This is a genomic window from Ruegeria sp. CL6 (assembly GCF_056536465.1).
This window is the reverse complement of record NZ_JBQFPR010000004.1, coordinates 57,372-288,057: the sequence shown is the minus strand read 5'-3', so window position 1 is coordinate 288,057 and position 230,686 is coordinate 57,372. Positions and strand designations below refer to the sequence as shown.

183 protein-coding genes, 3 tRNA genes and 5 pseudogenes (2 of these 191 only partly in view) are annotated in these 230,686 nt (G+C 54.8%); 100 read left to right on the top strand and 91 right to left on the bottom strand.

Annotation, left to right across the window (positions count from 1 at the left end; all coding sequences use genetic code 11):
• The 4 genes in view from ACR0LH_RS13555 to ACR0LH_RS13540 are tightly spaced (at most 52 nt apart) and all read left to right on the top strand, a layout consistent with a single transcriptional unit that may run on beyond the window.
• A protein-coding gene (locus ACR0LH_RS13555; RefSeq protein WP_480721369.1) for a dihydroxyacetone kinase subunit DhaK crosses the window boundary here: on the top strand, nucleotides 1-230 show its final stretch. Its footprint begins 1,393 nt before the window's first position; 230 of the gene's 1,623 nt are visible here — the last part of the coding sequence; its start codon lies beyond the left edge, outside the window; it ends in the stop codon at nucleotides 228-230.
• Between the two features lie 52 nt (nucleotides 231-282).
• Entirely contained in the window at nucleotides 283-1,296 is a 1,014-nt protein-coding gene (locus ACR0LH_RS13550; protein ID WP_480682183.1) for a LacI family DNA-binding transcriptional regulator, read from the top strand.
• A 25-nt stretch (nucleotides 1,297-1,321) separates the two neighbouring features.
• Entirely contained in the window at nucleotides 1,322-2,377 is a 1,056-nt protein-coding gene (locus ACR0LH_RS13545; RefSeq protein ID WP_170385419.1) for a sugar phosphate isomerase/epimerase family protein, read from the top strand.
• Entirely contained in the window at nucleotides 2,377-3,531 is a 1,155-nt protein-coding gene (locus ACR0LH_RS13540; RefSeq protein ID WP_480721368.1) for a Gfo/Idh/MocA family protein, read from the top strand. Before ACR0LH_RS13545 ends, ACR0LH_RS13540 begins: the two co-directional genes overlap by 1 nt.
• A gap of 38 nt (nucleotides 3,532-3,569) precedes the next feature.
• Here the strand turns inward: ACR0LH_RS13540 and ACR0LH_RS13535 are convergent, their stop codons facing one another.
• The 4 genes from ACR0LH_RS13535 to ACR0LH_RS13520 all read right to left on the bottom strand — a co-directional run bounded on the left by ACR0LH_RS13535 (nucleotide 3,570) and on the right by ACR0LH_RS13520 (nucleotide 9,956).
• Complete coding sequence (locus tag ACR0LH_RS13535) at nucleotides 3,570-4,985, bottom strand: FAD-binding oxidoreductase (RefSeq protein WP_480721367.1); 1,416 nt, start codon at nucleotides 4,983-4,985, stop codon at nucleotides 3,570-3,572.
• A gap of 126 nt (nucleotides 4,986-5,111) precedes the next feature.
• Nucleotides 5,112-5,369 (bottom strand): DUF4242 domain-containing protein, encoded by a 258-nt coding sequence (locus tag ACR0LH_RS13530; RefSeq protein ID WP_170485660.1) that lies wholly within the window; start codon nucleotides 5,367-5,369, stop codon nucleotides 5,112-5,114.
• Nucleotides 5,370-5,397: 28 nt separating this feature from the next.
• On the bottom strand, nucleotides 5,398-8,973 hold the full coding sequence (locus ACR0LH_RS13525; RefSeq protein ID WP_480721366.1) for an AAA family ATPase: 3,576 nt from the start codon (nucleotides 8,971-8,973) through the stop codon (nucleotides 5,398-5,400).
• Between the two features lie 329 nt (nucleotides 8,974-9,302).
• Nucleotides 9,303-9,956, bottom strand: coding sequence for a GntR family transcriptional regulator (locus ACR0LH_RS13520; RefSeq protein WP_170612103.1), 654 nt, complete (start codon nucleotides 9,954-9,956; stop codon nucleotides 9,303-9,305).
• Between the two features lie 70 nt (nucleotides 9,957-10,026).
• Here ACR0LH_RS13520 and ACR0LH_RS13515 point away from each other — a divergent pair, with 70 nt between their 5' ends.
• From ACR0LH_RS13515 to ACR0LH_RS13455, 13 genes are all read left to right on the top strand, one after another.
• Complete coding sequence (locus tag ACR0LH_RS13515; RefSeq protein WP_253285944.1) at nucleotides 10,027-11,256, top strand: Gfo/Idh/MocA family protein; 1,230 nt, start codon at nucleotides 10,027-10,029, stop codon at nucleotides 11,254-11,256.
• A gap of 91 nt (nucleotides 11,257-11,347) precedes the next feature.
• Entirely contained in the window at nucleotides 11,348-12,358 is a 1,011-nt protein-coding gene (locus ACR0LH_RS13510; RefSeq protein ID WP_171621269.1) for a sialic acid TRAP transporter substrate-binding protein SiaP, read from the top strand.
• 30 nt (nucleotides 12,359-12,388) lie between these two features.
• Entirely contained in the window at nucleotides 12,389-12,964 is a 576-nt protein-coding gene (locus ACR0LH_RS13505; RefSeq protein ID WP_170429693.1) for a TRAP transporter small permease, read from the top strand.
• The gene (locus ACR0LH_RS13500) at nucleotides 12,961-14,256 is read left to right on the top strand and encodes a TRAP transporter large permease (RefSeq protein ID WP_170328647.1); all 1,296 of its coding nucleotides are present in this window, start codon (nucleotides 12,961-12,963) and stop codon (nucleotides 14,254-14,256) included. The genes ACR0LH_RS13505 and ACR0LH_RS13500 overlap by 4 nt, the downstream gene beginning before the upstream one ends.
• Entirely contained in the window at nucleotides 14,256-16,142 is a 1,887-nt protein-coding gene (locus tag ACR0LH_RS13495; protein ID WP_171722007.1) for a bifunctional sugar phosphate isomerase/epimerase/4-hydroxyphenylpyruvate dioxygenase family protein, read from the top strand. The genes ACR0LH_RS13500 and ACR0LH_RS13495 overlap by 1 nt, the downstream gene beginning before the upstream one ends.
• Before the next feature lies 1 nt (nucleotide 16,143).
• The gene (locus ACR0LH_RS13490; RefSeq protein WP_170602879.1) at nucleotides 16,144-17,016 is read left to right on the top strand and encodes a shikimate dehydrogenase; all 873 of its coding nucleotides are present in this window, start codon (nucleotides 16,144-16,146) and stop codon (nucleotides 17,014-17,016) included.
• Nucleotides 17,013-17,828 (top strand): citryl-CoA lyase, encoded by an 816-nt coding sequence (locus ACR0LH_RS13485; protein WP_480721365.1) that lies wholly within the window; start codon nucleotides 17,013-17,015, stop codon nucleotides 17,826-17,828. The genes ACR0LH_RS13490 and ACR0LH_RS13485 overlap by 4 nt, the downstream gene beginning before the upstream one ends.
• Nucleotides 17,818-19,005 carry a Gfo/Idh/MocA family protein gene (locus ACR0LH_RS13480; protein WP_253285943.1) on the top strand — a complete coding sequence of 396 codons (1,188 nt, stop codon included), beginning with the start codon at nucleotides 17,818-17,820 and terminating at the stop codon, nucleotides 19,003-19,005. Before ACR0LH_RS13485 ends, ACR0LH_RS13480 begins: the two co-directional genes overlap by 11 nt.
• Complete coding sequence (locus ACR0LH_RS13475) at nucleotides 18,995-19,669, top strand: hypothetical protein (RefSeq protein WP_480721364.1); 675 nt, start codon at nucleotides 18,995-18,997, stop codon at nucleotides 19,667-19,669. The genes ACR0LH_RS13480 and ACR0LH_RS13475 overlap by 11 nt, the downstream gene beginning before the upstream one ends.
• A complete protein-coding gene (locus tag ACR0LH_RS13470; RefSeq protein WP_480721362.1) occupies nucleotides 19,662-20,852 on the top strand; it encodes a Gfo/Idh/MocA family protein in 1,191 nt (396 codons plus the stop codon). The genes ACR0LH_RS13475 and ACR0LH_RS13470 overlap by 8 nt, the downstream gene beginning before the upstream one ends.
• Before the next feature lie 154 nt (nucleotides 20,853-21,006).
• A complete protein-coding gene (locus ACR0LH_RS13465; RefSeq protein WP_171126280.1) occupies nucleotides 21,007-21,921 on the top strand; it encodes a sugar phosphate isomerase/epimerase family protein in 915 nt (304 codons plus the stop codon).
• Entirely contained in the window at nucleotides 21,902-23,311 is a 1,410-nt protein-coding gene (locus ACR0LH_RS13460; protein WP_171238603.1) for an aldehyde dehydrogenase family protein, read from the top strand. The genes ACR0LH_RS13465 and ACR0LH_RS13460 overlap by 20 nt, the downstream gene beginning before the upstream one ends.
• Entirely contained in the window at nucleotides 23,311-25,092 is a 1,782-nt protein-coding gene (locus ACR0LH_RS13455) for a thiamine pyrophosphate-binding protein (RefSeq protein ID WP_480721360.1), read from the top strand. Before ACR0LH_RS13460 ends, ACR0LH_RS13455 begins: the two co-directional genes overlap by 1 nt.
• Before the next feature lie 103 nt (nucleotides 25,093-25,195).
• Here ACR0LH_RS13455 and ACR0LH_RS13450 read toward each other — a convergent pair whose 3' ends face one another.
• Nucleotides 25,196-25,423 (bottom strand): hypothetical protein, encoded by a 228-nt coding sequence (locus ACR0LH_RS13450; protein WP_170612081.1) that lies wholly within the window; start codon nucleotides 25,421-25,423, stop codon nucleotides 25,196-25,198.
• Between the two features lie 218 nt (nucleotides 25,424-25,641).
• On the opposite strand from ACR0LH_RS13450, the gene ACR0LH_RS13445 reads away from it, so the two are divergent.
• From ACR0LH_RS13445 to ACR0LH_RS13430, 4 genes are all read left to right on the top strand, one after another.
• On the top strand, nucleotides 25,642-26,865 hold the full coding sequence (locus ACR0LH_RS13445; RefSeq protein WP_171722036.1) for a MobA/MobL family protein: 1,224 nt from the start codon (nucleotides 25,642-25,644) through the stop codon (nucleotides 26,863-26,865).
• A gap of 157 nt (nucleotides 26,866-27,022) precedes the next feature.
• Nucleotides 27,023-29,176: a hypothetical protein gene (locus tag ACR0LH_RS13440; protein WP_480721359.1), complete on the top strand. Its 2,154-nt coding sequence runs from the start codon at nucleotides 27,023-27,025 to the stop codon at nucleotides 29,174-29,176.
• A complete protein-coding gene (locus tag ACR0LH_RS13435; RefSeq protein WP_480721358.1) occupies nucleotides 29,169-29,603 on the top strand; it encodes a hypothetical protein in 435 nt (144 codons plus the stop codon). Before ACR0LH_RS13440 ends, ACR0LH_RS13435 begins: the two co-directional genes overlap by 8 nt.
• Before the next feature lie 274 nt (nucleotides 29,604-29,877).
• The gene (locus ACR0LH_RS13430; RefSeq protein ID WP_480721357.1) at nucleotides 29,878-31,491 is read left to right on the top strand and encodes a recombinase family protein; all 1,614 of its coding nucleotides are present in this window, start codon (nucleotides 29,878-29,880) and stop codon (nucleotides 31,489-31,491) included.
• A gap of 357 nt (nucleotides 31,492-31,848) precedes the next feature.
• Here the strand turns inward: ACR0LH_RS13430 and ACR0LH_RS13425 are convergent, their stop codons facing one another.
• From ACR0LH_RS13425 to ACR0LH_RS13415, 3 genes are all read right to left on the bottom strand, one after another.
• Nucleotides 31,849-33,126: a DNA-processing protein DprA gene (locus ACR0LH_RS13425; protein WP_170668612.1), complete on the bottom strand. Its 1,278-nt coding sequence runs from the start codon at nucleotides 33,124-33,126 to the stop codon at nucleotides 31,849-31,851.
• A 1-nt stretch (nucleotide 33,127) separates the two neighbouring features.
• On the bottom strand, nucleotides 33,128-35,230 hold the full coding sequence (locus tag ACR0LH_RS13420) for a RecQ family ATP-dependent DNA helicase (RefSeq protein WP_170668611.1): 2,103 nt from the start codon (nucleotides 35,228-35,230) through the stop codon (nucleotides 33,128-33,130).
• 92 nt (nucleotides 35,231-35,322) lie between these two features.
• Nucleotides 35,323-35,952 carry a recombinase family protein gene (locus ACR0LH_RS13415; RefSeq protein ID WP_480721356.1) on the bottom strand — a complete coding sequence of 210 codons (630 nt, stop codon included), beginning with the start codon at nucleotides 35,950-35,952 and terminating at the stop codon, nucleotides 35,323-35,325.
• 109 nt (nucleotides 35,953-36,061) lie between these two features.
• On the opposite strand from ACR0LH_RS13415, the gene ACR0LH_RS13410 reads away from it, so the two are divergent.
• From ACR0LH_RS13410 to ACR0LH_RS13400, 3 genes are all read left to right on the top strand, one after another.
• Nucleotides 36,062-37,861 (top strand): inositol monophosphatase family protein, encoded by a 1,800-nt coding sequence (locus ACR0LH_RS13410; protein WP_170668609.1) that lies wholly within the window; start codon nucleotides 36,062-36,064, stop codon nucleotides 37,859-37,861.
• Nucleotides 37,862-37,900: 39 nt separating this feature from the next.
• A complete protein-coding gene (locus tag ACR0LH_RS13405; protein ID WP_170668608.1) occupies nucleotides 37,901-38,155 on the top strand; it encodes a hypothetical protein in 255 nt (84 codons plus the stop codon).
• 317 nt (nucleotides 38,156-38,472) lie between these two features.
• Nucleotides 38,473-39,846, top strand: a complete 1,374-nt coding sequence (locus tag ACR0LH_RS13400) for a DUF2779 domain-containing protein (RefSeq protein WP_480721354.1) — start codon at nucleotides 38,473-38,475, stop codon at nucleotides 39,844-39,846.
• Between the two features lie 3 nt (nucleotides 39,847-39,849).
• On the opposite strand, the gene ACR0LH_RS13395 is transcribed toward ACR0LH_RS13400, so the two are convergent.
• The 3 genes from ACR0LH_RS13395 to ACR0LH_RS13385 all read right to left on the bottom strand — a co-directional run bounded on the left by ACR0LH_RS13395 (nucleotide 39,850) and on the right by ACR0LH_RS13385 (nucleotide 42,426).
• On the bottom strand, nucleotides 39,850-40,029 hold the full coding sequence (locus tag ACR0LH_RS13395) for a hypothetical protein (protein ID WP_170668606.1): 180 nt from the start codon (nucleotides 40,027-40,029) through the stop codon (nucleotides 39,850-39,852).
• 398 nt (nucleotides 40,030-40,427) lie between these two features.
• Entirely contained in the window at nucleotides 40,428-41,750 is a 1,323-nt protein-coding gene (locus ACR0LH_RS13390; protein WP_170668605.1) for a VWA domain-containing protein, read from the bottom strand.
• Entirely contained in the window at nucleotides 41,743-42,426 is a 684-nt protein-coding gene (locus ACR0LH_RS13385; RefSeq protein WP_480721351.1) for a helix-turn-helix domain-containing protein, read from the bottom strand. The genes ACR0LH_RS13390 and ACR0LH_RS13385 overlap by 8 nt, the downstream gene beginning before the upstream one ends.
• A gap of 522 nt (nucleotides 42,427-42,948) precedes the next feature.
• Between ACR0LH_RS13385 and ACR0LH_RS13380 the strand changes: the two genes are divergently transcribed.
• Nucleotides 42,949-43,305 carry a DUF3127 domain-containing protein gene (locus tag ACR0LH_RS13380; protein WP_170668603.1) on the top strand — a complete coding sequence of 119 codons (357 nt, stop codon included), beginning with the start codon at nucleotides 42,949-42,951 and terminating at the stop codon, nucleotides 43,303-43,305.
• A gap of 69 nt (nucleotides 43,306-43,374) precedes the next feature.
• Complete coding sequence (locus ACR0LH_RS13375; protein WP_170668602.1) at nucleotides 43,375-44,043, top strand: hypothetical protein; 669 nt, start codon at nucleotides 43,375-43,377, stop codon at nucleotides 44,041-44,043.
• 157 nt (nucleotides 44,044-44,200) lie between these two features.
• On the opposite strand, the gene ACR0LH_RS13370 is transcribed toward ACR0LH_RS13375, so the two are convergent.
• The 4 genes from ACR0LH_RS13370 to ACR0LH_RS13355 form a co-directional block, all read right to left on the bottom strand.
• Nucleotides 44,201-47,338 carry a sacsin N-terminal ATP-binding-like domain-containing protein gene (locus ACR0LH_RS13370; RefSeq protein WP_170668601.1) on the bottom strand — a complete coding sequence of 1,046 codons (3,138 nt, stop codon included), beginning with the start codon at nucleotides 47,336-47,338 and terminating at the stop codon, nucleotides 44,201-44,203.
• Nucleotide 47,339: 1 nt separating this feature from the next.
• On the bottom strand, nucleotides 47,340-50,924 hold the full coding sequence (locus tag ACR0LH_RS13365) for a DEAD/DEAH box helicase (protein ID WP_170668600.1): 3,585 nt from the start codon (nucleotides 50,922-50,924) through the stop codon (nucleotides 47,340-47,342).
• A gap of 437 nt (nucleotides 50,925-51,361) precedes the next feature.
• A complete protein-coding gene (locus tag ACR0LH_RS13360) occupies nucleotides 51,362-52,123 on the bottom strand; it encodes a hypothetical protein (protein ID WP_170668599.1) in 762 nt (253 codons plus the stop codon).
• 242 nt (nucleotides 52,124-52,365) lie between these two features.
• On the bottom strand, nucleotides 52,366-53,985 hold the full coding sequence (locus tag ACR0LH_RS13355) for a hypothetical protein (RefSeq protein WP_170668598.1): 1,620 nt from the start codon (nucleotides 53,983-53,985) through the stop codon (nucleotides 52,366-52,368).
• A 725-nt stretch (nucleotides 53,986-54,710) separates the two neighbouring features.
• On the opposite strand from ACR0LH_RS13355, the gene ACR0LH_RS13350 reads away from it, so the two are divergent.
• From ACR0LH_RS13350 to ACR0LH_RS13310, 9 genes are all read left to right on the top strand, one after another.
• Entirely contained in the window at nucleotides 54,711-55,991 is a 1,281-nt protein-coding gene (locus ACR0LH_RS13350) for a hypothetical protein (RefSeq protein WP_170668597.1), read from the top strand.
• On the top strand, nucleotides 55,991-56,770 hold the full coding sequence (locus ACR0LH_RS13345; protein WP_170668596.1) for a Clp protease/crotonase-like domain-containing protein: 780 nt from the start codon (nucleotides 55,991-55,993) through the stop codon (nucleotides 56,768-56,770). The genes ACR0LH_RS13350 and ACR0LH_RS13345 overlap by 1 nt, the downstream gene beginning before the upstream one ends.
• A 23-nt stretch (nucleotides 56,771-56,793) precedes the next feature.
• Nucleotides 56,794-57,189 (top strand): thermonuclease family protein, encoded by a 396-nt coding sequence (locus tag ACR0LH_RS13340; protein ID WP_353391092.1) that lies wholly within the window; start codon nucleotides 56,794-56,796, stop codon nucleotides 57,187-57,189.
• A gap of 202 nt (nucleotides 57,190-57,391) precedes the next feature.
• Nucleotides 57,392-57,763, top strand: a complete 372-nt coding sequence (locus ACR0LH_RS13335) for a cupin domain-containing protein (RefSeq protein WP_170668594.1) — start codon at nucleotides 57,392-57,394, stop codon at nucleotides 57,761-57,763.
• A gap of 269 nt (nucleotides 57,764-58,032) precedes the next feature.
• On the top strand, nucleotides 58,033-58,863 hold the full coding sequence (locus tag ACR0LH_RS13330) for a hypothetical protein (protein WP_480721350.1): 831 nt from the start codon (nucleotides 58,033-58,035) through the stop codon (nucleotides 58,861-58,863).
• Nucleotides 58,850-59,290 carry a single-stranded DNA-binding protein gene (gene ssb, locus ACR0LH_RS13325; protein WP_480721348.1) on the top strand — a complete coding sequence of 147 codons (441 nt, stop codon included), beginning with the start codon at nucleotides 58,850-58,852 and terminating at the stop codon, nucleotides 59,288-59,290. Before ACR0LH_RS13330 ends, ssb begins: the two co-directional genes overlap by 14 nt.
• Nucleotides 59,291-59,409: 119 nt before the next feature.
• On the top strand, nucleotides 59,410-64,521 hold the full coding sequence (locus ACR0LH_RS13320; RefSeq protein ID WP_480721347.1) for a RecQ family ATP-dependent DNA helicase: 5,112 nt from the start codon (nucleotides 59,410-59,412) through the stop codon (nucleotides 64,519-64,521).
• Nucleotides 64,522-64,911: 390 nt separating this feature from the next.
• Nucleotides 64,912-65,433, top strand: coding sequence for a hypothetical protein (locus tag ACR0LH_RS13315; RefSeq protein ID WP_480721345.1), 522 nt, complete (start codon nucleotides 64,912-64,914; stop codon nucleotides 65,431-65,433).
• A 366-nt stretch (nucleotides 65,434-65,799) separates the two neighbouring features.
• Nucleotides 65,800-67,908: an AAA family ATPase gene (locus tag ACR0LH_RS13310; protein ID WP_480721344.1), complete on the top strand. Its 2,109-nt coding sequence runs from the start codon at nucleotides 65,800-65,802 to the stop codon at nucleotides 67,906-67,908.
• Here ACR0LH_RS13310 and ACR0LH_RS13305 read toward each other — a convergent pair.
• Nucleotides 67,859-68,542 (bottom strand): hypothetical protein, encoded by a 684-nt coding sequence (locus tag ACR0LH_RS13305; RefSeq protein ID WP_480721343.1) that lies wholly within the window; start codon nucleotides 68,540-68,542, stop codon nucleotides 67,859-67,861. The two genes, ACR0LH_RS13310 and ACR0LH_RS13305, sit on opposite strands and share 50 nt — an antisense overlap.
• Nucleotides 68,539-68,934, bottom strand: coding sequence for a hypothetical protein (locus ACR0LH_RS13300; RefSeq protein ID WP_480721342.1), 396 nt, complete (start codon nucleotides 68,932-68,934; stop codon nucleotides 68,539-68,541). The genes ACR0LH_RS13305 and ACR0LH_RS13300 overlap by 4 nt, the downstream gene beginning before the upstream one ends.
• An 875-nt stretch (nucleotides 68,935-69,809) precedes the next feature.
• On the opposite strand from ACR0LH_RS13300, the gene ACR0LH_RS13295 reads away from it, so the two are divergent.
• The 8 genes from ACR0LH_RS13295 (at nucleotide 69,810) to ACR0LH_RS13260 (ending at nucleotide 84,832) form a co-directional block, all read left to right on the top strand.
• Nucleotides 69,810-69,983 carry a hypothetical protein gene (locus tag ACR0LH_RS13295; protein WP_480721341.1) on the top strand — a complete coding sequence of 58 codons (174 nt, stop codon included), beginning with the start codon at nucleotides 69,810-69,812 and terminating at the stop codon, nucleotides 69,981-69,983.
• Nucleotides 69,984-70,152: 169 nt separating this feature from the next.
• Entirely contained in the window at nucleotides 70,153-71,322 is a 1,170-nt protein-coding gene (locus tag ACR0LH_RS13290) for a DUF6361 family protein (protein WP_170746475.1), read from the top strand.
• Nucleotides 71,312-73,159 carry a phospholipase D family protein gene (locus ACR0LH_RS13285; RefSeq protein WP_480721340.1) on the top strand — a complete coding sequence of 616 codons (1,848 nt, stop codon included), beginning with the start codon at nucleotides 71,312-71,314 and terminating at the stop codon, nucleotides 73,157-73,159. Before ACR0LH_RS13290 ends, ACR0LH_RS13285 begins: the two co-directional genes overlap by 11 nt.
• The gene (locus tag ACR0LH_RS13280) at nucleotides 73,152-76,349 is read left to right on the top strand and encodes a helicase-related protein (protein WP_480721339.1); all 3,198 of its coding nucleotides are present in this window, start codon (nucleotides 73,152-73,154) and stop codon (nucleotides 76,347-76,349) included. The genes ACR0LH_RS13285 and ACR0LH_RS13280 overlap by 8 nt, the downstream gene beginning before the upstream one ends.
• Nucleotides 76,350-76,583: 234 nt before the next feature.
• Nucleotides 76,584-79,205: a PD-(D/E)XK nuclease family protein gene (locus ACR0LH_RS13275; protein WP_480721338.1), complete on the top strand. Its 2,622-nt coding sequence runs from the start codon at nucleotides 76,584-76,586 to the stop codon at nucleotides 79,203-79,205.
• Nucleotides 79,198-82,353: a UvrD-helicase domain-containing protein gene (locus tag ACR0LH_RS13270; protein ID WP_480721337.1), complete on the top strand. Its 3,156-nt coding sequence runs from the start codon at nucleotides 79,198-79,200 to the stop codon at nucleotides 82,351-82,353. The genes ACR0LH_RS13275 and ACR0LH_RS13270 overlap by 8 nt, the downstream gene beginning before the upstream one ends.
• A 191-nt stretch (nucleotides 82,354-82,544) precedes the next feature.
• The gene (locus ACR0LH_RS13265) at nucleotides 82,545-83,396 is read left to right on the top strand and encodes a M48 family metalloprotease (protein WP_480721335.1); all 852 of its coding nucleotides are present in this window, start codon (nucleotides 82,545-82,547) and stop codon (nucleotides 83,394-83,396) included.
• A gap of 101 nt (nucleotides 83,397-83,497) precedes the next feature.
• Nucleotides 83,498-84,832, top strand: coding sequence for a hypothetical protein (locus ACR0LH_RS13260; protein WP_480721334.1), 1,335 nt, complete (start codon nucleotides 83,498-83,500; stop codon nucleotides 84,830-84,832).
• Here the strand turns inward: ACR0LH_RS13260 and ACR0LH_RS13255 are convergent.
• The 5 genes from ACR0LH_RS13255 to ACR0LH_RS13235 all read right to left on the bottom strand — a co-directional run bounded on the left by ACR0LH_RS13255 (nucleotide 84,819) and on the right by ACR0LH_RS13235 (nucleotide 103,188).
• Nucleotides 84,819-86,603 carry a hypothetical protein gene (locus ACR0LH_RS13255; protein WP_480721333.1) on the bottom strand — a complete coding sequence of 595 codons (1,785 nt, stop codon included), beginning with the start codon at nucleotides 86,601-86,603 and terminating at the stop codon, nucleotides 84,819-84,821. The two genes, ACR0LH_RS13260 and ACR0LH_RS13255, sit on opposite strands and share 14 nt — an antisense overlap.
• A 456-nt stretch (nucleotides 86,604-87,059) precedes the next feature.
• Nucleotides 87,060-89,240, bottom strand: a complete 2,181-nt coding sequence (locus tag ACR0LH_RS13250; RefSeq protein WP_480721331.1) for a UvrD-helicase domain-containing protein — start codon at nucleotides 89,238-89,240, stop codon at nucleotides 87,060-87,062.
• Nucleotides 89,237-95,620: a DEAD/DEAH box helicase gene (locus ACR0LH_RS13245; protein ID WP_480721330.1), complete on the bottom strand. Its 6,384-nt coding sequence runs from the start codon at nucleotides 95,618-95,620 to the stop codon at nucleotides 89,237-89,239. The genes ACR0LH_RS13250 and ACR0LH_RS13245 overlap by 4 nt, the downstream gene beginning before the upstream one ends.
• Before the next feature lies 1 nt (nucleotide 95,621).
• Nucleotides 95,622-100,463, bottom strand: coding sequence for an N-6 DNA methylase (locus ACR0LH_RS13240; protein WP_480721329.1), 4,842 nt, complete (start codon nucleotides 100,461-100,463; stop codon nucleotides 95,622-95,624).
• Nucleotides 100,464-100,467: 4 nt separating this feature from the next.
• Nucleotides 100,468-103,188, bottom strand: coding sequence for a DEAD/DEAH box helicase (locus tag ACR0LH_RS13235; protein WP_480721521.1), 2,721 nt, complete (start codon nucleotides 103,186-103,188; stop codon nucleotides 100,468-100,470).
• Between the two features lie 956 nt (nucleotides 103,189-104,144).
• Here ACR0LH_RS13235 and ACR0LH_RS13230 point away from each other — a divergent pair.
• Complete coding sequence (locus ACR0LH_RS13230) at nucleotides 104,145-104,366, top strand: hypothetical protein (protein ID WP_170756914.1); 222 nt, start codon at nucleotides 104,145-104,147, stop codon at nucleotides 104,364-104,366.
• Entirely contained in the window at nucleotides 104,356-105,378 is a 1,023-nt protein-coding gene (locus tag ACR0LH_RS13225; RefSeq protein WP_170756915.1) for a tyrosine-type recombinase/integrase, read from the top strand. Before ACR0LH_RS13230 ends, ACR0LH_RS13225 begins: the two co-directional genes overlap by 11 nt.
• A gap of 85 nt (nucleotides 105,379-105,463) precedes the next feature.
• Here the strand turns inward: ACR0LH_RS13225 and ACR0LH_RS13220 are convergent.
• The 7 genes from ACR0LH_RS13220 to ACR0LH_RS13190 form a co-directional block, all read right to left on the bottom strand.
• Nucleotides 105,464-105,540 (bottom strand) — tRNA-Met (locus ACR0LH_RS13220).
• Between the two features lie 84 nt (nucleotides 105,541-105,624).
• The gene (locus tag ACR0LH_RS13215) at nucleotides 105,625-106,587 is read right to left on the bottom strand and encodes an alpha/beta fold hydrolase (protein ID WP_480721328.1); all 963 of its coding nucleotides are present in this window, start codon (nucleotides 106,585-106,587) and stop codon (nucleotides 105,625-105,627) included.
• Between the two features lies 1 nt (nucleotide 106,588).
• A complete protein-coding gene (locus ACR0LH_RS13210) occupies nucleotides 106,589-108,061 on the bottom strand; it encodes a flavin-containing monooxygenase (protein WP_480721326.1) in 1,473 nt (490 codons plus the stop codon).
• Nucleotides 108,062-108,163: 102 nt separating this feature from the next.
• Nucleotides 108,164-110,584 (bottom strand): GcvT family protein, encoded by a 2,421-nt coding sequence (locus tag ACR0LH_RS13205; RefSeq protein WP_480721325.1) that lies wholly within the window; start codon nucleotides 110,582-110,584, stop codon nucleotides 108,164-108,166.
• A gap of 112 nt (nucleotides 110,585-110,696) precedes the next feature.
• Nucleotides 110,697-110,936: a hypothetical protein gene (locus ACR0LH_RS13200; protein ID WP_480721324.1), complete on the bottom strand. Its 240-nt coding sequence runs from the start codon at nucleotides 110,934-110,936 to the stop codon at nucleotides 110,697-110,699.
• 47 nt (nucleotides 110,937-110,983) lie between these two features.
• Entirely contained in the window at nucleotides 110,984-112,138 is a 1,155-nt protein-coding gene (locus tag ACR0LH_RS13195) for an aromatic ring-hydroxylating oxygenase subunit alpha (RefSeq protein WP_480721323.1), read from the bottom strand.
• Between the two features lie 100 nt (nucleotides 112,139-112,238).
• A complete protein-coding gene (locus ACR0LH_RS13190) occupies nucleotides 112,239-113,144 on the bottom strand; it encodes a LysR substrate-binding domain-containing protein (protein ID WP_480721322.1) in 906 nt (301 codons plus the stop codon).
• A 559-nt stretch (nucleotides 113,145-113,703) separates the two neighbouring features.
• Between ACR0LH_RS13190 and ACR0LH_RS13185 the strand changes: the two genes are divergently transcribed.
• From ACR0LH_RS13185 to ACR0LH_RS13170, 4 genes are all read left to right on the top strand, one after another.
• Nucleotides 113,704-115,527, top strand: coding sequence for a BCCT family transporter (locus ACR0LH_RS13185; RefSeq protein ID WP_480721320.1), 1,824 nt, complete (start codon nucleotides 113,704-113,706; stop codon nucleotides 115,525-115,527).
• A gap of 156 nt (nucleotides 115,528-115,683) precedes the next feature.
• Entirely contained in the window at nucleotides 115,684-117,231 is a 1,548-nt protein-coding gene (locus ACR0LH_RS13180; RefSeq protein WP_480721319.1) for a trimethylamine methyltransferase family protein, read from the top strand.
• A gap of 64 nt (nucleotides 117,232-117,295) precedes the next feature.
• The gene (locus tag ACR0LH_RS13175) at nucleotides 117,296-118,027 is read left to right on the top strand and encodes an SDR family NAD(P)-dependent oxidoreductase (RefSeq protein WP_480721318.1); all 732 of its coding nucleotides are present in this window, start codon (nucleotides 117,296-117,298) and stop codon (nucleotides 118,025-118,027) included.
• Nucleotides 118,024-118,752 carry an SDR family NAD(P)-dependent oxidoreductase gene (locus ACR0LH_RS13170; RefSeq protein WP_480721316.1) on the top strand — a complete coding sequence of 243 codons (729 nt, stop codon included), beginning with the start codon at nucleotides 118,024-118,026 and terminating at the stop codon, nucleotides 118,750-118,752. The genes ACR0LH_RS13175 and ACR0LH_RS13170 overlap by 4 nt, the downstream gene beginning before the upstream one ends.
• Here ACR0LH_RS13170 and ACR0LH_RS13165 read toward each other — a convergent pair whose 3' ends face one another.
• The 4 genes from ACR0LH_RS13165 to ACR0LH_RS13150 are packed head-to-tail and all read right to left on the bottom strand — an operon-like array spanning nucleotide 118,753 to nucleotide 123,223.
• Nucleotides 118,753-120,093, bottom strand: coding sequence for an NAD(P)/FAD-dependent oxidoreductase (locus ACR0LH_RS13165; RefSeq protein WP_480721315.1), 1,341 nt, complete (start codon nucleotides 120,091-120,093; stop codon nucleotides 118,753-118,755).
• The gene (locus tag ACR0LH_RS13160; RefSeq protein WP_480721314.1) at nucleotides 120,090-121,586 is read right to left on the bottom strand and encodes an aldehyde dehydrogenase; all 1,497 of its coding nucleotides are present in this window, start codon (nucleotides 121,584-121,586) and stop codon (nucleotides 120,090-120,092) included. The genes ACR0LH_RS13165 and ACR0LH_RS13160 overlap by 4 nt, the downstream gene beginning before the upstream one ends.
• A 4-nt stretch (nucleotides 121,587-121,590) precedes the next feature.
• Nucleotides 121,591-122,508, bottom strand: coding sequence for a dihydrodipicolinate synthase family protein (locus tag ACR0LH_RS13155; protein ID WP_480721313.1), 918 nt, complete (start codon nucleotides 122,506-122,508; stop codon nucleotides 121,591-121,593).
• Nucleotides 122,509-122,515: 7 nt separating this feature from the next.
• Nucleotides 122,516-123,223, bottom strand: a complete 708-nt coding sequence (locus ACR0LH_RS13150) for a GntR family transcriptional regulator (protein WP_480721311.1) — start codon at nucleotides 123,221-123,223, stop codon at nucleotides 122,516-122,518.
• Nucleotides 123,224-123,376: 153 nt separating this feature from the next.
• Between ACR0LH_RS13150 and ACR0LH_RS13145 the strand changes: the two genes are divergently transcribed.
• The 4 genes from ACR0LH_RS13145 to ACR0LH_RS13130 all read left to right on the top strand — a co-directional run bounded on the left by ACR0LH_RS13145 (nucleotide 123,377) and on the right by ACR0LH_RS13130 (nucleotide 128,686).
• Nucleotides 123,377-124,327, top strand: a complete 951-nt coding sequence (locus tag ACR0LH_RS13145; RefSeq protein ID WP_170385911.1) for a GlxA family transcriptional regulator — start codon at nucleotides 123,377-123,379, stop codon at nucleotides 124,325-124,327.
• Between the two features lie 413 nt (nucleotides 124,328-124,740).
• Nucleotides 124,741-125,247: a hypothetical protein gene (locus ACR0LH_RS13140; RefSeq protein WP_170485676.1), complete on the top strand. Its 507-nt coding sequence runs from the start codon at nucleotides 124,741-124,743 to the stop codon at nucleotides 125,245-125,247.
• Nucleotides 125,248-125,358: 111 nt separating this feature from the next.
• Entirely contained in the window at nucleotides 125,359-126,990 is a 1,632-nt protein-coding gene (locus ACR0LH_RS13135) for a bifunctional aspartate transaminase/aspartate 4-decarboxylase (protein WP_480721310.1), read from the top strand.
• 22 nt (nucleotides 126,991-127,012) lie between these two features.
• Complete coding sequence (locus ACR0LH_RS13130; RefSeq protein WP_480721309.1) at nucleotides 127,013-128,686, top strand: aspartate:alanine exchanger family transporter; 1,674 nt, start codon at nucleotides 127,013-127,015, stop codon at nucleotides 128,684-128,686.
• 1 nt (nucleotide 128,687) lies between these two features.
• Here the strand turns inward: ACR0LH_RS13130 and aspT are convergent, their stop codons facing one another.
• Nucleotides 128,688-130,388, bottom strand: coding sequence for an aspartate-alanine antiporter (gene aspT, locus ACR0LH_RS13125; protein ID WP_480721307.1), 1,701 nt, complete (start codon nucleotides 130,386-130,388; stop codon nucleotides 128,688-128,690).
• Between the two features lie 387 nt (nucleotides 130,389-130,775).
• Between aspT and ACR0LH_RS13120 the strand changes: the two genes are divergently transcribed.
• Entirely contained in the window at nucleotides 130,776-130,994 is a 219-nt protein-coding gene (locus ACR0LH_RS13120; protein ID WP_480721306.1) for a hypothetical protein, read from the top strand.
• 228 nt (nucleotides 130,995-131,222) lie between these two features.
• Complete coding sequence (locus ACR0LH_RS13115; protein WP_480721305.1) at nucleotides 131,223-133,325, top strand: alkyl/aryl-sulfatase; 2,103 nt, start codon at nucleotides 131,223-131,225, stop codon at nucleotides 133,323-133,325.
• A 36-nt stretch (nucleotides 133,326-133,361) separates the two neighbouring features.
• Here ACR0LH_RS13115 and ACR0LH_RS13110 read toward each other — a convergent pair whose 3' ends face one another.
• Nucleotides 133,362-135,029: a pentapeptide repeat-containing protein gene (locus ACR0LH_RS13110; RefSeq protein ID WP_480721304.1), complete on the bottom strand. Its 1,668-nt coding sequence runs from the start codon at nucleotides 135,027-135,029 to the stop codon at nucleotides 133,362-133,364.
• Nucleotides 135,030-135,607: 578 nt separating this feature from the next.
• Here ACR0LH_RS13110 and ACR0LH_RS13105 point away from each other — a divergent pair.
• Complete coding sequence (locus ACR0LH_RS13105; protein WP_170567904.1) at nucleotides 135,608-135,850, top strand: hypothetical protein; 243 nt, start codon at nucleotides 135,608-135,610, stop codon at nucleotides 135,848-135,850.
• A gap of 146 nt (nucleotides 135,851-135,996) precedes the next feature.
• On the opposite strand, the gene ACR0LH_RS13100 is transcribed toward ACR0LH_RS13105, so the two are convergent.
• On the bottom strand, nucleotides 135,997-136,527 hold the full coding sequence (locus tag ACR0LH_RS13100) for a hypothetical protein (protein WP_480721303.1): 531 nt from the start codon (nucleotides 136,525-136,527) through the stop codon (nucleotides 135,997-135,999).
• A 412-nt stretch (nucleotides 136,528-136,939) separates the two neighbouring features.
• The gene (locus ACR0LH_RS13095) at nucleotides 136,940-137,500 is read right to left on the bottom strand and encodes a hypothetical protein (RefSeq protein WP_480721302.1); all 561 of its coding nucleotides are present in this window, start codon (nucleotides 137,498-137,500) and stop codon (nucleotides 136,940-136,942) included.
• A gap of 320 nt (nucleotides 137,501-137,820) precedes the next feature.
• Here ACR0LH_RS13095 and ACR0LH_RS13090 point away from each other — a divergent pair, with 320 nt between their 5' ends.
• The 3 genes from ACR0LH_RS13090 (at nucleotide 137,821) to ACR0LH_RS13080 (ending at nucleotide 139,787) form a co-directional block, all read left to right on the top strand.
• Complete coding sequence (locus ACR0LH_RS13090; protein WP_480721301.1) at nucleotides 137,821-139,119, top strand: tyrosine-type recombinase/integrase; 1,299 nt, start codon at nucleotides 137,821-137,823, stop codon at nucleotides 139,117-139,119.
• Nucleotides 139,116-139,409: a hypothetical protein gene (locus ACR0LH_RS13085; protein ID WP_480721299.1), complete on the top strand. Its 294-nt coding sequence runs from the start codon at nucleotides 139,116-139,118 to the stop codon at nucleotides 139,407-139,409. Before ACR0LH_RS13090 ends, ACR0LH_RS13085 begins: the two co-directional genes overlap by 4 nt.
• Before the next feature lie 90 nt (nucleotides 139,410-139,499).
• Nucleotides 139,500-139,787 carry a hypothetical protein gene (locus ACR0LH_RS13080; protein WP_480721298.1) on the top strand — a complete coding sequence of 96 codons (288 nt, stop codon included), beginning with the start codon at nucleotides 139,500-139,502 and terminating at the stop codon, nucleotides 139,785-139,787.
• A gap of 172 nt (nucleotides 139,788-139,959) precedes the next feature.
• Here the strand turns inward: ACR0LH_RS13080 and ACR0LH_RS13075 are convergent, their stop codons facing one another.
• Nucleotides 139,960-141,648, bottom strand: coding sequence for a PQQ-dependent sugar dehydrogenase (locus ACR0LH_RS13075; RefSeq protein WP_480721297.1), 1,689 nt, complete (start codon nucleotides 141,646-141,648; stop codon nucleotides 139,960-139,962).
• A 474-nt stretch (nucleotides 141,649-142,122) separates the two neighbouring features.
• Here ACR0LH_RS13075 and ACR0LH_RS13070 point away from each other — a divergent pair, with 474 nt between their 5' ends.
• From ACR0LH_RS13070 to ACR0LH_RS13050, 5 genes are all read left to right on the top strand, one after another.
• The gene (locus tag ACR0LH_RS13070; RefSeq protein ID WP_480721296.1) at nucleotides 142,123-142,362 is read left to right on the top strand and encodes a helix-turn-helix transcriptional regulator; all 240 of its coding nucleotides are present in this window, start codon (nucleotides 142,123-142,125) and stop codon (nucleotides 142,360-142,362) included.
• Nucleotides 142,363-142,431: 69 nt separating this feature from the next.
• Nucleotides 142,432-143,013 carry a hypothetical protein gene (locus tag ACR0LH_RS13065; protein WP_480721294.1) on the top strand — a complete coding sequence of 194 codons (582 nt, stop codon included), beginning with the start codon at nucleotides 142,432-142,434 and terminating at the stop codon, nucleotides 143,011-143,013.
• Between the two features lie 340 nt (nucleotides 143,014-143,353).
• Nucleotides 143,354-143,734 (top strand): hypothetical protein, encoded by a 381-nt coding sequence (locus ACR0LH_RS13060; protein ID WP_480721293.1) that lies wholly within the window; start codon nucleotides 143,354-143,356, stop codon nucleotides 143,732-143,734.
• Nucleotides 143,735-144,472: 738 nt separating this feature from the next.
• Nucleotides 144,473-144,877 carry a hypothetical protein gene (locus ACR0LH_RS13055; protein WP_480721292.1) on the top strand — a complete coding sequence of 135 codons (405 nt, stop codon included), beginning with the start codon at nucleotides 144,473-144,475 and terminating at the stop codon, nucleotides 144,875-144,877.
• Between the two features lie 93 nt (nucleotides 144,878-144,970).
• Nucleotides 144,971-145,366 carry a hypothetical protein gene (locus tag ACR0LH_RS13050; RefSeq protein WP_480721291.1) on the top strand — a complete coding sequence of 132 codons (396 nt, stop codon included), beginning with the start codon at nucleotides 144,971-144,973 and terminating at the stop codon, nucleotides 145,364-145,366.
• Nucleotides 145,367-145,510: 144 nt separating this feature from the next.
• On the opposite strand, the gene ACR0LH_RS13045 is transcribed toward ACR0LH_RS13050, so the two are convergent.
• A tRNA-Thr gene (locus tag ACR0LH_RS13045) sits at nucleotides 145,511-145,585 on the bottom strand.
• Nucleotides 145,586-145,668: 83 nt separating this feature from the next.
• Between ACR0LH_RS13045 and ACR0LH_RS13040 the strand changes: the two genes are divergently transcribed.
• The 8 genes from ACR0LH_RS13040 to ACR0LH_RS13005 all read left to right on the top strand — a co-directional run bounded on the left by ACR0LH_RS13040 (nucleotide 145,669) and on the right by ACR0LH_RS13005 (nucleotide 151,603).
• The gene (locus ACR0LH_RS13040; protein WP_170411807.1) at nucleotides 145,669-145,824 is read left to right on the top strand and encodes a hypothetical protein; all 156 of its coding nucleotides are present in this window, start codon (nucleotides 145,669-145,671) and stop codon (nucleotides 145,822-145,824) included.
• 6 nt (nucleotides 145,825-145,830) lie between these two features.
• Nucleotides 145,831-147,099: a UDP-N-acetylglucosamine 1-carboxyvinyltransferase gene (gene murA, locus ACR0LH_RS13035; protein ID WP_170486328.1), complete on the top strand. Its 1,269-nt coding sequence runs from the start codon at nucleotides 145,831-145,833 to the stop codon at nucleotides 147,097-147,099.
• A complete protein-coding gene (locus ACR0LH_RS13030; protein WP_170411804.1) occupies nucleotides 147,096-147,572 on the top strand; it encodes a DUF2948 family protein in 477 nt (158 codons plus the stop codon). The genes murA and ACR0LH_RS13030 overlap by 4 nt, the downstream gene beginning before the upstream one ends.
• Before the next feature lie 222 nt (nucleotides 147,573-147,794).
• On the top strand, nucleotides 147,795-149,096 hold the full coding sequence (gene hisD, locus ACR0LH_RS13025) for a histidinol dehydrogenase (RefSeq protein ID WP_480721290.1): 1,302 nt from the start codon (nucleotides 147,795-147,797) through the stop codon (nucleotides 149,094-149,096).
• Nucleotides 149,097-149,680: 584 nt separating this feature from the next.
• Nucleotides 149,681-150,160: a UPF0262 family protein gene (locus ACR0LH_RS13020; protein WP_170385513.1), complete on the top strand. Its 480-nt coding sequence runs from the start codon at nucleotides 149,681-149,683 to the stop codon at nucleotides 150,158-150,160.
• 3 nt (nucleotides 150,161-150,163) lie between these two features.
• Entirely contained in the window at nucleotides 150,164-150,616 is a 453-nt protein-coding gene (locus tag ACR0LH_RS13015; RefSeq protein ID WP_170411792.1) for an arsenate-mycothiol transferase ArsC, read from the top strand.
• A gap of 2 nt (nucleotides 150,617-150,618) precedes the next feature.
• Nucleotides 150,619-151,017: a ketosteroid isomerase-related protein gene (locus ACR0LH_RS13010; protein ID WP_480721288.1), complete on the top strand. Its 399-nt coding sequence runs from the start codon at nucleotides 150,619-150,621 to the stop codon at nucleotides 151,015-151,017.
• Nucleotides 151,010-151,603, top strand: a complete 594-nt coding sequence (locus ACR0LH_RS13005) for a GNAT family N-acetyltransferase (protein WP_480721287.1) — start codon at nucleotides 151,010-151,012, stop codon at nucleotides 151,601-151,603. Before ACR0LH_RS13010 ends, ACR0LH_RS13005 begins: the two co-directional genes overlap by 8 nt.
• A 52-nt stretch (nucleotides 151,604-151,655) precedes the next feature.
• On the opposite strand, the gene ACR0LH_RS13000 is transcribed toward ACR0LH_RS13005, so the two are convergent.
• Nucleotides 151,656-151,856: a DUF1059 domain-containing protein gene (locus ACR0LH_RS13000; RefSeq protein WP_170385525.1), complete on the bottom strand. Its 201-nt coding sequence runs from the start codon at nucleotides 151,854-151,856 to the stop codon at nucleotides 151,656-151,658.
• Between the two features lie 214 nt (nucleotides 151,857-152,070).
• On the opposite strand from ACR0LH_RS13000, the gene ACR0LH_RS12995 reads away from it, so the two are divergent.
• The 7 genes from ACR0LH_RS12995 (at nucleotide 152,071) to ACR0LH_RS12965 (ending at nucleotide 155,612) form a co-directional block, all read left to right on the top strand.
• Nucleotides 152,071-152,946, top strand: a complete 876-nt coding sequence (locus ACR0LH_RS12995; protein ID WP_480721285.1) for a carbon-nitrogen hydrolase family protein — start codon at nucleotides 152,071-152,073, stop codon at nucleotides 152,944-152,946.
• Between the two features lie 90 nt (nucleotides 152,947-153,036).
• A complete protein-coding gene (gene infA / locus ACR0LH_RS12990) occupies nucleotides 153,037-153,255 on the top strand; it encodes a translation initiation factor IF-1 (RefSeq protein WP_005978431.1) in 219 nt (72 codons plus the stop codon).
• An 11-nt stretch (nucleotides 153,256-153,266) separates the two neighbouring features.
• Entirely contained in the window at nucleotides 153,267-153,845 is a 579-nt protein-coding gene (locus ACR0LH_RS12985; protein WP_170486322.1) for a Maf family protein, read from the top strand.
• The gene (locus ACR0LH_RS12980) at nucleotides 153,842-154,864 is read left to right on the top strand and encodes a ribonuclease E/G (protein ID WP_480721283.1); all 1,023 of its coding nucleotides are present in this window, start codon (nucleotides 153,842-153,844) and stop codon (nucleotides 154,862-154,864) included. Before ACR0LH_RS12985 ends, ACR0LH_RS12980 begins: the two co-directional genes overlap by 4 nt.
• On the top strand, nucleotides 154,861-155,043 hold the full coding sequence (locus ACR0LH_RS12975) for a DNA gyrase inhibitor YacG (protein WP_170486320.1): 183 nt from the start codon (nucleotides 154,861-154,863) through the stop codon (nucleotides 155,041-155,043). Before ACR0LH_RS12980 ends, ACR0LH_RS12975 begins: the two co-directional genes overlap by 4 nt.
• Nucleotides 155,044-155,122: 79 nt before the next feature.
• Nucleotides 155,123-155,197: transfer RNA gene (locus ACR0LH_RS12970), tRNA-Phe, on the top strand.
• 286 nt (nucleotides 155,198-155,483) lie between these two features.
• On the top strand, nucleotides 155,484-155,612 hold the full coding sequence (locus tag ACR0LH_RS12965; RefSeq protein WP_480721282.1) for a hypothetical protein: 129 nt from the start codon (nucleotides 155,484-155,486) through the stop codon (nucleotides 155,610-155,612).
• A gap of 173 nt (nucleotides 155,613-155,785) precedes the next feature.
• On the opposite strand, the pseudogene ACR0LH_RS12960 reads toward ACR0LH_RS12965, so the two are convergent.
• The 7 genes and pseudogenes from ACR0LH_RS12960 to ACR0LH_RS12930 form a co-directional block, all read right to left on the bottom strand.
• Nucleotides 155,786-156,427 (bottom strand): annotated as a pseudogene (locus tag ACR0LH_RS12960) (aldo/keto reductase); the annotation flags it as partial.
• A complete protein-coding gene (locus ACR0LH_RS12955; RefSeq protein ID WP_480721524.1) occupies nucleotides 156,358-156,666 on the bottom strand; it encodes a hypothetical protein in 309 nt (102 codons plus the stop codon). The pseudogene ACR0LH_RS12960 and the gene ACR0LH_RS12955, both read right to left, overlap by 70 nt.
• Before the next feature lie 456 nt (nucleotides 156,667-157,122).
• Nucleotides 157,123-158,109, bottom strand: a complete 987-nt coding sequence (locus ACR0LH_RS12950) for a zinc-dependent alcohol dehydrogenase family protein (RefSeq protein WP_480721280.1) — start codon at nucleotides 158,107-158,109, stop codon at nucleotides 157,123-157,125.
• An 83-nt stretch (nucleotides 158,110-158,192) separates the two neighbouring features.
• Entirely contained in the window at nucleotides 158,193-159,038 is an 846-nt protein-coding gene (locus ACR0LH_RS12945) for an enoyl-CoA hydratase/isomerase family protein (RefSeq protein ID WP_480721278.1), read from the bottom strand.
• Nucleotides 159,039-159,130: 92 nt separating this feature from the next.
• Nucleotides 159,131-159,919: an SDR family NAD(P)-dependent oxidoreductase gene (locus ACR0LH_RS12940; RefSeq protein WP_480721276.1), complete on the bottom strand. Its 789-nt coding sequence runs from the start codon at nucleotides 159,917-159,919 to the stop codon at nucleotides 159,131-159,133.
• Between the two features lie 12 nt (nucleotides 159,920-159,931).
• Nucleotides 159,932-160,897, bottom strand: a complete 966-nt coding sequence (locus ACR0LH_RS12935; RefSeq protein ID WP_480721275.1) for an LLM class oxidoreductase — start codon at nucleotides 160,895-160,897, stop codon at nucleotides 159,932-159,934.
• Nucleotides 160,898-160,909: 12 nt separating this feature from the next.
• On the bottom strand, nucleotides 160,910-161,686 hold the full coding sequence (locus ACR0LH_RS12930; RefSeq protein ID WP_480721274.1) for a CmcJ/NvfI family oxidoreductase: 777 nt from the start codon (nucleotides 161,684-161,686) through the stop codon (nucleotides 160,910-160,912).
• A gap of 107 nt (nucleotides 161,687-161,793) precedes the next feature.
• Between ACR0LH_RS12930 and ACR0LH_RS12925 the strand changes: the two genes are divergently transcribed.
• Nucleotides 161,794-162,705 (top strand): LysR family transcriptional regulator, encoded by a 912-nt coding sequence (locus tag ACR0LH_RS12925; protein WP_171124923.1) that lies wholly within the window; start codon nucleotides 161,794-161,796, stop codon nucleotides 162,703-162,705.
• 393 nt (nucleotides 162,706-163,098) lie between these two features.
• Here the strand turns inward: ACR0LH_RS12925 and ACR0LH_RS12920 are convergent, their stop codons facing one another.
• The 11 genes from ACR0LH_RS12920 to ACR0LH_RS12870 form a co-directional block, all read right to left on the bottom strand.
• A complete protein-coding gene (locus ACR0LH_RS12920) occupies nucleotides 163,099-163,401 on the bottom strand; it encodes a hypothetical protein (RefSeq protein ID WP_480721273.1) in 303 nt (100 codons plus the stop codon).
• Nucleotides 163,402-163,736: 335 nt separating this feature from the next.
• Entirely contained in the window at nucleotides 163,737-164,633 is an 897-nt protein-coding gene (locus tag ACR0LH_RS12915; protein WP_480721272.1) for an FAD:protein FMN transferase, read from the bottom strand.
• The gene (locus tag ACR0LH_RS12910) at nucleotides 164,630-165,145 is read right to left on the bottom strand and encodes a nitrous oxide reductase accessory protein NosL (protein ID WP_480721271.1); all 516 of its coding nucleotides are present in this window, start codon (nucleotides 165,143-165,145) and stop codon (nucleotides 164,630-164,632) included. The genes ACR0LH_RS12915 and ACR0LH_RS12910 overlap by 4 nt, the downstream gene beginning before the upstream one ends.
• Entirely contained in the window at nucleotides 165,142-165,963 is an 822-nt protein-coding gene (locus tag ACR0LH_RS12905) for an ABC transporter permease (protein ID WP_480721270.1), read from the bottom strand. Before ACR0LH_RS12905 ends, ACR0LH_RS12910 begins: the two co-directional genes overlap by 4 nt.
• Nucleotides 165,960-166,853: an ABC transporter ATP-binding protein gene (locus tag ACR0LH_RS12900; protein ID WP_480721269.1), complete on the bottom strand. Its 894-nt coding sequence runs from the start codon at nucleotides 166,851-166,853 to the stop codon at nucleotides 165,960-165,962. Before ACR0LH_RS12900 ends, ACR0LH_RS12905 begins: the two co-directional genes overlap by 4 nt.
• Nucleotides 166,843-168,099 (bottom strand): nitrous oxide reductase family maturation protein NosD, encoded by a 1,257-nt coding sequence (locus ACR0LH_RS12895; RefSeq protein ID WP_480721268.1) that lies wholly within the window; start codon nucleotides 168,097-168,099, stop codon nucleotides 166,843-166,845. The genes ACR0LH_RS12900 and ACR0LH_RS12895 overlap by 11 nt, the downstream gene beginning before the upstream one ends.
• A gap of 2 nt (nucleotides 168,100-168,101) precedes the next feature.
• Nucleotides 168,102-170,009, bottom strand: coding sequence for a TAT-dependent nitrous-oxide reductase (gene nosZ, locus ACR0LH_RS12890; RefSeq protein ID WP_480721267.1), 1,908 nt, complete (start codon nucleotides 170,007-170,009; stop codon nucleotides 168,102-168,104).
• A 15-nt stretch (nucleotides 170,010-170,024) separates the two neighbouring features.
• On the bottom strand, nucleotides 170,025-172,148 hold the full coding sequence (locus ACR0LH_RS12885; protein WP_480721519.1) for a 4Fe-4S binding protein: 2,124 nt from the start codon (nucleotides 172,146-172,148) through the stop codon (nucleotides 170,025-170,027).
• A 44-nt stretch (nucleotides 172,149-172,192) separates the two neighbouring features.
• Nucleotides 172,193-172,657 carry a hypothetical protein gene (locus tag ACR0LH_RS12880; RefSeq protein WP_480721266.1) on the bottom strand — a complete coding sequence of 155 codons (465 nt, stop codon included), beginning with the start codon at nucleotides 172,655-172,657 and terminating at the stop codon, nucleotides 172,193-172,195.
• A 353-nt stretch (nucleotides 172,658-173,010) separates the two neighbouring features.
• Nucleotides 173,011-173,871, bottom strand: a complete 861-nt coding sequence (locus ACR0LH_RS12875; RefSeq protein ID WP_480721265.1) for a hypothetical protein — start codon at nucleotides 173,869-173,871, stop codon at nucleotides 173,011-173,013.
• A 101-nt stretch (nucleotides 173,872-173,972) separates the two neighbouring features.
• The gene (locus ACR0LH_RS12870) at nucleotides 173,973-175,838 is read right to left on the bottom strand and encodes an AMP-binding protein (protein ID WP_480721264.1); all 1,866 of its coding nucleotides are present in this window, start codon (nucleotides 175,836-175,838) and stop codon (nucleotides 173,973-173,975) included.
• A 432-nt stretch (nucleotides 175,839-176,270) separates the two neighbouring features.
• On the opposite strand from ACR0LH_RS12870, the gene ACR0LH_RS12865 reads away from it, so the two are divergent.
• Together ACR0LH_RS12865 and ACR0LH_RS12860 are read left to right on the top strand one after the other, a co-directional pair.
• On the top strand, nucleotides 176,271-176,759 hold the full coding sequence (locus ACR0LH_RS12865; protein WP_480721518.1) for a CHAP domain-containing protein: 489 nt from the start codon (nucleotides 176,271-176,273) through the stop codon (nucleotides 176,757-176,759).
• 350 nt (nucleotides 176,760-177,109) lie between these two features.
• A complete protein-coding gene (locus tag ACR0LH_RS12860) occupies nucleotides 177,110-178,009 on the top strand; it encodes a sterol desaturase family protein (RefSeq protein ID WP_170464538.1) in 900 nt (299 codons plus the stop codon).
• A gap of 184 nt (nucleotides 178,010-178,193) precedes the next feature.
• On the opposite strand, the gene ACR0LH_RS12855 is transcribed toward ACR0LH_RS12860, so the two are convergent.
• From ACR0LH_RS12855 to ACR0LH_RS12845, 3 genes and pseudogenes are all read right to left on the bottom strand, one after another.
• The gene (locus ACR0LH_RS12855) at nucleotides 178,194-178,547 is read right to left on the bottom strand and encodes a putative quinol monooxygenase (RefSeq protein ID WP_480721262.1); all 354 of its coding nucleotides are present in this window, start codon (nucleotides 178,545-178,547) and stop codon (nucleotides 178,194-178,196) included.
• A gap of 96 nt (nucleotides 178,548-178,643) precedes the next feature.
• Nucleotides 178,644-179,207: an IclR family transcriptional regulator domain-containing protein gene (locus ACR0LH_RS12850; protein WP_253285947.1), complete on the bottom strand. Its 564-nt coding sequence runs from the start codon at nucleotides 179,205-179,207 to the stop codon at nucleotides 178,644-178,646.
• A gap of 63 nt (nucleotides 179,208-179,270) precedes the next feature.
• A pseudogene (locus tag ACR0LH_RS12845) lies at nucleotides 179,271-179,405 on the bottom strand (helix-turn-helix domain-containing protein); the annotation flags it as partial.
• 70 nt (nucleotides 179,406-179,475) lie between these two features.
• On the opposite strand from ACR0LH_RS12845, the gene ACR0LH_RS12840 reads away from it, so the two are divergent.
• The 4 genes from ACR0LH_RS12840 (at nucleotide 179,476) to ACR0LH_RS12825 (ending at nucleotide 183,869) form a co-directional block, all read left to right on the top strand.
• Nucleotides 179,476-180,831: a selenium-binding family protein gene (locus ACR0LH_RS12840; RefSeq protein ID WP_480721261.1), complete on the top strand. Its 1,356-nt coding sequence runs from the start codon at nucleotides 179,476-179,478 to the stop codon at nucleotides 180,829-180,831.
• Nucleotides 180,828-181,193 (top strand): 2Fe-2S iron-sulfur cluster-binding protein, encoded by a 366-nt coding sequence (locus ACR0LH_RS12835; RefSeq protein ID WP_170412916.1) that lies wholly within the window; start codon nucleotides 180,828-180,830, stop codon nucleotides 181,191-181,193. The genes ACR0LH_RS12840 and ACR0LH_RS12835 overlap by 4 nt, the downstream gene beginning before the upstream one ends.
• Before the next feature lie 3 nt (nucleotides 181,194-181,196).
• The gene (locus tag ACR0LH_RS12830) at nucleotides 181,197-181,661 is read left to right on the top strand and encodes a CoA-binding protein (protein WP_170389882.1); all 465 of its coding nucleotides are present in this window, start codon (nucleotides 181,197-181,199) and stop codon (nucleotides 181,659-181,661) included.
• Between the two features lie 498 nt (nucleotides 181,662-182,159).
• On the top strand, nucleotides 182,160-183,869 hold the full coding sequence (locus tag ACR0LH_RS12825) for an adenylate/guanylate cyclase domain-containing protein (protein ID WP_480721260.1): 1,710 nt from the start codon (nucleotides 182,160-182,162) through the stop codon (nucleotides 183,867-183,869).
• Between the two features lie 233 nt (nucleotides 183,870-184,102).
• On the opposite strand, the gene ACR0LH_RS12820 is transcribed toward ACR0LH_RS12825, so the two are convergent.
• From ACR0LH_RS12820 to ACR0LH_RS12790, 7 genes are all read right to left on the bottom strand, one after another.
• Nucleotides 184,103-184,387, bottom strand: a complete 285-nt coding sequence (locus ACR0LH_RS12820; protein WP_170624603.1) for a DnaJ family domain-containing protein — start codon at nucleotides 184,385-184,387, stop codon at nucleotides 184,103-184,105.
• 430 nt (nucleotides 184,388-184,817) lie between these two features.
• On the bottom strand, nucleotides 184,818-185,756 hold the full coding sequence (locus ACR0LH_RS12815) for an HAD-IIA family hydrolase (RefSeq protein ID WP_170462145.1): 939 nt from the start codon (nucleotides 185,754-185,756) through the stop codon (nucleotides 184,818-184,820).
• Complete coding sequence (gene phnE, locus ACR0LH_RS12810; protein ID WP_170462143.1) at nucleotides 185,720-186,535, bottom strand: phosphonate ABC transporter, permease protein PhnE; 816 nt, start codon at nucleotides 186,533-186,535, stop codon at nucleotides 185,720-185,722. Before phnE (ACR0LH_RS12810) ends, ACR0LH_RS12815 begins: the two co-directional genes overlap by 37 nt.
• Nucleotides 186,535-187,350 carry a phosphonate ABC transporter, permease protein PhnE gene (gene phnE / locus ACR0LH_RS12805; RefSeq protein WP_170789601.1) on the bottom strand — a complete coding sequence of 272 codons (816 nt, stop codon included), beginning with the start codon at nucleotides 187,348-187,350 and terminating at the stop codon, nucleotides 186,535-186,537. Before phnE (ACR0LH_RS12805) ends, phnE (ACR0LH_RS12810) begins: the two co-directional genes overlap by 1 nt.
• Complete coding sequence (gene phnC / locus ACR0LH_RS12800; protein ID WP_480721258.1) at nucleotides 187,347-188,141, bottom strand: phosphonate ABC transporter ATP-binding protein; 795 nt, start codon at nucleotides 188,139-188,141, stop codon at nucleotides 187,347-187,349. The genes phnE (ACR0LH_RS12805) and phnC overlap by 4 nt, the downstream gene beginning before the upstream one ends.
• Before the next feature lie 60 nt (nucleotides 188,142-188,201).
• Nucleotides 188,202-189,176: a phosphate/phosphite/phosphonate ABC transporter substrate-binding protein gene (gene phnD, locus ACR0LH_RS12795; RefSeq protein WP_170774133.1), complete on the bottom strand. Its 975-nt coding sequence runs from the start codon at nucleotides 189,174-189,176 to the stop codon at nucleotides 188,202-188,204.
• 58 nt (nucleotides 189,177-189,234) lie between these two features.
• Complete coding sequence (locus ACR0LH_RS12790; RefSeq protein WP_480721256.1) at nucleotides 189,235-190,044, bottom strand: DeoR/GlpR family DNA-binding transcription regulator; 810 nt, start codon at nucleotides 190,042-190,044, stop codon at nucleotides 189,235-189,237.
• Between the two features lie 244 nt (nucleotides 190,045-190,288).
• On the opposite strand from ACR0LH_RS12790, the gene ACR0LH_RS12785 reads away from it, so the two are divergent.
• The 5 genes from ACR0LH_RS12785 to ACR0LH_RS12765 are packed head-to-tail and all read left to right on the top strand — an operon-like array spanning nucleotide 190,289 to nucleotide 195,687.
• Nucleotides 190,289-190,753 carry an NUDIX hydrolase gene (locus tag ACR0LH_RS12785; RefSeq protein WP_480721254.1) on the top strand — a complete coding sequence of 155 codons (465 nt, stop codon included), beginning with the start codon at nucleotides 190,289-190,291 and terminating at the stop codon, nucleotides 190,751-190,753.
• 57 nt (nucleotides 190,754-190,810) lie between these two features.
• Nucleotides 190,811-191,836: an ABC transporter substrate-binding protein gene (locus ACR0LH_RS12780; RefSeq protein WP_480721253.1), complete on the top strand. Its 1,026-nt coding sequence runs from the start codon at nucleotides 190,811-190,813 to the stop codon at nucleotides 191,834-191,836.
• Nucleotides 191,837-194,053 (top strand): ABC transporter permease, encoded by a 2,217-nt coding sequence (locus tag ACR0LH_RS12775; protein ID WP_480721252.1) that lies wholly within the window; start codon nucleotides 191,837-191,839, stop codon nucleotides 194,051-194,053.
• Nucleotides 194,050-195,120 (top strand): ABC transporter ATP-binding protein, encoded by a 1,071-nt coding sequence (locus ACR0LH_RS12770; protein ID WP_170462129.1) that lies wholly within the window; start codon nucleotides 194,050-194,052, stop codon nucleotides 195,118-195,120. Before ACR0LH_RS12775 ends, ACR0LH_RS12770 begins: the two co-directional genes overlap by 4 nt.
• Nucleotides 195,121-195,687 carry a histidine phosphatase family protein gene (locus tag ACR0LH_RS12765; protein ID WP_480721250.1) on the top strand — a complete coding sequence of 189 codons (567 nt, stop codon included), beginning with the start codon at nucleotides 195,121-195,123 and terminating at the stop codon, nucleotides 195,685-195,687. It abuts the gene before it with no gap.
• Between the two features lie 3 nt (nucleotides 195,688-195,690).
• Here the strand turns inward: ACR0LH_RS12765 and ACR0LH_RS12760 are convergent, their stop codons facing one another.
• The 9 genes from ACR0LH_RS12760 to ACR0LH_RS12720 all read right to left on the bottom strand — a co-directional run bounded on the left by ACR0LH_RS12760 (nucleotide 195,691) and on the right by ACR0LH_RS12720 (nucleotide 208,226).
• On the bottom strand, nucleotides 195,691-196,482 hold the full coding sequence (locus tag ACR0LH_RS12760) for an inositol monophosphatase family protein (RefSeq protein ID WP_170462125.1): 792 nt from the start codon (nucleotides 196,480-196,482) through the stop codon (nucleotides 195,691-195,693).
• Between the two features lie 687 nt (nucleotides 196,483-197,169).
• Nucleotides 197,170-197,439 carry a hypothetical protein gene (locus ACR0LH_RS12755; protein ID WP_480721248.1) on the bottom strand — a complete coding sequence of 90 codons (270 nt, stop codon included), beginning with the start codon at nucleotides 197,437-197,439 and terminating at the stop codon, nucleotides 197,170-197,172.
• A 14-nt stretch (nucleotides 197,440-197,453) separates the two neighbouring features.
• Nucleotides 197,454-197,951 (bottom strand): hypothetical protein, encoded by a 498-nt coding sequence (locus ACR0LH_RS12750; protein WP_480721247.1) that lies wholly within the window; start codon nucleotides 197,949-197,951, stop codon nucleotides 197,454-197,456.
• 355 nt (nucleotides 197,952-198,306) lie between these two features.
• Nucleotides 198,307-198,870 carry an integrase arm-type DNA-binding domain-containing protein gene (locus ACR0LH_RS12745; RefSeq protein ID WP_480721516.1) on the bottom strand — a complete coding sequence of 188 codons (564 nt, stop codon included), beginning with the start codon at nucleotides 198,868-198,870 and terminating at the stop codon, nucleotides 198,307-198,309.
• 470 nt (nucleotides 198,871-199,340) lie between these two features.
• Nucleotides 199,341-203,129: a hypothetical protein gene (locus ACR0LH_RS12740; protein ID WP_480721245.1), complete on the bottom strand. Its 3,789-nt coding sequence runs from the start codon at nucleotides 203,127-203,129 to the stop codon at nucleotides 199,341-199,343.
• Nucleotides 203,130-203,455: 326 nt separating this feature from the next.
• On the bottom strand, nucleotides 203,456-204,451 hold the full coding sequence (locus tag ACR0LH_RS12735) for an HNH endonuclease signature motif containing protein (RefSeq protein WP_480721244.1): 996 nt from the start codon (nucleotides 204,449-204,451) through the stop codon (nucleotides 203,456-203,458).
• Between the two features lie 774 nt (nucleotides 204,452-205,225).
• Nucleotides 205,226-207,439, bottom strand: a complete 2,214-nt coding sequence (locus ACR0LH_RS12730) for a VapE domain-containing protein (RefSeq protein WP_480721243.1) — start codon at nucleotides 207,437-207,439, stop codon at nucleotides 205,226-205,228.
• Nucleotides 207,440-207,452: 13 nt separating this feature from the next.
• Nucleotides 207,453-207,641 (bottom strand): helix-turn-helix transcriptional regulator, encoded by a 189-nt coding sequence (locus tag ACR0LH_RS12725; RefSeq protein ID WP_480721241.1) that lies wholly within the window; start codon nucleotides 207,639-207,641, stop codon nucleotides 207,453-207,455.
• 216 nt (nucleotides 207,642-207,857) lie between these two features.
• Nucleotides 207,858-208,226 carry a nuclear transport factor 2 family protein gene (locus ACR0LH_RS12720; RefSeq protein ID WP_480721240.1) on the bottom strand — a complete coding sequence of 123 codons (369 nt, stop codon included), beginning with the start codon at nucleotides 208,224-208,226 and terminating at the stop codon, nucleotides 207,858-207,860.
• Nucleotides 208,227-208,704: 478 nt separating this feature from the next.
• On the opposite strand from ACR0LH_RS12720, the gene ACR0LH_RS12715 reads away from it, so the two are divergent.
• Nucleotides 208,705-210,471 (top strand): adenylate/guanylate cyclase domain-containing protein, encoded by a 1,767-nt coding sequence (locus ACR0LH_RS12715; RefSeq protein ID WP_480721239.1) that lies wholly within the window; start codon nucleotides 208,705-208,707, stop codon nucleotides 210,469-210,471.
• Nucleotides 210,472-210,734: 263 nt separating this feature from the next.
• Nucleotides 210,735-210,956, top strand: a complete 222-nt coding sequence (locus ACR0LH_RS12710) for a tautomerase family protein (RefSeq protein ID WP_050931670.1) — start codon at nucleotides 210,735-210,737, stop codon at nucleotides 210,954-210,956.
• Between the two features lie 118 nt (nucleotides 210,957-211,074).
• On the opposite strand, the gene ACR0LH_RS12705 is transcribed toward ACR0LH_RS12710, so the two are convergent.
• The 3 genes from ACR0LH_RS12705 to ACR0LH_RS12695 form a co-directional block, all read right to left on the bottom strand.
• Nucleotides 211,075-211,494, bottom strand: coding sequence for a nuclear transport factor 2 family protein (locus tag ACR0LH_RS12705; protein ID WP_050931671.1), 420 nt, complete (start codon nucleotides 211,492-211,494; stop codon nucleotides 211,075-211,077).
• 250 nt (nucleotides 211,495-211,744) lie between these two features.
• Nucleotides 211,745-212,437, bottom strand: a complete 693-nt coding sequence (locus tag ACR0LH_RS12700; protein WP_480721238.1) for a substrate-binding domain-containing protein — start codon at nucleotides 212,435-212,437, stop codon at nucleotides 211,745-211,747.
• A 186-nt stretch (nucleotides 212,438-212,623) separates the two neighbouring features.
• On the bottom strand, nucleotides 212,624-213,454 hold the full coding sequence (locus ACR0LH_RS12695; protein WP_480721237.1) for a class I SAM-dependent methyltransferase: 831 nt from the start codon (nucleotides 213,452-213,454) through the stop codon (nucleotides 212,624-212,626).
• A 298-nt stretch (nucleotides 213,455-213,752) separates the two neighbouring features.
• Between ACR0LH_RS12695 and ACR0LH_RS12690 the strand changes: the two genes are divergently transcribed.
• The 3 genes from ACR0LH_RS12690 (at nucleotide 213,753) to ACR0LH_RS12680 (ending at nucleotide 216,096) form a co-directional block, all read left to right on the top strand.
• Complete coding sequence (locus tag ACR0LH_RS12690) at nucleotides 213,753-214,214, top strand: hypothetical protein (protein ID WP_480721235.1); 462 nt, start codon at nucleotides 213,753-213,755, stop codon at nucleotides 214,212-214,214.
• Between the two features lie 36 nt (nucleotides 214,215-214,250).
• Nucleotides 214,251-214,469 (top strand): GDCCVxC domain-containing (seleno)protein, encoded by a 219-nt coding sequence (locus ACR0LH_RS12685; protein WP_480721234.1) that lies wholly within the window; start codon nucleotides 214,251-214,253, stop codon nucleotides 214,467-214,469.
• 667 nt (nucleotides 214,470-215,136) lie between these two features.
• The gene (locus tag ACR0LH_RS12680; RefSeq protein WP_480721232.1) at nucleotides 215,137-216,096 is read left to right on the top strand and encodes an IS481 family transposase; all 960 of its coding nucleotides are present in this window, start codon (nucleotides 215,137-215,139) and stop codon (nucleotides 216,094-216,096) included.
• 29 nt (nucleotides 216,097-216,125) lie between these two features.
• Here ACR0LH_RS12680 and ACR0LH_RS12675 read toward each other — a convergent pair whose 3' ends face one another.
• The 3 genes from ACR0LH_RS12675 to ACR0LH_RS12665 are packed head-to-tail and all read right to left on the bottom strand — an operon-like array spanning nucleotide 216,126 to nucleotide 220,211.
• Nucleotides 216,126-217,547 carry an FGGY family carbohydrate kinase gene (locus tag ACR0LH_RS12675; protein WP_480721230.1) on the bottom strand — a complete coding sequence of 474 codons (1,422 nt, stop codon included), beginning with the start codon at nucleotides 217,545-217,547 and terminating at the stop codon, nucleotides 216,126-216,128.
• Entirely contained in the window at nucleotides 217,544-218,794 is a 1,251-nt protein-coding gene (locus ACR0LH_RS12670; protein ID WP_480484921.1) for an NAD(P)/FAD-dependent oxidoreductase, read from the bottom strand. Before ACR0LH_RS12670 ends, ACR0LH_RS12675 begins: the two co-directional genes overlap by 4 nt.
• Nucleotides 218,784-220,211 (bottom strand): FAD-dependent oxidoreductase, encoded by a 1,428-nt coding sequence (locus ACR0LH_RS12665; protein ID WP_480495732.1) that lies wholly within the window; start codon nucleotides 220,209-220,211, stop codon nucleotides 218,784-218,786. Before ACR0LH_RS12665 ends, ACR0LH_RS12670 begins: the two co-directional genes overlap by 11 nt.
• A gap of 33 nt (nucleotides 220,212-220,244) precedes the next feature.
• Between ACR0LH_RS12665 and ACR0LH_RS12660 the strand changes: the two genes are divergently transcribed.
• Together ACR0LH_RS12660 and ACR0LH_RS12655 are read left to right on the top strand one after the other, a co-directional pair.
• Nucleotides 220,245-221,120: a DeoR/GlpR family DNA-binding transcription regulator gene (locus ACR0LH_RS12660; protein WP_480721229.1), complete on the top strand. Its 876-nt coding sequence runs from the start codon at nucleotides 220,245-220,247 to the stop codon at nucleotides 221,118-221,120.
• 76 nt (nucleotides 221,121-221,196) lie between these two features.
• Nucleotides 221,197-222,435 carry an NAD(P)/FAD-dependent oxidoreductase gene (locus tag ACR0LH_RS12655; RefSeq protein ID WP_480721228.1) on the top strand — a complete coding sequence of 413 codons (1,239 nt, stop codon included), beginning with the start codon at nucleotides 221,197-221,199 and terminating at the stop codon, nucleotides 222,433-222,435.
• Nucleotides 222,436-222,474: 39 nt separating this feature from the next.
• Here ACR0LH_RS12655 and ACR0LH_RS12650 read toward each other — a convergent pair.
• A pseudogene (locus ACR0LH_RS12650) lies at nucleotides 222,475-222,558 on the bottom strand (transposase); the annotation flags it as partial.
• Between ACR0LH_RS12650 and ACR0LH_RS12645 the strand changes: the two are divergent.
• Nucleotides 222,552-222,662 (top strand): annotated as a pseudogene (locus ACR0LH_RS12645) (tripartite tricarboxylate transporter permease); the annotation flags it as partial. The pseudogenes ACR0LH_RS12650 and ACR0LH_RS12645 sit on opposite strands and share 7 nt — an antisense overlap.
• Before the next feature lie 133 nt (nucleotides 222,663-222,795).
• Nucleotides 222,796-222,939 (top strand): annotated as a pseudogene (locus tag ACR0LH_RS12640) (IS5/IS1182 family transposase); the annotation flags it as partial.
• A 345-nt stretch (nucleotides 222,940-223,284) separates the two neighbouring features.
• On the opposite strand, the gene ACR0LH_RS12635 reads toward ACR0LH_RS12640, so the two are convergent.
• The 7 genes from ACR0LH_RS12635 to ACR0LH_RS12605 form a co-directional block, all read right to left on the bottom strand.
• Nucleotides 223,285-223,761, bottom strand: a complete 477-nt coding sequence (locus tag ACR0LH_RS12635) for a hypothetical protein (RefSeq protein WP_480721226.1) — start codon at nucleotides 223,759-223,761, stop codon at nucleotides 223,285-223,287.
• Nucleotides 223,761-224,924: a tyrosine-type recombinase/integrase gene (locus ACR0LH_RS12630; protein WP_480721225.1), complete on the bottom strand. Its 1,164-nt coding sequence runs from the start codon at nucleotides 224,922-224,924 to the stop codon at nucleotides 223,761-223,763. Before ACR0LH_RS12630 ends, ACR0LH_RS12635 begins: the two co-directional genes overlap by 1 nt.
• A 254-nt stretch (nucleotides 224,925-225,178) precedes the next feature.
• Complete coding sequence (locus ACR0LH_RS12625; protein WP_480721224.1) at nucleotides 225,179-226,207, bottom strand: Ldh family oxidoreductase; 1,029 nt, start codon at nucleotides 226,205-226,207, stop codon at nucleotides 225,179-225,181.
• Between the two features lie 10 nt (nucleotides 226,208-226,217).
• A complete protein-coding gene (locus ACR0LH_RS12620) occupies nucleotides 226,218-226,847 on the bottom strand; it encodes a DUF3726 domain-containing protein (RefSeq protein WP_480721223.1) in 630 nt (209 codons plus the stop codon).
• Complete coding sequence (locus ACR0LH_RS12615) at nucleotides 226,844-228,529, bottom strand: hypothetical protein (protein WP_480721222.1); 1,686 nt, start codon at nucleotides 228,527-228,529, stop codon at nucleotides 226,844-226,846. The genes ACR0LH_RS12620 and ACR0LH_RS12615 overlap by 4 nt, the downstream gene beginning before the upstream one ends.
• Nucleotides 228,526-229,503 (bottom strand): membrane dipeptidase, encoded by a 978-nt coding sequence (locus tag ACR0LH_RS12610; protein WP_480721221.1) that lies wholly within the window; start codon nucleotides 229,501-229,503, stop codon nucleotides 228,526-228,528. The genes ACR0LH_RS12615 and ACR0LH_RS12610 overlap by 4 nt, the downstream gene beginning before the upstream one ends.
• Nucleotides 229,503-230,686, bottom strand: the 3' portion of a protein-coding gene (locus tag ACR0LH_RS12605) for an aldehyde dehydrogenase family protein (RefSeq protein WP_480721219.1). It continues 262 nt past the right edge of the window; the window shows 1,184 of its 1,446 coding nt (coding positions 263-1,446); its start codon lies beyond the right edge, outside the window; its stop codon occupies nucleotides 229,503-229,505. The genes ACR0LH_RS12610 and ACR0LH_RS12605 overlap by 1 nt, the downstream gene beginning before the upstream one ends.

Here is a 230,686-nt window from a genome sequence, read left to right as displayed (position 1 = left end):
ACCGCACCATGATTGATGCCTTGGCACCGGCGTTGAACGCGCTGCCCTCCGGTCTTTCACAGGCGGCCAAGGCGGCGCGGGAAGGCGCTGACACGACAGCGAAAATTCACCGTGCCAAGGCCGGCCGCGCAGCCTATGTTCCCGAAGAAAACCTGATGGGGCATAACGACCCGGGTGCCGAAGCCGTCGCATTGTTGTTTGAAGGTTTGGCGCAGGAGATTGAGGGCTGAGCAAAACGTGGAAGACCAAAAGCAAAAATTGGAACTGGTGAGAAAGCCAACGGTGAACGACATTGCGCGGGTTGCCGGTGTCAGTTTGGCCACGGTTGACAGGGTGCTGAACAGGCGCCCTGGCGTAAGGGCCGTCACTGTCCAAAAGGTGCACAAGGCAATAGATGAACTGGGTTACGTTCGCGACACTGCTGCGGCAAACCTTGCCCGAAAGCGTGTTTACAACTTCCTCTTTGTTCTGCCCGATACGGACAACGAATTCATAGAAGCGCTGAGTTCCCAGATTGTCGAGCAGTCAAGGGACCAGTTTATCGAACGAACGCGCCTGTCCATCAGCAAAGTGGCCCCGTTCGAGCCACAGGACATTGTCGAGATTCTGGATTCTGTCGATAGCCGCGAGGTTGATGGATTGGCAGTTTTCGGCCCCGAAACACCTTCGGTCCGCGATGCTGTCAAAAGGATTCGAGACAAGGGCGTGCCGGTCGTCGCCTTGGTGTCAGACTTGCCAAGTTCGGACAGGGATCACTTCGTAGGCATTGATAACGTATCGGCCGGCCGTACTGCTGCGCAGCTCATGGGACGGTTTGTGCACCGAAAAGGGAAAGTTCTGGTCCTGACCGGATCACGTCTGGCGCGGGACCATCTCGAGCGCCGCCAGGGGTTTGACCTCGTGGTTGCAGACGAGTTTCCACACCTTGAGGTTGTCGCGTCGGTCGAGGGTCGTGACGACCCGACGCTGATTTACAAGATGATGCCAGAGATTTTTGAGACCTACCCGGATCTGGTTGGCATCTATTCCTCTGCGGCGGGCAATGCCGGGCTTATCCAGTTTCTTTCGGAAAGCAAGATCAGCAAGGATCTGGTGATCATCGCGCACGAGCTGACTCCGTTGAGCCGCGAGGCGTTAAAGCGGGGAACTTTCGACGCCTTGATCTCACAGGACTCGGGTCACATCGTGCGTTCGGCCGTTCGCCTGCTGCGCGCGACATCGGACAAGGTTCCGTTCAACAAGGCACAGGAACGTATTCGCATCGACATCTATCTAAAGGAAAATCTGCCGCCGTAAGGGTATGTTTTGGGGAGGAAGAAATATGAAGACCATCAAAGGCCCGGCTTTGTTTCTGGCGCAGTTCGCCGGGGATGAAGCACCTTTCAATTCATGGGACGCTATCACCAAGTGGGCTGCGGACTGCGGCTATAAGGGGGTGCAGGTTCCCAGTTGGGATGGTCGTCTGTTCGACCTGGAAACAGCAGCGTCCAGTGCCACCTACTGCGACGAATTCAAGGGCAAGGCCAAAGAGAACGGCGTAGAAGTCACTGAATTGTCGACGCACCTGCAGGGTCAGTTGGTGGCGGTGCATCCAGCCTATGATACAGCCTTCGATGGGTTCGCGGCGGAAAGCGTCAGAGGAAATCCCAAAGCACGGCAGGAATGGGCCGTGGATCAGGTTAAAAAGGCGCTTTCAGCCTCTAGGAACCTTGGCATTTCAGCGCATGCAACCTTTTCTGGCGCTTTGGCGTGGCCGTATGTCTATCCGTGGCCGCAACGCCCGGCAGGTCTTGTCGAAACAGCGTTCGACGAGCTTGCCCGCCGCTGGGTGCCCATCCTTGATCACGCCGATGAGTGCGGAGTGGACGTATGCTATGAGATTCATCCGGGCGAAGACCTGCATGACGGCATAACCTACGAGATGTTCCTCGAGCGGACTGGCAACCACGCCAGAGCGTGCATGTTGTACGACCCCTCGCACTATGTGCTGCAATGCCTCGATTATCTGGACAATATCGACATCTACAAAGACCGGATACGCATGTTCCACGTCAAGGACGCAGAGTTCAACCCGACCGGTCGCCAAGGTGTGTATTCAGGGTACCAAAGTTGGGTGGACCGGGCAGGTCGTTTCCGGTCGCTTGGGGACGGTCAGGTGGATTTCGGGGCGGTGTTCTCAAAGATGGCGGCGAACGACTTTGACGGTTGGGCTGTGGTTGAATGGGAATGTTGCCTCAAACACCCCGAGGATGGTGCCCGTGAAGGCGCTCAGTTTGTATCGGACCACATCATACGCGTGACCGAAAAAGCCTTTGACGACTTCGCGGACGGAGGAACCGACGAAGCGGCCAACAGAAAAATGCTGGGGATAGAGTGATGGTGACCGGACGCAACGAAGACACCTCGGGTCGCATTCGTCTTGGCATGGTTGGCGGCGGAAACGATGCTTTCATTGGTGGCGTGCATCGCATCGCTGCGCGGCTTGATGACAAGTTTGAACTGGTCGCAGGCGCGTTGTCATCGACGCCTGAAAAATCTCGTGCCAGCGGTGAGGCGCTGGGCCTTGCGCGGGTGTACGAGGATTTCAAGCAGATGGCTATCAGGGAAGCGCGCCTGAAGTCCGGGATCGAAGCCGTGTCGATCGTTACCCCCAATCATGTTCACTATGCCGCCGCGCGGGAATTCCTGAAGCGCGGTATTCACGTGATCTGCGACAAACCCCTGACCTCAACGCTTGGTGACGCGAAAAAGCTGGTAAAAGCGGCAGAAAATGCCGATGCCTTGTTCATCCTGACCCATAACTACACCGGTTATCCTATGGTTCGACAGGCTCGGGATATGATCTCTGCCGGTGATATCGGCAAGATCCGCGTTGTACAGGTCGAGTACCCGCAAGACTGGCTGACCGAACAGCAGGACTTTAAGCAGGCCGAGTGGAGGACCGACCCGGAACGCTCGGGCGCGGGTGGCTCGACCGGCGATATCGGGACGCATGCTTACAACCTTGCCTGCTTTGTCACCGGTTTGGAGGCTGAAAGCCTTGCCGCAGACCTGCAAGCCTTTGTGCCGGGACGTCAGGTCGATGACAACGCGCATGTGTTGCTGCGTTTTCGAGGTGGCGCGCGGGGGATGCTCTGGTCATCGCAGGTCGCGCCGGGCAACGAGAACGCCTTGCGATTGCGGGTCTACGGTGAAAAAGGCGGGTTGGAGTGGTCGCAAGAGGATCCGAACTACCTGTGGTTTACGCCTTATGGCGATTCCAAGCGTCTGATTACCCGAAATGGTGCCGGGGCCGGTGACGGTGCAAATCGCCTCAGCAGAATACCTCCGGGGCATCCTGAAGGGTATTTGGAAGGGTTCGCCAACATATATAGCGAGGCCGCCGAAGCGATCCTTGCCTTCCGCAACGGGCAAACGCCAGACCCGTCGGTGACTTACCCAACAGTTCAGGATGGGTTGAAGGGCGTCAAATTTGTTGCTGCATGCGTCAACAGTTCCGCGCGAAACGCGGCTTGGGTGAGCCTTGACTGAGCGAAGGCTTGCACGTCTGGGGGCGTTGCTGAAACCGTTCAGCTTGGCAGGATGTTGTGATTGACCCTAAACAGGTTGTCGGGGTCATACCTACCTTTGATCTTTGACAGCTTGTCGCCATTCGCACCGTATGCCCCGGTCATGTGATCCGCTTCGTCCTCGGGCATGAAATTCACATAGGCGCTGCCGGTCGAGTGTGGTTTCATTTTATCATATAGGTCGCAGGCCCAGTCGACACATGCGCTGTCTTTCGCGGGGTCCTCCCACCGGGTATGCACATTCATGATGAAATGCGCCGACCTTTGCGGATAGGCCGTTGCGCCTGCGTCGACCCTGGCCATTGCGCCTCCGACATGGGCAATGAAAACCTCGCAGGCCGGATCAGGAAGCGTGGCTATTGCGTCAAGTAACCCCTTGATCCCTTCTGACGACAACGTCTCAAAATCGTGGCTTTTCCAGTAATTCCGCGCTCCGCGTGTCAGGAGCGGATCAAAAGCCGCCTGCCAGTCCACGAATTTGTGCGGCGAGATTACATCTGCAATCGGCTCGCCCAGGGCGCGCAATCCAGTCATCGCCTTTTCGCCATCCGCCATCGGACCGGCGTAGCAGGCCGCAAAGAGCAGAACCTCGCGCCCGTGCCATTCTTCCGGCAGGAAGGGTAGAGGCGGAGCTTTTCGCATAACGCTCCAAACTGTAAGCTCGTCCGGCGATCCGTCGGCGATCTTTGCGTATTCGGCCAGCAGATCAGGAGCCTTTTCGATCGGATGTACAACCAAGCCAGACAGGACATCCGGCCCCAGTTCGTGAAGTTGGAACTCGAAAGATGTCACAACACCAAAATTGCCGCCGCCACCTCGGATTGCCCAGAACAACTCGGGGTGATTGCTTGCGGATGCAGTGACGATCTCGCCTTCTGCCGTGACCACTTCTGCAGAAATCAAGTTGTCGATCGTCATGCCGAACTTGCGCGTGGTCCAGCCGAAGCCGCCTCCCAGAGTAAGCCCTGCTATGCCGGTCGTAGAATTGATGCCGGTCGGAACAACAAGACCATGGGCTTGCGTTTCCCGGTCCACGTCGCCAAGCATTGCCCCCGGCGCGACCCGGGCTGTTTTGGCAATCGGGTCAACGTGAACAGACCGCATGTGGGAAAGGTCCAGCATGACCGTTTCGTCGGCAACCGCATGACCGGCAATCTGGTGGCCGCCGGATCTGACCGACATCACCAGCCCGGCGTTGCGAACAAAGTTTACCGCCTTTTGAACGTCACTGGCCCCCAGGGCGCGGATGACGAAACCGGGGAAACGCTCGACCATGCTGTTCCAGGTTGTTCTGGCCTCGTCGTATTCGCGATCACCGCGATGATATACCGACCCCCTGAGTGACGCGCTGAGGGCATCAAGTGCGTCCCGATCAACATTGACCGTTTCGCCGTCCAGAGATTTCAAATCAAACATTGGGCAAGCCTTTCTTGGTCAGAAAAGGCTTCTTGCGTCGCTGCCTCGGCTATCGTGGTATCACCCAAGCTCACCTGTTCCCGGTGATGAGGTGACGGCGTATCCTGAATGGTGTCAGCTTGATCCTCAGGCAAAAATGCCGGGGTCTATCCGATCAACCGGCGTAATAACGTCTGCCGGAATGTTCAGCCGTTCAGCCGCTTTCCGCAAACTTTCTTCATCCGGTGCTTCGTAAAGGCAATACGTCTTGCGCTTGTCCGCGCTGAGGAACGAGAAAATCCACTCAATACCTTCTTCGTCGTTGATATCCTTGATCTTGATCCTGTCGTCGTCGGTAATATCAAGCTGTTCAGCGAAATTTCTTTCGATAATGTATCTTGGCATCATGTTCCCCCGGTCATTCTTCAATCGATTAGATGGCAGTTCCTTCAAGTTTTGACCTAAGGGAAACCATACTTAAATTCTGGGCCGTTGCCAACGCTTCCGCTTCCAGTTGAAAAGCCTGTTTCATGTCACAGGCACGTCCACGCCGCCGTAACGCGGCCGCAAACGCTGCTTTGCTGTGTGCAATCCAGGGGGGCGATGCCATGCGCGTGTCGATCTCGATGGCTTTTTCAAACATGCTTTCGGCGGTATCCCAGTCCGAAAGAAGTGCTGCGAGGTTCCCCAACCGGCGCGCGGCGGCCCCGGTGCATACCGTGGTCGCGCCAGCCGTTATCGTCAGGTCTTCGTAGGGCTTGAGAATTTTAAACAGCGACTCGGCATGTTTTTGGTTGCCAACCGCGACGCTGATATCCGCAAGGTACGACAGCGTTGTCGAATACATTGCGTCCGGTTGCAGAGAAAATCCATTTTCCGCTATTTCATCTAGAATTCGCTCGGCCGGTTCCTTGTAGCCAAGTTCGGCAGCGATCAGTCCGAACCCTGGCCGCCACGCGACATCGCCGGGACTTTCCGACATAAGGTTTTTGATAACAGGCGCGACTTCGTGCAAGCGACTTTGTTCGCGGCGGATCGTGAACATCTGGACCCCAAAGACACCTTCGACGTGTTCGCCATGGGTCTTGCGACCAATTTTGACCGCTTCGGTCGCGTGTTTCTCTGCGGCTTCAAAATCTCCATCCATGATGGCGATCATGGCGCGGGCGTGCTTTTGCACCCAGTAAAGCTGTAGGTGGGTGTCCTTCTCGGAAATCTCGGTCAACAACTCAAGCGAGCGGTCCATCAGTTGGCGGTCGGCCATTTCTGCGCCCACAAACAGGCTTAGAGTCCTGTTTCGGCCCTGATCAATGCTGCCCAGCTTTTCAGCAACCTTGTGCATGGCTTCCAGGTTTTCGCGCCAGTTTCGGGCCTCGCTTTCTTTTCTGGCCGCAAAAGGTGCGCCGAAGTGCATCATCATGACTGAGAACTGGGATTTGTAGTCACCCAGCTTTGCCGCCAGTTCCATCGCAAGCCGACCGAACTGTGCGCCTTCTTCCAATTGGCCCACAAAAATATAGGCCCGAGCAAGCTGGCTCATCAGACGGCAGCGGCGTGTTTCATCTTCGTCCGAAAGAGTTTGCAGCGTTTCCCTACACAGCCTTATGGCCTCGCTGTGGCGCTCGCTCGACATCATGCATGAGTCTGCAAAATGGTTGGCGGCGTCAGCGGCGAGTTCATTGTCGCCAATCGCACGCGCAGCGTCCAACGCATTTTTGAGTGTGGCAATGCCTTCGGGCAATTCGCCCAGACTGTCGTAACTTCTGCCGACAAGGATTTGCCCGACAACCGTTTCACGGCTTTCGTCAGACCCAATTTCCTTTGCCGCTTTCAAGGCTTCCTGAGCGTTGACCATAGCCTCTTGGCTGGCGGACCGTGCAAGCGCCATTTCGGTTGCGGTGCGCCATTTGTCGAACGCCGCCGACCAGTCCTCGGCTTCGGACAAATGGCGGGCCACCAGCTCTGGCCGACGCTCAACTTCAGCGGCGCGAAGCTGGTTCAAAGCGCGCGCGACATCCGCGTGCTGCTGTCGCCGCGTTGAGCCAAGCATGGATTGATAGGCCGTGTCGCGGATCAGCGCGTGGCGAAAAACAAAATGCCCCCGATTGTGCCCGCTCTCAAAGATCAGGCCGGTGCGGGACAGTTCCTCAAGGCTGGTTTGCACATTCTGCTTGTCGATACCCATCGCGGCACCCAGCAATCCCGGCTCGAACTCGCGGCCGATGACCGAGCCTGTCAGGGCGACCCGCTTGGCCTCAAGGGAAACCGCGTCCAGCCGCGCCATCAAAGCACCTTTCAAGGATGACGGTATTGCAACTTGGCCTTGCTCTCCGGCCTCAAGGATCGTGCGCGTTAGTTCCTCGACGAACAGCGGCACTCCGTCCGTTTTTTCGATGATCAGCGAAATCATGTCGTCGTCGGGTTCTGTCCCGGAAATGTTCCGGATCAGATTTGCGACGTGGGCAGAGTCAAAACGGCGCAGTTGCAGGGTCTGGACATGTGCTTCTGCTTCGCTTTTGCCAAGTTCCCATTCCGGCCGGTGCGTGATCAGGATCATCAAAGGCAGGTCCGCGCAGATCGCTTTGAACCTTTCCAGCAGGGCTTGTGTCGAGGGATCAATCCAATGGGCATCCTCTACACACAGGATTACAGGCCGCACGTTTGACCGTATCTTGACCGTGTTGATCAGGGTTTGGATCGTTAGGTCTCGTTGTTCTTGCGGAGACATTTCAAGCACTTTTCGCGCCAGCGTACTGCGCGGGGCGACCAGCGCTGCGAAGACCGGCAGAACCTCGTCCAAGTCCAGCCCGGGGCGCGTTTCCAGTAATTCACGCACATGTTCCAATATCTGATTGTCGTCAAAGCCGGGTTCGACATGTGCGTCTTGCGAGATGCGTTCCGTCACTGGATGAAACGGGCTGCTGGTCAGATAGGGAGAGCAGTTCAACCGGATAACGTCCGCCTGGTCGTCCGCCGCGGTTTCAGCAAGAAACTCTTCTGTCAGTCGGGATTTGCCGATGCCAGCCTCACCCGACAGCAAGACGACCTCTCCTTGTCCGTCTCTGGCCCTTTGCCACGATTGCAGAAGAATACCTTTCTCATAGTCCCGTCCTATCAGGGCGCCGCCGCTTTCGTCCCCGTGGGATGCCCTAAATCGGCTTTCAGCGCTGCGTTCTGCCACGACTTCCAACAGGGTGCGCGGTTGTTCAAATCCCTTGAGAGCAACTTCGCCAAGCGACTTGAACTTGAAAATGCGATGTAGGGCGGTTTCGGTTTCCTCTTGTGGGACAACAACCGTGTTGGGTCTTGCGTGCTCCTGAATCCGTGCTGCAAGGTTCAGGATCGGCCCAGTCATGGCACCTTCTTCATATGTATTTTCGGTGATCGTGTCGCCCACTACGACGTCACCGCTTGCGATGCCAAGCCGGGCAGAAATATGCTCGCCATCTGGCGTCCGGAGGTCCTGCACGCGCTTGATAGCATCCAGCCCGGCCTTCACTGCGCGAATGGCATGGTCTTCGTAGGCGCGCGGCCAGCCGAAGAACACAAGAAGGCCGTCGCCCAGATATTTTGCTATGTACCCACCGTAACGACTGACAGCTCCTGCGACAGCGTCCTGGTAGTTGAGCAACAAAATCCGCATGTCCTCGGGATCCAGCCGGTTCGTCAATTCGGTCGAGCCGACAAGGTCGGCGAACATCACTGTCAGGTGGCGTCGCTCGGCGACTGGGCTTGCGGTGTCTGACGCCTCTGGCGCAGCCGAGGATCGTTCGGACGGATCGATAGAGGGGGTATCCAGCGCCTCGGACGCAGCAGAGTCAGCGACGGTCAACTCAGATATCGCGGCCAGCAGAATCTTGCGATGCCCCAGGCTAACGCCAAGTTCCTTCAGGTCTTCCCCGGTCAAAAGTGGCAGGACGCGCGCATCCACGTCATTCTGAACGAACGCGTCAACATATTGGTCCAGACCAAGACTATTCAGCCAGTATTCGATCTCAACTCCCATCATCGGATCATGCGGAGTTGTCGAATACTAATCAAGAAGGTCGAATCTGATTGCCGGTTGGCCGAGGAAAGTACTGCTGTTTGGAGGCCAAAGGTCTACTTCGGTCCAAGCGCAATCATTCATAAGGGGATTATGGTAGCGGAGGTCCGTCTTGGACACAAACCCCACACATTAACACTCTGTAAAATACGGGTGCCGCGACCTTCGAGGGGTAAGCTGAAAGCTCAATTGTCGTAGCGGTACCCTGACTGGCGAATTCGATCAAAAGATATTGGACATCACCGCGTTGCTCCGAGTTGGAGGCCGCCGCAATTGCGGAACGGCGGAATGGCCTACATAGCCTCCAACGTGTGGGCGAGGCCGTTTCGGATGTGATCTTCCAACAGTTTCTTGGCCATATTCGCGTCTCTGGCCAATGCGGCATCGAACATGTGTTTGTGTTCTTTGGCTGCTACCTCACCTCGATAGGTCAGTACGAGCATCTGGTAGCGAAGATATTTGTCATAGATGATTGAGTGAAGGGATAAAAGATTCTTGGAGTTGCAGGCTGCTATCATTGCTTGATGAAACTCCGAGTCGTACCTCTTCCAGGTTTCTTTCTCAGAGTCATCTCCTTTGAGAAGCCGTTGCTCCATCAAATGCAGCTTATGATGCGCGGCGACGAGGTTCCCCTCCCAATCCGTGTCACCATTCTCGATGGATAACTCCAACGCGTGGCATTCCAACAGGACACGCAGCTCTGATATCTCGATCAGGTCTTCACGGGAGACCGGTGTAACCAGGAACCCCCGTTGCTCAGGAGCTTCGACAAATCCGTCGCTGGCGAGCCTGTTCAGCGTTTCACGAAGTGTCGAAAGGCTTGCAGAGTAGCGTTCCTTCAAGGCGTCCAGCTTCAGTTTGGAGCCGGGCTGCAACTCCCCGAAGATGATGTCCCGCTTGATGCGCTGATAGGTGCTTGCACCTATCGTAGACGGCTGTTTCGCCATGCGTTTCACCCGATATTATCAGTTTCCTCGTTCAATTAGCATTTTTCAGAGACATCAGCAATCCAAACTGATGTATGGTAAAAATAAAAATATCATACATTATTGCGGAATCGCGAAAACCCCAATACGGTCGTGGCCAAGTTGGGCAAAGCAGCCCGATCGCAATCATCGGTTTCGGGATTTTCCGGACCCTCCGGAAGGAAGCAAAGTGTCTAAGAACTTTCGCATTGCCATTGTCGGCATCGGCCTTGTTGGACGCCGCCACGCAGATGCTATCCGAGCGTTGCGCCATGTTGATCTCGTCGCGGTGGTCGACCCCAGCGATGAAGGCCGTGCTTACGCCGTTGAGCATGCGGTTGCATGTTACGAAACCCTCGAGGAAATGTTTGCAAATCAGACGCCAGACGGAGCTGTTCTGGCGACCCCGACCACGCTTCATGTCGAACAAGGCCTCACGTGTGTTCGACATGGTTGTCCCGTTCTTGTCGAAAAGCCGATCGCCGTGGAAGCCACCGCTGCACTTGAGCTTGTTCAAGCAGCGGAGAAGGCCAATGTGCCACTGATGGTCGGACATCATCGTCGACACAATCCTCTGATCCGGTCGGCTAAGGAAGCCATTGTCGATGGGAAGATTGGAGATGTGCGCGCTGTCCATGCGAATTGCTGGTTCTATAAGCCAGACGAGTATTTTGATGCTGCGCCTTGGAGAAAGAAACCCGGTGCAGGGCCCATCTCGGTCAATCTTGTCCACGATGTTGATCTGCTGCGGTACTTGGCCGGAGAAGTTATGACTGTACAGGCTCAGTCGGCTGCTTCGCAGCGGGGTTACGACAACGAAGATGTTGCCGGTGCTCTGTTGACGTTCGAAAGCGGGGCGATAGGAACCATAAGTGTGTCCGACAGCATCGTTGCCCCATGGAGCTGGGAGATGACGTCTCAGGAATATCCAATCTATCCTTCAACCACTGAGAGTAGCTACATGATAGGTGGTTCTCATGGTTCGTTGTCCGTTCCCGATCTTCGCCTGTGGAGTTACCAGAGAGAGCAAAGGGATTGGTGGACGCCAATCTCATCAACCGCGCTGAAGAAGGGTGCGTCTGACCCTCTGGTCAATCAACTCAGGCACTTTGTTGAAGTAGCTCGGAACGGAGCAGAGCCGATTGTGTCTGGATGGGAAGGTTTCAGAACGCTTCAAGTTATTGAAGCTATTCAGAATTCTTGCAGAACTGGCGAGACTGTCAGGATAAGAACCCTTCAGGAAACGCAGCAACAGAGATTGCAAGTAATGAAAAATATCTGATATTTTGTAAAACATCTTGCAAAAACTCCAAAATAGGTCAAAACTCTGAATCGCAAAAAAGAAGCATCATGATGTCTCAGGGAGGAGCAAAGTGATTACCAAACTTACCCGCCGGGCTGCTGTATCAGCCCTGGTCGCAACCGGTGTTCTGTTTAGCGCAACAAGTGGTGCGCTGGCGGAAGACAAAGTGCAACTTCGCCTCGCAACATCAGGATCGGAGACCGATCAGCGCTCGGTCGCAATGGCCGAGGTTTTCGCACCCATGGTCGCTGAATTTGCGACGTATGAGCCCAGCTATAACGGCACAATCTTCGCCCAAGGTACGGAGTTGGACGCCATCAGCCGAGGCAACCTGGAAATGTCGATCACCTCGGCGCAGGAACTGGCACAGTTCTTCCCCGAGTTTTCGATCTTTACAGCAGGCTATGTCCACCAGGACGCCGCGCATCAGGTGGCTGTCTTCAACGATCCCTTGATGGATGCCTTTAAGCAAAAGGCCGAAGAAGAACTGGGCGTCAAACTGCTGTCGGTCATGTATCTGGGCCGTCGTCAGGTGAACCTGCGCCAACCCAAGGATGAACTGACCGTCAGCACCCCGGCTGATTTGGAGGGTGTGAACCTGCGGATGCCGGGCACAGATGCGTGGCAGTTCCTTGGCAAAGCGCTGGGTGCTGCCCCGACACCAATGGCGTTCTCAGAGGTTTACACAGCTCTGTCGACCGGTGCCGTTGACGGTCAGGACAACCCATTGCCAACCGTTGTTGATGCCAAATTCTACGAAGTGACCAATCAGATCATACTGACATCGCACTTGGTCGACTTGAACTATATCGCTATCGGCAAAGAGGTTTGGGACGGGCTGACACCGGAACAGCAAGCCAAGGTTCAGGAAGCTGCGGACGCAGCAGCTGAATCAGGCCGTCAGAAGCAGCTTCAGAAAGAAGAAGATCTTGTCAGCTTCCTGAAAGAGCAAGGCATGGAAATCTATGAACCCGATCTCGCGGCGTTCCGCGATCAGGTACAGTCTATGTATCTGGACAGCGAGTTCGCAGGTTCATGGCCCGAAGGCGTTCTGGATCAGATAAACGCTCTGGGCAACTGAGCCCAACAAGACAAGGGAGGGAGAACCATAATGAAAGCCTTTATGAAGGGGTTCTCCCGACTGACCGAAGCGATTGCCGGCGGGATGCTGGCGGCAATCTTCCTGATCTTCCTATTGCAAATACTCTTGCGCTACTTCTTTACCCCCGCCGGATGGACGCTTGAACTCATCGGCATTCTGTGGGTCTGGGTGATCTTCTTCAGTTGCGCTTTCATAGTGCGAGAACGGGATCACGTGAAGTTCGACATCATCTACCTTTCCGTACCGATGCGCGTGCGGCAGGTCTTTGCGATGCTGGCGGCCGCAGCGATCGTGGTCGGTATGCTCTACAGCTTCCTTCCGACGTGGGACTACATCGATTGGATGAAAATCCGCAAGACATCGACTGTCCGCAATCCGTTTTCCGGCGAGAAGATACCTTTGCGCACAGTATTCTCGATTTACGCGGTATTCATGCTGGTCGTCGCAGCGCGCTACGCGTGGCTATTCTTCGACGTCATGCGCAATGGCCCCCCAAAGACAGAGTTGGAACTGGTTGTTGGATACAACGTGGTTGACGACCATCCCCGTGTCGACGTCGAAGAAGACGAGGAAGTTAAGAAATGAGTTTTGAACTTCTTTCCTGCCTGCTCGCTCTCTTTCTTCTGGCAGGCATCGGGACACCTATCGGCTATTCCATCCTCTTGGCCTCATTGGTGTATCTGGGCACAGCCGGACTGGACGTAGCACTCGCAGGCGAGAAGATCCTGCAAGGCTTCTACAAAAGCACGATCCTGCTTGCCGTGCCTTTGTTCATCGTCGCCGCGAATATCATGAACGCTGGTTCGATCACGGACCGTCTGCTGAACTTCTGCGTTGCAGCTGTCGGTCGTTTCAAGGGCGGCCTCGGGCACGTAAACGTGGTAGCGTCTCTGATCTTTTCCGGTATGTCCGGCTCGGCTGTCGCGGATGCCGCGGGGATCGGCAAGATTATCATTGAAATGATGACTAAAGATGGCCGCTACAGCCGAGGTTACGCAGCCGCGATCACGGCGGCGTCGGCGACGATTGGCCCGATCATTCCGCCCTCGATCCCGATGGTTTTGTACGCGCTCGTTTCCAAGGCCTCTATCGGGTCGCTGTTCCTGGCCGGTATTCTTCCGGGCCTGATCATGGGCGTCGTCCTCATGGCGATGAACTATTATCTGGCCGGAAAGCGGAACTTTGCATTGGAAGAACCTGTTCCACTGCGCGAATTGCCGGCTAAAACCGCAAACGCGTTTCCGGCACTGCTGATGCCCGCAATCCTGCTATACGGCATATATGGCGGCGTCACCACTCCAACCGAGGCCGCAGCAGTGGCTGCATTCTACGCCCTGCTTCTGGCAGCGTTGTTCTACCGCGCGCTGACCTTCCGTGGCCTTTATCAAGTGTTCGTCGACAGCGCGCGCTCTTCCGCAGCCGTCGGGGTGGTCATTGGGGGCGCGTTCATTCTGAACTTCATCGTTATTCAGGAGCAAATACCGCAGTCTATCTCGGCGCTGCTGGAGGGTTCTGATGTCAGCCCGATTGTGTTCCTGATCCTCGTAAACCTGCTGATCCTCGCGCTGGGATGCGTTTTAGACGCAACAACGATAATCCTGGTGATTGTTCCCCTTTTCATTCCGACCTGCGAAGCGCTCGGGATTGATCTTGTGCATTTCGGAGTTCTGGTCGTCGTGAACTCGATGATCGGTCTGATCACGCCTCCCTATGGCATTCTACTCTTTGTGATCAACGCTGTGACGGACATTCCGCTGCGTGAAATCATCTCCGAAATCTGGGCTTTCCTCGCGGTTCTCATCTTCGCCTTGGTGATCATGATGCTGATGCCGGATCTGGTCCTGTGGTTGCCGCGTATGTTTGGATATCAGGGATAATGTGCCTCTCGGTTTCGACAACGTCGATCCCCGGTGATCTGGCCGAAAAACTGAGCGCCATCGCTGACGCGGGATTCGGGGGTGTCGAATTACACGAACCGGATTTGACCGCTTTTGACGGACCGCCGTCACAAGTCCGCGAGATTGCATCGGACCTCGGCCTGAAGATTTGCCTGCTACAACCCTTCCATAACCTTGAAGGCCAGCCCGATGCCGGACGGGAGCGCGCCTTTGATCGACTGAAACGCAAACTCGACCTGATGAGCGAGTTGGGAACGGAATTGCTGCTTATCGGGTCTGCCTTCGAGGTCGATGTCGCCGCGACCGAAGAACAGGTAATCGCAGATCTTGGCGAGGCGACCGAGATCGCGAAAGAGATGGGGATGCGTCTGGCCTACATGGGCTTGCCTTGGTCGGATCTTATTCACTCGGATGAGCAGGCGTTAGGCGTCGTTGAAGCGATTGACAGCCCTCATTTCGGGTTAGCCTTGAACTCCTTCTTCTCGCTTGCCGACGGGTCCAAACCAGCCCGCCTTCGGGACATTCCCGGCGAGCGGCTGTTCCATGTACAACTGTCCGATGCACCCCGGTTCGAGATGGATATACGTCGGCTCAAGCGGCACTTTGGGCTTCTGCCGGGGCTTGGGTCGCTGAACCTTGCGGGCTTTGTACGCGTGTTGTCCCGCGCCGGGTACAAGGGGCCTTGGTCCATTGCGCGCGTCAACGAAGCAGCTCCTCAACCCGGTGGCCGAACACTGGCCCGAGACAGCTACAGGTCGCTGGTGAACCTCTTGGATGAGGTATCACGGACCGAGCCGGGAACCGATTTCGGCACCCCGGACCTGCCGGAACGCGTCTATGCGTCAGGCTTCGAGTTCGTCGAATTTACAGCCGACGAAACAAGCGGTGCGCAGCTGGCAGATATGCTGTCAGCAATGTGTTTTCGAATGGAGCGAAAACACGTAAGCAAGTCCGTCGAGCTATGGCGGCAGGGCGCGATAAACATCGTCGTGAATACCGAAAAGGAAGGATTTGCCCATTCGGCGTTTCTGGGTCACGGCCCCTCCGTTTGTGATATGGGGTTGCGTGTCAAAGATGCGGATCAGACGGTTCAGCGAGCGACCGCGTTGGGCGCGCCGAATTTCTCACAGCCGGTAGGGACCGGGGAACTGGACATCCCGGCCATCCGAGGTGTTGGTGGCAATGTTGTCCATTTCATAGATGAGAAATCCGATCTGCATCGGGTTTGGGACATCGAGTTCGAGCCAGTCGCCAAGACCAAAGCGATCCAGCCCGCCGGTCTGCGCCGCATCGACCATCTGGCACAGACGATGCGTAACGATGAGATGCAAAGCTGGCTGCTCTATTACATTTCGACTTTTGAGATGGCAAAATCCCCGATCGTGAACGTTGCCGACCCGTCGGGTGTTGTGCAAAGCCAAGCCATCGAAAGCCCCGAGGGCGAAGTGCGATTAAACCTGAATGGAGCAGTTGGGCGTCGAACACTGGCGGCTTCATTCCTTGAAGACGGTTTTGGCGCCGGTGTTCAGCACATCGCCTTCCAGTCGGACGACATATTTGAAACCTCGGCCCAATTGCGGAAGTCCGGCTTTCCCAGTCTGTCCATCCCAGAAAACTACTACGCTGATCTGCAAGCGACATTCGGGTTAAGTGAAGACCTGATCGCCCAAATGCGCAGGGATAACATACTCTACGACCAGGCGGCGGGTGCCGAGTATTTTCAGATCTACAGTCGCCCCATCTTTAACGGCTTTTTCTTTGAAATTGTTGAGCGCCGAACTGGTTACGCCGGCTATGGCGCGCGTAACGCTGCGTTTCGATTAGCGGCGCAAACGCGACACCACGTGGCGGAAGGAACAACCTAATATGAAGGCCGCACTAATCGGACAAGGGATTTCTGGCTCCATGACGCCTGAGATGCACGAGGCGGAGGGCCGGGCGCAGGGTATCGATCTGAGCTACGGTAGGATCGACACGGCAAAAGAGCCATTTCGTGGAATGTCGGTCGCTGATTTATTGCATTATTCAGTTGAATTAGGCTGTGCGGCGGTCAACGTAACACACCCCTACAAAGCATCAGTCATTGATCATCTCGATGAGCTTTCCAAAACCGCTGAGGAGCTTCAAGCTGTAAACGCGGTGGTTTTTTGTGACGACCGAATGGTTGGCCACAACACCGACTACATAGGTTTCCACAGTGCCTTCGGAGATTTTTTGGGATCATCGAAGACTGAAACGGTTCTCATGTTTGGTGCTGGAGGCGCGGGCAGTGCAGTCTCTTTGGCTTTGCTTGATTCAGGTGTTCGAAACCTGGAGATCATCGATCCTGACTTCCACCGAGCGCAGGCGCTGGTCAGTCGACTAAAGGTCTTGCGCCCTTGTGCAAAGCTTCAGGGTTCCCCCTCGATTTCGTTGGAACGGGTCAAATTTGTGGACGGAGTGGTCAATGCAACACCGCTCGGGATGGATAAGTACCCCGGGTCGGTGATTGATCCATCATTGTTGCGGCCGGATGCTTGGGTGGCAGATATAGTATATTTCCCGCTCGAGACACACCTTCTGAGAAGCGCCCGCACAACTGGGTTAAAAGTGATGAATGGTGCTGGAATGGCAGTTCATCAGGCTGCAGCGTCTTTTGAAATCTTCACCGGCTGCACCGCCTCAATCAGTCGTCTTCAAAGCGTTTTCGATTCACTTCGTCAGCAGCGCATGCGCGAGTTTAGAGGTGCAACGGTATGACAAACGACGAGCAAGCTATCCGCCAATGGTGGCGTACCTCCATCATCGACATGAAGCCCGGTCAGATCGCTTTTCGTGGCAACGCCATAGAGGACCTGATCGGGAACGTATCTTTCCCGCAGATGATCTGGCTGATGGTGCGGGGCGATCTGCCGAGCGACGCACAGGCGCGCCTGTTCGAGGCTGCTTTGGTCGCAGGCGTGGATCACGGTCCGCAGGCCCCCTCGATCGCGGCTGCGCGTATGGCTGCCACCTGCGGGGTAGGTCTCAATAATGCAATGGCGACTGCGGTGAACATGCTGGGCGACGTGCATGGAGGTGCAGGAGAGCAATGTGCTGAGCTGTATTATGATATCGCCGCCCGCATGAATGCGGGAGGTTCGCTGAATGACGCTGTTCGGGATGGCTTGGACAGTTGGCGCGAGACCTACGGCAAGATCGTATCGGGCTTTGGTCACAGGTTTCACAAGCCTGTCGACCCACGCGCACCACGATTGATGCAACTTGTTCGTGATGCGGCGGCAGAAGGCACAGTTTCTGGCCGGTTTGCCGATATCGGAGAAGAGGTTCAAGCCGAACTCGGTCGTCAACGAGGCGGTCGGCCAATTGCCATGAATATTGACGGAGCGACGGCCGTGATCTTCTGCGAACTTGGCCTTCCTGCGCCCTTGTCGCGAGGGCTTTTCTGCCTGTCCCGCTCGGTCGGAATACTCGCCCACGCTTGGGAACAGATGAACCAGGGTGGCCGAAATAAAGGGCCGATGCCCCCAAATTACTTACCCCTCTACGAAGACAGGAATGATGACACGTGAGACATCGAAATCCTTCCGGGTCGGCCTTATTGGCTGTGGTCGTATCAGCGATATCTATCTAAAAACACTATCCAAATTCTCGAACATAGAGGTCGTGGCTTGCGCAAGCCTCGATCCTTTGGAAAGCCGCGCGAAGGCGGATAAATACGGCATCGCCAAGGCTTACACACCAGATGAAGTGTTTGACGATCCGACAATTGACTGCGTTTTGAATCTGACAATTCCGGCGGCCCATGCCGAAATCAGCCTGCGCGCTCTGGAGGCGGGCAAACACGTCTATTCAGAAAAGCCGCTGGTTATGGATCGAACGGATGGAAAGGCGATCCTGCACATGGCCTCTGAAAAGGGGTTACTGGTCGGTTGCGCGCCCGACACATTTCTGGGCGGTCGCTGGCAGACCGTTCGGCGCTTGATCGACGAGGGTGCCATTGGCAAACCGACAGGGGTTTTTGCCCATGTCGGGACCCACGGGACGGAGCGCCACCATCCCAATCCGGATTTCTACTATAAGGCGGGTGGTGGGCCATTGCTGGACCTTGGGCCGTACTACCTGACCGCCATGATTTTTTGCCTTGGGCAAATTGACCGCGTCGCCGGAATGGCTCGGCGCACGTTCGACAAAAGGATGATCGAAAATGGCCCTCGCAACGGAGAATGGATGGATGTCGAGGTCGACACGCATTCCCTAAGCCTGCTGCAGTTCTCTTCCGGAGCTATAGGGTCGATGACCATGAGCTTCGACGTCTGGGACAGCGAAACGCCGCGGTTCGAGATCTACGGTGAAAACGGCACCATTAGCATCCCAGACCCTGACCCGGTTCATGGTGCCAATATCTTTCAAGGGGATGTCTGGCTGAAAACGCGGGAGACCTCGCGCTGGTCTCATCAGCCGCGCCCAACCAGTCGCGAAGGCTGGCAGGTGGTCGACAACAAACATGGGTTCAATGAGGACAGCCGTGGTCTCGGCCTTATGGATCTGGCCCTGGCGGCGCAAGAAGGACGCCAACCCCGTGCAAGTGGAGCGCTCGCCTACCACGTTTTCGAGGTCATGGACGCGATCGAACGGGCACCAAAATTTGGCGCCTATCAGACGATAGAAAGCCGTTGCGCGGCTCCGGAGCCTTTGCCGGTCGATTTCCTTAACGATGAGAGGAAGGAATTGGTTCATGCCGATTGAGACACTCGACTTTGCTCAACCATTCTTTCGCGTCCAGCACACAACTGACGAGCGCAGGATTTCTATCGAGGGTCGCGCCATCGTCCTTAACCTTGGGGGGCGAAATCTCTCTGTCGAGGATCAGACCATTGCACCGCTTTCCTCTGTGATCGTGCAAGACAGCACGCTTAGCGGCGTTGAACGTGCAGTCATTGTCCATGATTTCGACGCCCATGCCGATGACAACGAGTTGTTCGCATGGGTGAAAGATACATGGCCATCTGCTTTTGATGTTCGCCGAGAGGAGCGTTTACGCGGTGTCAGCCACTACATGTCGCCAAAGGTCTTTGTGGGTAACGTTGGGCTGACCATGTACCATTCCGGCTCGGTGCCGCTGAATGTCGGATTGCACAAGGATCATCCGTTCTGCCCGGTACCGGGGTTTCGCGAAGTGCATACACAAATCGTAGGCTTTGGGAAAATGCAGCAATGCCGTGAGCGGGATGTTGAATCCCTTTACCTCGAAGAATTCATGGCGCCCGGCACGACGCACAAACCGATGTATGACGCCGAAGGCAACTATCCCTGGCATCAGTACGAGACGATTACCCCCAGCATTTTCATGGCGGTGGAAATGCTGCCGGAAGGCGTACGGGTCCCGGAAATGGAGATTCAGAATGGCTGAGAGACTTTTTTCCGAAGACCTGAACTTTGACGGACCTTTCCCCCGATTGTCTCGCCGTTTGCGGCTGGGTGTTGTTGGCGGCGGACGTATCTCTGTCACGCAGGCAACGGCCGCGCGGATGACCGACCGGTGGGAGGTCGTCGCAGGAGCGCTCAGTTCTGACGCCATGCGAAGCAAGGCGCGCGGGGCCGAGTGGTTCCTGCCGGCCGACCGGTGCTATGCGTCCTTCGACGAGATGGCAAAGGCCGAGGCGGCACGCCCGGATGGCGTAGATGCCGTCATGATCACCACCCCGAACCACGTTCATTTCGAAGCGGCCAAAGCCTTTCTGGAGGCGGGCATTGACGTGCTGTGCGATAAGCCCCTGACCAACGAAGTCGCGGAGGCCGAAGGGATTGAGGAGATTACCGCGCGCACGGGACACATCTTTGCTGTCGGCTATGCGATGTCATGTTTTCCAGTAATCCGTCAGGCCAAACAAATCGTGGCGGAAGGCGGCATCGGTAAAATCAACCAAATCCACGTCGAGTTCATGCAAGACTGGATGACGCCCGATGATGTGGCTGATGCGCCCCACGTCAAATGGCGGCTGGACCCAAAGATTTCTGGTCCGACCAGCTGTGTCGGCGATATCGGCACCCATGGCGCGCATCTCGCCAGTTTTGTCTCGGGCCTGCCCTTGACCGACCTACGGGCTGAGTTTCATGTCTGCGGCGCGCCAAAGCCTTTGGAAGACACTGCATTCATGTTCACCCGCTATCAAAACGAGGTTCCGGGAACCCTGATGGCGACACGCCTTGCCCCCGGGAATCGGGGAGGGTTGCGGTTGCGCATATTCGGGAACGAAGGAGGTCTCGAGTGGGACCTGGAGAATTCGGAACAGCTGAAGTTCAATCGGTTCGGTGAGCCGGATCGTATCATCAGCCGAGGTCACGGGCATGGCATCGGCCCCGGCGCAGAACGTCTAATCCGGACCGCGCGCGGCTTCCCAGAAGGGATTATCGAAGCCTGGGCCAACCTTTATACGGAATTTGCTATGGCCGTAGCCGCGCGTCGGGATGGCGTTACCGTTCCGGATGATTGGCTTACTTATCCCAGTGTCGAACAAGGTGCAGATGGCGTCCGGTTTATTGAAGCCTCCGTGCGCTCTCACCAGTCCGGAGGTGACTGGGTCACTCTCTAAGGCTCTGCCAACAAGAATGAAAAACACGCCCGGGCAGTTGCCCGGGCGCTTTCATTTCCTGCTCAGTATTAAAAGTTGATATTTTAAAAAATATCAGATATTTTTTACTACGTGTGATGAATTTGAGATTCGCAGACACGTGGAGCTGCCGTTCATGGTGAAACCCGAAGAGGCTGGCGCAAGCCCCTCTCTCTATTCCTTGGCGCATCTGACGCTGATTGGCTGTACGCCGCCCGAGTTGGTCTATATCGCAGCGCGGGCCGGTTACGATGCCGTCAGCCCCCGCTTCATTCCGATGCATGTGCCCGGTGAATTCACTCAATCTCCAATCGACAAGGCACAGGTGCATGCCACCAAAACTGCTCTCTCTACCACTGGCTTGAAAGTCCTCGATGTCGAACTTGCGCGCATCACAGAAGATGTCGATCCGCGCAGTTTTGAGCCTTCTCTTGAGATCGGTGGGGAATTGGGTGCCAAGCGCATGATCATGAGCGCGTGGACCAATACCCGCGATGATCGTGACTTCCTAATCGACGTCTATTCGGAAACCTGCGAACTGGCGGCACCCTACGGGCTAACAGTGGACCTGGAGTTCCCAAGCTTTTCCCGCCTTCGTACTCTGGATGAGGCGCTTGACATTGTCCGCGCCTCCGATCAGCCGAATGGCGGTATTCTGGTTGATACGCTTTATCTGCATCTCAGCCGCGTGGATTTGGGAGAGTTGCTACACGTCCCCTCGGACCTGTTTCACTTCCTGCATATCTCTGATTGCCTGCCCGGCATCGCCGATACGCGCGAGGGCATGATCCAGCTGGCGCGCGATGCGCGGCTCTATCCCGGCGAAGGCTGGATTGACTTCACCGGCATCATCGAACGGATGCCGCCCGTCGACTATTCCATCGAACTGCCCAACCAAAGCCGCGTTGCCGAGTTGGGATATGAAGAACACGCGCGTCGCTGTCTCAGCCACGCCAAGCGAACATTTGGCGAGGCGCGGTCACAGCGTCGTGTGCCCGATGCTGCAATTCTAAAACACCAAGAGGATCATCATGGGCAAAGAGCTCACTGAAAACGACCGCAACATGGCCGCCGATATGCTGGCACGCGCTCGCGCTGCCATGGCCGAGATCGAGGATTGGGATCAGGACAGGTTGGACCGCCTTTCTCAGGCCATTGCGTGGTATGCGGGTAATGAGAAAACCTTCACGCGTTTGGCTCAACAAGGCGTGGACGAGAGCGGCATCGGAGATCGCGCAGGGCGCCCTGCGAAGCGATTCAAGATTCACATGGTGCTGCGAGACGTCTTGCGTACGCCCTCGACGGGGATCGTCGAAGTCGACGAAGAAAAGGGGCTCGTGAAATATGCCAAACCTGCCGGTGTGATCGCCTCCCTGATCCCGATGACCAACCCGGCGATGACGCCACCGGTGACCGGCGTGTCCGCCGCAAACGCCCGGAATGCGGTCATCTTCAGCCCGCACCCGCGAACCGCCCATACCACCTTCGAAATGGTCGAGGTTATGCGAGCAGCTTGTCGTGCTGCCGGTGCCCCCGAGGACTTGTTCCAATCCATTCGCAAACCGTCGATCCCATTGACGCAACATCTGATGGAGATCTGCGACCTGACTTTGGCGACGGGTGGCAAACCCATGGTCAAAGCGGCGTACAGTTCTGGGCGCCCGGCCTATGGCGTCGGCGCGGGCAATTCGTCCATCGTCATCGATGAAACCGCCGATCTGGACATCGCCGCGCACAATACGCGTATTTCAAAGACCTCTGATTTTGGGTCCGGTTGCTCAGCCGATGGCAACATCATCATCCAGCGCTCAGTTTACGATGATATGGTCAAGGCACTTCAAGCCGAGGGCGGCTACCTGTGTTCGGATGAAGAGAAGGCCATGCTCGAAGCGGCCATGTGGGACGAAAAGGGCAACCGTACGTTTCCGACCATCGCTTGTCCGCCGCAGCAAACGGCCAAGGTCGCCGGTTTTAGCATCCCCGAAGATCGCAAGTTTCTGATGGTTGAAAATCAGGGGCAAATCGGCCCGCAGCACAAGTTCTCCAAGGAAAAACTGACCACTCTGATGGCGCTTTATCACTTCGACACGTTCGATGACGCGCTGGAAACGGTCAGCCAGATCTACAACACCGGGGGCAAAGGTCACTCCTGCGGCATCTACAGCCACAACGACGATCACATCGATCGGTTAGCGCGCTTGGCCCCGGTTAGCCGCATGATGGTGCGACAGCCACAATCGAAGGCCAACGCAGGTGCCTGGACCAACGGCATGCCTATGACCAGCAGCCTGGGCTGCGGCATCTGGGGCGGCAACATCACCAATGAAAACGTCACCATGAAACACATGATGAACTACACCTGGGTCAGCCGTCCCATCCCCGAGGATCGCCCCTCGGAGCCGGACTTGTTCGGTGAGTTCTACGGACAGGAGGTCGCGTGATGGACGGAGCTAAATTAGAAGGCAAAACCGTTGCTGAGCACATCGTCGATTTCCTTGAGCGTCGTGAGGTCAAACATGTGTTCGGTCTATGCGGTCACACGAATATAGCGGTTCTGGCCGCGCTGGCGGAAAGCCCCATCGAATTCGTCACCGTACGGCACGAACAAATAGCCAGCCACGCGGCGGACGCTTATGCCCGCGTGACGGGCAAGGCCTCGGTGGTGTTGTCCCATCTCTCCCCGGGTCTGACCAATTGCGCCACCGGGGTCGCCAACGCCGCACTGGACTGTATCCCGATGGTCGTGATCGCGGGCGATATTCCTACGCACTACTACGGCAAACATCCACATCAGGAAGTGAACCTCCATGCCGACGCCGCCCAGTGGGAGATCTATCGACCCTTCGTAAAACGCGCTTGGCGGGTCGACCGTGCAGATTTAATGGCCGAGATTCTTGAAAAGGCGTTCCATCTCGCTGAAAGCGGCCAGCCCGGGCCGGTACTGGTCAATGTTCCCATGGACATCTTTTCAGAGGTGATCCCCTCGGACAGTTTCGACCGTATTCGCGACAACACGCGCGCTCTCAAGAAACCGTCGATTGACGACGAGACAGCGGGCGAGATTGTCGAAGCGTTGGCTAAAGCCGAAAGCCCAGTCGCTTATGTCGGAGGCGGTATTCTTCTGGCACAGGCCAGCGAGGAGTTGCGAGAATTTGTTGAGCATATGGGCCTGCCCGTCGCGCATTCCCTGATGGGTAAAGGCGCGTTGCGAGACGACCACCCGCTTGTGCTGGGAATGACCGGGTTTTGGGGCACCGAGTTGGTCAACCAGTCCTGCTTGAATGCGGACTACATCTTTGCCGTGGGCACTCGGTTCAAAGAGGCTGATTGTTCAAGTTGGTACCCTGGCTACACGTTCAATATTCCCGGATCGAAGGTCATTCATATCGACATTGAGCCGCAGGAGATCGGTCGGAACTATCCCACTGAGATCGGAGCCGTTGCTGACGCCAAGGCCGCATTGCGCGTCCTCAACCGGGTCGCCCGCGAGATGTATCCGGACGGCTTCAAGCGCCCCACGCTGGAGCAGAAGATCGCTGGCTTCCGGACGGACTTCAAAGCGCGCAACGAGGAAATGGCGACCTCATCGGCCTTTCCGATGATGCCCGAGCGTATTCTGGCAGATACCCGCAAGGCACTGCCTGAGGATGCCATCATCACCACGGACGTTGGCTGGAACAAGAACGGTGTTGGGCAACAGTTCGATATCCTGACACCTGGTTCGATCCTGACTCCGGGCGGGTTCGCGACGATGGGCTTTGGCCCTCCGGGAGCGATCGGCGCAAAACTGGCAACCCCTGACCGTGTGGTGATAAGTCTTGTTGGCGATGGGGGGTTCGGTCAGAATCCGTCGATGCTGGCAACCGCGGTCGAGCTTGATCTGGGCATCATCTGGCTGGTTATGAACAACAACGCCTTCGGCACTATCGCGGGCCTTCAAAAGGCGCATTACGGATTGACCTATGGAACCACGTTCCCCGGATCAGCTGCCGCACCCGCAAACGGACCGGGCTATGCCGACATAGCGCGAGCCTACGGCGCGGAAGGGCACAGACTCAGCGCTGCCGACGAACTGTTGCCCGCATTGGAAGCGGCAATCGCCAGTGGCAAGCCAACCGTGCTGGATGTGCCAATGATCAACAACCCGACACCAACGACCGGTCATTGGAACATCCTGGACATTTATTCGCCGGACAAGGATGTTTCTCACGTCGCGACCTGACGATACTGAGCGCGGTAAGCCGCGCCAGTCTTTTACTTTCAATAGGCCCAAGTCAGCCAACCCTTCTGAGAGCCTTCGGTGCCGCAAGAAGATCTAACTGGGTTTACAGCCCTAACAGCTCTCGATCTGAGTCGCGTGAGATACGTTCGTGCAGAAGCTTGAGCAACCGATCAGCTTTGTCTCTCTCAATTTCCTCGAGAAGCTTCAAAACAGCAGCGCCATAGATAATCTTTTTGCGCGTTTCATTACGTCGTCGTTGTTTGCCCGCCCTGGCCTGAAGGTCCCTGAGTCTCGCGCGCGCATGTTCGATTTGTTGATCCAGGTCCGCCATTTCGTTCTCCATTGATTGAGTTGGTCGAACAGGAAATGCGGCCTGGATCCTGACTTCGCTCCCCTTGCGTGAAAACATAGCTTCGCCAGGCCGCCGTGTGAGCGGCCGTCCGCATGCCCGTTGGGCAATGCGCGCAGTTACGCAAACTTGGGGTTTGCCTGCGCGCCTGCCGCGGGCTTTTTTGTGCGGAGATCGGGTTGGGGCCCGATGTCCTTTACATGATACACGCCGCCAGCAGACTCGAAGTCATCCTCCATTCTCGTGCCGACGGTCGCTCCGCCGTCAAATCCGCCGCTTACACCGCGCGCACCACCTTCCGGGATGCGCGGGTTGGACGACGGTTTTCGCCGGGCAGAAAGGGTGGCCTCCTGTCGCATGAATTGATCAACTGGACAGGAAACGCCGAGGAGCTCTGGAACGCGGCCGAGCAATCTGAACGCCGAAAGAATGCAAGAGTCATCCGCGAACTGCGCCCCTCCCTGCCGCGCGAGCTACCGCTTCTCGAGCAGGTTGGGCTTGTCCGCAGCTTCTGCCTCTGGCTTCGCGATGAATACGGCGTTGCCGTTCAAGCCGACATTCACGCGCCGCGTTTCTTGTGCCCTGAGGAAGAGAAACGGCACAGCGCGGGCAAACTCGAACTGACGCGAGAAGACTACGAGCGGAGGCTCTTCAATCCATCGAAGACCAACCTGAATTTCCACGCCCACATCCTGATGACGACGCGGAAGGTTGATAGGATCACAGGCGACTTTGGTGAGAAAACGCGTGTTCTTGACGACAGAACCTCAGGCCCAGGAGAAATCAAACGTATCCGTGGAGAATGGGAAAAGCGGACCAACGCGGCCCTGCGCAAGATTGGCTCTCCAGCGCGGGTTGATCTTCGTTCGTATGCCGAAATGGCCAAGACGGGCGATGCACCGCAAGGCCTGGCAAGACAAGATCATGTCGGGCCACGCAGATCTGCCAGGTCGCGCCGCAGAATGCAAGAAAGCGGAAGCGACGACACAGTTGCCGGAGTGCGGCGCCAGGCTGTCCAAGAACACAATTCAACACTCTGGCACTCGTGGTTGCAGCTGCGCGCCCTGGAGCGTCAGAGAGACGACCTCGAAGCGGAGCGTATCGCGCGGGTGAGAGAGGCTGCCCGCAAGAAAACGGCCAGCGATGAGAAACGTCGAATGCTGGAGGCGAGATCCGAGCGCGAAGTGAAAGCAGCGCTGGAAGCTTCGTCGCAAATAGAATGTCTCAGATCTGAAACAGCATACCAAAAAGCCGTGCGATGGGCGACAGAAGGCATAGAAGCCGATCCATCAGATATCCTCGATGAGGAATTCTCCTCTGATGTCGACCTTGAGGCGTATCACCCACCTCAGCTCCAGCAGAATGATCGGATCTCCAACATACGGCGTGTAAGAACGCGCAAGCCGCGTCAGCGTACGCGATGACACCGATGCCAGCTTTTGCAGGGCGCAACACTGGATGCGATCTACAATGTTTGGACTCGTGCCATTGATCGGTTGACGAGCATGGGGCTTCACCCGGGCCTTGCCTTTCTTTGCTTGGATTTTTCTGTGCCTACAACCGTAGAGCCAATTCCCGCGGATGAAGCACACCGATCCGCGCGACCTTGTCCCGCATTCAGATGACATCCATACCGTTTCGCCTGAGGAGTATGTTCAACTCCTCCATCCCTTCGATGCAGTGGGTAAGCCGGCCGTTCTGATCAAGAATTCCGCGGAGGCAAGTCAACAATTCACACGCTCTCCGGATGGGATTGTAGCGTGCCTTCATGCGCTGCTGGATCGGACATCGTTTATCTCGCTGAACCGGTTTAAGGGCACACGCTGCAATTCAGGATTGGTCAGCCTGAATGCGCTCTATGTCGATCTGGATTATCACAATGACCCCGGCTGGTGCGCTGAGGGTGAAGAGGACGTTCAGGCAGCCGTTGGGGGCCATCTTCTGATGCGCGGTGTCTCTGAGCCATCATTCTTTTTGCGAACGGGACGAGGACTGGCCGCAATCTGGTTGATCCATTCGATGCCACCTGCTGCACTATCCCGCTGGCAGGCGGCAATCCGGGCATTGATGGACCTGCTTACTCCGTTTGGTTCGGATCGTGCTTGCAACGACCCAGCTCGCGTCTTTCGCATTCCCGGCACTCGAAACGAGAAATCGGGTCGGGTCGTTCGGGTGTCTGGTGGGAATTGCCAACGCCAGGATTTTGATGTCCTTGCCGATCAGATTTTTGCCTCCGCCGGGCGGCCCACCCGTTCCGAGTTTACGGAGCGCCGCAAGCAGCCTCAGGATCGGGAGCCAGGTAGTCAGACAATGCCGCGGGGATTGAGCCAAGCTGAGCGATTTGAACAGATCCTGAAAGATCTCGAGGCTTACCGGATTTACCACGGTGGGGTGATCCCGGTGGGGCACCGAAACACCTGGCTGCACTTCTATGCCACCTGCCTGACCCATCAGTCAGACACCCAGGGCATCGAAGGTCACATTCAACGAGCGGCAGACATGGCAACGCCCGGGCTATGCCAGAACGAAACGAACGCCATTATCAAGCAGGCTCTTGCGAAGTCAAAGCTGCAAGCTTGCGACAATGCACGCGAGAGCGAGAGATATTGTTACCGCGGCTCGACTGTTGCGGAGCGTCTCGACGTATCAGCGGATATGGCGCGTCAGTTGAGCATGCGTCAGGTGATGCCAGCGGAAGAGCGCCACCGCAGAAAAGCTGAACGGGAACGAGCACGGCGTGCTGTTCAGGGGAGTACTTCGCGAGATCAGTACCTGCTGCAAAACAGCGCATCGAGAAACAAGCCTTGGACGAACTATGGCCTGGGTAGGTCCCAGTATTACGCGCGTAAAAAGGCAGGAACACTCCCAGAGCTGCCCGTTGCTACGGACCGGACAGGTCCATGCCCACTACAGGGGAACCATTCTGGACACAGAGAACTCTGTGGCCCTCCAACAGAGGCACAGCAGTCGGAAACACCCGTCAACCGACCCATTGTAAACACTTCGAACACGCTGGCGACAAATCGGAAAGCTGCAACAGACCAGACAACAGCGCACGGACGAGAACCGAAACAGCGGAAAAGGCAGGTTGCCCACCTTCGACTGCGCAGTCCGGATGTCGCGCAGCCGAAAGTGGGAACCAGCCCAAACACGGTGGAAGACGCGGCTCTTTTCAACTTCGATGAAGGATGTCTCATGACACTTCAAACTGAAATCGCGCTGCCCTCCGAGAACTGGAAATCCCGTTTGAAAGTTGGCGATGTCGTCGCGTTTCGCTTCCCCCATGAAACGATGGGAGAGGATGATCCCAAAGTTCGGCCGTCGCTGGTTATTGATGTCGAGGAAATGGCCGGTGAGCGCTTTGCGGTTCTGGCCTACGGCACGACGAACCCGTGTCCACGTAAGCAGGCTTATTGCGTCGATGTGCGTTCGGAAGAGGAGCGGGAACAGGCTTCTTTGAGGGCGCCAACACGCTTCAATGCGGCTCGACGTGTTTCCGTATCTGTCGACAACAGCGGCTTCGACAGAAACTCCGATGGAACGCCCGTATTGGGTGAACTCGCCGACGCAGCGCTGGATCGACTTCATCGCGTTCGCGCACGAATACATGCAGAACGCGATATCCGGCGCTCCCGTAGGTTCGGCAGCAGAGGCTCGGGTCGAAAGATACGCGCCGTCACGGTGGAAACGCGTCGCAAGGGACGGCCGGATACGCGGGAGGTGCGCTATGTATGATAGCATCGCACAGCAGCTATTGCCGATCGAGGCCGCGATCCTCGAAGCGCTCAACATGGTGCCCTCGGCGTCGAAGGCACTCGACATGCTGATAGACAATCTGGAGCCCAGTGGCGCGCGCATAGCCTATCGATTTGGCTCACGCCTCCGTGCGGGTGAAGTGTTCGGTGATCGCGATCTCGAAGACCTCGAATCTCTGCTCCAGCCTGTTCTGGTTGAGATAGAAGCCGGATGGGTGAGCGAGGTGATTGCACACGAGCATTGCCCTGGCGGTGCCTGGATCAACAAGCGGCTGACAAATCGGGCAGCCGAATTGAACCGTACGGTTGAACCTCTGGTAACGCTTCGCAGGCGTCTTCAACTCATCCAGAATCTGCGCCGGGCCGACCGAATAACACGCCGAGTGATCGCTGAAGCGCAGACTTAGCCTGCAGCTTTCGGAGAGCGTTTCTCGCTCTCCGAACCGTTCGGATTAAACTGCGTTTCTAAATTTTCTAAAAGAGACCGATCTCACGCTCGTTGAAACATAAAGCGAGCACTATGACAGTTCAAAAAACGATCCAAACCGATTTTTCGATTTGTGAAGAGATCACCAAGTCCCCAGCAGCAAAGCAAAACCCGACGCCAGATGTTGGTTTGCTTGAGCTCGTCCGGGAATTGGCCCGGGCGGCAGCACAACAAGACGCGAGGAACTCGAGAGAATGCAACGCCGCGCTGCGATCTACGCCCGCTATTCGACCACGCTCCAATCGGAGCGCTCCTTTGAAGATCAGGTGGAGCTTTGCCGAAGCTACCTGAGACGCGAGAAATACCGATTAGTCCAAGTTTTTGAAGACAAGGCCATGTCATCCGCGACCCTGGTCGGGCGAGTTGGCCTTGCCAATCTTCTCGAAGCAGCGAGAGCTGGCGAAATTGATGCATTGGTTGTCGAATGCGTCGACCGAATTAGCCGAGATATCGGAGATCTTCAGTATGTGCAAAAGCAGCTTAGCTTCGCAGGCGTCGATATCATCTCTGCCAGTGAAGGGGTTCAGTCCGAGCTTCAAATCGGTTTCCGCGGCCTTTATGGTACGATGTTCCTTAAGGACCTCCGTGAAAAAGTTCATCGCGGAATGTCAGGCAACATTGCCAAGGGTTTGAGTGCCGGCGGCAAGGCTTATGGCTACTCACCCATATCGGGGAAACCCGGTGAGCTTCAGATCGAAGCACACGAAGCGAAAGTTATACGCCGAATTTTTTTGGCCTACTCTAAAGGAGCCTCCCCGCGAGATATTGCTCATGATCTCAACGCTCAGGGTGAGTTGCCGCCACGTGGGTCAAAGTGGAACGCTTCCACGCTGAACGGCAATAAGAAGCGCGCTTATGGAATCCTCCGCAACTCACTCTACGCGGGCATCCTCGTCTGGGATCGCGTCAAGATGGTGCGCGATCCGACAACAGAAAAAAGTGTCAGCCGCGAAAAGCCGGCCGAAGACTGGAAGTATGCAGAGGTTCCGCATCTACGTTTAATCGATGAGGAACTGTGGGATGCGGTTCAGAAACGGTTGGCCAAGCAGTCCGAAAATAAGCGCTCCGGAAAGTCGACTCGCAAACCCTTGCGTCCTTTCTCGGGCCTGCTTAGGTGCGGTTGCTGCGGTGGTGGCATGTCTATTCATGACCGAAAGGGCAGTGCTATCCGGATTCGTTGCTCTGCGGCTAAAGAGAGTGGCTCATGCAACAATAATGGGAAGGTTCGCCTCGACAAGATCGAAAGCGCCCTGCTGGCCGAACTAAGAAAAGAGCTGTCGACGCCAACCTACATCAATGAATTCATCCGTGCCTACAATGAAGAACGTCGCGAACTCAACGCAGCCGGCAAACCAGACAGGAAGAAACTTGAACGCACGGTAGCAGAAGCCAACAAGCTGCTATCGCGTCGTATCGAACTTTTCGAGATGGGTATTCTTGAAGGAGTCGAAGGAGAGGCAAAGTTGACTGAGGCCAAAGAACGCGCTTCGGTTGCCATGGATGTGTTGGCCAGCTTTGACGAGAAGGAGCGGGCGTTCGAGTTCAATCCAGCGACAGCTTCCAAGTATGTCACGGCACTGGATGAAATGATCTCTTCTATGCAGGCGCATAACGGCAATCCGAATCCAAAAGCACGTGATGCGGTGCGTGGCTTGATTTCGGAGATCGTTGTGTCTCCGACCGAGGAAGACGGCGTGCCTGTCGAGGTGAAGGGCCGCCTTAGCGCCTTGGTTTCAAACCGTTCCAAAAAGGTGGGGGGTTTGGTGGTAGCGGAGGAGGGACTTGAACCCCCGACACGCGGATTATGATTCCGCTCTGGGTAATTGAAAAGTAAGTTAAAAATCCCCAAAGACACAATTTCAAGGGTAATAAAACCAATGGGTTAGGTTGAACCTCCCAACCAAAGACTCGTCATTTTGGCCACGGAACAGTCACATTGCTCACTCCGAGACAGACGATCAATCAGCCTCATCAGAACAACAACACTTTGGTCTGCGAAAGGTTAACAGATATCGAATAGAGAACAGCTAATTTGATAATTGATTGGTTTCCAAAGGGTAAGTTGCAGTGAGCATCGACCAGTCGGTTTAAATGCACCAAATCAGTCTGATTGTGCCGTCGATCTAGCACCGTTCGCTTAATCGTCTACCAAAGCCAAGCTTAAGCTAGCCAAAGAGCGAGGCTTGGTTTGCATTTGATAAGGCGCAAAAACGGACAGGTCTTTGAAGCTTCTTAACAGAGCCTTCGCTGCATGCCCTAGCAAGCCATGACCGAGCTTGAGATTTCTCGATACTGAACTTTGCCGCAATTTCATCCGTGTTCATTGTCTCTGTCTCTAGTAGAGTTAGCAATTGAGACAAAAACAATGAGTACAAGTCTGTATGCGCGTATATCGATTCAGTTTCTAACTTTTTGCCGCCCTCATTAGAAATCGAGCCAGATGACAATTCGTTATCTGTGGGTTGGTTGGTAGTAGCATTCGAAGGTGTTTGAGCTGTATCAGCCAAAGGATTGTTTCTTAGCTGGTTTGTTTTGGTATACAACTCGCCAACGTCCGAAGTGGCTTCGCAGGCGCCTTTTTCAATCAGCTTATAGTTTCCGGAGGCAGGGTCTGGCTTCGGTTTAACAAATAGCGGAACCCAACCATTTTTTTGGTTTTCAATTGCTCCAGTCCAAGTGCCACCCTTGTCGAAAGCGCTATCTACAACAACGCAAAAGTCCGAGAGACAATAAACGTACTTGTTTCGGGCCATTGCATGGCCAACATTAAACGGAGCTTCTGGGTTGAAAGGTGTGACCAGAACTAAGGAACCAGAAGACAAATACTTGCGGAAACGGGAAGATGTTGCGGATCGAAGCAAACTGTCGGCCAGCACGCCTACAGAAGTCCCATCTCGCTTCAGCGAAGCCTCCATCGCGGTTATGTCCACGCCTCGGGCACCACCAGAAATTACCGACTTGCCAAAATCCGATGCAGCTTCGCCAAGGCTTTTTGTGAACGCCAAATCGTCTGGGCTTGCATTTCTGGAGCCAACGATTGCGACACCACCCTGGCCCAACAGCCTTTTGTTACCGCATCCAATTAAAACTGGCGGTGCTTCAACTCCAAGTTTGCCTTTTAGTCGCCTTGGATAGTCTTGATCAGAACGAGTAAGTATCCACAGTCCGGCCCTTTGCCACTTTTCGACCGCTAAACCCAGCGCAGCGCCGCGGTTCAGCAGTTGAGAAATCCTCGCCGCTGGGATTTTCGGATCAACCCATGCTTCCAATTGAGCCGTCAAGTCTGCTTTCAGAAGATCGGCAGGACTCAATTCGTGGTCACGAAGCCAAAGTGCGAAGCGAGACCATTCTTTAGTGGAGAGAGGCTTGGAGAGTTTATCCTCACTTTTGCCAAATGATGCCGTTAACATTAAAATGGCTTGAGATTGCTCGTCTAGTTGCATGCTAACCTCCGGCTCTTGACGACGTTAGCGCAAGAGGAAAAACCGGTCCACTTCCTTGTCGCTTGAGAAGAGCGGCCACAATTGTAAGTGTCCAAGCGGAATCGACTATGTCATCAACTAGCAACACCGGGGAGGTAGGGCATTCAGCTTCCAAATTGAACACCCCATCAAGGTTGTTACACTGGTGAAACCTGTTTTGCTGTTGCTTTTGAGGCGGGTTGTCGACGATTTTTGTTACAATGGGCAAGAACGGAATTCCCAAATCTCGCGACAACCGTTCGCAAAAGTCTGACACTAAGTTTGGAGACCGAAGTGACGGTATCGCGGTAATCCACTCTGGGCTGGGATCAGGTTTCCAGCGCTCTGTTATCATTGCAGATACTGCGGTTACCAACTCATCCCGAAAATAGCCGCTCGCTTTGTCGTGCGCGACAGTTCGCCCCCAACCAGCGTCACCCCACTTGGACAAAACACGCCCGGTTTCAGCCCTCAGGTTCTCAGGGATGTTTCCTACCAACCCATAAACGGGGAAAGCGCCCTTCGCGACTTGCTTGTTGCACACTAATTCAAACTCGGATTGCTTCAAAAAACGTTGCGCCGAAATCGTTGTTGACTGAGAAACAGTGCTTGGCGCGATTGGCTCAGCCGCACAGTTGGCACATTTGCCGCAGCTCCGTGATTTTGGGTCGTCAAGTGAATTGGACAAAAACTCCATCAAGCATCGAGGCTCACTAAGATAACGCTGAACTTCCAACCATTCAGTTTGTCTTTGGTTAGATAGCCGGTTTATCTTTTCCAGATCCATGCTGTAGTCGACGGGCGTCCGAAGCCACTTTGATCCATCCTTAAGGACCGGCGAGGGGTTCTCTACTGATAGAAACTTCAAAACGTGTTTGATCTGCCCATTTCTTAAATTGACGACTTCTTCGATCTCACGCTCGGTCAAACCATCGGAATCATCCAACAGGTTAAGAATTTGATAGACCCATTCGCTTTTTGGAAATGCGGTGGCGCGAAAATACGAAATAATTTCATCGTCTTCCGCGCCTGACATTAGTACGCCAATAGCTTTACTCAGTTGTCGACCGGCTCGCCCGACTTGCTGGTAGTAATCTACGATGGAGCCAGGAGCTTGGTAGTGAATTACAAACCCTAGATCCGGTTTGTCATAACCCATCCCCAAGGCCGAGGTGGCGACCAATACCTTTATTTTGTTTTCAAGAAGCTGGTCCTCAAGGTGTTGCCGGTATTCATTTGAGTCCAAAAACCCATCCGAAATTACCTTGCTATGATAGGCCCTTGCCTCGATTCCATTGGATACGAGCCAACAGGCAACTTGCTCGGCGTCTCGTTGTGTAAGCGTATATACAATCCCAGTACCGCTAAAAGTTGGAACATTTTCAGCCAGCCACGCCAACCTTTCGGCTTGCGTGGGCATGAACAAGGTCATTAAACAAAGTGACTCTCTGGTAAGCGGGCCTCTTTGTACTTCGATATTGCCCAATTGTTGCTGAACATCATTAATTACACGATTGTTTGCCGTTGCAGTGGTTCCAAGGACGGGTAAGTTTGAAGGCAGCCGCTGTAGAATATTTGTCAGGCGTCGATAGTCTGGCCGAAAATCATGGCCCCAATCAGAAATACAGTGTGCCTCATCAACAACCATTAAGCCGATGTGCTGAGAAATCGGCTCTAGCACATGCTCAACAAACCTATCGTTTGAAAATCTTTCTGGAGAAATCAAAAGCGCATCGACATCTCCTGATAGCACTTCACCAATCACCCGATCCCAATCTTTAGTGTTTGATGAATTTATGCTTGCCGCCGATACCCCCAGCCTAGACGCACTATCGATTTGATTTCGCATTAAAGCTAGCAATGGAGAGACAATCAATGTCGGGCCATGACCTCTATCCCTAAGAATCTTGGTTGCAATGAAGTATACGGAGCTCTTTCCCCAACCCGTCCGTTCCACGACCAACAATTGGGACTGGTGGTTCACCAGTTTGTCAATTGCTTCCCACTGCCCGTCCCGAAACTGGGCACTTTCATCACCCAAGGCGGTCTTCAGTAAAAGGAGAGCGTCACATTTTTGAGTACTCATCTGACTCTCTATGCTGTTCTGACAGGTGGGGGATTCCTAGCTATTTTTTTTGACACATGACAGTCTGTCAGGTTGATTGCGATAAAAACTGACTAGAATACCTTGCGGTGCTTCTTCAAAAATGCTCTGAGGTTGCTTTCGCTCCACGGTTTTCCTGTTGGCGAAGGGATTTTCTCCGAATTTAGTCGCTGCGCTAATACATTCACGCTCAGGCCTGTTTTCTGAAGCTCCAAGCTTCTACGTAGCGCAAACGCTTCTCGTTCGGGCTTGGAGTTCATCCAGTCCAAGTGACGCTTACGCCAATCGCCAAAATGCTGGCCAGGATCGAAAGACCATTCAGATGACAGGAGCGGATCTGGTGAAATGCGTATAAATGGCATGTTGGTGTTTTCAAGCCAATCGTCCATGTATCCATTCCGACGCCAGTTCTGCACAACGGAAAAATCGACGATAAGAACGGTTGCGTTGTTAGTTCGGCAAATACGTTCAAGGATCTCAAGAGCTGTTTGAATGTGAGCGCTGCCCCTGTCTGGTTCGATTTCAAGAAAAACCTCTTCATGAATAAGAGTGAAGCCATGGTCTTTTGCGTATCGTCGGATCATTTCTATTTGATAGCGAATGGTTTTGCTGACGGCGGCCGCCGCTTCTAAATCTTTCGGAAGTTCTACAAATTGCGCCCATGTAACAGGTAGTGTCCAATAGAATCCTACAGCGTTTTCCATACGTTACACTCCCATAATTTTGAAATCCGCAAAATCCCGAGGAATCCTGAGTCTGGTCTGACGGTTGGTTAAGTTGGCGTCAATCGAAAGAATCCACGGAGAACCTTCAATGATGAGTAAGACCGAAAACTCAATTTCTAAAAAACTACCAGCGATCATCCAATTGGTAAAAACGGCCGGTGCAATGATCCGAGCCGAGTTTCATCGACCAGACGGGCCGCGCGGAACCCATCACAAAGCCACTGTCGATACCGAAGTTGAAATCTTTTTGAAAACAAACCTGATGGGCCTTCAGCCGGCAAGCTGGCTTGGAGAAGAGACCGAAAGCTCCTTGATCGACGGGTCACTGACTTGGGTTATCGATCCACATGACGGCACAGCGGACTTCATGAATGGGTTGCGCGGGTCTGCTTTGTCCGTGGCGCTGCTTGAAAACAATGAGCCTGTACTTGGCGTCGTGTACGCGCCTACAGCTCCGGACGATGCGGGCGATCTGATTGCGTGGGCAAAAGGAGGCGACCTGAAACGCAATGGAAAGGTTATCAAACCAGCTCCCTCCCACGATAAGCCAATTGTCGGATTAAATGCAGATGCTGCGGATTTTGCCCAGGCCAATCACGTTGGCCTCAAAGGGCTCCGTGTGCGCTCGTTGCCTAGCCCCGCCTACAGATTGGCGCTCGCCGCTGTAGGGGAGCTCGACGCCGCCATGAGTTTGGTAGGTGGGTTGTCTTCTTGGGATATTGCTGGTGGACACGCCCTGATAATTGGTGCTGGCAAGGTCATCGCACAGAGGAACGGAAGTCCTATCGACTACCGTCAAACCTCCTTCGATGGTGTTGTCGCAGGCACGGAAGCTTTGGTACGCGGATTGTCCGGCGCCCAAATGACCGCGCACCCGAAATCCGCCCGCTGCCCTGCCGTTCCCTGCAAACGCACAAATCTGCCCATTAGCCTCGCGCGTGCACATGGTGTCATGTTGGGACAATTGGCAGGCGACGCGTTGGGGTCATTCGTGGAATTTCAGGAGGCAGAGACGATTGCCCGCAGGCATTCGGGTGGTGTCGACAGTCTTCAGGATGGCGGCACCTGGAACCTGATTGCTGGCCAACCCACAGATGACAGTGAAATGGCTTTGGCACTGGCCCGGAGCCTGTGCGCAATGGATCGTTTCGACAGAGATCACGTGGCGAATGCTTATGTGGAATGGCGGACGTCCCGGCCCTTCGACATTGGAATGACAACCAGCAGTGCGATATCTGCGCTGGCACAAGGTGGCCCCGTCGCCTCAGATAGCCAAGCAAACGGGGCATTGATGCGGGTGAGTCCTATTGGGATCTTTGCAAGCGGAACGCCTGCGCTCGCCGCAGAGATCGCACGCCTAGACGCTTCTCTCACCCATCCGAATGAAGTGACCATTGCTGCCAATGCTGCATTTGCTGCGGCGGTGTCTACGGGTGTTGCTGGAGGGAGTAAGGAAGACATGTGGTCATCCGCTTATGCAAATGCGGGTCAGGATGAGGGCGCGGCTATTGTACGCGACCGGCTTCTGGCAGCACGAACGAAACGTCCCATCGAGTTCCAGCATCAAATGGGTTGGGTACTCACTGCGTTTCAGAACGCATTCTATTGCTTGATGGCCGAGCAATCGCTTCGGGATGCGGTGGTTGGAACTGTCGCTTGTGGGGGAGACACCGATACAAATGCTGCAATTTGCGGAGCTCTTCTGGGGGCGTTACAGGGACGCGATGCCGTACCGCTGCAATGGCGAAATACCGTTTTGACCTGTCGACCGGTTGTAGCGGACGACATCCATCACCCACGACCCAAAACCTATTGGCCGGACGATGCACTAGACCTTGCTGAGGCGCTGTTAGTTGCAGGCGCGGCGGCCAACAAAGATGCAATTTGATTGCAAATCGCAATTGAGAAAAAGTTGGAGAATTGATCGATGAACGACTTCAAAAACTTGAACAAGCAGCGCCAGACTCTGCTGAAAATCAAAATTGATGGATATATCGAAGCAGCCATTTTGGCCGCAAAAACAAATAACATTGGTTTGAGCGAAGCAGTGGTTCTCACCACACAGGGTTTGATCAGGGAAATGGCAGCGCAGTCTATTGAGAAAGACAGGGCTCGAATCCTATTGAATGCTGCTCTTAAGAGTGCCTTTCCCGAAAACTGCGCGCGCGTAGCAACCCACTAAAGGCGTTTTTTGCAAAACAAAGAAACCGCCGGTTTCGGTTGTGATGCACAGCCGTCTCTAAGATAAACAAGAACTTCGGTGGGCCGCTAATCTAGTTGATTATCATATCATTCAAGGGCGAGCGCGGTGGCGGTATCGCTCCGAAAACCAAGCGTAGACAAAAGATGGTTATGGTGTTCGTTTGCCTGTAGGACCCACTTTGGAATGCAAATTGTAAGATGCTATCCAAATCAGATTATATGTTGTTTCTCAGGCACCCTGCCTGGCTATGGATCAAGAAGCATGCCAGGCATCTGCCGCCGCCGATTGACCCTTCATTGCAAGCACGCTTTGACGAGGGGCACGCGTTTGAGCCTTATGCAGAGGAGCTTTTTGGTGTTCTCGTTCACCTCGGTTTTTCAGATTTTTCAGAATACCAAGCTCTGCCCGCGCGCACTTTGGACGCCTGGAGGAACGGTGCAAACGCAGTGGCGCAGGGACGCTATGAAGATGGAACCATAACTTGTATCTCTGACATCGTGAGCCGCAGTGGCGATGGGTACGTTCTGACAGAGATCAAGAGCGGGACATCTGCAAAGCCCGAACACACTTTTGATCTCGCATTCCAGCGTGTCGTGCTTGAGGCAGCGGGGTTCCCCATTGCGCGCTGCGAAGTGGCACATGTGAACCGTGATTACGTCAGAAACGGCGAAATCAATCCGCAAGAGCTTGTCAGCATCACTGACATCACGGATTCGGTGACTGAGCAGCTCGAAAAAACACGCACGCGTATCGATCAGGCATTGAGCGTCGTTGCCAGCGGTACGGTGCCTGTTCCGTCCCCCGAACGTGCGCGCCTTAAATCCTATGGTGAATGGCTGGAGATCCGCGAAAAACTCGACCCACCTCTCGCGCATGACAGTATCCACCGCCTTCCGTTCATGAATGCGGAAAAAGCCTCGGAACTCATCGCGAATGGGATCACAAAGATTGACGAGATCAGTGATCCATCTGTGTTAGGCAAGTCGACACAGCGCTACTTGAGAGCAGTGGCGAACGGTGAACGCACAATCGATCATCAGGAGTTAAGCAGGTTTCTGAGCGAGATTGTCTATCCGGTTTATTACTTTGACTACGAGACGTCTCAGAGTTTGCTGCCTCCCTGGGACGGAACGCGTCCCTATCAGCAAGTGGCTTTCCAGTATTCCTTGCATATCCAGCATGAGCCTGGCGGAGAAATTGAGCACAGGGATTATCTCCACCGAGACGCCAGTAGCCCGATGCCAGCCTTGCTGAAAAGGCTACGGGAGGACATAGGAAACATTGGCTCTGTAGTGGTTTGGTATGCGCCGTTCGAGAAATCGCGCAATACGGAAATGGCGAATACCTATCCAGAGCACGCAGAGTTTCTGGAAAGCCTAAATGCACGCGTTGTAGATCTTATGAAGCCGTTTGCGGATGAAGTGATCAACGATCCCGCGTTCAAGGGAAGCGCCTCTATCAAGGCCGTTCTTCCTGCGTTTTTGCCAGAACTTTCGTACGATGATCTGGACATCAAAGAGGGGGCAAGCGCGTCTCGTCTTTGGAAGGACGCGACACTGACTCAGCAAGACGATCCAGCGTGCGAGAAGTTATATGCCGATCTTGTTGCGTATTGTACGCGTGACACTTGGGCGATGGTGGCGATTCATCAGGAATTGCTGGCGATGTGAAGTTTAATGACCATCGTTTATCTCCTCTCTGTAAGTTGGAACGTATCCTCCACCAAGCGGCCAAAACCTCCATTTTCTCAATGCCTTAGCGCAGTCCGCCTCTCCGTCGGGCAGTTTTTTCACCTTGTGGCTTGTTTTGTACTCTGCAATCGCCTGTTTTTCCGCGCGAGTCAGTTTAGCCATGGTTCTGTACCTGTAAATAATTAGAAAGGGATGTCGTCAGTCAGAATATGCATCGATGAGTCAGCGGGCCTAGCGCATGTTGCGCTTGCGTTTTGCTTTTCTTGATATTGCTTCCAAAGCCCCAGGTGTCCGTTTTGTCGCGCGTTTGCGAGCCAGAGCTGTTTTCGAGCATCAGGCAATTCCATTGATCGATGTTTCCCGCCAGAGAGCTTTGGCCAATCTATAGCGAGGCCATGATCAGCCTCACCTGAGCGGACCAATCTGATTTTTGATGCATAACTGGCCTCTGGTCGATCTGGACACTGTTTTTCGGAGGCGATGGTTACCATGCTGCCGAGTTTGCACGCCAGTAGGCGGCGTGCAAAAAGGCTCGGAATCCCTGAATTTTTGGCAACCCTTCAATCTCCACCTGCCATACGATCCACCCAGGATTTTTTTGCAGTTCCACGGTGGTCCGCGCGGCGATGAAACGCAAGCTCCGAGGTGAGTGTCATTTCTTTGTGCATTCTCGGAGAAATATCACGGTCTACGTGCCGCGCGAGTACTTTTAGGCCCCGAACCAGTTCCCGGCTGCCCGACAGTTCGCAAACATATGCCTCAAAGTATCGTAGTTCTCTTTCAACGTAGTTGGCCGCCTCTCGAAACGCTCGGTCTCGGTTCATTTGACCCGCGCGGTTCAATACGTGGGCCTGCCAATGTGTTGCTACTATCGATGCAAGCTCCGATGATTTTGGACATCTTGCGTTTTCTCCTCTGTTCGCAGCCATAAGTAAGGCAGTGCTATATTGCGGTTGCAATGGCTTGCCGCCTTCCACTGATCTGGCAGAAACGCTCGCTGTGAATTCAAATCGCTGCTTATGAGCAGCCGTCGGACAAGTGACTTTTGCTACCACCGCGCGTTCCACTTCGTTTTGTATGGGCCCTAAATCGACATTCAAGCGTCCCGCGTTTCCAGGAGATGAGGATTTGCCGAGGACTTCTACGTGAAACCCTGCTGGATATTGAATTGAAACTTCTACGTTGTCGGCCACGGTCGAGAAGATGTCTTCCAGTTCACCGAGCAAAACCGACGAAATCTCGGTATCAAATTCGGCATCATGCAGTCGCCCACCTCCATTTTCAGAGATTCCCCGCAGCAGTTGTTCATCATAACCATTTCCAATACCGAGTGCTGAAGTTGTTACGCCTCTTTTGCGCAATTCGCTCGCATGCCGGCGGAGTTCAAAAGTATCCGTAATACCTTCGTTGGCGTGCCCATCGCTTAGGATAATGACGCGTGGCGGTAGTCTGGAGTCCGCCTCGAATACGGCGGCAGCACGGTCCACAGCTTGGAACCACCCACTGCTCAAGTTTGTACATCCACGCGTCCGCAAGCGCGAAATTTCAGACTGGATTTCGGGCAGATTTTCATCATCGACCGAAATAGCGTCCAGGTGAGTAACAACGTCCGAACCAAAGGAAACAAGCGTCAAACGATCCTGGCTTGACAACTTCGGCACCAGGCCCAGCGCTGCCCTCTTTGCTGCCTCAAGCTTTCCACCCGACATCGAACCACTGACGTCAATTGCCAAAGCAACGTTCAAAGGTGCCCGGTCGCGTCTAGAAGTCGAGGTGCAATCTGAGGCTCTTACTTTGGCCACCAAATAGCGAACGGAGTCGCCCCGCTCCCAAAATAGTTCACGGTCAAATTGACATTTAAGTTCAATGTTAAAATCAGTCACGTTTCTTGCCTCCTATTAGTATTGCGCGGAGCTGGTCCGCGAGTTGTTCGAATAATGCGCGCTCCCTTGGTTCAAGTTTTCCTCTGATCGAAAGCTCCAAGTCTGGTGTGATGGAGATCCGGTTCCAGATCATACCTCGGGTACGCCGAGGTGCTGGACCCTCGAAAAGCTCTTCCAAACTGACGATCAACTGCTCGATACTGGCAAGGCTCTCTTCTCTCTCAAGGCGTTTTGCTTCCCGCCTTTCACTGAAACGCGGTTTCTTGTCACCGAACAAATCGCGCCTTTCTTCGCTGTGTCGGCCTTCAGATCTGGCACGCGGCATCGGAGCCATTTTGTATGCGAGCGGAACCTCTCTTTGTGTGTCAATGTTTCTGAGATATTCCCGCGCCGAACCTCGCGATCTGGGTGTGGTTAGTAGCTCCTCAGCCCATTCTTCTATCTGTTCTTCCGTTGCAGTCATGAACCGGCGTCCAATGTCTGCCAGCGTCATGCCGTATGCGTTTTTTAACGTCAGAACCGCCTTGGCCCGCCCTACATTTGTTGTAGGGTAGGTTGCTCCTCTCCCCGATTTGCTTGGCGGGGAAAGTAGTCCTTCGCTAATCCATGAGCGCAATGTTCGAGGTTCCACCCCGGTTCTTTCGCTCAGCTCTTCAAGTGTGATTCCATCCGTCATAGCGAATCGAATAATATCGACATCTCGACATGTCAAGTTGTCGATATCATGGTTTGTAGTAAATTCAGTACTTACGTCGACTCTCATTTATTGATTGGCGAGCTAAAATGATGGCATGCGAAGGGGCGGCTGCTCTGAGTATTTTCTTAAGTGCTATGATGTTAAGAAATGGCGATTGTTTGTCGGGCGATGGGTACGTCGACCACACTGCGGAGATTATGCCGCAGGTTTGAGAAAGCATTGTTGTCATCCCACAATAGTTTTGGCGTAACTTCCAATAATTTTGGCGGCTAGGTCTTCCACACTTGGATGAGGAGAGGATCAGTCACGTTCTTCTAGGAGATATCCGACGTTGCCGAAGTAACTTTGGGAGGCGTCAATCGAAATTGCCGGAATGGATGACAAAAAATTTTCACCCAACTTGTTATTCAATGGCAATATTCCATGGCGTTCGGTATTTACGATTGATGTAACGCCATAAAACCAAACGCAGATTGTAGTTTCTGGACAGAGGCCTTCACCATGGAAATTAACGGAAAAATTATTGAGATATTGCCGGAGAAATCGGGAACCTCTTCTAACGGAGTATGGCGTAAACAAGAGTATGTGCTGGAAACTGATGGCCAGTATCCGAAGAAGATTTGCTTTATGGCATGGGGAGAAAAAATTGACCAATTTGAAATTAGGCAAGATGAAATTTTAACAGTTTCCATCGACTTGGAAAGCCGAGAGTACAACGGACGCTGGTACACAGATGTTAAAGCGTGGAAAGTTTCAAGGGCTGACGCACGCAATTATGACGATACTTCAGAACCAGCATTCGACAATGCATCTACAGGCGCTTCCAGTCATCTTGGCGATGATGAAATTCCATTCTAAGTCAAATTAGGCAGACTAATTCCCGAAGAAACTTCCAGCTACGCATTAACCAGTTAGGGTAAGTTCCCAATGGAGTTTTGGCCATCATCGATTCCGCTGTGGCACGGTACGGACGTTTCACTCTTGCCTTCCATCGTCAATAATGGCCTAGGTGGACGAAATCTTGTTGATGAACTGGGAGCAACAACATTTCTGCGTCGCGCTTTTGAAGTCATAGGTTACCAATCGAACCAGAAAGAGTTTATGCGAACCATGAGCTTTCAAAACGCCTATTTCGCGAGCAAGCAATTGAATGCCGGAATGAACTTTCGACATGGGGGAGTCTACGTCACCTCAAGTCAGCAAACCGCGGCAAGCTATGCGACACGTGCACCGGAAGCGGTTTACTATTGTAGAGAATTTCTCGACAACCTTACAGGGAGCGAAACCGAAGCCGTTGCCTACCTGCTGGATGAATATCCGGAGCTCAAGTTGTTCCTTGACGGTGACAGCAATCCAATTGTGCTAAAGGTTCTGCGAGTTCGGAAAGACCGAGTTTTTGATGAGCATGGCGGGAGAATTTCGGAGAACCAAATTGAAACTTACAACAGTCTTTTGGGAAACCACGAGCCTGGTTCAGGAATAGATCTCAACTTTGCGTTTGAAATTTCCGAGGTCATCTCAGCTGATAATTTGTCTGTGTGGCGAGTACTTGGAGGAAATATGTTCGAGTTCGCGTTTGAGCCGATGGTATTGTGATGCTTCTACAACGGGGCCTTTCTTAAACCCCGATTGCATAACTTTAGACACCTGCATCACAACTTGCTCAACCGACGTAGCTTTCAGATGAAACACAAACACGTTGGCAACAAGCCAATTCTAGTTGGCCTCGTTTTGGGATTATCTCCAATTTCGACTAAGTTGTGGTATCGATTTCGCCAGCTTCTTCAGATTTAATGATTGCTTGAAGGTCGACCAAATGAGTCTGGGTGAAGTAGATGGAAGTCTCTGTTTGCGCCAGGGAAACTTCGAGCTCTTGTCCTTCGAGTTCGTCAAAAAGTACCCGCAATATGTCCTTGGTGTCATTTGCGTGCTCGAACATCGCCGCATGGTTGGGGCAGAGCGCCAAATAGTTCTGATGGTGCCGGAGGTTCAGGTCACTTAGAAACTCGACTTTCTCAAAGTAAGGACTCCCGTCGGCAAGTAAAAACGGAAGCGGTTTCTTACAAATCTGGCAGCCCATCACACCATCCGCATTGGTGTATTGGTCTTGCAAATATGCAGCGGCCTCTGACTTTACTTGCGGCTTTGTCAGTGAAACAGACCGATTGCGGATTTCGGTTTCGCGTGTCTCGGCATCACGAGCCTTGTCAGCGACCTTGGCACCTCTTCGTTCTGCATTCTTTGAGGGTTTATCGGGCATTTCGAAAGCGGAAGCCGCCTGCTCCTCGGCGAGCAGACGCGACAACTTTTCTCTTGGTATGTTTGCGACTAGCTCTCGCGCCAGTTCTGCATCCTCGGCAGTCTCAAAACCGAACTCCTGAGCTTTCTGGTTCTTTTCAGCCCTGATCCGTTCAGTCTCCTTCCTTTGTTCAAGAGCCGCTTTTTCTTCGCTGCCGAAGTCTATCGCTTCAAGCCAGTCCCATCCCTTGTCATATTTAAAGCCTTCGGGAAGCTTAGATGCGGATGCATCAGCTGGTCGGACGAACTCCCCGCTTTCCTGAGGTATCCAAGCGTCATCCCTCAATACATGCGCGAGTTGGGAAACTCCGGTTCGGTAGTAGGTATTGTAATTCCTACAGTACCTTGCTTCAGTCCAGTCAATTTGCGCCGATGAAATCGTCTCCCAGATTACGAGCGACAATTCCTTCGACGGTTCCGCCAACATGTCCCTTAGGTATGGAATTTTGTAGTCGATATCTCTTTCATAAGACGTTCGACCCCCATATCCACCGTAATATAAATCCCTGTTTGGATTCCAGCGGCAGCTTGTTTTTTCGATCACAATTTGCGTCGCGACACCCAGTTTCGAAGCAAAGTTGACGAACTTATCTTTCTTGATCTTTCTCCAGTAGTTCGTCGATATTCCCACCCGACCCGAGTCTTCGAGTCGTTCGAAATAATGACGCACTCCCGTGTCCATATACGGAGCATCTAAAAACATCTCTGACGCATATCGAGGATTACCCGTGGTATCGCGCAAAACCTTAAAATCGCGAAATACAGATACGTCACGCGGGTGACTTTCAAGATAGTCGGCAAATTGGTTTAGATCAGCGATGTGGGTTAGCCAATCAAAGTCTGGGGCTGAACTTCCGTACTTGCTTTCTAGAACAAACCGGATTTCTTCGGCTTCCCCGACCTCTCGGACACCAGCCCCCACAAGAAAGCGTCTAGATTTTCCCTTTTGGCCACCTTTCTTACCTTTCTTACCTTTCTTGCCTTTCTTTTCGGAGGAGAGAGTATCCGGATCGACGGTTGGAAGCCCCAACCGACGCGCCTCGGAACCTTCGAAGTAGCATTGCTCAGGCGTCAACAAGCCATGGTTGGTGGTGCGCACGATTCTCCAATTTCGCGCTCGCGCCACGTCCTCCTCAGGATCCAAAATAGTCCAAAGAAATGAATAAAAGCTCTGTAGCCAATCGGTTGGTTTTGCCTCAAGCCATTTGGAAAACTCGTCGAACCGATAGATCCATCGATAGGCTTCTACGAAATTGTCATCTATAGCTTCGAGAAAATCTTCAACTTCCCATTCCAAAATGTCTAGATCGCTCAACAACCTATCACTGTTACTGTTCTTTTGAGGTGCGGACATTGCCCACCATGGGCCCTCTGAGTAGTCCTTGTTGATCCAGATCGACAAATCGTCATCTGTCAGAAGCTCTTTCACAGCGGCGCGTGACTGAACCAAGGTTGAAGCGGGTTTGTGACCACCTTTTTTGGCTGGCGTAAGCGCGTTGTCGTTCATTTCGGCGACAATCGCTTCACGAATGCGATGGTAGCGCTTGGGAATATCATCGGCCGAATTTGGGAGGATCGCGAGCGCCTGAACCGTCAGCAGGTCCAAGTCTCTCAGAACATAAAGAGACTTGGCGGCAAGAGCACCCAATTGATCCAGAAGAGGTTCGTTTGCAGGCGTATCCTTGATGCTAGCGCGGCTTAACTCTGGAATAAACGGTGCATGAATGTGAAACCTTAAGCCTGATCGCTCTTTCTCGGCCGGAAAAAAAACTGATACGTTTCCGGGTCTCGCTGGTGCCAGGCGCATCTGTTTGCTGATTGGAACACTCGCATCAAAACTTTGGTTCTCGGCTCGCGGCTCCAAAGCGTATGCTATTGCAATCTTTCGATTTCCCAGCCCGTCCACCTTTTCTTCCACTTTTACAAAGTGGAAAGAGTCGCTTGTTGAACGCGCGTCTTCCCGAATAATCTCGATATGATGGTCAGAGTGCGAGACCCGCATGACGCGTCCAGATCGACCGCCTTTGACCTGCCAAGAGATCAATTCGATGTTGGGCAGGAACAAAAGTGTGTTTTCTGCAAGTTCCTCTAGCGCATGTCTAACTTCCTCAAACGCAACTGATTTCAGTTTTTTTGGGTTGTTAAATGGGAACTCAAAACGAGTCTTTTTAGACTCAGGGTTTGGGTTTCTGATGGCTGAAGGCAATACGAGATCAGAGATTCTGAAGCTGTATGTCGGAGAAAATATGCTTGGTGTTTCAGAGTAGGCGAATACTGCTTTGAACCCTATTCCAAACCGACCGATCTTGTCTTCGTCGTCTTCTTTGGTGCCCTCACCAATATCAGTTATGGCTTCGATATTGGATTCTGTGAATGGGCTCCCGTCATGCTCGAAGACCAAATGGTCTTCAGACAAAGTGAATACACATTCGTTTGCCCCCGTGTCTTCAGCATTTTGGAGCAACTCGTAAATGAAATGAGCGCTATCCGGGTACAGATCTTCTACGATCTTTCTAATTCCCTTGTGCTTTTTCAGCACTCGGGCCAAGTCTTCTCTTTCACTGCGAATGGCGGCAACGACTTCCGAATTCATCTTAACTTTCACCTATCTGTGAAGCGGGCTTTACTTCTATTGTGCCGTAGAGGACGAGTTCAGCGACGATGTCACCAGATTCCGCTGCCGCTTTGATATCGACTTTACTGCGTTCGAAATCAGCCTCCGCTCTCGCGAGTTCGCTTTCCTTCATGCGGAGAATCTTATCATTCGATGTGCGCGCGATCTGGTCCTTAATCACTGATGTTCGTGCATGATGGCTGGCAATCAGACTCTGCATGCGGTGTTCAGCGAACTCTTCATTCTCGGCGATGTGTTCTGCCCTTGCTCGGGACCATTTCTCATAGTGCGCCGTGTCCAAGGCCTGCTGTTCTTCGTCAGTCGCTTCACTTGGATCATGAGAGTCAGACGATGCCGCAATCAGGTTCAAGAGACTGGACTCGATTGTCGGATCATCAGCAACCGCCACGATTTCCTCATCCGGACGTATTCCCTTTCGAGACCACCGATACAGAGCGAACCTGTATCTGCCAGCCAAGATCGAGTTGTAGACAATTTCTAGCGAACATTGAGTTGGCTCAGAGAAACCAAGATAGGAAGCTGCCTGACGCACCAATGGATGAGTGAGGGTGCAATGTACCGCCCCAGGGTTGGCCACCGCTGTTTCTTGGTCGAAGGTCAGTTGCAGGGAGTTTTGATGCCCCCTCAACCACTTTTCCCAGACGCGCGTCTCTGCCCCTGTCGACTTCGGAAGGCGTTTGTAATCCTGGAGAAGATAACCTCGTGAGCTTTCGTCCAAGCGCAAGGTTTTGAGGGTTTTCTGCTTGCTGAGACGCGTCCCATCACTGTTCAGCCTCCGTGCTAGGTACTGGCGCACGCAGTGCTCGAGCGCGGTGTCTGACAGCCAGGTGGTGGTCACACCTTCAACGACGTCGTTCCAAGCCTTTCCCGGGAGATTGAGGCCAAACAGCTGCGCTTGCTTTTCTTCAAGGTCTCTTTCTTCACGGATCTTGCGGATACCATTGTCAGCGATCTGCTGAAGGCGCTCGGCCCTTTCGTCGGCGGTTAGATCAAAGCTATCTGCAATGCTGTGGAGTTCGCGCGTAATTTGGCCGAGGATCTCTTCGTTACCCCCAACGGCGCTCTGAAAAACACCAATCCGCCAGAGGCATCGCTGGTATATATCAGCATCGACGGTGCCTGGTGTAATGAAGTTAAGAATCGCGACGGCTTCGCTTTCCTGGCCGTATCTGTCGACCCGCCCAATGCGTTGCTCAACTTTCATCGGGTTCCACGGAATGTCGTAGTTTACCAGCAAGTCACAGAACTGGAAATCCAACCCTTCGCACCCGACCTCGGAAGACAGCAGCACATCAATCGCGTCGGAGTCCTCCTTGGGTAACGAGAACCGCCTGCGCAATTCGGCCCGCTCTTCATCAGGAACGTTACCGTGGACCAGCCCAAACCTGACGCTGGTTTCGGACAGTTTGGTCGAGAGATAGCTCAGCGTATGCCTAAAGGTGCTAAATACGAGGGCCTTGTTTTTCTCCATTTCTGACTTTTCGACGATAGCCTGTAGAAAGGCTGCCGCTTTCTCGTCATGTGGATCCAAGTCTTCCGCAAGTGTGATGATTTCTCCGATCTCGGATCGGACACCCTCCAAAAAACCAAGATCAACGTCTCGGGCATCATCGTTAGCTTCGAGGATCTCGAGGGCATCGATCCTGTGGTTCAACATGTCTGACAACTGTGGCGCCAGACCGTACAAGCAACTCGCGGCCTGACGTCTGATTGTTGTCATCATGAACTTCACATTCTGGCTTCCGTGCGTGCGTTCCAGAATTCGGGCGATGATGAACAGCAAACGGTCATGGAGTTCGCGCTGCGCATTCGAAAATGGAACCTCGATGGTTTCCGGCTTACGCGTCGTGAACTCCCCGATATCTCTACGCCTGGTACGATTAATTATCGAACTGAACGTGTATAGCTCTTCGATATCGCGTGTCAAAACCACTCGGTCTTCTTCCACGATTTCATCATCAAGCAGCCTGTCATACACGGATTGGAAATCTGGTGACTCTCGGAGGAATTTCACGCCCCAATCCGTGTTCGCTGCTGCATCAAGCTCTGCCTTGGCAAGGCCGGCCCACTCGGATTCTGCCGAACGGCAATGCTGAACCGCTGCATTAATGTGGGGGTTTGGTTCCGCCATCTGCCCGAAGCTGGCTTGGTCAATGATCAAGTCGGGACGAACTATATTCAATAGCGTGAACAGATCATCGCTTCCGAGTTGCACCGGCGTCGCGGTCATCAAAACGACCGCTTTAGCGTGATCGCACAGGAATTTGACGCCTTGGTGCAGGAAAGTGTCGCTGTTTCTAAGGTGGTGAGCCTCGTCGACGATAACTAGGTCGAATTGAGGTGGTGGATTGAGGTCCAGAAGACCATCGCGTTTCTTCCTGCGCTTGCCGCGTCCGTCGCCGCCAAACACAAGGTCCGAATCAAACAGAGAAAATGGAAGTATTGCCTTCGAATAGTTATCCGGCCACTCGCCTTCCAAATCGACTTCTGCGAGGCAGTGACGGAACGATTTCCCATCGAGCGAAAAGAAGCTCTCGTCAAACCGCTTCATCTCATTGAACCACTTACGTTCTGCAACGAGAGCTTTTGGGCAGACAACCAGAACTGATTGGATGTCCAAGCGGGCTCTCAACTCTTTGAGGATTAATCCCGCTTCGATTGTCTTGCCGACGCCGACTTCATCAGCAATCAGAATTCGAGGCCTGTCGGAGTTAATGAGTTTGAGCACGGGCCGGTACTGGTACGGAACAAAGTTCACCCGCCCAGAACCCACGGACAGCAGATTAGAGGCCGAAGGAGAGAGGACATGCGCTGAGGTTATACTTGATCGCACATCTGCACAGGACGAAATCCCGGAAAAACCGCTGACTTCTTCCGGCTGAGTCAACTGGCTCTCGTAGAGTGTACTCGTTTTGCCGTCTGCAAAAACCGTATACTTCGGCTCAGCCCCGTCCAGATGGACGGAAATCACGGCCATAACTCTGTCGGGCTCAGCTCTTAAGACTACCATATCTCCTGGAGAAAAGGCGGCCGGGTTGGGAGATGGGTTCAACGCAGATGAATGCTCATGTTCTTGAGGAGCTTTGATACTTCCGGGCAAGGCAACTTCACGTGATTTCATTTGCTCCAAGGCCGCATCTCGATGCGCAGCTAAGAGTTCTTTTGCTCCTTCTGAAGCATCGACGAGATCCATCAAACGCCAGAGGGTATCCAGGTCGCGGTATGACTCAGAGGGTGGAGTTGCTTCAGTGGATAAGTGGGCCCACTTGTTTCGAACTGATTGTGACTCTTTTATCCAGTTCCGACCTTCCCTCGCCAAGTTACACTTCGAGCTTAACTCAAACCAGTTTCGATCAAGCACACGAAGAAGCGCCGCAAGATCCAATCCTTTGAGCGACTTGATGCCTTTTTCTGTTACAATCCGTTGCTGCTGGAAAGTTAGGCTATCAATGACGTGGGTGGCCCACCAGTTGTCGCCAAGCGAAGGAAGGTTTTCTTCCAAGAATATGGCGATTTCCCTAGCGACCGTTTTGATCTCTTCCATGCAAGCCTCCATTGCGGACACACGGAGTGATTTTCCCAAAGACCTACTAGCGAACTAATTCTGGTAGTTTATGTGTTCCTACCAGGTCCGGGTCCAAGGCGCATCTCAGGTCACAAATGTGCTCGCGTTCTTTCTCAGTAACGTTCATGGGCTGAGCCACCGCAGCAGCTTTGTCACGAAAACGCATGGCAAAATTAGTAGCTGCAATCAGAACGTACAAGGCCGGTGTCTCTTAACTCCGAGTTTGGATTGAGTTCGGAGCTGATTGACTTCCGCTTTCAGCTTGGCTCATCGCGTCATAGACGAGATACGAAAGAGTTGGGCCCCCTCCAACTCCTGGTTTCGCCGGCAGAACCTCAGATAACAATTTTTCACTGAACATTCGTTCGTTCACGTACATATTCGAAGATGGCCCGTGAACAGAAAGTTTTAGATGCCTAACTGGCTGGGAGTTTCCCTGTCAATGAAAGTAATCGAGCATCAGCACCTTCGTAATTTTCTGATATGTGGGACCAGGCTTCCAGGCGAGAGACTCCTTGTAGCGGTTTCGTCTTTCGATTTAGAACAAGCCAAACGTGCCATGCTGCTTTGAGATAAATGGTTTCATCAAACTTTGGCAGGGATTTGAGCTCGTCAGTGAGCGGCGAGTTAACATACTTTGTGCTTCCCCGAAGATAGTCCGATGCCAGAATCGCAATTTCTTCTCCAAGATAAGCGATTGTGGGTTTCTTTGTTTGGATTGATAGAGTTGCAGCATGTTCGAACCTCGCCCGATCATGCGAAACAAAGTAAAAAAAATCCGCGTTATCCTGTGGGTAGAGTTTGTTTTGAAGCATACAGTTGGCTTTCCAATTACGCCATCCAGAGTGCTCCCCGTTTTTCAAACTGATGCTCAGGTCTAAAAAGCCAAAATCATCTATGGCGTTCCAAGAATGTGTATCGACCCTCAAGTGCTTGAGTTCACCCGTTTCATAGTCTGCTCCAGTGACGAACATCTTTCCCCAACAGATGTGCGGCACGAAGCCCTTAAGGGCTGCTATGCAGGCCACGATCAAGGAGTGCTCCCTACACATCCATCCTTCATCACGCTTTCCTTCGTTCATGAAGGGACGCACTCGCAATAAACAATCAAGTTCCGCGCGTAGGCGTCTATCGAGGAGTGCCTTTTTTAGTGACTTCGGATTCATTTTTGCGTTCATTTACTTCTCTCTCTACGTCGAGTTTTTTGCCTGCACGACTTCAGCGCATTAAGAAAGGTGTCTCTCAGTGAGGCAAGAAGCTAGGAGTAACCGCGCCTGACATCTCCTCGAGCAGGAGCACCTCGACATGTGCGAAGCGCCGCTTCGTCGGCCCATCAGACGCAATCGAAGACTTTCCCATACCGCCACTCAAGGTCTTGCAAGTTGCCGATAGCAGCCCAAAACGAGGTCTTCAGGCAAGTTCATGACATACTTGTAGTTCTATGAGACGGCATGTGTGACACGATTATCTGCTGTGATTGATCGTCCCACGCGAAGTAGATGCGCAGACAGTGCTTGGGGTCCCGACTGCTGCTGCCTTTGATATGCCAATCAGCAGTGTGCCTCTGCCCCTGCCAATCAAAATCATACGCGTCACCGCCGCAATGAGCATGAATGGCGCCCTCCGCGACCGGCATTTCCCTCGTGGACGCTCCATCCGCACCCGAAACTCTTGAATTGATCCCGTCCGTCGCCAGCCAAGATAAACAATCACAGGCCAGTTCAATATTCGTAAATTGAGCTTTCTTGATTTCTCTCTTGGCTGCGCCGGTTAGGACTATCTGGCCAGCAAAGGTACTTTCCACCCAGCCTATGAAGCTTGGCCAATCTTCGGGGCGCGCTACTTCTCTGCTGGATTCGCCCGCATTCTGAGCCAGGCTTGCCTTGAGGCCTTGAATTTGGCTCGTGTATGCGCGAGCGCGGGACTCTGCGTCTTCAGCTCGTTCGCGGTATGCTTGGTTCTCTTCGAGTGCGATTGTTTCTAGTTCTTTTGCCTCTGTCACCTGTTCTTCAAGAGAGCGCACTTGCTCTCGTAGGCTCATGATCAGTTCATCATTTTCCTCAGCGCGACCCGCCGCCAACAGTTTGCCTTTTTGATCTGCCCGATACTTGTAGAGGCGGGCGGAAACATCAGAAAAAGCCAGAACCTCTTTGCCAATTCTGTTGCTTCGTAGACCCAAAGCCGCCACGTCTTGCGCGATGTGGCGTTCAACGAGCCTTTGGTTATCACCTTGCTGAATGAAGCGCCTGAGAAACAGTCTATGGCCATTAGGGTCATCGGCAACTTCGAAATCTGGTGTGTAGATTCTAACCCCGCCATCAAATACAGACAGTTCCTTGCCGATCTCGTCGGATAGTTTCCGGGCAAAAACCGGACTTATCGAGTAGACATGCGCCAAACCGGCCAAGCGACGACAAATGGCCGACACATTGATGCCGCGATGGTTCGGCACAAAGCTCTGTACGACCAGTGGCGTCTTTCGAGACGTCGCAAGCAAGTGCTCGACAAACAGATCGTAGCTTGTGTGATCTCGAACGGTGATCGGTGTCGTACTGCATGAATGATCGCCTAGCTTGAGTCCCAACTCATCTATTATTGAAGAAACAAGTCTTGGACTTGCAGGAGTGAAGTTCTGATCGAGCACATGACTGGAGACCCGAAGACGTAGGGAAAACATGATGCGAGAGCTGGGCTCTCTTGCGAAAGTAACTTCGGTCTTCCAATTCCGCCCCGGAACCTTTCCATCCGGATCCTCGGCCCTCACGGACCAAACTTCCAAACCATCAAAGTCTTGCGCCAAACACTCTGTGTTTCGTCCCGCAACATCGGTCCTGAAATCAGCGAATTTCCAAGCGTCTTTCGGAAGTTTGCCACCAGAACGTTCTTTGACCCATTCTAACGCCAAATTACGTGCTGCGCTAAAGGTGTGGTCTTGATGAGTATTCAAAACTTGACCCGAAACACGCAGCACGTCTCGCTCCGCGACAAAATGCTTTTGGTCGCCAAGCGCTGATGAAAGACTCTCCTGAAACAAGCTCATGGTCACATCACCAATTGACCAATTGAATACTTAGCTGGAATCGCCCGAGCGCTAAGATCTGTGGCTTTGACATTGGCGTCAAAAAAAGGCGTTCTGACCGAACTATCCATGCCGTAGCGCGCTCCACTTGGGCGGTATTTCTTGTATCTTTGTCCATGACAAAAAAACCCGATCAATTTGAGCCTAACCAATACGGCCACTTCACGCCCAGACAATGCCCCCGTACTCATGGCAGTTCAACCAGAAGTTTACCTGCTGAAATCCGGCGAGGAAACTTGTACATTCGTGACCCCGGTCGGGAATTTTTTATGAACCACTTTTTACTGGCATCCAAGCAACTTCACGTTGTTATCGCGCGATCCACACCGCCCGCCAGCGCCCGAAACCATCATACCGATGGATCACAGGCCAATGATGCACTAACAATCAAATTGGACCAGTCAGATGAGGCTACTCAATCCCGCTGGGCGTTTTCACGCATCTGACAGCGATGCAGCTGATCTCTACCTATCGAAACTCTCAGAATAACAACCGGTGTTTCAGTTAGTTCCTACTATTCACATCTACTAGGACTGGTGGCGCAAGTTGGCAGAAACTCACAGAAGACTGGCAGTTTTGCAAAAGCAATCGTTTCTTAACGTCCAGATATGCAACCCAGGGTGAAAAGTCTTAACAAATGATTAAGTGACGAACTATCGCGTGATGAGTGTGGAGCAAGGCGTACTATGACGGAGAACAAGGATCGCTTGACGGCTGAGGAAGCAAAGGGACTTAGAACCGCTAAAGAACTCGAAGGTCATTTAGCCTGGCTGGACACATTTACACCCGCGGCTTTGGGCGTCCTAGCTATAGCGTCTGGTATTTACACTTATCTCGGTGTTTCCTCGCTTTTGGAAGACAACGGTGCAGTCTCTTTCTTCGCCGCCGTCGCATATTCAATTGCCGTTTCTGTCGGCATCTTTGTCTTTTGGAGCTATATGCTTCGGCTGCTGCCTTCGATGCGCACGGCCAGTGGTTTCATTGGTCTGACGATCTCCACAATTGTTGGCTCCGTCGCCATTATCGCCATGTCCAGCTGGCTTAACGCTGCCGCTCTCGCAGGCTCCGCCGCGGTTGAGCAACACTTGGAAAACACAGTTAGAGACTACCAAGCGGCTCTTGAGCAAGCTAATGATATAGCTCTGAGTGGACAGGCGTTGGGTCGCGAGGTGGAACGCGCCCGCCAGAGTTTTGTAGAACTCGCGGAACTTGAGCAGTCTGGTGATCTATCAGGTACAGCTGGTCGAGGTGCCGTATTCCGTGTTCTCACTCAAAAGGCTGAGGAATTGCGTAACCTCGAGGAACAAATCGCTGCACAACAAGAACCTATCGAGGAAGCCTTCCAACAGGGCAACGAAATCCTCGCAAAGATGCGTGAGCTTACCGTTGCACCTGGTCCAGTAGATCGCCGCTCGGTTCAGTTTTCTGAGGAAAGCGTGAAGTTGGCAGGTGTGATCTCGCGGCTCAACCAGTACAGCGTAGCACCACTTGTCGCCCGCGCTGCTGAGGACCTGCCATCCTCGGTTGTACTTCCCGAACTTGATGGACGCAGTTCCGACGTAAGAGATGCGCAATCATCGACAATTAACTCAGTTTTGAATGCGCTGGACCAACGCAGCAAGACACTCAAGAACGCTGCGGACGAGGTGCTTGACATGGAGCCGCCTATCGAGACGGCGTACAACCCGATTTCCAGCGCCGATGCAGTAATCAAGTACGCCCACAACTTCGTACCTTCGTGGGCCGGAGCTATAGCCATCGACTTGTTGCCCGCCGTGTTGGTGTTTGTGCTGGCTATCACACAGGCCGCAATCCGCAGTGGTAAGGACGGTATGAGCATCGAGGATACTTTGACGCTTGCAGACCTCAGAGCCGCAATGAACGCCATGAAGGACGTGGAGGCGACAATGGGCGTGGCAGACGCAGCTATCCTCAACCGCGCCAATCCACAAAAAGATGAAACTTGATGAACTTACTAAATCGTCTCGATCCACGTTCTGGGCTGCGCTACGTTCTTATCCTACAATTCGCAATTGCGGGCGTTTTAATAGCGTCGGACGTTCTCGGCGTCATTCCCAGCCCGTTCAAGGAGCGTGTTGAACTCCCGACTGGTCCGATATCCCCGGGAGATCAGCGTCGAGAGTATCGCACTGATCGGAGCGATCCGTCGCTTTTGCCTCAGGATGGTCCTCTGGATGTACCCGTGCCAGAGGCTTTTCCAAACCGATTGGACTTCTCAGTACAGGAAGTCGAAGGACTAGGAAGGGTACTTCTTCTTAGCGGCCAGATAGAGGTGGACGACTCGGCCCGCTTCGCTTCGTACCTGTCCGACATGCAGGAGAAGCCCGACCTTGTGGCTCTCCACAGCCCGGGAGGAGTGGTTTCTGAGGCGCTGTCCATTGGTAAGCAGATGAGAGGTGCCGAGCTTTCTACCGCCGTTCTGGCTGGCTCGATGTGCGTATCGTCATGTCCTTACATCTTAGCGGGCGGGCAAGAACGCACCGTCTCACTTCGCAGCATTGTGGGAATGCATCAGCACTACTACGACCAGCCTCGATTAATTCCTGTAGTTTTCGCTGTCGAAGGTATCCAAAAGGGACAAGGAGAAACCATGCAGCATCTTATCGACATGGGCGTGGACCCGTCGTTGATGCTATTTTCGCTGAATACTCCACCCGAGGAAATCTATGCGCTTGTCGAGGAAGAACTCGTGGATACACGCTTAGCAACCCAAATAATCGATTAACAAGAAACACCGAGGACTTCGCCTTGTTGAAGAAGCTAACCATTGCCTTGGCATTGTTCGCCACGACTGCCGAAGCCGGTGGCCTCCAAGTACGTGACGCAGACACAATCGTTGTCGATGGTACTCCTGTCCGTTTAAACGGAGTGGACGCACCGGAGCTTGGTACTCGTTCCGGTCAAGACGCTAAACGCTGGATGGTTAACTTTCTGCGAGGCAAGGACGTTGAGTGCAAGCTCAACGGTGAGCGAACGTATGACCGTTGGGTTGGAGTCTGCTATGCCGACGGTCAAGACATTGGCGCTGCCGTAATCGCTGCGGGTCACGCTTTAGATTGCGCAAGGTACTCGGGTGGGCGATACAAGCATTTGGAGACCCCAGCGGCGAAATCACGCTTGAAACGGGCCGGCTATTGTCGGTAAAGCGCAGGTGTCTAGGGAGTTACGCGATAGGTTTAGCGAGGAGCTAGGACTTGTGTCGACGACTGTAGCTCTGCCCATTGACGTAAGGCCAGGTCGACAACTTTGTGTCTTAAGACAAGATGTGGAAATCTGCGTCTATGTCACGGTATACACGGCGCGGGATCGTCATTCTCCGCTGACTTGCGGCAAATCGGATTGAGAGATGTTGAAGTACAAACCCGGGGTTGATGTGGGACCGCTAATTGATTGGCCCTTCGACAACCCACTTAGTGATTATCAAATCAAGGACGGCAACCCTCGCGCGGCGGGCCGCATAGACGCCGGGGGTGTTGGGCATACGACCCGTACTGGTATCTGGCGATGTACCAAAGGTGTTTTTGAATGCACTGAACAGGGGGATGAGCTGATGACCATTCTTTCGGGGAGCTGTCGCTTGATCGATATGGTGAGCGGTCAGATTAGCGAGCTCAAACCAGGGGACAGTCTCTTTGTACTGGATGGAAGTCGTGTGACTTGGGACATCATCGAGGATGTGACGAAGGTCTTTTTTGGGCACAAAGCCGATGGGTACTGACGGGCTAGATCCAAAAATTTCGTATTTCGCCAGTTTCCCATGATTACCCTTACCTAAACATTTTGCTTGGCCTGGTCTTAGAAAGCAGGAGCTGTTTCGCTGCAACATGGCACTGAACGAATGTATTTTCTGCCTATGAGGATGAGAACAGTTTGAAACATCCGAAATTCAAGAGAGTGGCGTTTCCGAACAAGCAATTGGCCGCTTTTCACAAGTAACCCACGCTTCAATTCAACAGGTAGAATTAGACTGCTCATGCGGAGACTGCTATGGACGATGAATTTGAATTACATGAGTTTTTCCATGTTTGGACGACTAACGATGATTGTCCAACAGACGGCATTCTTTTGTACAATCCGGACAACGAAGACGAATATGTTGTACGAGGCGTAGACACCGCAGGATTCGAAGTTTCTGACGCCAACGGAGCTGTCAGGAAACTTCTGCGACAGGCTCTTTCGAATTGGATCGTAATTGTTCCAAGGGATCACGCTTTACACAATCTGATCCGAAGAACGAAGACTCCGGCCGACGAACGTCGAGAAATCATCAACGAACTTTCGGGCAATGGTCTCCCAGTTGTTTCTATTCAAAACCTGGATCACCTTCGCTTGGTCAGATGGGCGTGGACAACGCAGTTTTCGCGGACTGATCGTGAGACGAGACATAAAGTCTACTCAGCTGTAAAGATGCTAGAGAACTTTTCGGAGCATTGGTCTGCTTCGATCAAAATTGGGCGGTGCATTGTCGAGCATTGGGCAAGTCAGGTGGAAGACCACATGCCTGCCGATTTGCTGATCCACCTCGCGTATTACCGACGTTGGTCTTGGGATACGCGTGCTGCTTTAGAAGCATCAGATTGTTTGGTTGGAACACGAATTCGGCGCGATCTGACAGATATGCAACGAAGCATTTTGGCGACGGAGCGTGCGGCTGCATTCATGGATCTGTTCGAACGCAGCGGTTCTGGGCTTGAGGATGCAGAGCGGTACTTAAAGTTCTCCCAAGGTGCAAGCAAAGGCAAGAACAGCCCTGAAAACTACCTGGGATGGCAGCGCTATAACAAGTTGAGAGAGGGGATTCACGTTGGCAGGTGTTAACAAAGTTATCTTGGTAGGGAATCTCGGAAGAGATCCACAGATCAATGAAATCTCTATTGGGAAGAAGGTTTGCAATCTAAGTCTTGCAACCAACGAACGCTGGAAGGATCGCGCTTCCGGAGAGCTGAAATCGCGTACTCTGTGGCATTCAGTTGCAGTGTATCGTGAAGACTTAGTCAAGGTGGCTGAACAACTCCCAAAAGGGGCAAAGATTTACGTTGAGGGTAAGATCCAGACAAGAAGCTGGTCCGATAAAGCAGGGGAAAAGCACTACAGGACCGAGGTGGTGCTGGATGGTTTTGCTTGCAAACTTTTCAAACTTGAACGGGAACAAACCAACGAACAAGAGCGTCCCTCAGAGCCGATAAATGCTGGATCACAAATATCCAACGTAGAGGATTGGGATCTTACTGATCCGCCATTTTAGAAGTGTCGAGCTGCCAGTGTTGCGTGAGATACACGCGATTTGATCGTATTCAAATTATTGACTTTATTCTGTGGCACTAAGCGCACTTCATTGAATTAAATTGACCTTATGAAAGGCAGATGGACAGAAACTTACCAATAGGCGACGCTGATTGCGTGCAGCAGATAGCTGCGATTGATCTCGAGGTTTGTCCGGAAACCTCGAGAATAATTGCTATTGGCTCTATTCGCTCAGACAGCGAAGAGACATTCCATTGGCGAGGCTCAGACGCAAGCAAGGGTGCCAATAGCTTAATCAAGTATATTCAGGGTGCGGAATTCGTAGTTGGCCACAATCTTGGATCTTTTGATCTGGCGCACCTGTTGGCCATTCAGCCGAGTCATCATTTCGACCAAATTCTACACGTTGATACTCTGTGGCTTGCAGCGCTCGCATGGCCTGAACCAAGGTCACTAAGGCTCAAAAAAATAAATCGCGACGGCGCGCTTGGAGCGGCGGAGCCAAACGACCCAGTCTTGGATGCAAAAGCTGCTTTGCGACTTTATCGCGACGCTAAATCAGCGCTGAGAGACCGTTTGGCATCCTCTCCAGATCTTGCAACTGCGCTTCACGGGGCAACGCTCGATCATGCCGCTTTCGCGAAGGGCAAAGTGTTTTCTGAGTTGCTGGATCGAAGCCCCCCATCCAGAGAACAGCGCGATGGGGCCGTAAGGCGACTGACTGCTGGTCGAATTTGCGAAGCTCAAATTGATGCATTGCTTGAATTGGTTCGTGAGGGAGATCCGTCAGTCCCATACCTGCTGAACCGCATAACATCGACGCGGCCTGGGGCTGGCTTTTCGCCTTGGGTAAGGCGCCGGTTTCCAAGTGTTCAATCAGACTTGGAAAGGCTGAGAGGTAGTGCCTGCGAAAGCGCAAACTGCAAATGGTGCGCAACACGGAGAAACAGCAAGGGTTCGCTGAGACGCTGGTTTGGCTACGAAGACTTTCGAGCATCTCCGAAAACAAAAGACGGCTTGCCAATGCAAAAGGCGATTATCGACGCCGTATTGGAGCGAAGAGATGTCCTTGGTATTCTCCCAACTGGAACGGGAAAATCGATCTGCTACCAGTTACCTGCTCTTGAGCGACATGACGCATTAGACCAACTAACAGTTGTTATTTCGCCTCTTGTTGCTTTGATGGCCGATCAGCGCGATGGGTTGTTAAGAAATCACGGTGTTGACACCTGTGTCGTGATAAATGGCTCTCTTTCTCCGCTGCATCGACAAGAAGCGCTGGACCAGGTCACCTACGGTGATGCGAGCATGTTGCTGATCGCGCCCGAGCAGCTCCGTAACGTGACCATTCGGCAAGCGATAGACAGTCGAAAAATCGGGTTATGGGTTTTCGATGAAGCACACTGCATCAGTAAATGGGGTCATGATTTCAGGCCCGATTATAGGTACGCCGTTCGATGTCTCGCGGAGATCGGTGGGGACGATCCTCCGCCACAAGTTTTGTGCGTGACGGCCACAGCCAAAAAAAGCGTTGTCCAAGATATACGTGATCAGATTAAGTCGGTCACCGAAAGAGATGTTTGCCTGATAAATGGTGGTGCTTCGAGAACCAATTTGGAGTTCAGTGCTGCGCCAATTACCAAGTTGTCCAAGCTTGGGGTTGTGGGCGAAACAGTACAAGAGCAAGTAGGGAATGGGGCGAGCTTGGTCTATTGCGCGACCCGATCAGAAACTGAACGAGTAACTGAAGTTTTAAAGGCGATTCCGGTCGACGCGGCAGCCTATCATGCGGGGTTAGGCCGCGAGGTCAGGCAACATGTGCTGGAAGACTATCTGGACGAAAAATTGACCTCAATTGCCGCTACAAATGCCTTTGGCATGGGAGTTGACAAGCCGAATATTCGTTTGGTTGTTCACGCGGATGTCCCAGGATCTTTGGAAAACTATCTCCAGGAAGCGGGGAGAGCAGGTCGTGACGGGGAATACGCAAAATGCAACCTTCTTTATGATCCCGCTCAAGTCGAAGCTCATTTTCAGCGTCAGGCTCAAAACAGACTATCGCGGCGAGAGGTCGGGCGAGTCCTTAAAACACTTCGAGATATGGCGCAGCGTTTCGCAAAAGAAGACGAACTCGTCGTTCAGGTAGATGATCTATTGCGACGAGCCGGCATACCTGCGGGGCATAACGGAGCGGGACGAACACGAGCCATAACTGCCATTGCGTGGCTTGAGGAGGCTGGTTTGCTCACGCGAGGTGCCAATCGCGTGACAGTTGAGCCATCCTGCCTGCGGGTCCGAACCGTTGCAGAAGCCGAGAGCGAGTTGAGAGCAAACGGTATAGCAGCGGCGAGAGGCAAAGCGGCGCTTTCGATTTTGACGGTTCTGCTTGAAGCTGCTCCGACAGAAAGCTTTACGATAGATGACATTGCAGACATCGTTTCGCGATCAGGCTGGCAAGTGCGCGAAATCCTGCGTGATCTTGATCGCATTGGCTTAATTGCGAGAGACACGAACCTGGTGGTCTACATTGCACATGGGGTGCAGAATCCGTCTCGTGAAAAGCTGGCTCGCGTGGCATCTTTGGAGCGAGAGATGCTTGAGGCATTGCAGGCCGATCTTGCAACGGCACCACCGGAAGGCGTTGTGATCAACTTGAGACGTTTAGCCCAGGATCTACGAGACCGAGGTCAGATCGGGCACCGACCGGATCAATTGTTGCGACTTCTGCGGACACTAGCAACCGATGGTCGACGAGATCTAGAAGAGATGCCTCCGATTGGTATGCGACCAATTGATCGTGAAAGAGTTCATCTCGTCTTAAACGGAACTTTCGATGAGCTTCGCAGCGTCGCGGATAGACGCCATTCAGTGGCAAGCATGATCGCGGCGAACCTAGAGAGTAAGTTAGAAAAGGGTGCCAAAGGCGGATCGCTGCCTGTCCCAGTCCCTTTGACTGAACTCTACGATCTTATTCAAAACGACATGGAAATGCGTTTCTTGATTGCGGAGTTGGGAACGCGCGTCGTGGACCGTACGTTGCTGTGGATGCATGCAATGGATGTTCTGTTTGTTGGTTCTGGTCTCTTTCTCTTCGCTCCCGCTATTACCATTAAACTAACGCCCGAGCCGCGTACATTCACAGAAGCTGATTTCAAGCCGCTGGAGGACCACTATACCGAACTTACGAGGCAGGTTCATATCATGTCCCGCTATGGGGAGTTGGCTATTCAGGACCGCGATCAGGCGCAAAGCTTGGTGCGGGACTATTTTGATATGGAAACGGCCCCATTTGTTGCGCGCTGGCTCCCAGATATGAAGCAACCCGAAACGGAACGACCTGTTCAGCCGGAGCTCTATGCGAAGATTGTTGATGATCTTCGCGCACCAGACCAGATGCGCATTGTGGCTGACGACCGACAAGAGGCAAACGCACTTGTGCTCGCAGGGCCCGGATCCGGAAAAACCCGCGTGTTGGTCCATCGTATTGCGTACCTGCTCTCTGTGCGACGGGAAGACCCGGCCGGAATCATCGCCCTTGCATATAACCAGCATGCAGCTCAGGAAATTCGATCACGGCTGAGAAACCTGGTGGGAGACAGGGCGCGGCGGGTCACCGTCCGAACCTGTCATGGTCTCGCGCTTTGGTTGACAGGACGAAGTCTCGTTGGAGAAAGGCCAAAAGGTGAGGATTTTCGCGCAATTCTGCGCGAGGCGGTTAGGATCATGCAAAGCGATGCCCAAGCAAAAGAAAGCTTGCTGGAGGGTTACCGATGGATACTGGTCGATGAGTACCAGGATATCGGACCAGATGAGTATGCCTTAATTTCGGCGATAGCGGGTCTTGCCAGAAGCGACCCGGACAATCGCAGAACACTGTTTGCGGTAGGTGACGACGACCAAGCGATCTACGGGTTCAATGGTGCGTCAGTGGAGTTTATCAGAAAGTTTTCAGAGGATTTTCGTGCTCGACCAAGTTATCTGACGCAAAACTACAGATCGACCAGGAACATTATTGAAGCTTCCAACGCAGTGATCGGTCCCGCAAGAGACAGAATGAAGACGGATCATCCGATTAGAATTGACGCATCACGACAAAACCACCCGGAGGGAGGACTACTGTCCGACCGAGACCCTGTCGGACGGGGCCGTGTCCAGGTTTTAACTGGTCTGACCAATCAGACGGACCAGGCTGTTGCAGCTGTGTCAGAACTTAATCGGCTGTCCACAATTACAGGCACTTGGTCCTGGAGCAACGCGGCCGTCATATCCCGCACCTGGAGTGCACTAGACCCAGTGCGAAGCTATTGTGAGAGTCTGGGTATTCCTGTTGTGGATCGCCGCGAAGTCAGAGACCGCCCGACTCTTTGGCAACTTATGGAATATCAAAGATTGGCAAACTGGCTGACAGCACGAGAAACACCAATGGTGGCTGTCCCAGAAATGCAAGAATGGATCGCATCGCAGGGAACAAGCTCTGTGTGGAAAACCTTGGGCAACCTTATTGAACAAATGAGGGACGATCTCGGCGTTGGTGATATTTCAGCCAAAGATGCGTTGTCATGGATTGGGGAATGGGGCCGTGAATACGGTATTGCCGGGAAGGGTCTAACTCTTGTAACCGCGCATTCCGCCAAGGGGTTGGAGTTTGACCATGTGGTGGTACTGGATGACGCCTGGCAGTCAAAAGCAAACGAGGACCCCGATGAACAGAGGCGGCTCTTTTATGTTGCGATGACGCGAGCTCGTAACTCCTTGTGTCTTTTGGAAGGCGCAGATCGCCAAGCTTTCATTCCGGAGGAAAAGGCACAGGCTTTCTTACGACGACCTGGAAAGGTTCCTTCCTATAATCGCGTAGCCACTCAACGGCTCTACCGGACTGCATCAATGCGCGAGGTGAATATTGGGTTCGGTGGGAGGATACCTGACAATTCTGCTGGTTACCGTGCTCTATCTCGAGCTCAAACGGGCGACGGCCTTCGTCTAACCCTCAAGGAAGGCAATGGCTGGGCTAGTTGGCAGCTGAGAAATCAAAATGGAGACGTCGTTGGTTCTATGGCGCGCGCATTCTCGCCGCCCAAGGGGTATATTTGTGAAAGAGCAGAAGTCGGTTGGATGGTGTCCAGAACAAAAGACCCTTCAAATAATCAAGACCATCGGGCTCCTGTCAGAGATGAGTGGTCAGTGGTTGTTCCAAAGTTCGTTTTTCGCCCGGCGGAATCTCGAGTTGCGTGAACGGCAAGACGATCTCAGCCGGTCATTTGTATCTTTCCAGTTGACACTTCAAAACAAACAATTGACCGACTTTCGCAAGTCGTCCCCTTACTTTTTCGCCATTTTCAGAGCAGTGGTACTAACGTAGGAAGTAGACATGATTGTGAAACGGACAGAAGCAGTAAAAGTAGAACAAGCTGAATTTAATGAATTACTTCGGTTGCACGCGCTGGCTTCCTAAAAGCAACAAGACTTCCTGACAATGCCGAGCCGGGGTGAACGAATTCAGAAACGAATTTACGCTTGGCAGAAAGTCGCACAAGGTCTCCGAGATGCGCGTGTTCACCTCGAACCGATTGATCCATCCATTAAGACCACCCAAACGGATTCCGACGAAGAAATGGAGGCACTTTGAGTAAAGCGAAAGTTAGGTCAATGCAGCGAGGAGCGCAGAAGCGCTCTTCCGGTCCAAAAATCAACATGCATGATATCTACAAAAAACACCCTCCTCGAATTGCAACTGCGGACAAACCTCATTTGGACTTCCTGAAATACGGGAGAATGGAACAGGTAAAACAAATCAAAACTGTGATCGAAGCGGCCAGAAAAAACGGAATTGGATCGGCAGCAGAGATCAGTCGCCTTTTGAACAAACTCTTGATTACCACTGCCATTGGAGAAAAGTGGACACCGCGTCTCGCTTGGTTTGCTGCGTCAGCTGTACGGTCAAACACTCCTCAATCAAAAAACGGCACAGTAGGAGGTAACTTGAAGCGGTCGCAGAATGACGCCAAGTTCCGCGACATGGTAAATCGGGTCGTTAAATCACGTCTCGAAGAAATCGAGTGTGAATTTGAAGCGTCTAAGCCTACCCTGGGCGAAGCCGCCCCTGAGCTCCTAGAACTCAAAAAACGTCTATCGAAAAGTTCTTGAGACTGAATTGCTAGATAGTGCCGATATGAAACAGACCTAGCGCCCCTTTTTCTGGAAATTGAGCGTTGCAGGGTCCTTCTATGCCACGCTTGCTTTTCTCTTCGTTTACAGATGAGAGCCGTGCTTCTGGCGAACGGGCAGCTTAGGCATGAGTCGTCTTGACCCTGAAGCCTAAATAGATCGAGAAATTTTCTGGCTTTGCGCTTGATAATAATAACAAATGACAGTAATTTGAGATCCCTTTTTGGAGATATTTTTGTCCTGTTTCGCATTGTCTTCTGATCCACGCGCATACGCGTTGGCACAGCTGATATCTCTCAGCTGATTTTTAGCGCTCGTATTGCGTGCGTTGTCGGCTGTTTCAGAATGTATGCGAAAAAGGAATGCACAGTGACGTGTGTTGTCAAAGACTCTTCCACCAATACTCTTGAACTAGATTCATGGCTTGGCGAAGCCTTGCGAGAACTCGACACGCGCGACGTTCTGACTTCTCAATGGACAGAAGAAGTTGAAGAAAACGAGCCGGGTGTAAAATGGCTTACGCAAGGGTCCTCACTGAATATTCACTCAGCTGCGGCTTTGATCCTGTTTTTTGTTTCTCAAAAAGCTGAACCCACAGCGCTGGTGGGCTGCCTTTTTGATCCGTTCAGTGTAACAGTGATTGAAACACCTGATCCGGATTGGATCGAGCATGTAGCAGATGCACTTGAAAGTGGACTGCTTCCTGCAATGCGTCGGGCTTATAGATACCTCCCAGCAGTCTCGGTGCTGACCGACAGATTCAGCGGCGTTTCGCGAAATCCGATTAGTCGACACAAAGAATTCCAGAACACCTTCAAGGAGGGTATTTCAAATGCACAACCTTTTGTTTGTGTTGTTCGGGATGTAGAGTCCATTCCCGCGCCTTTCAGGTCATCTGTCTCACAAGTTGTGCGGCTAGCAAAAGTCTCCAGACAAGTCGTCTTGACACTCCACCAAGTAATCCATCGGAAAGAACCTGATCGCACAATCAGAGTCGCCGACCACAAACTGCCTGTCGACGACGCTTTGCAACTCCTGACCCCGGATCAATTGGCAGTTTCGGTGAGACATACTGACTTCCAAGAAATGGTGGCGAAGATTTCAAGTTTCGCAGCAGGGAATGTAACCGCTTCGAACCACCAGGCGTTAGACGAGGTGAAGGGGCTGGGAGCAAGCAGAGCTCTATTGGAGCAACTAGCTGCTGACATGCAGGCATGGGGCCGCGGCGAGCTTGGCTGGGAAAATATTCCAAGAGGTGTTTTGTTGTACGGCCCTCCAGGTACGGGAAAAACGTTTCTCGCCGGTAAGCTTGCGGAACAGATTGGTGCGCATTTCATCGTGACCAGTTATTCTGATTGGCAGCGGCATGGCCACCTTGGAGACTTCCTAGCCGCGATGCGCCGGTCTTTCAGCGATGCGAGCAGGCGCGCACCTTCCGTGCTTTTCATTGATGAGATTGACTCTTTTGAAGACCGCGCGACCGCAACTGGAGAGAATGCGAACTACACGCGCGCCGCTTTGAATGGCCTCCTGGAGGCGATGGACGGGGCAACAAAAAATCAAGGCGTCTTGGTTATTGGTGCTTGCAACCATCCCGAAAAACTTGATCGCGCACTTGTGCGCTCCGGAAGATTTGATCTCAAGGTTGCATTGAAGTTGCCCGGCAAAGCCGCTCTCGCGGCAATTCTGTCCGACCATGCTGGGTCCATTGTCTCGCAAACCGCGGTGCATGACGTGGCCACACATCTTGTTGGTTGCAGCGGTGCGGATGCGGCGGCGCTTGTACGGCATGCCGGAAGCCTTGCACGCCGAAACGGTCGGGATCTGAGCGACGACGATCTTTTGGAGGCGACGACTATTGTTTCTCCCCAAAGCGCTCCAAAGGACATCGCGAGGATTGCCTACCATGAGGCGGGGCACAGCGTTGTGGGTTTCAAGCTAGGTCTGGGCGTGCCTCTACGTGCAGAAGTTGGAAATCACGGCGGCGCTGTGACATTTCGTGAAAACGATCCCAATCCGACACTGCCACAGATGGAGGCTCAATTGGCCACCTTGTTGGCCGGGCGCGAAGCCGAAGATCTCATGCTCTCCTCAGTGTCAGCTGGCGGAGGCGGTGGAAGGGAAAGCGACTTGAGCAAAGCGACCCTCTTGGCCGCTCGTTTGGAAACGCAATTCGGGTTTGGGCTGGAGCCGCTGATCTGGAGGCCGGTTACTGAGGAAAACCTGAGCGTCTTGTTGCAAGATGCCAATGTCGCAAAGAGGATCGTTGCGCATTTGGAAGCCGCGCAGCGGCAGGCCCGGACCATCCTGGTTTCTCAACGCAACACGGTTGAGTTTTTGGCTAGAAGGCTGATGTCTGAGCGTGAGCTTGTAGAACAAGATTTGGCTACAGTTTTGAAAGGTTTCAAAGCTCCTGGGACATGTCCCACAGGGTGTTCCGCGGTGACGGTGTAGAGAACACATCCGGTTCACTCTGAGGTGCATGCTTTTTTCGTATCCGGCGAACGTAAAGCCAGTTGGAATACTCCAACCCGGTCCTCTTGCATTCGCGTTGCAGGGCCTGCCGAAACGGTTTGAGATCAAGGTCGTTTCGCTCCCGGGACAGGGTTTGGTATACCTCCTTGTTGAATCGACCTGGTGTCACGGAATGACCCAGTATGAGTTCAGCAATTCTGGACAGCTTTTCGTCCCGAATGTGGCTGAAGGAGCTTTCCATGGTTCGCAACGAAATAGGATCTGTTTCCGGAAGCGCGACATGCCAATGCACTTTTACGTCGTAACCGGCTCGAGCCTTTTGATGTTTGACAACACATAGGCGATTTGCAGCGGCCGATGGCACATTATACTCGAGGCATATCTCTTTAAGAATTTTTACCAGGTCTGGATTGCTTGTCTTTTCGCCAGGTGAGATGACAACATGTCGGACGGAAAAGGTCTTGCCGGCGAGCTTTGAGATTTCCCCCATTATCTGAATATCTTCGGGCGAACCCGATTGCCACATGATCCGTTCATTTGTGCCCCGCGCGGTCAGATACCTTGCTATTGCAGCTGTTTGCTCCGTTCGAACGCGACTCGACTTGATGATCATTCCTTCGTTCCGATCAGGCTGTGTTGCAGCCGGGACAAGGTCATGTTGATTTGTTTGAGAGCTAAAATCGCGGCTAGCTTTTGCGACCAGGGTGCCTGGTGTTGTCGAAGTGACCATGAGATGGCGCGTAACTCACTGCGGACATCTTGAATGCACGCAAGAAACGCGACCGCTCTACGCAGGTCGGCAGAAACAGGCTTCCTGGGATGACGTTTGGGCGACGCTTGAGCCGGAAGGCAAGCGTTGTAGTTCAGGCTTTGGGCAAGAATCTGACGTGCGCAGGATGTAGGCGATACCCCTTGTGCATTTGCCTCTTGGACCAATAGCTGCTTCAAGTCTGGATCGATGCGCAGGCCAATTGGCTCCGATTGACGGTATTTAGTTTTCTTCATGCAGGTTTTCTCCAGCTTAGTGTGCTAGCGACACAACTTGTATTTTGCGTACTCAAAGAGTTTGCCGGAGATACGCAATTTACAAATACGCTGCGAAACCATCCGTGCGTTGTGTTTTGCAAATCGAATGACATTTGCCCTTCGAACAAGATGAGCATGGGGCATGTCAAAAGTGGGAATTGCAGAACTCTTTCAAAACAGAGTTCACAAGGATTCATCGAACTCACAGTGGTTGGGCATTCTCGACTTTGGTCATAAAAGGTATCTCGCTACAGTGACTGTCGCGGTCACGCTGCCTTCCCAAGCTGCTATCTGTGTTGAAATTCATGAACGAAGATCGGGCATTAGGATAACCCACAAAGCGAGACTAGCGGTTCTCAGAAACCGAAAATCTGATCGCTTGCCTCACCTATCTGGCACCGTGACCCTTGAGTCAAAGGAATATGAAATTGGTTGTTGGATGTGTAGGCAAGCCGACAATACGAAGTTCTTCCTGCTGAAGTTTTTGGAGATTAGGGAAATTGAGGAGCCGGTGCAGCCAAAATTGCGACGGTTGCCGCGCGTCAGGTCATCAAGGCGTTGATCGAACGGTAAAGACCTGTAGCTGCACCGGCCCTGTTATCTGAAGGCACTGGATCATTGTCTGGCTCCTTTACGCGTGGGGAATGACGTGGAGCAGCTCGCCGAAAACGAGCACGACATGGATGATAACCGCCGCGATGTGCAGTTGGTGATACGCTACTTTGATGAACTCAAACATGAGCGCCTCCAGATTTGTGCTAAGTGGGCCTTTTGTGTCAAAATTTTGCGTTTGTGTCAATGACCCATTTGACACAAAGAAAATTTTCCACCACCCTGATGTAACGGAGGCGAACATGACAAATGACACCGAAGGTGAAGACAGAGTGCGTTTGCACATTTACCTGCCACAGTCTGAGATTGATGCCATTGATACCTGGGGTTTCCAAAACAAGATCCGAGCCCGAACAAAGGTAATTCGCGAGCTCGTCAAGCTTGGTCTGGCCGCGGATAATGAGACTAAGAAATGAAGGGCGGCACAATAGCCGGACAGGGTTCAGATCATTGGAACAGTCCGTCCGAACTGCTCCACGATCCAATTGGAGGCATCGTCTATATGACCGAAGGGCTGCTTTCTAATCAATTCCGCAAAGCCCCCACCGCCCGGTAAAGGAAACAGATTAAAAAGGATTTTCTAAGATGTCATTTCTGGCCTGGATAGATTTTGATCAGGCGGATCGAGACCGTGCGCGGCGGATCATGGACTTGTTTGACAGCGAAGAAAGTCGCGACGAACTCGGCCTTGGTTCTGTCCGTGATGCATTGTCTGATTTGATGTTCCCCGGCACAAGCACGATCCAAACCAGAATACGCTACATGTTGTTCGTTCCCTGGATCTATCAAATCGCAGGGCAACACACTGGGTCAGCTACAGCTCGTCGAGATTTGGCTCGAGCACTTGAAATACGGCTGATTGAAGCGTTGGTGCGCGGGGGTGAAACACGCAACGTTATTGGAAGCGAAGCCCGTGAGAAGCTTAAGCGTTTGCCCAGTGATGTTTACTGGGCGGGCCTTCTATCTCTAGGTATCCGCCGCTTTCAAGGAAGCCGGTCTGCTTGCCTTGAAGCCGCGCCAGGAGAGGAAAGCGGACTATGGGCCGCAGGATTGCCCTCAGCCCCAGAAAGTTTTCTTGCGACAGAAGACAGTTCAACGACGTTCGCGTTAACTTTGGAGGAGGCCGGGTTTTTGAGGGATCGTTTGACTGATGAAGCGCCCGGTAGCCTCTTTACCTGGCTAGCACGCCAAGAAGGCGCATCCGACTGTCAAATGATATGGCAACATCCCCAACGTGAAAATTGGCCAGCTCCAATCCGCACCTTGGTGGATCATGCAAAGCGGTTCTCGCAGCTCATGCATGGCGCATCTCTTCTCTACAACCTAATGCTGTCTGAACGGGCGGCTGAGATGCATGGAACCGCAGAATCAGATTGGCACAATAAAGTCGAGGATTATCAGGTACGCCTTGAGCTCTGGGCTACAGAAACGCCGGCAGGTCTTTTATCCGGTTGGGATCTTGATGATCTCTGGACGCTTTCCCGCAATTCATCCCACGATGTAAAGCACCCAACCCGTCGCTTTGTCGAAGAATGGCGTGCGATTGTTGTCCGTACTGGCGGCGAGGTTGTTCAGGATCAGGTTGCGCGATCATTGATCCGGAGCCGGGAGACCAGACTGAAGGGCGTGAAATCGCGGTTCCGCAACGATGGAGCACTCTCTCGTTGGAGTGGCGCATCTGGCACTTCGCCTCTGAACTACCGTTGGAATCCTGTAGTCTCTAACCATCTGAAAGACATTGCCGATGCACGATAGAACCGCCTTGGATCCGGAGAATCGTGCGCTATACGGGGAGATTCTGCGAGCCCCGAGCGGGTACGAGATCGACATTGCCTTAGCCACAACCTATACGCTTGATTTTGAAACCGCTTTGGTCATTCCCGCCACGCTGGCGCTTCATGCCGCAGAAAATCGCCAGCAAACGTTGGACACGCCTCTTGCGTTGCTTGAAGGGTTGGAACGCCTTTCGACCCGGATCGCCATTTTCTGTGAAGCCGGTCGGATTAAAGCGATCCCCAAAGGCGCAAACCGGCTGACGGCGTTGCTCGAAGATACTGTAACAGAGGTTGTTGCTCCCCGGGGGGGCGCCTTTCACCCAAAGATCTGGATTTTGCGCTTCACACCAATTGATGGCCGTGGGCAACCACGTCTACGACTTGCACTCTTATCGAGAAACCTGACGACAGATGCATCCTGGGACATGTCTCTTTGCCTTGACGGTGCTCCGGGAAAGGAGGTGTCAGAAGTCAACTCTGCATTGATGGAGCTGCTGAGCGCACTACCAGAAATGGCCGTGGGTCGTTCGACTCCGGAAAGGGCGGTTGAAATTGTTCACCAACTGCGCTCGGACCTCAAAGTCGCGCGCTGGGAAAACCCGGAACATATTCGAAAAATATCCTTCGCGATCAATGGGCTGTCAGATGAGATCTGGCGTCCGCGTGTTGGAAATTCTTTAGGCGTTATCTCACCTTTCACGACCGATGAGGCCTTAATGGAATTGTCTAAATTTGTCGAACCGGCAAAAGCCTATCTGTTGGGGCGCGGCGAAGAAATGGCGTTGCTTAAACCGCAAACCCTGGAACGTTTCGGTAAAATTATGGTTTTGGACGAGCTCGCTGAAACGGAAGATGGTGAAGAGACCGAAGAGTTTCAGCGCAGCAATGTGCCTGCACGTGGTCTGCACGCCAAGGTATTCATGACCGAACGCTACTCCAGCACTGAACTTACTATTGGATCCGGGAATGCCACGAACGCGGCTCTTCTAACCGGCAACAATGTTGAAGTGTTCGCGACCCTTTCCGGATACACGCGCCACCTTGGATCGATCAAAGATCAATTCCAGCCCGAACGATTGGGTCGCTTTCTTCGGGATTTCGCGCCGTTTACACCTCCGGATACTGCCGACGAAGAAGCCGCAGATCTCAAGTTAGACCAATTCCGGCGTGAACTCGTTAAATCAGAATTGGTCCTTCAATGCGGCGAAGCGGCTGAAAACCGCGTTGCTTTGCATCTTGCTGCAAAGAACCAGATGTTTTTTCCAGGCGATATCGGATTACGCATCTGGCCTCTCGTAACCGGAAGCAACAATGGCGTCGATCTGACAGTCTTGGATAGGAAACCTCGCTTGCTCGGTCATCTTGCTTTGAAGGATGTCACCCGCTGGATTGGCGTATGCATTCGAGACAAGGACACCGGATTTGAACAGGTTTTCACGCTCGGCACCGAGTTGGTTGGATTGCCTGAAACCCGTACCGCTGAAATCCTGCGCTCTATTATCGAAAACCGTGAAGCATTTCTGAGGTATATACGATTGCTTCTGGGCGATGTTTCAGAAGCGGCAAAAGCTCTGTTCGCCGATGGATCCGGTGCTGGGTTCTCAGCTGGTTTTGGAAGCAGTCGGGAAGCAATGATCCTGGAAAACATGGTACGCGCATTGTCTGGAGACGGCAGGCAATTGCACGATATCGAGCGCTTGGTGACCCGTCTTGGCGATACCGCGTCCGAGGAGGACGCGGTCATTCCTCCTGAGTTTATTTCGCTTTGGGAAACGTTCCGAGAAGTGATTTCAGAAGAGGTGTCGCAAAGTGGGTGAAATCTTTAATTCAGAGAATGCGTTACGCCCGCTCAAGCACTTTCAGCGAGCAACTGTTGAGTATGTGTCAGCCCGGCTCCTGACTGACCCGGATTCTGTACGCCATTTTCTGGTCGCCGACGAAGTCGGACTGGGAAAAACCATGGTTGCAAGAGGAGTTATCGCCAGAACAATTGAAGCATTGCAGCACACGGTCCCTCGCATCGACGTTGTCTACATCTGTTCGAACGGGGCAATCGCAAAACAAAACGTGTCTCGCCTGAACGTTATGGGTGGCGAACGCACGCGTGTTTTACCGACGCGGCTGACAATGTTGGCGTTGGAGCTTGCGCGCGCTGGTGGAATTAATAGTGAGGGTGTTAACTTCTTCAGCTTAACACCCGGTACTTCGCTGGATCTCAAGCAGGGTGGCGGAACGAAGCAAGAGCGGGCGCTCATTCTGCGCCTGATCTGGCCTCTGCTTGAAGACCGTCGCGCGGTCGCAAAAATGTTGCAAGGTTATGCGGGCCCACATGGATGGCGCTCCACACGAAAGTGGATTGATGCACAACGAATTGAGCCGCAAATCGAAGACCGCTTCTTAGCTGCGGTTCAAAAGCGCCCTGCATTGTTGAGTGATCTTGAAGATTGCGCACAGGCCTACAAGGGACTTCGCCATAAAGACACGGATCTAAATCGACGTCGGGAAGCGCTTGTTGGCGAATTTCGCACGATCCTCGCCCGCGAGAGTGCGGAGGCTTTGGAACCCGATTTAATCGTTTTGGATGAATTTCAACGTTTCACCGAATTGTTGCATGGTGACAGCGAAGCTGCTGAACTGGCGCAAAGACTCTTTGACGCTGTTGATCCCGATGGGAACCAGGCAAAAGTCCTGCTGCTCTCGGCCACGCCCTACAAAATGTTGTCATTGCGTGATGATGAGGCGGATTCTGGAGATCACTATGCAGAGTTTCTCGATGTTTTGGGCTTCCTCTTTGGAGCAGAGCATGGCGAGCAGATCCGCGTGGAACTGGAGAAGGAAATGCGACGTTTCCGATCTGCAATGCAAAGTTTACCTGCAAGTTTCGACAAGGCGCTTGAAGTCAAGACAGGGATTGAAGCTACCCTGCGGCGGGTTATTTCCAGAACCGAGCGAGTTTCGGAGACCGAAGACCGCGATGCCATGATGCGCGACGTCAAAGTACCAGTTACCGTAGAGGCTCAAGATCTGATAGAGGCACGCGCTGTTGCCCGCGTTGCCGATGCCGCGGAAGCACCGAACACCGTCGAATACTGGAAATCCGCGCCTTACTTGCTGAGCTTCCTGCGAGAATACAAACTGGGACAAAAGCTAGAAGAGCAAAAAGACACTCCATCGCCCCAGTTGTTGTCGGCCATTCGCGATGCCTCCTCGGCGCAAATTGATCCCAAAGCTGTTGAAACGTACCAGCCAATACCTGAAAACAACAGTCGGATACGTGCATTAAAAAGTATTGCGTTCCGCGATGACATGGCTCGACGCTTGTGGATGCCCCCAAGCTTGCCATATTTCGGGTCTCGTATTCTCGCCAGCAAGGTCTTGATTTTTTCTCAATGGGCCATGGTTCCTGATGCCATTGCGGCACTGCTCTCCTACGAAAGCGAGCGAGCTATGGGCATGGCCAAGCTTGGTCGCGGCTATTCTGCACGACACCCGCAACTTCTTAGTTTCAGGCGAAGCAAAGATAGGCTGACGGGGTTGCGTGTGTTGCCCTTGGTGGTGGCGTCCCCGACTTTGGCGCGGGCGGTAGATCCCCTGAAGATATTTTGTTCCGGGCGAAAGCTTGAGAGTTCCAAAGAGATGAGGGAGGCTGTTCGACCCGCGCTTTTGCCTTTTGCCCGACGTATCACAGGATGGCTTCGACCTCCTCACCGGTCTGGATTGCATGAACAAGCCAGCCCTGGTTCCGGGTTTGAACTTGGCCAGGATATATATTCAGACCGTGCTGAAACATGGGATTGGGCCTGCGCGGCCGCGCTGGATTTTGAGCAGGAAGGTTTTGCCGATTGGATTTCCAATGACGGGCACTTTGGAGATCTGATCCGCGAGGACGGTCAGGTCGCATGGCTTGACCACCTGTCCGCCTTGCGTGATGCCGCGGGTTCTTTTGACTTGCACGGCAACCCGGACCAGGAGAGGCTATTGGATCACTTGTGTGATCTTGCACTTGGAAGTCCGGCAACATGCGCGCTTAGATCCCTCAGCCGCGTTGCACCCGACTTGCCACTTGATGACCCTGATATTCTCAGCGCTGCCACGCGGATTGGTATGGCTTTTCGTAGCCTCTTCAATCAACCCGAAAGTCAGGCATTGCTTCGTGGAGAAACGGATGAAGTGTATTGGCAATCCGTGCTTCATTATTGCGTCGAGTACGACTTGCAATCGGTAATGGATGAATATGTTCATACGCTTCTTGAAGCGGAAGGATTGGCAGATACCGAACCCGGTGCGGCTGTCGCGATCCTTGCTGAAGCTGTTGAAGATGCAATTTCGCTAAAACCAGCACAAATCGACATAAAAAGCTACACGGCGCATACCAATCGAATTGATGTTCAGCGTGCGCTCACAATGCGCGGTCGCTTTGCAACCCGATTGCTGCAAAAGGGCCAGGAAGAAGGGGTTGTGCAACGCACTGACACTGTCAGAAGTGCATTCAACTCGCCGTTCAGACCCTTCGTTTTGGCATCCACATCAGTTGGTCAGGAAGGCCTTGATTTTCATCCGTACTGTCATCGGCTGGTACACTGGAACCTGCCTGCCAACCCGGTGGATCTCGAGCAACGGGAAGGCCGCATTCACCGCTTCAAGAACCACGCCGTCAGGTTGAATCTCGTAGAGCGCTACGCTTATGCGCTGAAGGAGCGGGAGATCTCTGACCCATGGCGTTTCATGTTTTCTGTTGCCCATAAACATGCCAGCCGACCGGGAGACCTTGAACCATTTTGGTTGCTCGATGGCAGAACCAGTATCGAACGTTATGTTCTCTCTTTACCGTTTAGCCGCGAGACAAATTTGCTGAGTTGGCTTAAGCGATCCGTTGCGCTTTACCGACTCGCGTTTGGGCAACCGCGGCAAGATGATCTCCTGTCTTTTTTGGAAAGAGCTGACAGAACATTCGATGACCTTGATCTTAGCGCGCTACAAATAAGCCTGAGGCCAGGCCAGAAATGAGCATTGTTTCACTTGACGCTTCAACCACGCAGCCTGAACTCGACCACCCACAAATGGACGGGGAGGTTTCGAAAAAAACTTGTCCAACATTAGAAGTCACAAGGCGTTGGGGGATGAAAGCTATCGTCTGTCACGAACCGATTATTTGGTGTTCCTGTTCAAAAGACACGGTGGCTGGAGGAAGACATTGTCTTTTTGGTTTACGCTTCGCAAACAGGTATTGGGATTAATAACTTGCAAATAGGCCCTCTGCATACATGCCACCCACTGACCGGAGCTATTCGCCCGGTCACGCCGTCCCTGTTGCAAGAAAGCTATCTTTGCCCGCTTCCACCTGAACTGGATTTTGAAGGCGCCTTTGGAAAACCTGGGCTGCCTTGGGCTGCTAGCTTTGATGTTGCACCGCAGGATGTCATCAGACTTGCTGTAAATACCTTGGTCGAGATTGCGAAGGCGACGCCTGGTTTGTCTGTAGAGAACCTGCATCTAGACAATGTCAAAGGTCGGGCCAGGACGCATCTTGAAGCTATAAAACAGGTCTGGGAAGCGCTTGATGATGGTCTTCCTGAGGACCTCTGGGCCGTCAGGAATGCACTGATGTCGAAAGCGGACGATTGCATCGAGAGCCTGCCGCTCCTAAGTGACGCGCCGGATCCATTCCGAACCCCAGATGAAATCGGGCTGGCAGAATTACTGAAGTCACATCATGGATTGGCTGACCATGAAAATGCTATTCAGACCCGTCTGAATCTTGATGCGCCTCCGCCCGGAACTGGGGCGCTTGGATACATTCAGCAAAACTTGCTGAGATTTGCATCTCCTTCTGAAATGGACAATTCACTAAGCTTCTTTGGCTTGAGCAACCCCTTTGAGGAAATGGAATTTGCAGCGGCATTGTCTCAGAGCTATCTGGATCAGGGTCAGGTTGAAAGACCGGAACAAATTGGTCTACTCGTTCCGAACAACGAACTTTACCACAACCACCTAGGCCATGTTTTCTCTGAAATGGGCCTTGCTTTGTCTGGCATTGCAGCTAGGCACGAAGAGCGGGACCTTTGCGGCGAACTCTTATCCGCTCTTCTTGCAATTCTGCAAGGGCCGGCTCCCAGGCTGGCGCTCGCGACTCTCTACCGCTCTCCTCTGATGCCCTGGGATGCAGCTTTGGGTCACCAGATGGTGCGCGAATTGATGGACATTGGTCGCTCGAAGGCTGCGAACCAGCAATCCGGTGCCGCCTCTGAAGTCCTTTCCTCATTGCGCCCTGCAACTAGCTCGGATCAGCTGCTGGCCAAGCTTGGGGTGATTGCAAAATCCTTAGCGACTGCTGAAATCCGAGACGAATTCCAAGGTAGGTGCCAGAAAATTCGTTCTGCGTTGGCGAAGTGCGATGGGTTGGATTGGGCCGCGGTCAACCAGGCTGTTGCGACAAGAAGGTCGGGAGAACAGGTAATCGACCGCTATGTTGAAGGGATAAGTGTTTTTGAGGAAACCACCATTCCCTGGAGAACTGTCAGAAAAATGATTGTTCTCGGATTTTCTGGCCGGCAATGGCCGCGAACCCCGTCAGCAAGTCCATTCTTTACGGACAGCGAACTCGCACATGTCAAAAACACCGCGGGTCTTAAAATCTTTTCACGAAAGCAACGGCTAGATCGAAACCTTGAAGTGTTTCGCCGGCAGCTATGTGCGGCTTCGGACAGTATTGATTTTCTCGTTCCCGCCAGGGATGCATTTGGTCAACGCCAGCAATCTTCTCCTGGGCTTTCCTTACTTGGGCGATGTCTTGGAGCACACAAACCGGAGGCGTTGATCAAGGATTTGCGCGGCACCAGTCAGGAACAATGGCCATGTCGCCATCGACTTCTTTCACCCGCACCCAACCAGGGAAGGCCAGACGTGCCTTCTGATGGACAAATCCGTCTGGAAACTGACTTGCTCAAGCTACGCGTCGATGAGAAAGGGCGACCAGCAACCCAATCACCATCACGTTTAGAAAAGCTGATTGTAAGTCCCCTTGCATGGCTCATGGACGAGTTGGGTGCCAGAGAACGAATTTGGGGTCCGGAAGGCGTCGATCCGCTGGTGTTGGGAAGTGTGATCCACGGCGTATTGGAACGGGTCTTCCCGCAAGAGCAGGCTGTACCAACGGCTGGGCAAATTAAGAAGGCGCTACCATTTGCAATGCAGGACGCAATCCTGAAAGAGGCGGCCTTTTTGGCCGGTTCAGGCTGGTCAATTGAGCGGGCCGGATTGTTGCGCGAGGCCGAAAAAGCTTGCGATGCCTGGGCGGATTTTCTTAGGGCGAACGACGTCAGTATAGTCGCAAATGAAATTGGCCTTAGCGGAACCGCTTTTGGACTTCGTCTTTTTGGACTTGCGGATTGCATTCTCCGTACCAAACAGGGGCAAGTCGTCATTGTCGACCACAAGCGCTCAGGTTCTGCCAGACGCAGGGAACAAATGCGAAAAGGCTGGGACTTGCAGGTTGCACTCTACGCGGCGATGCTCGCCAATCCAGACACAGAAAAGGCAAAAGAGGTGGTTGTGCCGCCGGGGTCATATGCTGCGACGGCATATCATTTGACACTTGACCACACCGTTTTGGTCGGTGGTGTGGGTACGCCTGCGCTTCTGGGCGCAGAACCCGTCAATCAAGATATTTCGGCGAACTCCTTATCTTATCTCACATCAAAAATAGAAGAGGTTCGAACCGGGCTTGTGCGCCTTAATAATGAAGGCGATCTTGAAAGAATGGAGAAAGAGCGCGGAAGTAAACCTTACGCGTTGCTTGACAACATGTTTGTTGGTTCTTTCCTGCTGACACAATCAGAGCCGGAGGAATTCCCCAATGTCTGAACGGCTTACGATTGTTCCGGCGGGAGCCGGATCAGGCAAGACCTACAAAATCGAAACTGAGCTTGCTGAACTCGTCAGAACGGGTGAAATCCGTGCGGATCGCATTCTTGCTGTTACTTTTACTGAAGCAGCGGCAAGCGAGCTTCGAGAGCGTTTGCGCAACATCCTATTGGAATCAGGGGATATAAATAGTGCGCTGGGAATCGACCGTTCATATGTCGGAACTATTCATGGGCTTGGACAACGCCTTTTAACCGAGCACGCTTTTGCCGCAGGACATGCACCAGCTGCCCGGCTTGTAACCGAAGCAGAGCGTGATCTTCTCCTGCGTCGTGAACTGGCTCGATCAGTGTCTTTGCAACCCGTGATAAGCAATCTGGCACGCTACGGATACAGGCCAAGCTTTGTAAGGGGAGAAAGTGCAGAAGATCAATTCAGAGGGCAAGTGTTTCGAACAATCGATCTATTGCGTGGGTTGGGTGAACGTGGTGCCGACCCCACGGTAATTGATAGAGCACTAGATGAATTGAGAGCCATCTATGGAGAGGTGGACTGCCATCCTGAAAATCTGACGGAGGCCCTCAAAAGTGCAACCATGGCCCTTTACGATGCGTTTCCAAATGGGATTGCACATATTGCAGTGGCTAAACCTTCCGTGGAAAAGACATTTCGCAATGATCACAACGCGATAAGGTCAGCAGCGCGATTTCCGGAGCGCTTGGATTGGGATTGGTCTCTCTGGCAACGCTTGCGAGACCTAAGACAGTCTAAGCGAGGAATGGAAACACCGGAAACCTATGATGAACTGGCCCAGGCAGTCATTGATGCGGCGGATGCTCTGCCTCGCCATTCCGGACCACTTGAGGATGCCTGCGGACATTTGCGTGCACTTGTCGGTGGTGCACAGGAAATCATGGTTGCCTATCAGCTTGCCAAGTCGCGTGACGGTCTTGTTGACTATGCGGATATGATATCGGGCACGGAAGCCATGCTGCGCCATCAGGAAGACATTTTGGCGGCAGTGGTTGCGGAACTGGATTGCGTTGTCATAGACGAGTTTCAAGACACGAACCCAGCGCAGTTTGCAGTTCTGTGGCGTCTTGCCCGTGCGGCGCCGCGCGTTTTGATTGTTGGAGATACAAAACAGGCCATCATGGGCTTTCAGGGAGCGGACCCAAGGCTTGCCGCTGAGCTCGAAGCTCAACATCCGAACAATATTCAACCATTGGACCGCAACTGGCGAAGCACACCAGAAATCGTTGAATTTGTTAATTCTATTGGACCAAGCCTTTTCCCGAACGGGTATCAATCGCTGGCACCGCAGCGAACAAGCACAGGTCAAACGGCTTTGGAAGCTTTGTTGCTGCCGGGCGGTCGGAGAGATCACAGCGCGGGATGTATTGCTGAGCGAGTTGAGGATTTGCTCGCTGGCAAAGAGTTGGTATGTGATCGAGATAATGGTGAGCTTCGGCCGGTTCGAGCCTCAGACATTGCAATACTATGTTATACTCACAACAAGGCTTTGAAGCATGCAGATGCTCTACGGGCGCGTGGTATTGAAGTACGTATTCAAAGCAACGGATGGCAGATGTCCATGTCCACGCGCATGGCGCGGGCCGCGTTGGCATTGCTCGATGATCCCACAGATGGTTTTGCAGCCCTTGACCTGGTCACACATGGTCCCTCCCGAAAACCGTTGGAGGAAGCGCTAAGGGCAAAAATCGACGGCAGCTTACTGAATGAAGAAACACTGGAAAATCTAGCCCTGCGCGGCGAAAAAATACGGTCTCTGCCAGTCGCCGCTCAGCTGGCAAACGCAATCGATATTGCTGGTCTTCGAGAGTGGGCCAGCACTCTTGATGATCCGGAGCAGGCACTTGCGGATCTGACGCGCCTTGAGGCTGAAGCTGAGAGTTTTGATCAATTGCCTGAGTCTTTGAAAAACGCGGCAGGGTTTTATGGATCTGGGCCACAGGTGTTTTTAGGATGGCTGGCCGCGCAGACAGAGCGAGATTTTGACCGTCACCCCAACCCGGAAGGATGGAGTAAGCCAGGAGTGGAGGTCGTCACATGGCATGGAGCGAAAGGACTTGAGTGGCCGATCACTATTGTCGCCGGGCTGGATTACGACTTTCGCGAAAAGGAAAACACGCTGCGAACAGAGTTTTCCGACTATGATGACCTTTCAGATGTTTTGCCTGCATCTGGATTGGGTTGGTTTCCACCTTTTAGCGCACCAGAGCACAAGGAGCGATTTCTGGCTTCCAGATTGGACGCCAGCAATTCTGCCGCATCTTGCCTGTTGTATGTCGCGATGACGCGGGCTCGGGACCGCCTCATCCTGGCGCTTCCCAAACCGCCTCGAACACTTCCAGACCACCCCAGGTCTCTCGGCCAGCTGTTGGTTGAAAGAACCGGCTTGTCGGTAAGCTTGGACGGGACGGGTTTGGAGGCGGCAGGGAAAACCTTTTCTGCGAGGGTTACGGTTGCCACGGAGCCTGAAGACATTGAACACGCGCCACCTGCAAGCGCAGGCTACATTCGGTTTGGAGAGAAACGAAAACGAATGGCACAATTGCGCACGCCTTGGCGAATTCAGCCATCGCAGTTGCAGGAGACAAATCATTCCGGAATTCCGCCGGTGAAGACCATTCAGCTCGCTACGGGCATACCGGAACAAACCGGTGTGTTCGAGAACGCGTCTGAACGCGGCACGGCCTTGCACCTGGCATTCAGAGTTCTGCTCCAGGACCCCCAAAAAACCGATCAAGTCGCTCTTGCAACCGGTCTGAGTGATACGGTGTTAGGGCGTGTTCGCTATCAGGCTTTAGAAGTTGAAGCGTGGCTCAATACTCTTGGATACAGTGAGTTACATTTCGAACTGCCAATGCAACTTGAGCAAAACTCAGGCGCACAATCCAATGCCGTTGTGGATCTATTGGCCGAAGGTCCAGACGGTTTTTTGATCCTTGATCACAAATCTGGTCGATGTGAATACCCAACGCAAAAGTTTGCATCTTTCTATCCTCAGCTGGAAGCATACTGCGGGCTCGTTCAGGCTGTATTTCCTGGAAAACCGGTCGACGCTATTGCAATAAACTGGATGAATGAAGGAAAGGTTTCGGTGCTATCCAAGGATGCCTGTTAACCTCGGAATACTCGCAGATTCTTCAATTGCAAAAAACTGAAGCGAGCTTTCGTTGCCTTCCAGTCTTCTTGGCGGGATATCACAAGAATTTGGCACCTGTTCGGAAGCAAATTCAGTCAGTTGTGACCAATTCGTGTAAGGAATTGGTTGACACGGAGTGCCGGATCATTCGCATCCGGCAGGTGAAATAGATGAATATGAATGTTTCGATGCGGGTGTGTACTGCAATTGTAGGTTTTGGGGTTTTGACGGCGTGCGGAACCACATACCAGGTTACTGAAACGACAGATGCTCATAATGAAATTGCGCAGAAAATGTTTGCTGAAGAACGCCACCCGTCTACTGCGAAAGCTGGTACAAAACTGTCTCCAAATCAGGCCGAACGCCAGTTTGATCGCGTTGCGCGTCGGGTGGAGCCTGTGGCCGAAAGCTTTTGCCGACAGCATACTGCGGATCGAAAGGGATTTGATTGCGATATCAAGATAATGATTGATAGCAAGACGCCTTATCGCAATGCCTATCAGACATACGGGAAAAACAGAGAGCCATTGATTGTTTTTACAAAACCAATGATCGCAGATGCGCGAAACGAGCATGAGCTTGCATTCGTCATGGGGCATGAAGTCGGTCATCACTTGGCTGAACACATTGCAAAAAAAGAGCAGCAAGCTGTCGCTGGCGCTCTGATTCTTGGCATGGCTGCTGCATATGCAGGTGCAAATTCTTATTATACAGATCCAACGATTACACAGCAGAACATCGAGAACGCGGTTTACGCTGGATCAGCTTTGGGAAATCAAGCTTTCAGCCAGACTTATGAACTGGAGTCTGATGTCATCGGGACTTACATCACCAAAGCAGCCGGCTATGACCCGGTGCAGGGCGTTCGCTTTTTTGCTCGCCCAGAAAGCCCAAAGGAAGTGAACGGTCAGCTCAGCTTCTGGGGCACACATCCACCAGATGAAAAGAGGATTGCAACAGTCCTTGCAACAGTCGCAAAAATCGAGGCAAGCCAAACTGGCGCACTTCAGAAAGCTAACTGAAGCCGACTTCAAAATCCGACATTCTACTATCGATCACCTGCTGCGCGGCAGCAAACTCTTCGTCTTGGACCGCGTTCGCAGGGAAACTGGAGAAGCTTACCATGGAAATTCGCGAGCTTGTTTCTGAATTGTCAAGTTTAGGCTTCACGAGACCGACGACAAAAGCCCCGGAATTGCCACCGAAAGTGTTCCCGCCAATCGATCTCGATGGCGGGACTGCACGTATTGACTCAGATGGTGACAAGTCGCCTTCGAGGGTCGCGTTGGACTTGGACGATTTCTTAAGGCCGCACAAGTACAGTAAAGACGAGGTGTGGGATCCAAGTGACTACTTTTTTGGAGACTGGCTCGAGGAATGTGATGCCTATGAAATCCTTGAAGGCAATCGCAGCTTTGACGAATTTGCTAATACCGCATTGAAAAAACCCGTATTCGACACTTGGGCCTGGTATTGTCCAATTCATTTCTACGAAGAAGACTTCGGTATCTACATTCGGGGTGACCGGTTGCCGAGCCTGTCGCGTGCGATTCTCCTTTCAATGACACTCGCTGAAAGGAAACGAGTATTGCAGGCCTCGAGAATTGTTCAGATGATTTTTGGCCAGCAGCTGAAACAAGCCTCTTTCCTGTATCTTTTCTTGCACGAGATGTATCACCACAAGAGTGAGTGCTTTGCGACACGGCTCGAAGTCGCTGCGGGACGGCCAGTATTCGTCCCGTATTTTGATAATGTCTACAGAGCCTTAACGAGGCCACTCGATGATCGTTTGATCGAAGAAGGGCTTGCAAATGGTGACGTGATCCGACGTCTCGGCGAACCGCCATACAAGTCGACACAGTTCCCCAAACTGCCCGGAGTTGTATCTGTGCAGACGATCTTAAAGCGTTTCGCATTCAAATCGGCGCTTGCGTGTTCTTTACCAGGATATAGGGGGGTGCAACGCTATGTTTCAGGTCAGAGATTCAAGCATGAACTGTTTTCTGAAGATCAATATTCTCTGCAACAAAGTATGGCTACTGCAATGATCGACCCTATCGGCAATGCGAGCCGATGGAAGTATGCGCCCAACATGTTTGCCGGTTTCTGGAACAAAGACATCATTGCCTACGATGTGGTTTTTCCGGGATCACGTCCGATAATCGCGCCGAGACATGCACCAGCCGCGGTTCAAGCCTCACCTTCCAAGGTGATCAGGGCTGCCCGCAAATGGGGGTTTAGAAAGCTCAGGGAGGCCGCTGGGGATCACACTATATATATTGGTCCTAAAGGGTCCAAGGTGACAATTGATAACGGCTATGGCGATCTGCCTCGGGCTTGTTGGGACGGGTTGATTGATGTCATCAACGGGGATTTTGGCTTAAATCTACAGAACAATCAAAAGGGTAGAAGTGTGTTTTTGGCAGGTCCAAAACGCCTGGGCCTTAACGTGCAGTGACGGTGACTGGCTCAGGATTATCTGTATCCAAACCCCGTTGACGCTCGATAAGCATTTGGACTTCCAACAGGGTCGACCTTTCCAGTGCGGTGAGATCGACTTGTCTAAAAGCGTAGTTCTGAGGATTGACCTTGCCGGAAACGACGTCGCTCATCGGCAGGCGGGTTCTTTCCATAGTCTTGGTTTTCGGGTTCAACCGGTCTTCGAATACGACATCGTCAAACTTCCAATGCTTGCCATCACCACTGGTTTTGATCCGGTACTTGGTGAGAACGTTTGCATCACGCCGTTCACGTCGTACAGGCCCAACGAGAGCAAATTCCCGCGGTGTTTCTGAGAGGTGGTGGGCAATCACAGAGCCCAGATCGTCTTCATCGGTCTCATCTGCTTCGGAAACGGGCTTCAACCGGCCAAAAACAAGATCCTCAAACGCGAGCTCCGCAGCAACCAATTGATCTTCTTGTCCGGTCTGAATGCCAAAATTAAGACATTCATCAATGAACTCTGAGATCAGTTGCGGGCCATTGATTGGTTCAATCGCCACACCGTTCAGGTACTTCTGATACAGGAAGTGTTTCCACGCCAGCTGAACGACATTCATATGCGCCGCAAGATAATCTGCTGACACATCCAGATGGAGCGCATCCAATAAGGCGATAAACCTTTTTGGGCTGATGTAGAGGTCTTTCGGTGCGCTGAGATTGAATTGTTCATAGATCTCTCGGTTCATGAATTCATACATCACGTTTCGAGCCGCAGGTCTTAGCGTGATTTTGAGCTTTGTTTTGTCGGGCTTGCTTAGATCTCTTTTGAAGCCTTCGTAAACCTCAAATGGCCTCGCTGAAAACGACGGCGCGTAAGCATCTTTTCCGAAGCCTTTCTCGACCTGTTTTTGTGCGTTTGAAACGGACTTAACCAGTCTTGCAGGTTCCCGGTGCACGTTTTCGTTTGGAGTGTACCCAAGCCATTGCATGAACTCTGATGGCCAGACTTCAATAGAATACGTACTTAGGTGCGCTCCTGTTGCGGTGTTGGTATGGCGTTGGAGCTTGAACCTTGTGTCGCGCTGCAAAATGCTCAGAAGTGAAGCGAGAGGAGTCAGCAAGATCGCATGAGTTGACTTAAGGCTTCGAATGACCTGAAGATCGACGAAAGCAAAGAAACTAGGGTTTCGCAGCTCCAACCATACAGGGTCGGAAAGCTCCAAAGACACCGTGTATCTTCCAACATCCAGGTTCTTAAGCAACTTGGATTGGCGCGGCTTGGAACCGGACTTTACCGATATTGCATTCAGTGTGAGCAAGCACTCGTTTAATGTGCGGATTGCATCAACAACACGTGGTGTCGTTGCTCCAAGAAAATCTGACAGAACACCTTTTTTCAGGCTGACCTTTTTCGACTTTGCATGGGCGCATGAGGCCAGGATGAAATGCATCAGTTTCAGAGCATTGCAGGTCATCTTCCGAGACGGGTTTAGATCGACAAGCGCGGCCGGACATCTGAATTCAGGATTGATATCCGCGCTGTATCGCTTGAGGCGTGAGACCCAATCGGAGGGGCTTTCGTATCCCTTGCCTTCTCCACGTGGTTGGTAAGAAAGATAACCCGGTTGCCGTGTTCGAGCGCTTGCCTTTTCCTGTTTTTCACCGCTGTCCCGCAAGACATCTGCGACGGTCTCAGCCACCGCCAAGGTCTTGGATAACATTTCACCGGAGATCAGGTTGTTGCGGGTTGTACGTGGAGCCTGAAAGGTTTTGCTCGATCTTTTCATGTTCGTTTCTTGTTTTTGGCAGCAGGGCGCGTGTTCTGGACATGTTCTGCGCGATTGTCAGTTAGTTTTCAACCGGTCCAGGCCACATTGTGGCATTCAGGACAGTGAGATCCCAACTGCGCTGACAGACGCAAAGTGACGCATTTTATCGAGAAGGTAGGCTCTCACTTGACGTTTATTTACGAACTGATCGTTTAAGAAATAGAAAACACTAAGAAAAATAGATCCTCTAATCATATAAAACTAACTTTTGGTGACCTGCTTTCTGCTCCCGTGGCGCAGGCTTTCAGAGCAATTCAGAAACTATTTACCGCCCCCGGCGTTTAACGCTTTCAGAAAGACGGACCCCGCCGAATGAACGAAAAACACATTCTAGACAGGTGAGCAGAAGGACTGTCATACCCCCGGCCTGCGAATTGCAAACGCTCAAATCTCGGATTCCGAGTTTGCAATGCACTACTTGCTACGACTTATCGCTGCCAAGTCAGTCACTTCCCCTGACCATGAAACGCGAAGTTCCTTTTTTGCCCGAGTGGCTGCCACGTGCAATAGGGAACGGTACTGGTCGATGATGTCGTTCAAGTCCGCATCATCAACAGCAGACTCTACAGCCATTTTCGGTGGAAAAGCAGACTTCGATATGAACGGAATTGCCACGGCAAAAAACTCCAGACCCTTGGCGCGGTGCATTGTAGTGATTCTCACCCCGGGTTTGTCGCGGCTGTCCGCTTCTCCAGCCTTCAGTTCAACTGTTTGAACTTCAATCCGGTGAAGAGCATCCTCTACACGCGCAATGTCCTTTCTCCGGTTGCAAAGGATTCCAATCTCTTCAGGAGCAGTGCCGGAAGAAATCACCTTACCTACCCAATCGGCCAGACCTTTCAGTTCTTCAATTTCTGATGGATGGGACGCAAGCTCAGGGTTTGGCCCTTTCAACAGACTTACGTATCCGTTCAGTGTATCAGTGCCTTCATCGAGGTCATCGACACTCACCCCTTCCAGGATTGATACGGCCCAGGCTCGTATTTCCTGCGTTGTACGGTAATTCAGTCGCAGTCGGCGTGAGCGGCCGCGGATGTTTATACCGCAAGCAGACATGCTCGCACGACGTGCATAAATTCGTTGATGCGCATCTCCAACGATAAAGATCGTGTTTTTATCGCCGGTCGATTTTTCCGGGACAATGGCTCTAATCAGTTTGAAAGCCTGCTCACCCATGTCCTGTGCTTCATCCACAACGACGGCGACGTAAGGGAGATTTGGTGCTTCAGACAACAACAACTCGGTCGCCTCGCGGTAAGCATCATCTGGTTCGGCCAGGCCTGCGCTGACCATGCGGGCTCTGTAATCCGAGAAAACGTCCCACAAAGCGGCTCTTTTTCGTCGATCAAGCGGCGTGCCGCGCCCCGCTCTCGAAATTTTCAGGTAAGCCCTTTTGTCCGTCAGACCTTTTGCCTGAACAATCTGACCCCATTCAGCTTTTACAAAATCTTCGGTCAGGTTTTCTGGTAAATCATGCGCTTCAAACACTTCCCCCCAAATTTCTTCAAGTTGATTACGCGCTTCGCCGAAATACGCAACTTGCCGGCCAAAGTCTTTCCGTCTCAGAAACTGCGACACCCAACGATCCAGATTAATAACTTCAATCCTTGCCGGCTTTGAATCTAAGTGTTCAGGGCAAAGTGTGCGCAAATTGTTTAGAATGTCTTGCACCAGGCTTGTCGTGAAGGTTGTAAACAATACCTTCTCTCCGACCCGCCTGGGATCAGCGGCTATTTGATCCGCGAGATGTTTCGCACGATGCATTGCGACAACGGTTTTACCGGTGCCGGCACCTCCGCGTACCATCGCCGGGCCGTTATAGTCGCGATAGGCTAGCTTTCGCTGCTCGGGATGCAGGAAGACACGCCAGCCTTCCAGCCCTTCCTCGAAAACGCGCCTCAGCTCCGCTTCACTTTCAGGAATGAAAATGGTCTGTCGGCTTTCGTCGGTCTCAATGAGCTTGTCAAACGAAACGTCCGCGTCACCCTGTTCAGCGTCTTCCTCAACAGGTTCGGCAACGCCCGTCATCGCGTAGACTTCTTCTTCGGAGTACCCCGCTGCTAGTGCGTAAAGGACCTGATAGCTGAGGGGATCAAATTTGTCTTCGTCCGTCTCAAGTTCTTCCAACGAGGCAATTTGCCGAATGGCGGGTAGTTCTTCGTCCGGTATGCCCAGAGCGCGAAGTTTCTTATCCGCAAAATCATCAAACAATCCAAGTTGAGCAGCAGTGGTCTGCTTTTCCGTTTCAGCGTCAATTTCCTGGATGATACGGACACGATTGGTCCCAGGGTCAAGTTTCACCCGTCGCCCTGTCGCCCATCGGTACGCCTTGTCATGCTCACCGACATGCACAAACATGATGTCACGGCCCAGCTCGAAAGCTATAGCCCGGTAGCCTTGATCCACCCGCAGAGACTTAATGGAACTGTCTTTTGAACCTTCGACCGTCTCAAGGTTCAAACCGTTGCTTTCGGGGGCCGACATGTAACGGGTCATCATATCCATGAATCTAAGCGAAACTTTGTCCGGGAGTTTCCTGAGGCTCTTCATGCAGCCGATGTCGTACGAAACCCGTTTCGCAATTGGTTGGTTCATTTGCTCGTCTCCTCAATTGCCTTCAGGATTTCGGCGATGGTTTCGCTTACGTGACTTTCTTCCGGAATAAAGGTCAGAAGTGTCCACCCCGTATTGTCGTGAGCTTCTTCAGACACGCAGAAGTTATACTCGGACCAGCCAAACTCCATTGCACCGACGACCCGGCCGGACACCATGAGATCGTCGCCGATCCTATCCGGCCCTGTTACACCGGCCGCGATAAGCGCATCTATCAAAGGGTGGAACACTTCATCGCAAAGAGATCGTGTTTCTAGCCAAGCGGTATCTTCTTTTTCATCCGCGGCGCTGGATGAACTGGTTTCCGGTGGTAGCAGTGTATCCAACCCGTTTACCTGCACATGGAAGCCGGGCAAGGATTGAAGCAGGTTCACAGCACGCCATAGCCCGCGCCAAATATCTTCAAGAACCGGTTTGGTTGTTGTTACATCTGAAACGTCTGGAAGAGTGGCGTGGAGAACAACGCGCACGTCCCTGTTGGTTTCTGCCCACTGAATAGGGCTCACTTGGTCACAACCGACAAACACGTCGAGTGGTTTTTGACCAAAATGGGCCGCGCGCCACGCCTCTTTCAAAAACTCCAGATTCTCGCTCCGTAGGTCGCCAACACTTGGAAGATCTTCAATCGCGCGGTTTTCTGCCTGTACGAATGTGCGAGACAGCACCGACCAAGCTCGCTCTACGTCAGTATCCACGCCATCCAAAACACGTATCAGCGCGTTCAGATTTGGAAGTGACTGCAAGCTCTTTATCGGCTCGGACAAACCGGCAAAATGTTCATTTGCCAGAACCCGTCCAAGCGTTCCGCGCTGCTTGGACGTGTAAGTCGCTTCCGAAAAGGGGTTCCGAGGCAAATCGGCGGTCTCATCAAGGTCGTTCCAGCTGAGCGTCCAAACACGAACCTTTCCGGATCGGATCATATCGATACGGTCCAGCAGGTCCTTGTCGATGGTGTTGGCGTGGTAATCGTACCCATCCATTTCCACGACGACCGGCAATTGGTCGGCGGCATTGACTGGAGAAACCAGGAAATCCACTCTTTTTTTGGGCAATCCTTTGAAGCGGGTATCGATTTGAACCTGTGGTTCTATCGTCCAGAGTTTTGGGGTGTCTGCATTTCCTGCACGCAAGACGTATCCGCGCCGCCCGCCTGATAACACCTGGGGTTTCAGCGCGTCGTCACCATAAGTTTTGGATAGGGCTCCAAGAAACCTGGCTTCCAATTTGCTTTCAACCAACGCACCAAGAATAGACGCATCAATATTACTCGAGGTCTGGGTCAGGGTGTCCCATTTCCCGAGTGTGCTTTCCATTAGAGCACGTGCACGGTCTCGGCTTGGCTCTCCGGGGCCAAATTGTGACCTGTAGGGTTTTACGCATCGATAACATCCGTCTCTGGGCGGGTCGGCCGTGTTGCACCGACATTGGGAGAGCGCCGCAATCGCCTTAGAGACAATCGACTTCATTGTATCTGGATGTTCGCCTACTTGGCGCAGGTAACCGGATCCGCCAGGCACCGAGTCGTACAAGTAGAGGCTTCGAACCGAAACATGATCATTAAGCCTGGCTTCGTAGATAGTGGAGCGAATATGATCAACCTTGCCTGCAAAATGACGTTGCATGCCAAGATTTATCGCTGCAACAAAGCTCTTCAGATCATTGTCGTCAGCATCTCCCACCACTGGGATAATAACACGCATCGCCTCCGTTTCGAATTCCCGCATCAGGAAGACTTCTGTTTCCCAATGTTCGCGGTTGATGTTGTCTCTCAAGGTTTTACAGCTTGGCGGGTGAACACCAACATCATCTTCATTGCGCGGAGGCCTTTGCACAGTGCCGCAGTGTTTGCAGATCCTGAAAGGCTGAGAAGCGCGCTTGGCGCCCGCGATGATTGGACCCACCGGAGCCGATGACTTTGCGCCATAGTTGAAATCGCGGAAGGTGCAATCTGGAATGAATTCAAATCCAAATGGTGCGCTAGAATCCTGATCCGTAAACCAGGAGGACAAAACGTCAGCTTCTGCATGAAACGGTGTCAATTCTCTATCAAATTGACGCTGGTCTCGCTGGTCCAGATCGCGAATAGCAGCCTTTTCCTCGCTGCTGGCGGAAATAACGGATTTCAGTTTGACCACTTCATGTTCGGATCCGCTGTCGATCCACATGTTGTCCCCGCATTTAGGACAATTGCTGGTCGCGTCCCCCTCGTGCCGTGGAGCAATATGAGAACAGGACTGGCAAAACGTCCACGACGTCAGATCCTCCTTGCCAATTTCAAGTCGCTCCACCCGAACCTGTCGACCATTTGCAAAAAAGTACTGGCCGGGCGCGAGCTCGGACAACGCTGAGCTGGCAGGTCTGGAATATTCGATTTGTAGCGGCTCCTCCGGTTCACCCTTTGCATTGTCGCGACGGAATAGAATCGAAGTAAGTTTTACTCCTTCTTCGGGAAAAGCGTAGTTTGGCAGAACACCTTTATCTGTGAGGTATTTAATTACGGGAACATCGTCGATACCCTTGCGGATCATGCTGTTGATTTCTTTTCGGTTGCGCTCGATGTCGCCCCTGCGTTTGTCGTATTCCTCATCGGTAAACTCAGCCTGGCGCTGGCGTAGACGTTGCAGCTCTTTCGTTGCTTCTTCTCGCTTGTCCACCAGGCGTGCTCTGTCATTTTCTGCTTCATCAAAGACGGCTGTGATGCGCCAGGGGAGCGAGTGGTGGTCAGATTGGGTCAAGTAATCTCGGATCCGTGCGGTCAAATCGGATCGCGCCTTTATGGCCTCCGGAAGACCGTCCAAGAACTGGTCAGCGAGCATTGCGCCGTCGGATTTGACCATATCGAGCCATTCCCTTGGGAAGCCAGTCGAAGCACCGTCATTTCTCCGCTTCAGGACATCTCTGACCTTTCCGTAATCGCTGCTTTCGGAGGTGGTGATAACGAAAGCATCAAGGGTGAACGCTGTTACCTGGCGCAGTAACACTTCTTCTGCCGATAGGAACACGCCCGGAGGGTTGACCTGACCCGCCAGCATTGGTGTTGGATCTTCCCAGAACTGAATATCGTGTGGCCTGGCGTTGGCCAGAACCAGGTTCAGAGCATTGCCGTCCCGACGACCGCTTCGTCCCATTCTTTGAACATAGTTCGCCTCTTCAGGTGGAACCGAGCTCAAAAGCAAGGTCGACAGATCGCCAATATCGATACCCATTTCCAGTGTCGGCGTTGCGCTGATCAGGTTCGGTGCCCATCGGGTTTCCTCGGTTATGAAACCCGTTTCGATATGGTTTCTTTGATCCGCATCGAGGATGCCGGTGTGCTCCCGGGCGACAACTCTGTGATTGCGATTTGAGGACAATGACCTGCGCATCGCAGGGCGAATTGGGAGTCGTGCATCCTGTAGATGTCCCTGGCATCCGATTTTTGTACAGCGCGAACCGACGACAATGTCTTCGTTTACCGCCAGTGTTACCTCTCGCCGCCCACAAACATCGCAGGTCAAACCATGCGTGTCCAAGGAGACTATAACTTTACTTGGCTCAAGCAGCCAAACGTGCCGGTGCCCATCTGGGCCGTCAACGCGCTTGACGAGACTGTCGGCCTGCAACCTGTCGAGCGCCAGTTTGAAAACCGTGTCTGGATCAGTTCCAATTCTAAGGTCTGCATCTGCAAAACTTCTGAAAACCCAATCACGATACCAGTTTGCGATATGTTTCCGCGTCAATTTTTCAACACCGGTCAGAGCATTGCTCAGCGTAATCGGGATGGGGCCTAGTCTTCTGGGTGTATCTGGAATGGGTAAAGTGCCGCTTTGTCCAAGTCCCAGTTGACGACCCGCTGCAAACCAATTCATTCCATATGATCCAGTCGATGCCCGGGCCGCAAGCTCGACATATGGGTGGGCGACGGAACCTTGGCGCCTCATACGTTGCATGAATCCAAATAAAAACTGGGCTACACGGTCATTGTCGAGCTCAGGCGCGCCAGTAAACTCGTTCCTGAGTTGTCGCGACAAACGCTCTGCGCTGTCGCGAACCGCTTCACCAGATACATCGGCGGCAGCAATCCCATTGATCTCCAGCGTATGATTGAAATGCGCGCGAAAGCTGAGATCAATGAAATATTCCCACCCCAGGCGTATGCAGATGTGGTCTAAGAAAACGGGGTCGCTGATAGAAATACCGTGTTGAATCAAATCTGCATATCGCGACCGCCAAGCCTGTTCTTTCGGAATGAACAACGCGGTGAAACTGTCCGCGCCCAGGTTTGCAAGCCATTCTTTTGGAACGTCCTGAAACACCTCCTCAAGATTGAGTTTGCCGGCATCAGACCTTTGCAAAACCTGATAGAGCGACTTCTGATACACCGAGAGTGTGTTGCGGGTCTCAGCAACGGCAGCACGATGCGCGGCGTCTTGAACAGAGTCCGAAAACATCAGGAATCTGGGTTTTGCGTCCGGACTTTCTTCATTCTGCTCGGACGAGTACATGGTACTTGTAATGCCCGGTGTCAGGCGTGCTGCACGCATTCCAAACAACAAAACGCCTTGAGCCTGCCCACACGACGGGCATGTCGCATCCAACTTTCCATTGCTATCTGTGGGATCGTACATCCAGACAGGCGATGCTGGCCCCACGTCGAGCTCGTCATGGTTCGAAGGACTGAATTCCAGGCTTTCCGAATCCAACATGCCTTGGACGATATGCCCGCCGCCAGCGGTCGCGCTCACCTTGCGGTCTATATTGTCGTGGTAAAATAGTCGAAGTTTGCCGCCGTTGTTATGTGAAAAGAACTCTTCGTAGAGTTGGTCGAGTGGCGCCCAGCAAGATACCGAACTGGCGTTCTGGCGTCCCAGATGCGCTGTTGCCCCGCATCGATTGCAATTAACCAAGGGCAAAGTTTTCCTGAGCGCTGAAATATCCAGATCCATACCATGCAGAAGGTTGATGTGAGATTTCTGCAAACCTGCCTCAAGCCTTGGAAGGTTTGACACCATCCGTGCCATTTCGCGTATCCAGAGCTGAAGCCTGACATTGAATAGCGGGCGATTTCCTTCTGACCGTGCCCATGCGACCAGTGCGACAGTCAGCTCCGCCAGGGCTTGATGGTCTTCTGGCCTCCACTTGCGGATTGCCTTCACCAGGGACAGGCCAGCGGCTACGTCCTCGAGCGAAGCAGGCCCACTGTGTTCTGCGATGGTTTTCAGCGTTCTCTGAACCAGTTGCTGCTCCATTAACAGGCGCCCGAGAAGCAACCGCCAATCAAGAGAGGTGGGGTCACCTGCATGCAGCGCTTCAAGATCTGGATCGGTCGTTTTCGGAAACAGGCATCTTGCAAGATGCTTGGCTGCTTCCGCCTGGTTCATGCCTTCTGCCGCACTGAGGGCTGCGCGTATGTCGTCCGGAGAGGGGCGGTCAGAATATTCTGGATCGTCGAAGACTTCTGCCGCGGTTTTGCGGGTTTCGGTGATGACGGCCTGATCATCGAACTCTTCGCCAAAAATCGTTCTGGCGTAGTCGCGCAAATCGGCTTTTGCGTCTTCGCTGGAACCGAGTGTTGCAGAAGACCCGACACAGACCAGATGCTTCTCCGGTGTGTTCAGGCGATATTTAAGACGTCGGATCAAAAGTGCCAGATCCGCACCTTGCGCACCGTCGAAGGTGTGTATCTCATCTACGACCAGAAACTTGAGTGTCTCCGGGTCATTGTCGCCCCACAGCCTTTTGTCCCGTCCACGCAACAACAAATAGTCGAGCATTTTGTAGTTTGTGAGCAGAATATCGGGTGGGTTTTGGCGCATGGTTTCGCGATGTGTGATCACGCTGTCTGGCGTCACCTCCATCGTAGCGTTCTTGGGTTCTGCGTCAGCGTATATCCCCGCGCGAACGCCCTCCAAGCCCGGTAAATCGTTGATCGCCGCCGCGATCCGCCGCGCCTGGTCACTTGCCAAGGCGTTCATCGGGTAGATCAGGATAGCCTTGATTCCAGGCTCGTCCTTGTGCTGCCGACAATGCTCCAAGATAGGCCAGAGGTAGCTTTCTGTCTTACCTGACCCTGTGCCTGTCGCCACAAGGGTAGAGCGCATCTTATCACCGCTTAGCCGGGCAAAGGCGTCCATTTGGTGCTGATAGGGTGGGAATTTCAGCGGAACCTCGGCAAAGGGCTGTTCCCACGTGCCATCCCCGGCTCCGTCAATCTGGCGAAAGGGCATGTCGACCGAAATCCACGGGCCCTTGATGAAATTGCCGGGCGTCTCAAGAAACCGTTCCACGATCCCCTCAAACGAATTGCTTGAGGTATTGAGCGTGGAATGCACCAGCTCGCGCAGGCTTTGTTGCACATGTCGGTTGAGCAGGATCGGGTTCATATCAGTTGCCCCCTTGTGCCTTCAGCGCCTCGAAATGTAACCAGGCGCGTTTGTAGTCTTCGATCCGGTCGCAACGGGTGAAGGGGCCGACAAAGCGGCGGGTGACCTCGCGGGGACCGCCGGGTTGGGTGTCGTCAATCGCTTGGCTGACCAACTCGTCGGGATCTGCGCCTAATATCGCTTCCCACGCAGAGCGGCCGGGACTTTTCCAGTTGCCGCGATTGTCTTGCACCAGATGGCCTACTCCGGGCAGACCTTTGGAGCAGGTCCAGACAATGCGCCCCTGTTGATCGTACCATGTGCCAGCCTCGTTTTCTTGAAGAACGGGGAAGTAGATGCGGTAGATCTCGATCAACTGATCAAGCGTGAGGCCAAGCGCTTGGGCCACCAAAGTGTCAATCTCAACAAGGGCCAATCGGCGGGCAAACTCGGTGCGTAGCGCTGCGCTTCTGTCCCAGGATGCGGGACCTTTAACAGAGTCTTCCAGCGCGACACGCGGGTCATCGGATGACCAAGGCATCGGCGACATTTCAGGCGCGTTGTTGTTCCAGAGTTCGGCATACGCGGATGTTAAGCAATTCAGACGGAGGGCGCGATGATGGGCCGTTGGTCCTGAATCCACCCACCCCATTCCTCTAACATCGTGGTCATGTAGGTTGGTTTTGCCGGCCGCTTTTAGTCCAAAGTCGTACGGCAGCGAGACGAACATGCATGTTGCGGCCAACAGTTCCTTGTCAGATTTAAAGGCCATGCTGTCGACACTGTTAACATGAGCCATGCCCGGCGAAATGATGGCGCCGATCAAACTTCTTTCGCTGTTCAAGTTGATCATTTTGCGTACAGCAAATCGATAATAATCCACGTGGCTCTTTGTTGGATCCCACGAGCACCGAGTCATGCGGCGTCGGTACTCTTGCATTTCTACCGATGGTCCATAATTCGTTCGGGGTAGATAGTCGTCCGGAGCCGTGGCCAAGTCGATTACGTCATAGTCGGCATTGGTTAGGCTGACGGCGCGGGGTGTTTTGTAAAGCGGGTTGCCAACATGGAACAGCGGTCCTTGCAACACCATTTCTTCGGTGTCGCGGAAAGCCGTTTCGCGCTTGATGGTTCCGTCTTTTTGGGCGCTGGTTTCATGCCAATGCGAGGACATCTGCCAAAGCGAAACCTCTTCGCCACCTGGCATTCGTTTTTTCGGAATGGCGGTGTCCAGTTTCGGAAACTGTGCCATTTGCTTAAACACATCCAGCGTTCGGGCCGAAAACGGTTGAATAAACCGAGCTTGGTCGACGGGAACATCTGCCTCTTCTGAGAGCGCATGAATGACGGACAACGCATCGCGGTCAATTCGTATGATCCGATCCCGGTGACCTCGTACGTCCCAGTTCCCATCAGTGTTCTTAATGCCGGGAAGATCGCCCATACCATCTTGGTCGGCGTAGGAGTCCTCCACTTGGCGCGCCAGGAAAGCAAAACTGAATTGCTCGAAATTCACTTCTCTAGGCGTCCCAGAATACACGTTCAAACTAAATCGAACGTGGTCGACAACCTCTGCGAAATTCTTGGTGGTTATCTTGTTGCTATGGTCAAAGTGTTTGACTGTACGTGCATACCAATGCGCCCTAAACTCTCCGGAATTTGGATCCCCTAAATGCCCGTCTTGATGAATGAGTGCGGCATAACCTTCAGGAGCGGTCAAACGGAAAGAGAGGTCGATAAAGCAACGATAGAGGTTGTTGGATCCGCCGCCGGCAAAAGGTTGCATAACGGCCGACGATGTGATCGCCATTGCGCCCTTGGTCGACACATATTCCTGTGAGAACCGTGCGACGCCACGCGCCTTTTCAAGTGCTTCGCCCAAAACACCCCGTGCTTCGGTAGCTGACAAACCGCGGTGATGGGGATCAATATCCGCTAGCACCAACCCTTCATTCCAGGAGGGCTTTGCCCATGGCGGGTTCCCAACGATCACGTCAAACCCACTACGGGCGCGCATCACGTCGGCAAAAATCAGGTCAAAATGGACAAAGCGTTCCCGCTCTGCCACTTCGGTTGCTACGCCAAGCCAGTCGAAGGTTTCGATCAACGCCTCGACATTGGTTTCGCGGAACAGCAAGTCTTGGGTCTTATCCGCCACTTTGAACAGATCACGCGCGGGGGCATCTGGTTCTAGCTGATCAAAGAAATCCAGTTCCGGGTCCGAGAACTCTGACATGCTTGGTGCTTCAAGCGATCCGTCAGCAGAAAACCCGCCCTCAAGGATCATGGCCATGCCGTTAAGAAACTCGAGCCGCGATGGCAGTTTGTCTGCCTGATCCAACGGCCAAAGCCACAGCGCGCACCACGCGTCCATTGCCGTTTTGAGCCGCTTGTAAGGTAGGGTATTCGTGGCGTGATCATCGCCCACCAAATGCGCGGTCAGTTTGGCCTTGGCATGGAAATCCATCCGCTTGTTGCCAACCATTTCATGGTCGGGCCAGATGGTGATCTCATCGTTGGAGGCGAGACGCGTTTTTTCAAGATCGTCGGCGACCTGTTCGAACAATGCCTCAGCCACCTTGCTGAGTTTCTGGACCAATTGGACTTCATGCTTTTCAAGTTTCTTGAAAAATTCACCTTGGCGCCAAGCATGGATTTTGGCTTGCGCCTCCCTGGCAAAGGGGCGAATCGAAGCATCACCTTCGAACTTGGCCATATCCTTGGCCGGCAGCAGCCATTGCCAAATCTGACCCTCGGGCAGCTTGTTGCGCCAGCCAATCTCCTGCGGCTTGGTATTGAACCACAGATCAGCGGCACGAGACGCTTTCGTTAAACGCGGATCATAGGACGCTCTGCGTGCGCCCAGCAACGAATTCCCGGCATGCAACTGGTCTCCGAACCATGGAGAAAACGCGCTGTTGTGCAGCCCATTGAGCCAGAGCGAAATCGCGCCGAGTTCAACTGCAATAGGGTTCAAGTCGACGCCAAAGCAATTGCGGTCGGCGATGAAACTGCGGACCTTTTGCTTCTCGACGACGATTTGGTCTTGTGGAATGGTCTTGCCCAACTCCTGTTGTTTGCGATCCAGATAGAGGTCGGCCAGTTGGTTGGTAGTTTCGACCAGGAAAGCCGCCGATCCCATCGCGGGCTCGAGGATCTTCAGCTCCAGCAGTTCATCTGCGGTGAGGTCTTTGCAGCGCTCCATGAGAGCGTGTTTGACGAGCAATCGGGCCAGCGGCTCTGGGGTGTAGTAGGATGCCGACTTTTCTCGATCCCGACCCGCAAGGCGATAGATGAATGTCCCCTTCGGATAGATGAGTGCTTCGCTGCCTTTGAACACCACCTCATCAGAGGTAAACTCACCATTCAAAAGACGACGGCGTTCCACAAACCAACTGGGGTCCAGTGGGTCGACGGTATCCACGCGATCTACTGGAGCGTCTGGATCGGCATCGGCTTTTTTGCCTTTGCTGGGTAGCAACTCAATCAGGTCATTCTTGGCAACAACCCCAGTAAAGGAAATCAGGGTTTCATAGACAGCGCCCAACTGTCCGATGCCGAGCTTGGCATAAGAGATACGCCCCGTACTTTTGTTTGTGGAGCGGAGTGACAAAAGCCGAATGACCTTCTGAATAGCCTCATTACGCAGATTGAGGCTGTTCAAAAGTGGAGTGCTCTGTGGATCAAGCAGGGACACTTTCACCGCTGGCAGTCGGAGCCCAGTGCCTGTGTTAGCATCTTCCAGATCAAGCCCTGTGTAGAGCAAACCCAAAGTCGTTTGCAGGCTCTCCCAGAGGAACGTCCCGGTTCGATCCGCGGTGGTTCTGAGCGGAACAGATTCCAGATCTCGCAGACCCTCCAGAGAATAACCCGAACTGTAAGTTGAGTTTTTCAAATCAAGCAGACTGAGCCGCGGGTTGGCTTCGGCATAGAACATGAACAGCAAGCGATACATGTATCGCAAACATTCACGAGACAGGTCTGGACCTTCTATCCAGACACCGCGTTTGGACTTGATAGGATAATTCGACGGAAACTTGCCTTCGGTGACTTCGAGAACTTCTTGCCCCAGCAACTCAATAGCATCTCGCACTGTTTTCTTAAGCGATGATGTCACCGAGTTAGCATTGCGCTGCGCTTCTTCTTCCAGCCTGTCGGAAATAGGCACGCCTTGCTCAGGCACCCGAGCCTCTCTTGCAATCAGGCAAGCCGTCAAGACCAGCGTGTCGCGTTCGGATCGTGCAAAGACCTCTTGCAAATTGAAGCGAAGTACCGAACGCGCAGGCCATTTGCGTTTATCGACAAGGACAAGTTGGGAAAGACCAACAATCAGTACGTTTCTAGGTCCATCCGGCAATTCAAACACACCTTTGGCCAGAAACTCGCCGATTGTCTGGTCCAATAGAGCCGCGTCCCGGTCCTCTTTTGCAAACTGATCTTTGGAAAACTTCGTATCCATTGGGTCAGACGCTTCGTCTTCGTTACTTGGAACCGGAGCTTCGATTATCCAAAGCGCATCTTTTCCATCTGTATTTGAGACTCTGCCGAGAAGCGGTATCAGTGTCTGGCCATCCAAACCCGCGGGCATAGCTTCCCGTTTCCACTCATAGCCGAGCGCTTCCAAAACCTTGAAACGAGTTTCCTGGGTAAGCCCAAGTCTTTTCGACGCTTCACTGGATGCCCGAATTTGTCGGTAAGCATCCAGAGTCGCGCCGGAGACACTCTGCAAACGGTCAACCGGGTGCCTTTTCTTATCCAACCCAGACCAACGAGCAGTTATATCGGCCAATTCCTCTTTCAGTACATCTGACAGGGTCCCGGAAGGGAAAAACTCTGCTTCATTTTCAATTCCAATGAGTTCCATGAGCTTACCCTACGAACACTGCTTTTACGTCAACATGCGGATTGGGGTCATCAATGACTTTTCGCGTTCTTTCAAACCACTCGGTCCAATCCTGAAACAGGCGATCAATTCGCGTCTCTTTGGCCTGCCGACGGGCCATTGCGCGCTTTTGAGCCGTCGTCAAAGCGCCATCAGGTGTGACGACTTCTCCAAAATCGAGGTCCAATTGGGCCTTGTGGCGATTTTCTAATTCCGACATGCGCGCCAGAACCGCATCCATGTCTTTCTCGATCTCTTTGGATCGATGATTGCGCAAGTCCCGAAGGTGGGTTTGGAAAAAATCGACAGCTGAAGGCAAGGCATTTCGAGCGTTATCTTGACCATTTATCGTTTGGCTTGGCGTATTATCTTTCAGGTTTGTGCGAACCAGAAAATCATCGATCTCTTCAATTCTTAAGTCTCCGGCCGGGCTCTGAACAACAACAGCCCATCGGTCCACGACAGGCGCTCCAAGCGAGTTGGGCGCTGCGCCATGCATGACAAAAGCCAGTTCGTCATTATCTAAGCGACCCTTAAGGGAAGCAATCGGCGCAGAATGTTGGGGAAAAAACGTATTTGAGCGGTCGGCAAACCATTCCAGAATTGGATGCCCATCCCAGAGAAACTGAACATCTGGCCAGGACCGCTCTCTCATTTTCGCTTCATCAATAGCCCTGGTGATTATGTCCGCCTGATCCGTCAGTTCGACCTGGCCGCCGCGATCCACTGCCTCTTCAGGCATGTAACGCCCATCGACAGCTCCAGCGCTTGCATAGCCAAAGCTATCTCGCGCCTTCATGTCGTCCGGTATCTGGAACTTTATGAGGCGTTGAACCTTGTCGACGCTTGGAGGCGCGTCAAACACCTGCTCCTCAGGTCGACCCAATCGTTCCAGCATGTTGCCCGTATAAGAAAACGTATCTTCAAACAGTCTCGGAGGTTTTGCCTCTTTGGTTGAACCGGAGTTTTCTGGCTCATCCACTTCGTCGGCATAGTCGCCAAAGATGGCATCAAAATCTTCCCCAAGAGCGTTTGCCAGAGCAGCCCGTTCATCCATTTCGCGTTCAAACGCGTCCTCACCGGCACCTGATGCGATGGCCTCTGCGGTTACAACTTCCTCTCCCTCGGCATCCCCTTGGCCAAGGAAAACAGCAGGGTCACCGACGCCGTCTTGAGCTTTCTCATCTCGTTCAACGAGCTTGTCCAAAACCCACATCTGGCGAACTTTTGGATGGGTGCTCTCACCGACAAAATACGTGATCTGCGGAGCACGATCCTGCCCATACCGGTCGATCCGACCGTTGCGTTGCTGAAACCGCAGAAGGGACCAGGGCAGATCAAAATGGATAAGCCGGTGACATTGGAAGTGCAGGTTAAGGCCTTCGGAGGCCATGTCGGATGCAATCAAAATCCGGATGGGTGAGTTTTCCTGCCCAAAATCCTCAATGACCTTCTGGGTTTTAATGTCGGCTTCAACGCTACCGCCGTCAATTCGAGCAATCTGATCTTCTTTGAGCCCGAGGTCCTCTCGCATCCGTTCGGCAAGCCAGGACACAGTCGCGATGCGCTCAGAGAAAATAACAAGGCGGTCGCGCCTCTTGCTTCCAGTCCATTTTGCCGTCTTCAGAGCCTCCAGCAAATCCCTGTACTTGCTGAATTCGTCTACACCGATTTTCTCAACCTGATCCGCAAGCGCTTGCAGGCGTCCTCGATCTTCTTCGGTGCCGCGAGACGTTCCTTTCTCGATGCCGCGAATGCGGTTGTTCAGCGTCTCCAGACAGGCGGCAGGGCTAGAAAAAATGGCCTTCGCCAAGGTTGTGCGAAAGAGATCAATCGCGCGACCGCGCTTGTTTTCCTCGTCAAGATCCAGATGAAGATCCGCAATCGATTGATATGCTTCCTCTTCTTCAGGACTGAGAGGGAAATCTCTTCGGATCAGTTTTCTCGGAGGCACGATCTCCCCCAAATCTTCAATGACCTCGGGTGATGATCGAAAGCGCCTGACGACGAGATCTTCGATGTCTTCGCGCTTGAGTTTAGTAGGATCGGGCACGCGAGTTGGATCAAGCATTTCGATCAAGCTTGCAAAGCTTTCATGTGACCCATCATGCGGTGTTGCCGTCAACAGGAGTAGTGAGTCTGTTCGTCGCGAAAGCAGCTTCGCAAGCTCAGCCCGTTGAGAGTTGGTGCCAGCTGTATTCTTGCGACGCGCCGCATTATGGGCTTCGTCGATAATGATCAGGTCCCAATATGATGCATCGATAGCGGCCCGAATTTGCGCATCTCGTTTCAAAGTGTCGATGGACACAATGGAGCGGTCAAATTGATCAAAGACATTGTAATGGGCGGGTATTTTGTTGCGCATCCGCCGAATGGCTGCGCTGTCAAGGCGCGACAACGGGATCGAAAATCGGGTCCAGAACTCTTTTTGGAATTGCGTCAGCATTGCCCGTGTTGTGACGACCAGAATGCGATCCGCACGTCCACGCAGCGCCAGTTCAGAGGTTATCAGTCCGGCCTCGAGTGTTTTGCCAAGGCCAACGTCATCGGCGATCAGCAAGCGCACGCGATCTTGCGATAGCGCGCGCTCCACAGGCAAATGCTGAAACGTCAAGTCGTCAATCGCAGCTTGGCCAAAGGTCAGTGGCTGCCGTGTCGTGGTTGCAGTGTGGCGAAATGCTGCCTCGAGGAAGAGCTTTGTGTCCATAAGGCCCGAAGACATATCCGGCTCGAGGCTTATCGCAGCCGGATCAAGAACCTGAGCTTCACTTTCCAGCCGCCATATGAACCGAGCATCCTTATCGCGAACTAAGCCAGCAGCACCGCGGCAGTGCACTTCGCAGTCACCGCCCCGCAGTTGCTTTAACCCCAGTACTTTCCAAATCGCTGAGCGCACTTTGACGACTGAACCGGGCTGAGGGATGGCATTCATGAGGGACCTCGAAAAACTCTACAAATTTGTTGCCCTGAAGGGTTGCCCTCCTCAGTCAACCTCCGCACGTTATCGCGTGACGGTTGGAAGGGAAACTACCAACCTAGCGCCCAACTTACAGGCGTAGGAGCAATCGGGCGATGAGCGCAGAATTGTGAAAACTTTTGGGAATTCTTGCGAACCAGTTGATGAGGTGCTTCGCATTTCTACTGCTGTTTTCCACCACTTTGGCGATAGCCTTGAATCACTTCTGTGGCCTTAAAGTAATACGCAGAAAATAAATCAATTCTAGCGTGCAAGGCCCTGTGAAGCGGTTCTGAATAGTTTCGGCGGCATCTCATTGGAAAGCCTAAATAATCATGTAACTATATGAAATTTTACAATTTTTACAGGTTTTTGCCTTTTGGGCCGGGAGCCGGATCTGCTAGTATGAGGTTAACAAGACCAAAATCGAGGGCACTGATGCAGACTGATAAATTTTGTTTACAGCTTCACATGCTAGCGACGACACATGATGCCAGATCCACAAAAGGTGCCACTGTTTTTCTGCCGCCCAGTTGCAGCGACTCGAACGTGAGCTTTCAGGCTAGTAAACAGTTCTATCCCAAACTGGGAAACAAACGGGTAGTCACCGAAACCCTCAGGTTCTTTCGCTGGTTCAACCGCATTACGGACCAAATAGTGAGTAACCGGGCGCTCCAAATCCTGAAAAAGAAGTGGAGGAGGTGAGCATGCCAAGAAAGAAGGCAAAATTTTCACAAGCGGATCTAACCCGGGTAATGAAAAGCCTTGAGGCGGCCCAGGTAAGATATCATCGGGTCGAAGTGTCACCAGACGGAGTTATCAGTGTTTTTTCGGGAACAGACAGGCTCGATAAATCCGAAGGTGCATCTGGAGTTTCGCCCTTGGAAGCTTGGAAGACCAAACAAAAGGAGAAAGCACATGCGTGTTGACCTCAAGGGTGTGAACCGGGTGTCAAAGACGTTAAAAAATGGTCGCAAGAAGACATATTATTATGCATGGAAAGGTGGCCCGCGGCTTGATGGGAAACCTGGAAGCCCCGAATTTGTCGACGCCTACCGCGCGGCTCACAATCGTCGAAAGCGCGTGTTGAATGACACGCTGCAACACGTCTTTGACAAGTACCTGGACAGCTTGGACTTCAAGGATCTAAAGGAACGTACCCGCAAGGACTACCGGCGGCAGATCCTCAGAATCGAGGAAAGGTTCGCTGATTTTCCGGTTGCAGCTCTTGCAGAAAAGGATGCGCGAGGTTTGTTCCTCGATTGGCGGGATGAACTTGCCGCACGGTCGCGAAGGCAAGCTGATTACGCGTTTGCGGTCTTGGCTTTGATCACGTCCTGGGCCGAAGAGCGCAATCTTGTTCCCTGCAACCCGTTCGAACGACCGAAAAAAAGGTACAGGTCGCAGCGTGTCGACACCATTTGGTCTGAAAATCAGCAAGCGGCTTTTTTGAGGACATCTCCATCACATCTCATGCTTGCTTTCATGATGGCGCTGTGGACCGGACAACGGCAGGGAGACCTGATCGCGCTACCCTGGAGTGCTTACGATGGGAAGACCATCAAATTGAAGCAAAGCCGAACAGGCGCAAAAGTTGTGATCCCTGTCGGTACACCGCTACGCGCAGTGTTAGACAAAACGCCCAGAACCGCAGTTACGATCCTCGCAACCACGAACGACACCTCCTGGACCTCTTCCGGGTTTCGAGCGTCGTGGCGAAAGGCCTGTATCGCTGCGGACATTGAAGGTGTGACGTTTCACGATTTAAGGGGAACAGCGGTCACGCGACTAGCTGTTGCTGGATGCACCGTACCGGAGATTGCCTCGATCACCGGACACACTTTGCGCCGCGTACAGGAAATCCTCGACGAACACTATCTGAGCCGCACCAATGAGCTGGCTGAGGCCGCGATTCTGAAGCTGGAGCAGTACGGAAAGTGAACGGAAACGCCCAACTGAGCTCCCAACTCGCAAAAAGTTTCCGCTCTGGAGATGGGGAAGGTATCGGTAAGTCACTGAAATTTAATGGTAGCGGAGGAGGGACTTGAACCCCCGACACGCGGATTATGATTCCGCTGCTCTAACCAACTGAGCTACTCCGCCACGAGTGAGAGGCGATTTAAGGGAGGGGCCCGAGAGGGTCAAGAGGGAAATGACCCCCAAACCGGGATTCTTTTTGGCGCTGCTTCAGCCCGCCTTATCCGTGGTGCCCGCTGCCTCTGCGATGCGGCGGATAAAAGCGACGCAGGTGTCAGGGGCAGTGATCGGTATCATATGTCCCAGCCCCTCTAGCCGTTCGTCGGTCAGGCCGAACTGCGTCATGGGTGCGGCATGTGCTTCGGGTGACAGGATGGCGTCTTCTTGGCCGTACAGGATGCCGCCGGGGACTTTCAGGTCTGAGTAACGCGCGACCTGCGCGTCCATGTTGTCTTCAATGCCCGCAACATCCTGTGACGCTGTGACAAAAGCCGTTGGGCGCAGACCCAAGGCACCCCCTGCACGATCGAGGAAATCTTCGGGCGCGGGTTCAGGGCCGAACACGATGCCCAGAGTATGAGGCGCGGTCTTGGCGGCCATCGGCACCGCAATCGTGTTTCCGATAAAGCTGCGCAGCCATTCCGTTCGGATCGCCAGTGGTTTGAAAACATCCGGCGGACCCTGCATAACCTGAGTCAACGGGGCCAGCAACGCCAGCGCCTTTACTTTGTCCGGATTGTCCAGCGCCATCGCCAGTGAGACAGCTCCGCCCAGCGAATGCCCAGCCAACACGGCATTTTCCACGCCCTTGGCATCCAGCAGCTCTTGTATCATCCGGCCCTGTTCGTGCAGTTGACCCAGATCACCTGTATCGCGCGTCGAATACCCACAGCCGGGGCGGTCGACCGCAATGACGTGGTAGTCATCCGCCATCATATCGACCATTGCATAGGTGAAATGCTGCAACTGCCCGGCCAGGCCGTGGATCATCACGATGGTCTGTTTCGCTGGGTCGCCTGCCTCGACATAGTGAATACTGCCGCCGCGTACCGGAGCGATCTGACCCAGTTGTGGAACCTGCTTCAAGCCGTCCCGAGTCAGCTTTCGGGTCCAGAGGTTCATGGCTCCGAAAAATACGGCGATCAAAAGAACGAAAATCAATAAGGTGGTCATCTCAATGCTCTCCACTTTGGGTCGGGACGACCGAGTATTGCTCGATCCCGGACTGCGCCATGCGCTTTTCATATTCTGAAACGGTGCCGGGCCAAAGGGTGGTGTTGCGGCCCTCGGCATCCTGATACCACGAGGTACACCCTCCGGCCTGCCAGACACTGTCCACATGCCGGTCCTGCATTTCCTGCAAGAAGGCCGCCTGTTTTGCAGCATCCGGCGTGATGGTCTGGGTGCCATTTCGGTTCATTTCGTCCAAAACGCGCCCGATATGACGCACCTGCGCCTCAATCATCAGAACGACCGAGTTATGGCCCAGCCCCGTGTGCGGTCCCAGCAGGATGAAGAAGTTCGGAAAACCTGCGATGGCCGTGCCCAGATTGGCTTTCATTCCGTCAGACCACGCATCCCGCAAACTCAAACCGTTTGTTCCGGCGATATCCAGAAACTCGACCGTTTCCGTGACGTTGAACCCGGTGCCCCAGATCAGGATATCGGCCTGAGTTCGCGTGCCATCAGCGGCGATGATCTGATCCCCCTCGATGGCAGCCACGCCCTGCGGCACGACCGTCACGTTGTCGCGCGCAAGGGCAGGGTACCAATCATTGGAACTGAGGATACGTTTGCAGCCGATCTGATAGTCGGGCGTCAGCATGTCGCGCTGGGCTGGGTCAGAGATCGCTTTTTCCAACGAATTGCGCCACATCTTCATGGCAAAGTTGACGGCCCCCTTGTCGCCGCGAAAGACCCGGTGGCGATACTCGAAAATCAGATAGATCAGTTTGCGGCGAAGCCGGGGCAATACGGGCAGACGTTGATACAGTCGGCGCACCCAAGGCGCGATGGGTCCATCGGGGCGGGGCAGCACATAAGGCGCGCTGCGTTGAAAGATCGTGACATCGCCCGCCATTTTCGCGATTTCAGGGACGAACTGAACGGCAGAAGCGCCGGTTCCCACGACCGCGATACGTTTGCCTGCAAGGGGAACATCGTGGTTCCACTCGGCAGAGTGAAAGCTGGGGCCAGGAAAGCTGTCAGCGCCGGGAATATCTGGAATGCTGGGGATATGCAGGGCGCCAATTGCGGACACAAGAAACCGAGCCGACCAGTGCTGCCCCTCGTGGGTTTCGACCTGCCAACGCGCCCCCTCCCACCGCGCCGCTTTCAGGCGCTGGTGGAAATGGCACAGGTCGTAAAGCCCTTCGTCCTGTGCGACTTTTTGCAGATAAGCCTGTATCTCGGCCCCGCCCGCGTAGGCGCGGCTCCAATCAGGGTTCAGATGTGTGGCCATGGAATACAGGTGCGAAGGCACATCACAGGCCACGCCGGGATAGGTGTTCTCGCGCCAAGTTCCGCCGATATCGCTGGCCTTTTCAAGGATCGCGATATCGGTGATCCCACGTTTTCGCGCCTCGATCGCCATGATCAGCCCCGAGAACCCGGCACCGACGATCAGCATGTCCGTTTCATGTTCCATGCGTTCGCCCCTCCCAAAGCGACCGTGGTGGTGCGTTCAGGATATAAACTGAGCAGGCGCGTGGATAGGGTCCCGTAAGGTCAGGTGTTGATCACGGTTTGATCAGGCGCGCAGTTTTTCACCTTTCGGGTCAAAGGGCGGCTCATGCAGGATCACGGCCTTATGGGGACGGCCCAGCACCATCACCTCGACCTCATCGCCGGGCTGGGCATCCTTCACATAGCCCAGAGCCAGCGACATACCCACGGTGTAGCCATAGGTGCCCGAAGTCACACGTCCGATCCCCTTGCCGTCTTTGAAAATCGGTTCACCGCCCGTTGCGTCAGCGTTTGACGCCGACACATCCGCGTCAAGCAGATGCAGCAGCACCAAGTGCTCCCGGGCCGGGCCTTCCAGAACCTTCTGCGCGGCGTCCTTGTTTAGGAAATCCTTGTCGAACTTGCACAGGCGATCCAACCCGACCTCATGCGGCCAGTATTCGGGGCTGTATTCCCGGCTCCACGAGCCATAGCCTTTTTCCACCCTCAGTGACATCAGCGCCCGGCTGCCGACAGGACCCGCGCCAAAGTCCTTGCCTGCCTCAAGCAAAGCGTCATAAAGCCGAGCCTGATCTTCGGTCGCGCAGTGGACCTCCCACCCTAGATCGCCGGTAAAGGATACACGCAGGGCCAAAACGTCGATCCCGGCCAGTTCGAGTCTGGCCGATCGCATGAAGGGGAAATCATCGGTGGCCAGAGAGGTGTTGGTCAGCCGTTGCAGAATCTCGCGGGATTTTGGGCCTGCGACGTTGAAGCCGCACATCGCTTCGGTCTTGCTTTGGAAAACCGTACCGTCCGGCAAGGGAACCTGTTTGAAAAACCGCTTGTGATAGCGCTCGGCCATGCCGGACCCGATGACCCAGAACTCATCTTCGGCCACGCGGGTCACGGTGAAATCCCCCGCAATCCCCCCGCGTTTTGAGATCAGAGGCGTCAGGCACGACCGTCCAACCGTCTTGGGCATCGTATTGGCAAAAACGGCATTCAGCCACGCCTCGGCCCCCGGACCGCGGCAGACGTATTTGGCAAAGTTCGAGATGTCGATGATCCCGGCCCGGTCACGCAGCATTCTGCATTCTTCGCCCACCGGCCCCCACCAGTTCTGCCGGGTAAAGCCGTTGGTGTCGGTAGCCCCCGGCGTATCGGCGAACCATAGCGGGTGCTCCCACCCAGCGTTCAGGCCGAACACGGCCCCCATCTGCGCCTGCCGGTCATAGACGGGCCGCGTGCGGGCCGGACGTCCGGCGCTGCGCTCCTCATTCGGGAAGTGAATGGCAAAACGGTGTGCATATTGGTCCTGCACGCGGGCCTTGGTGAAGTCCTTCTTGGCCCATGTATCGAACCGCGCCATGTCCCAGGCGAACATGTCGTATTGGGTTTCACCTTCGATGATCCACTGCGCGGCCATCAGCCCCATGCCGCCTGATTGAGAGAAGCCGGGGATGATCCCGTTGCAGCAGAAATAGCCATCCACCTCGGGCACCGGCCCCATCAGCACGTTGCTGTCCGGCGACCAGATCATCGGGCCGTTGATGACACGCTTGATCCCGGCCTCACCCACGGCGGGCAGGCGCTCGATGGCGTTCATCATGTTCTCTTCGATCCGCTCCAGATCGTCGGGAAACAAGTCATGGGCGAAATCCAGCGGCGTGCCGTCTTCAGCCCAGAACTTCATGTCTTTCTCATAGGCACCGACCAGCAAGCCGTTGCCTTCCTGACGCAGATAGTACTCTCCATCGCGATCACTGACCGAGGGCAGGCGGGTGCCGTGCGCCTGAACATCCGGCATCGCTTCGGTCACGAAATACTGGTGTTCGGTCGGTTGAAGGGGCAGCTCGATCCCCGCGAGCTTGGCCACTTCGCGGCCCCACAGACCGGTGGCATTCACAACCCAAGGCGTGCGGATGTCGCCCTTGGGCGTGCGCACGATCCACGTGCCGTCCTCTTGCTGATCGGTTGCGGTGACGGGGGTAAAGCGGTGAATTTCGGCCCCGCGCTGGCGCGCACCCACCGCATAGGCGTTGGTCACGCCCGAGGGGTCCACATTGCCGCCATCGGGTTCAAACATAACGCAGCGGATGCCGTCATAATTGACCAGAGGGTTCAAGCGCTGCGCCTCTTCTATGCTGATCTCATAGAAGTTCATCCCATATAGCTTGGCCTTGGCTGCCTGCAGTCGCAGTTGATGCTCACGTTCCTCGGTCTGCGCCAGATACAGCGAGCCGGGCTGGAACACGCCGCAGCTTTGGCCAGTCTCGGCCTCAAGCTCTTTGTACAGGATCATCGTATAGTGCTGAATACGGCTGATATTGGTGCTGTCATGCAGCCCGTGGATGTTCGCCGCTGCGTGCCATGTTGAGCCCGAGGTCAGCTCATCCCGTTCCAGCAGCACAACGTCCGACCATCCCAGTTTGGTCAGATGGTAGAGGATCGAGCATCCGATCACCCCGCCGCCAATCACCACCGCCTGTGCATTCGTTTTCATGAGCCTGCCGTATCCAAGTTGGGTTCCTCGCGCTTTCTGTCACCATCGGCGCAGACCGGACAACGGACATAATTCTCATGCTGGGTTGAGCAGGTTTAACGCGAAGCTAATCTCAGAAATCCAACCGATGCGCGCGCCCATATGCGGCCAGTCGCGCATTCAGAGAGGCCGCCTCCGGTGCGCCGGATTCCAGCGCAAAAACAAAGGCATGGGTCAGATAAAAGCAGGCTGCATCAATGTCTTGCGCAGCCTCACGCTCGTCAGCAGCCATCGTGTAATAACGGACCAAGGCGTCATGATCGTTGCGATCATGCGCCTCAAGCAACAGACGATCCAAATCTGTCTTGTCCATCGGGTCTCCGTCAGGATCGGTCGGCGCAGGCCGACCGGTTCGTGGTTCTATTCCGCGCGACCGTTTTCGATTTGCGTTGCCACCCAGTGATGGAAGTTATGCGTCGGCCCGTCCATCGCAGGCGAGAAACGTCCGCCATCGAACAAGACCCCGTGGCGGCCTTTTTGCATGCCTTCGACAACAAACACGTCTTCTTCAAACACCGTCTTCCAGAGCTGCGCGTTCGAGGCGCGCAAGCCGTCATGCTGGGGCGTGTCCTCGACACTTTTCGCATAATACAGTTCGATATGTTCGATCGTGTTTTCCTGATCGACCGGCTCAAGCACGATTGCAAAGGCGTGGTCACGCTGAACGCCCAGCAGGACATTCGGGTAGAGCGCCACATATTCCGCGCCCTCATCCCATTTGTCGCTGAGGCCGTCAAAATCATCAAAAGTCGCGCCGTCCTGATCGGTCAACTGGCGATAGACCAGCGTGCCCTGACCGGAATAATGCCCGCGTTCTTCGATGTTGTAGTGATCCTCAAGCCGGGAATAGCTGTTCAGGCCCGGGTGGACCCACGGCAGGTGATAGCTTTCGCAATAGTTCTCGACCGCCAGTTTCCAGTTGGTCTTGACCTCCAGCTTGAACGAGGACGTCTCGCCGCCGTGATACACGGGCAGGTCAAATTCCTTCCAACGATCCAGCAGGGCGGCATGGGCGTCCTCGAACGCGGGGGCGTTGCCGTCCACGTTCACAAAGATCACATCACGCCAGACATAGGAGCGGACGCGGACCAGCCCCAGATCCTTGCGGTCAACGTCTTCATGGGTGTTGTGGCCCGGGCCGCCTACGTGCGGGGTTGCGCGCAGCTCACCTTTCAGGCTGTAGCACCAGCTATGATAGGGGCAGCGGATCGCGCCGCCGATCTTGCGCGGCGTGTCCACAAGGATCATACCCCGGTGGCGGCAGGTGTTCTGGAAAACGCCGACCTCTCCGTCGCGGTCGCGCACGATCAGCAGGGGCATTCCCAGAAAGTCGACCGGCTTGGCGTCGCCTTCTTCGGGCACATCCTTGCCGAACCCGATCCCGGACCAGTTTGCATAAAGGACCGACTTCCGTTCCTCGGCAAACACGACCGGGTCGACATAATGTTCGTTGGGCAGACCGTTGGCGACATTCACATCGGCCAGAACGGAGGACAGCGGGCTATGCTTGTTCATCGGGCTCTCCTAAAGGTGGTACTGGATGCGTTTGATCTGTATTGGCGGAAGGGCAGGGCTCCTCTCAATATCAGAAAACCTCATCAGAGAGTGACTTCACCTAAACCGAGCCGTCTTGAACCTCTTGAATGATCCAGTTTTTCAGCGCCCGTGCGCTGTCGGACAGGTCTTCATCAGGGCGACCGACGAGGTAGAACTGGTTCGGCGCGGTCAGTTGATGAGGGCCGATGGCGACCAGTTTGCCAGATTGCAGCATCGGCTGGATAAGGCGCTGCCATCCCAGCGCCAACCCAGCCCCCTTGCGGGCAAGCTGCAGGGCGACCGAATAGCTATTCACGCGGGATTCAATAGGTATTGAGCCGTTATACCCCAATTGCTGAAACCATTCGGGCCAGGTCGTCCAGCTTCGGTCTTCTGACTCAAGGTGTATCAATCGCTCGGATGCAAGTTCCTCCAAGCTAGCTCCGGTCAGCCTGTCAGCGACTTCGGGGCTGGCCACCGGCACCAGATGATCACGGAACAAAGGCGTGTGCGATAGGCTGGCATCACTGTCGCGCCCGTAGCGTATGAAAAAGTCTACATCCGGCCGGTCCCGAAACGCGCGGTCCTGAGAGAGCTGATCAACATTGACCTCAGGCATGTCGCGCCAGAATCGAATGACAGCGGGTGACAGCCATAGGGCAGCAACGGCCGTGGTGGACCCTACGGTGACCTTCCCGACCGAGGCGCGATCCCGGATGGTTCCCAGTGTTTTCGAGATACGGGCGAAAGAGGATGACAGCGCCTCGTACAAGGCTTTGCCATCTTCGGTCAGATCAACGCCCCGGTGTTTTCGCTGAAACAGGGCCGTGTCCAGATCGCCCTCAAGCGCCTTGATCTGATGACTGACCGCGCCGGGAGTGACCGAAAGTTCCTCGGCCGCGTTCTTAAAGCTCAGGTGCCGCGCTGCGGCCTCAAATGCGGATAACGTGGTCAGGGGCGGCAAGTTATAGTGACGTCTGGACATGGCGCGTGGGAATCACTGTTGGATTACGGGTTAGTTTGTTTCACCTCAGTATTAGTTTATTTGCGGGTGAAAGCCAGAGCGCTTTGAAGATTTGGTGTTTTTTGGGTTCACGTTTAGGGTTGATGTCGCCAAATTTGACCAATGTGTCGGTTCTGGCCGAATTCCAACGGTGACGACACTATAGTCAGCCTCACCAATAATTGTCGTGTCCAGTAGGCCATCTGGGGGCTCTTTCCCAGAAATGCAAGACGGTACTGCCGCAGATCGACGACCCAAGCTGACGCTAGCATAAGGCCAACAGGGAAATTGATGGACACGCGGAACACTTCCCCAAAAGAAAGCATCGCTATTCACCGGAATGCCAGGTGGGTTGAGTTCACTGCAACTCACGTAGGGTCAAAACGAAACGTTTTTGCCAGAGGATCATTTGGTTTGGGCCTGATTTTGCGTCGCCCTCGAAGTCAGCATCCTTGAAGTTCAACACAGGACTGGTTGGCCAGGCGAGACTTGGGCCGGATTTGGTCAACCCCAGAACAAAGACGACAACACGGAGGAGAACATGTCGATACCCGAACCCTTTACGGACGTTGAGATAGAAACGGCGGATGCCGGTTTCTACGAAAACTACAGCGTTCCGATTGCGCTGATCAGCAAGGCCATAATGGTCGGTCTGGTTCTTTGGGCGCTTGTATTCCCAGCCAATGCAAACAGCACGCTTGGCAGTCTGAACGGTCAACTGCTGGAGGTTTTCAACAGCTTTTACATCGTTATCGTGGGTATATTTTTCTTCTTCCTGGCTGTTGTCGCTATCCTTCCGGCTACTGGCCGTCGTGTGATGGGCATGCCCGGAGAGAAGCCCGAATTCTCAAACTTCTCGTGGTTCTCGATGATGTTCGGGGCTGGTCTGGGCGTGGGCCTGATGGTTTTTGCCACAGCCGAACCTCTGGGATTGTGGGGGTCGAACCCGGTTGTCGTGTCAGGTGACGTTGCAGGAAACTCGCCCGAGGCGCTGCAATCGGCTTATCGTTTCACCTATCTGCACTACGGTTTTCATGCCTGGGCAATTTACGTCGTGACCGGACTGTCGCTGGCATATTACGCCTATACGCGCGGTATGCCTCTGACGATCCGTTCGGCGCTGACACCGTTGTTCGGTCGTTTCGTCAACGGCTTTTTCGGCCACGTGGTCGATGTTCTGGGCGTTGTTGCGACGATCCTCGGCGTGTCGGTCACAATCGGATATGGCGTTAGCCAGTTCATTGATGGTCTCTACGCCATCACTGGGATGAAGTGGATCATGGACCTGGGCGGCGAAGTTCCGAGCCCAAGCAAAGTGGGTCTGATCTCGGGTCTGGTGGTTATCATGGGCCTGTCGATCATCTCGGCGGTTTCGGGTGTCGGTCGTGGTGTTAAATACCTGTCGAACCTAAACTTGGTTCTGTCGATCATCCTGCTGGGCACCTTCGTTGTGTTCGGGTCCTTCGTCTTTGCCATGACCACCTATGGCTCGGCGATGGTTGACTATATCCTGCACTTCATCTCGCTCAGCTTTAACGCCTACGGTCCGCTGTCGGCCGAAGCATTCGCGGCGGCTCTGCCGGTTGAAGCACAGGCACATGCGGCTGATCTGATGGGTGGCGCGACCAACGCATGGGGCAGCTTTGACGGCTTCAAGGGCGGTCTTGAAGGCGCTGCAGCCGAGCTGGACGAAGCGACTTTGGCTGCAGCCTATGCAGCGGGCGAGCAAGGCCGTCAGTTCGGCTGGCAGGCAGGCTGGACCACGTTCTACTGGGCTTGGTGGATCGCGTTCTCGCCCTTCGTGGGTCTGTTCCTGGCGCGCATCTCCAAAGGGCGTTCGGTTCGTGAGTTCATTCTGGGCTGTGTGTTCGCACCGGCGCTGGTGTGCTTTGCCTGGATGACCGTGCTGGGTGGTACCGCGATTGATCTGGAACTGGCCGGTGCCGCAGAAGGCGCGATCATCGGTGCCTCGAACACCAACAAGCTGTTCGTGACCCTGTCCTACATGATCGACGGTGGGCTGCTGTCCATGCTGAACGTCATGTGTGTGATCCTGATCATGACCTTCTTGGTGACCTCGGCGGACTCGGGCATTCTGGTGATGAACACCATCATGTCCGGCGGTAGCCAGGAAACCGGTATCAAGCATCGGATCATCTGGGGTGTTATCCTGACGGCTGTAATCGGTGCGCTGATCCTGGCGGCTGGTGAGAACAACCCGATGGACGCCTTGCGCAATGCGATGATTATCGGGGCGCTGCCGTTCACTATGGTGATGGGTCTGATGTGCCTGTCGCTTGCCAAGGCGCTGTTCCGTGACGGTCAGCGTGACAAGCACGGTGCTGCGACGCAAGCGGCTGAATAAGTCAGCCAGCATTGCCTGAAAATTAGCGCCGCCCTATCCGGGGCGGCGTTTTTCCTTTCCGCAACCGTGTCGTTTCCTGCAACCACATATCGCAATCAGAGAGGTGCGCAGTGCGCGAATCCCTCAGTCTGGTTTCCAAGATTGGAGGATTGCCCCGTGAACATTCGTACCTCGACCCGCTCGGGCGGCCGTTCTGCCCGCCGCGCCCTGCGCACTGCGCCCAACTTTGATATGCTGCCTGGCCTGACCCGTGGCATCCCCTTGTGTGAGGTGATGGATGACGCTCAGGTTGATCGCATCGACAACGCATCGATGGATATTCTCGAAAATGTCGGCGTTCAGTTCCGCGACCCCATCGCGCTTGAGGACTGGAAGAAGGTCGGAGCCAAGGTCGAGGGTGAGCTGGTCTATCTGGATCGTGGTCTTGTACGCGAGTTGATCGCTACCATCCCCAGCGATTTCACCTATCACGCGCGCGATCCGAAAAAGAACGTGCGGCTGGGTGGGCCGCATTCGATCTTTGTGCCCATGACCGGAGCGCCCTTCCTGCGCGATCTGGAGGATGTACGTCGGAACCCCACGCTGGACGATCTGGCGATGTTCCACAAGCTGTCGCACATGCTGCCCGCGCTGCATTCCAGCGCGCATCACATCGTCGAACCCTATGACCACCCGATCAGCCAGCGCCATCTGCGGATCACCTATTCGTCGATGAAACACTCGGACAAGACTTTTATGGGCATGACCACCAGCCCCAAAAACGCCGAGGATGTGATGGAGATGTGCGCCATCCTGTTCGGCGAGGATTTTCTTGAGGATCACCCCGTCACCACCGGCAACTGCAACGGCAACTCGCCTCTGGTCTGGGATGAGACGATGCTGGGCGCGATGCGCGCGTTTTGTCGCCGCAAGCAGCCGGTCCTGTGCTCACCCTTCGTGTTGGGCGGGGCGAACACGCCCGCATCTGTGCCCGCCACGGTCGCGCAGTTGAACGCCGAGGCGCTCAGCGCGCTGGCTTATACGCAGGTCATCCGCAAGGGCGCGCCCGCGATCTATGGGCATTACCTGTCGACCGTCTCGATGAAATCCGGCGCACCGATGGCAGGCACGCCTGAGATCAGCCTGATGAACTTCATGATCGGTCAGATGGCGCGGCACTACGGCGTGCCGTGGCGCACATCGAACACGCTGGGCGGGGCCAAGACCTTTGATGCGCAGGCCGGCTATGAATCCGCCACCACGTTGCAGGCGGTGATCCATGCAGGTACCAACTATATCTGGCATAGCGCGGGTTGGAATGAGGCCGGGATGCACTGCTCTGTCGCCAAGTTCATCGTTGACGCAGAACAATGCGCCATGGCGTACCGCATGGCCGAGGGGCCGAAATGGGGCGATTTCGATCAGGCCATCGCTGCCGTGCCTGATGTTGGCCCCGGTGGGCACTATCTGGGCCACCCGCACACGCAGGACAATTTCCAAAGCGCATTCTTCATGCCGGAACTGTTCGACAACAACTCGATTGAGCAATGGCAGGCCGAGGGCAGTGTCGAGATCACCGAACGCGCCCTGACCCGCGCCAAAACCCTGCTGGCCGAGTACCAGGAACCCAAGCTGGACGAGGCCAAAAACGAGGCTCTGCTGGATTATATCGCCCGCCGCGAGAGGGAAATTCCCGCCGCCGATGAATTGAACCAAAGCTACTAAGGTCATCTCCCCCGAAACTTGCCCGCCCGTCCCCTCGGGCGGGCTTTTTCAAACCAGAGGTATTATGGATATGACAGGAAAAACCGCCCTTGTGACCGGGGCCGCAGGCGGGATCGGAGCCGCCATTGTGCAGCGCTTGCGCACTGCCGGGGCCCGGGTCGCCGTGGCGGATCGCGATGTTGCAGGGATTGCAGCAGACGCCCATTTGCCCGGCGATCTGCTGGATGCAACCTATGCAGACGCTCTGCCGCAAAGCGCCTTTGAAGTGCTGGGCGGTCTGGACGTCGTGATCAACAATGCAGGTGTCATCACACGCGGTTCGGTTGCCGAGACCTCGGATCAGGATTGGTCCCTGTCGTTGGGCGTGAATGTCGAAGCTCCGTTCCGCATCTGCCGCGCCGCGATTCCCATAATGGCCGCAGCGGGGGGTGGGGCCATCGTCAACACCGCGTCATGCTGGGGGTTGCGCCCCGGTCCCAATCACGCGGTCTATTGCATGACCAAGGCGGCCATCGCCTCATTGACCCAATGTATGGGGATGGACCACGCGCACCAAGGTATCCGCATCAATGCCGTCTGCCCGAATGAGGTGAATACGCCGATGTTGCGCTCGGGCTTTGCAAAACGAGGCTTCGACCCGGACAGTGCGGTGGCCGAACTGGGCCAGACTGTCCCGCTGGGCCGTATTGCCGAGCCCGAGGATATCGCGGATGTGGTGATGTTTCTGGTCTCGGACGCGGCGCGGTATATGTGCGGGGCGTTGGTAGAAGTGAACGGAGGCAAACCCGTCGCATGACCCGTTTTGATGGACAAACCGCTTTGGTGACAGGCGGACGCAGCGGGATCGGCCGTGCCATTGTCGAACGCCTGCGGGATGAGGGCGCGCAGGTATTTACCGCGCAGCGTGGAGGGGATGAAAACGGGATCGAGGCTGATTTCGGCGATCCCAACAGCCCGCAGGCGGTGGTCGATCAGGTCATCGACCGGGCCGGGCGGCTGGACATCCTGATCAACAACGCAGGGATGATGCAGGAAGCCTCGGTCGAAGACATGAGCCTGGACGATTGGCAGCGCACTCTGACGGTCAACCTGACCGCTCCGTTTCTACTGATCAAGGCCGCGCTGCCGCATCTGCGCAGGACAGGGGGTACCATCGTCAATATCGGGTCCATCGAAGGGTTGGGCAGCAATCCCGGCCACGCGGCATATTGCGCGTCTAAGGCTGGGCTGCACGCGCTGACCCGCGCGGTTGCCGTTGATCACGGGGCCGAGGGCATCCGCTGCAACGCCGTGGCTCCGGGCTGGATCGACACGGAGTTGAACGTGGATTTCATCGCCTCGATGCCTGATCCCGAAGGGTTCGCCGAGGATATCAAACGCATCCATCCCATCGACCGCACCGGCAAACCCGAAGAAGTCGCGGCGCTGGTGGCTTTCCTCGCTTCCAAGGATGCCAGTTTCATCACCGGTCAGGTCTACACGATTGATGGCGGGCGCATGGCAAAGCTCAGCTTGCCCTGATCATTCATCCCGCGCGCGCCATTCCTTCCACCGCAGCACTACATTCGCACCAAGTTCGCGGAAGGGCTGGGGCGGCAGGCGCTTCGGGGGCTGTTCGGCCTCGAAATGGCGGGTGATGTCGGACCTGTGCCCGCAGGCGCGTTCCGCTGCTGCGATGCCCGTTAAAGTGCCGCGTGCTGTGCCCAGCCCGTTTTGAACACAGCCGGAGTAGACACCCGGTTCGATTTCACGCGCGACGGACACACCATTGAGGCTTAGGCAGAGATGACCGGCCCATTGGTATTGCATCTTCAGGCCCGCCAGCTGTGGAAAGCGCTGATCGAACTTGCGCTGCATAACGCGCCCAGCCCGGCCAAGATCGCGCGCAGTGGCGGTCATGCCGGGGCGCAGTGCCGCGCAGGTGCGGGTGATGATCCGGTTGCCGCCCTGACCGGTATCAATGCGCCGCATCGTGGTTCCCATCGGGTCGGACGGCGTCACGCCCCAGCGCGACTGGCCACCGATGACAGCCATCTGATCCGCGTCCAGTTCGGGTGTCATGGCCGCGAACAGGAACAGTTGCATCAGCCGGTCGGTCTCGATCCCGAAGCTTTCCAGATGTCCATTCACCGTCAGGATCACAGCACCCGTACTGACCGAGCCGCGCGCCGTTTGCACCTGCCATGCGCCGCCCTGTTTTGCAAAGCCGGTTACGGCGGAATTCTCGAACAGCGCTACACCATCTTTGATCAATCCAGCAGCCAGCCCGCGCACGTATCCCGCTGGTTGCAGCATCACTGTCCCCGGCGTGTAAAGGCCAGACCGATAGTGGCGCGAACCTGTCAGCTCATGCATCTGCTGCGAATCCAGCACCTCGGCGGTCTCACCCAGACTGGCCAGATGCTTTGCGTAGCTTTCATTATGGGCGTGACCCGCTGCACTGGCCGCGCCGTTCACCTTGCCCGCCGGATCGAAAAAATTCGGGTCGATCTGGTACTGTTCGACCGCTTCGCGCGCAAAGGCGATGGCTTGCCGGTTCAACGCGATCATCGCCCGGTCATCGCCCGCGCCCGCATAGTCATCCGAGGCCAGATCATGCGGCAGGTCGATCATAAAGCCCGAGTTCCGCCCCGCCGCGCCTTCGGCCACGCGCCCGGCTTCGAGCACCACGATCTTTGCATCTGGTTGCAGTTGGATCAGACGCCGGGCCGCCGACAACCCGGCAAACCCCGCGCCGATGATGGTGAAATCGGCAGCAATTTCGCCTTCCAGCTCGCGGGCGGGGGGCTGTGCGCCAAGGATGGCGCTCCAGGCTGCTGGCCCGCGGTGGAGGGGCAGGGTTCGGGCGGTGTAACTGCTCAATCCACCGCCTCATCCGTGTCATCGGCCAGATCAATCCAGATGGTTTTCAACTGGGTATATTGATCATGCGCGTGGACCGAATTGTCCCGCCCGCCAAAGCCCGACTGCTTGTACCCCCCGAAGGGCGTGGTGATGTCGCCCTCGCCAAAGCTGTTCACCGTGACTGTGCCCGCCCGGATTGCCCGCGCCGCGCGAATGGCGCGTTTGGCGTTGGCTGTGAAGATCGAGGCGCACAGGCCATACTCGGTGTCATTGGCGATTCTGATGGCCTCGTCAAAGCCCGAGACTTCGATCACCGATAGCACGGGGCCGAAAATCTCCTCACGCGCCAGTACTGCGTCATTGCCGGGCACCTCAACAACTGTAGCTTCGACAAACCCGTCCTTGGCGGTGCCGCCGATCACCACGTTTTCGGCCTGTTCCAGATAGCCGCAAACCTTGTTGTAGTGCCCGTCGCTGACCAGCGCCCCTATGCGGGTCTCGGGGTTCAGCGGGTCGCCGATATTCCACTGTTTCGCGTGATGCGCGATCCGCTTTAGCAGTTCGGCCTTCACATCCTTATGCACGATCAACCGCGACGAGGCCGAGCAGTTCTCGCCCATGTTCCAGAACGCGCCATTCACCACATGCGCGGCCACGCGGTCCAGGTTTTCGGCATCCTCCATCACGATGGCGGGGTTCTTGCCGCCCATCTCAAGCACCACCTCTTTGGCGTTGCTTTCCGCCGAATAGGTTAGGAACTTCTTACCGGTGACGGTGGACCCGGTGAAGGACACCATGTCGATATCCATATGCCGCCCGATGGGTTCTCCCACTTCGGCTCCGCCGCCGGGCACAATATTCAGGACGCCACGCGGCAGACCGGCCTCCATCGCCAGCTCCGCCAGCCGCAGGGCGGTCAGAGTCGTCTCGGCCGCCGGTTTCACCACCACGGAACAGCCCGCCGCCAGAGCAGGCCCGATCTTCCATGCCAGCATCAGCAACGGGAAGTTCCACGGCAGCACCAGCCCCACCACACCAATCGGTTCACGCACCACCATGGCGATATGATCGTCGCTGGCAGGCGAGACCTGATCATAGATTTTGTCGATCGCTTCGGCGTGCCATTTCAGGCAGTGGATCGTCTCTGGCACATCGACCGTCTCGCAGTCATAGATGGTCTTGCCGCTGTCGATGCTCTCCATCACCGCCAGTTCGCGGGCATTGCGCGTCATCAGTTTACACAGACGGATCAACACGTCTTTGCGCTCGGACGGGTGCAACTTGGACCAACGGCCATCGTCAAACGCCTCGCGGGCCATTTCAACGGCAAAGTCCACATCCGCTGCGCCACAGGCGGCGATATCCGCCAATTTATCGCCGGTTGCGGGGTTCACCGTCTCAAACGTCTGGCCCGAGATCGCGGGGCGGTAGCCGCCGTCAATGAACGCCCCGGTGGGCAGGTCCAGACCTGCGGCGATGGATGTGTATTCGTCCTTTGTCAGCAGTTCCATTGCCTTACTCCTCCGCCACGATGTCAGCGATTGTTTGCTTCAATACGCGCGTCACCTGTTCCAGCGCGCGCTTGTCATCCTTGTTCAGACCTTTCAGCGGAGGCCGCATCACACCCGCTTCAACCCCGTTCATGGTCACGCCGTGCTTGATCGTCTGGATGAACTTGCCGCCCTGTTCCAATACCCGCATCAAGGGCATCATCGCCGACATGATCCGGCGGCCCTTGGCAAAATTCCCTTCGACCACGCAGGCGTGATACAGCGCGACATGTTCCGCCGGCAGAAAGTTTGACCCGCCGCAGACCCAGAATGGTGCGCCCCAGGCAAAGAACTCGAGCGCCTGATCATCCATGCCGCAGCCGAGTTGGATATGAGGGTAGTCCCGCGCCAGCAGATGCACCCGGTTGATATCGCCCGAGCTTTCCTTGATGCCGCAGAAGTTGCGGCTGCGGCCGACACGGTCAAGGAACTCCTCGCCCATCATGGTGCCTGTGCGGTGCGGATAGTTGTACAGCATCACCGGCAGGTCGGCGGCCTTGTCGATGGCCAGTGCGTTCAGAGCGTTTTCCCGGTCGGTGGGCACTGAATAGGGGGGGCTGGCCAGCAGGATCGCGTCCGCGCCAATCTCGCGTGCACCAGAGGCCAACGCGATCGAGTCCGGCGTCAGCATAGCGCCAGTCCCCACAACCAGCGGCAGGCGGCCTTTCAACTGTTGATGCGTAAACTTCGCCAGCTCCAGCCGTTCATCGACGGTCTGTGCATAGTTCTCGCCGGTGGACCCGCCCGAGATCAGCCCATGCACGCCATTTTCGATCAGGTAGTCGATCACCTGTGCCAAGGCATCCCAATTCACGGACCCATCGTCGTGATGGGGCGTGACCACCGGGGTATAAATCCCCTCAAACTTGAAAATCGGGTTCATTGCATCCTCATGCAGGTTTTGAAAGCGGAGCACCCATAGGCACATCCAGCGCGTCAGGCATCACGAACAGTTCGATCTGATCCCGTGACAGGTTCCAGTGGTCTTCGGCCAACTGCGCAGCAGCCGCCTCATCGGCCGTTTCGATGGCGGCGATGATGGCGTCGTGCTGGCGACTGGCTTCGGACAGGTTTTCGGTCATTTTGGCCGTTTGAGGCCGATAGAAGGTCATCCCGATCCGGGCGTGATCAATCAGCAGGCGGTTGAACGAGGGCAGAAGGTAGACATTGCCCGACATCTTTCCGGTCACGTCATGAAAGCGGTTATTGGCCAATGCGCGATCCTCGGCAGACCCGGCGCGCAAGGCCGCTTTGAACCCCTGCTGCGCGTCCTTCAACGCGTCGATCTGCGCCCGCGTTGCGTTCCCTGCGGCCAGCCGCAGAACAGCGCCATAAACCATTGGGGCGGCCAGAAAGAAGTCGCGCAGCGTGGTATAGGACATCTCGGACACCCGCGCCGACCGATTGGTGCGCAGGTCCAGATAGCCTTCGCCTGCCAGTTGCCGAAACACCTCGCGCAGAGGCGTGCGCGACAGACCGAACGCATCGGACAGATGCGCCTCGTCCAGATCGGTGCCCGGGCGCAGTCGCAGGGTCAGGATCGAGACCTTCAGGTGCTCGGACAGTTCAGCTTTTCGGGATTTGGCGTCGTCTTTCATGCGTCCCTCCTGCGATGCCAGCGCGAATCGCGCCCGGCTGGTCGTGTTGTCTCTGTATTCTAAAAAAATACAACTTGTATACAGAAAAAAATCGTGCAGCATAGTCTCTCGAACGAAACCTGGGCTAATGCGGCCCGTGCAGTGGAACATCCCATGCAGCAAACCCGGCACATAACTTTCATCCTGATCGAGGAGTTCTCGCATCTCGCATTTTCCTGCGCGGTCGAGCCATTGCGGATCGCAAATCTGGTGAGCGAGAAAAAGCTGTATGACTGGACCCTGATCTCAGAGAATGGCGAGCGGGCGATATGCTCGAACGAGTTGGTGACGCTGGTGCACGGCGGGTTGAACGACCTGCCGAAAACGGACCAGTTGTTTGTCTTGTCGGGCATTCACATGCGCAGCCACGTCACGCGCCCCTTGCTGGCTGCGCTCAGGCGCGAGCGCGCGCGAGGGACCGCAATCGGCGCGTTGTGTTCGGGGGCTTGGCTGCTGGCCGAGGCGGGGTTCCTGGATGGGATGCAGGCCGCGATCCATTGGGAATACCACGACGCCTTCATGGAAGCGTTTCCCGAAGTGAACCTTGTTCGCAGTGTGTTTGTCGCAGATGAAAAACACATAACGGCCTCTGGCGGAACTGCGACGGCGGACCTGATGCTGCACTTGATTGAACGCGATCATGGTGAGGAGCTGGCGATCGCAGTGGCCGACCAGATGGTTTATAACGCGGTCCGCAATGCGACCGCCAAACAACGCGTTTCGCTGCAGTCGCGCAACGGGATGCGCAACGCGCATTTGGCCAAGGCAATCCATATCATGCGCGATTGTATCGAAGCGCCTGTGTCGCCGTCTCAGATTGCTGACGATTTGGGGATTTCGACCCGACAGCTCGAGCGGTTGTTCGGAAAGTACCTCAATACGTCGCCCAAGAAGTACTTCATGGAACTTCGTCTTGAGCGTGCCCAGAAACTTCTGTTGCAGACCGAAGCCTCGGTCACCGAGGTGGCGATGGCGTGCGGGTTTGAAAATCCGGGTCATTTCTCGCGGGTTTACCGTTCGAGTTTTGGCGTCACACCGCACGCGCAGAAAAGCAAAATCGACTGAACTTTGGCAGCCGGGGGGAGCTGCTCTGCCCATGGGCGAGTCGGACCGGACAGGCGCTCGTCCCCCTGATCCCGCTCGTACCCCCTCGTTAAAATCTTACTGGTAAACTGACCCGCGGGATAGGATGGTTATACGTTGGGAAATGGGCACAACTATTGCCATATCATGACAGTTTCGTGGGGGAATTGGGCAGGAAAACGGGCCTCTGCCGCATTTTGGTGCATTCTGCGAAAGTCGCGAAAAACCTGCTTTTTATAATCTAAAAGCGGATATGTTTGCGTTAAACGTCTTTTTATGGCATTTTTGTAACTGCCAATAATCGGACAGTGTAAGTGAAATAAGGCAGAAAATAACATTCTAATGAATTTGAATTTTCCCATGTCCTCTTCAGGAATTAGTGCTGGAGGACCACAATGAACCTAGAAACCCAAGACGTCGTAGTGAATCCAGCTTCGCGCGGATTTCCGGTTGAAAAGCGCGAGCATCAAATCTGTCAGGCGTCCAAGGCAGCGGAAGCGGCGTTCGAGCGGATCGCCCGTGCTTCTTCGTTTGGGGCTGGTCTGACAGGGGATTTTCAGAGCCGTGTGTTTACCATTTTCCGCTGGTACTTCCTGTCGGCGTTTTGCACTCGCCTGCTTTCGGAATCCGCACATCGGTTAGAGCACCAGACGTTGCAGGTTTCACTGGACATTTACAGCGCAGTCCGAATGGTCCTGACCGACAGCGAGGTGGAAGAGTCCATGGCGCTGGTGCGGATTGAGCGCACTTCACCTTCATTGGTGCGTGCCAACGATATTGGTGCGCGAGGTCATACCGTTGGCTGGGTCGCGGCCGGTTTGCATGAAAAGGGCAGAGAATTTCCGGGCGAGATCGAGAACGCGCTGGCTGGTGCGCTGGCCGCGTCAAATCGCTTGAACTGAGAAAACCCGCCAATACCGCGTCGGTTGGGCGCAACTGTTTACACAAGGCGCTTTCCTTGATTACGGTTCGGATGAGTATTTCCGATTTCTAGTAATTTAGGGTTTGTAGCCATGTCAGAGACGCTGGACCTTCATAAATTTGAAAACCTGAGTCCCTTTGAAATCAAAGACGAACTCATCAAGCTGGCTCAGAAAGAGTCTCGTAAATCTACACTACCTTACTTGAATGCGGGGCGGGGTAACCCGAACTGGATCGCGACCAAGGCGCGCGAGGCGTTCTTTCTGCTTGGCCAGTTTGCGATGACCGAGGCACAGCGGCACCGCAACGAGCCGCAGGTCGGTCTGGCCGGGATGCCTCAGGGTCCGGGGTGCTATGACCGACTAAAGGCATATTGTGCCGCGCGTGACGGGCGCGATTCACCACCGGGCGCGGACACGCTGGCGTCTGCCGTGGACTTTGCGATTCAGAAATTCGGTTTCGATCCGGATGATTTCGTGCTGGAGTTGACCGACAGTATCGTTGGTGATCACTATCCCATGCCTGACCGATGCCTCGAACATAACGAGGTGATCGTGCACGAATACCTGATGTGGGCAATGTGCGCGGGGCATAGGCCGGACGCGAAATTTGACATCTACGCGGTCGAAGGCGGCACGGCCGCAATGTGCTATATTTTCAAGGCGCTCAAGAACCAGAGGCTGCTGAACGCAGGCGACACCATCGCGCTGGGGACGCCGATTTTCACCCCTTACCTGGAAATGCCGGTACTCGAAGATTACGGGTTGAACGTGGTAGATGTGTCTTCGGAGGAAGAGGACCATTTCCAGTTGACGGATGACGACCTTGAACAGTTAGCCGACCCCAAGGTCAAGGCGCTGTTCCTGGTGAACCCGGGCAACCCGTCATCGGTCGCCATCAGCCCCGAGGTTCTGGCCCGGCTGGTAGAATTCGTCAAAACGCGTCGCCTTGATCTGATCATCCTGACCGATGATGTCTACGGCACCTTTGTTCCCAACTTTCAGTCGGTAATGGGGCATCTGCCGGAAAACACGATCGGTGTTTATTCCTACTCCAAGTATTTCGGCTGCACGGGTTGGCGGCTGGGCGCGATCGCCGTTGCGCAGAACAACATCTTTGACAAGATGATTGCCGAGGCACCGCAAGAGGTCAAAGACGTCGTGAACGCCCGGTACACGCCGCTGACGCCTGATCCTTCCGGCTTTAAGTTCATTGACCGCATCGTCGCCGACAGCCGAGACGTGGCGCTGAATCACACGGCCGGGCTTTCTCTGCCGCAACAGGTGATGATGACGCTGTTTTCGCTGGTTGAGATGATGGATGAGGACAAATCCTATCAGGCGTTCTGCTGGGGCATCCTCAAGCATCGGTTTGACGAACTGGTTGACGGTATGGGGATCGAGGTTCCCGACAACCCTCTTTTCGATCGCTACTATGGCATCATCGACTTTGAGTTCTGGCTGCGCAAATACGTGGGTGATGAGGTGGTCGAGTGGATCAAAGAGAATGTGCACCCGCTGGATATTTCGTTCAAGCTGGCGCAGGATCACGGGATCGTTTTGCTGAACGGGTCCGGCTTTGACGCTCCTAACTGGTCCGCGCGGGTTTCTTTCGCCAATCTGGACGATAGCGCCTATCGTCAGATCGGACGAGCGGTGCGGGCGGTCGCCATAGGATATGTGCAAGCCTACCGCGCGTCCAAAGGTTTGCCGCTGCATGGATGATTAACGTTCAAGGTAGCCCAGCATGGAATTGATCGGTGCAATTTTCGGTGCCCACCCTGAGTTGGCCCTGTTTTGCAGTCTGGCTATCGGCTACGCCCTCGGAAAGATCACGATCGGCTCTTTCACCGTCGGATCGGTGGCGGGCTGTCTTCTGGCCGGAGTACTTGTCGGCCAGACCGGGGTTGTCGTGTCGGATGATCTGAAGCAGGCGTTTTTCCTGCTGTTTTTATTCTCTATCGGCTATCGGACGGGGCCACAGTTCTTTCGGTCTTTGAACCTTGGTGCCTTGCCACAGATCGCTGTGACGGTGTTGCTGTGTGTCGTGGCACTTTTTGTGGCAATTTTACTCGCTCCTTTGATGGGTCTGTCTGTTGGTGTTGCGGCGGGGCTTTTGGCTGGCGGTGCTACAGAAAGCGCGACGCTGGGCGTGGCCATAGACGCCTTTGCCAAGACGGGCGCAGACGAAGCGGCGCAACAGATTTTTGACGCTGAAATCGCGACCGGTTTTGCGGTGGCCTATTTCGTCGGCGTCATCGCAACGATCTTTTTTCACACGCAGCTTGCGCCCCGGTTCTTTGGGCGGTCACTGAAAGAAGCCTGCGCCGAGTATGAGGCTGAACTGGAGGACACCGATGCGCCGATGGTCCCAAAGCACCGGGATTTCGAGGCCCGAGCCTATCTGATCAACCCCGAATTTGCAGGGCACACCGTGGCCCAGCTTGAGGCGCGCGTGCCCGACCATGTGCGCGCATTCATTGACAGGGTGCGGCGGGGGGACAGAATTCTTCCCACAACCGGTGACATGGTTCTTGAAAAGGGTGATATCGCTGCAATCGCCGGGATGCGCACGTATCTGATCGATCATGCCGATGTTCTAGGCGAGGAGGTCGAAGACCCCGAATTGTTGGACCTGCCTGTTGAAACCAGCGACATCGTCGTGACCAACAGCGCAGTGGTCAACAAATCAATGGGCGAGCTTTCCACCCGCCCCGAGGCCCGCACGGTCTTTGTGCGCGGTATCATGCGCAGTGGTGAGCGTCTGCCGATCTTTCGAGGCGTAACCCTTCACAAAGGCGATGTGCTGACCGTCTCGGGGACGCGCAGCCATATTGAGGCCGCCGCGGCCAAGCTAGGGTATCTGGATCGTGCGACCAACAAGACGGATATGGTTTTTGTCGCGTTCTTCATCCTGTTGGGCGGGTTGATCGGCATCCCTGCGCTGAAATACGGTGCGATCGAACTTGGCCTTGGTACGTCAGTAGGCGTGTTGCTCGGAGGTCTGGTCGCGGGTTGGTTGCGGTCAGTACACAGGACATTCGGTTTCGTGCCAGAAGCGACGCTTTGGATTTTCGATTCAGTCGGCTTGTGTGTCTTTGTAGCCTGCGTCGGCATTACCTCTGGTCCCAGCTTTGTGACGGGTGTGCTGGAAAGTGGACCTTCGCTGATATTTGGATCGCTTGCCATCGTTGTTCTTGCCCACGGTGCTGCAATCATCGTCGGGCGCAAGGTTTTCGGGATAAACGAGGGCGTTCTGGCCGGAACATGCTGTGGTGCCGGGACATCTGCGCCAGCACTGGCCGCCGTACAGGAGGCCGCGCAAAGTCAGGTTCCAACCCTTGGCTATGGGTTGGGTTACGCGGTGGGTAACGTCCTGCTTGCCCTTTGGGGCTCGGTCATCGTGATCGTGCTGATGTGACTTATGGAACGAATGCCACAACCAGCGGCCCCCAGAGGGTTAGGAATATGTTTGCCACCGCATAGGTCATCGTGAAGGCCGGTGTCGGGGTCGAGTTTCCGGCCTTTTCCAGCAGGGTAGCGAACCCCGGATTGCCCGACCGGGAACCTGTCACCACTGCACAGGCTTCGATCGGGTTGCGGATACGCAGGGCGAAATAGTTGATAGGAAACTGAACGATCATCGGCATCATGGTGACCACAACCCCCAACAGCAAAAGGGTGATGCCATATTGCTGTATCGCCTCAAGCGCTGGCTGGCCCGCATTAAGGCCGACAACGCCGACAAAAACAGCCAGTCCAAAGCTCTGGAGGAAATTCGCGGCACCTCTGTTGATGCCCCCAATCTTGGGCCTGCGAATACGCATGTACCCGATGATCAGGCCAGTCACCAAACAGCCCAGCCCGGACCCCAGCGCCACTTTTGTTCCTGCGATGACAAAGCTTATTTCCCCGATCAGGTAACCAATCGCGATCCCGAACCCAAGCGCAATGAAGTTCGTCACCGAAGCCGCAGGGGGCACATACCCTGCCTGTTTCGCGACGCGGTTCAGATCGTCCTTATGTCCGACGATGCTGACCTCGTCGCCTGCGTGAATCTCGGTGTTGTGCAGTACTGGAATATCATGTCCCATCCGGGTGATTTTGGAAATGTAGACCCCGCGCCGTTGATCCGCTGAAAGGGTTTCGTGCAGCTCTCGCAGGGTTTTGCCCGCAAGCTCTCTGTTTGTGATAACGACATTGCGACGTTCTTCCACGATCGCCAGTTCGGGAGGGTATTCTCCGACTTCGCCATCGGCGGTGCCGTCAAACTTTGTCAGGGCAGAGACCAACCCAGACACGACGACAATGTCGCCTGCATTGATCACGGTGTCCGGCGTTGGCTCAAGTGCGGTGCCCTCACGCAGGAAACGCTCGACCACCAGATCACCGTCATAGTCCCCTTCGATGTTGGCAACGGTCTTGCCTATGGCGGCAGACCCTTGGTTGAGTTGATAGGCGCGGGCGTCAAACCGGTTCATGGGAAGAAACTCGCCTTCCTCCAGCTTTTGTCCGCCGCCGCCCAGTTTTTGGGCCAGCTTCAAGGCTTCTTGCCGCAAGTCGCATCGCATGATGATTGGAATGATGCTGACGGCCAGAATGGGTCCGATCGAGCCAAAGATATATGTCACCGAATACCCAACGGCGATATTGGTTTTCAGCTTCTCGGCTTCGTCCGCAGCAAGCCCCAACAGGTCGATGGCATTCCCGGCGGTGCCGATGATGGCCGATTGCGTCAAACCTCCGGCAGCCAGCCCTGCGGCCAGCCCTTTGTCCAGCCCTGCCCATCGCGCCACGACGATAACGAAGAACAGTCCCCACAGGGTCATCATGAAGGCCGCCAGCAACTTGGTCAGCGCGGTGCGGTTCAACGCGGCAAAAAACTGTGGACCACCGTTGTAGCCAACCATGAAGATGAACAGCGAGAAAAAGACGTTCTGAACATCCGTGCTTAGGTTTATCCCACCGATCTGCCCCACGAACACGGCCACAAGCAAAGTTCCGGCAATGCCGCCCAGTTCAAATTTCCCAACCTTGAGCTTGCCCATTCCGTAGCCAAGGCCGAGGCACAAAAATAATGCCATAATCGGGTAGGTGCGAAGTTGTTCGGCCAAAAGATCCATGATCAAATCTCCAGGTTAAATTCGTCATACCCAAAGCCGGTTTTGGCGTCTCAGGGCACTGAAACTTCATGTAAATTCAGATGGTCGCCGTCGCGTTCGTGTCAGGTAAGCACTCGTCCGGGATTCTGTCAAATCTGGATCGGCTGGCAGTCGGTCGGTATGGTTGACCTAAGAGGTCAGGGCACCATTTACACCAGCCTAGTTTCCCGAAATGCGCTGCCAGCAGAAACGGGTTTGGCAAGAAATCACATGCTTTTGGCAAGCGCCAACTCCCATGCTTGGACTAGGCACTCCTATTTGTGTGTCACTTTGAAAACAGTAATTCCTGCCATGCGAAAGAACAGCTTTTTTAGCGTGGTCCAGCTTACGTTGGATTGAGACTCTCAGATGACTGAACATCAAAGAAAGAAAACGCTGCAAATGGCACAGCAATCTATCCTGATGGGGGCAAGCCTATTGTCCCGGCTTGCCGCCGAAGACCGCAGGATAGCAGCGCATGCAGGGGAAAGCATGCATAGCCGCGATCGCAAAGCCTTTCGCAGATTGGCTCAGGCCGAGGCGTTGGAGGCTGTTGCCGAGGAACTCAAGCGGTTGCAACTGCAGTAACGCGAGACCGGTGATGCGGTGACCTGTGTGTCAGCAGTTCTCGCGTTTGAGCCAGATCAACGAGGGGCTTAGAAAATTCCCTATGCTTTGGCTACTCGACGAAACAGAATTCGTGAGCAAGCATTGGATTGGGCCAGCCGGTAGTTCCATTTTGGAAACATCACAGCAACCCGAATTTAGTCTGGTCATCCGGGCTTCAAAACCGTCGAGTTTTGGAGGAGGAAGAACATGACGACCCGGCGAGATGTATTGAAGGCCATTCCAAGTGTCGGCACAGCTTTTGCAGTTTCCGGCGCAGTATTGTTGGATGACTCTGCGGCGCTTGCGCAAGAAGCTGCACCGCTAGAAGGACATTTTCACCCGAACGGCAAAGCGCCTTCTCAATACACGTTGGATGTTCTGGACAAGGCGCGCGATGCCCTTCCGTTTTCGGACCGACTGGATTTCGATGAACAGCAGCGCGGTCTGATTGCGGAAATGCCCGACAAAAAGATCATGGCCGATGCGGGGCATGTGGCCTGGGACAAAGAGCGGTTCGATTTCCTCAATTCTGATACGGATTTCGACAGCATACATCCTTCATTGCAGCGAATCTCGCGCCTCAATCAGAATTACGGTCTCTACGAGGTTATTCCGGGTATCTATCAGGTGCGGGGGTTCGACCTGTCGGATATTTCCTTTGTGCGCGGCAAGACCGGATGGATCGTCATTGACCCGTTGGTTTCGGCCGAACCTGCAAGGGCGGCGCTTAACTTCTTTCGAGAGCACGTCGGTGGTGAACTACCCGTGACCGCTGTGATCTATTCCCATTCGCATGGCGACCATTGGGGCGGCGTGCGCGGGGTGGTGGACGAAGCGGATGTACGGGCAGGAAAGGTCGAGATCATCGCCCCACGCGATTTCATGGAGCATACGATCTCGGAAAATGTCTATGCGGGGAACGCGATGAACCGCCGCCTGTTTTATCAATATGGGCTATTGTTGCCTGCTAGCCCTCATGGGTATGCGGGGCAGGGGCTTGGGCAGGGTGTGTCTGCGGGCTTGGTCGGTCTGATCGCACCGACGCGCATTGTTGAAGACGACATCGAAGAATTCGAGGTCGACGGGGTTCGCATGATTTTCCAGAACACTCCGGGCACCGAAGCGCCGTCCAATATGAACACCTATATTCCTGACATGAAGGCGCTTTGGATGGCCGAGAATGTCACGGCGACGCTTCACAATATCTATACGTTGCGCGGCGCACCCGTCAGGGATCCGCTGAGATGGTCCAAGTATATATCCCGTGCGCTGCACCTCTATGGCGAAGACGCCGAGGTGATGTTCTATTCGCACCATTGGCCCCGCTGGGGAAACGACCGGATTCAGGCGATCCTGCGTGATCAGCGCGACCTGTATGCCCACATGAACAATCAGGTTCTGCACTTCGTGAACACGGGCGTAACCATTAACAGGATACACAACGTCTACGAGCTGCCGCAGAGTTTGCAGGACAAATGGCACTGCCGCGGCTACCACGGCTCGCCGCAGCACAACAGCCGAGGCGTGGTCCAGCGCTATATCGGGTTCTGGGATTGCAACCCGGCCACGCTTATTCCCTTGTCCCCCGAGGATTCGGCGCCGCTCTATGTTGAAATGATGGGCGGTTCCGAAGCGATCATGACCAAGGGTCGTGAACTGCACGAGGCCGGTGAATATCTTCTGGCAAGCGAAATCCTGGACAAGCTGGTCCATGCAGAGCCTGGCAATCAGGCCGCCAACAACCTGCTGGCCGATGTCTATGAGCAGATTGGCTATCAGCAAGAGAATCCGGGACTTCGGAATTCGTTCCTGTCCGGTGCGTTTGAATTGCGCTCTGGTATTCCCGAAGGGGATATTCCCGATACGTCCAGCCCGGACGTCATTCGCGCCATGTCGACGGAACTGTTTCTGAACTTTCTTGCGATCAAAATGGACAGTCGCAAGGTCGAAGGGCACACATTCGCCATGAACCTCGTGACGCCCGACAATGGCGAGAAGTTTCTGGTCGAACTGCGCAATGCAACACTGACCAATGTCGAAGGATTCCAGTCCGACACACCTGACCTGACACTGACGATCAATCGCAGCGATCTAGAATTGACAATGGCCGGAGAAAAAACGCTGGATGAGCAATTGGCGGACGGCACTGCGACCCTTGATGGCGACGCAACCATGCTCGGGGTGTTGGCGCAGGCCATGGTCGACTTTGACCCGTTCTTCGAGGTTTTGCCGGGAACACGTGATCCGAAGGATGCCGAGGTGTCCTCGGCGGCGTTTGAAGCAGTGACCGGGCTTCCTGCGATAGAATAGCCAGAAGTGGTCTGCGAAAGCTCGGGAAAGCCCCAGTTATTCCCGAGCTTCCAGCAACCCCCATGTTTCGCCGCCAAACCCGCCATTGAACAGGTATTTGAACCTCGACGACATCCCGATGTCTTCCGTGACAGAGGTCAAGCCGTCGCCTTTGTACTCTCCCATGGAGAATATGAAATATAGCTGCCCCTCGTCGGTGACTTGGCCGACACCTTCAGCCCGTTGCTGGCTTTCGTCATCGGATATTATCGTCCAGTGAAGGCGCACATAATTCGCAAGACCTTCTTCCGCCTGAATCGAGACAATACCATTGTAGCAACATCGTTCTTCGATATACGCGTTTATCGTGTCGTCAAAATAGCCGTCGAAATATCCTTCGATAAAATACGTCCCAACAATGCTTTCCACGTCCTTGATGGGGATAATCTCCAGAGGCGCGCCAGATGCAGCGCCGGGAATAGTGTGGCAATCACGGTTCTCGATCGAACCGTCGGGCATCATGGTATTGCAGAGCTTTGCATTCAGAAGCGCCCGCTGCGCAGCCTGAGAGTTTTCTTTTTGGGCGGCTTCGTTTTTGCCTTGGTCAGTGTCGTAGAATTCTTCGATGAAACTCGCGTTGCTCAGATCCGCGTCGGTCAGGTCAGCGCCCAGAAACGACGTTCCCAATAGAAACGCATCGTCCAGAAAAGCGCCTTGAAGATCGGCCCAACTCAGGTCCGCGCCATCCAAAAACGCGTCCTTGAAATCAGCTTCGCGCAGAAACGTTTCCGAGAAGTCGGCGTTTCGCACGTCAGCCGCCCAAAAGTTCGCGCCCTCCAGTGACGCGCCGTGAAAGTTGGCGCGGCGCAAATCCGCGGCCTCAAGATTCGCGCCCCTTAGGAAAGAACATCGCAGCGTCGCACCCGTTAATCCAGCGCCGCGCAACTGCGCATTCACCAGATACGCGCCGGTCAAGTCTGCACCAACCAAGTTCGCCGAACTCAAATTGGCCCCGCGAAAGTCCGAACTCACCATAATGGCCGAGGCGAGGTTGGCGTTGCGCAAATCGGCCTCGCGCATATCGACATGTGCCAGCTCGACAGCCTGCAGATCGGCATTGGCAAGAGACACCCCGATCAGCTTTGTGTCTTCCAGGGAAAGGAATGCACGAGCTCCTTTCGTACCGGTCATCTGTGCAGAGCAGTCGCTGCTGCGCGCAGGTGGTTCCATTGCAGCCGTCCGCTTGTGAACGATGAGGTTGGCATCCTTGAGAAACTGAACGACCAGTCCCTGCCTTTCGCTGTTTATTTCCCTCATGATGGTTTGTGTCTTGGTTCTTGCGATCGCCAAAACTGCGGGTCTGGCCCATGCTTTCCCTAGCGATTGCTCAAGTTGCAATTCACCAATGGCATCAAAATAGGCTTGCATCGCGCTTGTTTGCAGCCTGCTTTCATCCCTCTCTCGTTGTCTTAGGGTTTCCTGGCGTTGAAGTTCGTTTTGCCGCTTGACCGCGATATCATTCAGCCAGAAACCACCAACCGCCAAGACAAAGGGCACAATCAGCAGGTTCAGAACATCCCATAGCGTCCGCCCCTGAAAACCCGACCAGTTCGCCGTTAGATACGCTCCGCAGGCCGAGCATGTTTTTGCGGATGCATTTGTTAACTCACCGCAATTCGGACATTTGGTCGATTTGGTCGTCCGGGAAGGCAATCTGATACCCATCCACCACTCCCGCTTCTGAGAAACATAGATTTTCGAGACAAGCGCTCTGAAGGGTTATGCCATATTTTCGCAAATCTCGGAAAGTGTTCCGCAATGAGGTGGTGTCAGGACCACTGCGCGAACGGCGGGTACAGTTTGTTAGATCGAAAGGTGCGGCGACAAAGCGCAACCGGCAGATTTGGCCGCAAAGCGCACGTCATTGGCGCTTTGGAACATGTCGTCCTGTTGATGACGTTCCACATCATCTGTGTGATTGGAATGGAGATAGGCGTATGGCGAATATCGAAAGACTGATTCAAGAGCCGACCTTGGCCTCATTGAACGCCAAGATTGCGAAATTGACGCGACAGGGCTGGCGGCCGGTAGGAGGTCCGGTGAAATCAAAGTCGGGCTTTGTGCAGACTGTCCAACGGATATGCTGTATCTGCTGAAGTGTCTGTGCGATCCGAAGAAATCCTGTATGACAGAGGTATCAGGACCGAACCGGATCATCATGCAGCGGTGTGGGACAGAGGCTTACGTTATGGTGCCGGTGGTGGATGGAAACCCAGAACGACTAATCGAGGAGCCTATCACCGATGATATATTCCGACATGGTCAAAGACCGTTCGTGGCAATGCGCCACGGAACTGGCGTTAGCTGGTGAGCACGAGCCTGCCGGAAAGATTTTACATGCCTACGGGCTTATGAAAACCGACAGTGATGATCTGGAAACAGTATTGCGACTGATGCGCGAAGCGCGCGACGACGTGAAAGTGCAGCAGAACAGCCAGAAGCCCAAACATCTCGTATTGCATTTTGAAGCCCATTTCACCGAGTGACGCAGGGGCGGCTATGGGTATGCCAAGTTTGCATCATCAAAAAGCGCCGGGCATCCGACACTGACCCAACGTGCCGTCAATGTACCGGCGGTTCAAAGACGGGTCGCGGTCCTTCCACCATACGATTGCAAAAAATCGTGGCCGTTTCAGCCGACAGGATCAGCCTGCATAGTATGTATTGAGCCTTTGTTGCCCTTGGTTGTCCCCCAGACGACAATTTCAGCTTCGTCGCGCTTGGTAATATACATGGCAATGTCGTTGCGCTCTATTACGCGTTCAAGAACGGTCGGGTTAGATACTGCTGGTCCGCGCCGACCTCGGGCAAACTGTTTTGCAATTTCCCGGTTCAACGACCAACTAAGGCCCGCAGGCGCATTTGCCGATTGACCCCGATAGACAGTCATCGTCCGCGGCAAGCCAAGCAAACCCCTAAAGTACCGGTGCCGCGACCAGTACGGACGAAAGCGGGCCATGGCTTCAGCGTATGCCTCGTGGTCGATACGTTCAAAGTCCGACCACGCATCCGCTATGACCTCCCAGAATAACGGGCCTAGCTCGTCTTCAGGCACTTGGGCGTCAGTCGCAGCCTCAATCCAATAGAGCAAGGCGTTAGGTCGGGATGCGCTGTCATGTTTGCGATGTAGATGCTGCAGAAATAATTGCGCGGGGGACTTCATGGTTTTGTCCTCGTCAGAGCAACTAAAAGTGTACAGTATTTCCGTTTTGGAGACAATTGAGTGCTTGGACAGTTGTCAGGCTTTGACCAACTCGAAAAAATCCAAAAAATCGGGATATCACACGGAAAGTTTGCCTCAATTCTTCTTGGCCTTGGCCGGTGCCACTCGATTAAATCTGTTCTGTGCCCGCCTTAAACCCAGCGTAAACCTTGGCGGTCTACCTGTCACACGACCCGTAAGTGTAAAAGGTTCTTTACAGGGTAGGCCCACGAGATACGCTGTTGGAGGGCAACTTGTTTTTGGCTGCAATTGGCCCGGCCATGAGTTGATACGCTGCAAATAAAAACAGTATTGCGGCCACAAATTCCGCGGCTTCCTCGAAATGTGACTTGTACACCCAGACACTTGCGCCTTAACCAAGTGTCTTGCTGACGATCGCTACCCCCACGTCTATGTCGATAATCTGCGCGGCAGCTATGAGAGTTAAAGCGACCGCAATTTGCGGCATCGTGCCGTGGGTGACTATCGCCCTTACAGTGTCTGAGGTTCGGATCATGTACAGCAATAGGCTCGCGCCCAATAAAAATATGACGATCGTGATTGCCAGCCATAGCCCTCGATCACCTACAATTGCCAACGACAATTGCAACAAGTCATGCACGGCATCAATTTCCACACCGTTTATCACGAAGGGTTCCAGCCCTAGATGACGTTCGCCGAAGCTCATTTCGTCAAGAAATGCAACGAAGCACAATATGCCCACGACAACGGCAGTCAGGCCGGCGCCTCTGAGCACGGCAACTGAACACATGACGGCACCAAATAAGAAAGCGAAGGCTCCAGCCATTTCAATGGTCTTGTCTTCCTGCAAGTGACGCTCAACAAAACCGTCAACAGAAAGCGCTAGCCCACAGATCACTGCTGTGCAGCAAAGCGCAAAAACAAGCCAAAATAGATACTTCTGAAGAAACACGGACAACACAACACTAGTTACAAAACGCCGAGCCTAGTATTTTCGAGTAACTTTGCAAACTCGTGAGCCTCGGCCACGATAGGACAAGTGTGCTTTTGGCGCGCGCGGAGTTTAAGCCGTGCGACCAACCACAGGGAACAGTGCCATTGCTCATTGGCAATATGCGCCCAGACGATCGCGCATTTGGTGTTCTGGTTTTAGGTGTGTTGAATTATGGTGCTGCTGGAGAGAATTGAACTCTCGACCTCTCCCTTACCAAGGGACAGGTGGGAATAGACAGCGCCCGCCAAAACCCCAGAAATCCCTTCAATTACAGGAATATGCGGTCTATTCTGCTGACTGAGGCCGCCACAAGCCCTCAATCTGGTGCGCCATATGTGCGCCACACGCCAAACGATGATGAGACGGAAACGATGACAGACAGACAGCCCGCGCCCGTGGTGCGCCTGAAACCCAAACCCGCCGAACCGATCAAGCTCACAGCTCAGCGCATGGCCAGGCTCAAACCGCGCGCTAAGCCCTATGACGTGCGGGATGCGCAGACACCGGGCTTGATTGTGCGCGTGCAGCCTAGCGGGTCGGCGTCCTACTATGTGAAAGGGCGTGTTGGCTCTGGCCGGAGGGCTATTGCCCGCAACGTGCGGATTGGGTCGGTTGATGCGGTCACGCTGGCCAGGGCGCGCGATGAGGCGCTGCGGCTGCTGGCTGATATGCGGCAGGGCATAGATCCAACGGACAAAACCGACGCGCTCACCCTGTCTCTGCTGATTAGCGCATACGCCGAACGCTTGGCGCAACGTGGCGTCGTAAAGCGCAACGATGTGGTTTCATGCCTGCAGCGTAACCTCTGGCGATACCTGAACCGCCCAGCGCAGGACCTGACACGGGCGCAGATCGTGGGCGTGATGGATGCGATTGAGGCAGGCGGGCAGCAAAGCGACTATCTGCGCAAGTGTCTGTCCGGTCTGCTGACCTGGGGCGCAAATGCTGGGTATCTGCCCGCCAACGTGCTGGCCGGGTATCGCAGGGACAGGGAAACGCGCACCCAGAAACTCAATACGCGCCCCAAGGTGACGCTGACCACGCCAGAGGAAATCCGTGGTTTCTGGATCGTGACAGGCCAACTGACAAACCCGGTGCATCGCGATCTGCTGCGGTTCATGCTGCTGACCGGACAGAGGCGCAGCGAAACAGCCTGGATGACGCACGCGGACATATCCGGCGACGTTTGGACCATTCCGGCTGCGTTGCACAAAATGGGTGAGGCTGTGCGTGTGCCTCTGGGTACATCATCGCTGTCCCTTGCGGATGCGCAGGAGCGGCTGGCCGGAATTGACCTTGTGTTTCCCGGTCGGCATGGCAAGCGCATCAGCGGGTTTACCCAGCTGCTGAAACCTCTGCGCGTGGCGCTGGGCATACCGGGGTTTGGGTTTCATGCGCTGCGCAGAACATACCGTACCGGTTTGGAAGCGCTGGGCGTACCGGAACGTGTTTGCGAACTGATGATTGGCCACGCCCGCCCTGATTTGTTGGGGCGATATTCGGCGGCGGACCTGTGGGCGCAGCGTGTAGATGCGCAGGCGCTATGGGAAAGTCACGTTGCCGAGGTGGTCGCATGACGAACGAGCGCGACACGGGCAATCAGAGACTGTCGGAGATGCCAACCACGTATGACGGGCGGCGGGTTGGGGCGGCGTATGTGCAGATGCGGGCTGACCTGACCCACGCAATGCAGCACCAGTCTAAAGATATGAAGCGGGGCACAGCGCTGACAGCGATTATCCGGTACATGGACGCGGCACACCCGGAACTGATACAGGGCGATGAGTTGGCAGAACTGCGGCGGTTACGGGCTGAAATACTGCACGATGCAGGCACAGCAGTCACGCGTGAACGGGGCAATGGCTAGCCCCAGAAGCCAGCTGGGGAAACCCTGCTGCGTTGTGCGGCCATCGCGGCGGTGCGTTTTCTGCGCGATGGAAAAGCCCACGGGCAGGCGTTGACAGCGAAGAATGCCCGCGCTGAAGTCGCGCGGATACTGCGCAGTATGGGCCGGGCGGACGGCGTCGAACGCGTGCGGAAATGGGAAGCCGATTGGCTGCCTCGTCAGCGTATCAATTCGGGGCCCGGCGTCGACACGGATGCGGACCCGGAGCATGCGGTGGACATTTATCAGGATTTCATGACGCGGAGTTATTGCCCGCCGGAAAACCCAATCATGATAGCACGCGACACGCTGCGGAAGGTGGGGCGGGCATACGCTCCTGAAACCTGCCCCCGCCTGTAAAGCGATGAGATATCAGATGGGCAGAAAATAGTCCGTTTGGCCCAATCCAGGACCACCTTGTGGAGGGCTGGGGACGACACCCCACCAAGCTTCGGGGGAGGCGTTTGCGGCACTCTTATGCTCGCTGTACCAAGACAAAACAGGTATTCTGGCCATTTGAAAGATTCGCCCGTTATGGGGCGTCGACGAGGCACAGCAGCCGGGCTATCTCTTCGGCAACATCAGTATTTATCTTACCCGAAACCATAGATGTCCCCGGCGCGACAGCTTCCGGATCTGCGATGAATGTGGCTAAACGCTCAAGGTTCCAAGTAGCCTCGATTTGCGCTAGCGCGCCTGAATACCCTCCGTATGCCTCGAGAGAACCTGGCGAACGTCCGCAAACGCCTTGAAGGGAAGGGCCCGCGCCCTGCCAGTTTTCAGACAGGTCGTGGCACTGCAGGCAGGTGTCAAAAGTTTCCGAAACTTCCTGACGCTTTTCAGCATCATCAATCAATGCAATAGAGGCCAAGGCATTTTCGGTTGGAGTCTTTTCCTCGTCGACCGAGAAATAGACTAGCTGCCGAAAATCAGTTAAAACTGCAAAACGTCCATCGTTTAACATAACCATGTCGCGCGGGCGTATTCCGATATCAATGCGCTCTGCATAAATTGCGCGACCTTCTTCGATGTGAACTCGATACAGCGAACCGCGGAAAGCTCCGACCAGAATGTCGCCATCCCATGCATAGTTGAAGTTTTCTATAGCCATCGCCGAGCCAGGCGCGATGCTAGGCACAAAGGCTAACATCGGTTGGTCGTAACCATCGTGGTTAGCATGTCGACCATCATTGCCTGCGGGAGTTCGATTATAATGGGTGCCATAGGTTACAGCCGGATAGCCGAAATTTGCACCTTCGAACACTAGGTTGAGCTCGTCGCCGCCGCGCATACCGTGATCAGTTACCCAAATCCGCCGCTGCGCATCAATTGCCAGTCCTTGCGGATTTCTCAGGCCGCGCGCTATGTGCCGCGTTGTGCCAGTTAGAATATTGACTTCCAAAACCTTGCCGTAGTCAGAGTTGTGATCCTGACCAAGTGCTTTTGAAATATCCGAACCCTCATATTCGTCGTCGCGTTCATAAACTCCCGAAGTCCAGATCACTGTTGATTCACCATATTGGGCCATTGTGCCACCGGCTTCTAATCCACGGATCGCATAGGACTTGTCGAGCGGCGCGAGACAGGGCTCAGTTCGAGCAATGATTTCCCAATCATCTGACTCAGCCTGCCAATCTTCCGGTTGTTTTCCAACTGGAACCTCTAGGCGGGCCATAGCCGAATTAAAGCAGAACTCTTCGGGGTGCCATTCTGAGTAAGAAACAAGCAGCCAGTCCCGCCCGCCTGCGCTCAAATGCAATACATCGTTGTAGCGAAACCACTTCAGATCGACGATAGCCGGTTCGAACGCGCCGGCTTCTGACTGTTTTTCGAGGGCGGCAAAATTGTTTTCCGGCGCTATGACATTGATTTTGTTTACTGTCTCATCCTGGACATGGAACATGCTCCCTAGCCGGTCGAGAATCAGAACTGACGTTCCTTGGAAGTCACTAATACCTCCCGCATAGTAGGCGGCCTCCAAAGGCAGAAAAACCGTTTTTTGATTGAGGTTTAGACGGTTTGTTTCGATAGTTTTTTGTAACGAAGTGCCGCTCTTAACACCGCTGTTGTAAATACTTTCCAAACGAACCGCGATGCGTGATGCAAGAGAGGTTTGTCGGCTCAGTGCTTCTGCCAGAGAAAATCCTGCCCAGCCTCCTGCAAACAATAAGGCAAAAAGACACAATGCGCCCGCAAATGAAATCCACAAAATTTTTTTCAACGATCTACCCGCAAATTTTTCACCAAGAAACAATATCTATTTTTACACGGACTTCGGTGCGGCGGGCAACTTGGAAAATCTCACCACAATGTGTTTTGTCAAACAATCATAGGTCTTTGTAGGCTTAGTGGTTTTTCAAGCTTAGTGACCGGGTCTTCCGGTGCAACCTCGTCCGTATAAGGAGTCCCGTGACGAATTGTCGGGTGAGCACCCATAACACTTGGACGGATCTGCAATTCGCTGATATTTGCTGCCGTTAGGCTAACGCAGCGCAATACCCTGGAGCGAAGGACGTCAGTGCCCGCTCTGTCGCCTAACTCACGTGCATCCGATATAGGCAAACCTGCCCTCGCCTGTAAAGCGATTAGATATCAGATGGTTAGAAAATAGTCCGTTTGGCCCAATCCAAACGGACACAGGTTCCGTGGCATTTGTGCTGACAGAGATTTGTCGCCGATTACACGGGATATACACATGACGGAAATGACGCATATTAAACAGCCTGTCCTGGCCGCTGCCGGGGGGATGGTGGTACGAGACGTGCTCTATAGCACGCAGGATTTGGCGGCTATTCTGGGGGTTTCCCCACGCACGGTTGAGCGCTGGCGGAAAGATGGACGTGGACCAAAAGTGACGCGGCTGTATCAGAATGCGCCACCCAAATATCGCGGGCTGCACATTCTCGAAGCGCTGGAAGCATCGGCAGAACGGTGATGCGGGTGGGACGATGAACTCCCACCCGCCAGCCAAACTCTACGCCAGAGACGCAGATGGGGCTACGCGATGAAACGTGACATCAAGCAGTATGCCCGTGACGGAACGGACGGACAAGCCGTGCACACGGTTATCACCAGCCACAAACAGGCCCGTGCGTATGCAGAGACGTGCTTTCGGGATTTGCGGTTAGATATGTCCGCAAAGCTGTTGCTGCATCTCATGGCCTGCAAATGGCACCCGAAGTATGGATGGCAACGTGGGCAGAACTCGATTGCCCGACTGATGGCAGTATCCAATTCCACGGCTACACACGCGCTGCAACAGTTGCTGGCGCTGGGTGTCATCTACGAAGCTGAACCCGGCAAAGGTCGGCGTGCGCCGAGGTATGATTTCGGGCCAAACCGTGTGGATGTGGTGGAACCGTTACATCCGGTTGAACCGGATACAACGCAACCCGATTTGGATCCGGCTGAAGTGGATGCAACGGACGCCCCGTCAAATAGCGTGAGCCGGATGAATAACCCCCCGTTGTATCCGGCTCAGCCGGATGCCTTCGGTATACGTGTCGCGGACAGCAGCGATTTGAGCATCACCGGTGACGCAGACGAGTGGGACGGTTATGATCTCGTACCACCGGGGGAGTTCTGATGCATGTGCGTAGACTTCAACCGACTTTAGCGTCAATGGCGCGGCGCACCAACGGGCGTGAGTACATGCGGAAACGTTCGCGCAGTTGCTGGGGAAACGTCAGTGGTTGCGGATTAGGTGTCGAACTATCACCGCCCGACGCACCAGTGGAAATGTCAGAACAGCGGTCGCGGCCATCGCGGCGCTTTCACTGCACTGTCTCGCCAACGGCCACGGGCGCAACATCGCCGTGGATGGGCAGAGGCGAAAAAGCACACGCAACATCAATCACAGTCAATTCAATGGGGGATGAACCATGATGATACTCACAATAGCGGGACGCGTCAGTAAAGGCGCACAAATGACCAAAGCCGGACAGATGGATGTTGCTAACTTCCGCATTACGTCGGGCCGAGGTGACGATGCAATGATTGTAGGGGCGAGCCTGTGGGGCAAACGGGCGTTGGCCCTGGCGGAACATATTGTACAGGGCGTTCCGGTCACGGTATCGGGGGCGCTGTCTCTGGAAACCCATGACGGCAATTCATACCTGAGCGTGCGCAGCGTGCAGGACATCGCAATTCTGGATACTGCCGAAAATGTGCGGGCCAATCGGGAACGCTATCGTGCCAAACGCAAATCGCAGCAACAGCAACAAATCACGCAACGTGCGATTGGCAGTGGCAGCGGCGTTGTGGATGGGAGGCCGTGGGGTTTGGGGAGCTCAGGCCGACAGGAGTAGAACGTTGCCGCTGCAGTTTATCTCATCCCCGCAACTGCTGATCAGGTGCCGCTGTTGCAACACTGTAGTTTTGGCGCTGCGGCCATCGCGCCGGTATTGTGCTGACGCCTGCCGCAATGCCGTATATCGTTGGCGCAAAACGCAGGCGAAACACGATGCGGCATTTGAGGAACACTGTCGTTTGTTACGTGCCCAACGTGAAGGACAACCACTGCCCACCGGTACGCGAATTTGCGCGGAATGTGGGGAGGCGTTGTTTCCGTTGGCCCAACGCACTGCGCGCTATTGCAGCGGGAGTTGCAGAAGCAGAGCATGGCGACATCGGTAAACGTGCAAGTCAGTGGTGGTGCTAACAAGGATGTAATCTGGATGCATGTTTAGTGATTGAGTTCGTATAGCGTCGAATTTCGTAGTGAGCTCAAGTAGTTTCCGTCTGAGTGGAGGAAACCCGGTGTATTTACCGCTTGGGCTATCCTACAACCCCACGCCAATCTCATCCCCGATATTGGCGTGGGGTAAATTGCGCACCAAAATGCCGCCTAAACCTATGTAAGCGTTTGGAAATAGCATGACCACAACGCCAAAACCGTGACGGTATCGGGGCAAAATTACAGTTATGCCAAAGAAAGCCGAAACTGGCATTAAATCGCAAAACGCTGTCCCGTTTACGCATGATTGACTGCGCTTTAGCGTCTAGTTCAAGCTGAACAAGTTTTTGGACAGTTTCGAGGTTTATCAATGATTAGAGGGATTTTAACCGCTGCCGCTGTTTTGTTCACAACGACTATCGCTTGTGCTGAAGAAACCGGCTACTTGCTCTGCGAATACGAGTCCACAGACGGCAGCGGGCGTTGGAAAATTCAGAATGTTCCGTTGTTTTACGATAATGACGAACTGGTTGCACTTGGCAAGCCGAGCCACTGTTTAGACGAGCCGCAATTCTACATTACCGAAACTCACGCTACTTGGCGCTGCGTAACTGCAATGGATGGCAACAACAAACCGGCTAGGTCGATTTACGTAGAAATTCATCGTTATACCGGTCGGTACCATCGAAATGACTTTGAGGGCGATTACGAAGTCTCTAGCATCAGTGATGTTTGGCACGGTGTCTGTTCACCCTATCGGAATGCGCAGTTCTGAGAAAACTAGCCTGTGGCAAGCGTTTGGCGGGGCCGCGGTCTTCGTCGTTTTGGTTACATTTGTGTGCGAATGAACAAAATGAGAGTAATAAAATTGAAATTCACAGCAATATTTTCGTTCGCTGTCCTTATCTTGACGGCCACCACAGCAAATGCGTTTGGGAATTGGAAGCCCTGCGAAACCACGCAGACAACCATCTACGACAGCACGGGCGGCGCTGAGGCCCCGGTGGAGGGGTTTACGATGTTGGCTCAGGGACCGAAGGGTTCATGGTCGGTATTTGGGGTTGCGGTTGAGGTGATCCACCTGCACGGGGCCCAGCAGGAGGCCAACGTGTCGTTGGAGTTTCCGGACGGACCGGGATTGGGGGTAAAATACAGAGCGAAGCTGGATGGCCACATGCTCCGGGTAGAGACAATCCTGCTTGATTACGGTGAGGTTACATCAACCACAGTTCACGACTACGAGTTGCACTGTCTGTCGCGCTGAATAGTAAATGAGTAGAGTTTCAGCTGTGCTCCAAACGGTACTGATGGGGTTTTGCAACCACGCAAAATAACTTCAATGTGCGCCACATGTGCGCCACGGGTGGGCATCTCACTTGGATTGCAGAACGGTAAATCATTGAAAAGATGGTGCTGCTGGAGAGAATTGAACTCTCGACCTCTCCCTTACCAAGGGAGTGCTCTACCTCTGAGCTACAGCAGCGCTGTGGGCGGGTGATTAGACTCAAACGAAACGGTGCGCAAGGGTGTCTGGACGGTTTTTTTCGCCTCCTGTAGAGAAAGACAATGGCAGACAGAAATACACCTAAAAAACACGGCAAATCCGGTGATGCACGCGAAGAGCGGCTCAAGGCAGCGCTCAAGGCGAATATGGCGCGGCGCAAGGCGCAGGCCAAGGCGCGCGCGGCATCCGAGGACAAGACCGGCAAGGACGAGGGATAAGAGCAAATGGATTCGATTCTGGTGACAGGCAACGGGCCGCTGAATGGTCAGATACCGATTGCGGGGGCCAAGAATGCGTGCCTGACCTTGATGCCGGCCACGCTGTTAAGCGATGAACCGCTGACGCTGACCAATGCGCCACGGCTGAGCGACATCAAGACCATGTCCGCCCTGCTGCAATCGCTGGGGGCCGAGGTGTCGTCGCTGCAGGACGGGCAGGTGTTGGCGATGTCCAGCCATGACCTGACCAGCCACACGGCGGACTATGAGATCGTGCGCAAGATGCGGGCCTCGAATCTGGTGCTGGGTCCTCTGCTGGCGCGGTTTGGCGAGGCTGTGGTCTCGCTTCCCGGCGGCTGCGCGATCGGTGCGCGGCCCATGGACCTGCATGTCGAAGGGCTTGAGGCGCTGGGCGCAGAGATTGAACTGAAAGACGGGTATCTGCATGCCAAGGCACCCGGCGGGCTGAAAGGCGCGGTGCATGAGATGCGTTTTGCATCCGTCGGTGCGACCGAAAATATCGTCATGGCTGCGACACTGGCCAAGGGCACCACGGTTCTGAAAAACGCCGCGCGCGAGCCAGAGATCGTCGATCTGGTGGAATGCCTGCGCAAGATGGGCGCGCAGATTGCCGGTGAGGGCACCTCGACCATCGAGATTCAGGGCGTTGATCGTCTGCATGGCGCGACTCATCAGGTTGTGACAGACCGGATTGAACTGGGCACCTACATGTTGGCCCCGGCCATTTGCGGGGGTGAGGTCGAACTGCTGGGCGGTCGTATGTCTCTGGTCGAAAGCTTCGCGGCGAAACTGGATGCGGCAGGTGTGAATGTCACTGAAACCGACAAGGGCTTGAAAGTCGCGCGTAAGAATGGACGGGTCAGCGCCGTGGATGTGGTCACGGAACCCTTCCCCGGATTCCCGACAGACCTGCAGGCGCAGATGATGGCACTGATGTGCACTGCGGACGGAGTCTCGGTTCTAGAGGAGCGTATCTTCGAGAATCGCTTTATGCATGCCCCGGAATTGGTGCGCATGGGGGCGAATATCGAAGTGCACGGCGGCACGGCGACCGTAACAGGCGTCGAGCGTCTGAAGGGAGCGCCGGTCATGGCGACCGATCTGCGCGCGTCGGTTTCGCTGATTCTGGCTGGGTTGGCTGCAGAAGGTGAAACGACCGTAAGTCGGGTCTATCATCTGGATCGCGGTTATGAGCATGTGGTGCGCAAGCTGGAAGGCGTGGGTGCCAAAATTGAACGGATCAAGGGCCAATGACAGACGCAAGTTTTCACGATGGACGCGAAGCCCCGCTGAATCTGGGGGCTGAAGACACAGATGATCTTCAGGTGATTTCGACGCTTACGCAGGACGCAGTATTTCCGATCACGGAAATGACCTGGCGCCCCTCCGAGCGTCGTTTCGGCCTGCTGCTCAACCGTTTTCGGTGGGAGGACAAGGACGCTGCGGCCATGCGGGATCGCCCATTCGAGCGGGTGCAGTCAGTACTGGTTTTCGACTCGGTTCTTTCGGTTGCCAGCCAGGGCATAGACCGAAGCGACAAGGACATGGTCATGTCTCTGCTGTCGGTCGATTTCGAGCCAGCCGATGACGGGGCGGGGCAGGTCATGCTGACTTTGGCCGGCGATGGTGCAATTCGCCTGACGGTCGAAGCGCTGGACGCCACCCTGAAAGATGTCACCCGTCCGTATCAGGCTCCGTCCGGTCAGGCACCGCATCATCCGGAATAAACGCGGCGTAGCTCAGGCTTTCATAAGCCTGCCTTCGGGTTGGGATTTGCGGCTTGCGACCGTGTTTGACGTGTTTCAGATCAACGGTTTTCTGTCTCGTTCCGGCAATTTGATCGGAATGTCTCATTTCCCCATGCGCAAATCGCTGCACCCTGCCGCGGAAGGGTTGAGGCCGGACCATCCGGGCGATATGTCCCGATGAAACGCCCCGGAGTGCACAATATGCCCGTTTTTCTAGATACGACTTCGTCTGATTTCGAGACTGCGTTCAAAACCCTGTTGTCCGCCAAGCGCGAGGACAGCCCGGACGTGGACGCTGTTGTGGCGCAGATTATTGATGACGTGCGTCTTCGTGGCGATGCGGCAGTTATTGAGCTGACGGCCAAATTCGACAGGCTGGACCTTGCGCCTGAAACTTTGGCGTTTTCCCCGGCAGAAATCGCAGACGCGGTCGTGCAAGTTTCGCCCGAGGATCGAGCCGCGCTTGAGCTGGCGGCAGATCGCATCCGTGTGTATCACGAAAAACAGATGCCCTCTGACCATCAATGGGTCGAGGAAACCGGCGCGACACTGGGCTGGCGTTGGTCCGCAGTTTCGGCGGCCGGTTTGTATGTTCCGGGCGGTTTGGCCTCATATCCGTCTTCGGTGCTGATGAACGCTATCCCGGCAAAAGTGGCCGGGGTTGAGAGGTTGGCGATTGCCGTGCCAACGCCGGACGGCCAGGTGAACCCGCTTGTCTTGCTGGCAGCGCAACTTTCGGGCGTGGACGAGATTTATCGCATCGGTGGAGCGCAGGCGATCGCGGCGCTGGCTTTTGGAACGGACACGATTGCCCCAGTGGACAAGATAACCGGGCCGGGAAATGCTTTCGTCGCCGCAGCAAAACGCCGAGTGTTCGGCAAGGTGGGCATCGACATGATCGCGGGCCCGTCCGAGATTTTGGTTATAGCTGACAAGGACAACGACCCTGACTGGATTGCGTTGGACCTTCTCAGTCAGGCCGAACACGACGAAAGTGCGCAGTCGATTCTGATCACAGATGACGCCGCCTTTGGTCAAGCCGTGGCAGAAGCGGTGGAAAAGCGTCTTGAAACCCTGCAACGCCGCGCGATTGCGGGGGCAAGCTGGCGCGACTTTGGGGCCATCATCACGGTGCGTGATTTGGACGAGGCTGCTGCCCTCTCCAACCGTATCGCGCCTGAGCACCTAGAGCTTTGCGTGGCTGATCCCTTGTCGCTTAGTCAGAAAACCATTCACGCAGGCGCAATCTTTCTGGGCCAGTACACTCCCGAAGCAATCGGGGACTACGTTGGCGGCCCAAACCATGTGTTGCCCACTGCGCGTTCAGCCCGCTTTTCTTCGGGTCTAAGTGTGATGGATTTCCTTAAGCGCACGACGCTTAGCCACATGACGCCCGAGGCTCTGCGGGCGATTGGTCCCGCGGCCGAGCAGTTGGCCAGTTCAGAAAGTCTTGAGGCGCACGGACTGTCTGTTACAGCTCGGCTGAAAAGATTGAACGATTGAACCCTCTATGGCTTGGGGGCGCTCTCTGCTTGCCGCCGCATCAGTTGGTTTGACGGGGCTTGAATCGCGCCTCTGATCTGCGGCGGTCTGGAACTGGGTGTCAGGCACCAAGATGTCGTAGTTGGAACGTGTGGCAACTCTTTGGATCGGACGTCGATTCAGCCTTCTGGAACACCTGTGTCTGAAATATACCGCGACCCGATCAACCGGTCTGTAGCGGTTCATGCAGATTTGTTTCGGCTGAAGCTATTGTAGAAGTCTGCCGACATCTAGGTTGACCCGGATATCTACGCACTGCGGCCACTGGAGACAAAGAGCCAGTATCTCTTTCCCCGCGGCAACCGCAGGAAATGGTGTGATGGAAATGGCAGCCGCTCGTGGAGAGCTTACTGCCGTTCCTCCACGGCTCATGGTTTCGCGGCCTGTTCGCAGAGATAGGCAACCTCAATAAAGGTGCTCTGGTCGAACATTTGTTGCAAAAGCACGGAATTGACCCAGCGGAGTATCCGATTTGCCCCATTCCCGCGTTGTCCAATTATTTTTGTTGCGATAAGCCTGATCCGACCTGAACGGACTGCACGCACATGACCCGCATTTCGCATATAGAACTGGACGACCGAAACCTGCCTCCGCCGACCCCTGAGATCGAGCAGGAGCGCAAGGTCGCGATCTATGACCTGTTGGAAGACAACTCGTTTGTCCTGCCCAAGCGTGAGGACAGGGCGGTGCCGGATGGCCCCTACCATGTGCAGTTGTCGATCCGCGACAAACGGCTGGTGTTCGACATCGCAACAGAGGCCGAGGAGAAAGCGGCCGAGTTCCATCTTTCGTTGGGACCGTTCAAGCAGGTGGTGAAGGATTACTTCCAGATTTGCGAAAGCTATTTCGACGCTGTTAAGTCCCTGCCGCCCAGTCAGATCGAAACCATCGACATGGCCCGGCGCGGCATCCATAACGAAGGCAGCCGGGTCCTGCAGGAGCGGCTGGAAGGGAAGGCCGAAGTTGATACCGACACGGCCCGCCGCTTGTTCACGCTGATCTGCGTGCTGCATTTTGGGGGGTGACGGGTGACGCCTCTGCCGCAGTCCATCCTGTTCTGTTGCGACCATAATTCGGTTCGGTCACCGATGGCCGAAGGCATCATGAAAAAGTTCTACGGCACTGGCACGTATGTCCAGTCCGCCGGGGTTCACAACGATCTGGAAATCGACGGTTTCTGCATCGCAGTGTGTCAGGAAATCGGAGTCGAGCTGTCCCGCCATCGCTCGCGTTCGTTCGATGAGATGCAGGAATGGGGCGATGACCTCAGCTCGTTTGACCTGATCGTCGCCCTGTCGCCCGCCAGCCAGCGCCGGGCGCTGGAACTAACGCGGATTTTCCACCTGGATGTCGATTATTGGCCAATAATGGACCCTACTGGACTGGGCGAGAGCCGGGAAGAAAAGCTACATCACTACCGACAGACCCGCGATCAGATCATCAAGCATCTGAAAGACCGCTGGGGCGAGCCTACGGAGTGATCATGAACGAGACCGTCAAAACCTATTTCGATGCCTTCAATGCAGGTGATGTCGAGGGCATGCTGGCTTGCCTGTCCGATGATGTGGCCCACCATGTGAACGAAGGCCAAATTCGTGTTGGCAAAGAAAAGTTCGCGGCCTTCTGCGCCCACATGAACCGCTGCTATCGTGAAAATCTGACCGATATCGTGGTGTTCGACGCCGAAGGCGGCACCCGCGCGGCGGCCGAGTTCACCGTGAACGGCACCTATCTGGAAACCGACGAAGGGTTGCCCGATGCGCACGGCCAGACCTATCATCTACCCGCCGGGTCGTTCTTTGACCTGAAGGACGGAAAAATCACCCGCGTTACGACCTTCTACAACCTCGCAGACTGGACCAAACAGGTCTCGAATGGCTGAGGTTACAGCCGTCCGCCCTCTGACCGGAGCGGCGCTTGAGGCTGCCCTGGACGACGTTGCCCGCCTGCGGATCGAGGTGTTTCGGGCGTGGCCGTACCTGTATGACGGCGATCTGGATTACGAACGGAAATACCTGCAATCCTACCGTGATAGCGATAAGGCCATCGTTGTGGGTGCCTTTGATGGCGATCGACTGATCGGCGCATCTACCGGTGCCTCTTTGACCGACCATTCCGAAGATTTTGCGGCGGCTTTTGAGGGCACAGGTCTGGACCTGTCGCAAATCTTCTATTGTGCGGAATCCGTTTTGCTGTCGGATTACCGGGGGCAGGGTGTTGGTCATAAGTTCTTCGATCTGCGTGAGGCGCATGCCCGTGTGCAGGGTTTCAAAAAATGCGCTTTCTGCGGGGTGCAGCGCCCGTCGGATCATCCGATGCGGCCCGGTAACTACCGACCGCTGGACGAGTTTTGGCGCGCGCGGGGATATGCGCCTCTGCCCAAAGCGATCGCTCAGTTTTCGTGGAAAGACATCGGGCAAGACGCTGAGACACCGAAGCCGCTGCAATTCTGGATCAGAGACTTGTAGACTAGCCCTGATATGCTTTTCGGGCGGCTGTGCAGCTGCGTATTCCGGTCAATCAGACGCTCACTGGCTTGATCAAGGTCCCTAAGTATTCCCTCGTTTGGCTATCCCAGTCGCCCGGATTTTCGCCGTGCGCGACTTGCGCATGAAGCTCCATTAGCTTCCAAACTTCTTCTTTCGTTTCTGCCACTACGCTCGCTGGGCAAGCCTCCATGCCTTCACAGTCGCGACAAGCATATGAAAACGCATTTGCCATAGTATTCCTCCTCCCATTCAGGAAATTATAGCAAAACTGAGGGCTTCCTCCGAATCCGGTGGTGCGGACGTGAGGCCGAACGCTCAATGCCCCTTACTTTTTCGCCCCAATGGGACCCGATTGTGGGTATGTCGCTGCGGTTGCAATGAGACTGTACAGATCGAGGCGCAACTGACTAAAGTCGCGCAAATTGGCCCAAAGGATCCGCCCGCAAATGAAAGTCGCAACCGCCGCCTATAACCTCGATTGGCTCGATAGCTGGGCACAGTATGAGGACAAGTTGGAACGCTGGGTCCGCGATGCGGTCGGGCAGGGGGCCGAGTTGCTGGTTTTTCCCGAATACGGCGCGATGGAATTGTCGACGCTGGATGGGGCTGAGGTTGCGGGCGATTTGGAGCGGTCAATCCACGCAGTATCCGACCGGATGGAAGATGTGCGCACCCTGCACCAGCGGCTGGCGCGGGAGTATAAGGCCTATATTCTGGGCGCGTCGGCCCCGGTTGTGGACGGTCCGGGCCGCCCGGTGAACCGAGCAGCGCTTTATACACCCGATGGCAGGCAGGATCATCAAGACAAACAGATCATGACCCGGTTCGAGCGCGAGGAATGGGACATCGCCCCCGGCGGCCCCCTCAAGCTGTTCGATACCGCGCTGGGTAAGATCGGCGTGCTGATCTGCTATGACAGCGAATTCCCCTTGCTGGGTCGCGCGCTGAGCGACGCGGACCTGATCCTTGTACCGTCCTGCACCGAGGCATTGTCCGGCTATTGGCGCGTGCGCATCGGTGCGATATCCAGAGCCTTGGAAAATCAATGTGTTACGGTGATGGCTTCCCTCGTGGGGAACAATGACTGGTCCGAAGCTGTGGACATGAACACCGGCACCGGCGGCATTTTTGGCCCGCCTGACAAGGGATTCCCCGCAACAGGTGTACTGGCAGAAGGTGCGCTAAATCAGCCCGGCTGGACCTTCGCGGAAATCGACCTTGACGCCATCGCGACGGTTCGTGCGGACGGCCATGTGCTGAACCGCAGCCATTGGGACGAGCAGACTTCCCGAGTCGAATCGGTCACATTATCCCGTCTTTAGTGATTCCGGCCTTGAAATAAGCCCAAAATAGGCTCATTTAGGCGCACATCCTCGCAGATTCTGCGAGTGCAACGTAATGATGGAGACAACATGGCCAAGGAAGATACGCTCGAATTTCCCGGTGTCGTGAAGGAACTCCTGCCTAATGCGACGTTTCGGGTCGAGCTGGAAAACGGCCATGAGATCATCGCACATACGGCAGGCAAGATGCGCAAGAACCGCATCCGTGTTCTGGCCGGCGACAAGGTTCAGGTCGAGATGACCCCCTATGATCTGACCAAAGGTCGGATCAACTACCGCTTCAAGTAACGCCCTACCCAATGGCGTTTATTTTAGGATCGGGCAGCCCAAGGCGGCTGGACCTGTTGGCCCAGCTTGGCGTGCAGCCCGATGCCATCCGCGCCCCAGATATCGACGAAACGCCCCTGAAGGGCGAATTGCCCGTCCCGTATTGCAACCGCATCACGCGGGCAAAAGTGCAGGCGGTTCAGGCGGATAGTGATGATATCACCCTCTGCGCCGATACCACGGTTGCGCTGGGGCGCCGGATATTGGGCAAGCCCGAGAACGCAGGGCAGGCGGCCGAATTTCTTCACGCTCTGTCCGGCCGCCGGCACCGGGTGATCACCTCGGTCGCGGTTCGGCGTGGCGAGCGCGTGCTACAGCGCGATGTGGTTTCTCAGGTCAAGGTCAAGCGCCTGTCCGACGTTGAGATCAACGCTTATCTGGCAACCGGCGATTGGCAGGGCAAGGCGGGTGCTTACGCGATTCAAGGACCAGCAGGCGCGTTCATTCCTTGGATTTCCGGTTCCTTCACAGGTATCGTTGGCTTGCCACTGTCTGAAACCGCCGCATTGCTGCAAGGCATCGGCTACCCCCTATATCGTGAGGCATCATGAAAGGCCGCACCATCGTATTGGACCACATCGACAACCGCGAAGCCGCGGCGTTGATGGTCGACGGAAAACTTGACGATTTCCTGATCGCAGGGGACGCGCCTGTGCCCGGAACAATATATCGCGCCCGCGCAGACCGTCCGGTCAAGGGGCAGGGCGGTATGTTCCTGACTACTCCGGACGGACCTGCTTTTTTGCGTCAGGTCAAAGGCTTGTCACCCGGTGCCTTGATGCTGGTTCAGGTGACCGGCTATGCCGAGCCGGGCAAGGCGCTACCGGTAACGGATCGGGTGCTGTTCAAAAGCCGCTATGCGATCGTGACGCCCGACGCTCCGGGGCTGAACATCTCGCGTTCTATCCGGGACGAGGATGAGCGTGACCGCCTTCTGGAAATCGCTCATGAGTGTATGGATGGCAGTTCCTACGGATTGATTCTGCGGTCGTGCTGTGTCGGGGAAGATGCAGGCGAGATCGCCGAGGACATCAACGCGATGTTGGCCAATGCAGATGAGGTCATAAACGATCCTGGGACCGAGCCGGAACTCCTGTTGGAGGGCGATGGGCCACATGTTCTTGCATGGCGCGACTGGACGGATCCGGCCGAGGTCGTGACGCAGGCTGGCGGCTTCGATACGCACGGGGTGCTTGACGCTCTGGACGTCGCCCAAGGGATTGCCGAGCCGTTGCCAGGAGGCGGTCATCTCTATATCCAACCAACCCGCGCCCTGGTCGCCGTAGATGTAAACACAGGGGCCGACACGTCGCTGGCGGCAGGAACCAAGGCCAACTTCGCCTGTGCCAAGGGGTTGGCCCGTGCGTTGCGCGTGCGTGGTCTGGGCGGGCAAATCACCTTGGATCTGGCCCCCATGCCCAAGAAAGATCGCCGCGGATTTGAATCGGCTCTGCGTGCGGCTTTCAAGACCGACCCGATTGAGACAACATTGGCGGGTTGGACCCCGCTTGGGCATTTCGAGCTACAGCGCAAACGGGGCCGAATCCCTCTGTCGGAGGTGTTGAAGTGAGCTGCCCGATCTGCGGAGAAGACACCGCTACGAAGTTTCGTCCGTTCTGTTCAAAACGTTGCGCGGATATTGATTTGGCCAAGTGGCTGAATGGCTCATATTCCGTTCCGTCCCAACGCGAAGAGGATGTCGAAACGGACATGCCGTCAGAAGATAAAGGGCTGCAACGTCCACATTGAAAAAATGTGAAAAAGGCTCTGGACACTGCCAGTGGCAAGTCATAGAACGCCCCCACCCAACGGCAGTCGCCGTTCCCGTGCCCGGGTAGCTCAGGGGTAGAGCAGTGGATTGAAAATCCTCGTGTCGGTGGTTCGATTCCGCCCCCGGGCACCATAAACATAATAATATCAGTAACTTACAGTGCGCTGGGGCCCGCGACGCTTTTTCGGGCGAAAATGGGTCCCGCATGGGTCCCAAACGGGCATTAACGGCGGATCCCGAGCGACAGCGTGGCTTAGCGTTGACTATTTACTCTAACATGTAATGCTGTTCCGACTTGGCCAGGCAATGCTGTGCGTGGCAAAGCAGGGCAGTGCTCGGAGTGGCACGGCTTGGCAAGGCAAGCAAAATACCACGACATCAGGTGCCCTCGGCCCAGGTCGTTTCTCACAGAGGAGCAATGACCGTGACCGAACGCGCGGACAATCTAGATGCCATGGCAGCAATGGCAGCGCCGTATCTGCTGGATGACCGGGAGCATATAGTAGCCGCCATCGAAGTTTACATGGACCGCATGCTGAACCGATAGGTTTTGCTAAGGAATTGGAAGGTCGGGCTGCACACGCGCGCATCTCGCGGCGTCCATCGGAAAAGCAGTCACTCAAGTAATTTGCGGCGATCGTCCTGATAGAGCCCAAAGCAGAAACGCCAAGCGATTTCGCAGAAAAACCTGCTTGCACCAAAAATCAGTGGTCAACAATTCTACCCCGTTTCCGAGGATCGCGCCCAGAGATTGATTTCCTCTTCCGAACTGACCTCGTTAATCTTGGCGAGTTCCGCTTCGGTAAATTCCAAATTCTGGACCGCACCTACGGAATCCACGATCTGCTCAGGTCGCGAAGCGCCAATAAGGGCTGTCGTAATCCGGCCACCTCTCAGCACCCAAGCAAGCGCCATCTGAGCTAATGATTGACCGCGAGAGGCCGCTATGTCGTTTAGAGCCCTGACACTCGTCAGTGAACGTTCGTTGATCATGCCGTCCAATAGAGACTTGCCTTTAGTTGCACGACTGTCTTCGGGAATGCCGTTCAGATACTTCGATGTCAAAATACCCTGGGCAAGTGGCGTGAACGCAATCGATCCCACGTTCAATTCGTCAAGTGTATCCAACAGCCCGTCCCGCTCAACCCAGCGGTTGAATAGGTTATACGACGGCTGATGAATCACGCACGGCGTGCCAAGGTCTTTCAAGATGGCCAGCGCTTCGCGCGTTCGTTGCGAGTTGTAGCTTGAAATTCCGACGTAAAGCGCGCGCCCAAAGCGCACTATATAGTCTAGTGCTCCCATAGTTTCTTCCAGAGGGGTATCTGGATCATAGCGGTGGGAATAAAAGATATCGGCGTATATGCCGCTTTGTCCAAAGTACGTACCCAATCTGACGGTGGAACTCGTGCTAATTCGCCAAAAACATTTGTGCCTTCAAATATCCAAGGGCTTCTATCAACAGACTCAACGTTTTCATCCCAGAAATAACCAGCCTCTGCGATTGCTGGTTGTGTAGAAGCCGAAAATACCGCACCGGAGACCAAAAGAGCGATAGCAATGGCCGAGGTCACTAACAGCTTGTTTGCATTACTTTTCATATTCAGAGATATCCGCCCGACTAGATAATTTCTAAGCTATCCAGCCATGCTTCAGCTCTGGTGTCTAGCCCGTTGTGTTTGGGCCGGTACTGCCAGGCGACCGCGAACTAGGCTTTGATAGGACAGCTTTGTGGTTGCAAGCGACGGATGGAAGATACTGTGCGTTAGTCGCCTTGAGCAGTGCCCGCTTCGTTCGCATCTCGGAGGATGTAAAGCTAGTAGTGAAGGTCCGCTTCGGTGTGAGACCAGTCATCAGAAAGCGATGAGCATAAGGCGGCTTTGTCCGCATAGGGGTCGTTCATACCAAGTGCAGCGAATGACCGAGTTGAGCCCAGAGTGACCAATGCTGCAAAAACCACTAAGGTCAGCTAAGCACCGATAGCCGATATCAATTGCAGTTTAAACTGAGATAGCGCGCAAGGTCATTGCACGCGCACCATTCCCAGCTAAATCTGATTACAATTCCACAACGACTTTTCCGACTGCAGCTCCATTTGTCAGGTGCGCATAGGCGGCACCGACATTCGTCCACCCAAACGCCTGTTCGTCAACAATCGGTTTGAGCCCGCCGGCGTCTGCCAGTTCCGCTAGTGTCCGCAAGATGTCCCCATGGGTTTGCCGTTCGACATCGTGCATCATCGGGATCAACATGAAAACGACATGCAGAGACAGACCTTTGAAATGCGCGGGCGTCAAATCAATCTCGACCATCGCAACCGTTGAAGCGACTTGACCATTGAGTTTCGCCGCTTCGAACGAGTTCGTCATATTCGGTCCACCCACGCTGTCAAACACCACGTCGAAGCCTACACCATCGGTGTGCTCAGCCACGTAGTCCTCAACCTTTTGCGTTGTGAAGTCCAAGGGACGCGCACCGATACTCTCGATCAGGGCCATCTGATCTGCGCCACGACCTGTCGCCGAAACGGTGGCGCCGAGGTGTCGGGCGATCTGAACGGCGACATGACCAACACCACCGGCGCCGCCTTGGACGAGTACGGTTTGCCCTTGGCCAACATCGGCGCGCGTCAATCCTTCGTATGCGGTGATGCCAACGAGAGGCAGCGCTGCGGCTTCTCGCATGCTCAGCGTCTTAGGTTTGTGGGCAATCAGGCGGGCATCCGCATTAATGTACTCTGCCAAAGAGCCCGGCAAGTCCATTAAGCCTCCGGCACAGCCATACACCTCATCGCCCTTGGCAAAACCCGTCACACCTTCGCCAATTGCGACGACTGTGCCAGCAAAGTCCATGCCGAGCACCGCGGGTAGTGCGGGGGAAAGGGGTAGGTCAGCGCCCATGCTTCGGATCATTGTGTCGACCGTGTTGACGCTGGCGGCGGCTACTTTGACGATCACGTGTCCAGAAGTCGCGACCGGGTCGGGCATATCTACAATCTCGAACGGCGCACTTGGCCCGTATGAATTTAGAACCATTGCTTTCATTGGTTTGTTCCTTTTTGTGACGTAATATCAGGGGCACGTTGCAACAACGCACGTCTGACGAGATCGATGTATTGGGGGGAAAGTCAGTTGATGTCCTGCACCTGCATCACCAGATCGCCCCATTTGCGCTGGTTCTCGATGTCGTGCTGTAACCCTTGTTCATCCGCGATGGTGAAACGTTTGACCGCCGGGGTTTTGCTGGTGGCCTGATAGAGCCAATAAGCCTCGGCTTTCAGCGCCTCATCAATGGGTTTGTCGATTGATTCGTAGACCATCTTCTTGCAGGCATTGATCGACTCAGCTGGAAATTTTGCAATCCGTTCGGCCAGTGCGGTTACATATGGGCCAATTTCGTCCGGCTCCAACGCCTTATTGATGGTGCCCAAACGCTCTGCATCATCCGCGTCATAGTCCTGCGCGCTCAGGATGATCTCAAGTGCTTTTCCAAGACCGGTCTGGCGCGCCATGCGAGAGGCGCCACCGCCGCAGGGTAAGATGCCCAAGCCGACCTCCATCTGCATGAACTTGTACTTTCCTCGCGCGGCAAAGCGCATGTCGAGCGCCAACGCCAATTCGTGTCCGCCACCGCGTGCATACCCTTCCAGTTTTGCGATGGTGGCCTGCGGCACCTTGCTGATCCGTTCGCAAACCGATTGCAGGTCCAAAAGCTGTGCATCGTCGCGAGATACCGCCTCGGTCGACATATCCTTGAGAAGCTCAGTGTCGTAGTGGCAGACCCAGATTTCCGGATTGGCGGATTGGAAGATTACGACCTTGGTTTCGCGGTCACGCTCCAACCGCATTGCCAGGCTGTTGAGATCGGCTAGCATTGCCTGGCCTTGCACGTTCACGGAGCCAAAGTTGAACGTCACGGTGGCGATGCCGAATTCAACGTCTACGTCAAAGGTTTGAAAGTTCTCGTATTTCATCAGGCAGTCCTTTCTTGGGCCTCGACGCGGCATGCGTGAGGGGTGTCGGAGAGTTAAAGGTGGAAGTGTGGGGCGCTTTCGCGCCGCGAGGGTTAGTCAGTCCGGCCAATCAAGTCCCTGATCGTGGTCATGACGTCGGCAACATGATCTTTGTCCCGTGCTGCGGCATGCGGATTTGCGAAAGCACCAATATCATTGTCAAAATAGGCACCTGACGCATCGGTGAACCTCTCGCCTAGCGCCGCTTCAATCAGGATATCGACGCCAATGCTCATGTCGTTGCCGGAAACGCCAAAGCCTTCTTTCACCATCTTTGAGGCCAAAAGTGATCCGGGATTTACAGCAACGATAACCGGTGTTTCGGCTCGCGACTTGGCCCAATCCTGAGTCCAGATGGTGATAGCTAATTTGCTTTGGGCATAAGCTTCCATATCCGCAAGCGGCACATTGCCTTGCATGGCTTTGATGTTTACCGGGGCTTGCGCTGCCGATGACAGGTTCACAACGCGACCGTCAGCGGGAATGATCGGCAGCAGCAATTCGGTCAGCAGATAAGGTGCGAGCGTGTTCACGACAAAACGGATGTCCTGCCCATTCTCAAGGACGGAACTCGGGGCTTTCAAAACACCTGCGTTGTTGATCAACACATCCAGTTTGTCATGCTTGGCCCGTACGCTTTCGGCTAGATCTCGCACCGCGGACAGATCGCTTAGATCGGCGACATAGGTTTCGACATTACCGCCGACTGCGGCAGCAGCACTCTCCAATTTAGATACGCTACGACCATGCAAGAGCAATTTGTGCCCGGCGGCTGCTAGCTTCTTTGCCGTGAGCAAGCCAATGCCGTCCGTTGAACCTGTAATGAGAATAATCTTGGTCATTGGTCTGATCCTTTAAGAAAAGTCAGGCAGCAAAGTATCCGCCAAGTGTTCGAGGGTCGCCTCGATAGGCGCTTGATTGAACCTAAGGTTCAGTGCGACGTGATTGACCCCAAGCATTTCAATCTCGCGCAGATAGCTGCGAAGGAAGCCAGTGCCAGATTGAAACCCAAGATGGATCGGGCGAGGAGGGGCAGCTGGATTGGCAACGACATCGACGTAAAGCGATTGCATGACCGGCTTGTCCGATTGGCCCGCGGCCTTCACCCGTCGCCGGTAATCCGCGATGACCTGCCCCTGAGCTGCGGCGTTGCGCGGATAGGTCATCCAGCCGTCGCCGTTCTGTGCCACCCAATCGGGCGTTTGCTGGCTACCACCGGTAATGAGCATCGGCAGGCGGGCTCCATGCGGTTTTGGCAATAGGTCAATCCCACCATACAGCGTGCCCTGAGCGCTTTCATGCTTGGGATAGTCCGATCCAACAGCGCGGATGTAGCCAACGCTGTCGCGGAAACGTTCATCCCTGTCATCATAGCTCTGGTTCATCGCCGGGTACTCCTCGGGGCGGTCGCCCGAAGCTACACCCAACAACAACCGTCCACCCGACAGCACATCTGCGGTCGCCGCTGCCTTGGCCACATGTGCCGGGTGGCGCAATGGTAGAATTACACTCGACGTTCCAAGCGCAATCCGGTCTGTCGCCGTTGCAAGTGCACCCAGATAAACAAAGGGATCGAATACCTGTCCGGGATCACCAAAGCTTGGAACATTAAACGGTACGTCCCGCAGCCACAGTGCTGCAAACCCAAGTTCCTCTGCCCTCTGAGCCGCTTCCAGATGTTCCCGCAGCGTCGGCTTTGCGCCGACTGCGTATGCTTCAAGCGGTAACACAAGGCCTACGCTTAGACGCCGCGGGCGAAACACCCGGTTGTAGGCCACGTTGATTTGGGCAAACTCAGTCGGCTGCGTTTCATCCAACATGTCAGGACCCCCTTAATAGCGCACCAAAGTGCGGCTCTCGATGCTCTTGCGAATGGTAGTGACATTTGGATCCTCGACCATATCCAGCGCGCTATGCGCAATCGATGGAAGGCCGCGATTGTCGTAGATGTTAAAGATCGCGACCTCATCTGGCGTCATCTTGGGTTGATAGATCCACTCATGTTCGGGGTTTCCCACCAGCCCCATGATTTGCCCTTTGCGTTCGGGGTAGATCAGGTCCAGCAGGATCCAGTCAGACGGATCAACCGATGATGGGCGAACAAAGCCAAGGGGTGCTGAATTGATAGGATGACCCACAGGGCGCCACACATTGACAAAAGCATAGTGACCTTGCGCCCATTCCGCTGCGGTTTCGGCGCCCAACAGGTCGACAAGCCGCTGTTCGGCTCCGTCCTTGCTATAGTCATTGTGGACGTTGCGCGCGGGTTTGCGTGTCGCACCAGGATCATCGGTGCGAACGGTATGATCAAAAACCACAACATCGCACACACTCAGCCTGTCCAATAGCATTGATGTCAGTTCTGCATCGTATGTTGGTTTCCAAGCATCCCTGGCAAAGTCTTGGACTTGCGTTTTCAGCGGCATGAATTCGACAGCATCGAACGCAAATGTAACTGTGTTGGTCGTAGCGCGGGTATCTTCTAACGTAACGGCTGTGGAGACCAGTTCGGGGGCAACCAGATTACCGGAAATCCCGCCTGCATCTAGTTCAAAGGCTTGCCGGTATGGCTTGTGAACGTGGTAGTTGACTGTGGCTATCCGCGTCATTTGCGCCTCCTTCCTACGCTTTGTTGCATCGGTGAAAGGGATTTAACGCCAATCCATTTGCATATAAACTGCCCATCCATGGATTGATAATTCGGGTTTTCGATATAATGGGACTTGATACAGATGCGCTGCGATTGTTTGTAGCAGCAGCGGAAATGCTGAACATAAGCGCTGCTGGGCGCGCACTGGGTATGGCTCCAGCGGTCTCGAGCGCAAAGCTCGCCAAGTTGGAGCAGAACCTGGCTTCCGAGCTTTTGCATCGCACAACGCGCAAAGTGTCACTGTCCGTCGAAGGTGCCGATTTCCTGCCTTTTGCCCGAGAGATCATCGCACAGGAGGAAGCGGCGCTTACGGCCTTGGGCAAGCAAACAACCGCCATCCGAGGCACATTGCGCTTCGCTGCGCCTAGCACTTTTGCACAGCGATACATCGCACCGATCTTGCCTAAATTTCTTCAGCAACACCCCGACCTCACACTCGATTTACGTCTGTCAGATGTTCAGTTCGATCTTATCGAAGGGAGTTATGACTTAGCACTGAGGAACGCGCCGCTAGTGGACACCAGCTTGAAAGGTCGGAAACTGGCAGATGACCAGCGCGTTCTATGTGCCGCGCCGCATTATCTCGACAAACACGGCATCCCCAAAACTCCCAGCGATCTAACAAACCACCACTTAATTGCTTTCCAAAATCGCCAACCACGCCTGCTTACAGGACCTGCCGGCAAGGATGCGGTTTTCGATCCCGCATCCGCCAAGGGTCAATTGATTATCGATGACGGCCAAAGCCAGGTCTGTGCAACGCTGGCCGGGGCCGGTATTTCTCTGAACGCTCTGTGGAGTGTGCATGAACACCTGAAGTCAGGCCGGTTAACCCAAGTTCTGCCTAACTTTGTGGCCAAAGAAGATAATGTTCTTTGGCTTATCTATCCCAAGTCCAATGTATTATCCCCTAAAGTGCGGGTGTTCATGGATTTTCTGATCGCAGAGATTGGGGCAAAACCACCTTGGGAAACATGAGCGCAAAACAGGTCAAGTGCGCTTTCAGACATCCTGAAGCCAAGGTCGGGAACAGGCGCTAAGCAGACGTGCCTTGTCCAATCACAAATGTCTGGTTTGTCCGCACAGCGGTCGCTCGCGACATTTCGGCGAATGTCTACTTCGAGCCCAAATCGGCCTTTCGTTTAAATGGATCAAACGTTTTGAAAGTGCACGAGTTCTGTGCGTTAGCATTGTGGCCTTACTCAAGCGAATAGCTGACGCAAAATTCTTGAAAAACCCTTTGAAATTGCTGGGCTGTTGAAAGTCAGCTTTGGGCTGAGGTCGGTCAATGTAATCACCGTATCCGGCGAGCCGCATTCCGGGCATCGTGCCTGGACGTCATCGTTGAACATATCGCTACCTCTCCTTCGTTTATCGATTGCCAGAACCGGGTCCGCCCGCCAGCATTGCTGATTGGCGCATCCGCTTGAACTCGTCTAGGGTGACGGTTCCGCTGCTGACATCGATACCTTTTGGAATCCGCGCTCTTTTGTGGCCGATCGCGCGAACGCTGCCCCTTGTGATCTCCAGACAGGTCGACTCGTAGCATGTCAGCCCGCTTGAGTTGATTTGGATGACGGTCTGACCGTTCGCGTCGGTGACCAACGGAGCTTGGGGAGGTGGGCTGCACGCTGAAACCAGCAATGCGAACCCAGAATAAATCCATCTGTTCATACGAAGTTCCCTTTTTCTCTAAAATAGGCTGGCGGCTGTTCAGTCAAATCTGTCAGGTGTCAGCTTTTATCGCATAGAAGACGCTCACGAAATATCATCGCATGACCGTATCGAGCCCGCTTTGACCGATGATGCGCGATGCCCCAATGACAGCAATGCGCAGAAAGCCACTTTGCAAAGTCGTGGTATTTGGCAATAAACCGACATCAAACTTGATCCGGGGAACTCCGACCGCAGCACTAATCTCGATCGGCCAGAACCAAGCTATGAAAGCTTAGTATCTAACTTGGTCGGTTGGGAAAGCGACGTTTTTTGCGATCAGCCAACCCGTCTAATCAAACCAAAATTTCAAGACTTGCGTCCGGGAATCGGGACAGCACCAAGTCGATCCGTTCGGCTGGAATCATACACAATGTAGTGGAAAGCCCATCTGCCATCGCAGCGGTCGGGGAAGAGACTGAAACTGCATCGTGAAACACCAGAAGGGACCTTGGATCAAAGATATGGCCGGCCCTGTCCTTCAGGTGCATCGCGCCAGGAACCGAAGTGGCCACGGCGCGGTTGTGCAGTTCTATACTGGTCAGCACAACGTCATTTGGGCCGGCCAGCCCGACCTGCCAAGCGGCACCGTCAATGCGGCTGCCCAGTCCGGCAATTTCGCCCATGTTCACCAACACATTCTGCAAACCGAACGACCGTAACAGCTTGGCGATGTGATCCGTTATTTCACCTTGTGCAATGCCATTCAGAGTTATTGCGGCGATACCGGGGACAGGCAATTGGATTTCGTTTCTTTTCACTATCACCTTCTGCCAACCAACTGCTTCATGGGCCGTTTGCAACTCCAATTCACCAGATCCATTTGCGAGCGCGCTCCACAAAGGTTGAATTGTCGGATCAAACGCGCCTTCCGATACGTCGTTAAGAACGGCACAGAGGCTAAGCAGGCCCAACAGCTCGGACGAAGGGTGTCTCAGCAGTCCAGACGCGTTTAGGCGGTTCAATTCAGACTCGGGCCGATAAAGGCTAAAGATCGCCTCTAATCGATCCAGCTCGGCTTCAACTGCAGCAAAGATCGGGGCGGCGTCGGTGTTGGTCATACCTTCAAGCCGCAAGCTGGCTGGAGCACCCAATGCACTGCCGCGCCAATGTGCTACGGTACTAGCTGTCGCAGGCATGGCGGCGCAGGCGGCTGAGATCGTCAGGAAACGGCGACGTGTGAGAACGGTCATGCGGGGGTCTCCAGTTGCAGATCCAGATCGACGGGACCCAGAACCTCAGTATCTGGGATACCGGACAGCGGCAGCGCCTTGCCACCGTAATCCGCGATGAAGGCTTCGGCCGCCACGGGATTGCCAAAGGGCACCACTTCGCGCGCGCCCATGCCCCCGGCGACATTTGCGCCGACGACAAAGCTGGCGACGTTTGCGTCAATCCAGTTGGAAATCCCTGGTTGCCGCCAACTGGACGCGACGCTCATGTCGCTGACGTAAACGGCGGTGATCTTGGCATCGCGTTCGGGGCTTTTCAGATAGGCCAGCATGTCGCGCACCTGAGCGAAAAACAGCGGCGTGGGGTAGCCTTCCAGATGGATTTGCCCCTTTGGTCCGCCGTGTTCGGCGATACTCATCTGGCAGAAAAAGCTAAGCGCATCCGGGGTCAAATCGACCGGGTCAGGTGCCTCGGCGACTTCTTCCTTACAGGCGCTCAACGCGATCAGCGCGATCAGGGCAAGGCGTTTCATGGCTCAACTTTCCGGAAAGCAAGCCGCGCTAGGGCAAAGCCCAGCATCGGCCAGATCAGCAGCGACGCGGGCGCAGCCCAGACGGGCAGGGCCTGTACGGCTCCGGTCATGCCGGACGCCATCGCAACGCCCTCGGTCGCGGCAATGTTCCACAGACGGAATGCGTCGGCCGGGTTGGCAACCATCACCCACGGAAAGACGGATTGGGTGAATGTGCCGCCCTCATCCATGACGACGGCTCCCAACAAGCCCAGATCATAGAGGACGACAAAGACCAGCCAGAGCCCGGCCGACAGACCTGCCGCCGCTGTTGCGCCCCTCGCCAGGGCGGACAGTAGGTATCCCAGCGCCAAAAACACGGCACCCAACAGGATGGACGTGAGGATGAGACGGACCAATGCCATCAGGCTTTCAGGCCCAGCGCCGCCGAACCACGCGGCAATCGCGCCGGCGGTGCCGAAACCAACGGTCATGGCAAAGGCCAGCGCGGCGAGGTGGGCGGTGAACTTGCCCAACAGGATTTCTCCGCGCCCGGCGGGGTAGGACAGCAGCAGCGACAGGCTGCCCCGGTCCACATCGCCCGCGATGGCGTCGAAGGAAATCATTAGCGCCAAAAGAGGAGCGAGGTAGACCGACAGCGTGGTCATCGAGGCGACCGAGACGGTCAGCATATCGACTCCTAGCGTGCCGGTGGGCGCGCTGCCTGCAAATGTCAGCGCCAAAGCGAACAGCACCATGATCAGCGTGGCAACCACCAGCCAGCGGTTGCGGCGCAGGATTAGCATCTCGGTGCGGGTGATGGCGAGGAAGCGGGTCATTGCAAATCCTCCTTTGCGTAGTGGCGATAGAGGTCTTCCAACTTGGGCGGGGTCATTTCCACATCCGAGACCGCGTCGCCCAACCCGGCGATGCGGCGAAGGGCCTCCATCTTGTCATCTGGGGTGCAGAGCAGTTCGACCGACGAACCGTTGATCCGGTTGCCGCCCAATTCGGCGGCAAGCGCTTCGGGGTTGGCACTGGCGCGGACCTGCAGGCGGATCGGCAGGCCAGCCAGCGCGGATAGGTTAGTCAGCGTGTCATTGGCGACCATCCGGCCCTTGCGCATTATGGCGATGCGGTCAGTGCGGGCCTCAACCTCGGTCAGGGCGTGGGACGCAATCAGAATGGCGGTACCTTGCCCGGCCAAGTCGTCGATGATGGCATAGAGATCCTGCCGCGAGATCGGGTCCAATCCGCTGGTCGGCTCGTCCAACAGCGCCACTTTCGGCTGCCCAAGCAGAACCTGCGCCAGACCCAGACGTTGCCGCATGCCTTTAGAATAAGCGCCGATCCGGCGGTCCAAAGCGTCGCTCAAGCCAACGCGCTCCAACAGGCCGAGCACATCGGTTTTTACACCCGAAAGCTGCGCAAACAGGGTCAGTTGTTCGCGTCCGGTCAGGGCCGGGTGAAACGACACTGCTTCGGGCAGATACGCTGTCTCGCGCCGCGCTTGAGCGCTGCCTGGAGTGGTGTCTCCGATCCGAATGGCTCCGCCGTTGATTGGCGTAAGGCCGAGAATGGATTTGATCAGCGTCGACTTGCCCGCGCCGTTATGGCCTAGCAGCGCTACGCGCTGGCCGGGGGCAAGAGACAGGGTGATATCGTCGAGAACGCGGGTTTTGCCCTGGTTCTTGAAAACATGGTCAATCGTCAGGGCCTTATCCATCATGAGGCACCATTTTTATAGCTGGGGGTTCAGAGGCTTGCATCAATGGGTTGCTGTCCATCACACCGCCCGGCAATAGAGCCGGGAAAGCGGATTGCGACCAGCGCACCAGCTGCACGGCGGGGGAGCCGAGCAGAAGTTTGGCTGCGGGTTGGGTCCACAGCACATGGTCCATCGAGTCATTGGGGCGATAGGGGGAATCTGCGATGCCGTTGGCATCCACATCATATGCGGCAAAATCGGACCAGTAGTTGCCGCGTCCGTCTTCGGACCACTCGACCCATTTGGTCGAGACGTATTTGACCTGCGTCCGGTTCCCGATGAATGAGTTGCCGACGATTCGGTTACGCTCGCTGCCAGCGGTAAAATGTATGCCGATGCCGCATCCCTGGAACCAGTTGTCGGTGAATTCGTTCTTGTTCGAATTATAGATGAAAGTACATTTCTCTTTCGCGCCCTTTACAACGTTTCTTGAGATTACACTCTTGTTGGCATAGTTCAGCATCACGCCATGCTCGCGGTCGCCAATTGACACATTGCCGGTGACCTTCACGTTGGACGTAAACATGACAGCATAGCCCAGATCATTGCCGATCGAGACATTGTCGCTAACCACCGAGTCGTCGGCATACATGTAGTGCACGGCAAAGCGCAGATCGCGGAACAGATTGCCGGTGAAGATGTTCTTTCTGGACGAGTTCACAAAGATCCCGTCACGGCCATAGCGGATATCGTTGCCTTCAACCACAGCCCCCGGCGCGTTCCAGACATAGACGCCATTGCCACGGTCATTCACCCGCCGGTCTTGCCGCCCTTCAATCCGGTTGCCGCGCACGATACTGTCTTTTGCACCGTGGATGTCGATGCCGTAGAGATTGCCCAGCAGCACGTTATCCTCGACCACCGGCGCTTTGGCCGTCTTGGTCAGTTGGATGCCGCTGTCGATCCCGTCATGGTTCGAGCCTGAGCCGATCACTGTCAGCCCGCGCAGGGTCACGCCGGGCCCGGTCACGGTGATGACGCTGCCCTCACCTTGTCCGTCAATGGTGGCCTGTCCCAGCCCGTCGAGGGTAACGGGCCGGTCCAGAACCAGCGTTTCAGTGTAAACGCCAGGGCTCAGGCGGAGGGTGTCCCCATCCGCCGCCTGCGCCAGTATCTCGTTGATGGCCCCCGCCCGATTGGGCACATTCCAGTCCGCCGCCCAAAGGGGCGAGCCGAGCAGGAGCGGTATGAGCAGGGACCAACGCATGTTTACGCGCTCCGCGGCTCAACGAACATCCGGCCGCGCATTTCCATGTGCAGCGCGTGGCAGAACCACTGGCAATAGAACCAATGCACGCCCGGACGATCAGCGATGAACGTGACCGAGGCGGTGGCCTGCGGCGCTACCTCCATCGCGATGCCGAAGTTCGACAGGCAGAAGCCGTGGGTCACGTCGTCCACGTCATCCAGGTTAGTGACGTAAACAGTGACTTCATCGCCTTGCTTGACGGTGAACTTCTCTATGCTGAACACAGGCGCGACCGAGGTCATGTAGACCCGCACCTTGTTGCCATCGCGGATCGGCTCATCCGCGCCATAGTCTAGATCGACGCCATCGGCTTCGGCCTGTTTGCGCGCATCTTCCCACATCGGGTCGTTGCGATCCCAGACATTGACCGGGTTCACCTTGGATCGGTGCACAAGGATCGAGTCATGCGGCTCGGCAAAGGTCGGGCCGTCATGAACCACCCTCATCTTATCCCCCGAGATGTCGATCAACTGCTCGTTTTCAGGCTTCAACGGGCCCACGTTCAGGAAGCGGTCTTTCGAGAACTTGTTCATCGAAATCAGCCACTTGCCGTCAGCCTCGGCGGTTTCACCCATCGAGGTCGAGTTGTGACCGGGCTGATAATGCACGTCCACCTTGTCGAGGATCGGATCAACGTCTGCGCCACCATAAGCTTCGATCGCTTTGGCGATGTCCCATTTCACCACCTGGCTGTCCAAGAAAAGGGTGGTGTAGGCGTTGCCCTTGCCATCGAACGCAGTGTGAAGCGGGCCAAGGCCCAACTGCGGTTCGGCCACGATGGCAGAACGCGGATCAGCGTTGTCGGTAAACAGCGCGCCGACCTTCTCAACGTCGATCACGGACACGGTCGGCGACAGTTTACCGTTGATCATGATATGTTTCTTGTCGGGCGCTGCGTTCACACCGTGCGGCGAGTTCGGGATCGGGATGTAGCGGGTCAGGTTGCCACCTGCCTCTTTGCGGCCATCCACGACTTTGACGCCGTTCAGTTCCTGATAGCTGCCTGCGGCGATCGCGTCTTCGATGCCTTTGAGGTTGAACACGACCACATGGTCCAGTTCATTCTCGGTCATCTCGGCCAGGTTCATGCCCATTTCCGAGTTATATGAGGTCGAGAATGCGTATTTGCCCTGATAGTCACAGTCGGTGTTGTCGAGGTTGCCCGACACCATTACCTGCCACGCAATCTCCATCGTATCACCGTCGATGGCGGTGAAAATGTTCACATATTGCGACGGATCGTCGAGGATCTGGCCGTCATTCACCAGCGGTGCTTCGTGCTCACCATTCGCAAAGATATAGCCGGTGCGCGGATATTTCTGCGGACGCAAACCGTGAATGTCATGCGCGTTCGGGATCTCGATGATCTTGTCGCATTTCATCACGTCGCAGCGCACACGGGCCACGCGGGTGTTGGCCTTGTCGTTCATGAACAGATAGCGGCCATCATAGGTGCCATCGGTGAAGGACATGTGCGGGTGGTGCAGGTCGCCATTGTCATAGGTGACCTTGCCGTTTGCGGCCAGAAACTCCTTGGTTTCCGGCAGCAGGCCTTCGGTTAGAACCTTCAGCGACTCATTGGTCTGGCCCCAGCCAGTGGCCGAGCAGCGGTTGAACACAGGTACCCGCATCAGTTCCCGCATCGAGGGCACGCCCAGAATGCGCAGCTCACCGGTCTGGCCCGAGGACCAGAAGCCGTAATATTCGTCCAGCTCACCCGGCTCCAGATGCGCATTTGCGGCAGCGCTTGCCTCGCGCGCGGTCATCAAGGTCGAGCTGAGCCCGGTCCCGGCCAGAACGGCACCGGTGGCAGTGGCCCCCAGCATTCCGCGGCGCGTGATGTTCAGTTTGTTTTCAGTATCCGACATAATCTTCCCTCCTTTTTAGGAAGCGGTTTGCGGTTTGGCGTTTGGATGGTTCGCCGGTGGTTGTCCGAGTGGGGTCTTCATCTGGACCGACCCTGTCTTGGCCCGCCGTTTCATCTGGCGGATAACGACGGGACATTTGTCCTCGGACTGGTAGAGCACCTGACAATGCAGGCAGGTGACGCACTCGTTCGGATTGATCTCGCCGGTGGGGTGGATGGCCTGAACGGGGCATTCGTTGGCGCAGGTCTGACAAGGGGTGCCGCAATCCTTGTAGCGGCGCAACCAGTCGAACATGCGGATACGGGCGGGGATCGCCAGCGCTCCGCCCAGCGGGCAGAGATAGCGGCAGTAGAACCGTTCAATGAACAGCCCGATCCCCAGAAGGGCCAGCGCGAAGACCACAAAAGGCCAGTCGCGTATGAATTTCAGGATGATCGCGGTCTTGAACGGTTCGACCTCGGCATATTTTTCGGCCAACGGGATCGAAACGAAGCTGATGCCGAAGAGTACGAGGAAGATCATGTATTTCGCGGGCCAAAGCCGCTCGTTCAAACCCCAGGGCAGCGTCCATTGCGGCACCTTGAAGGCGCGAGCAATCTTGTTGGTCAGCTCCTGCAGCGCACCGAACGGGCACAACCAGCCGCAATAGGCACCGCGACCCCAAAACAGCAGCGCGGCCGCTACGGCGAACCACTGAATGAAGACCAGCGGGTCAAGCAGAAAGGCATCCCACGAGAAGCCGGTGCGCAGGCTGCCGGCCAATGCCATCAGGTTCACCACACTGAGCTGCGCGTTGGCGTACCAGCCGATGAAGAACAGAGTCACCGTCAGGAAGCCGATGCGGAACCAGTAGAAAACCCGCGCATTCATCGTGGCGTGGAACTGGAAGAAGAAGGTGGCCGTCAGTACCAGCAGCATCACGCCCAGAACCGCGATCTCAAACACGCGGTCTTTCCAGATACGTTGCCACAGGACGGCCTTGGCAGCGGCTTCATCGGTTGCGTCATCCACGACCGTAGGCGCTGTGACCGGCAGTAGATAGTGTTCGGGCAGCATGTAGCCCAAATCGAAGGTCAAAAAGGTTTTCTCAACCGCTCCCACCGCACGCTGTACTAGCAGTTGCAAGCGGAACGGCTCTGCCGGATCGAACTCGGCATCGGCGGGGATTTTGAAGATATCCAATTCGGTGAAGCTGGGCGCGTCCGGCGCAGCCACTTCTCCTAGGCGGCGTTGTTGCTTGTCAAAGAACCGCACCGAACTGTCGCCCTGGATCAACTGGATCCGGTCGAAAATACCCCCGCGAACATAGCCCGAGCCTTTGAAACTATAGGCTCCGCGCCCGAGCACCAGAACGGCTTGTTCGCCTTCGTCCAACCAGTCCACAAGGTTCTGAAACTCGGCCTCTCCCAGTAGCGACTTGCCGATGGATGGGACCGAGACAAGCGCCATGTGCATGTCGATGAACGTCTCGTCGAGTTCGCCCGGCTCAGGCCGACTGATAGCGCGCTGATCGCCCGTGGCCTCGAATGCAGTATTCACCTGTCCGATATCCAGCGTCAGTCGCCGTACCGAGCCGTCGCCGGATAGGGTGGTCCAGTCATAGACCGCGCCCTGCGCCAGATCGACTTCGCGCTTCGGCCCGTCAGCCTGTAGCGGAGATAAATCTCCCAGACCCAGCGCCCGCGCCACTTTGATCCCGCCACGTACGAGGCTGTCGTCGATCACCATGATCGTGACTGTTGCGCCCGAGATGATGTCGAGGTCATGTCCCTCGCCACCGGTTTCGGCCTCACGCTTCAGGTCCAGACCAGTATAGCCTTCGGTCAGCTCGACCATGCGCGAATTGGGAATGCCGACCAGCACGATGGGTTCAGAGTGTTTGACCAGTTGGACGCCGGTCAGCACTGCATCCTGATCGATGCCTGCAACGACATGGATTGGCTTGCCAGAATACCCGGTGGTGCCCACGAAATCAGAGGTCAGAAAGGCCCAGGCAACGGTCTCACCGCCTTTCAGGACCGGGGCAACCGGAATGTCATTACGGACCGGACCAAAGGCATCGGCACCGGGGGCCAGATCGGCGGGTTCTATTTCAGGGAGGAAGCTGGCAAGGCTGTCTGCATGGGCACTGATCGCCATCAGGCAGGACAGGGCAAGGGCCAGCAGGAAATGGATTGCGCGACTTACGACCACGGCGCACCTCCGGTATTTAGGGTGGACGCCATGGACGCGCGTAGGGCGCGTTCAGTTGCTTCTTGGGTCGCGCAAGGGGGTCCTCGGGTTTCGGGCCACAGGCGCGTTGCATCGCGGTGCCGCAGCTGATCGACGCATTGTGCAACTGCCAGATGGGTTACGGCGGGCTGCGTCATAGTGGGTAGGTCCGGCACTGGGGCCGCGGCTGTGACCGCGCATAGGGCGCAGTCGGCGCATTTCGGGCAGGGCGCGATAGGGTCTTCGGTCTCCTCCTCAAGGTCCACCTGAACCCAGACTGCCCCCGCCTCCGAGCAGATCTCCACCCACATGCTTTCACCGGTACTCGCCGGAACCGGGCTCAGCATTTGCAACAACAGCAGGAAGATACCCGCCAAAGCAAAAGCCACGCGGGACGCGCGAACAGGGAGGTTGTGCAGAGGGTTAGAAGAGGGCATGGAGAATCCAACTCGGCATTCCTTCCTGAGTTTTAGGGGATTCTCGCAGCGAGATACTTGATTTAAGTCATTTGTTCCGAAACGGAGTAAAAATTAAGGTCTTGACAGAAGAACTTGGGTAGAGGCGGGCACGCACCCAATTTACCGAGAGACATTGATTTGGGTAGTGGATTTTGTCCATTTATATCGGGTAGTTACGCAGTTATCTATTATACAGAAACGCCCCTCAGAGACGGTGTTTGCACGTAATTTGGTGAACGTCTGCACCAAGCACAATTGAGACACCGGCGCGGTCGACGACATGGAACGATTATTGCGACGCGCTAGGAGCGAAACCGGTGCGTAAGGCAGTCTTATCCATCGACGATTGGCTGGGTTGCGTTGCTTGCGTCGACTTGTCTTCGGACCATTTCGGCGATCAGGATGCCGGCAGGCGCCGATCCCCAAATACAAATTTGGATTGCGAGGGCTTCGATGTCGCGAAAAAGAGGGTCGATTACGAACAGCAAGACACGAAACAGCCAGAACGACCCCCACATCGAGCCAACAAAGCGCCACATCCATATACGATGCTGAGCTGCGTCTTGGCGGCGGATCGCAAGCACGCCTAATACAGCTGTGGTGTAAACAAACATCGACATTGAGACAAAGCCCCAGGTCGACAGTGCTCCACCATACTCACCTACTGATCCGTGCTGGGCAGCAAGTACCACGGAACACCCGACACCAACTGTCAGTATCCAAAAGCAGACTCGGCCAATCAATGCATGGTTTCGCGCCTGACCACCGGGGAAAAACATCTGCACGTGCATTAACACAAAAACGATTGTATTGCAGACAACATGCCCCAGTAGGAGTGCGGATCGTATCTCCGGACCATTTGCGAAACGATCATAAAACGCGACCCCCCATGCCGGGTGATTGGTAAAAGTTTCGCCCCAGGCGGAGCAAGAATTGTTAGGGCATGTAGAGACGGCAGCTGCGCTTGCAGGATCGCTTAATCCCAAATTGATCAACACGTCGTAGATGCCAACGAAATTGGCGATCGACGCCGCGGGACCGTGGATGACGTAGCCCGCGTTCAGGTAGAGCATTAAGAAAATGCCGAAAAGCAGAACTGGTAAGTACTTACGTCGCAGTACGGCATGAACCGCAAGACATGCCCAGATGGCCAGACCAACGAAGACCGATATTACTCCAAACGGAACTGTCACTTCGCTCTCCCAACCTAAACAATCAAAAGGCTCGCACAATAGCCACTGACAACATGATATTTTTTGCGATTGGCAATGTGAGTCATTTTGAAAGTTGTCCCCTACGATTCGATTTCAACGCGCGTCTCGAAAAGGAAGTCTTGAAGCTTCTGTTCAACGCTGGACCTAGACGACGCGTCTGTCTTAGAAAGGCTCACTGTGACGCAAAGTCCGCGTGGCCCGCCGGCCTCCACTTGCACGTGAGCGTCGGGCAACTTCAGTTGTTCTCGAAGCAGATTTGATACTACCAGCTTTGCAGCATCGCACCGCAGACTGGGCTTGAAGATCTTGCCGACTGACGTCAGCGGTATCTCATCAACAATCTCAATGATCTTCGGCCAAGCTGGTCTTTCATCGATAGTGTTCTGAGCATGTGCCATTAGTTCTTCAACGGTAACCTCATCGGATGTGTGGACCTGAATGAAACATATCGGCAGTTCTCCAGCATAAGGATCGGGCATGCCGACCGCTGCTGCCAACGCGATAGCAGGGTGGGTACTCATCGCATTTTCAATCATGACCGGATCGATATTGTGGCCGCTTCGGATAATCAGATCTTTCGAGCGTCCGGCAACATAAAGGCACCCATTCGCATCTTTGTACCCCAAGTCGCCCGAATTCAGAACACCGTCTACGAACACCTCACTGTTGAATTCTGGAACGCTGTAACCGGGCGACACGTGAGGACCCTTGATGGCTACAACACCGATTTCGCCAATCTCACACACCGCGCTAAGACCACCATCGCTTTCCAGCTTTAGAACGTCGACATTTGTGTAAGGTAACGCCCAGCCAACCGAACCTGCAGTACCCGTACCGCAGAGTGGATCGATACTGATCAATCCGGAAGCTTCCGTCATGCCCAGAATTTCAAAAAGAGTGCAGCCGGTCACTTCCTTGAACTTCTGCCCGACCGCAGGCGGTAGCAATGAAGCGCCAGTCGCGCCCGCCCGCACGCGCGAGATGTCATGATCGCCAATTGGCGTTTGCAAGATCGCACCAATAGCAGTTGGTACGCCGCCAACAATTGTAACCTTGTATTGTGCAACAAGACGCCAAAAGCTTGCGACAACTGCTGGGTTTCGCAGACCGGCTGGAGTCATGACGAGCAGTTCAACGCCTGCCATAAAGCAACTGAGACCGCCGACAATCGTTCCTGCGACGTGAAAAAGAGGAAAAGTAGCGGTAAATACATCATCAGAGCGAAAGCCGCACATGACTGCTCCCCCGAATGCTGCGACCAGCTGGCTGCGGTGGGTGTGCGCAACAAGCTTTGGTACACCGGTTGTGCCCCCGGTGTGAAAATAGGCCGCCAGATCTGTACCCCTGCGCGCCTCCCCAAAAGTCAGATGATCATCAGGTTGGGCCATCAAAGCACTGGCAAGATCAATAACTCCTTCTTCGGGCGGTGTACCCGGCGGAGAAACGCGCACAAGTACGAGGCCCGGAACCTGCTCCCGCATTGCTAGAGCTTTCTCCCAAATGTCCAGCTGTGGATGAGGGCCAAGAGCAACAAGAATCTTTGCTTCGGAGGCTTTGAGAAGTTCTGCTATGCTCTCAGGCTGCAATAGAAAATTGATCGGAACAGCGTACCCAGCCGTTTCTGCTCCCCACAATGTGACGTGGGTTTCAATCAAAGCGGGCAGCATAAACGCAACGCCCGGTGCTTCACCTCCAATTGCTGCAAACAGATTTGCAGCGCGCATTATCTGTCCCAGCAACTGTTTATAGGTCACACGGCGCGGCTCTTCGTCCTCAGTTCCGGTCATCAGCATTGTCAGCGCAGTCGCATCAGGATCGCGATCAGCGCTGTTGATAAAGACATCCAAGATGCTTTGCTCAGGTAACCGCTCTTCAAGCGTCATTTCTGCTTCGAACTCAGCAATATCACTTTGAGTCTTGATCGGCCGTGTACCGAGATTAGCCATGGGATCTCCTTCAACTTCTAGAAAGTGATGCCCGAGCTTTGGTCGAGCAACTGAAATTTGCAACTCCAACATACGAGATAAAGCGCAAAAACAAGCCAATTTACGAAAGGTCGCTTTGTCCGCAAAGTGGACATATATCGAGATTTTGCGAATGACCGCGTGGAACCCATAGTGGCCGATGCTGCGCGATCAACCGACAACGATTATGCGCAGAAAGCTGACTTTGCGAAGTTTCGCGCTCGACCCAAAGACGAAGAACATCAACTGGCAAATTCCTGCCGGAGAATAGGCTGGGTTCTTTTCATAACCCGCAAGATTGCAATAGAACTTCGTAACCACTCATATCGGCAATATAGCTTCTTGCAAAACAGCGACAGAAAAACGAATACGAAATGGCTGCGCCTGCCCGGTACTGCTCGCGCTGCGTTTGCGATGGGGCTTTTTGCTTTTGTATCTGCCTGCGCTCAGGGCTCAAACGACGCGGATCTCGATCCAGAACGTCAGGCCATGGCGTTGCGAGAAGTCGAACAAAAACAAGCTCGAGGGCAAAGGGTGTGGTGTGTACCCTACGCACGTAACCTCAGCGGTATCGAAATTCGCGGAAACGCCAAGGACTGGTGGGGCAAGGCGCGTAGTACATTTGAAAGAGGCAGTGAACCGGTTGTCGGTGCGGTAATGTCATTTCGAGCAACCCGAGGCATGCCCCTTGGTCACGTGGCTGTCGTATCCGATGTTGTCACCGACAGGGAAGTCATCGTGAACCATGCCAACTGGCACCGCAACAAGGTATCATTGAAAATGGCCGTCAAGGATGTATCCAAAAACAATGATTGGACGTTGGTCCGGGTCGAAAGTCATCCGGGCCGGTATGGCGGTTTCTACCCGGTGAACGGGTTTATTTATCCCAAAGTTGACGATTAGCCTAAATCAATTATGAATCGCATCCTGTGCACATCCGGCGGTTCGGACATAAGTGGCCAGCCAGCGCAGGCGGGCCAATGACGGAAAAGTCCGCAACTCGGACATAAAGCCTAATTTGCTGAATGCCCGGTCTCGGTGAAAGCAGATATCGCGCAATATCGACTCGTTTTTTCGACTTAAATGTCTGCTTCTGCCGAAAACGGTCATTCCCGAAAACCATTGGAAGTTCCGCTAAGCGGACCAAGCCGCTCTCAGATGGTATCGCTTGCATGTCTGCGTTACATTGGAGCGGTCGTCGCCTAGAACAGCTTGCAATTCTATCGCGACGGAAACCCGAATAGTGGAAGTCCATGTCCGACACAATCCTTGTTGCTGAACCAACTATCCGCCTTATTGCCTTCCTTTCCGTCCTGGCCGCGATGGCACTTTGGGAAGTGGCCGCACCCCGACGAAGACGGGATATTCCGCGCGTTATCCGATGGACAAACAACCTTGCGCTCGTGGTGCTCGACACCGCCATTCTGCGGCTGACCTTTCCAATCCTCGCAGTCGGTCTCGCAGCCATGGCCGAGGATCGCGGATGGGGGCTCTTCAACAACATCGAGGCGCCGGTTTGGGTTGCCATCTTGGTCTCCATGCTGCTTCTCGATCTCGCAATCTACCTTCAGCATGTGATGTTCCACGCCGTACCTGGGCTTTGGCGTCTACACCGGATGCATCACGCCGACCTCGATTTTGACGCGACCACTGGCTTGCGTTTCCATCCGGTAGAAATCCTGATCTCGATGGGGATCAAGCTGTCGGTTGTAGCAGCCTTAGGGCCGCCCGCTGTCGCCGTACTCCTGTTCGAGGTGATCCTGAACGCTACCGCGCTTTTCAATCACGCAAACATCGATTTGCCGCGTCCGGTGGATCGAATTCTCAGATGGCTCGTTGTCACTCCAGACATGCACCGAGTCCACCACTCCGTCGATCCAAGCGAGACCAACTCGAACTTTGGCTTTAACCTACCGTGGTGGGACCGCCTTCTAGGTACTTACATTGCGCAACCCGAGAAGGGGCATAAAGGCATGGAAATCGGCATCGAGCAGTTTCGCACACGCCGAGACCTCTGGCTCGACCGAATGCTGCTTCAGCCGCTGCGCGGCCCGGCGAGCGGAGGTGCCCTCGACGCCCCGAGCCAACGGAGGCGATCTTCATCTGTCTCGTCCGGGCGAACCAAGCTTGGCACTGACCAAATAGACCAATAGCGTTGAACCAAAGACTGCTTTGCCGCGCTTGAGTGTCCTTCGCGAGGCGTTCAGCATCGGCAGAAAAGTCCGCATTGCAGACATTGGGCGTTATTAACTGAATGTCCGCATCGAGCCCAAAGCGGACAAGCACCAAATCTCATAATTTTCTCGTACCGGTGGTAGTTTCAAACGTCGGTCAATTTTACCATAGTAGCAGGCTTGCTTTTTGCGCCTCGAAACCTTTTGGCGTCGGAAAAAGCGAGCGCATCCTAGCAACAAGTTTGATCTCTCCATCCAGCATCTTTCGGACAGTGTTTAACCAGTTATTGAAGGTTTCAGATTCCCAATGATCCTGGACTGCGGCTTCGTTCCGGAACACTTCGTAGAAATAGAAACGATTTGGGTTTGTTTCATCCACCATAATATGAAACTGGAAAACTTCGGGTTCTTCACTGACAACATTTTGCGCTTGGAAGATGCTGGCGTCCAAAAAGGGCTGCCGATACTCAGGTTTTACGTTGATCACGAAGAACCCACCAAACATTGCATCGTCCATATTTGTCTCCCTCATTGACCTGAAAGCGGCGAAGGTCGCAAAACACACCTGTCCTGCTGGATGGTATAAACCTAAAGCACTGCGATACCCATGAACCTAAGCGGATATCCTTTCTTCATCTGCTTCACCCCATCCTAGCGCGCGCGCAAGTTCGTGTGACATTGTGGTAAGTGTATGGCCAATCTTTTCTCGCTCGGAAGGTGTAAACACCCGAAGAGACGCCGTAGCGCCGATTGAAAGCGTCGCACCAACACCTGTCTTGGTCAGCGTTGTAGCGACAGAACTGATTCCGCGCTCGAGCTCTTCAACACATTCGGCATACCCTTTGGCTCGAATGACATCGAGTTCCGCGGCCAGATCCTTGGGGTCTGTAATCGTGCGATCTGTGTACTGCTTAAGCTGCCCATCCAATCGGTCTTGAGACAGCAGTTCAGGCGAAACGGCGGCGATTGCCTTGGCGCAAGAGCACGCGTGCATTGGTCGTTTGCCCATACCTGGATGAAGAAAAGACACGCCCGTCTGCGGTGTCTCCACATGAATAATCTCGACCCAATGGCCCCGTAGCCGAGACAAGAAAAATGCAGCGCCATAGTCATTCGCGGCGCCAGATAGGACAGGCGCAATCACTTGCAAAAGAGCGGGATCAGAGTGATCGCTCAACGTGATACGCTTTAGCCTATTCCCAATCGCGAACTCTCCGCGGGTTGGTGATTCAAGGAGGCCGGACGAAACAAGGTCTTGAACCAGCCTGTAGGCCGTCGGTTTAGGTATATCGGACTGAGCACATATATCCGCTACGGACGCACGTCCTTTTTGACCCACGATTTCCAAAACCAGCGCTAATCGTTCGAGATGCATTTTTCTCACTTTATGATAATTGATTTTTCGATATACGATACAATTTGGGGAATCAAGGGAGGAGCATACGATGGATGGACAATGCTGTGGACCGGGCTTCAAGAGTCCGCAAGAAGCCATCAAAGCCCCCCGAGAAAAGCTACTCTACACGATCGCCATCTACACCGGGACAGGGATCCAGAAACCTGATTACCTTGCTACAGTGGATGTCGACCCTGACAGCCCGACCTATTCTCAGGTAATCCATAGGCTGGAAATGCCGGGGATTGGGGACGAGCTTCACCACATGGGGTGGAACGCCTGTTCGTCCTGTCACGACGACGGCTCGATGTCCCGCAAATACCTGATCCTGCCGGGCGTACGCTCTAACAACCTTCACATCGTTGATACAGCCACTGACCCGCGTGCGCCGCGGTTGCATAAGGTCATCGACGGGGCCGGAATCAAGGCCAAGGCAGATTTATCGGGCCCGCATACGGTGCATTGTTTGGGCTCGGAAATTATCATTTCCTTCCTTGGAAATGCCAAGGGTGAGGCTCCTGGAGGCTATCTGCATCTCGACAAAGAGTTCAACATCGTCGGTCGCTGGGAAACCTCGATGGGCGATATCAAATTCGGCTATGACTTCTGGTACCAACCACGCCACAACGTGATGGTCAGTTCCGAATGGGCTGCGCCCAATACCTTCATGCCGGGCTTCGATCTGGAAGAAGTGGGCCATCTAAAATATGGGCGGGAGCTGCATTTTTGGAATTTCGAAAAGCGCGAACCGGTCGAAAGCTTCTATTTGGGTGAAGACGGGCTGTTGCCACTGGAAGTCAAGTTCCACCATGACCCCGACAGCACGCATGGGTTCTGTGGCGCAGCTCTTTCGACCAATGTGATCCATTGGTGGCAAGACGATGCTAAAAAGTGGCAGTGGGAAAAGATCATCGACGTGGAAAACGAGATGCACCCCGAATGGCCGATCCCGTTGCCGGGGGTAATGTCGGCGATCCTGATCTCGATGGACGACAAATACTTGTACCTGAACAATTGGCTGCATGGAGATATGCGCCAGTATGACATCACCGACCCGCATAATCCCAAGCTAACCGGCCAAGTGTTTATGGGAGGTCTTTTGGGTAGAGCTCCGATAGTTAATGGGGTTGAGGTCGCGGGTGGTCCGCAAATGTTCCAGCTCTCTCTCGACGGACGAAGGCTTTATGTCACGACTTCGCTGTTCTCGACTTGGGATAACCAGTTCTATCCCGAGATCCGCGAAAAGGGCGGGGTTATGGTGATGATCGATTGCGACCCTGAAAACGGTGGCATGAAGATCAACGAGGATTTCATTTTGGACTTTGGCAAAGAACCGAATGGGCCATCGCGCTGTCACGAGAGCCGGTATCCGGGCGGTGATTGCACAAGCGACATCTGGCTATGACTGTGTATACCGTGACGATCGCGAACAGAGATGGCGCGCAATACTGTGTGGATGCGCGGCGTCCACTTCTGGAAACGCTGAGAGAACAGGGCGTCGACTTGCCTTTTGGGTGCAAGTATGGCGGCTGCATTACCTGCGCGGCAAAACTACAGAGTGGTGCGATCGATCAACGCCGACAGGTTGCGCTGAATAATCGGCAAATCGCGAACGGCTATGTGATCCTTTGCGTGGCACGTCCGACATCCGACATCACGCTTGAGATCGGGGTCGAGAGCCATGACAATCTGTACCGCAATCCGTTTCTCGACCCTCTAAAACCCCACGAACTCAAGGCTGACATTGCGACGCCGAAGGAAGGTTAACCGATGCCCGAAGCAGATATCGACCGCATCTACGATTACGACCCCAAATACCTCGCCGACATCCTGCAGTCGGTTAAAACCATTGCAATGGTGGGGGCTAGCGCGGACAAAACGAAATTCAGCTATGGCGTTCTGCGACAGCTGAGTGAAATCGGCTATGATATTCTACCGGTGAATCCTAACCCGAATGTTTCGGAAATTAGAGGGCTCAAGGTCTACCACTCGCTGGAAGAGATCGACAAACGTGTTGATATGGTAGACGTTTTTCGTCCAAAGGAAGAGTTGTATGCCTTTGCCGAGAAGGCTATCGCAATCGGGGCAAAAGTTCTTTGGGGTCAAATCGGTGTGTACGACGACAAAGCAGCGCAACTCGCCGAAGCGGCGGGCCTTAAAGTCGTGATGAACCGATGCCCCAAGATTGAACTCTTCCGCCCTTTTTGGAAGCCGCGCCTGGACCTAAAGATATGATGGAAATTCGATTGGTAGCGGCCTCCTCAGCATCCAATAAGGGTGCCAATTGAGATATTGTGCTTACGGAAGAGAAGACACATAATCCTGCCCGCTTTGCGAAATCCGCGTACTCTAAACCCAAGAATGGCCGTTTTATATATAGAACCAACGGCCACCTTGTCCGCGAACCGGATATTCAGGCTACGTCCCAGCGCCGCGCAGCGGCGAACGGCAGCTTTGTGCGCTCTTCGGACCTCCGTCCCTCTTCCAGCCTAACTCATGCAACGAGTATCTCCTTTGACGGGCCGCACCGCGGCGACAGAGGTCAAGGTCAAACGGCCGCTTTTGGTCGTCCTCGAAGGGCAGGGCGCCTTGTGATCACACATGCTGCACGGGCTCCCGTGTCTGTTGAGAGCCCAAAGCGATCGCGCTTTCTTGATGGGACCACTTTGCTCTAAATACCGGGCTGACAGTGCTCTCTCTGCAGGCTAGCTTCCAACAAGCGGGGAGAGAAACATGGAAAAGAGGCTTGCGGCTGTGCTGGCGGCTGATGTCGCTGGATACTCGGCGTTGATGGATCAGGATAGTGACGGAACACTCAAAGCTCTTAAGGCTTTCCGTGAGGATCATCTAACGCCCGCTTTGGCTATTCATGAAGGGCGATTGATCAAAAGCATGGGTGACGGCTGGATTGCTGAGTTTCGCTCCGCATCGGCTGCGACAGAATGCGCGATTGCTGTTCAGACGGCTGACCGACCACAGGAGATTCAAGTCCGCATCGGCATACATACAGGGGAAGTAGTTTCGGAAGGCGATGACATATTCGGTGACGGTATCAACATAGCTGCCCGTCTCGAGGCATTAGCGGACCCGGGGCAGATATTGCTTTCAGACGCAGCACGCAACAGCCTAGACCGGAAAGCCGCCGCCTCGTTCTCTGGCGGTCGGAAGACTGAGTTGAAGAACATTGCACGCCCAGTTGGCGTGTGGCAGTGGCCTGTCGGTTCGACGGCTACAAGTGCAACTGTCAAATCTGAGAAACCCGGTATTGCCGTGCTGCCGTTTGACAATATGTCAGGCGACCCGGAACAAGAGTTTTTCGCTGATGGAATTACCGAGGACATCATAACAGAGTTGTCTCGTTTTCGTTGGTTGATGGTCGTAGCGCGAAACTCATCTTTTACTTTTAAAGGTAAGAGCACCGACATTCGCGAAGTAGGGCAGGCGCTCGGCGTGAGGTATGTGCTTGAGGGTTCGGTAAGGCGCGCAGGCCAGCGTCTACGGATAACAGGACAGCTAATTGATGCAGAGAATGGCAGTCATCTTTGGGCCGATCGTTTCGATGGGATGCTGGACGATGTTTTTGACCTTCAAGATCAGGTCACGCAGGAAGTTGTTACGGCGATCGAACCGTCCGTTCGCCATGCCGAGACAGTTCGCGCTCGGGCGAAACCGACAGAAAATCTCGACGCTTATGAACTTTATCTTCGGGCCCGGTCACATTTTCACCTGCTGACGGACGAAGACAACCGTGAGGCCATTCGCCTTACGCGTCTGGCGTTGGAGCGCGATCCTGATTATTCGTCGGCAGCTGGATTACTTGCGTGGTTGCATATCCAAAGAATGGTGCAGGGACTGAAACCGATTGACGAAGGGCCGAAGGCAGCTGTTGCTGCAGCAGAACGTGTATTGTTGAGCGATCGCGCAGATGGAATTGCGTTGGCCTACGCCGCACACTCGATCTCTATGCTTGCACAAGACTTGCCGCGAGCTCGCGCAGTTTTCAAACAAGCATTGGCCGAAAATCCAAACGCTGCGACCGTTCACATGCTCGCTAGCATCAATCTGAGTTTTCTCGACAGACCCGAAGAAGCCCTGGAACACGCGGCACACTCAATCAATCTCAGTCCGAAAGATCCGATGCGGCACGCAGCCTATGTTGGGCAGGCCTCCGCATTTTTCCAACTTGGCCGCTATGCTGAAGCCGTTGAGGCCAATCGAAACGCCTTGGCCATTAGGGCGAAATTCGTGATTACGCATCTCATGCTCATCGCATCCTTGGCTCAAAACGGAGACCTAGAGTCAGCGAGGGCTGCGGTATCTGAACTGAAGGAGCTTCGTCCGGATCTAGACATTAAAGAACAAACGAGACTCCCCATTTTCAGGGTTCCCGAATGCTCGGAGCAATGGAGGGATGGATGGCTAAGAGCAGGCCTTCCAATCTGAGAAAACAAAATCAAGCAGGCTATGCAGCCCGGCGGCTTCGTCCGCAAAGCAGTCGTACGAGCAACTAGCAGCGATTGGCCGCTTCGAGCCCGAACTGCCGAATTCTGCGCTGAACGCGAATGACAGCAATCCATATACATCCTCAGAAATCCAGAGGTCTCACCGCGGTGCCCAGTTGATTTCCGCAGAACACAATGCCTCTCTAAAGAAAAGAGAAACTGACACAACTCGTGTCAGCCGTATTTACGCAAGGCTTCCAGTTCGAGGTCCAACTTCAGTTGCTGGTCGGCAATTTCTGTCATCAGTGATTTCCGCTCAGATTCATCCGTTTCAGCTTTGAGAGCCTGGCGAAGCTCGGTGATCTTGTTTTTCAACTGCACAGCCAGTGGCTTCGCCTGATTTTCTTTCATCAAACGATCAATCACCGCGTCTTTGGGACGAGACAGAAACTCCAGAGGCTTGCCCGCTCCCGGAAGGTCCTTGAACTCATCCGACATATCAGCGGCTTTCATCGCCATTTCGATTGCTGGATTCAAAGGATGTGACATGAAACAATGCCTCACTGCTTTCCTGCCGACAACATAGTTAGCACCTCAGCCATTGTAAGCCCGCTCCTAAAAAAATGACCTGCCGTAAAATTTAGGTTGGCAACGTCCGTTTGGTCCGCACAGCGGTCACTGATGCACTGCGCAGCGAACGTCTGCTTCGAGCCCACTTGGACCGATGCTGCGCGATGCCCCAATTGCAGCAATGCGCAGAAAGCGGTCTTTGCAAAGTTCGGAGTGCGGCCCAATCCGGACGTGAGTTTAGAGTTACGTTGTTGCGGAGGGTTCTCCAAAGTTGCCGTTCACATGCGATGTTTCGTTCACATGGTGGGCATGTTCGCAACGCAGGTTCACCCGACATTCGAGTAAACAGAAAGACGTATCCAAGCGGAACGCCTTATTATCAAGGCCGGTTTACAACAAAACTCGGTACTATCCCTGCCTTTTTGATCGCTGCTTCAACATCATGCCCTGCGAAAAAACCGAATCCAGAGATGAGTGCGGAAGCTATGCCTGCATCTCGTGCGCCCAGTATGTCGGTGTGCAAGCTGTCGCCAACCATCAGAATCCGGGACTTGTCGATGTGCCCGAGACGTTGGAAAGCAAGATCATAGATATTGGCGAAAGGCTTTCCAAAGAACTGAGGAGCGACGCCTGTCCGGTCTGCTAGCCGGTGCGCGTAAAGACCGGGTTCCTTGGAAAAACCGTACTCGCGCGGAGCGACAATGTCAGGGTTGCCGACCAATACCGGGCGGGGACGCTCCAGCAAAGCGGCCTCCAACATGGCTTGTCGCGTTTCCGTCCAAACAGCTGACCCAATCATCAAAAAACCGTCGACGGTTTTGTAGGGATTTGGGTCATCCTCCAGATAGGATAGTTTAAGTCCCTCCAGATCCCGAAGACCGGCACTTGGAGTTGCCATCAATCCCCAATGCAACTCACTTTGGCCGTTTAGTTCAGACAACAACGTGGCCCGACTGGTGATCACGTCCTGTGGCGCGAAGTTGTAACCAAGCCTATTGTATTTCTCGATAAGAGTTGTGTGGGGAAACCCTGCTGCATTCGATACGACCAGAACACGTTTGCCGGCGGCTGTCAGCGACCTGACCCGATCCGGTGTTTCTGGGATTGCCGTATCACCAATATTGAGAACTCCGAAGGCATCGAGGAGGAACACGTCAAACTCGTGAGCTATGTCCTCCAGCGTGTCCGCCTGACGATAGCTCACTTCAGTAGGTCTGGTTTGCGGAAGGCGATGTCTTACAGCCTCGTAGGCGTCAAAAGCCTCTTGCGCAGAGAAAGCGGTCAAATGATGGCCCCTCTTACTTTCGCTGAAACCCATTCGCTGATCATAACCGCGACCAGAATTACAATCAGGATCAGACTAACTTGCGGCCAAGCCAGAACGTTGAGCGAAGCCGACAATTGCAACCCGATACCCCCGGCTCCAACCAGCCCGAGTACCGTGGACTCGCGGATGTTGATATCCCAACGGAAGACGGCAATGCCCGCGAAAGCGGGTAGGATTTGCGGTACGATCCCATAGGCCATAACCTGCCAGCGTGAAGCACCGGTTGCCGTGATTGCTTCGACCTGCGTGTGATCAATTTCCTCAATCGCTTCGTAAAGAAGCTTTGCGCAAAACCCGATTGAACGAATGGCGATTGCTATGACACCGGCGAACACTCCGGGACCAATAATCGCAATCAAAAGTAGCGCCCAGATCAACGAGTTGATAGAGCGGGTCGAGACAATGACCAACAGGGCAATCGGTCGGATGAACAACGCCGATGGCGTGGTGTTGCGGGCCGCCAAAAAGGCAACTGGCACTGCCAGGAACAAGGCAATTATGGTTCCCAGGGTGGCAATGTTTAGCGTGTCCCAAATCGGGCGACCCAACTGGGTGATGTAACCCCATTTAGGAGGCGTTGCACGGGTCCAGATATCATTCGCGATGCGGGGCGCGTCCCAGACGAAAAACCAAGTCGTCGACTCTGAGATCAGCTGCCAGCAGTAAACAAAGATCGCCACACCCAACAACCAGCCGAACCAACGGACCAAGCTCTGACCCGTTGTCCGGCGACGCCAGATTTGCGCATCGTCGCGTTCAAGTATCGGCATTACTGAACCCTCGCTCGGATAATTCCCGAAAGGTATTCAAGTGCCATCACGATGCCGATGATGAGAATGAGAATGGCTGCCGCAGTGTCGTATTCATAGCGGTCGAATGCGGTGTTCAAAGTTGCACCAATTCCGCCAGCCCCCACGAGCCCGAGGATCGCGCTTTCTCGGAAGTTGATGTCGATCCGATACATGGAAAGGCCCACAAGTCGCGGCATAACCTGAGGCTGAACTCCGTAGTTGATCCATTGTGGCCAACGTGCTCCGGAGGCTTTAATAGCCTCGGCCTGAACTTTGTCCATAGCTTCGATATCTTCGGCCAGAAGTTTTGAGAGAAACCCGATGGTGGCGAAAGAAAGCGTCAGAAATCCGGCCAGCGGGCCAAAGCCAAAGATAGCCACAAGCAAAATGGCGACGATAATCTCTTGCAATGCCCGACTTATCGCGACAATGCCTCGGCAAATCATGTAGATTGGCAATGGTGCGATATTGCGTGCAGCCCCGAGCCCAATCGGGATCGAAATCAGGATGCCCACGACCGAGGCGGCCACGGTCATCACGATACTCTCCAGAAGGCCACTCCAAATATCTGACCACCGTGAAATGAAGTCTGGGCTGGTGAACGCAAGTACAAACGCCCACCCTCGGTCTAGCCCTTCATAGACACGGCCCCAATCAACTTCGATGGTCTTAAAGGCTGCGACCAGGTAGGCGAAAAAGCCAAGGAGCAATGCCCATCGGAGGAATGGGTTTTTAATAAAGGCAGGCTTACGCCAGCCTTTTCCCAGCATGTCGTCTAACTCGCGATGGCTCATTCTGCAGCCTCGACATCTTCATCTTCGTCCACTTTTTCGATGGTTGCTTCCCAGTCTTCTTCCCCATAGATCTCGGTCAGCTTCTCAGGGGTAAGGCCTGTGGGTAGCCCATCATACACAATTTCGCCAAAGCGGAGTCCCACGACGCGGGGCACAAACATCTGAGCGAGCGCCACATCGTGGATATTAATAATGGCAGCCAATCCACGTTCCTGACATAACTCGGTGATGAGACGCATTATCTGACGGCTGGTCTTTGGGTCCAGCGACGCTGTTGGTTCATCGACCAACAGCAGTTTTGGGTTCTGTATCAAAGCGCGGCAGATGCCGACCCTTTGGCGTTGACCACCCGATAGTTCATCCGCCCGTTTATCCGCCATGTGCAACAGCCCCACCCGATCAAGCAGGCGGAAGGCTTCGTCCACATCAGACTGCGGATACCTCCGTAGAAAGCTGCGCCAGAACCCCACATAGCCCAGCCTGCCGGACAGTACATTTTCCATCACTGTCAGGCGTTCGACCAAGGCATATTCCTGAAAGATCATGCCCATTTCGCGGCGCGCCTTCCGCAATGCACTCGATCCGAGTTTGGTCAGGTCTACATCATCCAAAAGAACACCGCCGCTTGTAGGTTCAACCAATCGGTTAACACAGCGGATCATGGTCGATTTGCCCGCGCCCGAGGGCCCGATCAACGCAAGAACCTGTCCTTTTGGAACTTCAAGATCAATCGCCTTCAGCGCCTGATCTCCGGTCTTGTATGTTTTCGTCAGCTTTTGAAGACGCAGCATGAAATGCCCCAGATTAGGGAGAACAGCGGGCCCTTTCAGGCCCGCCTGATGAGCCAAAGGTTATTGGCAGGCGTAGGAGACGCCATTTGCTGCGTCAATTTTACGAATGACATCCCAGAATTCCTGATAGGTCATCTCAAGGAATTGGCCTTCGTTTGATTTCGAGAACTCAGCTTCAAGTGTCGTCCCCTCCCAATCGAAGCTGAAGAAGGCATTGCGGATCTTTTCCTGCAACTCGGGCGTCAGGTTGTAAACGGTGCCAAACCCAGTGGTTGGGAAAGTCTGCGACTTATAGATTGTAATGACATCATCCTCATTGATCACGTCACGGGAGATCATCCGCGATTTAACCGAATTCGCAATTGAGGCCGCTAAGTAGTCTTTGTTGGCAACACCTAGGATCGAGTTGTCGTGTTTGCCCGAATAGACAGGCTCAAAGTCGCGTTCGGGCAGAAGATCAAAGTCGCTTTTCAGGATCGCGGAAGGAGCCTTGAATCCCGAGTTCGATGTGGGCGATGTGAAAGCCAGTTGCTTTCCCTTGATGTCTTCAACCTTTTCGATGCCCGAACCCGGATAGGTGATGATTTCCATCTCGTAACCAAAATTACCGTCTTTTGAGGCCATGATCGTGAACGGACGGAACCCAGCGCAGTTTACGGCCAAAGGGTTGGAACCGGTGTTGAATCCCGCAATATGCAGGCGCCCTGAGCGCATCGCCTCGATCTGGGCTGCGTTATTCTGGACTGGAAAAAAGACAACGTCCTTGCCTGTTTCTGCTTTCAAATGGTCGAGAAAGTCTGACCACGCAGTTTTGTAAACGGCGGGGTCTTCAACCGGCGTGTAGGCAAAGATCAAGGTGTCTGGATCTATTTGTTCGGAAGGATCTGTGGGGATATCCGCGATCAAATCCCCGTCGGCATCACAAAAACGCTCGTCCAAGTCACCGCGTGGACAATCTTGCGCCGACGCTATTCCACTCATCGACATGAGTGCGATTGCAGATGCCCCAAGCAATAGTTTGATATCGATCTTCATGTTTTCCTCCCAGTCATGTGCGGTGCTTTTTAGCCGCTGTTAATCAGTCATTTAATGTCTATCCGGCGACTAGAACGTCGACCTCGGCGCCCTCAATAGCGTTACGCAATTCTCCTGTTGGTCTTCTGTCTGTGACTATGGAATCCAGGTCGTTAAGGTCTCCTACTTGAGACAGGCCCTTCCGGCCGAATTTCCCGGAATCAACAAGAAGGTGCCGTTTCTCGGCGCGCGTCAGCATCACCCTCTTTACTGCCGCAAAGCCCCGCACTGTTTCTGAAGGACCATCCGTCGAGAACCCGGAGGAACCGATCATGCACCGGTCGACGTTGAAACGGGACAGAAATTCCAGCGTCTCGGTTCCGATAGTCGCAGACTCAGTGGCCAAATATTCCCCTGGGCATAACAGGACTTGTGCAGCCCCATGGCCAAGGGTCATAGCTACGGGAATGGAATTGGTGATTACCGTGCAAGGGGTCCCAATATAAGCCAGTGCACGTGCCATCTCGATGGTGGTCGAGCCGGAATCGATCATGACCGTTTCACCGCTCTGGATCAGTTCAGCCGCTCTGACACCTATCCGTTCGCGCTCGTCAACCTGAGCGTTTTTCCGTTCATCCAAACCCGGATAGTGCCCTTGCGCTGGGGCCGATGCCCCCCCGTGTGCGCGCGCGATCAGACCGTCATTCGACAAAGCATCGAAATCTCTACGTACCGTCTCGTTGGAGACGTTGAACCGCTGGGCCAGTTCGGTGATGCGAACGTGCGGGCGCAGCTTCAGCTCCAACAATATCTGTTGGCGCCGGTCGGATTTCTTTACCCGGCTCTGGTTCTTTTCAGACATTTTGCCGCGCGTTTTTGTTTTGGACATCCGACGACCCGACTAGGCTTCGAAGTCTACTTTTGTGGGCTTTCGGTCATAATGCAATATTTTTTGTTGCATAACCCTCAGAAGGCTGTGAGAATTCGAGCGAACACAAGTACTTCGAAGCGCAAAGCAAAGATGCACAGGCTGATCAAAATCAGAATGCGAGCCAAGGCAAAGCGTTAACCGGCCAACTTGCCATTAAGACAGCTTCCATTTGGGTTTTGATCGTGTGGCATTGAAGGGCAGCATGAGCGACAGCGAAACGGCAGATCAGATTGCGGCGCTTCCGATGCGCTGGGACAAGACTGGCAAGTTGCGCGTTCTTATGGTCACGTCGCGGGATACCGGCCGGTGGGTTATCCCAAAAGGATGGCTAATGGACGGCAAAAAACCATGGCATGCCGCAGAAATAGAAGCGCAGGAAGAAGCGGGCGCGGTTGGTGCCATCTCGAAACGGCCGATCGGCCAATTTTTCTACGATAAGCGTTATGAAGGCAGAAGCAGCGTTCGCTGCCGCGTCACCTTATATCCGTTGGTCGTTGAAAAGCTGAAGCGACGCTGGAAAGAAGAGGGTGAGCGCACGCGTCACTGGTTTTCACCGGCAAAAGCCGCAAAGCTGGTCGAAGAAAAAGACCTGTCACAGTTGCTGAAAAATCTAACAGACAATCATGAAGTCAAATCGGTTGTGAAGAAGCTTCGAAAGGCTGCTTGAGGAAGAGCATAAGAGAACCGGGACGCCCGGACGCATTAAGCTCAAAGGGAGGAAAAAATGAGGAAATTGACATCCACTGCGGTTGGATCACTGATTGCCCTGACTGCGTCACTGTCGGCAGCACAGGCCGATAAGCTGACACTCTATTGTTCGGCGCAAGAAGATTGGTGCCAACTCATGGCACGCAGCTTTGAAGATGCGACTGGCATCGACGTCAACATGACCCGAAAATCGTCGGGCGAGACCTTTGCACAAATCCGGGCCGAAAGTTCGAACCCGAAAGGGGACGTTTGGTGGGGCGGTACGGGTGATCCGCACTTGCAGGCCGCCGAAGAGGGCCTGACAATGGAATACATGTCGCCGATGCGTGATCAATTGCACGATTGGGCGATTTCTCAGGCCGAAAGCGCGGGCAACAAAACGATCGGCATTTATTCAGGCGCGCTTGGGTATGGCTACAATGCCGACCTTGTCGCTGCAAACAATCTGCCCGAACCGGCCTGCTGGGAAGATCTGCTGAAGCCCGAATACAAAGGCCATGTTCAGATGGCGAATCCGAACTCATCAGGTACGGCCTATACGACGCTGGCCTCAATGGTGCAGATCTTCGGCGAGGATGAAGGCTTTGAGTTCATGAAGGGCCTGCATTCGAATATCAACCAGTACACCAAGTCAGGCTCGGCACCGATCAAAGCCGCCGGTCGTGGTGAGAACACCATTGGTATCGTCTTCATGCATGACGCTGTGAAGCAGGCCGTTTCAGGATTCCCGATTAAGGTCGTCGCACCATGCGAGGGCACGGGATACGAAATTGGTTCGATGTCGATTATCGACGGAGCGCGCAACGAAGAAGAAGCGAAGAAGTTCTATGACTGGGCGCTGTCCCCGGAAGCTCAGAACCTTGCTCTTCAGGTCAACGCGTTTCAGGTACCATCGAACAAGGGTGCGGAAACTTCGGATAGTGCGCCTGACATGAGTCAGATCAAGCTGATTGACTATGACTTCAAAAAGTATGGTTCCTCAGACGAACGGAAGCGCCTGTTGCAGAAATGGGACGAAGAGGTTTCGACTCTGCCGCAGTAAATGATTGACCAGACTTCAAAAACGACCCATCCGGTTCTGATCTTCTGGATCACGGCCGGGTGGGTCGGATTCTGCCTGTTGCCCTGGTATATGGTCGACGGCGGCCTTTGGTCGTTCGAGTGGCTTTTGGACGGCTACCCATTCGATGAGGATTATGCCCCCGCTGCGTTTCTGATTGGACAGGGTGAAAAACTTTGGCTCGCTCCGCTCCTGATCGCGCTGGCCCTGCCGCTTCTGGTGCTGAAGCGCACCAAATCCGATCCAATTTATGCCAGCATACTGATCCTGTCAGGGGCGCTTGGTTTCGGCTGGCTGATCGCTCAGGGGTTCAGCATTGGCATCAGAGGCTTCAACTTCAATTGGTTGGAGGCGATGTTTGGCGAACTTGGCGACCGGCAGTTCGGCATGGGCTACGGTGCAATGATATGTGCCTCAAGCTTTCTGTTCCTGCTTACTCAGGGTATCGCGGCAAGGGGTGCCATTAACGGTGACGTCTTTGTCGTAAGCGCCATCGGCGGCGTTATTACAATCGTTACCGCTTTTGTCTTTTTTCCCATCGCGAAGATGCTTTTCGCTGCCTTCATCACCGAAGACGGTGCGTATTCCATTGCGGTATTCTTCTCGAAGTTTTTCGATGATCGACTGTGGGGGCTGGGGTGTTTTCAGGGATCGCGTTGTGGCGCCGCCTGGAATTCACTGTTCCTTGCCATCCTCGTTGGAGTCATCACCACGGTCCTGGGGCTTTGCTTTGCACTGGTTGTGACGCGTTCAGGCTTTCGCCATAAGCGCGCGCTGCGAGCTTTGACCGTTCTGCCAATAATCACCCCGCCGTTCGTGATCGGCCTGGCGCTGATCTTGCTTTTCGGCCTGTCTGGGTCGGTCACCCGGTTCTTTGCCGAGCTTTTCGGCACGCAACCGACACGCTGGCTTTACGGAATGCCAGGCATCCTGATCGCGCAGACACTCGCGTTCACGCCAATTGCGTTTCTTGTACTGATTGGTGTGGTTGAAGGCGTCTCTCCGTCGATGGAAGAAGCGGCCCAAACGCTCCGCGCCAGTAGATGGCAGACATTCAAGACGGTTTCCTTGCCCCTGATGCGGCCCGGTCTTGCAAACGCATTTCTTCTGGGCTTCATCGAAAGCATGGCCGATTTCGGCAATCCGCTTGTGTTGGGCGGGAATTTCGACGTGCTTTCGACCGAGATATTCTTCGCCATCGTTGGCGCTCAATACGATCAAGGCAGGGCCGCGGTTCTGGCTATGGTGCTGCTGTTTTTTACTCTTTCCGCCTTTTATGCGCAGCGTGTCTGGCTGGGGAAGAAAAGCTACACAACCGTCACCGGCAAAGGAGATGCCGGCGTTCATCCGCTGATGCCGACTGGCCTTTCAGTTCCGGTCCTGCTCATCGCTCTGGGCTGGGCGCTGTTCACAATTGTTGTTTATGCGATGATCATTTACGGCAGTGTCGTCGAGTTGTGGGGTGTCGATAACTCGCTGACGATCAAACACTATGTCACCGCATTCTCCGTACGTTTCGAAGAAGATAGCATTCGCTGGACCGGTGCCGCTTGGGACAGTTTCTGGACTACCATAACGATCGCGGCCATTGCTGCCCCATTGACTGCCGCCGTTGGTCTGGTGACCGCTTATCTGCTGACCAGGCAAAGTTTTGCAGGCAAGAACGCTTTCGAATTTGGAACAATGTTGTCCTTCGCTATCCCCGGAACAGTGATCGGCGTCAGCTACATCCTGGCCTTCAACGTTCCGCCAATTGAAATCACGGGTACTGGTGTCATTCTCGTTGTCAGCTTCATCTTCCGTAATATGCCGGTTGGCGTTCGTGCGGGGATAGCGAGCATGTCGCAGCTGGACCGCAGCCTTGATGAATCCTCGCTGACCCTTGGTGCAAACTCGTGGCAGACGTTCCGAAATGTCATCCTGCCGCTGTTGCGCCCTGCGATACTTGCTGCGCTTGTTTACAGTTTTGTCCGTGCCATGACGGCGATCTCGGCTGTCATCTTTCTGGTCAGTGCAGAATATGACATGGCGACCAGTTACATCATCGGTCGGGTCGAGAATAACGACTATGGCCTTGCGATCGCCTATTCGACGACGCTGATCTTTGTGATGCTCGCGGCGGTCGGTTTACTGCAACTACTCGTTGGCCGGGTCCAGATTGGTCGACGCACGCAACACGGAACGGAGGCATCGCGATGACCGACACCAAAATCGGTTCCAAGGCCGCCCCGGTACGCTTTGAGAACGTGTCGAAAGTATTCGGTAAGGACGTCGTCGCCGTCGACAACATCAACCTGCATGTCGAGGCAGGAAAACTCGTCACATTGCTTGGTCCGTCAGGTTGCGGAAAAACAACGACTCTGCGCATGATTGCTGGGTTAGAGATGGCAAGTTCGGGCAAGATCCTAATTGGTGATCGGGATGTGACCAAATTGCCCGCCACCGACCGCGATGTTTCCATGGTGTTCCAGTCCTACGCGCTGTTCCCTCATATGAGCGTGTTGGAGAATGTGAAATATGGCCTCACATTCTCGGGCTTTGCAAAGGATGAAGCCCGCAGCCGCGCTCTATATGGATTGGAACTGGTCGGTCTTCAGGGGTTCGACAACCGTCTTCCCTCTGAACTCTCAGGGGGCCAACAACAACGTGTTGCCGTCGCCCGCGCGCTGGTTCTTGAGCCTCAGGTTCTGCTGTTCGACGAGCCGTTGTCCAATCTCGATGCCAAGCTTCGCCGTCAGGTGCGAGAGGATATTCGGGCAATCCAGCAAGATCTTGGTTTGACAGTTGTTTACGTGACCCACGATCAGGAGGAGGCACTGGCGGTCTCGGATGAGATTGTTGTCATGCGCAACGCAGCGATCGCCCAAATGGGCACACCACGCCAGCTTTACGATGCCCCGAACGACCGATTTGTTGCCGATTTCATAGGTGAGGCAAACCTTTTGAATTGCCAAATCGTCGATATCAATGGAGACGCGGCAACGATAGAAATAGAAGGCTACCGCCACACGCTGCCACGTCGCGGTTTGTCAGAAGGAAACGCAACCATTGCTGTGCGACCCTCACGCCTGGTGATCGGCTCAGACCAAGGCATACCAGCCAAGGTGGCTAAGGCGACCTATGTTGGCGTTCGGATGGAATATACGCTGATCGGTGCATTCGGTCAGGTTTTTGCCGTACACGATGACGTCGATGCGCCGCTTGAACCCGGCACCGAAATCAGAATGGGTTTTGCTGACAAAGGGCCCGTTCTTTTACCGGATTAAATGCCGAAACTCATAATCATCACACACCCCGAGGTCTCTATCGATCCGGCCGTCCCGATAACTGAGTGGGGCTTGAATGCCTTGGGCCGTAAACGCGCTGCTGAATTTGCAACCAGTGGAATCCTGTCCAACGTCACGCAGATATGGACCAGTGGCGAGCGGAAAGCCCGCGAAACAGGTGAGATTCTTGCTGCACCACGAACGCTGCCCGTGAATTGCAACTTGGGTCTTGGTGAGAACGACCGCAGCGCAACCGGTTACTTGCCTCGATACGATTTCGAGGCAGCGGCCAATGTTTTCTTTGCTCAGCCGGAAAGTAGCTATCGCGGTTGGGAACCAGCGACCGAAGCACAGATACGCATTCATCGGACAGTCACTGAGATTATCCAGTCGCATGATGCCGGGGATCTTGCAATCGTAACGCATGGAGCAGTGGGCACATTGCTTTGGTGCGCACTCTCGAATTGTTCGATAGACCGCAAGCACGACCAACCCTCACAAGGCCATTTCTGGCAGGCTGATTTAGCTACGCTCAAGCCCGATTCATGTTGGGTCTCTTTGGCATAGGCGCTAAGCTTTCCAAGCGTTCTCTGCGATCTCACGCAACGTCTCGAACACATCTGGTGTCCCCACGATCACGCGCCCGCCGTCTCGGATCATCGCATCGGCGTTCTGATCCTCGACAACACCACCCGCTTCCGAAACCAGCAATTGCCCAGCCAGACAATCCCAAGCATTCATGTGCTCCTCCACGTAACCCAGAAGGCGCCCGGCAGCGACGTAAGCCAGAGAAAGCGCTCCGCTGGCGTTTCTGTGAAACATCGCCCCTTGCTCGATCAGATCCTCGATAACGGGTAAGACATGACGGCTCTCAATCCGGTTCGAGTATCCCACAGCAACAGTTCCGTCGTGCAACGGCACTCCTAACGCGACGCTTATCGGTGATCCGTTAAGTGTCGCTGTTTCTCCGCGAGTTGCGACAAAAGTTTCATCTACATTTGGATCATGGATCACACCAATCTCCGTTTGGCCTTCAGTGACACCAGCCAGAACAATGGTCCATGCAGGAATCCCGTTCACGAAATTCGTGGTCCCATCAATTGGATCGATGACCCAGTCAAAGTCACTCTCTCCGGCTACCGCGCCATGCTCTTCACCGTATACGCCATCTTTGGGCCACGCCTCCGCGATCCTTTGACGAATGAAAGTCTCGACGTTCCTGTCCGCCTCGCTCACCCAGTCCTGAGCGCCTTTTTGATCAACAATAAGATTGACCCGATCTGCAAAGAACTTTTTGGCAAGTAGCCCAGCCTCCTCGCAGACTTCGGTGGCAAAGTCTCTGCGTTCTGAAAGTCGAGACATAGGTGCTCCTTTTTCGGTTGGAGAGTTGCCCAAAAACATTGTAGGCCAAGCGAAGACTTGGCAACCACATAGTCTTTTCGCTTGCTTCAGGTGCCAATATTGGCTCCACAAACCCTGAGTTCTTAGAGTCTACGATCTTCTCCGCGATCAACCTCCCGATCGATAGCTCTCTAATTTCCGTTTGCATTGCATGTAGAACCGACTTGCAGAAGCGCAGATAAGATCCTGAAACACCCACCCTTTGAATGTCGGCTTACTTGCCGGCGCTCAATTTGGTCTGTGCGTGCAACAAAGGTCGGCACTCCATTCGAACCGCAAATCTGAAGTGTCCGCTTTGGGCTGACTACGGTCCTTTGGAGAAAAAATGCGGATGGCTGCAAAGTCCGCATAGCAGTCGTCCGACTTTATCGCAGCGAATGACTGCTTCGGGCCCACTGCGGTCATTTGTGTTGATCCAGACGATAACGCCGCGTCTAACCAACGTCCAGTTCCAGCACAAACGGTCGTTGGGACGTCGAAGCAGACGTAGCTGCGGAGCCAACAAGAATTTAGAGTCCGGTTTCGGTCGCATATCTGCCGCTCAACACTTTTATCGAATGTCCGGCTAGGAGCCAGTGGCACTAAAAATCTGTTTGTTTAATGTTAAGTAATATTGGCACGATGTTTGCCGAATGAAAGCCGCCAAATTCACCCAGCCGCTTTTACCTCGTTCTTCGCCATGCGCTTGAGTTCCGCTTTAGACTTACCTCGCAGGTGGGCTACCTCGGTCTGAACCTGTCGAAAGATCGGCGGGCGAAAACCACCGAGCAAAGCGATTGCCTTCGCCCGTTCCTTTCCGACGCTCTGTGCCATCGTCTTCCAACAGTAGTCGTATAGCAGCCGTTTTGAGGCCGGGCCGGGACAAAGGTCAAAGCGTGGTTCACCGCCCAGAATCCGTATCAGTTCGTCATCCGACATTGGAGACACGCCGCTCATTGGATCAGGTTTCGTAGGTGTTTAGGCAGGCTCTTTTTCGCGTCGTCGTTAGGCTTTGACAGTGGTTCGTGATACTGCCGTGGCCGGTTGTTGATCAGGTTGCGCGGATCGATGGCGAGATGAAGGTGCAACGCCCGCGCCAGCGCCATGCGTCGGCGGCTAAGATCACTTTCGACAGACACCAGCGGGTTTTCCTGCGGTGTGCCATCCTTGCTTTTGACCAGAACCCCGAGGCTGTCCATCTGCTCCTGAATGATCAGGATTTGAACCTGAACTCTGGCGTATTCAGCGATGACGGCGGTGTCCGTCGAAAGCCAGTCGTCTGGCATTCGGGTCTGCCAAACGCGGTCGGCGACAGCCAGAACCTTATCTCTGTGTTCCGGGTCAATAGGCAGAGCAACGAGGTCAAGCGGCCATGGGAAATTCCCAATTCGGGCTTGCGCGCGCTCCTGCGCTGCTGCGATACTGTCACTGCGTCTTCTTCTGCTGGCCATTCTCGTTCTCACCTGCTGTTAGTTGCAAATGTAACCGCCAAAATTTTACAATAGCAATTCTTCCGTGCTCCCCTGTGCGGTGACGCCTCAACGCAATTTGTTTTAACCTTACCCCCCCGGCGCTCCTGTATTCGCCAGCCGATTTCTGCGGGCGACAGGTCCGACGGTATCGATGGAGCCGATTGCGCTGGTGTCGCGTCCACGGCTGGGCCTTCAATGGGTGTTTCGACGTTCTTGGGTAACTCATTCCTTGTAGGTGCTTGGAACTGAGCGGCAGCTTTGAGCGCCGGTGGTGATGGTTTCTTCGGTGGCCGCGGGTCATAGTTTCCCTTTTGTTTAGCGCGCACCGGCGCACCTAAGCGCGCACGTAAAAACACTTGGTGCTACTCCCCCTGATGTTGGTGACGGTTGCAGCCTTGTACCCTTTGCTTAGAAAAAGGGTGTAAGGTGCTATGCGCGTAGCGCACCGCGCCGCACTTGGGGGGTATGGGAATGCTGCAACGATCTTGTCGACAGTTAAGGTCTCTACGGTCTCGTCTCCAAGGTGTGGTAAAACGTGATGCTTGACCGGCGACCACCATCGCCCAGCCTCTCCCTCGCCCTTCAGAGAGCGTTTGTGGGTCTCAAAGAATTTCTTGAATATCTCGTCTACCGTTCGGTGGTTTCGCGCGCTACTGGCCCTCTCTGCGTCTCTGACTGTTTTTGGGTCTCGCCCCAAGCTTTTCAGCCGCTGCCAGTATTTGTGCTGCTCCCTCGCGTCAGCGAGCGACACGGTTGGATAGGGACCCAAGCCCATTTTGGTTGTACGTTTGTTGATTTGGTATCTGTAGTGGAATGACGCAGCACCAGTCGCAGTGCTGACGAAGTACAGGCCGCCCCCGTCATGCAGTGTGACATCCTTGTTCACGGCGGCGTGCAATGCGCTGTCTTTCAACTTGTGCAGGGTGCGGGTCAAATGGGCCAATCCTATAGACAGCTCTATGTACAGTTTTTCGACTGTAATCGCGCATTTATGCCATTAAGTCACTGAGAAAAATAAGGTAATTTTGTGACAGTGGTGCCGCCCCCGGGCACCATTAAATTTGAAATAGCAAATATAATTCAAAATATTGCGACAAACAGTGATAGTTTTGTCCCCTTTAATATCCACCCTATGCATTGCGATGGTGTTCCAAGGACGGTTGGCGCTTCTTTGCTTCCCAGCCCTTGGCCGCGTCGCCCCGTCGCATGAACCAGACACTGGAAGCCCCGAATACGAACTAAGCCGACGCTCGCTATATGTGCGGGCATATACCCACCAAATGCGGGAACCAAACGCTCTAAACTAATGCTCGGGCCTTCACTACGCTGAATGAGCCAGACGACTGCCTGCAGATATTGCTACCACGATCAAGGATGCCACCGTTCGCCAACTGCGGCTTGGTCATCTTCTCGTCGCGCGTCTTCCTCATAGCCTTGGGCGATTGCGGCAAGCATATCTGAAACCCGCGGGTGTGATTGTCCGGACCTCGTTGCGAGTTCTCGGTATCTTTCTGCCAACCGCCGCTCCTGCGCTCCTCCATCGTATGGACCGCGGCTCGTCACACCGCGGGCATTTGCCACGCCAATTCTAAAATGTCGCCTCAACGCATCGTTTTCTCGCTGATCCAGAAAATCCAGTATGCATATAGGCAGCCAGTTGTCCCAGGGCCTTCGCCTAGCGAGACGCGCCAAGAGTGCCCCAATATGGACTTCAGCAACTTCCTTTCGATCGGCCTCCGTAGCCAGCCGCATAGCCTCGTCGGCCCAAGCCCTGAACTGTTCCTCGGAAACATCTCCAGCCTCATTTTCTCCAGGGACCACATTCCACCCTTCGAGAACATGAGAGGCAAGGCTGTTCAGAAGTTCTTGCCTCTCGGGTGGTAGTTCAGCCCATTCGGGGTCAACTGAGCGATCACTACGAAGATACTTCCAGCGGAGAAATTGAACAAACGAAGCCGGGTCACTTGCAAGGTCGCGATGCAGTGCAAGTTCACGTTCTCGCCTTCTCTCTCCGTAAGGACTGATGACGGCCACAAACGGCAATTCGAGATTGGCTATTTGCTTCTCGCTGATACCTTCCGACGCATCAAGAAGCTGAAATACTTGGGTCAATTTATACCAGTCGGGCAAAACGCCTCCCGGTTCTTCGCCTCGAGCAATCTTCTGCAGTATTTCGACCCAACGATCCGGGGACAGTAATTCCTTACTGTGGGCCGCAGCAAGAAATGCTGATCGCGGGCGCTCGGCTCCCAATAGCTTTGAGACTGCATAGTCGGCCTCTTCCGGAGTTTCATCGCGAAGGTGCAGCGATACGGAAATCCAGTAGGAGGCCGCCGTATCCTCACCCAAAGCCTCTGCGACGGCCCACCCGTCGGGGCGTCCTGGAAGATGTTCCGCGAACCTGGTACGCGTGTCCGCCGCGTCGAGCAGCCCACTATCGGCTATTAAATTGGCAACACTTTCCAGGTCGTTCCAGCTTGCTCTCCATAATACAGCGCGCAGAAAGGAGTTAGATTTGGAGTTCTGCACCTCTTGAAGCGCCGCCATGGCCCATCGAGCGGCAACCTCCGGTGACGTATCCAACGCGACCAAAACCTCCGCCACTAACTCGGGGTGCTCGACACTTGTGGCGAATGACAGAACGGTGTCGGCGCCTTGTTGCTCGTCGATTTCGTCGATTGCGGCCCGACGATGCGCCGCTACAACTTCGTTTCGCTCTTGCCACGACAGATTTCTTTCATCTTCAGCCTCGATTAGGGCGCGCCACTCAACATGTGAGACCTGAAATAACCAACGATGACGAGCGGTTGGCGCCTGAGGTTCCAGCAGTTCTTCCATTCGTTGAATTGCCGAAATAAGGTCTTCAGTTCCCTCTTGCTGCTGATACGTGCGCTGCACTTCCAGCTGTCTCAGTATTTGACGCAACTCGGCCTTGTCGTCATCGTGCGCATCAACGCCCCACCTTTCCACTTCGCTCACTAAACGAACCAGATCGTCAGGATGCAGTCGCATCGTAGTTTCTAGCAACTGCTGAAGTTCTGCCTTGTTGTAGGGAGCAAGGTCCAAGAGCAGCTTGCTGGCCTCAATCGCCGAAAAGCGGACGTCGTCGTTGGTTGGTTCAGACACTTGCTCTTCCAATGAACGCCATTGCGGCATTGCGTTCTTTGATGCGAACCGCTGACGACCACCTGGCAAGAGAGAGGTCGCAACATCGATGACAGGGCCACGGTGTTGGGATGACAGGCGTCGTAAGACGGCCATCCTGTCATGGACCCCAAGTGCTGTCGCCGGCAACCAAGGTAGGAATAGCGATCGCGCGGTCGATTTCGGCGAGTTCGTCCAGTTGTCCTCGACCTCAATCCGACGAAGACTAAACACGACGTCAGCGACACGCGAGAAATGGGCTGGTTGCCAAGCGAGCAGCTCCAAAGCCCAGAGTAGATGCGTTCTCAGGCACTCCCCGCTAACAAAACCGTCTGTCGATCCCATGATCGCTCTAATCGCGGGTTCAGGTTTGCGAAGTTCTTCGTCCAGACAGTCGAGAAATACAGATGGCGACGCTTCGGCCAGTGATCTGAGGTGGCGACGTATGGATAGCCAGCGATCCTCATCCGCGTTTTCAATGAGTGAACGAACGACTTGTCCCGCGAGGTATGGCAGGTCAATCCCTAGCCGGTTTCCACAAATCTGAGCGCCATAAACTGACAGGATACTCAACGCGTCACCAAGACCTGATAGCAGCGCGCCAGAGTAGCGCCGGGAGTGCCCTAGGACATCCGCCATCCAACGTTGATCCTCCGGGAGGTCCAAGGCTGGGTCTCTATCGCCAAGCAGTTCAGGAAGGAGCTGGAAGAAGCGCTCAATATCTTCGGGCGTGATGTTCGGCCCTACGGCAAAAAGGGCGTCAAGCTGAGAAACCACCACATTAACGTTGCCATAGCGAACAACGGGCGCGTCATCGAAGGTGAGCAGTTCATCCCGAATTGCCGCAACTTCTCCAGTTTCTATTTCGCCCAAGAGTTGCAGAACAATGTTATCATCGCGATCGTCGCGTTCCACCCAAGAGCCAGCCAGAGCGAATGGAAGGAGGCGCTTCACTGAACCTCGATCACGTGCCCAGACTGGACGACGAACGTCAGGATCATTTGAAAGGCGTCGGCGAAGCACGGGAACCGAATGACCGACCTGCAAAGCAATGTTTTCGGCTTCATCTCGTGTCAGCCCCATGTGCTCCAATTCGGAGCGAAACGTATCGGATGGGACGTGGGATAGTAGCAATTCCTCCATGACATCCGTGCGCCCCTTTGGATAAGCGCGGACGATCGTCCTGTTGCGTCGGTCTCCCAGGTCCAGATCGCTGCCCTCGGCTACATCCGCAATCACCACAAGTCGGTTAGAACTGCCCGGAATTCTCGCATCCGTTGATGTCGCGATAAGTGTCCTGTCGAGAAGGTCGTGGGCTTCCGCCTCAATCATTGTTGCGACAACGAACGCTACCGCTTCACCCCGATCATCGCCCTGTACGATTACCGTGTCGTCTCCGTCCCGCAGCCTCTCCAACAACTTCTCATGTTCGTTGTGCCGCCTAGTCGAGACTAGCTTTGTAGTCAGGGCCGGGTTTGAGGCAGTTGCCCAGGCCTGCCACCATTCATCCGGCGTTTTGAGACCCGGAACAGAAATTCCCAACTTCTCGCCAAGCCACCGCGATGTTACCGGGGCTTCCTCGAGCCAGGTCTCTAAGTCGATGGCGTCATAAGCATAGACAGCCGCCCATTGCCCCTCTGCGCGCCGGTCGGCAAGCCAGTCATCCTTTGAGTTCCACCGCCTAGGCGTTACGAAGACAAAGCTGGTTTGATCGCGTTCGCCTTGGGGCGTCTCATCGGTGCGCTTCTGATAGTCATCGTTTGCTTTTACTCCTGGATTTTGATTGCACCCCATCTCCCAGACGCTAGCGCCTTCGGGAACCCAGTTAGTCGCTCTAACCGCCTCTACCCGCCCGTCCAGTCCGTGCAGGTCTACGGCCTCATTCCCAGGAAAGCGCAAAGTAATTGGAGCAGGGGTAGTTTCTCTTATCAGACGTCGTACGAGAATGGGGAGATTGCTACGGCATTCGTGGCGGTCAGCCCATTGGCGAAGCGCGGTTTCATCAATAGGCATTTCTTCCTCAAACGAATTGCGGTGCGTGCTGTGATTATTGCGTGGCTGTATCCAATCGGCACCATATGCTGCAGTTCTCGCAACCTATATTATCCGGACGCCGCCTCGCAAAGCAAAGACCATTGGGCGAAAGGGGACGTTTTCCCGTTGGTGGCGGCCAAAGCGAGATCAGGCTCCGCGGCATTGTAAACAGGACCCAACAGATGCGTTCGTCCCGGCGGAGCGAAAGTGCGTACACCTGGTCCAAGTTGTGGAAGATTGGCGCAATTCTCTTGCCTTCCATGACACTCAGTTCGTGACAGGCGTCTATGAACTTCAGTGGACCATCAAGTGTCGTCGTCGATGCTGTCCTCAAAACTCTCGCCAGTCAGTTCGCAGAAGGTCTTCAACGCACCCTGTAGCGTGAAATACTGGTGCTCGCTGCGGTGAACGAACAGCTCGCCTCGGATCGTGATCATGGCGACAGCCCAGTCCTTGATCGCGTCAGCTTCTGCCGCGCGGGTAAGAACGACAAGTCCGTCTTCGACGAGCGCGCACTGAACGACCAAGCTCTGGTATATGTGGTTCCTGGCGAAAACCTCACCGAACCGGAGGTTCTTAGCGTATCGCTCCAACCCATCTTCTGACACCGCCTCCGGGCATCCCGGAAACTCTGTCGGGACCCTCCACTTCACCTGGATCGCCGATGGCGTCAGGCTTTCATATTCTTCTGGCTCTTGCTCGTAGTCCGCTCGCTCGCGGGTGCCGTACAGCCATTCGCCGACCGCACCGCCGCTTGGCACCGACCCGCTCTTCGCCCACTCCTCGAAGCGGGATTTGGTCCTGGCACCCTCTTCCTTGGTAACGGTTCTCATCCACGAAACGTCGGGATAGGAGGTCTCGGTCTTCGGCTTCGATGGGTCTTCGAGGAACGCTTCGATGGAACCATAGGCCAGCTCGATGCGACGGGCGGTGGTTTCGTTCAAAAGCGCGTTCTCAAGCCTCGTGAGCCAGCGCAAGTTTTCGGGCCTATTGTTGGCCCGGTTGGTGTCGATGTGATCGACGACATGTTGGTCAGTTGGAGGCGGGCCATTGAAGGCGCTGCATACGATACGATGGATCGGAACACCGGCAAGCAGATGGTAGCCGGTTGTCAGGTTCTGGCGTCCGAAGGTCCATTTCTTGTCAAGTGGCCGGGCGCGTTTGCGGAACTCGTTCAGGCGATATACCGCACCGTTGTCGCGGACGCGATATCGCTCACCGCGATACTCCACCTCCATTTCAGTTTCGAAGATTTCCAGCAGGTGATCATGTTCGCCCACAGGCGACTTCGGGGATGACATTGCAGTCTCCAGCGCAAAGGTGTCTCGGCTTTCCCCAGACTGCTCGGCCCGGTGCCGGTTCTTATTGGCAGACGTGAAGCAGGGCGTCCGGCGCTGCCTTGTGCTCTAGACGCCGCCTCAAGATGTCTCGTCAATAAGAAGCAAGTCAACCACCGAAGGTTTTGCTGAGCTTCAGAGCCAGTTAATCAAACTCGCCGAAGAGGGTCGCATTCATCGCTTTGAGATCCCGAACGCGCGCGCGCAGGGGGGCGCGTTTTGATGAGATTGAGAACCCGAACGCGCGCGTGTGAGGAATGATATGGACGCCTGGAACCTAGAAATTCGTGCCTAAAGGTGGTCTATTAAGTCAACGGGATTGCTCCTCCTCGGCAAAGCGAGGGCTCGGGTCTCATTTCCCAAGTGCAAGACAGCACATGCCTAAAAAGCGCATACTGTGCCCATCTCATGCACCATTTTAGATCATTACTCAGCTTATTTTGCTGCGAATTGATGGATATTTGTGCAGCTAAGTCCAGCTTTTTATCCACCTTTAGTTTGCTACCTGCTTTTAGGCGGCGGATCAGGCGGATTGGGTCCGGCAATCGGCCCAAAGTAGGGACTTTGTCACACCGTCACACCACTTTGCGAAACAGTTCTGGGCGCGGAATTACCTCCCCCATTTTCCCCTCTCCTGGACCGTTCCTACTCTCAGATATGTGACAGGTGTGACGCCATTGTTTTCGTTTAGCTTTTCGCCCATGACAGATGCGTGACGGCTGCGGTGACATGGTGTGACTAGATCGGGATTTCCCCTCGTGGCATGGGCGAGGGCCTCCGATACCCCCTCGATGTCACACTAGAGCGCCAGTCTGTTACACCACTGAACCGAAGGCTTGCCTTCTCATATCCGAGGGCTTTCATCCGTGCCGCCAAGGTCCTTGCGGTCGCGGGTTGCGCGATGACAGCGTCGGAGAGCTGGAGGACACGTTTCATGATATACATAGACGAGAATTTCGCGAAGCCGTCGGACCATTCCTCCGGCGGCATATTCTCCAAAAGATCGTCCCAAGCGTGGTCCAAGAGCCGGTCCTTCATCGCCGCCTCCTGAACCCGCTCCGCCTCGCCTTCGAGCCAGACCTTCTCGTCCCGGCGAGCCATCGCCTCCGCGAAGAGATGGTCCCGGTTCTCCCGAAGCCAGTCGAGGTCCCCCTTCTGAGCGACCTTCACCGGCAGGAACCGTCTCCCGCCGGTCTCGTCCCGGTGCCAGTGGCTGTCGTTCGTCGAGCCGACGAGGATGCCGCGCCGGGGGACCCTAACGACGTGGTGAGCATATGCGGGCCGATACTTGTCGAAGGTCTGTGTCACGAAGTTCCGGACATCGCCGACTTCGCGCTTCGACATGCCGTCAAGCTCCGCGCTCTCGTTGATCCAGCATCCCTCCAGAAGCTCGCCCCGGTCGCGTCCGCTGTCCTTCGCGAAGATCGCGGCATCTGAGAAACGATCCTCCCCAGCGAGGACCTTGAAGCTCTCGGATTTGAAAAGACCTTGCCGCCCTTCGAGGACCAGCATCAGATCGAACTTGCAGCCGGGATGAAGAACGCGCCGGACCATACCCGAGATCACCACGCGAGCGACGGTTCGATGATACTCGTCATCTGGGACCCCGAACGTCTTCTCCAACCAGTGATCGAGCCGCGCCTCGCCGTCCCAGACCAGTCCTCGAAGGTAGTCGGCGACCGGGTCGCGTCTCTTCTGTTGGGCGATCTCGTCGAAGGCGTCGCGAAGGTTCTCCTTGCCGACCTCCAGCCGGAACTCTTCCCGGATCAGACGTCGCAGATCGACCATGGCGGCGTCTGTCACCGGTCCAGCGAAGTCTTGGATCGCGTGACCCTCGACCATTGCGACACCGGCGAAGGTGTCGAACCAGATGTGGACGCCCAGATGCTTCAGTGCCTCGACCGCATTGTGGAAAGAGGCCCGGATCGGGACCCCGTTCTTGTCGGTCGCGAACTGGGGACCATCCAGCGCCTCCTTCGCCCGCTGGATTTGCCGGACGACGTAGCCTTCGGGGTTCCCTTGGTCGAGCGTGTGGGCGCTGATGCCCAAGGTGCTGTCGAGAAGAACGGCGGCGATGTAGTCGTCCGGCACGCCCGCTCTGACCAGCTCGCAGACGACATAGAAGGTCGCCCTCGATCGGTCTCCGTTCCAGCGGTTGCCGTCCTCGACGTCCGATCCGTTGACGATCAGCATCGGGACCGACGGATGGAACTCGCCTTCCGTGGCGACCGCCTTCAGCTCCGGTCCGACGTCATCGAGCCGGGGGAGGTTGCCTGACAAAGACACCGCAACGCGCCCACCATCAGCCTTCGTCCCGCCGTCGATCTTGGGAGCCTTCTGGAAGTTCGAAAGGTCGTAGCGAAGCTTGTCGTCCCAGTGGACGACCTTCGTCTCGCGTTCTTCGCGACCCTTGGCTCGCTTCTTCGCGTTCGGGATGTTAATCGTCCCCGGCAGACGCATGATCCGGTCGACGTTGTGGCAATGGTCGCCGCCCAGCTCCATTTCCAACCATCGGTTGTAGCTCTCGAATTCGGTCCAGTCTCCGCCGTCAACTTTCACCGGCTTGTCGAGATGCCAGAACGCTTGATAGCCGCCGCCGCTGTCGATGATCAGGGTGGGCGTCGGGTTGAACTCCTTCAGGGTCTTCAGGATGTTCGCCCGCTCCGCGTCGAAGAGCTTGGCATCGGTCGTCTGGGGATCGACGTCGACGTGGAGCCATTCCGCCTCGACGATGTCATCCTTCTTCGCCTTCTTCGTCAGGTTCTTTTCGCCGGAACTGTTGACCTGAAAATAGATATTTTCGTGGCCGGTGCGAAGTTCGACCGCCTCTTCCATCTGGTCGAGCCTGTCATCGAAAAAGGTTGTCGTCGTGACCCGCCCATCGGGGACGATGAAGGTCAGGGGCCACGGTCCACCGGGCCGAAACTTCTTCAGGAATTCGATGCTTTCCATGCGATGGCCTCTTTCAGCCGACGGCCTTTTCGCGAAGGTCGCGCAGGTGTTTGTCGAGTTCGTCTTCAGGCCAATAGAGTTTACCACCCAGCTTCAATGGCTGAGGCAGTCGCCCAGTCTTGAGGTCGATGTAGATCGCGCTTCGAGAGCGGTTCCCCACCTTCGCGCGCACTTCGGCTAGGGTCAGGTATTTCTCCGACATGTCGCATCCATCCTTTTTCGTTTTGGATGGTGCAGAAGTATCGGGCTCTGTTTTGATCTACTCAGGGATAGCTTTCGTCGAAAAACGTCCCCTAGGGTCAGGACCTAAAAAACGGACTGGAAGCGGTCGTTCAAGGCGCCAGACTTGAACGACTGATCTGCGGACATAGCAGACGTTCAGTGCGAAACCGCAACTGTCCTGGCCGGGGCGGTTTGTTCAGCTTCTCACGTGGAAAGACTTGCTCGTGATGACCCACGCACCGTTGATCTCGATCAGCAAGAGATGATCCACCACCCAAACACCGGCATATCTGCCGGAAACACAGACCGAGGCGATATCCCCGTCGATCTTCAGGCTCTCCAACCGGGTTTCATGAGGGCCATGCTGCCCGATCAGACCTTTCGTTTCATCGACAAAATCATCTAGGGCCTGCCAAAGAAACTCTCCCTCATAGTAGCCCATGATGGGAGCGCGCGGCTCAAAAAGTGCGCGAAGCGTCTCTTCGTCTGCGTTTACCATCGCATGATAGTAGCGATCTGTAACCTTCAACACGCTTGCGGTGCGTTTGGAGTTGTCGCCTGCCATCTGATTCTCCTCGAAAATTACCTGAATATGCTATCACGTAGGGCAGGCTCCATGTCAGAGTTATTCATGCAAGTGAGCGGTCCGCGGAGCGTGCCGCGTGACCGGCGATTGAACGTGCCGCGCAAATTCGGTCCAATACGTGAATTGACATGAGTTTTGGAACAGGAACTCTGGGCTCTAACCGGTCATCTGACCGTTCTGGTCAGGTTTCTCGGTGGTTTGCCCAGTTCAACGGCTGCTGAGCGGGACAAAACGGTCAATCAACTGAGCAAAGCTGACGTCTGCAATCCCTCTAAGACCTGACTTCGGCCACCAGTTTTCAAAGTCTCGTGGGCTCAGGGGTGAATTCAATATTGCCACCACGCGTTACGAAATAACCAGTCGTCCTTTGGTGGGCGGGATTAGGCAGATGTTGTCGCACTTGAGGCGGCTCTAGGTTTATGTGACCATCCCGTATTCTAGAATGGAGAAACGGGCAATGAATCGCCGCCTCGCCGCCATCCTTTCGGCAGACGTTGTCGGTTATACGCGACTTATGCGGGAAGACGAGGAAGGGGTTCTAGAGGGCATCAAATCAATTCGGAAGTTGATTATCGAACCCGCGCTGAACTCCCGTGGCGGGCGCATCGTCAAGCTTATGGGCGACGGATTGCTGGTGGAGTTCCCTTCGGCCCTTGAAGCCGTTCGGGCGTCCTTGGATATCCAGAAAAACCTAGCAGAAGATCCGTCACCGGCCGGGATAACGTATCGGATTGGGATCAATCTGGGAGATGTTATCACTGAGCATGGCGATATCTTCGGCGATGGTGTGAACTTGGCCGCTAGATTGGAGGCCGCCGCGCCGCAGGGCGGTATCTGCATCGCTGCCTCAGTCTTTGATCAGGTCAGGGATAAATTAGACATAGCATTTGAAGATATGGGCGAAATTGAGCTCAAGAACGTCGACCGCCCGATCCGCACCTTCCAATGGATGCCTCGCGTGTTCCCAAAGATTGAGCCGCAGGAACCAGCTCCGCTGGATCGCCCCTCTATCGCGGTGCTGGCATTTACGACAATGGGAGCCGACTCCGAACAGGATTTCTTTGGAGACGGGCTCGCCGAGGAGATCATAACCGGGCTTTCAAAGCTTGCCGGTCTGCTGGTCATCGCGCGGGACTCAAGTTTTGTTTATAAGGGACGTTCTGTCGATGCGCGCGAAGTCGGACGGGAACTGGATGTCAGATATGTGCTTGTCGGCAGCGTTCGCGCGTCGGGAACGCGAATCCGTGTAAGCGCGCAACTCGTCGATTCCCAGCAAGGAGTTCATATCTGGGCCGACCGTTACGACCGTATACTAGACGATATTTTTGAGATTCAGGACGAGATTACGCAGTGTGTGTGTGCGGCGATCGAGGGAGCTCTTTCACTGGAGGAACAGCGTCGGGCGCAGCTACGCCGGCCGGAGAGCCTCGATGCGTGGTCTGCATACCACCTTGGAATAGCTGCGCACTACGCCGCACAGCAAGCCGAGAGTTCCGAAGCCAAGCTGGAAGCAGAGCGAAAGGCAATTTCCCATTTTGAAAGAGCTACCCTGCTTGACCCACGTTTTGCACGGCCATTAGCCGCTCGCGCCCTAGTTTTGCGATCACTTGTCATTCAGAATGTGCTCCGCGGCGATGAGGCGCAATCGGCGATCGACGAGGCCATTCGCTTCTGCCGTGAAGCCGCGGCACTTGATCCGCTGGACAGCGCCCCACATGTCACCAGGGGAATGCTGCTTGGCATAAGTGGGGATTGGAGCGGTGCCTTGCGCTCAATTGAAAATGGCATCTCGCTCAATCCGAACTCGGCTGCCGGCTTTTACGAGCGGGGACAGGTCAAGTCGCTCGGACTCGATCCGGAGGGCGCAATCGAGGATTTCGAAATCGGCGCTCGCCTTTCTCCACTTGATCCTAGGATGCTTTTTAGATTTCCGCTGGGCAGCTGGGCGTTGATGCGACTTGGAAGATACAGTGAAGCAGCTGAATGGGGCGAGATTGGCGTTCAGGAGATTCGCTCGGTCATGTTTCCAGCGCTTGACGCTGCCGCGGCTCATGTCGCTTTGGGAAATAATCAACGCGCAGAGGGCTTAGTCGCTGAAGCAATGCGGCGCCAACCCGACCTTACCGTTGAGAACCTACGTCAAAACCTTTCCTACGCCGCGGACGAAGACTTCAAAGAGTGGTTTTTCGAATGTCTCGTGCAGTCGGGATTGCCCCAAAAGTGAGGCGTTATGACAGCTTGGATCGACGCGCTATAGGTACTGCTGATCAGGGTTCGATCTTATGCTACATAGTCTTTTCACGCCGATTTCGAAAGATGGCTCACAGCAAGTGTGGATGATGCATTCACGCGTATGACGACTGGCCAAGTTTATCGTCGATAGCGGTCGTCGCAAATGCGGGGCTGTATGGCAACTCGAGGGCTCAAAGCAGTCATTGCACGCCAACACCCGCCTGATATCATGTTCAAAACACAAAGGAGATTGATATGCCTCAGATCGATATCCAGGTCCTTGAAGGCGTGTTTGACGCAGACGACAAGGAACGGATCATAAGGTCAGTGATCCGCGCCTTCGGCGACGCAGCTGGTGGGAAAATGTTTGAAAACACGTCCTGTCGCATACACGAAGTTCAAAGTGGGGCGTGGGGGTTCGCTGACCAGGTCTTCACGACAGAAGTCGGACTGAGCATCAAGAACGACAAGACCTAGCCTTTGGGTGTACGGACAGAGGAGCGTCGATCACCACTCAGAGCTCCGGGCGATCGCTGCTGAGATTGGCTGAGTGATCGCGTTGCGGACAAAGACGCAATGCTCGCAGGAACTGAAGTTAGCGCAAGTCTTCGGGAACGGGATTATCTTCCCCTGCCGGTTCCCATGCGTGCGCTGCGATCGACCATCGGCCTTCCGACTTCACCAGAAGATAGCCACTGATGTCATGGTTCACTTCGGTCCCGTTTTCAGTCAGCTCAGACATGGCTAGCACCACGGCAATGTTCCCAAAGCGCATGATCTTCATGCCACGCGTATGTTCCTCGAAGCTGTGCAGGTTCTTTCGCGCGACATTCTCCATTCTGTCGATGAAGGCTTCGAGCGGTCGGACCTGCACTGGTCGGGCCGCACCGCATAGGATCGCCTCGGGCAAAAAGTCCTCCCGAAACTTGTCCCACTCGGGCACACTGTCCTCTCCCCAAGTCATCGGCTCGAAATGATTGCCGATCAGGGCCCGAATTTCCTCTTCATCAGTCATCGTTGTCCCTCCCAAGTCTTGAATGCAATTCCCATTCCCATGGGCTGTGATCTTTGCCCATCATCCTTCGCGTGCTTCTCTTCCCGGAAGTGTAGCATTGCCTAGCCGGTCATCCAAATTGCGACAGAGAACGTAAATAGGTTGGCTGTGTTAACTTAGACCGGCCGTCTGCTAGACGTGCGAAATTTGCCCGGTGTGCGGGCGTAGCCGCAAATCTCTTTCAGAAATGGCGCAACTCTGTCGATCCGCGTCAATCCAACTCGAACCGCAGGACGCCCGCTGCGGCAAGTTCATCATCGAGTGCCCTTCCCGTCAGAAATTCAAGGGCAGATGCCGCGCTGGTCTGTGAGGTTCGACTAAGAAATATCGACATATCGATATGAGTCCCAAGCTCTTCGGGTAGGATTGCCGCAGGAACCACCCCTGGTGTTGCAAGCACCGTGGTCAGCGGAGCGACTGCAAGCTCAACTTGGCCAGCGGCGACGGATGCGACCGGCTCGCCACCACCCATGGCCAGGCTTTTTGGTAAAAGTGCAGTACTCAGATCGAGCCGCTCGATCACATCGAGGTAGGTGCGGCCACTTGTACCTGCACCCGTGTAGGCGATGCTGTCGGCTTCATGCAAAAGGGCTCTGATAGTCACAAGGTCTTTTCTGATTGAGCCTGCGGTTTCTTCTTTTCGGCCAACGGCAAGGGGCACACGTCCAAAAGCTCGGTGACTGGCTGCGTCTGCTTTTCCAGCTTTGATGAGCGCTTTAGCGTAAGAGGGGTTGGTTAAGCCGATGTCATAAGCTTCACCCGCCGAGATGCGCTCCGGTATGACGGGGTTGAGATCAACCAACTGAATGACCGATGCACCCGTTGCCGTTTCCAAGCGCGGAACGAGGTTATTCATGATCGCCCGGATCGCCACCGGTACAAAAATGCGCAGTTCGTTCGGCATAGCAGATGAGATTTCTGACGGTGTGCCCCAGTATTATCTTTGCACGATCCTCTGCGGCTGAGAACATTGCAATGCTTGCATAATAGAGCAGTTCGACTTGGAAGCTGAGCAGACGCCGACCGATTTTGACTGAAAGGCTGCTCAGCGGGAAGGAGCAGTCCTTGCGTTCAAAGTTCGGCAACTAACCTATTTGAGCTTGAAGCAGATTATCTGCACGGGGTGGGTTCGGCGTTCTTCGATGTTCCGGGCAGCATTTCGCACAATTTGCGGAGCCAATTTGCCTAACAGAATATGAGTGCCAAATACCGGTGCCTCACCTTTCTCGGCAAGTTCGATGGCGCGTCTGTAGCCCTGCAAATACTTTTCACCTGTATCGGCGACCTTGATGTCGGCGAAACCGGCCTTTTCCAGCGCGGCAACTGTATCGGCGGGCCGCATCAGGTAGGCGCCGCTTCCGTCTTCTGACCAGGGCACCGGATGATGTGGCTCGCCTACTTCCCCCAGCCCATGTTCCGTAAGCGCGAAGAATGCACCAGGCTTCAGTACCCGGAAGGCTTCGCCGAAGAAAACGTTTCGATCGGGCACGTTCATTGTGACGTGCTGCGTGTAGCCTCCATCGAATGTTTCATCACCATAAGAGAGCTTCTGCCCGTCACCGTGTCGGCATTCCACTGCGCTTTCCATCCCGACGAGCACACTCAGTTTGTTGGCAGCGTCTACGAATGGTGCCGTTATGTCGATACCGTCAACATGGCAGTTGAACCGTTTTGCCAGATACCTAGCGGGACCGCCGAGCCCACAGCCGATGTCCACAAGTCGATCACCCTCTTTGATCGGTAACGCATCTGCTAGTTCAACGGTCGCGGGGAACCCTCTCGCATGAAAATGATCCACAGGTGCGAGTTGTTCGACTGTTACAGAGTTGGGATCGATGCCTGCCAGCTCCATCGTTTCTAGAATTCGGGAGTATACGTCTCCCTTGCCCCAGTGATCTGAAATAGCCTTTGCATCAGTCATTTGAGCCCTCCTATCTTAGCGGTTAAGATAGCACAGTTTCGCAGCACCCGATATGCGGGTTTATTCCGTCTGCTCCGGGCTCTTCTGAGACATCTGACTAAAACCATCAGATGACCGCCCATCGTAGCATTGCTGCCGTTCCCCAAAGTTGTCGCGCAACGCGCTGTCTTCGACCGTGTTCCCAAAACACTGTGGGGAAGAACTGTGTTGCAGTTACTGTGGGCAAAGAGCGTGTTACGGTTCTTTTTTTGGCTCTCGCCGGACATCGTGTAGCCGATTGAACGGGAGGAATTGACAGATGGTCCAAAAGATTTTGGCTGCTTTGGTCGCGCTTACTGTGAGCGCTGGCTCAGCAACGGCGTTGTCACCCGAAGCGCAACAACTCATCGACCGCGCAGCTGCGGACTGCCAAGCCTTCGAGAACGGCGAGTTTGATCAGGGCGATGCTGTCATTGAGATTGAACTGCGCTCTCAGTTTGGGACCGTGGACGCGGAACTTGTGGACGAAAGCCAATACGCATGCTCATCCGCTGCGTCGCTCTACTGCGGCACAGGTGGTTGCATGCTTAATCTCATTGTGAACGGTGAGACGATGGCCTGGCAGGCAACTGGTTGGCGCCTCATTGATTGGGGCCATGACCGTATCCTTATTTTTGGACGTGACGGAGGTTGGTGTGGCGGCGCTGGCGCAGAGGTGTGCTATGAAGCGCTGGTTTGGAGCAACGGCAAGATATTGACTGTGGGCCCTGAACCCGAATGAGCGCGCACCGATCTTCAAAAACTCTGGCGTGACACAATGAATGATCTGAACATCATCCTTGAAAGCGAACTCACTTGCCCGAAGTGTGGCAACAAGGCAGTCGAGACCATGCCGACCGATTCCTGTCAGTGGTTCTACGAGTGCACCTCATGCGGGGCTGTGATCAAGCCGTTGCCAGGCGATTGCTGCGTCTACTGCTCCTACGGAACCGTGCCTTGTCCGCCGATCCAAGAAGGTGGGTCGTGTTGCGGCTGATCAATTTGCGTGATCCAAAACACTGTGGGGAAGAAGTGTGTTGCCGTTACTGTGGGCAAACAGTGTGTTGCGAACATTCGTTACGGCTGCTTCAGATGTCATATCAGCGGACGGAGCCGCCTTATGCACGTGCGTCTAGCGCCGATGCAGCATTCCTTTGCGAGTGCAGCAGACATTACGCCGCGACGCCGCGCACTTCGCGTTTTCGGTCATTCTACGTTGCTCCGGGCGGTGAAGTTCAGAGTGACTTTTCGCTGCATCGCGGGCGGACGCACAAGTGCGGGACATTGCGTCATTTATCCACGCAGAAACTTTGCGCTGCTAGAGGGAACTCGACGGTTCGACCATTTGCCCGAACTCTGCTGTGCTGAATAGACGTTCGTATGAGCGGCTGTGCCAAGACAAATGAAAGGCCCAATATTCATCCCCGAGCATTCGCTGAACTGCCTAAGGGCTGGTAGGGTACGGGCATGATTGCGATGATTTTTACGGTCTCGCTTGCTAAAAACAGTGGTTGTCTCGGATGCCGCGCATGGAAGTGCTTGTTCGACACATGACATCATGGCTCCGGCAAAACTTTGGACAGCGCAGCTGTCAGCTTGACAACTAGGTGTTTGATCCCACGGTTTGATGGTGTGATCCTTTCGTTTGAATGGAAGGAAGCACTATGGGACAAATTCGTCATGGCAGCGCCTCGACCACGCACGCCATCAGAGCTCACATACAGCGATCGCAAGCTTCGATCACGGAGCTGAGCCGGGAACTGGGGATCAATCCCAAGACCGTAGCCAAATGGCGGAAGCGCAAAACGGTTGAGGATCAGAAGACCGGGCCGAAGGAACCACGCTCGACCGTTCTCAGCGAAGAAGAGGAAGCCATGGTTGTTACGTTCCGGCGGCATACTCTGTTGCCTCTGGATGACTGTCTCTATGCTTTGCAGTCGTCAATTCCACACCTCACACGGTCTTCTCTGCATCGCTGTTTGCAACGTCACGGGATATCACGCCTTCCAGACATGAGTGGAGACAAGCCCAAACGGCAGAAGTTCAAGAGATATCCCATCGGCTATTTCCACATCGATATCGCTGAAGTCGGAACCGAGGAGGGCAAGCTCTATCTCTTTGTAGCCATTGACCGGACCAGCAAGTTCGCAGTCGCGCAGCTTTTCGAAAAGGCCAATCGCCAGACAGCCTGGGAGTTTCTGGAGCACCTTCTTGAAGCCGTGCCGTACAAAATTCACACGATCCTGACAGACAATGGCATCCAGTTCGCAGAGCAGCCCCGGAACCGCGACAGCGTCACATTCCGCAAGATGCGTTTTGACCTAATTTGCGAGGCCAACGACATCGAACATCGTCTGACCAAACCGAACCATCCTTGGACCAATGGACAGGTGGAGCGCATGAACCGCACCATCAAAGACGCGACCGTAAAGCGGTATCACTACGATAGCCACGACCAACTGCGCAGCCATCTCAGCGACTTCCTGCAAGCCTACAACTTCGCGCGTCGGCTCAAAACTCTGAGCGGTCTCACTCCCTACGAATGCATCTGCAAAATCTGGACATCAAAACCAGTTCGTTTCATTCTAAATCCGATCCACCAGATGCCGGGACTGAACACCTAGCATGAAGTTGAAATACGTTCTTTGCCAAATCACTCCCTTCCCCATTCCTGCGCGAGGGCAATCGCTTTGGCGAAGGTATTTTGGTGGTTTTGAGTTCTGTCGGGGTTGATTTGGCGGTTTAGTTGCGCCGGGACGTTTTGTATGCCGATGACCTCACCGGCAAGACATGCGGTGCCCAGCGCGGTCACTTCGGCATTCTTCTGAAGGCGCAGGGATTGCTGGAATGCATTTACCAAAACGTGACAAAAATAGGGATTGGCCGTCAAACCCCCATCGATTGAAAACATGCTGCGGGCAGCCGTGGTTTCTGTCATTGCGCGCATCACCTCAGCGGCGCGAAAGGCGATTCCTTCCAGCAAGGCTTGCATCAAATCCTTGGGCCCATCGTCAAGCCCAAGCCCAAGCCATGTTCCACGTGCACGCCTGTTCCAATGGGGGCAGCCAAGCCCGGCAAGTGCCGGAACAAAGGCAAGGCCACGGGAAATGGCACTTGGTTTATCGAAGGCGTTGATTTCGTCGAATTGGTTGAACAATCCCAATCCGCGGGCCCAATTAACGGCGGCTCCAGCCGCAAAGACGCCGCCATCAACGGCATAATTTACCGCTTGCCCTTGTTTGCGCCAGGCAACGGTCGGCAATAGGCCTTTGCTGTGTTCCCGACAGATTGTGTCGCCGGTTAACATCAGCGCAAAAGCACCGGTGCCAAAAGTCACTTTTCCTTTGCCCGGCAGGCGACAGCCAGCGCCGTAAAGCGCCGCCTGTTGATCCACGATCAACGCGGTCAGAGGGGTCGTGGTTTCGCTGCCTTGGATCTGTCCAAAATCACCGGTATTCGAAACAATCTTGGGCAAAGTATCGATCGGGACGCCAAAAAGCGCGCAAAGATCCGGATCCCAATCGCAGGTCTCAAGATTCATCAATGCGGTGCGGGAGGCCGTCGAAACATCGGTGATGCAACGCCCGGCCAGACGATCAACGAAAAATGCATCACTCGTTCCCAACCGCAAGCTACCACGCCTATGGGCCTTTTGCGCCTTTGGTTCGTTTTCAAGGATCCAGCCCAGTTTGCTTGCCGAGAAATAACTATCAAGCGGCAATCCGGATCTGGAAAGTGTAAGGTCTTGGGCGCCGTCGGCCTTCAGCCGGGCCACCACATCATTCGTCCGTTCATCCTGCCAGACAATGACGGGGCTTAGGGCCTCTTTGGTGATGGCATCCCAAGCAAGGCAGCTTTCCCCCTGATTGTCGATCCCGACCGCGTCCAGTGGCCCGGCCGCGTCAAGACAAGCTTGAATATTCCGGATCAACTCTTCCGGATCATGTTCAACCCAGCCAGGTTTTGGCAATATCTGACGATGCCCAATCGCCTTGGCAATATGGGTTTTTCCTGTGCTGTCGTGAACCAGAATGCGGGTGCTTGTAGTGCCCTGATCAATCGCGCCTATTCTCAATCCTGTTCCTCCAGCCCGATAGTGATGCTTGTGGTCGCGCCATGCGCCAGAAGGGGGGCAATCGGCACGAGAATCCGGCGCTCGGGCACGGAATTTATGGATCGCGACCAGATGGTTTTGCCATCCGCCGAAATCACAAGCCGCCCACGCGCGGGGCGGTTCAGGCGAAGTTGTAGATTGGGCATATGCGCCCCGAGACAAGCTGTGGACAGGTGCTGAGGCAGAACATAGCGTATTGCCGGGCTCGTGATCCGAATTGGCGTTTGGCGCCGGGGCTCGGCCCTGTCCGGTTGCCCAAGCGCCTGAACAATAATCCGCGCGGCTTGCCGTCCCTCTTCAGCGCACCATCCATGGGTTTCAATGGGTCTAAGCAGATTGCCCGCACATAAATAGCTGGGATCAGAGGTCGTCATGAATTGATCGATCAAGGGCCCGCCCGTTTTCGGGTCAATCGCAAGATGGCCATTGCGCATCAAGCTTGCTTCGGGGCGGAACCGGCCTGTGCAAATGACACCATCGGCATCCAAAACCTTTTTACGGCCATCGGCGCGCTCGATTTCTATGCCCTCGACACGGTTTTTGCCCAAAATCCGCGTCAATTTGGTCTGGGACAGAATGGGAACACCCAAGACAGCAGGCAAAAGGCGGCTGAATGCCCGCGCTGTGATTCGCGGGTTTTCCTCGATCATCGCGACGGGCTGAATGCCCGCATGTCGGCAGGTCAGCAATGCAGAAAAAGACACAAGCTCGGTCCCCAGAATCGCGGGTTTTTTGAAGGGGACAAGACCTTCAATATAGCTGAAAGCCTGAAGCGCGCCGGTGGTGATAACCCCTTGGGGGCGGCTTCCTGAAATGAACCGCTGAGGGCGGCTTGCTTCACGCGCGCCCGTACACAGAACAACGCGCCGCGCTGTGATCGTTGCGGTTCCTGCATGGCTGCTTAGCTCGAGCGTGCCGCCCGGGTGAAGCGCGGTCACGGTTGTGCCGGTGCGCAGATCGACCCCTTTACGTTCGGCATCTTCGACTTTGCACCGCGCATAATCAGGGCCCTTCAGAAGGCGGTTATATTCGGTGATCCCGAACGGATAATGGCCACAATGGCGGGGAATACCCCCGGCCTCGGCCTCGCGTTCAAGGACGATCACCCGCTCGACACCAAGATGCCGCAATTCAGCCGCCAGTGTCAAACCGGCGGGGCCGCCCCCCACGATTGCAACATCACACAGCTCTTTACGCTCAACGGTCATGGGGATTTTGGCCTTCTACGCATATAGGAACATCAAGCACATCACCTGTGGCCGCCGCAACTGCGGCCATGCAATAGAAGCCTTGGCAAGTTCCCATGCATACACGGGTCCGGCGCTTCAATCCGGCAAAGCTGCGAGGGGCCAAAGGGCCAGCAAGGGCGTTTTGGATATCGCGATGGGTTACTTTTTCGCAATGGCAAATGATCCCGCCATTACCGGGCCGTTGCCAATCCCGCTGATGATAATCGGACAAATGTTGCAAGGCGATTTTTTCAGGCATAGAAACCGGTGGGTTTGCAAAATGTTGTGCGCCCAAAGCGTCACCATGGGTTTTGATAATATGTTCCGCCAGCCCCAGTGCCGCACTCAGACCGGTCGAGCGGATGCCGCCAATATTGACATAGCCCATATCAGGCCGCGCGATGATACGATATTCCTTACGTTCCGTCGCGGGACGGATGCCCGCATAGACACTTGTCACTTCGCTATCGGCCAAAGCTGGCAGGATATCAATCGCCTGCGCCCGCAAGCTAAGAAGCGTCTCTCGTTCGACCGAGGCATCCTCGCGGCTGTCTTGTTCTTCGGCTGTTGGCCCCACAAGGATATTGCCAAAAATCGTGCGGCACAGAACAACCCCCTTGGTCCGGTCATTCGGCACCGGAAGAATGATCGAGCGCAAATGACGCGCGGCAGCCTTGTCGAAAATGACAAACTGGCCTTTGCGGGGTTTGATCTTGAACGTCGCCGTGCCCAAAAGCCTTTCTTCGACGATATCGCCATATAAACCGGCGGCATTCACCACCGCTTTCGCCTTGATGCACCCGCGCAAGGTATTCAGCGACCATATGTCATTGTCGCGCCTTGCCGACATGATTTCGGCGCCTGGAATAAATGATGCACCATGGGCCAAGGCTTGCGTCAGATAAGCATAAGGGGTTGTCCAAGGGTCTATTATATGCTCGCCAGGTACCTCGAACCCGGCGATGACCCGATCGGATAAGGCCGGTTCGCGCGCCAAAATATCGTTGCGATCGATCCATGCTGCATCATCGACACCGTTTTCATGGGCTTGTTGCAAAAGACCAGATAATTTTTCGGCCTCTTGATCGCTCCAGGCCAAAACCATCGCGCCGGTTTCATGCAGGGGAAGGCCAAGATCTTCACGTATCGTCAGATAAATCTCGCGCCCCCGGGCAACACATTGCTGTTCGAGCGATCCAACCGGCGCGTCAAAACCCGTATGCAAAATGGCGCTATTGCCCTTCGAGGCCCCGTCCAAAGGGTCCATAGCTTTTTCAAGGACAGCCACGCGCGCCCCTTCCAAAGCCAAGCCACGGGCAATCGCCGCCCCGATAATGCCCGCCCCTATGATGGCAATATCAAAACAGTCCTCGGGCATTTCTTCACGCTTAAGCATTCGCACTACCGTTGCGGTGAACCCAGAAATTACTTGTTTCGGTCATATTTTTCGGTATATTTCGAGTCAATAACACGTATTCGGTCAACTTACTACCGTTTTGCAGAAGGGGGCGAGCGTGTTTTTGATATCTGTTCGGACAGGAATTTGACCGCGCGCGCAACCGAGCGGCGGAAACACATATCCGCCATGGTGGCCACATTGGGAGAGGTCAGCGTAGAGACATTGGCCCATGAGCTCGGTGCCTCGCCCGAGACTATACGCCGCGATCTATCGGTGCTGGAAGATGCCGGAAAGCTTTTGAAAATCCATGGGGGCGCAAAACAAGTCCCCCAGAATGATGAAGGCCCGTTCTACGCGCGCATGAAGGCCAATTTGGCGGAAAAGCGGGCCATCGCCGATAAGCTTTCCGCATGGTTGCAGGGCGATCAGATGGTCTTTTTGGACACGGGCTCGACAACACTTATTGCCGCCGAAGCGTTGGTCAGGAAAAACTCGTTAAAAATCGTCACGAATTCCCTGAAGATTGCCGGGCTTCTGGCCGCAAAACCTGACGGGCCCAAGGTTTTCATGCTTGGAGGCTGGGTTGAAGGCGATAATAGCGAAACCATTGGCAGCGCGACGGTCACGGAAATCAACCGTTTCAACGCCGATTACGCGATCATCACGGCCGGAACCATCTGTCCAAAAAGTGGGGTTTGCGATTTTAGTTTTGACGAAGCCGAAATTGCACGGGCGATGACACGCAAGGCAAAACGAACCGTCATATTGGCCGATGCGTCAAAGCTCGGGCGGCGTGCCGCCTATCCGGTATGTGCCTTGGCGGAAATCGACATTCTTATATCCAATGCTCTGCCAAGTGCAAAAATGCGTGATGCGCTGTCACAAGCCAGGGTTCAGGTGCTATGACCGGCGCGCCCGAACGCCTTCTTGCACCGCTGCTTCATCCCCGCACAGACCTATTCTCTCCCCTTTCGAGGTTCTAATGGACGTTTTTGATCATATCATTGTTGGCGGCGGTGTGATTGGCGCGTCAATCGCCTATCACTTGGCCTGCAAAGGCGCTGGAAAAATCCTGTTGCTAGAGCGCAATGAGCTTGCAAGCGCAGCATCAAGCCGGGCGGCAGGATTGCTTTTGCAAGCATCAACCAAGCCGGCAAATACACCAATGGCAAAGCAAACCATTGAAACCATACGTAAAATTGAAGACGAGCTGGGCGAAAACGCGGATTTTCATCAGGTCGGCTCGTTGCGTATTGCCGTGTCACAAGCGCGTGTGGCGGAGTTGCAGACCACGGCCAGGGATGCGCTGAAATGGGATATTCCGGTGCAATGGCCCAGCATTGCCGAAATTGGCGAAATGGTGCCGTGGTTGAATACCGATACCATCCTAAAGGCGGCCTTTATGCCTACCGATGGCTATATTGATCCTTATCTTCTGACGATGTTCTATATTCGGGCCGCGCGAGCGCGTGGGGTCGTGATCCGGCCGCGCACCAATGTGAAAGATGTTCTGCGCGACAAAGGAAGGGTTGTGGGTGTCTTGACCGATACCGATAGGATTGCCTGTCGCACCGTTATTGATGCCTGTGGCGCTTGGGCGGCCGTATTTTCGCAACACGCGGGTTTTCCCTTGCCCATGGCCCCGGTACGCAGCCATTATTGGATGACCGAACCCTCGGATATCTATGGCCTAGAACACCCGATAACGATCCTTGCCGATATTGGCGCCTATACACGCCCCGAAGTTGGGGGATTGGTCCTTGGCGTGCAAGAAACCCGTTCCGCAACATTTGACGCTCGCGCGCTGCCAGACGACCCCGCCACATTTTCGCCCACAAAAGGCGAAGAGCATTGGGATGTCCTTGCAGATGCCTATCAGGGCCTTGCGCAATTCTTCCCAGCAATCGAACATGCCGAATTTTCCCATTACATGGCCGGACTATCTTCATATACACCGGATGGAAAAATGCTGCTTGGACCTGTTCCAGAGATCTCTGGCCTTTATGCCGCGGCGGGCGCTTGCGGTCACGGCATCACGCTTTCCGCCGGAATAGGCGACGCGATCAGCGATTTGATCTTAGGGCAACAACCCGCTTTTGATATCGACCCTTTCCGCACGGATCGATTTGGTAAGGTAAACCCTTTTGAGGAAGCCTTTCAATTGCGCTGCGCCGCTGCCCGAGCCTCAAAAACCCGCGCCGATATAGCTAACCCGACATAAATTGATTCAAATTTTGTGCTTGAAGAGTTGTTCTGGTGATTGTCCTGTTTTCCGTCTTAAGGCTTTTACCTTTGCCCATTTTTGTTCGATTGGGTTGAGGTCTGGTGAGTATAGGGGAAGGTATCGCGGCGGCGGAATCTGCCAATAATGCTGACGTCGCGGCGACATTGATCCCAACCCTGACATTAGGGGTCCCGGGAAACTCCGTGGCCGCCGTCATTATGGGCCTAACTGGCCTGAAGCTGTAAAATCGGACAGATTTTGGAACATTTGTGAACAAGGCTTGTCTTCTGAAGGGGCCTTGTTGCGTAAATCGCGTAAGGGATTCACTGTGTAAATCCAGCATGATAGCGTGAGGGCATGAGCAGTTGGGCCCCTACGAAGTACAAGACCACGAACTGGTCGGCTTACAATGAAACGCTGAAGCGACGAGGATCGCTGACTATCTGGTTCGATCCTGAAATGGTGTGGAAGCCTCCGCCGACCGGGAAGCGTGGGCGGCAAGGGATGCCTCGGATTGATGCAACCAGGCAAGTCAAAAAAACGGAGCAGACCTTGAGGTAACCATTTATTCGCGCTCTCGAACCGCCTGCGAAACGGGTGAAAGACCGATTTTCCCGCGACCTGTTTCTCGTCCAAAGAAGCCTCGCCACGCTTGGCTCGAACGGCAGCTTTCGATGCTGAATTGAGGCGCTGAAGATAATGCGTCTGCAGTAATTTTCGTTCTGCGAGCGCACGCAGCACAGAAAACGAACTTACGGCTTGGGCTCGAAGCAGCCGCTCGCTGCGCGATGGACCAAGGTCTGCTCTACCCAGAAGGTAATGTGCTACGATTAGTAAGTCCTGACCCTAGCGAGATGCCTTGAACGCGTTTCTTTCGGCTTTCTCCACCACGTCTACGCCAACAAATGGCAATTCATCGATTTCTTTGGTCGCGAGTGAAACGACCTTGGCAGCGGTGAGTTTCGGAGAGTTCTTCGCGTATCTCGGCAGCTTGAACTCGGCAGCAACTTCAGACACCCACGTTGCGAGTTTGCTGTCTCGGACCCAGTGCTTGTTGGGAAGCCCACCGCGCTGTTTGGGCGGTTCGTACCCGTCCAATACGTCAGCAACAAACGCGGCCAGCCAACCCGGAAGTTCATCACCATCTCGAAGCATCTTTGCAGCCAGCTCTTTTACCTGATCGAAGTCGTTTGGTTGAGGAATATGCAGCGTTCCCTCAACAAACCCCCGCGCCAACTCCAAGGTCATGGGGATTGGTTCGTCCAACCCGCCATCGCGCTCAAATAGGCCTCTAACGAAGTCGATCATCTCCGCCTGCTCCATCAATTCGCTCCCGTCACGTGGTCCGCCCAGCGTTCGACCAACTCACGTCGTTGATCAAGATAGTCAGTTCGCCTGTAGGCCCGCACCACGTTGCTGTCGGTCAAATGCGCCAGCATCGCCTCCGCGACTTCATGCGGCGCGTCCGTTGCCTCCGCCAGCCATGTGCGAAGCGACGTTCGGAAACCGTGCGGGCGAGCTTCCAATTCCCGCCGCTTCATGAAGTTGCTCATCGTCATGTCGCTGATCACGCCCTTGCGGGAATTCACGAAGAGGAAGCCGTTTCGGGCGAAGGGGCGGGCTGCCTCGATCACGCAAAGCGCCTCGCTCGCCAGGGGGACACGGAAGTCTTCGGTCGCGCCCTTGCGCCCCTTCATAGCCTCGCCGGGGATCGTCCAGACATCCCCATCGATCTGATCCAGATGGAGGTTCCTCAAAGGAGCGGAGCGAGCGCCGGTCAAGATCAACAGCCGCAATGCAAGATGCGTCGGGGTCTGCTCCGACAAGCTGGCATAGAAGTCCGGCACCTCTTGCCACGGCATCGCCGGGATGTGTTTCGCAACGTGCCGGGATTTGCCCAAGAGCGCCTTCGCCTTCTCGGTAGATTGCAAATCGACGTCCAAACCGAGAGCCGCCGCGTGGCGCAGGACGATGGAAAGCCGGTTGAGCGCTTTGCGAGCCGTTTCTGCCTTCGTGTGCCAGAGCGGAGCAAGCGTGTCGCGAATGTCGCGCTGGTCAAGGTCGGTCACCGGAACCTTCCCCAGCTTCGGCAGGACGTGGTTTTCGAGCGGCGACATCCAGCGGCCCGCCTTCCCATCTCCTTTCAGCTCCGCCATGCGGGCTTGAAATGCGTCTTGGGTGATCACCGAGAGCGAGATGTCCTCCCGCCGCGCCGCCTTCGCTTCCTTCTCGCGTTCCTTAATCGGATCACGACCAGACTTGGCGACTGCGCGCCAGCGCTCTCCGGCCTCGCGGGCATGGGCCAAGCTGACATCGGGATACCCGCCCAAGCCCATCTCGCGTCTTCGGCCATGGACAGTTGTTCGCAGCACCCACTGAGCACCGCCGTCCTCGCGCTTTACAAGCCAAAGACCCGCTCCGTCACAATGCTTGCCGACCGGGGCAGACTTCACAAATGCCGATGAAAGTCGATTGCGCGCTCGCATGTGCACCATGCTCCTGTATCCACCCTTTTATCCCCCCAGAGGTAGCGGATAGATCCGGACAGTTCAACACAGAGCAGGGCAATAAGAGAATGAATTTCAGTGATATAGAGGGTGTTTCGGGACACCGGCGGACAGGAAAGAACAACAAAAATATGCCGCCCCCGGGCACCATTAAATTCATCTATAATGCTGATTTAATAAATATAGCCTTTTCTTGTTATTTCCCATCCACCCACCTCTGCGCCTGCCCGACGTCAGCACCAATGGGACAGTAAGTCCAAAATTGCCGCGATCCTGTCGAGGGTAGCAAGGTTTACGGCGACTCCGTCTTCCTCTGCAGCTATCCGTTTTGCGCGTCGACCGTCGCCTGGCAGGTGCGCCCCGTCTTGTGAACGGATCGCAGACACGAGCTCTCCGATACCTGAGGCAAACGCGTCCTCGGACGTGGACGAAGGGTCTATTGCTATGAAGAACTGCCCGGTCCTGGGCGGCCCTCCGGCCGTTCCGGAAAAGGGTGACGCGTTCAGGCCCAAAGTGGCCCCTGTCAAAGCGGCTGCCATGATTTCCGTAAGCAACGCGACGCCGACACCCTTGTAGCCCCCTGAAGGTGCCATTGATCCTTTCAGACCGACATTCGGGTCGGTCGTGGGGTTTCCGTCAGCGTCCAGAGCCCAGCCAACCGGAATGGGTTTTCCTTCACGGGCATGTTTCATGACTTCGCTCTTGGCGATGGTGCTGGCGCTCTGGTCGATCAGAAGTGCGGGTTGGCCATCCGTGCCGGGGGCGGCGATCGAGAACGGGTTGGTTCCGACCACGGGCTTGGAGCCACCCGACGGCGCGATGGATGCTGGTGCATTGGTAAAGCCCAGTCCGACCAGCCCGGCCTGTGCAAGGCGATATGTATGATAGCCGAGAACGCCGCAGTTATAGCTGTTGCGGATGGCAAGCGCTGCGATGCCCTGTTCGCGCGCGGCAGGGATCAGTGCGTCAAACCCGGCGTCGATGGCTGGATGCGCAAAACCGGTGGCGGCATCGACTGTGACCACACCGGGCCGAGGACGCGACAGAACCGGCTCGGCCACTCCATCGACCTTGCCGCACTGAACATGTTCGCAATAGATCGGGATGTAGGCGAGGCCGTGGCTGGCGACGCCATCAGCCTCGGTTGCGGCTGTGGCAACGGCCAGAGGGCGCGCGTTCGCCTCGCTCGTACCAGCGGCCACAAGTGCGCGAAAGGCGAGGTCTTCGATTTCGGTCAGGGTCAGGGTGCGGGTTTCAACCATTTCAATCTCTTTAATCGTTGTCGGACAGGCCCGCTCCGGCACCGCGCAGGCGGGATTCTTCAGTCGCGGGGGCATAGGTGAAGTGGGCAAAGCGGGTCAGGACGGACCAAGCCGCAGGATCAGGTGTTGCGCGTGACTGCTGCCGTTGGGTCGGCGGCGCAACCTCTGCTAACCGCACAGTAACGGTATGGGCCTGATCCGGTATCGCCCCGGACAGTTGCAGGGCCAGCCCATCTGTTTGCGCCTCTGCGCCGTCGATCGTGATCGCGACGCCTCGGTTCAATAAACGTGCTGCGTTGGATGCGAATGGCAGCAGCAATGTGGGAGCAGTCACATTGGTTAGCATGACGGGTGCTGCCCCCAATATTTCCGCGCTGTCAGAAAGCGTACAGCCTGTGGCAAGCGGACACAGCACATCCGTTCCGGTCCATGTATCGCCTGAAATACAGGGCGTGTGTTTTTCAGGCGCTTGTGCCAGATTCCGTTGCAGCAAGGATGCAAGCGCCTCTACGCCGTCCAACCCATGCGCGCAGAGCCAGCGGGTCGCCTTTCCTGCCTCCTCCGCATGACCCCAAGTATAACCGGCGCCACGGGCGGCACGTTTGGCGGTCGCTTCAATTTCGTTTAGCGAAAAGCTCATGCTGCAGGCTCCGGGTAGACCCAAGTGTCCGCCGTGTCTTCAGACAGTTCTTCGGGGTATGGCGCGCCCGCATACATGCAGATCCGAACCCAGCGATCGGAACGTGGATCGAAATGCGTCGCGCCAAAAAACGAGAGCTTGGCGCGCAGCATGTCGATGGGCATGACATCGGCGCTGATCGTGTTGTCGTGGATTTCTCCGTAAGGGGCGACACGTCCGATCTGTGCGCGCCGGATGGTGTGCCGATGTTCGGGGTGCTGCAACAAGAAGTCGCGGACCGGGGTATCGTCGCGCCAGTCAGTAAGCACCTTATACGCCGCGGCAGAGTCCCGCGCGGGGGCTAAGGGTTGTTCGTATTCGGCGATAGGCTCTTCAAACCGTTCGCCTAATCTGGGTTCCAGCTTTTCCTCGGACACATACCAGGCGCGGGCGCAATTCGGCTCGGCCGCCCAATCCAGATCAAGCGCCCATTCAAAGTTGTTCAGGATCAGATCGCGCACCTCGGACACCGACATCGCACCGTCGATGACTTGCGCATTTGGGTTGCTGTCGGCCATGCAACTTGCCAACCCGTCGACCAGATCGCCATATGGCTCGAGCACCAGCGATGCGAGAAGTTCCTGACCTTCCTCGCTCAGCGCGTCCTCAGCCCACAAGATCAGGCGGTCCCACGGGTTGTCCTGCGTCAGAACATCCCCGTCCAGATGGTTCGAGATTGCCTGAATGTCTGACGCCAAGGCCGCCAGCTTTCTGATTTGGACAGGATGTTTGGATTGCCACCACGACACCGACAATTTGCTGCGGTCAAAAATGCTCTGGAATTGCGCGATTTCCGCGTCTGAGGCACTGGGCAATGACCGCACGCGCGAGATTGCTTCTTCGCGCACCATGATCCAGTTGTTGAACAAGATCGGATGGTTCACGATAAACGGTGCCATACCCAGCCCCGTCGAATTGCCGATGCCCAGCCAGCGAGCGATGGCAGGGTCCAGATCGGCTGTTTTCTCTCTGCCTTTGACACGGGCCATGTGCTGAACCAGATCGCGGACGAATGTGCGGGTCAGGTAGACCGATAGCATTTCGGTCTGGAATGGGGCGTTCAATTCCGGGCGGTCAGCGGTCTTTTCCCGGTCCGCCGCGCCGAATTTGCCTGACCCATACACGGCCGTCGTGCGCATCAGGTAGCCGACGTCGTAAATTTGATCGAGGTCCGGTTGTTGACCATCGGCCAGCCTGTCGATGACATGCGCCCACAAGCGCACAGAGCGGTTCGCGCGCGACAGTGACAATTCCCGTTCACTGACGCGGCCGGCCTCTTGCAAGGGAACATTCTGGGCGAGCCGTTCGATATCCTGCGCGGTCGGAACTCCGTCAAACAGCGTGAAAGTGGCATCCCAAGCTTCGGCAATCACCCGGTCAGAGCGTTGTTCCGGCGGCAGGTCATGTGCGAACGCGACCAGCGAATAGGCATGGTCCGGGCCTTGTGCAGTATAGACGGCGTGGCCGACCCCATTTGCGTCGATGTCAAAAACAGGCCGGGTAAAGGTCCATTCCTCGCGCGCCATGCGTCGCGTCAACTGTCGCATAAAGCTGAGGCGGCATTGGTGCAGGGACCCTAACCGCGACAGGCGCATGACCTGAGCGGGGTCTCTGCGGGCGATATGGCGGCCGGTTTCGTTCATTTTCCCTGCGGTCCGAAATTCTGGTCGAAAAAGCGGTACCAATTACCGCCCTTGATACCCGAAACCTCATCTTCGTTCATACCAACCGCGCGCAGCCCGGCCTCGATATTTCCGAAATCGCGGTTGTCCTGAAACCAGCCGGGCATCGGTGGAAAACCGGGGGCCGAGGCCGAGCCTTCGCCATAGTCGATCTCTTTGGTCCAACGCCCCACGCGCATCCATTCGACGACGCTGTCAGGCTGGTCCTGACACAGATCGGTGCCAATCCCCAGATGCTGAACGCCATATCTGTCGGCAGTGCGGGCGATCATCTCGCAAAAGCTTTCCACTTTGCAGGCGGATTTGTCCTTCAGGTGATGAGGGTAGACCGAAAAGCCCAGCATCCCACCGTTTTCTGTTACGGCCCGGATTACCGCGTCGCGCTTGTTGCGCAGGGCAGGGGCCCAGCCATGGGGGTTGGCATGCGTGATGGCGATTGGGCGCTCGGACAATTCAGCGGCCTCGATGGTGGAACGATCGGCCGAATGGCTCATGTCGACAACAAGGCCCACGCGGTTCATCTCTTTGATGACCTGCTTGCCCATGCGGGTGATGCCAGTGTCTTCGGCCTCGTAACACCCCGTCGCAAGCAGGGACTGGTTGTTATACGTGAGCTGCATGAACCGCGCGCCCAGATCGTGCAGGATTTCAACCAGCCCGATATCGTCTTCGATGGGCGAGGGGTTCTGAAAGCCGAAAAACACCGCTGTCCGCCCGGTTTCCCGCGCGGTGTCGATATCGCTGGCCCAGCGGCCCTTCATGATCAGGTCCGGGAATTGCTCGAACCAGCGGTTCCACTTTTCAAAGTTCAGAACCGTTTCGCGGAAATTCTCATGATAGGCGATGGTGACGTGGATTGCGTCCACGCCGCCTTCGCGCAGTTGCCGGAAAATCTTTTCCGACCAGTTGGCGTATTGCAGCCCGTCGATACGCATCAGTCCGGCGTCCCCGCGCTGATATAGGCGGTTTTGACCGTGGTGTAGAATTCCGCCGCCGCTTTGCCCTGTTCTCGCGGGCCGTAAGAGCTGTCTCCGCGCCCGCCGAACGGTACGTGATAATCAGTGCCCGCCGTGGGCAGGTTCACGGTGACGACGCCGGTGCGAGCATTGCGGCGGAAATGGGTGGCGCGGGCAAGGCTTTGGGTGACGATGCCCGAGGTCAGACCGAAATTGGTGTCATTGACGACGCTCAGCGCCTCATCATAGCTGTCCACTTTGATGACGCTGGTCAGGGGGGCGAACATTTCTTCGCGGTTGATGCGCATGGTGTTGGTGGTGTTCAGGAACACTCCGGGCGACATGTAGAACCCGTCATGAGGCATTTGCAGCCGCGCACCGCCGCAGGCGAGTTCCGCGCCTTCGGATTTGCCAAGCTCGACATAGGCGAGGTTCTCTTGCAACTGCTGCTCACTGACGACCGGCCCCATCTGGGTGTCGTCCTCCAGCGCGTGGCCGACCTTCATGGCCTGTGCCCCAGCGACCAGTTTCTCGACAAAGGCATCATGGATGCCCGCATGCACCACCAGGCGCGACGAGGCCGTACATTTCTGACCGGTGCCGCCAAACGCGCCACCCAGCGCCAGTGTCACTGCCAGATCCAGATCGGCGTCGTCCATGACGGCCAGCGCGTTCTTGGACCCCATCTCCATCTGCACTTTGGTCAGGTTCTGAGTGGCAGCGGCAGCAATGCCCTTGCCCACGGGCACCGACCCGGTGAAAGAGATCGCGTTCACCTTGGGGCTTTCCACCAGCCGTTGACCGATACTGCGCCCTGACCCCATCACCAGGCTGAACAGACCCTTGGGGATGTCCTGCCGCGCGATGATCTCGGTCAGCGCCACGGCCGAGGCCGGGGTGATGTTTGCAGGCTTCCACACCACCGCGTTGCCGTAGCACAGCGCCGGTGCAATCTTCCACGAGGCGGTCGCAGTGGGGAAATTCCAAGGGCTGATGATGGCGACTGTGCCCACGGCCTCGCGCCGCACGTCAATCTCAACGCCGGGGCGGACAGAATCCGCGTTCTCGCCGATTTGACGCAGGCACTCGGCGGCGTAATAGGTAAAGAACTGACCGGCGCGGTAGACCTCGCCCTTGCCTTCGGCCAGGGGTTTCCCCTCTT

Coding starts and splice junctions, on each gene's coding strand:
- ACR0LH_RS13545 (WP_170385419.1), top strand. CDS start 1,322: ATGAAGACCATCAAAGGCCCGGCTTTGTTTCTGGCGCAGTTCGCCGGG.
- ACR0LH_RS13540 (WP_480721368.1), top strand. CDS start 2,377: ATGGTGACCGGACGCAACGAAGACACCTCGGGTCGCATTCGTCTTGGC.
- ACR0LH_RS13535 (WP_480721367.1), bottom strand. CDS start 4,985: ATGTTTGATTTGAAATCTCTGGACGGCGAAACGGTCAATGTTGATCGG.
- ACR0LH_RS13530 (WP_170485660.1), bottom strand. CDS start 5,369: ATGCCAAGATACATTATCGAAAGAAATTTCGCTGAACAGCTTGATATT.
- ACR0LH_RS13525 (WP_480721366.1), bottom strand. CDS start 8,973: ATGATGGGAGTTGAGATCGAATACTGGCTGAATAGTCTTGGTCTGGAC.
- ACR0LH_RS13520 (WP_170612103.1), bottom strand. CDS start 9,956: ATGGCGAAACAGCCGTCTACGATAGGTGCAAGCACCTATCAGCGCATC.
- ACR0LH_RS13515 (WP_253285944.1), top strand. CDS start 10,027: ATGTATGGTAAAAATAAAAATATCATACATTATTGCGGAATCGCGAAA.
- ACR0LH_RS13505 (WP_170429693.1), top strand. CDS start 12,389: ATGAAAGCCTTTATGAAGGGGTTCTCCCGACTGACCGAAGCGATTGCC.
- ACR0LH_RS13500 (WP_170328647.1), top strand. CDS start 12,961: ATGAGTTTTGAACTTCTTTCCTGCCTGCTCGCTCTCTTTCTTCTGGCA.
- ACR0LH_RS13495 (WP_171722007.1), top strand. CDS start 14,256: ATGTGCCTCTCGGTTTCGACAACGTCGATCCCCGGTGATCTGGCCGAA.
- ACR0LH_RS13490 (WP_170602879.1), top strand. CDS start 16,144: ATGAAGGCCGCACTAATCGGACAAGGGATTTCTGGCTCCATGACGCCT.
- ACR0LH_RS13485 (WP_480721365.1), top strand. CDS start 17,013: ATGACAAACGACGAGCAAGCTATCCGCCAATGGTGGCGTACCTCCATC.
- ACR0LH_RS13480 (WP_253285943.1), top strand. CDS start 17,818: ATGACACGTGAGACATCGAAATCCTTCCGGGTCGGCCTTATTGGCTGT.
- ACR0LH_RS13475 (WP_480721364.1), top strand. CDS start 18,995: ATGCCGATTGAGACACTCGACTTTGCTCAACCATTCTTTCGCGTCCAG.
- ACR0LH_RS13470 (WP_480721362.1), top strand. CDS start 19,662: ATGGCTGAGAGACTTTTTTCCGAAGACCTGAACTTTGACGGACCTTTC.
- ACR0LH_RS13465 (WP_171126280.1), top strand. CDS start 21,007: ATGGTGAAACCCGAAGAGGCTGGCGCAAGCCCCTCTCTCTATTCCTTG.
- ACR0LH_RS13460 (WP_171238603.1), top strand. CDS start 21,902: ATGGGCAAAGAGCTCACTGAAAACGACCGCAACATGGCCGCCGATATG.
- ACR0LH_RS13455 (WP_480721360.1), top strand. CDS start 23,311: ATGGACGGAGCTAAATTAGAAGGCAAAACCGTTGCTGAGCACATCGTC.
- ACR0LH_RS13450 (WP_170612081.1), bottom strand. CDS start 25,423: ATGGCGGACCTGGATCAACAAATCGAACATGCGCGCGCGAGACTCAGG.
- ACR0LH_RS13445 (WP_171722036.1), top strand. CDS start 25,642: ATGATACACGCCGCCAGCAGACTCGAAGTCATCCTCCATTCTCGTGCC.
- ACR0LH_RS13440 (WP_480721359.1), top strand. CDS start 27,023: ATGAAGCACACCGATCCGCGCGACCTTGTCCCGCATTCAGATGACATC.
- ACR0LH_RS13435 (WP_480721358.1), top strand. CDS start 29,169: ATGTATGATAGCATCGCACAGCAGCTATTGCCGATCGAGGCCGCGATC.
- ACR0LH_RS13430 (WP_480721357.1), top strand. CDS start 29,878: ATGCAACGCCGCGCTGCGATCTACGCCCGCTATTCGACCACGCTCCAA.
- ACR0LH_RS13425 (WP_170668612.1), bottom strand. CDS start 33,126: ATGCAACTAGACGAGCAATCTCAAGCCATTTTAATGTTAACGGCATCA.
- ACR0LH_RS13420 (WP_170668611.1), bottom strand. CDS start 35,230: ATGAGTACTCAAAAATGTGACGCTCTCCTTTTACTGAAGACCGCCTTG.
- ACR0LH_RS13415 (WP_480721356.1), bottom strand. CDS start 35,952: ATGGAAAACGCTGTAGGATTCTATTGGACACTACCTGTTACATGGGCG.
- ACR0LH_RS13410 (WP_170668609.1), top strand. CDS start 36,062: ATGATGAGTAAGACCGAAAACTCAATTTCTAAAAAACTACCAGCGATC.
- ACR0LH_RS13405 (WP_170668608.1), top strand. CDS start 37,901: ATGAACGACTTCAAAAACTTGAACAAGCAGCGCCAGACTCTGCTGAAA.
- ACR0LH_RS13395 (WP_170668606.1), bottom strand. CDS start 40,029: ATGGCTAAACTGACTCGCGCGGAAAAACAGGCGATTGCAGAGTACAAA.
- ACR0LH_RS13385 (WP_480721351.1), bottom strand. CDS start 42,426: ATGACGGATGGAATCACACTTGAAGAGCTGAGCGAAAGAACCGGGGTG.
- ACR0LH_RS13380 (WP_170668603.1), top strand. CDS start 42,949: ATGGAAATTAACGGAAAAATTATTGAGATATTGCCGGAGAAATCGGGA.
- ACR0LH_RS13375 (WP_170668602.1), top strand. CDS start 43,375: ATGGAGTTTTGGCCATCATCGATTCCGCTGTGGCACGGTACGGACGTT.
- ACR0LH_RS13370 (WP_170668601.1), bottom strand. CDS start 47,338: ATGAATTCGGAAGTCGTTGCCGCCATTCGCAGTGAAAGAGAAGACTTG.
- ACR0LH_RS13365 (WP_170668600.1), bottom strand. CDS start 50,924: ATGGAAGAGATCAAAACGGTCGCTAGGGAAATCGCCATATTCTTGGAA.
- ACR0LH_RS13360 (WP_170668599.1), bottom strand. CDS start 52,123: ATGAACGCAAAAATGAATCCGAAGTCACTAAAAAAGGCACTCCTCGAT.
- ACR0LH_RS13355 (WP_170668598.1), bottom strand. CDS start 53,985: ATGAGCTTGTTTCAGGAGAGTCTTTCATCAGCGCTTGGCGACCAAAAG.
- ACR0LH_RS13350 (WP_170668597.1), top strand. CDS start 54,711: ATGACGGAGAACAAGGATCGCTTGACGGCTGAGGAAGCAAAGGGACTT.
- ACR0LH_RS13345 (WP_170668596.1), top strand. CDS start 55,991: ATGAACTTACTAAATCGTCTCGATCCACGTTCTGGGCTGCGCTACGTT.
- ACR0LH_RS13335 (WP_170668594.1), top strand. CDS start 57,392: ATGTTGAAGTACAAACCCGGGGTTGATGTGGGACCGCTAATTGATTGG.
- ACR0LH_RS13330 (WP_480721350.1), top strand. CDS start 58,033: ATGGACGATGAATTTGAATTACATGAGTTTTTCCATGTTTGGACGACT.
- ACR0LH_RS13320 (WP_480721347.1), top strand. CDS start 59,410: ATGGACAGAAACTTACCAATAGGCGACGCTGATTGCGTGCAGCAGATA.
- ACR0LH_RS13310 (WP_480721344.1), top strand. CDS start 65,800: ATGTATGCGAAAAAGGAATGCACAGTGACGTGTGTTGTCAAAGACTCT.
- ACR0LH_RS13305 (WP_480721343.1), bottom strand. CDS start 68,542: ATGATCATCAAGTCGAGTCGCGTTCGAACGGAGCAAACAGCTGCAATA.
- ACR0LH_RS13300 (WP_480721342.1), bottom strand. CDS start 68,934: ATGAAGAAAACTAAATACCGTCAATCGGAGCCAATTGGCCTGCGCATC.
- ACR0LH_RS13295 (WP_480721341.1), top strand. CDS start 69,810: ATGACAAATGACACCGAAGGTGAAGACAGAGTGCGTTTGCACATTTAC.
- ACR0LH_RS13290 (WP_170746475.1), top strand. CDS start 70,153: ATGTCATTTCTGGCCTGGATAGATTTTGATCAGGCGGATCGAGACCGT.
- ACR0LH_RS13285 (WP_480721340.1), top strand. CDS start 71,312: ATGCACGATAGAACCGCCTTGGATCCGGAGAATCGTGCGCTATACGGG.
- ACR0LH_RS13270 (WP_480721337.1), top strand. CDS start 79,198: ATGTCTGAACGGCTTACGATTGTTCCGGCGGGAGCCGGATCAGGCAAG.
- ACR0LH_RS13265 (WP_480721335.1), top strand. CDS start 82,545: ATGAATATGAATGTTTCGATGCGGGTGTGTACTGCAATTGTAGGTTTT.
- ACR0LH_RS13260 (WP_480721334.1), top strand. CDS start 83,498: ATGGAAATTCGCGAGCTTGTTTCTGAATTGTCAAGTTTAGGCTTCACG.
- ACR0LH_RS13255 (WP_480721333.1), bottom strand. CDS start 86,603: ATGAAAAGATCGAGCAAAACCTTTCAGGCTCCACGTACAACCCGCAAC.
- ACR0LH_RS13250 (WP_480721331.1), bottom strand. CDS start 89,240: ATGAACCAACCAATTGCGAAACGGGTTTCGTACGACATCGGCTGCATG.
- ACR0LH_RS13245 (WP_480721330.1), bottom strand. CDS start 95,620: ATGAACCCGATCCTGCTCAACCGACATGTGCAACAAAGCCTGCGCGAG.
- ACR0LH_RS13240 (WP_480721329.1), bottom strand. CDS start 100,463: ATGGAACTCATTGGAATTGAAAATGAAGCAGAGTTTTTCCCTTCCGGG.
- ACR0LH_RS13235 (WP_480721521.1), bottom strand. CDS start 103,188: ATGGACACAAAGCTCTTCCTCGAGGCAGCATTTCGCCACACTGCAACC.
- ACR0LH_RS13230 (WP_170756914.1), top strand. CDS start 104,145: ATGCCAAGAAAGAAGGCAAAATTTTCACAAGCGGATCTAACCCGGGTA.
- ACR0LH_RS13225 (WP_170756915.1), top strand. CDS start 104,356: ATGCGTGTTGACCTCAAGGGTGTGAACCGGGTGTCAAAGACGTTAAAA.
- ACR0LH_RS13215 (WP_480721328.1), bottom strand. CDS start 106,587: ATGACCACCTTATTGATTTTCGTTCTTTTGATCGCCGTATTTTTCGGA.
- ACR0LH_RS13210 (WP_480721326.1), bottom strand. CDS start 108,061: ATGGAACATGAAACGGACATGCTGATCGTCGGTGCCGGGTTCTCGGGG.
- ACR0LH_RS13205 (WP_480721325.1), bottom strand. CDS start 110,584: ATGAAAACGAATGCACAGGCGGTGGTGATTGGCGGCGGGGTGATCGGA.
- ACR0LH_RS13200 (WP_480721324.1), bottom strand. CDS start 110,936: ATGGACAAGACAGATTTGGATCGTCTGTTGCTTGAGGCGCATGATCGC.
- ACR0LH_RS13195 (WP_480721323.1), bottom strand. CDS start 112,138: ATGAACAAGCATAGCCCGCTGTCCTCCGTTCTGGCCGATGTGAATGTC.
- ACR0LH_RS13190 (WP_480721322.1), bottom strand. CDS start 113,144: ATGTCCAGACGTCACTATAACTTGCCGCCCCTGACCACGTTATCCGCA.
- ACR0LH_RS13185 (WP_480721320.1), top strand. CDS start 113,704: ATGTCGATACCCGAACCCTTTACGGACGTTGAGATAGAAACGGCGGAT.
- ACR0LH_RS13175 (WP_480721318.1), top strand. CDS start 117,296: ATGGATATGACAGGAAAAACCGCCCTTGTGACCGGGGCCGCAGGCGGG.
- ACR0LH_RS13170 (WP_480721316.1), top strand. CDS start 118,024: ATGACCCGTTTTGATGGACAAACCGCTTTGGTGACAGGCGGACGCAGC.
- ACR0LH_RS13160 (WP_480721314.1), bottom strand. CDS start 121,586: ATGGAACTGCTGACAAAGGACGAATACACATCCATCGCCGCAGGTCTG.
- ACR0LH_RS13155 (WP_480721313.1), bottom strand. CDS start 122,508: ATGAACCCGATTTTCAAGTTTGAGGGGATTTATACCCCGGTGGTCACG.
- ACR0LH_RS13150 (WP_480721311.1), bottom strand. CDS start 123,223: ATGAAAGACGACGCCAAATCCCGAAAAGCTGAACTGTCCGAGCACCTG.
- ACR0LH_RS13145 (WP_170385911.1), top strand. CDS start 123,377: ATGCAGCAAACCCGGCACATAACTTTCATCCTGATCGAGGAGTTCTCG.
- ACR0LH_RS13140 (WP_170485676.1), top strand. CDS start 124,741: ATGAACCTAGAAACCCAAGACGTCGTAGTGAATCCAGCTTCGCGCGGA.
- ACR0LH_RS13135 (WP_480721310.1), top strand. CDS start 125,359: ATGTCAGAGACGCTGGACCTTCATAAATTTGAAAACCTGAGTCCCTTT.
- ACR0LH_RS13130 (WP_480721309.1), top strand. CDS start 127,013: ATGGAATTGATCGGTGCAATTTTCGGTGCCCACCCTGAGTTGGCCCTG.
- aspT (WP_480721307.1), bottom strand. CDS start 130,388: ATGGATCTTTTGGCCGAACAACTTCGCACCTACCCGATTATGGCATTA.
- ACR0LH_RS13120 (WP_480721306.1), top strand. CDS start 130,776: ATGACTGAACATCAAAGAAAGAAAACGCTGCAAATGGCACAGCAATCT.
- ACR0LH_RS13115 (WP_480721305.1), top strand. CDS start 131,223: ATGACGACCCGGCGAGATGTATTGAAGGCCATTCCAAGTGTCGGCACA.
- ACR0LH_RS13110 (WP_480721304.1), bottom strand. CDS start 135,029: ATGGGTATCAGATTGCCTTCCCGGACGACCAAATCGACCAAATGTCCG.
- ACR0LH_RS13105 (WP_170567904.1), top strand. CDS start 135,608: ATGATATATTCCGACATGGTCAAAGACCGTTCGTGGCAATGCGCCACG.
- ACR0LH_RS13100 (WP_480721303.1), bottom strand. CDS start 136,527: ATGAAGTCCCCCGCGCAATTATTTCTGCAGCATCTACATCGCAAACAT.
- ACR0LH_RS13090 (WP_480721301.1), top strand. CDS start 137,821: ATGCGGTCTATTCTGCTGACTGAGGCCGCCACAAGCCCTCAATCTGGT.
- ACR0LH_RS13085 (WP_480721299.1), top strand. CDS start 139,116: ATGACGAACGAGCGCGACACGGGCAATCAGAGACTGTCGGAGATGCCA.
- ACR0LH_RS13070 (WP_480721296.1), top strand. CDS start 142,123: ATGACGGAAATGACGCATATTAAACAGCCTGTCCTGGCCGCTGCCGGG.
- ACR0LH_RS13065 (WP_480721294.1), top strand. CDS start 142,432: ATGAAACGTGACATCAAGCAGTATGCCCGTGACGGAACGGACGGACAA.
- ACR0LH_RS13060 (WP_480721293.1), top strand. CDS start 143,354: ATGACCAAAGCCGGACAGATGGATGTTGCTAACTTCCGCATTACGTCG.
- ACR0LH_RS13055 (WP_480721292.1), top strand. CDS start 144,473: ATGATTAGAGGGATTTTAACCGCTGCCGCTGTTTTGTTCACAACGACT.
- ACR0LH_RS13040 (WP_170411807.1), top strand. CDS start 145,669: ATGGCAGACAGAAATACACCTAAAAAACACGGCAAATCCGGTGATGCA.
- murA (WP_170486328.1), top strand. CDS start 145,831: ATGGATTCGATTCTGGTGACAGGCAACGGGCCGCTGAATGGTCAGATA.
- ACR0LH_RS13030 (WP_170411804.1), top strand. CDS start 147,096: ATGACAGACGCAAGTTTTCACGATGGACGCGAAGCCCCGCTGAATCTG.
- hisD (WP_480721290.1), top strand. CDS start 147,795: ATGCCCGTTTTTCTAGATACGACTTCGTCTGATTTCGAGACTGCGTTC.
- ACR0LH_RS13020 (WP_170385513.1), top strand. CDS start 149,681: ATGACCCGCATTTCGCATATAGAACTGGACGACCGAAACCTGCCTCCG.
- ACR0LH_RS13010 (WP_480721288.1), top strand. CDS start 150,619: ATGAACGAGACCGTCAAAACCTATTTCGATGCCTTCAATGCAGGTGAT.
- ACR0LH_RS13005 (WP_480721287.1), top strand. CDS start 151,010: ATGGCTGAGGTTACAGCCGTCCGCCCTCTGACCGGAGCGGCGCTTGAG.
- ACR0LH_RS13000 (WP_170385525.1), bottom strand. CDS start 151,856: ATGGCAAATGCGTTTTCATATGCTTGTCGCGACTGTGAAGGCATGGAG.
- ACR0LH_RS12995 (WP_480721285.1), top strand. CDS start 152,071: ATGAAAGTCGCAACCGCCGCCTATAACCTCGATTGGCTCGATAGCTGG.
- infA (WP_005978431.1), top strand. CDS start 153,037: ATGGCCAAGGAAGATACGCTCGAATTTCCCGGTGTCGTGAAGGAACTC.
- ACR0LH_RS12985 (WP_170486322.1), top strand. CDS start 153,267: ATGGCGTTTATTTTAGGATCGGGCAGCCCAAGGCGGCTGGACCTGTTG.
- ACR0LH_RS12980 (WP_480721283.1), top strand. CDS start 153,842: ATGAAAGGCCGCACCATCGTATTGGACCACATCGACAACCGCGAAGCC.
- ACR0LH_RS12965 (WP_480721282.1), top strand. CDS start 155,484: ATGACCGTGACCGAACGCGCGGACAATCTAGATGCCATGGCAGCAATG.
- ACR0LH_RS12955 (WP_480721524.1), bottom strand. CDS start 156,666: ATGAAAAGTAATGCAAACAAGCTGTTAGTGACCTCGGCCATTGCTATC.
- ACR0LH_RS12950 (WP_480721280.1), bottom strand. CDS start 158,109: ATGAAAGCAATGGTTCTAAATTCATACGGGCCAAGTGCGCCGTTCGAG.
- ACR0LH_RS12945 (WP_480721278.1), bottom strand. CDS start 159,038: ATGAAATACGAGAACTTTCAAACCTTTGACGTAGACGTTGAATTCGGC.
- ACR0LH_RS12940 (WP_480721276.1), bottom strand. CDS start 159,919: ATGACCAAGATTATTCTCATTACAGGTTCAACGGACGGCATTGGCTTG.
- ACR0LH_RS12935 (WP_480721275.1), bottom strand. CDS start 160,897: ATGTTGGATGAAACGCAGCCGACTGAGTTTGCCCAAATCAACGTGGCC.
- ACR0LH_RS12930 (WP_480721274.1), bottom strand. CDS start 161,686: ATGACGCGGATAGCCACAGTCAACTACCACGTTCACAAGCCATACCGG.
- ACR0LH_RS12925 (WP_171124923.1), top strand. CDS start 161,794: ATGGGACTTGATACAGATGCGCTGCGATTGTTTGTAGCAGCAGCGGAA.
- ACR0LH_RS12920 (WP_480721273.1), bottom strand. CDS start 163,401: ATGAACAGATGGATTTATTCTGGGTTCGCATTGCTGGTTTCAGCGTGC.
- ACR0LH_RS12915 (WP_480721272.1), bottom strand. CDS start 164,633: ATGACCGTTCTCACACGTCGCCGTTTCCTGACGATCTCAGCCGCCTGC.
- ACR0LH_RS12910 (WP_480721271.1), bottom strand. CDS start 165,145: ATGAAACGCCTTGCCCTGATCGCGCTGATCGCGTTGAGCGCCTGTAAG.
- ACR0LH_RS12905 (WP_480721270.1), bottom strand. CDS start 165,963: ATGACCCGCTTCCTCGCCATCACCCGCACCGAGATGCTAATCCTGCGC.
- ACR0LH_RS12900 (WP_480721269.1), bottom strand. CDS start 166,853: ATGATGGATAAGGCCCTGACGATTGACCATGTTTTCAAGAACCAGGGC.
- ACR0LH_RS12895 (WP_480721268.1), bottom strand. CDS start 168,099: ATGCGTTGGTCCCTGCTCATACCGCTCCTGCTCGGCTCGCCCCTTTGG.
- nosZ (WP_480721267.1), bottom strand. CDS start 170,009: ATGTCGGATACTGAAAACAAACTGAACATCACGCGCCGCGGAATGCTG.
- ACR0LH_RS12885 (WP_480721519.1), bottom strand. CDS start 172,148: ATGGCGATCAGTGCCCATGCAGACAGCCTTGCCAGCTTCCTCCCTGAA.
- ACR0LH_RS12880 (WP_480721266.1), bottom strand. CDS start 172,657: ATGCCCTCTTCTAACCCTCTGCACAACCTCCCTGTTCGCGCGTCCCGC.
- ACR0LH_RS12870 (WP_480721264.1), bottom strand. CDS start 175,838: ATGGCTAATCTCGGTACACGGCCGATCAAGACTCAAAGTGATATTGCT.
- ACR0LH_RS12865 (WP_480721518.1), top strand. CDS start 176,271: ATGGGGCTTTTTGCTTTTGTATCTGCCTGCGCTCAGGGCTCAAACGAC.
- ACR0LH_RS12860 (WP_170464538.1), top strand. CDS start 177,110: ATGTCCGACACAATCCTTGTTGCTGAACCAACTATCCGCCTTATTGCC.
- ACR0LH_RS12855 (WP_480721262.1), bottom strand. CDS start 178,547: ATGGACGATGCAATGTTTGGTGGGTTCTTCGTGATCAACGTAAAACCT.
- ACR0LH_RS12840 (WP_480721261.1), top strand. CDS start 179,476: ATGGATGGACAATGCTGTGGACCGGGCTTCAAGAGTCCGCAAGAAGCC.
- ACR0LH_RS12835 (WP_170412916.1), top strand. CDS start 180,828: ATGACTGTGTATACCGTGACGATCGCGAACAGAGATGGCGCGCAATAC.
- ACR0LH_RS12830 (WP_170389882.1), top strand. CDS start 181,197: ATGCCCGAAGCAGATATCGACCGCATCTACGATTACGACCCCAAATAC.
- ACR0LH_RS12825 (WP_480721260.1), top strand. CDS start 182,160: ATGGAAAAGAGGCTTGCGGCTGTGCTGGCGGCTGATGTCGCTGGATAC.
- ACR0LH_RS12820 (WP_170624603.1), bottom strand. CDS start 184,387: ATGGCGATGAAAGCCGCTGATATGTCGGATGAGTTCAAGGACCTTCCG.
- ACR0LH_RS12815 (WP_170462145.1), bottom strand. CDS start 185,756: ATGGGTTTCAGCGAAAGTAAGAGGGGCCATCATTTGACCGCTTTCTCT.
- phnE (WP_170462143.1), bottom strand. CDS start 186,535: ATGCCGATACTTGAACGCGACGATGCGCAAATCTGGCGTCGCCGGACA.
- phnE (WP_170789601.1), bottom strand. CDS start 187,350: ATGAGCCATCGCGAGTTAGACGACATGCTGGGAAAAGGCTGGCGTAAG.
- phnC (WP_480721258.1), bottom strand. CDS start 188,141: ATGCTGCGTCTTCAAAAGCTGACGAAAACATACAAGACCGGAGATCAG.
- phnD (WP_170774133.1), bottom strand. CDS start 189,176: ATGAAGATCGATATCAAACTATTGCTTGGGGCATCTGCAATCGCACTC.
- ACR0LH_RS12790 (WP_480721256.1), bottom strand. CDS start 190,044: ATGTCCAAAACAAAAACGCGCGGCAAAATGTCTGAAAAGAACCAGAGC.
- ACR0LH_RS12785 (WP_480721254.1), top strand. CDS start 190,289: ATGAGCGACAGCGAAACGGCAGATCAGATTGCGGCGCTTCCGATGCGC.
- ACR0LH_RS12780 (WP_480721253.1), top strand. CDS start 190,811: ATGAGGAAATTGACATCCACTGCGGTTGGATCACTGATTGCCCTGACT.
- ACR0LH_RS12775 (WP_480721252.1), top strand. CDS start 191,837: ATGATTGACCAGACTTCAAAAACGACCCATCCGGTTCTGATCTTCTGG.
- ACR0LH_RS12770 (WP_170462129.1), top strand. CDS start 194,050: ATGACCGACACCAAAATCGGTTCCAAGGCCGCCCCGGTACGCTTTGAG.
- ACR0LH_RS12765 (WP_480721250.1), top strand. CDS start 195,121: ATGCCGAAACTCATAATCATCACACACCCCGAGGTCTCTATCGATCCG.
- ACR0LH_RS12760 (WP_170462125.1), bottom strand. CDS start 196,482: ATGTCTCGACTTTCAGAACGCAGAGACTTTGCCACCGAAGTCTGCGAG.
- ACR0LH_RS12755 (WP_480721248.1), bottom strand. CDS start 197,439: ATGTCGGATGACGAACTGATACGGATTCTGGGCGGTGAACCACGCTTT.
- ACR0LH_RS12750 (WP_480721247.1), bottom strand. CDS start 197,951: ATGGCCAGCAGAAGAAGACGCAGTGACAGTATCGCAGCAGCGCAGGAG.
- ACR0LH_RS12740 (WP_480721245.1), bottom strand. CDS start 203,129: ATGCCTATTGATGAAACCGCGCTTCGCCAATGGGCTGACCGCCACGAA.
- ACR0LH_RS12735 (WP_480721244.1), bottom strand. CDS start 204,451: ATGTCATCCCCGAAGTCGCCTGTGGGCGAACATGATCACCTGCTGGAA.
- ACR0LH_RS12730 (WP_480721243.1), bottom strand. CDS start 207,439: ATGGAAAGCATCGAATTCCTGAAGAAGTTTCGGCCCGGTGGACCGTGG.
- ACR0LH_RS12725 (WP_480721241.1), bottom strand. CDS start 207,641: ATGTCGGAGAAATACCTGACCCTAGCCGAAGTGCGCGCGAAGGTGGGG.
- ACR0LH_RS12720 (WP_480721240.1), bottom strand. CDS start 208,226: ATGGCAGGCGACAACTCCAAACGCACCGCAAGCGTGTTGAAGGTTACA.
- ACR0LH_RS12715 (WP_480721239.1), top strand. CDS start 208,705: ATGAATCGCCGCCTCGCCGCCATCCTTTCGGCAGACGTTGTCGGTTAT.
- ACR0LH_RS12710 (WP_050931670.1), top strand. CDS start 210,735: ATGCCTCAGATCGATATCCAGGTCCTTGAAGGCGTGTTTGACGCAGAC.
- ACR0LH_RS12705 (WP_050931671.1), bottom strand. CDS start 211,494: ATGACTGATGAAGAGGAAATTCGGGCCCTGATCGGCAATCATTTCGAG.
- ACR0LH_RS12700 (WP_480721238.1), bottom strand. CDS start 212,437: ATGCCGAACGAACTGCGCATTTTTGTACCGGTGGCGATCCGGGCGATC.
- ACR0LH_RS12695 (WP_480721237.1), bottom strand. CDS start 213,454: ATGACTGATGCAAAGGCTATTTCAGATCACTGGGGCAAGGGAGACGTA.
- ACR0LH_RS12690 (WP_480721235.1), top strand. CDS start 213,753: ATGGTCCAAAAGATTTTGGCTGCTTTGGTCGCGCTTACTGTGAGCGCT.
- ACR0LH_RS12685 (WP_480721234.1), top strand. CDS start 214,251: ATGAATGATCTGAACATCATCCTTGAAAGCGAACTCACTTGCCCGAAG.
- ACR0LH_RS12680 (WP_480721232.1), top strand. CDS start 215,137: ATGGGACAAATTCGTCATGGCAGCGCCTCGACCACGCACGCCATCAGA.
- ACR0LH_RS12670 (WP_480484921.1), bottom strand. CDS start 218,794: ATGACCGTTGAGCGTAAAGAGCTGTGTGATGTTGCAATCGTGGGGGGC.
- ACR0LH_RS12665 (WP_480495732.1), bottom strand. CDS start 220,211: ATGCTTAAGCGTGAAGAAATGCCCGAGGACTGTTTTGATATTGCCATC.
- ACR0LH_RS12655 (WP_480721228.1), top strand. CDS start 221,197: ATGGACGTTTTTGATCATATCATTGTTGGCGGCGGTGTGATTGGCGCG.
- ACR0LH_RS12635 (WP_480721226.1), bottom strand. CDS start 223,761: ATGGAGCAGGCGGAGATGATCGACTTCGTTAGAGGCCTATTTGAGCGC.
- ACR0LH_RS12630 (WP_480721225.1), bottom strand. CDS start 224,924: ATGCGAGCGCGCAATCGACTTTCATCGGCATTTGTGAAGTCTGCCCCG.
- ACR0LH_RS12625 (WP_480721224.1), bottom strand. CDS start 226,207: ATGGTTGAAACCCGCACCCTGACCCTGACCGAAATCGAAGACCTCGCC.
- ACR0LH_RS12620 (WP_480721223.1), bottom strand. CDS start 226,847: ATGAGCTTTTCGCTAAACGAAATTGAAGCGACCGCCAAACGTGCCGCC.
- ACR0LH_RS12615 (WP_480721222.1), bottom strand. CDS start 228,529: ATGAACGAAACCGGCCGCCATATCGCCCGCAGAGACCCCGCTCAGGTC.
- ACR0LH_RS12610 (WP_480721221.1), bottom strand. CDS start 229,503: ATGCGTATCGACGGGCTGCAATACGCCAACTGGTCGGAAAAGATTTTC.